At 67.8% G+C, this 230686-nt stretch carries 139 protein-coding genes, 5 tRNA genes and 6 pseudogenes (1 of these 150 running past the window's edge); 60 read left to right on the top strand and 90 right to left on the bottom strand.

All coding sequences use genetic code 11. From position 1 onward, the window contains the following. Nucleotides 1-6 precede the first annotated feature (6 nt). A complete protein-coding gene (locus OV287_RS36485) occupies nucleotides 7-1743 on the top strand; it encodes a L,D-transpeptidase family protein (RefSeq protein ID WP_267538647.1) in 1737 nt (578 codons plus the stop codon). Nucleotides 1744-1945: 202 nt separating this feature from the next. Here OV287_RS36485 and OV287_RS36480 read toward each other — a convergent pair whose 3' ends face one another. Further along, a complete protein-coding gene (locus OV287_RS36480) occupies nucleotides 1946-2932 on the bottom strand; it encodes a M15 family metallopeptidase domain-containing protein (RefSeq protein WP_267538646.1) in 987 nt (328 codons plus the stop codon). A 177-nt stretch (nucleotides 2933-3109) separates the two neighbouring features. Beyond that, nucleotides 3110-3634, bottom strand: a complete 525-nt coding sequence (locus OV287_RS36475) for a hypothetical protein (RefSeq protein ID WP_267538645.1) — start codon at nucleotides 3632-3634, stop codon at nucleotides 3110-3112. A 723-nt stretch (nucleotides 3635-4357) separates the two neighbouring features. Between OV287_RS36475 and OV287_RS36470 the strand changes: the two genes are divergently transcribed. The 4 genes from OV287_RS36470 (at nucleotide 4358) to OV287_RS36455 (ending at nucleotide 7048) form a co-directional block, all read left to right on the top strand. Further along, nucleotides 4358-4873, top strand: coding sequence for a hypothetical protein (locus tag OV287_RS36470; RefSeq protein WP_267538644.1), 516 nt, complete (start codon nucleotides 4358-4360; stop codon nucleotides 4871-4873). Nucleotides 4874-4942: 69 nt separating this feature from the next. Then, entirely contained in the window at nucleotides 4943-6007 is a 1065-nt protein-coding gene (locus tag OV287_RS36465) for a hypothetical protein (protein ID WP_267538643.1), read from the top strand. A 74-nt stretch (nucleotides 6008-6081) separates the two neighbouring features. Beyond that, complete coding sequence (locus OV287_RS36460; protein ID WP_267538642.1) at nucleotides 6082-6366, top strand: hypothetical protein; 285 nt, start codon at nucleotides 6082-6084, stop codon at nucleotides 6364-6366. Beyond that, nucleotides 6356-7048: an imm11 family protein gene (locus OV287_RS36455; RefSeq protein WP_267538641.1), complete on the top strand. Its 693-nt coding sequence runs from the start codon at nucleotides 6356-6358 to the stop codon at nucleotides 7046-7048. Before OV287_RS36460 ends, OV287_RS36455 begins: the two co-directional genes overlap by 11 nt. Nucleotides 7049-7124: 76 nt before the next feature. Here OV287_RS36455 and OV287_RS36450 read toward each other — a convergent pair whose 3' ends face one another. Together OV287_RS36450 and OV287_RS36445 are read right to left on the bottom strand one after the other, a co-directional pair. Then, the gene (locus OV287_RS36450) at nucleotides 7125-8054 is read right to left on the bottom strand and encodes a DUF2381 family protein (RefSeq protein WP_267538640.1); all 930 of its coding nucleotides are present in this window, start codon (nucleotides 8052-8054) and stop codon (nucleotides 7125-7127) included. 102 nt (nucleotides 8055-8156) lie between these two features. After that, nucleotides 8157-10136 carry a serine/threonine protein kinase gene (locus OV287_RS36445; RefSeq protein WP_267538639.1) on the bottom strand — a complete coding sequence of 660 codons (1980 nt, stop codon included), beginning with the start codon at nucleotides 10134-10136 and terminating at the stop codon, nucleotides 8157-8159. Nucleotides 10137-10232: 96 nt separating this feature from the next. On the opposite strand from OV287_RS36445, the gene OV287_RS36440 reads away from it, so the two are divergent. Beyond that, nucleotides 10233-10604, top strand: coding sequence for a helix-turn-helix domain-containing protein (locus tag OV287_RS36440; protein ID WP_267538638.1), 372 nt, complete (start codon nucleotides 10233-10235; stop codon nucleotides 10602-10604). 19 nt (nucleotides 10605-10623) lie between these two features. Here the strand turns inward: OV287_RS36440 and OV287_RS36435 are convergent, their stop codons facing one another. The 17 genes and pseudogenes from OV287_RS36435 to prfA all read right to left on the bottom strand — a co-directional run bounded on the left by OV287_RS36435 (nucleotide 10624) and on the right by prfA (nucleotide 24374). Further along, nucleotides 10624-11082: a helix-turn-helix transcriptional regulator gene (locus OV287_RS36435; protein ID WP_308809765.1), complete on the bottom strand. Its 459-nt coding sequence runs from the start codon at nucleotides 11080-11082 to the stop codon at nucleotides 10624-10626. Then, entirely contained in the window at nucleotides 11055-12215 is a 1161-nt protein-coding gene (locus OV287_RS36430) for a serine/threonine-protein kinase (RefSeq protein WP_267538637.1), read from the bottom strand. The genes OV287_RS36435 and OV287_RS36430 overlap by 28 nt, the downstream gene beginning before the upstream one ends. 310 nt (nucleotides 12216-12525) lie before the next feature. Continuing rightward, nucleotides 12526-12759, bottom strand: a pseudogene (locus OV287_RS36425) (transposase domain-containing protein); the annotation flags it as partial. Nucleotides 12760-12841: 82 nt separating this feature from the next. After that, the gene (gene tnpC / locus OV287_RS36420) at nucleotides 12842-14509 is read right to left on the bottom strand and encodes an IS66 family transposase (RefSeq protein WP_267533915.1); all 1668 of its coding nucleotides are present in this window, start codon (nucleotides 14507-14509) and stop codon (nucleotides 12842-12844) included. Between the two features lie 48 nt (nucleotides 14510-14557). After that, nucleotides 14558-14869: an IS66 family insertion sequence element accessory protein TnpB gene (gene tnpB / locus OV287_RS36415; protein ID WP_267533914.1), complete on the bottom strand. Its 312-nt coding sequence runs from the start codon at nucleotides 14867-14869 to the stop codon at nucleotides 14558-14560. A 26-nt stretch (nucleotides 14870-14895) separates the two neighbouring features. After that, entirely contained in the window at nucleotides 14896-15285 is a 390-nt protein-coding gene (gene tnpA / locus OV287_RS36410; protein ID WP_267533913.1) for an IS66 family insertion sequence element accessory protein TnpA, read from the bottom strand. A 58-nt stretch (nucleotides 15286-15343) separates the two neighbouring features. After that, a complete protein-coding gene (locus OV287_RS36405; RefSeq protein WP_267538636.1) occupies nucleotides 15344-15625 on the bottom strand; it encodes an IS66 family transposase in 282 nt (93 codons plus the stop codon). 10 nt (nucleotides 15626-15635) lie between these two features. Continuing rightward, the gene (locus OV287_RS36400) at nucleotides 15636-15971 is read right to left on the bottom strand and encodes a hypothetical protein (protein WP_267538635.1); all 336 of its coding nucleotides are present in this window, start codon (nucleotides 15969-15971) and stop codon (nucleotides 15636-15638) included. 15 nt (nucleotides 15972-15986) lie between these two features. Beyond that, a complete protein-coding gene (gene tnpB / locus OV287_RS36395) occupies nucleotides 15987-16382 on the bottom strand; it encodes an IS66 family insertion sequence element accessory protein TnpB (protein WP_267538634.1) in 396 nt (131 codons plus the stop codon). Then, entirely contained in the window at nucleotides 16376-16711 is a 336-nt protein-coding gene (gene tnpA / locus OV287_RS36390; protein WP_267538633.1) for an IS66 family insertion sequence element accessory protein TnpA, read from the bottom strand. The genes tnpB (OV287_RS36395) and tnpA (OV287_RS36390) overlap by 7 nt, the downstream gene beginning before the upstream one ends. A gap of 327 nt (nucleotides 16712-17038) precedes the next feature. Further along, on the bottom strand, nucleotides 17039-17521 hold the full coding sequence (locus OV287_RS36385; protein ID WP_267538632.1) for a hypothetical protein: 483 nt from the start codon (nucleotides 17519-17521) through the stop codon (nucleotides 17039-17041). A gap of 775 nt (nucleotides 17522-18296) precedes the next feature. Beyond that, nucleotides 18297-18369: transfer RNA gene (locus tag OV287_RS36380), tRNA-Gly, on the bottom strand. A 63-nt stretch (nucleotides 18370-18432) separates the two neighbouring features. Continuing rightward, nucleotides 18433-20385 carry a P-loop NTPase family protein gene (locus OV287_RS36375; RefSeq protein WP_267538631.1) on the bottom strand — a complete coding sequence of 651 codons (1953 nt, stop codon included), beginning with the start codon at nucleotides 20383-20385 and terminating at the stop codon, nucleotides 18433-18435. A 191-nt stretch (nucleotides 20386-20576) separates the two neighbouring features. Further along, on the bottom strand, nucleotides 20577-20966 hold the full coding sequence (locus OV287_RS36370; RefSeq protein WP_267538630.1) for a zf-TFIIB domain-containing protein: 390 nt from the start codon (nucleotides 20964-20966) through the stop codon (nucleotides 20577-20579). Between the two features lie 165 nt (nucleotides 20967-21131). Further along, entirely contained in the window at nucleotides 21132-22397 is a 1266-nt protein-coding gene (murA, locus tag OV287_RS36365; RefSeq protein WP_267538629.1) for a UDP-N-acetylglucosamine 1-carboxyvinyltransferase, read from the bottom strand. 22 nt (nucleotides 22398-22419) lie between these two features. After that, the gene (gene prmC / locus OV287_RS36360) at nucleotides 22420-23289 is read right to left on the bottom strand and encodes a peptide chain release factor N(5)-glutamine methyltransferase (protein WP_267538628.1); all 870 of its coding nucleotides are present in this window, start codon (nucleotides 23287-23289) and stop codon (nucleotides 22420-22422) included. Continuing rightward, nucleotides 23286-24374 carry a peptide chain release factor 1 gene (gene prfA, locus OV287_RS36355; RefSeq protein WP_267538627.1) on the bottom strand — a complete coding sequence of 363 codons (1089 nt, stop codon included), beginning with the start codon at nucleotides 24372-24374 and terminating at the stop codon, nucleotides 23286-23288. The genes prmC and prfA overlap by 4 nt, the downstream gene beginning before the upstream one ends. A 405-nt stretch (nucleotides 24375-24779) precedes the next feature. Between prfA and OV287_RS36350 the strand changes: the two genes are divergently transcribed. Genes OV287_RS36350 through OV287_RS36340 form a run of 3 tightly spaced genes read left to right on the top strand, consistent with a single transcriptional unit; the run spans nucleotide 24780 to nucleotide 28136 of the window. Continuing rightward, a complete protein-coding gene (locus tag OV287_RS36350; protein WP_267538626.1) occupies nucleotides 24780-25595 on the top strand; it encodes a tetratricopeptide repeat protein in 816 nt (271 codons plus the stop codon). A 16-nt stretch (nucleotides 25596-25611) separates the two neighbouring features. Further along, nucleotides 25612-26958 carry a hemolysin family protein gene (locus tag OV287_RS36345; protein WP_267538625.1) on the top strand — a complete coding sequence of 449 codons (1347 nt, stop codon included), beginning with the start codon at nucleotides 25612-25614 and terminating at the stop codon, nucleotides 26956-26958. A 26-nt stretch (nucleotides 26959-26984) separates the two neighbouring features. Next, a complete protein-coding gene (locus tag OV287_RS36340; protein ID WP_267538624.1) occupies nucleotides 26985-28136 on the top strand; it encodes an acyltransferase family protein in 1152 nt (383 codons plus the stop codon). A 3-nt stretch (nucleotides 28137-28139) separates the two neighbouring features. Here OV287_RS36340 and OV287_RS36335 read toward each other — a convergent pair whose 3' ends face one another. Further along, nucleotides 28140-29402 carry a hypothetical protein gene (locus OV287_RS36335; RefSeq protein ID WP_267538623.1) on the bottom strand — a complete coding sequence of 421 codons (1263 nt, stop codon included), beginning with the start codon at nucleotides 29400-29402 and terminating at the stop codon, nucleotides 28140-28142. A 31-nt stretch (nucleotides 29403-29433) separates the two neighbouring features. Beyond that, nucleotides 29434-30444: a hypothetical protein gene (locus tag OV287_RS36330; protein WP_267538622.1), complete on the bottom strand. Its 1011-nt coding sequence runs from the start codon at nucleotides 30442-30444 to the stop codon at nucleotides 29434-29436. A gap of 537 nt (nucleotides 30445-30981) precedes the next feature. On the opposite strand from OV287_RS36330, the gene smc reads away from it, so the two are divergent. After that, a complete protein-coding gene (gene smc / locus OV287_RS36325; RefSeq protein WP_267538621.1) occupies nucleotides 30982-34581 on the top strand; it encodes a chromosome segregation protein SMC in 3600 nt (1199 codons plus the stop codon). Nucleotides 34582-34647: 66 nt separating this feature from the next. Here the strand turns inward: smc and rsgA are convergent, their stop codons facing one another. The 8 genes from rsgA to groES all read right to left on the bottom strand — a co-directional run bounded on the left by rsgA (nucleotide 34648) and on the right by groES (nucleotide 42928). Further along, complete coding sequence (gene rsgA / locus OV287_RS36320) at nucleotides 34648-35733, bottom strand: ribosome small subunit-dependent GTPase A (protein ID WP_267538620.1); 1086 nt, start codon at nucleotides 35731-35733, stop codon at nucleotides 34648-34650. A 411-nt stretch (nucleotides 35734-36144) separates the two neighbouring features. Then, nucleotides 36145-37338, bottom strand: a complete 1194-nt coding sequence (locus OV287_RS36315) for a hypothetical protein (protein ID WP_267538619.1) — start codon at nucleotides 37336-37338, stop codon at nucleotides 36145-36147. 39 nt (nucleotides 37339-37377) lie between these two features. After that, nucleotides 37378-38769 carry an FHA and sigma-54 interaction domain-containing protein gene (locus tag OV287_RS36310; protein WP_267538618.1) on the bottom strand — a complete coding sequence of 464 codons (1392 nt, stop codon included), beginning with the start codon at nucleotides 38767-38769 and terminating at the stop codon, nucleotides 37378-37380. Between the two features lie 123 nt (nucleotides 38770-38892). Then, on the bottom strand, nucleotides 38893-39918 hold the full coding sequence (locus OV287_RS36305; protein WP_267538617.1) for a hypothetical protein: 1026 nt from the start codon (nucleotides 39916-39918) through the stop codon (nucleotides 38893-38895). 73 nt (nucleotides 39919-39991) lie between these two features. Continuing rightward, on the bottom strand, nucleotides 39992-40399 hold the full coding sequence (locus OV287_RS36300) for a hypothetical protein (RefSeq protein WP_267538616.1): 408 nt from the start codon (nucleotides 40397-40399) through the stop codon (nucleotides 39992-39994). 112 nt (nucleotides 40400-40511) lie between these two features. Beyond that, nucleotides 40512-40769: a glutaredoxin 3 gene (gene grxC, locus OV287_RS36295; protein ID WP_267538615.1), complete on the bottom strand. Its 258-nt coding sequence runs from the start codon at nucleotides 40767-40769 to the stop codon at nucleotides 40512-40514. Nucleotides 40770-40941: 172 nt separating this feature from the next. Beyond that, the gene (groL, locus tag OV287_RS36290; protein ID WP_267538614.1) at nucleotides 40942-42591 is read right to left on the bottom strand and encodes a chaperonin GroEL; all 1650 of its coding nucleotides are present in this window, start codon (nucleotides 42589-42591) and stop codon (nucleotides 40942-40944) included. Between the two features lie 46 nt (nucleotides 42592-42637). Then, nucleotides 42638-42928 carry a co-chaperone GroES gene (gene groES, locus OV287_RS36285; protein WP_267538613.1) on the bottom strand — a complete coding sequence of 97 codons (291 nt, stop codon included), beginning with the start codon at nucleotides 42926-42928 and terminating at the stop codon, nucleotides 42638-42640. Between the two features lie 406 nt (nucleotides 42929-43334). Between groES and OV287_RS36280 the strand changes: the two genes are divergently transcribed. The 3 genes from OV287_RS36280 to OV287_RS36270 are packed head-to-tail and all read left to right on the top strand — an operon-like array spanning nucleotide 43335 to nucleotide 45104. Continuing rightward, nucleotides 43335-43928 (top strand): hypothetical protein, encoded by a 594-nt coding sequence (locus OV287_RS36280; protein ID WP_267538612.1) that lies wholly within the window; start codon nucleotides 43335-43337, stop codon nucleotides 43926-43928. A 16-nt stretch (nucleotides 43929-43944) separates the two neighbouring features. Next, a complete protein-coding gene (locus OV287_RS36275; RefSeq protein WP_267538611.1) occupies nucleotides 43945-44586 on the top strand; it encodes a hypothetical protein in 642 nt (213 codons plus the stop codon). Between the two features lie 35 nt (nucleotides 44587-44621). Further along, nucleotides 44622-45104: an NUDIX hydrolase gene (locus tag OV287_RS36270; protein ID WP_267538610.1), complete on the top strand. Its 483-nt coding sequence runs from the start codon at nucleotides 44622-44624 to the stop codon at nucleotides 45102-45104. Here OV287_RS36270 and rpoZ read toward each other — a convergent pair. Further along, a complete protein-coding gene (gene rpoZ, locus OV287_RS36265) occupies nucleotides 45101-45349 on the bottom strand; it encodes a DNA-directed RNA polymerase subunit omega (RefSeq protein ID WP_267538609.1) in 249 nt (82 codons plus the stop codon). The two genes, OV287_RS36270 and rpoZ, sit on opposite strands and share 4 nt — an antisense overlap. 206 nt (nucleotides 45350-45555) lie before the next feature. Between rpoZ and OV287_RS36260 the strand changes: the two genes are divergently transcribed. Beyond that, nucleotides 45556-46929 (top strand): sensor histidine kinase, encoded by a 1374-nt coding sequence (locus OV287_RS36260; protein ID WP_267538608.1) that lies wholly within the window; start codon nucleotides 45556-45558, stop codon nucleotides 46927-46929. Between the two features lie 71 nt (nucleotides 46930-47000). Here OV287_RS36260 and OV287_RS36255 read toward each other — a convergent pair whose 3' ends face one another. Further along, on the bottom strand, nucleotides 47001-47990 hold the full coding sequence (locus OV287_RS36255) for a carbon-nitrogen hydrolase family protein (RefSeq protein ID WP_267538607.1): 990 nt from the start codon (nucleotides 47988-47990) through the stop codon (nucleotides 47001-47003). A 125-nt stretch (nucleotides 47991-48115) separates the two neighbouring features. Between OV287_RS36255 and OV287_RS36250 the strand changes: the two genes are divergently transcribed. From OV287_RS36250 to OV287_RS36240, 3 genes are all read left to right on the top strand, one after another. Continuing rightward, a complete protein-coding gene (locus tag OV287_RS36250; RefSeq protein ID WP_267538606.1) occupies nucleotides 48116-49090 on the top strand; it encodes an AraC-like ligand-binding domain-containing protein in 975 nt (324 codons plus the stop codon). A gap of 105 nt (nucleotides 49091-49195) precedes the next feature. Then, entirely contained in the window at nucleotides 49196-50380 is a 1185-nt protein-coding gene (locus tag OV287_RS36245) for an ABC transporter substrate-binding protein (protein ID WP_267538605.1), read from the top strand. Nucleotides 50381-50488: 108 nt separating this feature from the next. Continuing rightward, nucleotides 50489-51895: a sugar porter family MFS transporter gene (locus OV287_RS36240; protein ID WP_267538604.1), complete on the top strand. Its 1407-nt coding sequence runs from the start codon at nucleotides 50489-50491 to the stop codon at nucleotides 51893-51895. 18 nt (nucleotides 51896-51913) lie between these two features. On the opposite strand, the gene OV287_RS36235 is transcribed toward OV287_RS36240, so the two are convergent. From OV287_RS36235 to OV287_RS36215, 5 genes are read right to left on the bottom strand one after another with little or no spacing between them, the layout of a single operon-like run. Continuing rightward, complete coding sequence (locus tag OV287_RS36235; protein ID WP_267538603.1) at nucleotides 51914-52870, bottom strand: hypothetical protein; 957 nt, start codon at nucleotides 52868-52870, stop codon at nucleotides 51914-51916. Between the two features lie 13 nt (nucleotides 52871-52883). Beyond that, nucleotides 52884-54488: a caspase family protein gene (locus tag OV287_RS36230; protein WP_267538602.1), complete on the bottom strand. Its 1605-nt coding sequence runs from the start codon at nucleotides 54486-54488 to the stop codon at nucleotides 52884-52886. After that, complete coding sequence (locus tag OV287_RS36225) at nucleotides 54485-55234, bottom strand: ACP synthase (RefSeq protein WP_267538601.1); 750 nt, start codon at nucleotides 55232-55234, stop codon at nucleotides 54485-54487. Before OV287_RS36225 ends, OV287_RS36230 begins: the two co-directional genes overlap by 4 nt. Continuing rightward, the gene (locus OV287_RS36220) at nucleotides 55231-55770 is read right to left on the bottom strand and encodes an RNA polymerase sigma factor (RefSeq protein ID WP_267538600.1); all 540 of its coding nucleotides are present in this window, start codon (nucleotides 55768-55770) and stop codon (nucleotides 55231-55233) included. The genes OV287_RS36225 and OV287_RS36220 overlap by 4 nt, the downstream gene beginning before the upstream one ends. A 52-nt stretch (nucleotides 55771-55822) precedes the next feature. After that, nucleotides 55823-56824, bottom strand: coding sequence for a hypothetical protein (locus OV287_RS36215; RefSeq protein ID WP_267538599.1), 1002 nt, complete (start codon nucleotides 56822-56824; stop codon nucleotides 55823-55825). Nucleotides 56825-57038: 214 nt separating this feature from the next. Between OV287_RS36215 and OV287_RS36210 the strand changes: the two genes are divergently transcribed. Together OV287_RS36210 and OV287_RS36205 are read left to right on the top strand one after the other, a co-directional pair. Beyond that, nucleotides 57039-57896: a nucleotidyltransferase family protein gene (locus OV287_RS36210; RefSeq protein ID WP_373371858.1), complete on the top strand. Its 858-nt coding sequence runs from the start codon at nucleotides 57039-57041 to the stop codon at nucleotides 57894-57896. Then, nucleotides 57880-58583, top strand: a pseudogene (locus tag OV287_RS36205) (metallophosphoesterase family protein). The gene OV287_RS36210 and the pseudogene OV287_RS36205 overlap by 17 nt, the downstream one beginning before the upstream one ends. Before the next feature lie 30 nt (nucleotides 58584-58613). Here the strand turns inward: OV287_RS36205 and OV287_RS36200 are convergent. Then, nucleotides 58614-59057 (bottom strand): OsmC family protein, encoded by a 444-nt coding sequence (locus OV287_RS36200; protein WP_267538598.1) that lies wholly within the window; start codon nucleotides 59055-59057, stop codon nucleotides 58614-58616. A 118-nt stretch (nucleotides 59058-59175) separates the two neighbouring features. On the opposite strand from OV287_RS36200, the gene OV287_RS36195 reads away from it, so the two are divergent. The 3 genes from OV287_RS36195 to mrdA all read left to right on the top strand — a co-directional run bounded on the left by OV287_RS36195 (nucleotide 59176) and on the right by mrdA (nucleotide 64246). Next, on the top strand, nucleotides 59176-59805 hold the full coding sequence (locus OV287_RS36195; protein WP_267538597.1) for a histidine phosphatase family protein: 630 nt from the start codon (nucleotides 59176-59178) through the stop codon (nucleotides 59803-59805). Between the two features lie 406 nt (nucleotides 59806-60211). Beyond that, the gene (locus OV287_RS36190; protein ID WP_267538596.1) at nucleotides 60212-62077 is read left to right on the top strand and encodes an amidohydrolase; all 1866 of its coding nucleotides are present in this window, start codon (nucleotides 60212-60214) and stop codon (nucleotides 62075-62077) included. Nucleotides 62078-62284: 207 nt separating this feature from the next. Continuing rightward, nucleotides 62285-64246, top strand: a complete 1962-nt coding sequence (gene mrdA, locus OV287_RS36185; RefSeq protein ID WP_267538595.1) for a penicillin-binding protein 2 — start codon at nucleotides 62285-62287, stop codon at nucleotides 64244-64246. A 22-nt stretch (nucleotides 64247-64268) separates the two neighbouring features. Here mrdA and OV287_RS36180 read toward each other — a convergent pair whose 3' ends face one another. The 4 genes from OV287_RS36180 to OV287_RS36165 are packed head-to-tail and all read right to left on the bottom strand — an operon-like array spanning nucleotide 64269 to nucleotide 68932. Further along, nucleotides 64269-65765: a DUF4340 domain-containing protein gene (locus OV287_RS36180; RefSeq protein ID WP_267538594.1), complete on the bottom strand. Its 1497-nt coding sequence runs from the start codon at nucleotides 65763-65765 to the stop codon at nucleotides 64269-64271. Continuing rightward, the gene (locus OV287_RS36175) at nucleotides 65762-67345 is read right to left on the bottom strand and encodes a GldG family protein (RefSeq protein ID WP_267538593.1); all 1584 of its coding nucleotides are present in this window, start codon (nucleotides 67343-67345) and stop codon (nucleotides 65762-65764) included. Before OV287_RS36175 ends, OV287_RS36180 begins: the two co-directional genes overlap by 4 nt. A 22-nt stretch (nucleotides 67346-67367) precedes the next feature. Further along, complete coding sequence (locus tag OV287_RS36170; RefSeq protein ID WP_267538592.1) at nucleotides 67368-68162, bottom strand: ABC transporter permease; 795 nt, start codon at nucleotides 68160-68162, stop codon at nucleotides 67368-67370. Between the two features lie 38 nt (nucleotides 68163-68200). After that, nucleotides 68201-68932: an ABC transporter ATP-binding protein gene (locus OV287_RS36165; RefSeq protein WP_267538591.1), complete on the bottom strand. Its 732-nt coding sequence runs from the start codon at nucleotides 68930-68932 to the stop codon at nucleotides 68201-68203. Between the two features lie 206 nt (nucleotides 68933-69138). Here OV287_RS36165 and OV287_RS36160 point away from each other — a divergent pair, with 206 nt between their 5' ends. The 5 genes from OV287_RS36160 to OV287_RS36140 all read left to right on the top strand — a co-directional run bounded on the left by OV287_RS36160 (nucleotide 69139) and on the right by OV287_RS36140 (nucleotide 74199). Next, nucleotides 69139-70335, top strand: a complete 1197-nt coding sequence (locus OV287_RS36160) for an aspartate kinase (protein WP_267538590.1) — start codon at nucleotides 69139-69141, stop codon at nucleotides 70333-70335. A gap of 122 nt (nucleotides 70336-70457) precedes the next feature. Continuing rightward, nucleotides 70458-70529: transfer RNA gene (locus OV287_RS36155), tRNA-Lys, on the top strand. Between the two features lie 10 nt (nucleotides 70530-70539). Then, a tRNA-Lys gene (locus OV287_RS36150) sits at nucleotides 70540-70611 on the top strand. Between the two features lie 20 nt (nucleotides 70612-70631). Then, entirely contained in the window at nucleotides 70632-72968 is a 2337-nt protein-coding gene (locus OV287_RS36145) for a hypothetical protein (RefSeq protein ID WP_267538589.1), read from the top strand. A 22-nt stretch (nucleotides 72969-72990) separates the two neighbouring features. Beyond that, a complete protein-coding gene (locus OV287_RS36140; protein ID WP_267538588.1) occupies nucleotides 72991-74199 on the top strand; it encodes a nucleotidyl cyclase domain-containing protein in 1209 nt (402 codons plus the stop codon). A gap of 67 nt (nucleotides 74200-74266) precedes the next feature. Here the strand turns inward: OV287_RS36140 and OV287_RS36135 are convergent, their stop codons facing one another. Then, nucleotides 74267-77770, bottom strand: a complete 3504-nt coding sequence (locus OV287_RS36135) for a LamG-like jellyroll fold domain-containing protein (protein WP_267538587.1) — start codon at nucleotides 77768-77770, stop codon at nucleotides 74267-74269. Nucleotides 77771-77887: 117 nt separating this feature from the next. Here OV287_RS36135 and OV287_RS36130 point away from each other — a divergent pair, with 117 nt between their 5' ends. The 3 genes from OV287_RS36130 to OV287_RS36120 all read left to right on the top strand — a co-directional run bounded on the left by OV287_RS36130 (nucleotide 77888) and on the right by OV287_RS36120 (nucleotide 79395). After that, on the top strand, nucleotides 77888-78238 hold the full coding sequence (locus OV287_RS36130; protein ID WP_267538586.1) for an NHL repeat-containing protein: 351 nt from the start codon (nucleotides 77888-77890) through the stop codon (nucleotides 78236-78238). A gap of 86 nt (nucleotides 78239-78324) precedes the next feature. Next, a complete protein-coding gene (locus OV287_RS36125; protein WP_267538585.1) occupies nucleotides 78325-78828 on the top strand; it encodes a hypothetical protein in 504 nt (167 codons plus the stop codon). Nucleotides 78829-78831: 3 nt separating this feature from the next. Next, nucleotides 78832-79395, top strand: a complete 564-nt coding sequence (locus OV287_RS36120) for a hypothetical protein (protein WP_267538584.1) — start codon at nucleotides 78832-78834, stop codon at nucleotides 79393-79395. Between the two features lie 24 nt (nucleotides 79396-79419). On the opposite strand, the gene OV287_RS36115 is transcribed toward OV287_RS36120, so the two are convergent. Together OV287_RS36115 and OV287_RS36110 are read right to left on the bottom strand one after the other, a co-directional pair. Continuing rightward, a complete protein-coding gene (locus OV287_RS36115) occupies nucleotides 79420-80367 on the bottom strand; it encodes an ATP-binding protein (RefSeq protein ID WP_267538583.1) in 948 nt (315 codons plus the stop codon). Nucleotides 80368-80437: 70 nt separating this feature from the next. Further along, nucleotides 80438-81088 carry a hypothetical protein gene (locus OV287_RS36110; RefSeq protein WP_267538582.1) on the bottom strand — a complete coding sequence of 217 codons (651 nt, stop codon included), beginning with the start codon at nucleotides 81086-81088 and terminating at the stop codon, nucleotides 80438-80440. Nucleotides 81089-81368: 280 nt separating this feature from the next. On the opposite strand from OV287_RS36110, the gene OV287_RS36105 reads away from it, so the two are divergent. From OV287_RS36105 to OV287_RS36050, 12 genes are all read left to right on the top strand, one after another. Next, entirely contained in the window at nucleotides 81369-84968 is a 3600-nt protein-coding gene (locus OV287_RS36105; protein ID WP_267538581.1) for a tetratricopeptide repeat protein, read from the top strand. Next, nucleotides 84968-86413, top strand: a complete 1446-nt coding sequence (gltE, locus tag OV287_RS36100) for an adventurous gliding motility TPR repeat lipoprotein GltE (protein WP_267538580.1) — start codon at nucleotides 84968-84970, stop codon at nucleotides 86411-86413. The genes OV287_RS36105 and gltE overlap by 1 nt, the downstream gene beginning before the upstream one ends. Nucleotides 86414-86527: 114 nt before the next feature. Then, nucleotides 86528-86800 (top strand): adventurous gliding motility protein CglF, encoded by a 273-nt coding sequence (gene cglF, locus OV287_RS36095; protein ID WP_308809842.1) that lies wholly within the window; start codon nucleotides 86528-86530, stop codon nucleotides 86798-86800. A gap of 66 nt (nucleotides 86801-86866) precedes the next feature. Beyond that, on the top strand, nucleotides 86867-88801 hold the full coding sequence (gene gltG / locus OV287_RS36090) for an adventurous gliding motility protein GltG (protein WP_267538578.1): 1935 nt from the start codon (nucleotides 86867-86869) through the stop codon (nucleotides 88799-88801). 111 nt (nucleotides 88802-88912) lie between these two features. Then, the gene (cglE, locus tag OV287_RS36085; RefSeq protein ID WP_267538577.1) at nucleotides 88913-89530 is read left to right on the top strand and encodes an adventurous gliding motility protein CglE; all 618 of its coding nucleotides are present in this window, start codon (nucleotides 88913-88915) and stop codon (nucleotides 89528-89530) included. 25 nt (nucleotides 89531-89555) lie between these two features. Next, complete coding sequence (locus OV287_RS36080) at nucleotides 89556-89771, top strand: hypothetical protein (RefSeq protein ID WP_267542617.1); 216 nt, start codon at nucleotides 89556-89558, stop codon at nucleotides 89769-89771. After that, nucleotides 89738-91468, top strand: coding sequence for a tetratricopeptide repeat protein (locus OV287_RS36075; protein ID WP_267542474.1), 1731 nt, complete (start codon nucleotides 89738-89740; stop codon nucleotides 91466-91468). The genes OV287_RS36080 and OV287_RS36075 overlap by 34 nt, the downstream gene beginning before the upstream one ends. Nucleotides 91469-91564: 96 nt before the next feature. Further along, nucleotides 91565-103831, top strand: coding sequence for a gliding motility protein (locus tag OV287_RS36070; protein ID WP_267538576.1), 12267 nt, complete (start codon nucleotides 91565-91567; stop codon nucleotides 103829-103831). 153 nt (nucleotides 103832-103984) lie between these two features. Beyond that, nucleotides 103985-106054 (top strand): adventurous gliding motility protein GltJ, encoded by a 2070-nt coding sequence (gene gltJ / locus OV287_RS36065; RefSeq protein ID WP_267538575.1) that lies wholly within the window; start codon nucleotides 103985-103987, stop codon nucleotides 106052-106054. Between the two features lie 223 nt (nucleotides 106055-106277). Next, entirely contained in the window at nucleotides 106278-107207 is a 930-nt protein-coding gene (locus OV287_RS36060) for a hypothetical protein (protein WP_267538574.1), read from the top strand. Nucleotides 107208-107627: 420 nt separating this feature from the next. Continuing rightward, on the top strand, nucleotides 107628-107933 hold the full coding sequence (locus tag OV287_RS36055; RefSeq protein WP_267538573.1) for a toxin-antitoxin system YwqK family antitoxin: 306 nt from the start codon (nucleotides 107628-107630) through the stop codon (nucleotides 107931-107933). A 169-nt stretch (nucleotides 107934-108102) separates the two neighbouring features. After that, nucleotides 108103-109143: a TIGR04552 family protein gene (locus tag OV287_RS36050; RefSeq protein WP_373371926.1), complete on the top strand. Its 1041-nt coding sequence runs from the start codon at nucleotides 108103-108105 to the stop codon at nucleotides 109141-109143. Nucleotides 109144-109226: 83 nt separating this feature from the next. On the opposite strand, the gene OV287_RS36045 is transcribed toward OV287_RS36050, so the two are convergent. Together OV287_RS36045 and ffh are read right to left on the bottom strand one after the other, a co-directional pair. Next, nucleotides 109227-111200, bottom strand: a complete 1974-nt coding sequence (locus tag OV287_RS36045) for an Ig-like domain-containing protein (protein WP_267538571.1) — start codon at nucleotides 111198-111200, stop codon at nucleotides 109227-109229. A gap of 260 nt (nucleotides 111201-111460) precedes the next feature. Continuing rightward, nucleotides 111461-113107, bottom strand: coding sequence for a signal recognition particle protein (ffh, locus tag OV287_RS36040; protein ID WP_267538570.1), 1647 nt, complete (start codon nucleotides 113105-113107; stop codon nucleotides 111461-111463). Between the two features lie 448 nt (nucleotides 113108-113555). Between ffh and hppD the strand changes: the two genes are divergently transcribed. After that, a complete protein-coding gene (gene hppD, locus OV287_RS36035) occupies nucleotides 113556-114662 on the top strand; it encodes a 4-hydroxyphenylpyruvate dioxygenase (RefSeq protein ID WP_267538569.1) in 1107 nt (368 codons plus the stop codon). Between the two features lie 52 nt (nucleotides 114663-114714). Here the strand turns inward: hppD and OV287_RS36030 are convergent, their stop codons facing one another. The 9 genes from OV287_RS36030 to OV287_RS35990 form a co-directional block, all read right to left on the bottom strand. After that, on the bottom strand, nucleotides 114715-114933 hold the full coding sequence (locus OV287_RS36030; protein WP_267538568.1) for an MbtH family protein: 219 nt from the start codon (nucleotides 114931-114933) through the stop codon (nucleotides 114715-114717). Between the two features lie 37 nt (nucleotides 114934-114970). Beyond that, nucleotides 114971-116560, bottom strand: coding sequence for an MBL fold metallo-hydrolase (locus tag OV287_RS36025; RefSeq protein WP_267538567.1), 1590 nt, complete (start codon nucleotides 116558-116560; stop codon nucleotides 114971-114973). Between the two features lie 108 nt (nucleotides 116561-116668). Beyond that, nucleotides 116669-117217 (bottom strand): hypothetical protein, encoded by a 549-nt coding sequence (locus OV287_RS36020; protein WP_267538566.1) that lies wholly within the window; start codon nucleotides 117215-117217, stop codon nucleotides 116669-116671. Beyond that, complete coding sequence (locus OV287_RS36015; protein ID WP_267538565.1) at nucleotides 117214-118215, bottom strand: M28 family peptidase; 1002 nt, start codon at nucleotides 118213-118215, stop codon at nucleotides 117214-117216. Before OV287_RS36015 ends, OV287_RS36020 begins: the two co-directional genes overlap by 4 nt. After that, complete coding sequence (locus OV287_RS36010; RefSeq protein WP_267538564.1) at nucleotides 118212-118772, bottom strand: hypothetical protein; 561 nt, start codon at nucleotides 118770-118772, stop codon at nucleotides 118212-118214. Before OV287_RS36010 ends, OV287_RS36015 begins: the two co-directional genes overlap by 4 nt. A gap of 3 nt (nucleotides 118773-118775) precedes the next feature. After that, on the bottom strand, nucleotides 118776-120374 hold the full coding sequence (locus OV287_RS36005) for an MBL fold metallo-hydrolase (protein WP_267538563.1): 1599 nt from the start codon (nucleotides 120372-120374) through the stop codon (nucleotides 118776-118778). Between the two features lie 86 nt (nucleotides 120375-120460). Beyond that, complete coding sequence (locus tag OV287_RS36000) at nucleotides 120461-140554, bottom strand: non-ribosomal peptide synthase/polyketide synthase (protein ID WP_267538562.1); 20094 nt, start codon at nucleotides 140552-140554, stop codon at nucleotides 120461-120463. A 34-nt stretch (nucleotides 140555-140588) separates the two neighbouring features. Further along, nucleotides 140589-141962, bottom strand: a complete 1374-nt coding sequence (locus tag OV287_RS35995) for a cytochrome P450 (protein WP_267538561.1) — start codon at nucleotides 141960-141962, stop codon at nucleotides 140589-140591. A gap of 10 nt (nucleotides 141963-141972) precedes the next feature. Beyond that, nucleotides 141973-169263: a non-ribosomal peptide synthase/polyketide synthase gene (locus OV287_RS35990; RefSeq protein ID WP_267538560.1), complete on the bottom strand. Its 27291-nt coding sequence runs from the start codon at nucleotides 169261-169263 to the stop codon at nucleotides 141973-141975. A gap of 313 nt (nucleotides 169264-169576) precedes the next feature. Here OV287_RS35990 and OV287_RS35985 point away from each other — a divergent pair, with 313 nt between their 5' ends. The 3 genes and pseudogenes from OV287_RS35985 to OV287_RS35970 all read left to right on the top strand — a co-directional run bounded on the left by OV287_RS35985 (nucleotide 169577) and on the right by OV287_RS35970 (nucleotide 174824). Continuing rightward, nucleotides 169577-172657: a hypothetical protein gene (locus tag OV287_RS35985; RefSeq protein WP_267538559.1), complete on the top strand. Its 3081-nt coding sequence runs from the start codon at nucleotides 169577-169579 to the stop codon at nucleotides 172655-172657. Next, nucleotides 172612-174461, top strand: a pseudogene (locus OV287_RS35980) (ABC transporter ATP-binding protein). Before OV287_RS35985 ends, OV287_RS35980 begins: the two are co-directional and overlap by 46 nt. Before the next feature lie 277 nt (nucleotides 174462-174738). Continuing rightward, nucleotides 174739-174824 (top strand) — tRNA-Leu (locus OV287_RS35970). Between the two features lie 6 nt (nucleotides 174825-174830). Here OV287_RS35970 and OV287_RS35965 read toward each other — a convergent pair. Then, the gene (locus OV287_RS35965) at nucleotides 174831-176261 is read right to left on the bottom strand and encodes an FAD-binding oxidoreductase (protein WP_267538556.1); all 1431 of its coding nucleotides are present in this window, start codon (nucleotides 176259-176261) and stop codon (nucleotides 174831-174833) included. 251 nt (nucleotides 176262-176512) lie between these two features. On the opposite strand from OV287_RS35965, the gene OV287_RS35960 reads away from it, so the two are divergent. After that, nucleotides 176513-176586: transfer RNA gene (locus OV287_RS35960), tRNA-Arg, on the top strand. Nucleotides 176587-176879: 293 nt separating this feature from the next. On the opposite strand, the gene OV287_RS35955 is transcribed toward OV287_RS35960, so the two are convergent. The 18 genes and pseudogenes from OV287_RS35955 to OV287_RS35870 form a co-directional block, all read right to left on the bottom strand. Then, entirely contained in the window at nucleotides 176880-177935 is a 1056-nt protein-coding gene (locus tag OV287_RS35955; RefSeq protein WP_267538555.1) for a zinc-binding dehydrogenase, read from the bottom strand. Between the two features lie 262 nt (nucleotides 177936-178197). Then, nucleotides 178198-179477, bottom strand: a pseudogene (locus tag OV287_RS35950) (hemolysin family protein). Between the two features lie 71 nt (nucleotides 179478-179548). Continuing rightward, on the bottom strand, nucleotides 179549-179929 hold the full coding sequence (locus OV287_RS35945; RefSeq protein WP_267538554.1) for a response regulator: 381 nt from the start codon (nucleotides 179927-179929) through the stop codon (nucleotides 179549-179551). A 95-nt stretch (nucleotides 179930-180024) separates the two neighbouring features. Then, nucleotides 180025-180858, bottom strand: a complete 834-nt coding sequence (locus OV287_RS35940; RefSeq protein ID WP_267538553.1) for a metallophosphoesterase family protein — start codon at nucleotides 180856-180858, stop codon at nucleotides 180025-180027. A 90-nt stretch (nucleotides 180859-180948) separates the two neighbouring features. After that, nucleotides 180949-182205, bottom strand: coding sequence for a ceramide glucosyltransferase (locus tag OV287_RS35935; protein WP_267538552.1), 1257 nt, complete (start codon nucleotides 182203-182205; stop codon nucleotides 180949-180951). Nucleotides 182206-182350: 145 nt separating this feature from the next. Next, a complete protein-coding gene (phoU, locus tag OV287_RS35930; RefSeq protein WP_267538551.1) occupies nucleotides 182351-183043 on the bottom strand; it encodes a phosphate signaling complex protein PhoU in 693 nt (230 codons plus the stop codon). A gap of 20 nt (nucleotides 183044-183063) precedes the next feature. After that, nucleotides 183064-183807: a phosphate ABC transporter ATP-binding protein PstB gene (gene pstB, locus OV287_RS35925; RefSeq protein ID WP_267542473.1), complete on the bottom strand. Its 744-nt coding sequence runs from the start codon at nucleotides 183805-183807 to the stop codon at nucleotides 183064-183066. A 45-nt stretch (nucleotides 183808-183852) separates the two neighbouring features. Continuing rightward, nucleotides 183853-184764, bottom strand: a complete 912-nt coding sequence (pstA, locus tag OV287_RS35920) for a phosphate ABC transporter permease PstA (RefSeq protein ID WP_267538550.1) — start codon at nucleotides 184762-184764, stop codon at nucleotides 183853-183855. Continuing rightward, nucleotides 184761-185777 (bottom strand): phosphate ABC transporter permease subunit PstC, encoded by a 1017-nt coding sequence (gene pstC, locus OV287_RS35915; RefSeq protein ID WP_267542472.1) that lies wholly within the window; start codon nucleotides 185775-185777, stop codon nucleotides 184761-184763. Before pstC ends, pstA begins: the two co-directional genes overlap by 4 nt. Before the next feature lie 60 nt (nucleotides 185778-185837). Beyond that, complete coding sequence (locus OV287_RS35910; protein WP_267538549.1) at nucleotides 185838-186659, bottom strand: phosphate ABC transporter substrate-binding protein; 822 nt, start codon at nucleotides 186657-186659, stop codon at nucleotides 185838-185840. Nucleotides 186660-186702: 43 nt separating this feature from the next. Then, on the bottom strand, nucleotides 186703-187920 hold the full coding sequence (locus OV287_RS35905; RefSeq protein ID WP_267538548.1) for a porin: 1218 nt from the start codon (nucleotides 187918-187920) through the stop codon (nucleotides 186703-186705). 111 nt (nucleotides 187921-188031) lie between these two features. Continuing rightward, nucleotides 188032-188721: a response regulator gene (locus OV287_RS35900; RefSeq protein WP_267538547.1), complete on the bottom strand. Its 690-nt coding sequence runs from the start codon at nucleotides 188719-188721 to the stop codon at nucleotides 188032-188034. A gap of 89 nt (nucleotides 188722-188810) precedes the next feature. After that, the gene (locus OV287_RS35895; protein WP_267538546.1) at nucleotides 188811-189299 is read right to left on the bottom strand and encodes a SixA phosphatase family protein; all 489 of its coding nucleotides are present in this window, start codon (nucleotides 189297-189299) and stop codon (nucleotides 188811-188813) included. Between the two features lie 54 nt (nucleotides 189300-189353). Continuing rightward, nucleotides 189354-190316, bottom strand: a complete 963-nt coding sequence (locus tag OV287_RS35890; RefSeq protein WP_267538545.1) for a metallophosphoesterase family protein — start codon at nucleotides 190314-190316, stop codon at nucleotides 189354-189356. Between the two features lie 12 nt (nucleotides 190317-190328). Next, complete coding sequence (locus OV287_RS35885) at nucleotides 190329-191438, bottom strand: sensor histidine kinase (protein WP_267538544.1); 1110 nt, start codon at nucleotides 191436-191438, stop codon at nucleotides 190329-190331. 260 nt (nucleotides 191439-191698) lie between these two features. Beyond that, nucleotides 191699-192385, bottom strand: a complete 687-nt coding sequence (locus OV287_RS35880; RefSeq protein ID WP_267538543.1) for a response regulator — start codon at nucleotides 192383-192385, stop codon at nucleotides 191699-191701. 111 nt (nucleotides 192386-192496) lie between these two features. Further along, nucleotides 192497-192997: a hypothetical protein gene (locus OV287_RS35875; protein ID WP_267538542.1), complete on the bottom strand. Its 501-nt coding sequence runs from the start codon at nucleotides 192995-192997 to the stop codon at nucleotides 192497-192499. Further along, nucleotides 192994-193902, bottom strand: coding sequence for a tetratricopeptide repeat protein (locus tag OV287_RS35870; protein WP_267538541.1), 909 nt, complete (start codon nucleotides 193900-193902; stop codon nucleotides 192994-192996). Before OV287_RS35870 ends, OV287_RS35875 begins: the two co-directional genes overlap by 4 nt. A 156-nt stretch (nucleotides 193903-194058) precedes the next feature. Here OV287_RS35870 and OV287_RS35865 point away from each other — a divergent pair, with 156 nt between their 5' ends. The 5 genes and pseudogenes from OV287_RS35865 to OV287_RS35850 all read left to right on the top strand — a co-directional run bounded on the left by OV287_RS35865 (nucleotide 194059) and on the right by OV287_RS35850 (nucleotide 203887). After that, nucleotides 194059-194637: a YceD family protein gene (locus tag OV287_RS35865; RefSeq protein WP_267538540.1), complete on the top strand. Its 579-nt coding sequence runs from the start codon at nucleotides 194059-194061 to the stop codon at nucleotides 194635-194637. A gap of 184 nt (nucleotides 194638-194821) precedes the next feature. Next, complete coding sequence (locus OV287_RS35860) at nucleotides 194822-200554, top strand: ATP-binding sensor histidine kinase (RefSeq protein ID WP_267538539.1); 5733 nt, start codon at nucleotides 194822-194824, stop codon at nucleotides 200552-200554. Beyond that, nucleotides 200448-201077: pseudogene (locus OV287_RS56530) on the top strand (PAS domain-containing protein); the annotation flags it as partial. The gene OV287_RS35860 and the pseudogene OV287_RS56530, both read left to right, overlap by 107 nt. Nucleotides 201078-201098: 21 nt before the next feature. Continuing rightward, the gene (locus tag OV287_RS35855; protein WP_267538538.1) at nucleotides 201099-203168 is read left to right on the top strand and encodes a sensor histidine kinase; all 2070 of its coding nucleotides are present in this window, start codon (nucleotides 201099-201101) and stop codon (nucleotides 203166-203168) included. Nucleotides 203169-203404: 236 nt separating this feature from the next. Next, nucleotides 203405-203887, top strand: a complete 483-nt coding sequence (locus OV287_RS35850) for a hypothetical protein (protein WP_267538537.1) — start codon at nucleotides 203405-203407, stop codon at nucleotides 203885-203887. Nucleotides 203888-204070: 183 nt separating this feature from the next. Here the strand turns inward: OV287_RS35850 and OV287_RS35845 are convergent, their stop codons facing one another. Continuing rightward, nucleotides 204071-204733 carry a DNA alkylation repair protein gene (locus OV287_RS35845; protein WP_267538536.1) on the bottom strand — a complete coding sequence of 221 codons (663 nt, stop codon included), beginning with the start codon at nucleotides 204731-204733 and terminating at the stop codon, nucleotides 204071-204073. A 381-nt stretch (nucleotides 204734-205114) separates the two neighbouring features. On the opposite strand from OV287_RS35845, the gene OV287_RS35840 reads away from it, so the two are divergent. From OV287_RS35840 to OV287_RS35815, 6 genes are read left to right on the top strand one after another with little or no spacing between them, the layout of a single operon-like run. Next, nucleotides 205115-206050: a 4-hydroxyproline epimerase gene (locus OV287_RS35840; RefSeq protein WP_267538535.1), complete on the top strand. Its 936-nt coding sequence runs from the start codon at nucleotides 205115-205117 to the stop codon at nucleotides 206048-206050. Continuing rightward, the gene (locus tag OV287_RS35835; protein ID WP_267538534.1) at nucleotides 206047-207186 is read left to right on the top strand and encodes an NAD(P)/FAD-dependent oxidoreductase; all 1140 of its coding nucleotides are present in this window, start codon (nucleotides 206047-206049) and stop codon (nucleotides 207184-207186) included. The genes OV287_RS35840 and OV287_RS35835 overlap by 4 nt, the downstream gene beginning before the upstream one ends. Beyond that, nucleotides 207179-207448 carry a (2Fe-2S)-binding protein gene (locus OV287_RS35830; protein ID WP_267538533.1) on the top strand — a complete coding sequence of 90 codons (270 nt, stop codon included), beginning with the start codon at nucleotides 207179-207181 and terminating at the stop codon, nucleotides 207446-207448. Before OV287_RS35835 ends, OV287_RS35830 begins: the two co-directional genes overlap by 8 nt. Continuing rightward, nucleotides 207441-208718 (top strand): NAD(P)/FAD-dependent oxidoreductase, encoded by a 1278-nt coding sequence (locus tag OV287_RS35825; RefSeq protein WP_267538532.1) that lies wholly within the window; start codon nucleotides 207441-207443, stop codon nucleotides 208716-208718. Before OV287_RS35830 ends, OV287_RS35825 begins: the two co-directional genes overlap by 8 nt. Further along, nucleotides 208715-209605, top strand: coding sequence for a dihydrodipicolinate synthase family protein (locus OV287_RS35820; RefSeq protein WP_267538531.1), 891 nt, complete (start codon nucleotides 208715-208717; stop codon nucleotides 209603-209605). The genes OV287_RS35825 and OV287_RS35820 overlap by 4 nt, the downstream gene beginning before the upstream one ends. Nucleotides 209606-209630: 25 nt before the next feature. After that, nucleotides 209631-211205: an aldehyde dehydrogenase (NADP(+)) gene (locus OV287_RS35815; protein ID WP_267538530.1), complete on the top strand. Its 1575-nt coding sequence runs from the start codon at nucleotides 209631-209633 to the stop codon at nucleotides 211203-211205. Nucleotides 211206-211248: 43 nt separating this feature from the next. Here the strand turns inward: OV287_RS35815 and OV287_RS35810 are convergent, their stop codons facing one another. After that, complete coding sequence (locus OV287_RS35810; protein ID WP_267538529.1) at nucleotides 211249-213291, bottom strand: M9 family metallopeptidase; 2043 nt, start codon at nucleotides 213289-213291, stop codon at nucleotides 211249-211251. 344 nt (nucleotides 213292-213635) lie between these two features. Between OV287_RS35810 and OV287_RS35805 the strand changes: the two genes are divergently transcribed. Further along, entirely contained in the window at nucleotides 213636-214355 is a 720-nt protein-coding gene (locus OV287_RS35805) for an AraC family transcriptional regulator (protein WP_267538528.1), read from the top strand. A gap of 78 nt (nucleotides 214356-214433) precedes the next feature. Here the strand turns inward: OV287_RS35805 and OV287_RS35800 are convergent, their stop codons facing one another. The 3 genes and pseudogenes from OV287_RS35800 to OV287_RS35790 all read right to left on the bottom strand — a co-directional run bounded on the left by OV287_RS35800 (nucleotide 214434) and on the right by OV287_RS35790 (nucleotide 217903). Beyond that, on the bottom strand, nucleotides 214434-215315 hold the full coding sequence (locus OV287_RS35800; RefSeq protein ID WP_267538527.1) for a sulfurtransferase: 882 nt from the start codon (nucleotides 215313-215315) through the stop codon (nucleotides 214434-214436). 130 nt (nucleotides 215316-215445) lie between these two features. After that, a pseudogene (locus OV287_RS35795) lies at nucleotides 215446-216597 on the bottom strand (polysaccharide deacetylase family protein); the annotation flags it as partial. Between the two features lie 649 nt (nucleotides 216598-217246). Continuing rightward, nucleotides 217247-217903, bottom strand: coding sequence for a LysR family transcriptional regulator (locus OV287_RS35790; protein WP_267538526.1), 657 nt, complete (start codon nucleotides 217901-217903; stop codon nucleotides 217247-217249). Nucleotides 217904-218155: 252 nt separating this feature from the next. On the opposite strand from OV287_RS35790, the gene OV287_RS35785 reads away from it, so the two are divergent. Next, complete coding sequence (locus OV287_RS35785) at nucleotides 218156-219031, top strand: (R)-mandelonitrile lyase (RefSeq protein ID WP_267538525.1); 876 nt, start codon at nucleotides 218156-218158, stop codon at nucleotides 219029-219031. A gap of 14 nt (nucleotides 219032-219045) precedes the next feature. Here the strand turns inward: OV287_RS35785 and OV287_RS35780 are convergent, their stop codons facing one another. From OV287_RS35780 to OV287_RS35740, 9 genes are all read right to left on the bottom strand, one after another. After that, entirely contained in the window at nucleotides 219046-220437 is a 1392-nt protein-coding gene (locus tag OV287_RS35780; RefSeq protein ID WP_267538524.1) for an FAD-binding oxidoreductase, read from the bottom strand. Nucleotides 220438-220582: 145 nt separating this feature from the next. Further along, nucleotides 220583-221257, bottom strand: coding sequence for a PAQR family membrane homeostasis protein TrhA (gene trhA / locus OV287_RS35775; protein ID WP_267538523.1), 675 nt, complete (start codon nucleotides 221255-221257; stop codon nucleotides 220583-220585). 108 nt (nucleotides 221258-221365) lie between these two features. Further along, nucleotides 221366-223978 (bottom strand): LamG domain-containing protein, encoded by a 2613-nt coding sequence (locus OV287_RS35770; RefSeq protein WP_267538522.1) that lies wholly within the window; start codon nucleotides 223976-223978, stop codon nucleotides 221366-221368. A gap of 155 nt (nucleotides 223979-224133) precedes the next feature. Next, complete coding sequence (locus OV287_RS35765) at nucleotides 224134-224976, bottom strand: alpha/beta hydrolase (protein WP_267538521.1); 843 nt, start codon at nucleotides 224974-224976, stop codon at nucleotides 224134-224136. Nucleotides 224977-225025: 49 nt separating this feature from the next. After that, the gene (locus tag OV287_RS35760) at nucleotides 225026-226579 is read right to left on the bottom strand and encodes a hypothetical protein (RefSeq protein WP_267538520.1); all 1554 of its coding nucleotides are present in this window, start codon (nucleotides 226577-226579) and stop codon (nucleotides 225026-225028) included. A gap of 11 nt (nucleotides 226580-226590) precedes the next feature. Then, complete coding sequence (locus OV287_RS35755; protein ID WP_267538519.1) at nucleotides 226591-227265, bottom strand: hypothetical protein; 675 nt, start codon at nucleotides 227263-227265, stop codon at nucleotides 226591-226593. Then, complete coding sequence (locus OV287_RS35750) at nucleotides 227255-228616, bottom strand: hypothetical protein (protein ID WP_267538518.1); 1362 nt, start codon at nucleotides 228614-228616, stop codon at nucleotides 227255-227257. The genes OV287_RS35755 and OV287_RS35750 overlap by 11 nt, the downstream gene beginning before the upstream one ends. Nucleotides 228617-228840: 224 nt before the next feature. Then, the gene (locus OV287_RS35745; RefSeq protein WP_267538517.1) at nucleotides 228841-229305 is read right to left on the bottom strand and encodes an amidohydrolase family protein; all 465 of its coding nucleotides are present in this window, start codon (nucleotides 229303-229305) and stop codon (nucleotides 228841-228843) included. 154 nt (nucleotides 229306-229459) lie between these two features. Further along, nucleotides 229460-230686, bottom strand: the 3' portion of a protein-coding gene (locus tag OV287_RS35740; protein WP_267538516.1) for a di-heme oxidoreductase family protein. Its footprint extends 1047 nt past the window's final position; the window shows 1227 of its 2274 coding nt (coding positions 1048-2274); its start codon lies beyond the right edge, outside the window; its stop codon occupies nucleotides 229460-229462.

The following is a 230686-nucleotide window of genomic DNA, read 5'->3' as shown; positions in this document are numbered from 1 at the left end:
CGTCCCATGCGTTCCTGGCCCGCCCTCCTGTGCTGCCTGCTCCTCGGAATGCCTGTCCTCGCCGCGGGAGGGACTCCTCCGCCCTTCGAGTCCGCGGTACGGGCCCAGGGCTCCAACAAGGCCCTCGTCTACTTCTACGAGACGCGGGGCTTCCAGCCGGCGTGGTTCTCCTATGACGGTGCGGTGCGGCCCCAGGTGGGCCAGTACCTCGCGGCACTCTGCGAGGCGGAGGCGGAGGGACTGTGGCCAGGGCGCTATCAGCGTGCGGAGCTCGACGAGGCCTTGCGCCGGCTGACGCTGGGAGGTGATCCGGGGGACGCGTGGGTGAAGGTGGAGCTGGGGCTGACGTCGAGCTTCCTCACCTACGCCACACATCTGATGTCCGGGCAGGTGTCGTCGCGGCGCCTCCGGTGGCAGACGAAGCGCCCAGGGCCGGTGGTCCTGGCGGCGGTGCTAGAGGGGGCGCTCGCGAGTGGAGACCTGGCCGGCACGTTGCGGGGACTCTCGCCGAATCATCCGGGCTTCGTGCGGCTACGGGAGGCGCTCGCCCACTACCGAGCCATCGCCGCCGCTGGGGGCTGGCCGCTGGTGCCCGAGGGCGGGACGCTCGAGCGGGGAATGAGGGACTCGCGAGTGGCGGTGGTGCGCGAGCGGCTGCGTGCCACGGGGGATCTGCCACCTACGCCTGAGGAGCGACTGCTCCATCCAGGAGCGCCGGGCGTGGGCACGGTGGCGCTGGTGGACGAGCTTGCCCGCGCAGCGATGGAGATCGCCCCGGAGTCGCCGCTGCGGCCGACACCGGAGGACCTCTACGACGCGGAGCTGGAGGAGGCGGTGACGACCTTCCAGCGGCGGCACGGGATGGCGGCGGATGGGAAGGTGGGGAGGGAGACGCTGGTGGCGCTGCGGGTGCCCGTGGAGAAGAGCATCGGGCAGCTGCTGGTGAACCTGGAGCGCTGGCGCCAGGCACCGAGGGAGCTGGAGCCTCGGTACGTGATGGTGAACCTGGCGGCCTTCGAGCTGGAGGCGGTGGAGCAGGGGAGGACGGTGCTGCGGATGCCGGTCATTGTCGGGGCGCCGGAGTGGAGCACGCCCGTTCTCGAGGACAAGGTGGAGTACCTGGTGCTCAACCCGGAGTGGCACGTGCCCGAGACCATTACTGAGGAGGAGGTGCTGCCGAAGCTGAGGGAGGACCCGGGGGCGGCGGAGGCGCTCGGATTGAAGGTGCTCGACAAGGCGACGGGGCAGGAGGTGGATCCGCGGACAGTGGACTGGAACGCGCTGGAAGCAGGAGGGCTGCCTTATCGCTTCGCGCAGCCGCCGGGCGAGTCCAACCCGCTGGGCAGCGTGAAGTTCATCTTCCCCAATCGCTTCGCCATCTACCTGCACGACACGCCCAACCCGGCGCTCTTCGAGCAGGCGAACCGGGCCTTCAGCCACGGCTGTGTCCGCGTGGCCGAGCCGGTGAAGCTCGCGGACTTCATGCTCCGAGGCCACGGGGGCTGGACGGAGACGTCGCTGGCAGCGGCGATGAAGGAGGGCGGCGAGCCTCGGCGGGTGGTGCTGCCCGCGCCGGTGCCGGTGTACCTGTTCTACTGGACGGCCTTCGTGGACGCGGAAGGCCGGGTTGGGTTCCGGGAGGACCTCTACCGGAACGATGCGGAAGTGCTGCGGGCGCTGGCGGTGAAGCCGGTGCAGACAGCGGGCGAGTCTCCGGCTGCCTGTGGAGGAGTGCGCGGCTAATCCCCGTCAGAAAAGTGACCGAAGAGGATGAATGTTCCCTCTCCCTTCGGGAGAGGGTACCCGGGTCTGTTCTTCAACCCGTGGTCCTCAGTGTGGGCAGGGGGTTCAACCCGGGTTCACCCGATACCCTCACCCCGTCCCTCTCCCGGGGGGAGAGGGGAAATTGCCGCGGGCACTCCTTCACGGACTTACCTGAAAGGGATTAGCGCTTGCTCCAGCGGGCCGGGGTGCCACGCACGTCGATGTGCACGAAGGGCCCGTGGACGCGATTGGCGCGATAGACGCCGTAGCCACCCACGAGCTCGGGCACGCGCTGCTCCACGCGGTCCACTGCGCGGGCGAGCACCTCGGCGTCCTTCACGTCGACGCGCCCGTTGCCATCCAGGTCATCCATCTGCCCGTCGCCGTCATCGTCGAGCCACACGTCGGCGGCGTCGCCGTAGGTGTGGCGGCTGAACTTCGCGCGGCCCTTCTCCCCGGGCCCGTTGTACTGGGGCGTGCGGAAGCCGCTCATCACGTGGAGCTCCTTCGCCGGGTAGCCCAGGGTGTGCAGCTCCTGGAGCACGAGCTCCAGCTTGTCCACCAGCCGCAGATCGAGCACGAGGTACTTGGGCCAGACGTGGGCCTGGTCCTTGGTGAGGAAGTGGCGGAGGCGGAAGTGCTCGGAGACGGCGAAGTCCTGGTTCTCGGGCGTCACCTCGATGAGGAGCTCTGGAGGGGCATAGCGGCCGGTGCGGCCAGCGCCGCGGGCGGGCCAGCGGCCAATGCGGTAGCCGTTGAGCTGCGTCTTCGAGCCGTCGAAATGCACGGGGGTGATGACCGCGTGGGGGCCGGGCTCGGAGCCCTGGGTCGCGGGAGTGAGCCTCCAGACGCCAGGCTGAGCGGGGGCCTTCCATCCCTCGTCGGTGATAGACGCGGGGGCCTGTGTGTCCGAGCCCAGCGCCAGCCAACGGGCCTCCTTCACGTCCTCGCGGACGGCGAAGTGCGGCTGGAGCGTCTCACCCGGAGGCACAACAACGGCGCGCAGGGAGCCACTGTGGCCGCGGGAGACGAACTCCACGGGGGAGGACGGAGCCGCTACCGGCTGGGGCTCGGCGGCCATGGCGTACTGAGCCAGGAGGAGCAGGGCGGCGACGAGAAAAAGGATGGCTGAACGGCTAAGGGGCAGGCGGTTACGGGATGAATTCACGCGGACTCTGCACAACCAGCCGTGAGAGAAAATTCCCCTGGCTTCCCCGGCAGGACTCCAGGGTAGGGCAGGTGTTCGAAAGGACACGGGAGATGACACGGCAGGCGACTCCTCCTCGGGAGAGGGAGAAACCGCCGGCCGGTTGTGATGGGCCTCCCGAGAGGGGAGTCGCCGGCCTCAGCGGATGACGGGGACGATCACCTTCGTCCACTGGGCGATGTGGTTGGACGTGGTGATGTCCTGGATGGGCAGCACGAGGGCGGGGTAGCTGGGCTCCTGGCCGAGCGCGACCTTGTCCGGGTCGACAGCGGCGATCCACAGCAGGGTGCCGTTGGGGTTCTCATCGCTACCGGGGAGCGGATTGCGCAGTCCGTACCGGCGGCTGGAGGAGAAGGTGAACCACTGCAGCCGCGAGCCCGCCTCCCGAGTGCGCTGGTAGAGGAAGGGCGCCCACTTGGGGAAGGAACTGGCGAGGTTTGTCCCGCTGTCGCGCTTGCCAGGAGCATTGGCGCGGGTGAGCTCGATGGGCGTGGCCCCCGCCTCCGCCTTCACGGCGAGGAGCCGCGCCGAGGGATCACTGTCCGCGTTGCAGTCCTTCCCGGAGGTGCGTGCGCGAGGCCCCCCGCTCACAGACGAGAGCGGAAGCCGCCACGGGCCCGCTGCGGAGTCGGCAAGCGCGTGCGGGCCGATGGAGGCTGTCAAGTAGGAGAGGGCGAACCCCAGGGCGCGTGCGGGCTCTCCCCCCTGTATGGTTGGCCGGACCGCATCCTATCTTTCAGGGTTGTTCCACCTGGGGGAAAGGCGCGACACATGGAGAAGCACCGCGGTTCTGAGGTGGGGGCGGGCGCGGTGGCACGAGGAGCGGCACGGCCAGCGCTACGGCGAGGTTGGCCGAGCCGGGAGGCCAGTGCGCTGGCGCTACTTGTCCTCGTTCAGCAGGCGGCGTGCGCAGCGGAGGCCTGGGAGGTGGCCGAAGGAGCACAGGGGTGGGAACATGCGTGAAGCCGCCCGTGCAAAGAGCCTCCAGGCCCTCCTGGTGACGAGCTACCTTGTAGCCAGCATGAGCGCGGCAGGTGGCGAGTTGAGGAGAGAGAGGGTGACGCTCTCGGTGAAAGCGCAGCCGCGAGAGGAAGCACTCAGCCCCCGCGTGGAAGACTGGCGCGAGGGAGTGCTCTCCCTGCGGGTGGTGGACCCAGGCCTCCTCGTGGTGGAGGCAGGCGATGAAATCATTGCCGCGGGCGCGCTGAACTGGGGGGAGGACAAGCGGCTGCGGGTAGACCCGCTTGAGGCCCACCCGCAAGCAACGCTGCCCCGGGTAGTGAGCCGCGAGCCAGGCCAGGAGGAGGTGGAGGTAGACGTGCCGGAGGGGATTGGCGCAGGGGCGATGCTCACCCTCGCCTATGAGCGGATATCGCTTGGAGCCGCTTGCAGCTGTCAGCGGCCTCCGTGGATAGGGCCGGGGCCGCCGCGCTCGTGGAACGCGGCCTGCGCTGGGCTCAACGCTCTGACATTCTGGACGGGGCCGGGCAGAGCTACTTCGACCGGTACCTCCAGGCGCTCGAGCCCTTGAGGGACGAGGTGCAGCGCGGGCACATCCTCGGAGAGGCCGCCGAGCCCCTGCAGAAGGCCATCGCTCTGCGCTCCAAACGCTTCAAGGCGAGCTACAACGTCACGGATGGCTCGCCCGTCCTCGCCCCGGGCAGTGTGGTGGGCCGCTTCTATTTCTCCGACGGCTCCAGCGTCCAGGTGCGCACCCTGGTGCTGCTCACCGAGGAGACGTCCTTGGAGCGGGCCGAGCTGCGGGTGCGCAACGCTCCCCGCAGCACACCGCGCGTCATCATCCCCGGGAAGGACGGGCGGTGGCGGGGCTACAGCGCCGAATTCAACACCGTCGCCGGGGCCCCCGAGCCACTCGATCGCACAGAGGGAAATGCCTACTGATACTACCCGGGCACGCTCCTCATTCGCCCGGGGGACTGGCGGCCGGGGCTGGGGGCCGGTACGGGCGGGTTGGCGGCCCTGCGACGAGAGCTTCTCCAGACAGCCCTCGCCACGGCGACACCGCAAGCGCTCCAGCCTGTTGTCGCCCTCGACCATGACGTGCTCGCCCTACTCACCCTGGACGAGCGCCTGGGCGTCTTCAAAACCATCCTCGGGGGCCCTGCACTCACCTCCGACATGAGGGAGGATGCGGTGCTCCTGCTGACGCGTGTGCTGCTGTCCACGCCTGACCTGGAATTCCCTCCTCTGGAGCGGAAGCTCACTTCGAGCGGGGCGCTGGCGAAGCTGCTCGGCAGCAACGCGCCGGACAACAAGGTGTTGCTGGGACAGGCCTTCACCCAGAAGGCGCTCGCCTCGTTTCCCCTCACGCTGGACCTCCTCGAGTCCCTGCCCACCTTCCACATGGGGCGTGAGGGCGAAACGACACATCTGCTCAACGTCCCCTCTGGGCTGGTGTCCACGGTGTTGGTGTCACCCGAGGCGTGGGAGGCGCAGCAAGGAGTGCGCTTGGGCGCCGAACCCGCTCTGCCCGGAGAAGCGACGGGGCTCTCCAGGCGCATGGCCCTGTACTTCAAAAAACCGGTGCGGCAGGAATTCCAAGCGCGCTACCTGTCCTCGGTGGAGGATGCGCCGCGCAGCCGGGCCCTGCATCCGCTGGAGTGGGTGCGGGTGGAAGTACACGGGCCACAACCGCGCACGCACCTGATGACGGCCATGGAGCTGGCCCTGCTCGCTTCCACGCCGGACTCTTCGCTTCGCTGGTCGGCGGTGAGCCGCATCAGCGAGATGCACATGGTGTACGGCGCCGTGTCTGCCCTGGCGCGGGCGCCGCTGTTGACAGGGGTTGTTGGCGTTCACGAGGAAGCGCGGAAATTTGGACCGGGAAGCCGGAGGTGTGCCCGGGGTCCGGCATCCCGGTCCGAGGTGAGGCTCAGCGCTTGGACTTCGCCTTCCTGGTCGTCGCGGCCTCCTCATCAAGTTGCTGGGCGAGTCCATCCACAAGCATCATGGAAAGTTGACGACCGAGCCGAAGCCGGAGAAGTGAGGAGCACCAGCGTCGCTCCGCTCCGATGATCGGCTTGGCCCGGAACAGGTGATCGGCTTGAGCCGGAATCGATGATCGGCTTCGCCCGGAACGAGTGATCGCGATGGCCAGAATACGCACGCGTGCAGTGGTGGGCAGCGCGCATCCTCTGCACACGGCCTTTGTTCCGCCTATGCTCGGCCACACCTGGGCGGTCATGGTGCGAATCAACGGCAAGGCCCTGTTGCTGTCGCACTGCGGCTATCAGCAATGGCACCGTGATGTGGACAATGAGGTCGTCGAATGGCTCAAGTCCCAGAAGAGGGCAACGCCGCGTCAGTTCGAGGAGAAGCTGCGCGAGATCTATGACCGCCCGGAGATGCGCGCGAGGTTCCCCAATGGCTACTGAGCTACCGTCTACCCCGCGCTTCTTCGTGCTCAAGCACGAGCTGTGGGGGCCCCACGACACCACTTTCAGCTCCGTGTCACCTGCCAACGTCGGGGAGGCCCCGCGTTGCCCGGTGTGCGGGATCATCATTGGCATGCTGCCATGGCTGCCGCCCTATCGAGGCGAGGTGACGCTGCACAGCGGGTCCTTCGGCGACTTCATCCAGCCGGCGGGTTATGAAGTCATCATCTCCGAGCGCATGGCCGAGGCCTTCAGGGCCGAAGGGCTGACCGGGTTGCAGGGTTTCCACCCCGTGGAGGTGATGCGCGTGCGCGGCAGGCGCAAGAAGCCGCAGCCTCTCGAGGTGCCCCGCTACTTCGTTGCCACCCCTTGGTTCGGCCGCGCCGCCATTGATGAGGCGCACAGCCGCTTGCGCATCCGCGAGCCCATGACCTGCACGGAGTGCCGCTCCATCTCAGTGGATTCCATCCACGGCTTCTCGCTGGATCCGGGCACCTGGGCGGGCGAGGATGTGTTTCGCCCCCGTGGCGAACAGGGGATCATCGTCGTCTCCGAGCGCTTCGCCGCGTTCGTGCAACGCCATGCGCTGACGAACATGAAGTTGATTCCCACGGAGGAGTACGTCTGGGATACGTCGCGCCTGGGCCCCCCAACAGGCGCTCCCGAAGCACCTCGGGAATAGTCACTCGCGCCTGATTGCCGCAGACCAGGGAGAGTCCTCCCCTGGGGCTGCGCGTTGGGGACGGGCCAGGGCCCGTTCAAGGCTCTGGCTTCTCAGCCAGTGCCGGGAAGGTCACATTGCCGAGTGTGACGCTCCGAGGCCCATTCGACTCCCAGAGCTTCAAAAGAAAGGGGCCTGCGGTCTGCAGGTCCTCGGTCCGCACTTCAATGAATAGGGTGAGCTGTTCACCTGGAAGAACCGGCCCTTGCGGCCAGATGGACCCCTCCAGCTCTTCACCCCTTGAGCCCACCAGCTTCGCTCCTTGTGTTGTCCAGGGCGTCGCGCCGTCCGGATTCTGCAACACCACCCGCATGAGCATCCTCCCAGGAGCCCGGCAAGTGATGACCCATAACGCTGACAGCGCCGCTTTGGGGCGAAGGATGAAATTGACGTCCGAGCAGGGAATGCCCCTCTCGTCCATCATGCCGGAAGTAAGCAGGCCAGTGAGTCCATCCGGCCCATCGCGCTCCGCACGCAGTCGCGCGTTCTCCGCGCGGAGCCTTGCATTCTCCTCGTAGGACTTCTTCAACTCGGCTTGGACGGACTCCACCGGACGCGGGTGGCGGAAGATCTCCACTCGGCGCTCGCCAATCGCCGGATGAACGACCAGCCGGAAGGCCATGCAGGGAGGAGCCGCACCATCAGCGAAACACACCGTCAGAGTGCTGGGCTTCTCGCCACGTATCTTCTCCGAGGGTTCGAGCGTGATGAGACGCTTTCCAGGCGCCACCTTGAAGCGCTCGCGGTTCTCCAGCGTCATCTCGTCCGCGCGAACGTCCGAATCAAAGCTGAAGGTGGTGGGCTGTCCCGGGCTGATCTGTACCTCGGGAACCTGGTTGGTCCCGTCCGCCGTCAACTCGATGCACCGACCTTCCGCCTCTCCTGGCGGGAGACATGTCTGCGCGGTGGCGGAAGTCCCCACGAGAAGCACCAGAATCAGCAGCGCGATGGACGGCGAAGCGAACACGGGACGGAGACTCCGGGGCAGAATCGGTGCTCGCCTCTATCACGTCTCCGGGCTCGATGGTGACTGAGCCCGGGAGGCTGATACCGTCCGCCTGACTGGCTCTTACTCGAACTTGTCCACGGCCTTCACGTCCATCACGGACCAGATGCGAGCGGTGTCCGGGCCTTCACCTCGCTCGCGGATGATCGCGCCTCTGCCACCTTTGAATCCGTCGCGCATTTCGAAGCACACCGGGAACGGCTTTTCGTCCCCCTTCAGGTCGCGCGCTTCGGTGAATCGACCGTACACGCGGTCCTCTCCGATGGTGAGTGTACCGGACAGAAAGATGCGGCCCGATGATTCACCATCTCGGCGGGGTCCCAACTGGGCGGAAGTGGAACCTTCGCGAACGGTGATGACCTGGGCGCCTTCCTGACTGAAGACGGCGATGAATCTCTGTCCGACGCGGACGCCGAGCTTTTCCGCCATGGCCTCGATCGCACCCGCTGGACACGGAGCAGGCTCCGGAGTCGGCCGCACATGTTGGGGGGTCGGACATCCCACCAGCGCCTTGCAAACCAGGCCCGTACCGATGACCTTGGCCGCGCGTTCGAGAATCTTCGTCTTCTTCTGTTGGGGCTTCTCGCTGCTGTCGTCCTTGCGAAGCATTGTGATCAGCACAGGCGCAGAGATGGAGCCCATTGTGGGCTCGGCGCCTTCTCCGCTTGGAGGATCCAGCGGCTTCGCGGATTGCGCCACTTCACGACCGGACTCGGCTTGTCGAGTGGGAGCGGCCTCGGATGACGCATCGAGTGGAGCCGACCCAGGACGAGGGGGCAGCGAGGATGCGAACAGGAACGCGCCGAGCACTACAGCCGCGAACCCTGCTGCTGCTGCGAAGCGAAAGCGACGGCGCGAGAGCAGCGGGGGCGGAGCTGCTGCCGCTCGCCGTGCTTCGAGAGGGGCCGGGGCTTGGGATGCAGGAGGCGGAACTGGCTCGGGGGCAGGCACCACGGCAACAGCGGGCGTCTTCTGTTCAGGGACGGCGGCGAGGACTTCGGCCTCGGGAACAGGAGTCTTCTCCGGTGGCTTCCGGCCTCTCCGGCGCTCTTTCTTCAGCCAACGCCGGAGCCAGCGCTTCGAGTCGGCCACATCCACCAGCGCTGGATCTTCCTCGGTCGTCCTGTTGTGGGGCGCGTCCGGCTCGAACAGCGGGAGGTCCCAGCTCGAGTCAGCCTCGGCCTTGGTCATGGCTGCATCGAGCGCCGCGCAGAACTCGACCACGCTCCCGTAACGTGCCGCCGGGTCCTTCTCCAGCATCCGCATGCAGATGTCCGAGAGAGCGCGCGGCACGCGGGGATTGAGGACGTGCGGCGCCACGGGGGTCTGGTGGAGGATACGTTCAGCGAGTCCGCCCTCTTCTTCGTCCTCCCGGTCCCCGAACGGAAGGATGTCCGTCAGCAGCCAATAGAACGACACGCCGAGGGCCCAAAGCTCGTCCGAAGAGCCGTAGCCGTAGCTCGCGGAGTCGTTCTCTCTGCTGAAGCGCCACGCCTCCGGCGCGCGGAACTCGATGGTTCCAGGTGGAAGACGCGAAGTGGTGATGGCCGGAGCCCCCATCAGGGTGCCCACTCCGAAGTCGATCAGGAGCGGTCTCGCGTTCCCGTCCCGAATGATGACGTTGTCGGGCTTGAGGTCCCTGTGCATGACGCCTTGCCGGAGAACCTCTCCGAGCGTCAGCCCGATATCCAGCACGATGCGCGCGGACTTCCTGGCCGAGGGGTTCTCCTCCGAGACATACGTCTCCAGGGTCCGGCCCCCGGCGAACTCCATGACGATATAGGGGTGACCGATGATGGGGTCAGGCCAGTATCCGCATCCGAGGAAGCGGACGACGTCGGGATGATCCAGGTGGTTCAGGATGCCGATCTCGCGCCTGGCCCGGTCATTCAACAAGCGGCCCCGGAGGAGTTTGACGGCGTAGAATCGCCCGGCCTGCTCGGCCTTGTAGACGTAGCCGTAGCTGCCGCTGCCGAGCGTCTCGATGATGCGGTAGCCCCCGATCATCTCTTGGGTTTCCGGCAGTCTGTAGACGAATCCCACGACGCACCTCCGAGAACGCGGAGCCTACCCGTCTCGCGAACGAGGAGCCGCACGCCGAAAGCCCCGGCCCCCCGTCCACCGTGGTAGACGGTCCCCATGGACGAAGAACTTCAGCGCTCCCTTGGAGAGGTGGCTCGCGCTGCTCGGGAACGCCTTGGACTCACGCAGGCCCAAGTCGCCCAGAAGGTCGGTCTCGTTCCAGGTGTCTACGGGAGGATCGAACGGGGCGACATGATGCCGTCCGTCCCAAGCCTCCGGCGAATCAGCCTCGTCTTGGGCATCTCGTCCGATGCGCTGCTGGGAGTGAGCCCTGCTCAGGTTGCGGCCACGGTGGATGAAGCTCCCCCAGAGGGGAACCTCTCCCAGGAGTTGCGGCGTATCGTCCACCAGCTCCGGACGTGGTCGCCGAAGCGGCTCAAGGTGCTCAGCAAGGTGCTGACCGTACTTGCTTCCTCCTTCGAGGATTGAACCAGGTCGGAGCATCCGGTCACTCGGCCTGTCCATCTGGTCGTTGCGCTGTGTGTCTCATCAGCGCGTTGGCCGTGCTGATCATCACCGCGAGCTGTGCAGCATCCATGCGGCGAAGCGTTCTCCCCAATCGGCGTAGTTCCGGCGGATCATCTGCCTCGGGTTCAGAAGCCTTCAGCCACGAAGGTTCCTTCTCGACATCGAGCCCCAGGACGACGTTGGCGTCCATGCGAAGCACGTGGCACAGCTTTCGAAGAGTCGGAACGCTCGGGAGTAGGTATCCTCGCTCCAGCCGACCAAATACCTCGGTGACGACCCCAACGCGCTCCGCAACATCTGCTTGGGTCAGCTCGGCCCTTTTGCGTGCCTCGCGCACAACTGCTGCCAAATGGGCCATCAGCTTTTTCTTCTCGTTCTGCCAGTCCATCATCGGTGCGCTCGGTCCAGTGGCTAGCGGATGCTCGAAGCCTTCGGCCATGGGAGGACTCCCAGCTCGACAGGGTGCGCATCCTTCCGCTTGAGGGCGGATGCTTTTTTGAGGATGTCGGCCAACTCCGCCGCTGCCTCGTGAGCGCCGAAGGGCCGTCGAAGGCCGGAGAGGTACGCTCGCAGTTCGTCACGCATCTCGGCAGCCAATGGGTAGCGCTCAGCAGGGTTGCTCCGAAGCGCCCGGTGAAGGCTCTCCTTCAACGGGGCCGGGGCTTTATGGGCGATGCGCTCCACGTCTTCGGGACCAAAACGCAGGAGACGGTCGGCGAGAACCTCGATGGAAGCCCAGGAGGAATGCTCGGCCCTCACGCCGGAGACGAGCTGGAGCACACGCTTGGAGATCGTGGGCTGCAGCGTGTCCGGTGGGTCGAGAGGGTGGTGGCCAGCGAGCATCTCCAAGAGGACGAAGCCCAGAGAGAAGATATCCGCCCGGCGGTCGATGCCCTTGGGTGAGAGAAGACCGGCTCTACCCTTCTCGGAGACGGAGCGAATGATCTCGGGAGCCGCGTAGGCGAAGTTTCCGCGGAGCACTTTCGGTGGTGTGGGCACGCGCCCGAGTAGCTCTGAGAAGGCCGCGCCGAAGTTCGTTAGCTTCACCCGGCCGTTGCGTCCGAGGCGAATGGTCGTGGGGCTGACGGCTCGGTGGATGATGTGAAGCTCACGCCCTCTGCCGTCCTCGCACTGGTGGGCGTAGTCGAGAGCGTCGGCGACCTCGGCGGCGATGAAGGCCGCGAAGGCCGGAGAGAGCAACCGGTCCAGCAACAGCGCGGACCCGATGATCGTGGCCAGGAACGCGCCTCGCGTGTGCTCCATCACCACGTAGGGCGAGCCCTGGTACTCCGCGAGCCTGAAGACGCGGCCGAGCCTTGAGTGATGAAGGTGCTCGGCGAGCTGAACTTCCTCGATTGCTCGGGACCGGCCCTTACGCCCTTCCGGCACCTCTACCTGCTTCAGGACAACGAGCCGCCGGGCCCCCTTCTCCTTCATGGGCCTGCACCACGAGAGAAACAGGGTGTCGTAGTCCTCATGGGCGAGAAGCGGGCGGAAGACCTCGTAGCGGAACCCGTCCGACTCGAAAGTGAATCGCCCTGTGTCCGTGGGCGGGTTGCCGGTTCCGAGCATGTGGTCTCCTGTGCGCAGCGGATCGATTGAGAGGAGCGTGAGTCCTCATTGGTTACTTCCAAAGTGCTCCAAAACGTACCATGGAAGGGCGGAGAAATGGAAGCCGCCTTACTGGGTAGGTCGGGATGCCGAGGTAACCGGCAGGAGTAGGACGAAGCCTTGGGGGGGACAACCAAGTACGAGCCCTATAGGGGTATCCGTCCGGCGGACGACGTGCTGAGGGAACTTGAGGGCGGACGAGGGCCGTGCTCGGCGGCGGGTGCGAGCTGGCTGGAGGCGATGAGCAGGGCGGGTACGAGCGCGGGAGCGCTCAGGAGGAGTCCGCGGCGCGCAGCCGCTTCCACTCGTGAGGCAGCAACTCGTCGAGGCGCGAGTTGGGGTGCGTCTGCACGCGCAGCAGTAAGTCCGCCAGGTACGTCTCGGGGTTGATTCCGTTCGCCTCGCAGGTGGCCACCAAGGCGTAGAGGCCCGCGAGATTTTCACCCGCTGCCTCGTGCCCGACGAAGAGGAAGTTCTTGCGGCCCAGCGCGGCCTTGCGCAGCGCGTAAGCCTCCGGTCCAGCCCATGGTGTCGGCCACCGAGGAGCATGGCACGGTGGCCGCGTGATGGATGGCGCGTCGACAAGCCTATCGCTGCTGAGCCTGCTGCTGGGCCCACGACTCGGGGAGGAGCTCCGCGAGGCGGGAGGCGGGGAAGCGGGTGTCGCCGAGCTTGGGCAGCACGTCGCGGAAGTAGGCCCACGGGTCCATGCCCAGCCGGTAGCAGCTGAGCACGAGGGAGTAGACACTGGCGGCCCGGTGGCCAGCGGCATCGCTGCCCAGGAAGAGCCAGTTCTTGCGTCCGAGGACAATGAGCTTGATGAGGCGCTCCACCTCGCCGTTGTCCACCGGAAGGCGTCCGTCCTCGAGGAAGCGGCCCAGGGGGAGGTAGCGGTTGCGCGCGTAAGCAATGGCCTTGCCCAGCGGCGTCTTGGCGGGCACGTGCGGGGCCCACTCCTCCAGCAAGCCGAAGAGTTCCTCGTAGACGGGGCGGCTGTGCTCGAGGCGCAGGCAAAGGCGTGCCTCGGCGGAGAGCCCCGCGTCCTGGGCCTGCCGCTCCACGGCGTACAGCTTCTGCACGAGCGTGAGCACCGTGCCGCCGCGAGCGTCTCCGGCCACGTATGCGCGCTCGAAGCCACGCCGGGCGTGCATCCAACAGCCCACCTCAATGCGTGGAGAGGTGGGGCCGAAGAGGGACTGGTAGCCCTTGTAGCCGTCCACCACCAGGTAGCCCCGGAAGTCGGCCAGCACCCCTTGGGGGCCCGTGCCACTCCAATCGGGGGTGTACTCCACGAAGACGTTGCCGCCCACTCCCACGTACGGCCAGAGGTGTCCGCGCTTGATGCCGCGGGCGTCGTCCCTGTCCAGCACGCGCACCCCGGTGTCGTCGGTGTGCAGCAAGGCGTCCGCCAGCGTGCGCTGCTTGAGCAGCGCCACCACGGGCGCCAGCAAGTCACTGGCCCCCGCCACCCAGTCGCCCAGAGTGGAGGCGGGCAGCCTCACCCCGTGGCGTTTGTCGAAAATGGCCTGCTGGCGGTGCAGGGGCAGCCCGTCGCGGTACTTGCCCACCAGTAGCTGCGCCAGCAACCCCGGGCCGGGCAGCGCTCCCGGCAATGGCGCCTCACCGGCGGGCGCGGCGGCCACCCCCTCCTTGCAGCGCTGGCACCCGAGCTTCGGGCGCTTCTCCACCCGCACGTAGAAGCGCGCCGGCTCCAATTCCAGTCGCTGGCTTACCTCCTCGCCCATGGGCTGCCTCTGCTCACCGCAACCCGGGCAGACGCACTCCTCGGCCGCGGGTTGCACCAGCACCTCGCGCCTCTCCAGGTGCGCGGGCAGGGCCTGGGCGCCGCGGAGGGGCGCGCGTCTGGGCGTCTTCTTCGGCGCGTCGGCCGGCGGGGCCGCTGGGGCGGCTGCCTGTGCACCGTCGACGGTGGCGGGCACGGCCTCTGGCTCGGCGGACTGCTGCTGGGTGAACAATGACAGCAGGAGTTGGAGCTGACTGGCGGGAGTCTTCTCACTGCGCCGCCCGTACAGCTGCCGCAGCGCCTGCTGGAGTCGCACCGTCGTGGAGCTGTGCTCCTCGCGCAGCCGACCCAACAGGCCCAACAACATCTCAACGGCCTGCTCGCCGCGGCCCTCCATCAGCAGTTGCAGCATGTAGGCGCGCACCGCCTCCATGTCGTCCGCCTCGAAGGCGGTCGGCTGGGCTTCTTCCTGCTGGCCCCTCTCTTCTTCAATGGTGACGGGAAAAGTCATGCGCACCGTGCCTATGCACGAAGTGGGGCCGGGCGCGCAAGCGCGGACTCAATGCACCTCGCCTCGCCGTACCGCGCTGCTGGCCTCCACCAGCGACAGCAACTCCGCGAGCTGCCGCGCTTCCAGGTGCACCGCGGCCTGGCCCTCTACGGGCGCCGGCACCCGAAAGCGCCCCGCCTCCAGTCTCTTGCTCACGGTGCAGTAGCCGTTGGCGTCCCAGAAGAGAATGCGCACGAAATCCCTTCTCCTCGAGAAGAAGACGAAGAGGTGGCCCGACTTCGGCTGCTGCCCAAGACTGCCCTGCACCAGCGCGCTCAGCCCGTCGGCCTGCTTGCGCATGTCGCACGGCTGCGTCGCCACCCAGATTCTCACCCCCTCCGGTAGCCTCAGCACCCCTGCACCTCCTTCACCGCCCGCAGCACCCGCGCCACCAACTCCTGGCTGGCTCTCGCATCCACTCTCACTCTCACCCCGCCCACCTCCACCTGCACCGCCTCCCCCTGCTCCCGCCCCACCTCACTCCGCTCGGCGGGCGCCACCTCCACGGGCACGAAGGCCATGGCCGTCCGCGCTCCCTCCTTTCCCTCTCGCCTGCGCGTCCAGAAGCGCAGCCTCTCGCGCGGTAACCCGTACTTGCGCATGAAGGCCGACTGCGTACCTCCTTCCGCCTCCCACGCTCGCACCACCTCTGCTGCTACCTCCGGGGTCCACCTCGGCTGCCGCGCTGCTTCCAACCACGCCGGCTCCGTCTTTGTCGTCGCTGTGTTCGTCGTCATCGCGCCGCGCACTCTGCGACCCCTCCAGCACCTCCACTACCTGGGCTGGATCGGAGGCTTACCGCAGCGCGGCTTCCGAGCGGTTGTTGTCCAGAGGCAGCCGCTCATCATCCACGAAGCGGCAGAGGGTCTCCCACTGGTTGAGAGCGTAGGCGATGGCCTGTCCCATGGGTCCCTTGGGCAGGTGCAGCGGTTTCTGCTCCGTGAGGTAGGTGTGCAGTGACTCCAGCACGGGACGGCTCTTGTTCTGGCGCAGGGCGCGGTGGGCGAGCGTGCGCACCACGCCGGCCTGGAGCGCCTCATGTTCCACCCGGTAGAGCGCCAGGATGGAGTCGAGCACTGTCTGGGCCTCAGGCGTCTTGGAGAGGGCATCGAAGAACTTGCGCGGGGCAAATGCGCTGCGCCTCGGGCACCAGGTGGTGTACCTCGCGAGTGGGTGCCTCGGCCCGGCGTGCCGCTCGCTGCCGCCGCTTCTCCAGTGCCTGCTGCCGACGTGTCTCGGTGTCCGCGCCGGCCTGCTGGCGCCGCAGCAGCAGCTGCACCGGCGGCATCCGTTCGCTCTTCTTGCCGAAGACGCGCTTCTCCAGCGCCGCCACCTTCGCCTCGAGCACCACCTGCCGCTGGTGCAACTCCTCGGCCTCCTCACGCCAGGGGCAGAAATGGTCCGGGGGAAGGTAGCGAGCCATGCCGCCACCAACACACTACCGGGGCGGTAACGTTTCCGGGGCGACTTGCGAGGAAGGCTGGCGGCCAGGAGTCCAAGCGCGCGGGCGCTCCACGCGCTGCACATCGATGCCGTCCAGCAGCATGGTCAGTTGCGTGGCGTCCAGTTGCACCGCCCGGGCCTCGGCATCCACCGTCGGCTGGCGGAAGCGGCCCGTCTCCAGGCGCTTGTGGTAGAGGACGAAGCCCCCGCGGCTGAAGGTGAGAATCTTCACCCTGTCGCCCTTGCGGCTGACGAAGACGAAGAGGTGGCCCGAGTACACATCCTCGCCCCAGCCGGTGCGCACCAGCCCCATCAGCCCGTCAATGCTGTTGCGCATGTCCACCGGCTGCGTGGCCAGCAGAATCCGCACCGAGCCGGGCAGCGTCAGCACGACTTGCGCCCCAGCGCCGCCACCAGTCGCGCCACGTACTCCACGTCCGTGCCCGCCGCGAAGCGCACGCGCTCTCCGCTACCCAGCAGCACCTCCAGGCTCTCCCTCGCTCCCGCCACCGGGGCTGTCGCCGTCATCACCTGCACCGGCAGTAAGCGCACGGGCTGGGCCGGCGTCCCCCTCTGCTGGCGCCTGCGGCGGTACACCCACGACTGCAACGTGCTGAGCGTCATGCTCCGTCGCTCGGCGAACTCCCTCTGCGTCAGCCCACTCGCCTCGTACTCCTCCGCGACGCGGACCCACTCCGGCTTCTCCCTGCGCTTTGTCATGGCCGGCAGGGTCCGCCGCCGCCTTCACCCCAGCCAAGCCCCGCAGCACATCACTGGCCGGACGGATACGCCGCAAGAATCACTACGGCTCCAAGTCGCTGCGCGGCACTGAGGTGGCGGCCCTCTTCTATTCTCTCATTGAGACGGCCCGCCTGCGCGGTGAAGACCCTGGACGCTACTTGCTCTGCGCCGCGCTCGCCGCCATCGAGACTCCCGGCACCGTCACGCTCCCATCCAGCTCCGACTGACGCCGCCGCTCCTTGCTTCGATGCCCGGCAGGCTCGTCTCCGCCCCGTCCAGACGGGGCACGGCGAGCTGTTACGAGCATCAAGGAGGGGGGCGAGGCACGCGGGCAACCTTCTTCGCGTGCGAGATCGACTCCAGATGTTCCTGCCGAAGGGGACGAGCTCGACGGAGTCGGCGCACCCTGCGCTCCGTATCCTCCAACATGGCCCACGCCTCGCGAGCCTGCCGAGGGAAGAGGTGAAGTGCCTGCACGTAGATGCAGGTGACGTGGACGCGCATCCCTAGGTCGCGGAAGCCGAGCTGCTGGAGACGGCGAAGCCACCGCCCGAACTCCTTCCACGCCAACCTGCCTCCATATGCCTCGGTGAGGATGGTCTTCGCGATGGTTTGCTGTACGGCGAGGCGCTGGGCTGGAGTCTTTGCGCGCTGAAGCCACCGCTTCTCCAACTTCAAGAGTTCGCGTCTGTAGTCCTCGTAGGGCGCCTTGGCTTCGATCAGCGCCAAGAAGAGAAGATCGATCTCACGACCAAAGGAAGGGGAGCGCTCCCGGCCTGTGGGTTCCATGCTCAGGCTCCAGGACAGGGCTTGTCGTTGGCTTCCCATGGCCAGAATCCGTGACGCATACAAGCGTCGTAACAGGCTTGGCATTGCGTCTCGCCCCATTTCCGGCCATCGATGCTGTCACCTCCGGCGCGGATACACTTCGCATAATGCGGTCGGCAGATGTCCCTATCCCATCGCTCCCTCTCCTCTTGTGTCGGAAGCTCGGGGATCGGTGCAGCTTCGGACTCAGTGCGTCCAGGCGGTAGATAGTTGGGGCGCGTGGCCTCTGTCGGAGGTGTTGCACCACACCGCTCGTATTGGCCTGGGTTCTGCTTGAGGCAACAGGTGACGGTGCTGTCGGTCGGGCTGCACTCGGCCTGAGTGAACGCGAAGCCTCCACCGTACCCCGAGGCGCTCGTTGATACACACCCAGATGCCAGAACGGTCAGCCCTACGGCGAGCCATATCGGGCGGCACAGTTGACCGCGACCGACGACATGGGCTTGTTGCATGGCGACCCCCAAGTGCCTGGACACATGGCCAAGATCGTCATGCCAACTGGAGCATTCACGAAAGGAGCCCCCCGCTGTTGTGTCAGCCGGAGGACGTGCTCTCCCCGCTCGCGCAGGAGATCAACAAGCTGTCCTTCGAATTCCCGCGGGCGCGAGGAGGGGAGGGCAGCGGCAAGGCCGAGTCCAACCTGTTTGCTGCATCCTTGCTGCACGCGGGAGCCCGAAAAAGCGAAGGGCCTGGAACCACCGGAGGATTTCTCCAGAGGCTCCAGGCCCTACGTCAGAGCGGCGGACCGGGTTCGAACCGGCGACCCCGAGCTTGGGAAGCTCGTGCTCTACCAGCTGAGCTACCACCGCGTCGCAAGCAGTCTCAAAGTAGGGTCCCGCACGCGGCTTGTCAACGAGAAGTAGCGCGGGGGGCTATTCGCCCTCCTCGACGGTCAGCTGGTAGGCATCCTGGAAGTTGGCCTCGCGATTGCGCGCGTCGCGGACCTCCAGGAGGTAGACGCCGGGCTCGGCGCTGTAGCGGATGACCTCGGGCTGGTCTCCCCGGGCGCGATCGGCCGTCTGCACGAGCGACAGCTTCCCGTCCTCGCCCACGCGGTGCAGGTAGAGCCCCACGTCCACCTTGAGGATGCCCAGCAGCGTCACCTTCATCGGCGTGCGCACCGGCCGGTCCGACAGGTCCAATCGGTAGTAGTCCACGTCCTTCAGTGGATAGACGGTGCCGCGCACCGCCTTGCCCGGGGTGAGCTCCATGGCCCGCTCCTGGGTGTTGTTGGGCTCACGCTCCTGGCTGCCATCGTCCGGCACGGTGGTGACGGAGATGCGGTAGGGCTGATCCGCGTTCTCGTAGTCGCGCACCCACTTGCCGTCCACCTTGCGCGAGGCCCCCTGCACCCGGAAGTAGCAGGTACCACTGCACGCCACGTTGTTGAGGCGCTCGGGCTCCTTGATGGTCCCGTCGTTGGCACGCTGGAGCACCGTCTCCTTCTGTCCCTCGCCCTCCGGGGGCGCAATCACGGACAGCTCCAGGTCCATGCGCTCCACGCCGGACAGCTCCACCTTGGCCAGCACCGGCTCGGTCGTCTTCAGCACGAAGTTGTCCACGTCCCCCTTGGGCGAGAGGAAGCCCTCCTTGTAGCCGTACGTCGGCAGGGTCGTGGCCTTGTACAGCTCGTCATTGGGCTCGAGCTCCGCGTTGGCTCCGGCCTCCTCCTGCGTCACCGTGAGCGTGTAGGGCTTCTCCGAGTTGAAGCCCCGCTTCGCCTCCTTGCCCGACCCCACCCAGCCGCTCTTCACCACCACGTACACCACGCGGTCGCTCGCCCTCACGCCGATGTTGCGCAGCGAATAACCCTCGCCCTCCTTGCCCTTGGGCGTGACGAACAGGGGCGCCTCCGCCGCCGAGAGCACTGACAGCTCCGCGCGCACGCCCTCGATGCCCGTGAGCTCGATCTTCAGCGCCATCGCGGGTGGCTCCTCGGGCGCGGGTTGCAGGCCTCCCTGGCCCGGGACGGGCACGGGCACCTGGAAGCCTCCCGGCTGCTGTGCCTGCGCACCCGCCGCGGCCGGGTCGCCCTCGCCCGTGGGGGCAGGGGCTGCTTCGGGATTGGCGGCGGCCTCCGAGGGGCTGGGCGGCGGGGTCTCCGTGCCCTCGGGGGCCGGCTGGCCCTCGGCGGGGGGCGGTTGGGCTTCCGTGGGAGCTCCCGGGGTCGGAGCCGGGGCGGGCTCTGGAGCCGGGGGAGGCGCAGCGCCGGCGGGCGGCTCAGGCAGCTCCAGCCGGTACCAGTCCTCGTCGGCCGCGTGCCCGATGAAGCCCGCCACCGCCTGGCCCAGCTGCATCGGCGAGGCGTCCACGGCGCGGTCATTGGGCTCACGCTCCACGCCATCCTCGGGCATGTGGTAGCGCACCTCGAGCGTATAGGCGCCGCCGGTGCCCTTGCGGGCAGAGACCACGCGCACCCAGCGCTCGCCCTCTACGTAGAGGTTGGGGAAGCGCTCCGGCTTGCCGTCACCCGCGCTGTTGATGCCAGCGCTGCGGACACCGGGAGCGTCGTACACCTCCAGCAGCACGTCCCCGCCGGGAATGCCGGAGACGCTCACGTCCGCCACGCGCGGGCTGTTCGGGGCAAGTCGGTACCAGTCCTCGTCGGGCTTGGAGGGATCCGCGCCCAGACTGGCGCTCACCGTCGCGTCCCGGCCGAGAGTGAGGGCCTGCTCCGGCCGCTCGTTGGGCTCCTTCTCGTTCAGCAGCTCGGGCCCGGTGACGACCGGTCCGGCGTCTGCTTCTTCGGTGCCCTTGTCCGAGCAACCGTTCGGGCAGCCGGCAATCAACAGCGCGCACGGCCACACCCACCCCAGACGTCGCATTCCGTTCCCTCTTGGCATTCGAGCGCCTACTCAATCCCCTGGCGCCCGGGTGTCAAGGTTCGCCAACAGACGAGCTGGCGCTTTCATCCCGGGAGCGGGAATGGAGTGAGAACGGAACTGTGGCGTTCCCGGCCCGTAGGGATAACGGGCCCGGAGGGGTGGCACGGAGGGGACACCCTCAAGGGGGGGCGTCAGCCGGCGGCGGTCTTCTTCTTCGCGCTGAAGTGGCGGAAGAAGTCGATGATCTCCTGCTCGGCGATCTTGGCGTCCGTGGCGTCGGCGAACTCCGACTCGAGGAACATTCCGCCACACGACTCGCAGGTGTCGTAGTGCAGGGGGTGCTGACGGTCACCGCCGTCCACCCGGATGAGGTCCACCTGGCACTCGGGGCACTGGCCGGTGAGAGCCTCTGCGTCGACCTTACCGCCCTGGCTCTCCAGCCCGGGGAGGTTGTTGTGGAGGAGGATCCGGTTCAGATCCGCGACGTCGATCCACAGACCGCCGCAATCTCCACACTTTCGCAACGTCTCATGGTCGCCTTCGAGATCGGCCATCTCGACGCTGCAACCGGGGCAATTCATGGGGCGGGTCATTCTCCTGTAGGGGGGAGCAGCGCTCCCGTGGGGTTCGCCCGAGGGGGACTGCTGGCCCCCGGACGTTCAGAGAATGATAGGTCGCATGATTTTTCAGATGCAACCCAACCGCTGCAATGTGTTCACACACGCAACCCTGGGGGCCCCTCAGGCTCAGGCCTTGACCCGGCGGATGTCGGCTCCCAGCTTGCGGAGCTTGCGCTCCAGGCGCTCGTAGCCCCGGTCCAGGTGGTAGATGCGGGCCACCTCGGTCTTCCCCTCGGCGCGCAGGCCGGCCAGCACGAGGGAGGCGCTGGCGCGCAGGTCCGTGGCCATGACGGGCGCCCCGGACAGCTTTTTGACTCCCTTCACCACGGCGGTGTGGCCCTGGATGGTGATGTCCGCCCCCATCCGGTGCAGCTCCGGCACGTGCATGAAGCGGTTCTCGAAGATGCTCTCCGAGATGACCGAGGTGCCGCTGGCCACCGTCATCAGCCCCATGAGCTGGGCCTGCATGTCCGTGGGGAAGCCCGGGTGCTCGGTCGTCTTCACGTCCACCGAGTTGACGACCTTGGGCGCCTTCACCCGCAGGCCCCGCTCCTCGGCGGTGATGGTGCAGCCCGTCTCGCGCAGCTTGAGGATGACGGACTCCAGGTGCTCGGGCTGGGCGTGCTTCACCAGCACGTTGCCCCCGGTGATGGCCGCCGCGACCATGAGCGTGCCCGCCTCGATGCGGTCCGGGAGGATGGCGTGCTCCACGGGCTTGAGGGCGTCCACCCCGTCGATGGTCATGACGGAGGTGCCCGCGCCCTGGATGCGGGCGCCCATCTTGTTGAGCACCCGGGCCAGCTCCTCCACCTCGGGCTCGCGCGCGCAGTTCTCCAGCACGGTGCGGCCCTTGGCCAGCACGGCCGCCATCATCACGTTCTCCGTGCCCGTCACCGTGATGACGTCGAAGTTGACGGTGGCGCCCTTGAGCTGCCTGGCCCGGGCCTCGACATAGCCCTCGGTGAGGGTGATGTCCGCCCCCAGGGCCTTGAGGCCCTTGAGGTGCTGATCGATGGGGCGAGCCCCGATGGCACACCCACCCGGCATGGACACGCGGGCGCGGCCGAAGCGGGCCACCAAGGGGCCGAGCACCAGCACCGAGGCGCGCATCGTCTTCACCAGGTCATACGGGGCCTCGGGGGTGATAGGCCCCTCGATGGCCACCTCGCACACGTCCTTCTGGCGGCCGGTGAGCCGCGCCGTGCCACAGCCCATGGTCTCCAGCACCTTGAGCATGGTGACCACGTCCGCCAGGTCCGGCACGTTGCGGTAGACGCTCTTGCCGTCGGCCAGCAGCGCCGAGGCGAGGATGGGAAGCGCAGCGTTCTTCGCGCCCGACACGACCACCTCGCCCTGCAGCGGGTGGCCACCCTTTACGATGATCTTATCCATCTGTTCCGTCTCACCCCCGTGGCTAAGCAGCCACAGGCTGTGTCCCAAATGCGAGGCGATCTCGCCGCTCCAGGTCCTTCTCCACCCGCGCGTCGTCGAAACCCGCGGCCTGGAGGAGGGCCTTCACAGCATCGCCCTGCGTCTCGCCAATCTCCATTGCAAGCAGCCCGCCAGGTTTGAGGACTCGGCGAGCCCCCTCGATGACCTTGCGGATGAGCACCAGCCCGTCCGGTCCGCCGTCCAGCGCCATGTGGGGCTCCCGGCGCACCTCGGCCGACAGGGTGGCGATCTCCTCCGTGGCGATATAGGGCGGGTTGGACACCACCACGTCGAAGCGGGCGTCCGGGGGTAGGGCGGCGTAGAGGTTACCCTGGAGCACCGTCACCCGCTCAGACACCCCCAGGGCCTGGGCATTCTCCCGGGCCAGCGCACAGGCATCCGGGGAGAGGTCCGTGGCCATCACCGAGGCCTGGGGACGCTCGGCCGCCAGGCTGATGGCGATGCAGCCCGAGCCGGTGCACACGTCCAGCGCCATGCCGGGGCCGTCCTTGGGCAGCTTGTGCAGGGCGGCCTCCACCAGCAGCTCCGTCTCCGGCCGGGGGATGAGCACCCGCGCGTCCACCTTGAAGGAGCGGTTGTAGAACTCCCGCACGCCGGTGAGGTACTGGGTGGGCTCGCCCGCCATGCGCCGCTCGATGAGGGCGCGGAAGGTGGCCAGCTCCGCCTTCTCCAGCGGCCGATCCAGGTCCACGTACAGGCGCACCCGGGTCGTCTTCAGCGCGTGGGCGAGCAGCACCTCGGTGGTGAGCCGGGGCGCGTCTATCCCGCGCTTCTCGAAGTGCTGGGTCGTCCAGGTGAGGATTTTTCGGACGGTCCAGTTCTCGCTGCTCATGCGCTCGCGCCGGGGCCCCCGCCCATCTGCTGCTTGAGGGCCTCGGCCTGGTAGTGGGTGCGGCAGGCGGTGATGACGTCCTCCACACCGCCGCCCATGATGGCCGGCAGGTTGTGCACCGTGAGGCCGATGCGGTGGTCCGTCAGCCGATCCTGCGGGAAGTTGTAGGTGCGGATCTTCTCCGAGCGGTCGCCGGTGCCCACCTGGCCGCGGCGCATGGAGTCGCGCTCGTTGCGGATGCGCTCCTGCTCGATCTCATAGAGCTTGGCGCGCAGCATGCGCTCGGCCATGGCCCGGTTCTTCGTCTGGCTCTTCTCCTGCTGGCACTTCACCACGATGCCCGAGGGCTTGTGGATGAGGCGCACCGCGGAGTCGGTGGTGTTCACGCTCTGGCCGCCGGAGCCCGTCGAGCGCATCACCTGCATCTCGATGTCCGCCGGGTTGAGCTTGATGTCCACCTCCTCCGCCTCGGGCATCACCGACACGGTGATGGTGGAGGTGTGGATGCGGCCCTGGGCCTCGGTGGCCGGCACGCGCTGTACCCGGTGCACGCCTGACTCGTACTTCAGGTGGCTGTAGACGGCGTCGCCCGAGAGCATGACGGACACGTCCTTGACGCCGCCCACGCTGCCCGGGCTCATGTCCATGATGTCCGCCTTCCAGCCCTTGCGGTCCGCGTAGCGGAGGTACATCTGCATGACCTCCTCGGCGAACAGACCGGCCTCGTCGCCGCCGGCGCCGGCGCGGATCTCCAGGATGACGTCCTTGTCGTCATTGGGATCCTTGGGCAGCAGGAGGATCTTCAGCTCCGCCTCCATCTCCTCGCGCTGGGCCTTGAGACCAGGCAGGGACTCGCGGGCATAGGCCTTCTCGTCGGGGTCCGAGCTGCTGAGCCAGGCCTCGACCTCCTTGAGGTCGGCGAGCACCTTGCGGTAGGCACGGAAGGCCTCCACCAGCTTCTCCAGGCCCGCGCGCTCCTTGGAGACTCGCTGCAGCTTGGCCGTATCGGAGATGATGTCCGGGTTGGACAGGTCGGCGGTGAGGCGCTCGAACTTGCGCTCCACCTCTTCGAGTTTGTCAATCATCGGTCTGGGTGGGGGTTGTGCCCCGTTGTCCGGCCCCTGGCAAGGCCGGACGGGGTCAAGAAATTCCGTGGACTTCCAGGCCGGGGGCGTGAAAAAAGGGCGGTTCGCTGCCGCCATTGCGGCCCACTTCCGCCCATACGGAGTACCAGAAGATGCCTGCCCAGAAGGGAAATCGCAGCAAGAAGAAGCTGTCCAATCGCGCTTCCACGAAGAAGGCGGCCCTCAAGCGCCGCCGCGCTCGCGAGCGCCGCAAGTAGTTTGCTGTCCGCCTCCTCCCCTGGTTTCCGGGGGAGGGGGCAAGCATCCCCCTTCCGCGCCGGAGTCCCCCGGGGCGGACCCTTTCGGGGCAGCTTGACTCTTCCTTGCGCCCCCAAAGTGGCGGCGCGTACATTGCCCCGCGAATTCATGGCCAGGGAAAAGGACAACATCGCGCTCTCCGACGAGCACAACTCGCGCGGCATCGAACTGGCCGACCGCGGGTGGTTGGATGAGGCGATCAAGGAGTTCAAGAAGGCGATCGATCTCGATCCGGACTCCGCCCACGCGCACGACAACCTCGCCACCGTCTATGCGGAGAAGAAGCTCTTCCGCGAGGCCCTGGGTGAGTACCTCACCGCGCTCAAGCTGGAGCCGGAGAGTCCCACCGCGCACTACAACCTCGCCTGCTTCCTGTCCTCGCATGCGGCCGAGATGGCGGTGACCGAGTACCGCGAGGCCATCGAGCTGGACCCCGAGTACCCGGACGCGCACCTCAACCTGGGCCTCACCTATGCGGACCAGGGCCGCATCGAGGAGGCCATGCGCGAGCTGCAGACGGCCATCGAGTTGGATCCGCAGGACGCCTTCCCCCGGCACGAGCTCGCCGCGCTGCTCATGGACGAGGGGGACTACCGCTCGGCCATCACCCAGCTGAAGGACGTGGTGCGCCTGGAGCCGGAGAACTTCGAGGCGCACCTGGACCTGGGCATCTGCTACGCCCAGAAGGGCTTCTACGCCGAGGCCGAGCGCTCCTATGAGAAGGCGCGCGCCCTCAACGCCGAGGATCTGCTGCTCAACTACAACCTGGCGGCCCTCTACGCGCTCTGGGGCCGGCGGGCCGAAGCGTTGACCTACCTGCAGAAGTCCGTGGCGGCGGATCGCCAAAAAGTGCAGGGCTGGCTGGCCACGGATACGATGTTCGACGCTCTGAAGGGCGACCCCGAGTTCGAGGCGCTCTTCTGAGCGTCTGAGCTCATTTATGGAATTGGAATGGGTCTACCTCGGACTGGCGATCCTGCTGGTCTTCGCGAATGGGTTCTTCGTGGCGACCGAGTTCGCCATCGTGAAGGTCCGCCAGACGCGCCTCCAGGCGCTGGTGGATGAGGGGCGGCCGGGTGCCGGCGGCGCCCTGAAGATGGTGGAGAAGCTGGACGCCTACCTGTCCGCCACGCAGTTCGGAATCACCCTCGCGTCGCTGGGGCTGGGCTGGCTGGGTGAGCCGGCGTTCGCCCACCTACTGGCGCCGGTGCTCCTGCGGGTGGTGCCGGAGGCGACGGCGCCCGCGCTGGCGTCCACGCTGGCGGTGGCCATCGCCTTCGCCATCATCACCTTCCTGCACATCGTGGTGGGGGAGTTGGCGCCCAAGAGCTTCGCCATCCAGCGCGCCGAGGACACGACGCTGGCCGTGGCCCTGCCCATGCGGGTCTTCTACTTCGTCTTCTACCCGGCCATCTGGTTGCTCAATGGCGTGGCGGGGTGGCTGCTGAGGGTCTTCGGGCTGCACGGCGCGCACGAGTCCCAGGAAGCACACAGCGAGGAGGAGCTGCGCGTCATCCTCCACAGCTCGGCGCAGGCAGGCGCCATCACCACGGCGCGCGCGGAGCTGCTGGAGCGCTCGCTGGAGATGGCGCAGAAGACGGCCCGCCAGGTGATGGTGCCGCGCAACCAGGTGAAGTTCCTGGACGTGGAGGAGCCGCTGGACAAGTGCGTCGCGGACGCGCGTGCAGCGGGCCACACGTGGCTGCCGGTGGCCCGGGGGAACATGGACGAGGTGGAGGGGGTGGTGAACGTGAAGGACCTCTTCTTCCTCCTGTCCAAGGGCGAGCTGCGCAGCCTGGCCCAGGTGCAGCGGCCGGTGCTCTACATCCCGGAGCACGTCACGCTGGAGCAGCTGCTCACCGAGTTTCGCCGCCGCCGCCGGCAGATCGCCCTGGTGGTGGACGAGCACGGTGGTACCTCGGGCCTGGTCACCCTCGCGGACGTGGTGGCCGAGGTGGTGGGCGACGTGGCCGAGCTGGGGCGGCGGGTGGACGAGGTGCGCGCCCTGCCCGGAGGCCGCTTCGAGCTGCCCGGCACCGCCCAGTTGGATGACCTGGAGGATCGGCTGGACGTCTCGTTCGACGTCGAGGACGAGGACGTCGAGGTGACGACGATCGCCGGCTACCTCATGGCCCGGCTGGGGCGCATCCCCGAGAAGGGGGACTCGCTCAAGCTGGACATGTGGCGCATCCAGGTGGAAGAGGTGGAAGGGCCGCGCGTGGTTCGGGTCACGGTCGAGCCCCAGGCGAGCCCCAAACCCCCGGTGGTGGCGGCTCCGGATGCCTGAGCCGTCCTCGTTTGTTGCCGCCCCGCATGCCGTCCTCTCCCTCCACTCCTGCTCCTGACGCGCTGCGTCGGGATGACCCTGGGCTCCAGCCTGTCCCCGGGGAAGGGGAGGGCGCTCGCGAGGCCGGGGCCTCCGTCCGCCGGATGACCCTGGTGGATGGACTGCGCGGGTTCGCCGCGCTCGCCGTGGTGCTGCCGCATGCCGCGGGCCTCTTCATGTTCCCCGGGGCGGGGGCCCTGTCCGAGTGGATGGTGCAGGTGGCCCTCTTCGGGCGCCGCGGCGTCGAGGTGTTCTTCGCGCTGAGCGGCTTCGTCATCGCCTACACGCTGCGCCGCATCCGGCTGTCTCCTGGGGGCGTCGGCAACTTCATCCTCCGTCGCTCGATGCGCCTGGATCCTCCCTACTGGGTGGCCCTTGGCCTGTTCTGCGGCTTCCTGCTCCTGCGCACGGTGATGACCGGGAAGCCCGCCGACTGGCCCTCCGGCATGCAACTGCTCACGCACCTGCTCTACCTGCAGGACCTCGCAGGGTACGGGCAGATCAACGTCGCTTTCTGGACCCTGTGCGTCGAGTTCCAGTTCTACCTGTCGTTCGCGGTGCTGCTGGGGCTCGCCCAGGCGCTCTCGCGGCGGTTGGGGCGCGATGGAGTGGTCCCGGGGTTCTTCGCCGCCCTCTTCGTGCCGCTGCTGGCCTGGCCCTCGGGCCTGGTGCCCGTGGAGACGAAGGCAGTCACCCAGTCTCTGCTCCCCCACGCGTACATCTTCCTGGCGGGCGCGTTGACGTGGTGGGCGCTCGAGGGTCGTCTGCCCCGCGGGGCCTGGTATGCCCTCATCCTGCTGCTGTGGGGCGTGTTCCTCTGGCTCCCTGACAGCAGTACCTTCGCGGCGGCTGCCACCTGCTCCCTGCTCTACGTGGCCGGGCGCCGCCAGCGGCTCTTCTCCTGGCTCTCACCCAGGCCGTTCCAGTACCTGGGCCGCATCTCGTACAGCATCTACCTGGTGCACTTGCCCCTGTGCATGCTGTTCATGTCCATCCGGGTGCGCGTCGTCGAGCCATCGGACGGGGTGGCCCTGCTGTTCCTCGGCGTTGTCCTGGCGGCGAGCGTTGCCTCGGCCCACCTGCTGCACACCTGGGTGGAGGCCCCCTGCGTCGAGTGGGCCCGTCGCCTCAAGCGCTGAGCGTCACAGGCCCAGCAGCCGCGCCCGTGTTTCGGCGAGCCGGGTCCGGCCATCGTCCGACAGTCCCTCGAAATTCCTCAGCTCCCCCACACGCTCCAGCAGCGCGGCGCGTTCCGCATCGGTCAGCTCCGGGAAGCTCTGGCGGACCACTGCCACGTAGCGGGACAGCGGAACCATTGTCGCGTACCAGTTCGCCTGCCGCGCCAACCCGGCGAGGCGCGGCTCCCACCGGTTGGCTTCGGTGACGGGGAGGCCGGGGACGCCCGCTTGCGGAAGCCCCGTGCCGTACTGCGCCATCATGTCGCGCGAGAACGCCTGCTCCACCGCGCCAGTCCGGGCGATCCGCCGCACCGTCGCGCCACACGTGCCGCAGGGCTGCTCCAGCACTCCCTCGGGGATCGTCACGGCGTGGCCGCAGCTCCCGCAGCGGCTGGAGACCTCGTTCAGCCCGAGCACTTCTGGGGAGAGGGGACGCTTGTAGAAGCACCCGACGCAGATGAGCTCCGTCGCGGTGCGGCCCTGGAATGACACCAGCCCGCAGCGGGGGCACGTCCACTCGAGGTAGACACCCACTTCGTCCGAGGCCGAGGTCCCGGTCTCCAGGACGTTGTTGGCCCCGTGCACGCTCCGCAGCAGCGGGAGCCGGTGCTCGGGGGAGAGTAGCGGCAGGTAGGCGTTGACGATCAGCGAGAGGCCCAGCCGGCTGCGCGAGGCGGGCGGCATGTCGTCGGGGTCCTCGAAGCCCGGCAGGGTGGCGAGGCGTGAGTACTGCCGGCGCACGAGCTCCAGCACCTTCTCCACCGTGGGGACAGGCTCCCTCAGGTCCATCGAGGTGCTGGTCCGCTGGATTTCCGCGTCGAGCGCGGCGAGGGTGGGGTCCACGATGACTTGCAGGCGGACCCAGGACTCGTAGCGGAGGTAGCGCTCGCGGTAGGCCGAGTCGGTGCGGACCTCCGGCGGGAAGTGCTGCGGCGTCAGCTCTATCTGGAGTGCGGCCACCTCTCGCAGGTGTCGCTCCGCCTCGTCCAGCCGGCCGTCCCGGGCGGCGCTCCGGGCCTCGTCCAGGTGCTGCTGCAGGACGGTGAACTTCGGAGCCATCTCGGCATAGCTCCGCAACCATTCGCCGTACTCGGGGGACTCGAACCACGCCTGCCAGTCGACACCCACGAGCGCACGGCAGTAGCCGCAGCGCACCCAGGAGGCGTGACCCGTGGCGTCCACGTGGGCACCACAGGCATGACAGCGGTAGCGGATGACGAGGGCCATGGCCCTCCCAGCCTACGCCAGCCGCCCGGTGTCAGCCGAAGTTGTAGGCGAAGTCGACCCAGGGGATGGGGATGATCGTGCCCGGCACGCGAATCGCGCCGAGGTCCACGGCCCAGCTCTCACCGAAGATGCGTACCGCCAGGGAGTTGAGCATCGGGAGCTCCCCGCCGAGGTTCACGTCGAGGTTTGGCACCAGCCAGTTCTCCGTGACGAGCGCGAGCCGCTGGGTCACCCGCACGTTTCCGCTGACCGCGACGATGTAGTAGGGGCTGATGGCGTCCTGGTTGTTGGAGAGCATGAAGGGTTTGCCCAGGGCCACGGACAGGTGCGCGTCTGGCGTGCCGTAGGTGGCCGTTCCGAAGAGGAAGCCCACCGTGCTCCCGAACCCACCGCCCGACAGTCCGGGGAGGACGAGTCCCTGTGCGCCAACGGCCAGGTGCAGCTTGTCTCCCACCGAGGCGCCTACCTTGACGCCTCCGATGAGGTTGAAGCCGCCGTCGATCAACCACGCCGGGAGCACCGCGCCGGCCTGGAGGGTGATGTGATCCGTCAGGCCGTAGTTGATCGAGGAGAAGAAGAGCTCTTTCTGGGAGAAGTAGCCCTCGCCCTGGCGCAGCATCATCCCGCTGGGCGCGTAGAGGTAGCGAGTGCGGTTGGGATCCTGGAACCAGATCTCCCCATTGTCCCGGACCTGAGCATTTCGTTCGGCGACGATGCTCTTCACCTGCCGGGCCGGCAGCTCCAGGCGATCGCCATCCGCCAGCTCCACCACGACGATCCGGTTGTCCTGGCGCACCACCACGCCGTGCAGCTCCTGCCCGTCCTTCAGGGTGATGCGCGAGAGCTGCTGCTTCCCGGGGTCCTCCTCCGTCGCGAGGGCACTTTCGGGAACAGGAGCCGCGGTGGCCTCCGCGGACACGGGCTCGGAAGGGGCGGGTGTCTCCACCACCGCAGCGGGGACGGGGGGCTCGGCGGGCGTGAGCTCCTGCTGTGTGAGGGTCACCACCAACGCCAGGGCGAGGGATGTCGTGGTTGCGAACATGCCGCCCTGTCTTGCAGCGGACGGGCCACGGGCGGGCGCCGCTGGAAATCCTGGCACTTGAAGGCGCTTGCAGGGCCCCCTGTGCACCGGGCTGCACGGGGGTCTGCGCGGATTGTGTACCTCCCGCGTCGTCCGTCGGCCGTCAGCTGAAGCAGGAGGAGACAGGATGGGTCAGGCCTGTAGCGGTTCGTAGCGCGTCCTCCAGCGGTTGCTCGCCTGGGGAGCGGCCGTGTCAGACCGACCTGCTATGCCCGCGAGGCTGCTCTCACGAGGAGCGAGAGAGCAGGCAGGGGCCCGAGAGGAGGTCGCCTGTGGAATCGGATGAGGAAGGGTAGGGTCTGTTCTCGCCCGTACAACCCCCCGGTCGTCAGGCCGGTGGGCGCCATGCTTGCCTGCTCGCATATCGTCATGCATGGCAGGGTCATGCTTGATCGGCTGAGATCCAGCGTGCTACTCGTCTGATCGCTCCGAGGCCGATTTTTCGGCCTCCGGAACGCTTTCCTGCCCGCCCGCTCACCTCTCGGGAGCACGTTTCACATGCGAATCAAGCGCCTGGATATCACTGGCTTCAAATCGTTCATGGAGCGCAGCGTCTTCACGTTCGACGACGGCGTGACGGGCATTGTCGGCCCCAACGGGTGTGGCAAGTCGAACGTGGTGGACTCCATCCGCTGGGTGATGGGCGAGCAGAGCGCCAAGAACCTGCGCGGCCGCGGCATGGAGGACGTCATCTTCAACGGCTCGGAGTCCAAGCCGCCCCTGTCCATGGCCGAGGTGTCGCTCACCTTCCACGTGGACGAGACGGACACGCTCCCCGTTCACCTCTCCGGCCTCCCGGAAGTCACCGTGACGCGCCGCCTCTTCCGCAGCGGCGAGTCCGAGTACCTCATCAACAAGACCATCTGCCGCCTGCTGGACATCACCGAGCTCTTCCTCGGCACCGGCGTGGGCACCAAGGCCTACTCCATCATCGAGCAGGGCCGCGTGGGCCTCATCGTCTCCAGCAAGCCGGAGGACCGGCGCAACCTCATCGAGGAGGCCGCCGGCGTCACCAAGTACAAGTCCCGCCGCAAGGCCGCCGAGCGCAAGCTGGAGGCCACCCAGGCCAACCTCCTGCGCGTCTCGGACATGACGGGCGAGCTGGAGCGCCGCCTGGAGAGCCTCTCGCGCCAGGCCAAGAAGGCCGAGAAGTACAAGAAGCTCAAGGCGCGCATGCGGGAGATCGATCTGCACTCGGCCTCGCACCGCTTCCTGGCGCTGCACGCCGAGTCCAAGATGCTGGGCGAGAAGCTCAACAGCCTGGGTGGCGAGGAGCGCGAGAACCTCGAGAAGCTGCGCGAGCTGGAGGTGATGATCACCAACCGCCGCACCGCGCTGGAGTCCGAGACCGAGGCCCTGCAGAAGCTCTCCGCCGAGGTGCACACGCTGGAGAGCGCCGTGCAGCGCGCGGACCAGGACCTGGCCTACTGGCGCAAGGACCTGGAGGAGACGAGCGCCCGGGTGGCGCAGTCCGAGACCGAGCTGCACACCGTCAGCTCGCGCCAGTCCGAGCTGGCCGAGACCATGGCCGCCCGCGAGTCCGAGCTGAGCAACATCGCCGGCTCGTGGAAGGAGGACGAGGTCTCCATGAAGGTGGCGCAGGAGGAGCTGCGCCGGGTGAGCCAGTTGCAGGCGGAGATCTCCCTGCGGCTGGAGCAGGAGCGGGCGGCGGTCGTCACCGTGGCGAGCCGCCTGGCCAACCACGAGAGCAACCTCGTCAACCTGGCCCGTCAGAAGACGGACCTGGAGGCCCGGCGCACCCGCAACCGCGCCGAGGCGGACGCGCTGCGCGAGCAGGAGAAGCAGCTCGAGGACGTGCGCCAGAACGTGGCCCGCAGGGTGGAGGACAGCCGCCACCTGTCGCTGGAGCTGGCCGAGCGCAAGGGCCATGAGGAAGAGGCGCTGATGCGCACGCGTCAGGCCTTCATGGAAAACGAGGTCCAGGTCATCGGCCTGCGCGAGGAGCTGAGCGACAAGCGCAGCCGGCTGGGCTCGCTGGAGGCGCTGCAGAAGGACTACGAGGGCTTCGACAAGGGCGTGCGCGCGGTGATGGTGCGCGCCGGTGAAGAGGCTCGGCAGCAGGGCATCTTCGGCCTGGTGGCGGACGTCATCTCCACCACGCCGCGCTACGAGCGCGCGGTGGAGGCCGTGCTGGGCGAGCGGCTGCAGCACGTCGTCGTGGAGAGCCGCGACAAGGGCGTGGAGTTGGTGGAGTACCTCAAGTCCGCCGTCGAGGGCCGTGGCAGCTTCCTGCCAGTACCCGCCCTCGAGCGCGTGCCCTCCGCCGTGCAGCCGGACGTGTCGCGTCCCGGTGTGCTGGCCCGCGCCATCGACGAGGTGACGTGCGAGGAGACGCTCAAGCCCGTGGTGCAGCTCATCCTCGGGGACGTGATCATCGTGGAGGACCTGGGAGTGGCCAAGGCGTACGCCGAGGCCGAGGGCTCCACGTGCACGCTCGTCACCCTGGACGGTGAGGTGTTCCGCCCGGACGGCACCATCACCGGCGGCGAGCGCGAGGGCGTCGCCGTGGGTGCGCTGCAGAAGAAGCGCGAGATTGTCGAGCTGGCCTCCGAGGTGGCTCGGGTGGAGGAGCGCTACAACGAGATCCTCACCCGGCACTACACGCTGCAGAAGCAGATGGGGGACACGGAGGACGTCCTCAAGGGGCTGGCGAAGAACCAGCACGCCGAGGAGCTGAGCCTCGCCAGCCAGGAGAAGGACCTGCACAAGGCGAGCGAGGACCTGGCGCGGGTGCGCGACAGGCTCCGGGCGCTGGACGCGGACGAGGCGCAGCTCACGCAGATGTACGACGGGCTGGCGCACGAGGAGGAGAACAGCCGGGGCGAGGTGGCACACGGCCAGGCGGACCGCGAGGCGCGCGAGGAGCGCGTGAAGCAGCTGGTGGGCGAGCTGGAGTCGCTCAAGCAGCGGGCGGAGACGGCGACGAACAACCTCACCAGCCTGAAGGTGAAGGTGGCCGCCGGTGGCGAGCGTGGCGACGCCGCCCGCAAGGAGCTGGAGAGCCTGCTGGCCCAGAAGGAGGAGATGGCCAACCGGGTGCGCAAGCTGGAGACCACGGTGCGCGAGGGCTCGTCGCGGGTGGAGGAGTTCCAGCGCCGCATCTCCGAGACGGAGGCGGAGCGCGCCAAGAAGGGCGAGGACCTGGCGGTGACGGCCGGAGTCCTGGAGTCGCGTCGCGCGGCGCACGGCACGGCCTCGGCCGAGGTGCGCGAGCAGGACAACGTGCTGCGCGAGCTGCGCACGAAGCTGGAGGGCCTCACCCAGGGCCTGGCGCAGAACTCGCTGCGTGAGCGGGAGATCGCCCTGGAGCTGGAGCACCTGGTGGCGGGCATCCGCGAGCGGCACGGGACGGAGCTGCAGGAGGAGGTGCACAAGTACCACCTGCTGCCGTCGCTGAGCGAGGAGGCCGAGGAGGAGCTGAAGGACTTGCGCGCGCAGGTGGAGAAGATGGGGGAGATCAACCTCACGGCCATCGACGAGCACGCGGACCTGACGAGCCGGTCGGAGTTCTTGCTGACGCAGAAGAAGGATCTGTCGGAGTCGATGGAGAAGCTGCAGGAGGCCATCCGGCGCATCGACGCGTCGAGCCGGGAGCGCTTCAAGCAGACGTTCGACATCGTGAACGAGAAGTTCCAGGCCATCTTCCCGCGGCTGTTTGGCGGCGGGCGGGCGAGCCTGGTGCTGACGAACGAGGGGCAGGGTGGGGAGCCGGGCGTGGAGATTGTCGCGCAGCCGCCGGGCAAGAAGCTGCAGAGCATGAACCTGCTGTCGGGCGGCGAGAAGGCGCTGACGGCGGTGGCGCTCATCTTCGCCATCTTCCTCATCAAGCCGACGCCCTTCTGCCTCCTGGACGAGGTCGACGCGCCGTTGGATGAGGGCAACGTGGGCCGCTACAACGACATGGTGAAGGAGATGAGCAAGCAGTCGCAGTTCATCCTCATCACGCACAACAAGCGGACCATGGAGGTGGCGGACACGCTGTACGGCGTGACGATGGAGGAGCCGGGTATCTCCAAGCTGGTGAGCGTGAAGCTGCGCGAGGCGACGGCGGCCAACGACAACATCACCGCCGCCTAAACACCCCTGTGAGAAGGAGAAGGCGCGGAACCTGAGTCCAGGTCCCGCGCCTTCGCCGTTTTCAGCTCAATCCCCGCGCCGTTTGGCTCGAGAGCGCTCCCAGCCCATCTGGGTCAGAGTCCGCTCATGACGGCGTTGCTCGCGTTGCGCGGCGGGGCTCGACTGCCGGGCCTGCCAGGCCTGCTCGCGCCGCAGCTTCTCGTAGCTGTCGAGCCGCTCACGAGAGAGCTCCCCGGTCTCCAGGGCGGCGAGCACCGCGCATCCCGGCTCGTTGTGGTGGGTGCAGTCCCGGAAGCGGCAGCCGTCAGCCAGCGCGAGGATGTCCGCGAAGGCGTGGCCGAGCCCTTCGTCCTCGCCCCACAGTCCGAGCTCGCGCATGCCGGGCCCATCGATGAGCAGCCCGCCGTGAGGAAGCACGAACAGCTCCCGGTGGGTGGTGGTGTGGCGGCCCCTGTCGCCCTCGGCGCTGACGGCCTGGGTGGCCAGACGCGACTCGCCCAACAGGTGGTTGACGAGGGTGGACTTGCCCACGCCCGAGGAGCCGAGCAGCGCGCCCGTCTTTCCGGCGGGGAGCTGTGCGCGCACCTCTTCGATGCCCTCTCCCATGAGCGTGCTCAGCGCGAGCACGGTCACGCCCGGGGAGAGTTCCTGGACCTCGAGGACCCGCGTGGCCACCTCTGGCTCGAGGTCGGCCTTGCTGAGGACGACCACGGGTGTGGCCCCACTGTTCCACGCCAGGGTGAGCGCCCGCTCGATGCGGCGAGGGTTGAAGTTGCCATCCAACCCCGTGACGAGGAACACCACGTCGAGGTTGGCGGCGATGGGTTGACCCGCGTGCTCGTGGCCCGCCTCGCGCCGCATGAGGACGCCTCGGCGGGGGATGACGGCGTGGAGCAGGGCCTCGCCATCACCGGGAGGGAGCTGGAGCGCGACCCAATCACCAATGGTGGGCAGCGCCTCGGCTCCGTGGGCGTGGTGGAGGATTCGTCCCGAGGGCCGTGCGAGCACGGTCCTCTCGGCGGTCTGGAGGGTGAGCAGTCCGCGTTCCTGGCGCACGACGCGCCCTGGGACGAGAGAAGGAGAGAGCTGGGTGAGGAGGATGGAAAAAGCGTTGGCGAGGTCGAGACCCCAGCCGAGGGATTCGAGGGACACTTGAAGGACTCCGGACAGAGTGGTGCCGGTGGCGCACCTGAGGATTCAAGGGCGCCCAGCAAGGAGCGGAACCACGCTGCGTCGGACCTTCGGCCGGCTAGGCGGCCCGCGCCCCCTGGGCGAACAGGACGTCAACCACGGCAAGCACAATGGGAGCGTTCATGGATGCCTCCGGAGACTCATGGGGCGGCGTCCCTCGCCACCCAATACCCGCATCCCTAATCCGCCGCTGGCGTCAGGGCAATACCCCAGGCCTGCCCGGGCGCTCGGCTTGGGACGGGGCCTGACTACCGGCCCCCGGAAACACAGAAGGCGCGGAACCCGTCGGGAGGGCGCCGCGCCTTCGTCATGCTGGACCCGCTGTCGGGCCCCTGGGCCGAAACTCCCCGCGAGAGGCGCTCGGCGGACTGCTTAGTAGCTGACCTTCGGGCACGCCTTCTGGTCGGCCGCGAGCCGCTCCTGGGCGTTCTTCACATCCTGCTCGGCGGCCGTCACGACCTCCTGGAGCTTGCCCTCGAGCTCACCCCAGGCCGCGTCCTTGGCCTTGAGCTCCTGGACGTTGGCCAGCGCCTGCTGCTCCGCCTGGAGCTGCCCGGTGAAAGCCTCCACGGACTTCTTGGAGGTCTCGACGAGCGCGTTGCACTTGGAGGTCAGCTCCGAAAGCATGTCGTACTGCTTGCGCTGGGGGGTCTTCTGGAAGCGGGTGAGCACCTCCTCGTAGGTCTCCGCGGCGTTGGAGCGGGTGCCCAGGGCCATGGCCGTGTTCGCGGCGCGCTGATTGCGCAGCAGGTCCAGCTGGTAGAAGCGCAGCTCCGGCGTCATGTCCGGCGAGGCCTCGGTGGCCTGCGAGTGGAAGTGGGTGAACCGGTAGGGGAACTTCACCTCGGTCACCTCGAGCTTCACCGGCAGGGTCATCATCTTGGCCTGGAGGCAGGCGGCGAGCTGATCTCCCTCGGGGGTGTTGGTGGCTTCGAACACGATCTCCGCCGCGGTCGCCGACTCCTTCTTCAGGTCCACGGAGGCCTTGAGCTGGGGCGGGGCCTTGGTGGTGAAGGGCGCGTAGCACTCGCACCAGGTGGACTCGGAGAGCCGCACGGCGCCCGAGAAGTCCGAGCCCGGGTTGATGCCGAACTTGACGCTGGCGCTGTTGCTCACCTCGTGGACGAAGGTGCTCTCGGCCGTCACCGGCTGCGCGCCCTTGGCCAGGGCGGTGAGGGGCACGCGCGCATCCACTGCCTTCTGAATGCAGGCGGTGCCCTCGGGGGTGAGGTTCTCCCCGGTGATGGCGTGGGTGCCACCCTGGTCCGTGACGGTGGTCTTCACCACCACGCGGGTGGACTCGGCCTCACCGCGGGACTTGGGGTCCACCAGACACTCCATCACCTCGGGACGGGTGGTGAGGAGCGCGCCCACGAGGATGCCCTCGTTGGGGGGCTGAGGCAGGCTGAGTGCCTTGGGCTGGCACACCGCCACGTCGAACGGAGGCTGGTTGGTGATGCGCAACCGCTCCTCGGTGGTGGTCGGGCCTTGCTTCTTCTGGGCCGCCTGCTGGCCGGCACAGCCTGCGGCGAGGAGGACGGTGGCGATGGCGATACGGCGCATCATGATTTGGGAAACTCCCTTGGGGTTTGGGAAAAGCGAGGGCTATTTATCAAGTCCCTCGGCATTCTTGAGATCCTTCAACCTCAGCCCATTCTTCTTCAGCAGGCGGTAGAGGCTCTGCATGGACAGGCCGGTGTGCTGCTCGGCCGTCTTCATGTCGAAGTTGGACACGCGCATGACCTCAGCGAAGTAGAGCCGCTCGAAGTCGGCCACCACCCGGTCCTTGGCCTCGTGGTAGGGCATGCCGGTGACGAGCGCGGCAACGCTGGTGGTGGGCTGCTGCTGACCCTCGGGCTTTGTCTCGGGCTGGGCCATGAAGTCCAGCCAGCTCACGTTGCCCGTCTCCTGCATGAGAGCACCACGCTCCAGCACGTTGCGCAGCTCGCGCACGTTGCCGGGCCAGTCATAGCCCTCGAAGAGGGCGAGCGTCTGGGGGGTGAGCTCGAAGGAGGACTTGAGGCCGCGCAGCAGCGACTGGGCCAGCGCGGGGATGTCCTCGCGCCGGGTGCGCAGCGGGGGCAGGCGCACGCGCGCCACCGCGAGCCGGTAGTAGAGGTCCGCCCGGAAGCGGCCCTGGCGCACGTCCTCCTCGAGGTTGCGGTGCGTGGAGGCGATGACGCGCACATCCACCGGCACCGTCGCCCCGTCCAGCGAGGGCACCTCGCGCGACTCCAGCACGCGCAGCAGCTTGGGCTGCAGGGACAGCGGCAGCTCGCCCACCTCATCGAGGAAGAGGGTGCCGCCCTGGGCCGCCTCGAAGACTCCCTTGGCGCCCTTGTCCTCGTCCTCGCCGTTGGAGCGCAGGCCGCCGAACAGCTCGCGCTCGGCCTTCTCCTCGGTGATGAGGTTGCAGTCCACCACCTTGAAGGGGCCGTGCCGCCGGCGCGAGTGCTCGTGCACCGCGCGTGCGGCCAGCTCCTTGCCAGTGCCCGTCTCGCCCTCGAGCAGGAGGTTCATGTCCTCCCGGGCGATGCCGCGCAGCTGCGCGAAGACAACGCGCATCTTCTCCGAGGCCGCGACCAGGGCCCCGAAGGCATCCGCCCCGCCCATCACCTCCACCTCGGTGGCGCGCGCCTCCTGCTTGATGGCCAGCTTCGTCTTGCCCACCATCACCTTGTCACCCGGCTGCAGCAGTGCCTGCATCACCTGGTGTCCTTCCAGGAAAGTGCCGTTGCGGCTGCCCAGGTCGCGCAGGACAATGCCCTTGCTGGTGCGCTCCAACTCGATGTGCCGGCGGCTTACCGTCTGGTCGCTCAGCACGAGATCGCTCGCCACATCCGAGCCCACGCGCAGCAGCGCATCCTGTGTGGTGACCTTCTTGCCCTTGTCCGGGCCAGCCACCACCTCCACCGTCCAGTCACGCACTTGGATTCGTGTCGAGCGCCCTTCGGGGCTCTGCACGGTCTGAGTGACCTCAGGTCTGTTGTCGATCATTGGCGTAGACCTCCACCCCGGGTCGGCGGGCTGGGCACTCCGCCAGCGTCGCGGGAGTTTCCTGTTTATGGGTGTAGTACTCCGGGAGCAAGCGTTAGTGTCGGGGTGTGTGGGGGCGGTGCATCAGGGCAGCAACCGCTCGGCAACATTCCCATCAGGGCGGCGAACACGGACCCGGGTGGGGACGAGGGAGAAGCGCATGCGGGCGAGTGTCTGGGGCAGGGCGGGGCCCTCCTCCACGCCGACCACCAGCTCTCCAGGAGCGAGCTTCCCTCCGGCGGGGGCCTCGAGCACGTACAGGCCCGCCGGCATCCGGGCGAGCTGAGTCAGCTCTCTGGGCGCCAGGCCCGGGTTGGCGAAGCGCAGCCGCTGCTGGCGCACCACCTCGGCGTCCAGGGCATCCAGGGCGGCCAGCTCCGGGGCGAAGGCGGGGCGGCCCTCCTCGGAATACGTGAAGGTCTCCCAGGGAATCAGGATCACCTCCCCGGCCAGGGGCGGGGTAGGGAGCCGAGGTGGGCGCAGGGTTTCGTCCAGGGCCGCCAGCGCCTCGCGGGTGAGGCCCACCATCAGCCGCGTCAGCTCGGGCGATGGATCCGCCCCCTCGTCGGAGTGCTCGGCGAACGGGTCCGGCACGGCCTCACCCGTCACCTCCACCAGGACGCGGCCGCTGGAGGGGTGCAGCACCTCCACGTGTCCCAGGAAGGCCGTCTCCTCCACGCTGCCCGTGCCCACGCGGCGGCCCGCCACATCATGCGACTCGCGCTGCACGGAGTGGACGCGCCGCTCCGCCCAGGGGCGCAGGACGAGTGCCTGGTCCGGACGCACCCCGGAGGAGACCAGGCGCGACACCGCGTTGCTCGCTACCCAGGCGTTGTCCTCCTGGGGGCGGTACACCTTGAACTCGGAGGGGCCGAAGAAGAGGGCCTGCTCACCGGCCTCGGCGAGGGCCACGTCGATGAGCCGCTGACTCAGCTCGAAGGAGCGCCAGGCGGGCTCCGGCCAGCGGAAGCCGAAGGGGTACACCACCACCGCATGGGCGGTGAGCTCGGGAGGAATGTCGCGGTGGGCCCGATAGGCCGTCTGGCACGCCACTCCACCCAAGGCGGCGAACAGGAGGGCGCACGCGAGAAGCGATCTGGCTTGTTTCACGGGCCGGCAGTGAAGACGAAGCGTCCCAGAGGAGTCTAGCCCCCGGGACGCTCAACCCGTCGTGCGGTGCCTGCTAGTACCTGGCGGGCGGGTCGCTGGCCGGGAAGGATTCCTTGGACTCCTCGTCCACGATGTCATCGTCCGGGCGGCCGCCGGAATTCACCGCGGCATTGGTCTGGGCCCCGGGGGAGACGCGGCCCTGGGCCGACTTCTGGGCCTGGCGCTTCTTGCCACCGCTGGCCTTCACGCCCTCGGTCCGGGCCAGCCGCGCGCCCAGCAGGTTCTTCGCGCGCTCGGCCAGGTCCCTCTGGGACTCCTGGTAGTCGCGGAAGAAGTCCACCAGCTCGCGGTCACCGCTCTGCTCGGCGTCCTGGATGTACTGGTCGACCGCCGAGGCCGCCTTGAGACAGTGGTGGAGCACGCTGATGACGTCGTAGTTCTCGTCCCTGGTCCCGGTGACCTGTTCCCCTGCCTCTGCCATCGTCTACCTCCGTTCATGCGCGAGTTGCTCCGGGCAACCTGCGCACGGTGGAGGGGGGATGCCCGGGGTGTACGGCTGGCCGCCTGCCCCCGGGCATCCACAGCCAGAAGGCTCAGGCCTGGAGCATCGGGTCGAGCCGCCCCTCGGTCTCCAGCCGGGCCAGATCGGAGTAGCCACCCACGTGGGTCTCGCCGATCCAGATCTGCGGCACGGTCCTCTGGCCGCCGCTCATCTCCACCAGCTTCGAGCGCATCTCGTCGTCACCGGTGACGTCCAGCTCCTCGTACTTCACCCCCTTGCGCGTCAGCAGATCCTTGGCCCGGACGCAGTAGCCGCAATAGGTGGTGGTATAGATTTTCACAGGCTTCACGCGTGTTCTCCTCGTGTCTTCCTCCAAACTAAGAGGCAGGGAGACGCCACGCCACCCGGCGCACGCTCGGCTCCCTGAAACGCGAACGGCCCCCGGGTCCACGAGGGAACCGGAGGCCGTCCGAGAGACACCGGAGCGCGAGCGGACCCGCGCTCCGGTACCTGGGGGGCGACTACATGCCCATGCCGCCCATGCCGCCCATACCACCCATGCCGCCCATACCGCCGCCGGCAGGCATGTCCTTCTCCTCCTTCGGGCGCTCAGCCACCATGGCCTCGGTGGTCAGCATGAGGGAGGCAACGGAGGCCGCGTTCTGCAGCGCGTAGCGGCTCACCTTGGCCGGGTCGATGACGCCCGCGGCCAGCAGGTCCTCGTAGACGCTGGTGGCGGCGTTGAAGCCGTACGAGCCAGTGCCTTCCTTGACCTTGTTCACGATGACGCTGCCCTCGAGACCGCCGTTGCCGACGATCTGGCGCAGCGGCTCCTCGACCGCGCGGCGGATGATGTCCACGCCGAACTTCTCACCGGCGTCCACCTTGAGGGTGTCCAGCGCCTTGGAGCAGCGCAGCAGGGCCACACCACCGCCAGGGACCACGCCCTCCTCCACGGCGGCGCGGGTCGCGTTGAGCGCGTCCTCCACGCGGGCCTTCTTCTCCTTCATCTCCGTCTCGGTCGCGGCGCCCACGTTGATGACGGCCACGCCGCCCACCAGCTTCGCCAGACGCTCCTGGAGCTTCTCGCGATCGTAGTCGCTGGTGGTCTCCTCGATCTGGGCGCGGATCTGCTTCACGCGCGCCTCGATGTCCTTCTGCGCGCCCGCACCGTCGACGATGGTGGTGTTGTCCTTGTCGATGGTGATGCGCTTGGCCTTGCCCAGGTCGTTGAGCGTCAGCGTCTCCATCTTGATGCCCAGGTCCTCGGCGATCATCCGGCCGCCCGTCAGGGTGGCGATGTCCTCGAGCATGGCCTTGCGGCGGTCACCGAAGCCCGGCGCCTTCACCGCGGCCACGTTCAGCACGCCGCGGATCTTGTTCACCACCAGGGTGGCCAGGGCCTCGCCCTCGATGTCCTCGGCGATGATCAGCAGCGGCTTGCCGGAGCGGGCCACCTGCTCGAGGATGGGGAGCATGTCCTTCATCGAGGAGATCTTCTTCTCGTTGATGAGGATGAGGCAGTCGTTCAGCACCACCTCCATGCGCTCCGGGTCCGTCACGAAGTACGGAGAGAGGTAGCCGCGGTCGAACTGCATGCCCTCGACCACGTCCAGGGTGGTGTCGAGGCCCTTGGCCTCCTCCACCGTGATGACGCCCTCCTTGCCGACCTTCTCCATCGCATCGGCGATGATCTGCCCGATGGTGGTGTCGCCGTTGGCGGAGATGGTACCGACCTGGGCGATCTCCTTCTTGTCCTTGGTCGGCTTGGCCAGCTTCTTCAGCTCGGCCACGATGGCGGCCACGGCCTTGTCGATGCCGCGCTTGATGTCCATCGGGTTGTGACCGGCGGCCACCAGCTTCGCGCCCTCGCGGAAGATGGCCTGGGCCAGCACGGTCGCCGTGGTGGTGCCGTCACCGGCCACGTCGGAGGTCTTGGAGGCAACCTCCTTCACCATCTGCGCGCCCATGTTCTCGAACTTGTTCTCGAGCTCGATCTCCTTGGCCACGGTCACGCCGTCCTTGGTGATCGTCGGCGAGCCGAACGACTTCTCGATCACCACGTTGCGGCCCTTGGGGCCCAGGGTGACCTTCACCGCGTCGGCCAGGATGTTCACGCCGCGGAGGATGGCCTCGCGAGCGCGGACGTCGAAAATAATGTCCTTCGCCATGTTGGTTGATTCCTTTGGGTAGAGAGTTGAGGAGCGGAAGCGGGGACTACTTCTCGATCACGCCGAGCACATCCTCCTCACGGAGGATGAGGTGCTCCTCACCGTCGATCTTGATCTCGGTGCCCGCGTACTTGCTGAACAGGATGGTGTCGCCGGCCTTGATGTCGAGCGGGCGGACCTTGCCGTCCTCGAGCACCTTGCCGTTGCCGACCGCAATCACGTGGCCCTCGAGGGGCTTCTCCTTGGCGGTGTCGGGGATGAACAGACCGCCCTTGGTCTTGTTCTCCTCGGCCACGCGCTTGACGATCAGACGATCCTGCAGAGGACGAATCTTCATGGTCTGTCTCCTTCAGCTGGGGCGCCCCGGCGTACGGAACGCCCATGGGGTTGTGGGAAAAAGGGCCTCTTGGCCCGGGCCGTTAGCACTCGCACCTCGCGAGTGCCAATCAGCGAGCGCGCGGGATAATAACCAGCGAAGTTGACCCGTCAAGCGAGCCGGGACTGTGGGGAGGGCTTCTGCCAAGTCCCCGTCACAATTGGGATTTTCCTCTCTGTCTTCCTGTGGACGTCCTGGTCCAAGTGGGGGTGGCGCGCCACCGGTTCTGGCAGTCGCGAGGGTCGAGTGCCAGCGTAAGTGCCCGGAATGACTGGGGGTCTTTTTGCAACGTGTCGGGGGGCGTTGGTAACTTTTACGTGGCGTCCCCGGCCCGCCAAACCTCGGGGGCGTTGGAGGTCTAGAGTCCATGAGTCAACTGGTGACGGCCCCGTCGTTGAAGGAGTTCTTCAAGGCGCTGTTGGAGGAAGTCATTCGGCGCCAGAAGCTCGCGGTCGGCGAGACGACCGAGTTCTACCTGGTGAACCTGCTGGCTGAGTTCGCCTGCACTGACAACCTGTTCAGCAAGGGGGAGGACGGGCGCAAGGAGCAGGAGCCGCTGGCGGTGCTCTACCACCGCTCGCTGCAGCAGCAGCGCGATGAGCGCATCCGCACGCTGCGGCGGCTGGGCGACGTCTCGCTCTACCAGGCCGGCTTCTTCTCTGGCGCGCTGCGCGAGGGCCCCGTGGGCCAGGACTACTACATCCAGATGGGCGGGGCGGCCTACGGGCAGCTGGCGGACCTGGCTCCCGCCGCGGGCTTCGCCGCCGTCTACCGGGAGCTGAGTGCCCGCTTCCGCGCCCTGGTGGACGTGCTGGAGGAGATCGCCGCGCGCGGGCTGGTGCAGAACGGCCCCTCGGGCACCCTCAAGGTGTACGAGAGCTGGGTGCGCACGGGCAACGACAAGCTGGAGCAGGTGTTGGTGGATGCCGGCCTGGTGCTGCCCAAGGGCCTGCCGAACTGAAGCCAGGAGGCCATGAATGATCGGCCGCGTGCAGGAACACCTGGAGGCCATCTACGGCATTACCTGCGCCGCTCGGGCGGAGGGCTTCGTGGTGGACACCGAGGCGGCCGCCCAGCTCGGCGCCACCGGACGCTGTGAGGAGGAGCTCCTCATTTATGAGGGGGACGGGGAGCTGGAGCTCGCCCTGTACCTCGCCCCCGCGCTGCTCCTCCGCCTCAAGCCCTACGAGAGCGGCCCGGTGGCCTCGCTGCTGGATCAGGAGCTGGATGGCTTCTGCCAGCTCGCCGAGGGCGTTTCCCACTTCGTCTATGTGACACACACGGCCGTACATGGACGTACCGTGTCCTTGCTGGAGCTGGAGGCGCAGGCGGAGGTGGACAAGTTCGCCCTGTGCCTGCTGCACCGGTGGGGGGACGGGGTGGGGGCGTGGGCGGAGGAGCTGCTGAGGAGGCTGTTCGACCGGGTGTCCTACCGGCAGAAGCTGTCCGAGGCGGAGCGCTGGCGGTACGAGGAGGCCAATCGGCTGTCGCGCAACTTCTGCTCTCGGCTGATGGGACACGTGATGGGGAGGCGGCTGGAGCGGCTGCTGACGGACTTGCGTTACGCGTACCGGTTGGGCGCAGAAGCCAAGCTGCGGCACTTCGGACAAGTCTCCTGACCGCGGGGGCCGGGCATCGGTTAACTTCTCGCCATATGCCCCGTGAGGCGTCCGCCGGAGGAGTCGTCATCCGAGACCAGGGGGGCGAGCTGGAGGTGGCCGTCATCCGGCCCCACGGCCGCTCCCTATGGGCGCTTCCCAAGGGCCATGTGGACCCTGGGGAGACGCCCGAGCAGACGGCCGTGCGGGAGGTGTGGGAGGAGACGGGCCTGAAGGCCACGCTCGTCGCGCCGCTGGGGGAGATCCGCTACGTCTACCAGTTCCGCGGCCAGCGCATCTTCAAGCGCGTGCACTTCTACCTGTTCCGCTACGAGTCCGGGCTGCTGGGAGACATCCAGCACGCGGGGCACCGGGTAGAGGTGGACGAGACGCGCTGGGTGCCGCTGACGCGGGTAGCGGCGCTGCTGGGCTACAAGGGCGAGAAGGCCATCGCCGCGCGCGCGGCCAGGATGCTGCTGCGCGCGGGGGCCACCCTCGCCCTCTCCGGGGTGATACGCCCGGAGGGCTCCGGCGACTAGAGGCCGTTGGCCTTCTGCTCGGACGAGGCGTACTTGCCGGTAAGGGCCTCACGCACGTCCCGGTCGAACTTCACCTTGCCGGTGGCCACCTCGCGCAGCGAGAGCACGGGGGGCTTGTTCCTCGAGGTGTCGATGATGGGGCGAGCGCCGGCCATGAGCTGACGGGCGCGCTTGGCCGCCAGCAGCACGAGCGCGAAGCGGTTGTCGACCTTGGGGAGGCAGTCTTCGACTGTGACGCGAGCCATGTGGGATACGTCCTTCACTAAGTACGACTGAGGAGAAGGGGATCAACCTAGAGAGTGACCCCTACCGAGTCAAGGAAGGATGAGGTCCGCTGCCGGGCATGGGAAGGGGCGCGGGCCCTCGGCCGCCTGTGTGTTACCCTTCGGACGGCCTGCACGGACTCGCCCGGCCGTCGATGCCCTGGACCTCCCCTCACGAGACTTCCTCCATGCTCCGTTCCCCCGAGACAGAGCCGGAGCAGCTTGAGCTTGAAGCCGTCCGGCCGGGGGGCGTGTGGAGCCTGCGGATCGTCTGGGTGCTGTGCGTGACCATCCTCGTCTTCGCCTGGGTGGATGCCCTCTACCTGGGCCGCTTCGTTCCCTGGATGCTGGGGGTCCGCGTGCTCTGGGCTTCGAGCATGCTGGGCTACACGTACCTGGTCCGCGTGGTACCCAGGCCCTGGGTGGGCCTGCTCACGGTCCTGAACGCGCTGATCTCCACGGTCTGCGTCCTGGCACTCTCCATGGAGATGGATGGCCTGGGGGGTCCCTACTTCATCATGGTGCCCGTCCTGCCGCTGGCCATCACCCTCATCTACCGGCGGCACGTGCGGGCCGTCCTCGTGAGCGGCGCGGTGGGAGTCGCCGGTACCGCCCTGCTCCTGTGGAGGGGGAACCATTCCTTCTATCAGTGGCTCACCTGGCTGTCCGTGGTGGTGGGCATCGCCATGCTCGCGGCGTACTTCTCCCACCAGACGTTCCAGGCCCAGCAGGTGGAGCAACAGGGCCGGCTCAAGCGCGCCCGCCGCGAGGCGCTCGAGGCGCTGGCCTTCAGCGAGCACCGCCGGGCCCAGTCGGAGAAGCTGGCCATCGTCGGGCGGCTGGCGTCGGGTGTGGCACATGAGATCAACAACCCGCTGGCCTACGTAGGCTCTAACGTCAACTTCGTCCACACCGAGCTGGTGGAGGCGCGGGAGCTGGATCGGGAGGAGCTGGCCGAGGTGCTCGCGGAGACGCGGGTGGGCATCCAGCACATCCGGCAGATTGTTGCGGACCTGAGGGGCTTTGCTCGCATGGACGCCAACGAGCCCACGGCGTGCGCGCTGGTGGACGTGGTGGCGGATGCCATGAAGCTGGCCTCGCTCCGGTTGAAGCACGTGTCGTTCCTGCAGGTGGACGTGCCCACGGACCTGCCGGAGATCTTCGTCGTGCGGCAGCGGCTGGTCCAGGTGGTGCTCAACCTGCTGATCAACGCTGGAGACGTGCTGGAGTCTCATCCGGTGCCGAGCAGCGAGGTGCGGTTGGTGGGCCGCGCGGAGCAGGAGTGCGTGGTGCTGCTCGTTGAGGACAACGGGCCCGGCTTTGCCCCGCACGTGCTGCCTCGACTCTTCGAAGCCTTCTTCACCACCAAGAGTCCCGACAAGGGCACCGGCTTGGGCCTGACCCTGTCGCGCGAGCTGGTGGAGCAGTTCGGCGGCGCGCTGTCCGCCAGCAATCGTCCAGAAGGCGGCGCACGCCTGCGCATCGAACTCCCCGTGAGCCGGGCTGGGCGCTCGGAGGCGCCTGCCACCGAGCCGGAGGGTGAGGCGCGCGGAGCCGCCTGACGGGCGGGGCTGTTGGTCGTTTGAGCCTGGGTTGCGTCCGATGAGCCTCAGCGAAGGACCGACGGGTGCTCTCACGCGGCCTGTTCGGTCTCGCGTGCTTCCGCTTCGAAGCGCTCCACGAGCCGATGCGGCGTGTCGTTGAACATCAACCGGAGCACGTCGGGGCGCGAGTAGTGCCCCGTAGGGTCCGCCACCGCCTTGGCGAGCGGGATGAGCCCCAGATCGATGTCCGCGTAGAGGAGGCCCTCGGTGTGCTCGTCCAGCGGTTGCGCCAGCGCCCGGCCATCCGGGCCGAAGAGCATCGCGAAGCCGCCTCCGGCCAGCAGCATCTTCGCCCGGTCCGGCGCGTCGCACAGCAAGGCCGTCATCTCCTTGGAGACCGTGGCGCACGAGGCGATGACGAAGCACTGCCCCTCCACGGCGTACATCCGGCTGGCGGCAAGGTTCACCTCGGGGCCGAGCGCATACGCCATGTCCCGGTAGAGCGAGAAGCTGGGCCACGCGGACACGTGTACCTGCTCGCCCTGGGTGTACATCGCCTGCTTCACCAGCGGTTGGAGGTGCTCCCAGCAGTTGAGTGCCCCCAGCCTGCCGAGCGCCGTGGCGTGCACCTTCAGGTCTCCCCCGTCGCCCTCGCCGAACACCGTGCGCTCGGCGTGCGTGGGCTTGAGCTTGCGCCGCGCCGCGATGAGCCCACCATCGGAGCCGATCAGGGCTTGCCCCATGTAGAGGCTGGACCCGGAGCGCTCGCTGTAACCCATCACCACGTGGATGTTGTTCTGCCGGGCCGCCTCGCGCAGCCGGGCCATATGTGGGCCGTCCGCCTCGAGCGATTGGTCGAAGTAGCGCTGCACGAACTGCATGCCCCAGCCGGGTGAGCCAAGCCAGACCCAGAACGGATAGCCGGGCAGCCAGGTCTCCGGAAAGGCGATGAGCGAGGCTCCGTTGCTGGCGGCCTCGGCGATGAGGCGCACGGCCTTGTCCACACCAGCGTCGAGGTCGAGGAACGCGGGAGCGGCTTGGACGGCCGCGGCCTTGAATCGAGGATGGGTCGTTGTCATGGCCCATGGGTACCGCGCGCTCATGCGCAGGGCTTGACCAGGAGCGCACGGCGGCTTGACCGGAAGCGCACAGAGGCCTGGAGGGGGCTCGCGTGGCGGGGCGCGGGGCCGTTAGCGTTCGGAGCATGGGGAGCCTCCTGACGACGGCGCGGGTGCCGGCGCGCGAGCAGTTCGACTTCTGGCATGAGGTGGTCTGCCGGCAGTTCGTGCCCCTGGACACCCGGCGCGAGGAGTCGGGCCCATTCCAGGGATGCCTCGACGCAACGCAGGTGGGCGGCCTGGTGGTGACGGACATCACGGCGGATCCGCAGCAGGTGGTGCGCTCGTGCCAGTCCATCGCGAGCTCGGACCCGGACCTCATCATGGCCTGCCTCCACCTCGAGGGAATGGGTGCGGTGGAGCAGGACGAGCGCCTGGCATGGCTGTCACCGGGGGACCTGGTGATGTTCGACAGCACGCGTCCGTACCGGCTCCTCTTCGACAGCCGTTTCCGACAGCTCGTGTTCCATTTCCCACGCCAGCGGTTGCTGCCCCGGCTGGTCGCTCCGCGGGCGGCGATGGCGGTGTCCGTGAACGGGCGTGCCGGGGTGGGGCGACTCGCCGCGGACTTCCTGCGCTCTCTCGGGGAGCAGGCCGGAGCTCTGGATGTCCGCAGCGCCCCCACCATCGTCGAGCAGGTGCTGGGGTTGCTCGCCCTGGCCTTCGGGACGCCTTCCGAACCCGAGGATGAACCCGCCTCTCCGGCACACCTCGCCCGGCTGAGGCGCCTCCAGGCGTACCTCGAGGAGCACCTGTCCGAGCCGGAGCTGTCTCCCGCGGACCTCGCCGCCGCGCACCACATCTCCGTGCGCTACCTGCACCGGCTGTTCGAGCTCTCGGGGTGCTCCATGGGGGACTGGCTGCGCGAGCGTCGGCTGGTGCGCTGCGCCGCGTCGCTCCGGGATACCCGCCAGGCGGGACGAAGCGTCTCGGAGATCGCCTTCGCCTGGGGCTTCAACGACGCGAGCCACTTCAGCCGCGCCTTCAAGCAGCGCTTCGGGATGAGCCCGAAGGAGTACCGCGCGCGGGCCTGCTCCGCCGGTTCCACTGAGACCGGCTGACCTCCCGGCCGCGCTCTTCACGAAGTTGTCCAACTGTTGGACAACTTTTGCGAGACCGTGCCCGCCACGGGCGTTCATGACAGAGTTCGCCCCCCGAGAGCCACCATGCACCGCGTCCTCCCGCTGATTGCCGCCGTCGCTCTGTGTTCCCTCGCCTGCGAGCGGAAGTCTCCGCCACCGTCGGCCCCCGCTCCGGCGACAGCCACGTCGGAGCAGAAAGCCCCCACCGAACAGGGGCCGATCGTCATCGGCATGCTGGGGAGTCTCACGGGCTCGGAGGCCTCGTTCGGCACGGTGGTGCGCGATGGCATCCAGTTCGCCGTGGAGCAGGTGAACGCCGCCGGCGGCGTGAAGGGCCGCAAGGTGGAGCTCCGCTCCTATGACACCCAGGGCAAGCTCGAGGAGTCAGTGGCCGCTGCCAAGCGCCTCCTCACGCAGGATCGGGTGGTGCTCATCCTCGGAGACGTGACCTCATCCGGCTCGCTGGCCATCGCCGATTCGGTGCAGGCGGCTCGAGTGCCCATGGTGACGCCCTCGTCCACCCACCCGGATGTCACCAAGAAGGGGGACTTCATCTTCCGCACCTGTTTCATCGACCCCTTCCAGGGTGCGGCCATGGCCCGCTTCGCCCGGGAGAACCTGAAGCTCGAGCGCGTGGCGGTACTGCACGACGTCAAGAACGCCTCCTCCCTTGGTCTCAGCGAGGCTTTCACCGAGGCCTTCAAGAAGCTGGGCGGGACGGTGGTGGCGGTGGAGAGCTACTCCAAGGGGGACTCGGACTACCGCGCGCCACTGCTGGCGGTGAAGAAGGCGAAGCCCCAGGCCCTGTACCTGCCGGGCTTCTACAGCGAGGTGGGCGTCATCGCCCGTCAGGCGCGCGAGATGGGGTTGACCCAGCCGCTGCTGGGCGGGGATGGCTGGGAGTCGGACCGCATCTTCGAGCTCGCCGGTGGCGCGCTGGAGGGCTCCTACTACTCGTCGCACTACGCCGAGGACAACCCCGCGCCCGAGCTCCAGCGCTTCATCGCCTCGTTCCGCGAGCGCTACGGCCGCTCTCCCGAGGCCGCCTCCGCGCTGGGCTACGACGCGGCGAAGGTGGCGCTCGCGGCCATCGAGCGGGCGAAGTCCCTCTCGGGCCCGGACATCCGCGACGCGCTCGCGAGCACCAAGGACCATCCCGGCGCCACCGGCACTCTCACCCTGGACGCGGACCGCAACCCCGTGAAGCCCGCCGTCATTCTCACGATTCGCGAAGGCAAGCGCCGGTTCGCCGCCGCCGTGACGCCGTGAGACCTGACATGCCGTGTCGGGTTTCCAGCGGCGAACACCTCTCTTTCCGAGGGGGATGACGGGCCGCCCGGAGTGCGGATGTTGGGTCGCATGCACCGGGAGGTCTGAATGGCCGATGTACGCGACGAAGCGGTGGCCGCTGAAGGCTCATCGCTCAAGGTCGTGATGATTGCCTCGGTGGCCGCCGTGGGCGGCTTTCTGTTCGGCTACGACACCGCGGTCATCAACGGCGCTGTCGGCGCCCTGGAGTCGACCTTCCGGGCGGGGGACGCGGCCATTGGCCTCTCGGTGTCCGCGGCGCTTCTCGGCTCGGCCGCGGGTGCTTTCGTGGGGGGACAGTTGGCGGATCGCTTTGGCCGGATCCGGACGATGGTGGTCGCCTCCGTGCTCTTCGCAGTGGGAACGTTGGGCTCCGGACTGGCCTTCGGGCTCGTGGATTTCAGCCTGTGGCGGCTGGTGGGCGGCGTCGCGGTGGGAATCGCCAGCGTCATCGCCCCTGCCTACATCGCGGAGATCGCTCCGGCCCGCCTGCGGGGCCGGCTCGGTTCGCTCCAGCAGCTGGCCATCGTGACTGGCATCTTCGCCGCGCTACTCGTGGATTTTGGCATCGCCGCCGCGGCGGGAGGCTCCGCCGAGAATCCCTTCTGGCTCGGGCTCGCGGCCTGGCGGTGGATGCTCCTGTCCGAGCTCCCCCCTGCGATCCTCTATGGCATCGGCGCCCTCTTGATTCCCGAGTCCCCGCGCTACCTGGTCGCGAAGCATCGCGAAGAGAAGGCACGGGACGTGCTTCGCACCATCGTGGGGCGCCGCGCGGAGGTGAAGGTGGAGGAGATCCGCCTGACCCTCTCGAGCGAGCACTCTGGGGGCTTCGCGGACCTTCGGGGACGGTTCGGGCTGCTGCCCATCGTCTGGGTGGGCATCGGACTGTCCGTCTTCCAGCAGTTCGTGGGGATCAACGTCATCTTCTACTACTCGAGCGTCCTCTGGCAGGCGGTCGGGTTCTCGGAGCGGGACTCGCTGGCCATCACCGTCATCACCAGCGTCACCAACATCGTCACCACGTTCATCGCCATCGCCACGGTGGACCGCTTCGGGCGCAAGCCACTGCTCCTCGTGGGCTCGGTGGGTATGACGCTGACGCTTGGGACGATGGCGTACGTGTTCGGCACGGCCGGGACGGATGCAGCGGGCAATCCCGTCCTGCAGGGAGCGGCGGGCCCCGTCGCACTGGTGGCCGCCAACCTCTACGTCTTCTGCTTCGGCATGTCCTGGGGGCCCGTGGTGTGGGTGCTGCTCGGGGAGATGTTCAACAACCGCATCCGCGCCCATGCGCTGGCGCTCGCGGGCTCGGCGCAGTGGGTCGCCAACTTCATCGTGTCCTCCACGTTCCCCGCCTTGCGGACCGTGGGCCTGGGGCTCGCCTATGGGCTCTACACCGCCGCGGCCATGGCCTCGCTCGCGTTCGTGCTTCTCTTCATCCGGGAGACGAGGGGCAAGGAGCTGGAGGAGATGTAGCGCCGGACGGGCCGTGCCTCACTGCTCCAGCGCGGACACGTCCGGGCACGCGGAGGCCCTGCCCACCACGGCTGTCTCCCAGCTCCGCTTCATATAGGTGATCCGGAAGCTGGCATCCCAGCACTCCACCTGCGTTGCGGTGAAGCCCGCGGGCACGTCTCCGCCCGTCACCGCGATGATGCCCACGCCGCCGCGGTCCTTCGTCCACCGGCTGATGATGGCCAGGTCCTCCTTCTGGGTTCCGGGGAGGATGTCGGTGTCCTCCAGCAGGAAGCCCATCTCCCCCAGTCCGCCGGGAATCTCGCGGTACGCGTAGAGGAGCTCCGACGCGGGTTGGGGCAGGGCCGGCACGAAGCGCATCTGGACGGTGATGGGGAGCGCGCGCGTCTGGTAGACGATCTCCAGCAGATCCAGGTTCGCGAGCCCTCCCACTTCGAAGCCGTGGTCCTTCGTCTCCTTGACGAGGAGCCTGACCGCGCCCGTGCCCTTGCGCAGCCCTCCGTCCGGCTGGAAGGCGCCCTCCACGGCGGACCACCATCCCTCCTCGCCGGAGCCCTCGCGGCGGTACTGGAGCACGTAGTTGAATCTGTCGGGCTGGCGTTGCATCGCGAAACGCACCTCGTGGCCCGGGTGGTTCGAGTCCGGCCAGGGTCCCCACACGCGAACCTCCGGCTCGCGCGTCGTCGGCGGCAGCTTGCGGATCTCCTCCAGCAAGGTGAGCAGCCCGTCCATGCCGCTGTTGAACGCGTCCGAGGCCTCGCGCGTATCCCTGTAGAGCTGGGACGGCTCTCCCACGGCCAGCGCATCCGAGCGCTGGTGCAGGCCTCCCTCGCTCACCGCGCCGCTGGAGCCAGGCAGCTTGGAGGACAGGTCCTCGCGGGTGGGGAGGGCGTTGAGGAACTCGAGATCATCGTTGGAGAAGTTCCCGCCACACGCGGCGAGGCAGCCCAGCAGGAGGAGCCAGCAGGTACGCATCACGTGCTCCCTGTCAGAGGCGGTACGTCACGAGCGCCCCGAGCTCCCAGTAGCCCAGGGAGCGCTGTGCGTCGACGTTGTAGAGGAGGTAGTGGAGGCGGGCTCGTCCGGTGAGCTCGAAGCGGTCCGATATCCGCCAGCGCACGCCGCCTACGAGGCCCGGGGTGAGCACTGCGTAGAACTGGTCCGGGAGGCTCTCCTCCTCGAAGTCGCGGCCCATGACGAGGTAGGCGAGCCGGGGCCCGACGAAGGGGGAGACGCGGCCCACGGGCCACTCGGCCACCAGCGAGGTGCCTACGTTCAGCAGCGAGTAGCGGTAGCGCGGCCCCGAGAGGGTAGGGAGCTCCAGGGTGGCCTGGCGCCCGCCGAGCGATAGATCGAAGTCCCAGCGCCAGTTCTCGCGGAAGTAGTGGTGCAGCCCCACCTCCAGGCCGAGCAGCGGCGTGGAGAGAAAGAGGTTCTCGCGGGTGGGCGTATCGAAGAAGGCGTGGTAGCCGCCGGTGAGTCCCAGCGTCCAGTAGGTGCGCAGCAGCCCGCGCTCCCGAGGCGCCACGCCCTTCACTGGATCATCCGAGAAGGGCGCATCGCGCAGCCGCGACTCATCGAGCACCGTGGTGCGCCCGCGCTGGACTTCGGCCTCGCCAACGCGCAGCCGGTCCGCCAGCCGACGCTTCACTGTGTATCGGCCCGGGGCCAGGGCCAGCCGTCGCTCGGCATCCACGGCCTTGTCCAGCTCCGCCACCACCAGTCCCGCCGGGTTCACGAAGTAGTAGGCCCCCGCCGGCGCGGTGCGAGGCACCAGCAGCCCCTCATCGCGCCCCCGCAGGTCCGTCAGCACCAGGTCGCCATTGCCGGCGAGGTCGTAGCTGAAGGTGGGGTGCTGGGCCCCAGCGCTGCTGTCCGCGGTGTCCGCCACGGTGCGGGCGTAGGCATGCGAGTACGCCTCGAAGAGCGTCACCTGACCGTCACCCGAGCGGTCCGCGTCCCCCATCAACCCGCTGCCCAGGTGGTGGGTGAAGTAGCTGCCTCCCAGCAGGTCCGACTCCTGCGAGTCCTCGTCCGCCGAGCTGGAGGTGAGGATGACGAGCCCCCGGGCCTCGCGCGTGGCGCCCGAGTCGATCTCGAAGGCCGGCGCGCGCCGGGCCCCCTTCGTCCGAGTGAGCGCTCCAGAGCGACACGAGTCCAGGATGGCGATGCGGATGTCCGCTGAGGCCGCCAGCAGCCGGCGCTTGAGTGCCTCCAGGTCCAGCGTGCTCTCTCCCAACCGCAGCGCGCCGTCCTTCGCGTGGCCCGAGTAGTAGACGATGAGTGCGGTGCGCTCGCCCCGGGCCTTCGCTGCCCGGGCGCCCGACTCCAGTCCGGCCAGCGCCTGGAGGAAGGAGCGGGAGTCCTCGTCCAGCAGCAGTCGCGCATCGCTGGGCTCCACCCCGCCCAGCCTCGTCAGGAGCCCGTGCATCCTGCGAGCGTCATCCCGGGCGAAGCGCAGCGGTCGAGTGTCGGCACCGCCCTCGTCGTTGCCCGCCACCAGCGCGAAGCGGCGCAGCGGCTGGGCCTGCACGGTCGTCGCCAGCACCAGCGCCAGGACGAGCACCAGACCCCGTCCGGACAGGGGGCTCATGGCTTGAGCAGCAGCCAGTGGGTCTCTTCACCGCCGGAGCCCAGCGTGGTCATGGCCTCCACCTTGCCCCCGGCCTGCTCCCAGGCCCGCCGCGCCGATGCCCGCACCGCCTCCACCTCCAACGGCCTGTCGGAGAGCACCATCACCACGCGCTCGTGGCCCTTGCCAGTGAACGTCACGCTGTCGGGCAGCCAATGCCGGCCCTGACCCGCTTCCACCGGGAGGCTCATTCCCGCCTGCGCGTAGAGCTCAGACACTTCGCCCGTGTCATCCACCGACACCGCCAGCACGTAGCGGTAGGGCCCGGGCACGTATGCCAGCCGCACCCGCTCATTCGGCTCCAGCTCCTCGGTGTCACCCGGCAGGATGCCGCGCTGAGGCCCTCCTCCGCCGATGCGCAGCTCCGCCGAGGCCCCGCCTTTGAGCCGGTTGGTGGGAGGCTGGGAGAGCATCGGCCGCACCATCACCACCAGCAGCACCGAGGCCGCCACGGCCACCAGGACACCATTGAGCAGGGGCCGCGAGGGCTGCCCCTTCGGCTTGTTCAGGGCGCGCTCCACGCCGGCCTCGAAGCGCTCGAAGGGAATCTCCGCCTCGAATCGCGCCTGGTTCGTCTCGAGGCCCTTCAGGACTCCCTGGCACTCCTCGCACGCGGACACGTGGGCCCGGGCGTGTTGGGACTCCTTCCCGGGGAGCTCTCCGGTGTGCAGCCGCCGCAACGTCCACTCCGACAGGTGCGCGCTCATGAGACCTTCAGCTCCTCGTTCGACAGCGCGGCGAACTGCTCCAGCCGCTTTCTCACCGTGGGCACCGAGCGCCCCAGCATCGCGGCTACCTCTTCCAGCGTCATCCCGTCCACCCAGTAGTGCACCACCGCCGCCTGCGTCTCCACATCTACCCGCGACAGCAGCGAGCGCACCAGCTCCCGCGTCTCCAGCTTCTGCGCCCCGTCGTCTCCCTCTGGGCGGGCCAGCTCGTCCCGCTCGAACCAGCGCCGCCACGGAGCCCGCTCCGCTCGCAGCTGGTTGAGGCAATGATGGGTGGCGATCTTCATCAACCACGCCAGGGGCGAGGACTCGGCGCGCAACGTCTCCGAGTGGGTGAGGGCGCGGGCGAACACCTCCTGCATCGCGTCCTCGGCCTTGCTGGCATCCTTCAACAGATAGCGGCAGCGCCCATACACGCTGCCGCCATATGCGGTGTACAGCTCGCGCAGGAACGCGCGCCGATCCTTCTGTCCTCCGTCGATGGCCTTCAGGGCCGGTTGGCTCGTTCCTGCCACGAACTGCCTCATGTCGCTACGGGGTGGAAAGCCCGGAGCTTACAACGAGGGCTCACAGCGAGGAGTAGGCTGCCGAGGTGAAGGCGCAGTCGCTCGCCTCGGCACCGTACTGCACCTGGGGGAAGGCGAAGCTGGCCGTCAGGAAGCGGCTGGCGAAGGCCGTGTCCCAGCACTCGCTCGCGGTGGCCTGCTCCTGGCCCAGGTCTCCGCCCGACAGCTTGATGTCCGAGCGGCCAGCCCCCGACTCCAGCCAGCGGCTCTTGATGGTGAGGCTCTCCTTCGCGTCCGAGGTCGAGCCCTGCGCCCGGTACCAGTCCTGGCTCAGCTTGAAGTCGAACTGGCCGCCCTGGCCGGGGGTGGCGGCGTAGCGGTAGTCCGCGTCCGCGCGCCTGGTGGCGTCGTTCTCGTCACGCACCTGGCGGAACGCCGCGTCCACCGTGGCGGCGCTCTTGTCGTCCTGGCGCGAGTACTTCACCGTGAAGCGGCCCACGTTGTTGTCGTGCTCGGGCAGCGTCGCCGCCTTGTCCCAGTCGAGGGTGAACTCACCCTTTCCGAAGCCCTTCACCGGCTCGCCGGCCTCGTCCACCGCGGCGGTGTGCGTGCCGATGATGACGTCCACGAACGCCGAGTCATCCGCCTCCTTGGCCTTGGCCGAGACGGCATAGCTGTAGGTGTTCTCGCCCGTCTTCTTCACGGTGAGCTTCCAGGTGTTGCGGGCCAGGGCCTCGGTGTGCGGACCCCACACGGCGGTGTCCTCGGTGAGGGTGGTGGGCCGGTGCTCCGTCACCGCATCCACCAGTCCCAGGACCAGCAGCGTGCCGCCGTTGACCAGCACGGTGGTGCCCCGGGTCAGCTTGTAGAACTCGCTCAGCTCGCCCTTGCCCTGTCCGTGGACGTCCCCCTCGGCGGTGAGCGCCTGGCCGCTCTTCTCCGGCGTCTTCACCTCCACCATCTCCTTGGTGGGCAGCACGGAGCGGAACTCCGTCTCACGGTCCATCCGGCCACAGCCAGCGAGCATCAGGGCGGAGATCAGCAGGCTCTTGCGCAGCGTCATGTGTCGGTCCTCTCGAGTGTCCGCTCGGCCCCTTTTTGGACCGGTGCGGTTCATCTGCCCGTAGGGACACAGCAGGGGTCCAAAAACAGAAAAGGCGATTTTTAGAAGATGGAAATCTCAGGGATTCCAAGCGGTTGGAGGCTCCCTGGTTGCCCAGCAGGCGTACCGGACGGGGGCTCCGACGAGAAAAAGGACCCGTTCCTAGGTTCTCCCCATGGAAAAGCGACACCCCAACCACCCCGGGGAGATGGGAATCGATGCCGCGCTCGCCGAGAGGTGCCGGACCGCGGACGAAATCAACGCCCGTGGCCGAGCCATCGAGGTGTTGCTGGACGCCGGTGTGCCGTTCCTCGTTGGCGGGGCCTACGCCTACGCCACGTATACGGGCATCTACCGGGACACCAAGGACCTGGATCTCTTCCCCCGCAAGCGCGACGCGGAACGGGCGCTCGTGGTGCTGGAGAAAGATGGCTGGCGCACCGAGCGCGTCGACGAGGTGTGGATCTACAAGGCCTACAAGGGCGAGTACTTCGTGGACTTCATCTTCTCCTCGGGCAACGGCGTGGCCACGGTGGATGATGAGTGGTTCGTCCACGCGCAGACGGCCTCTGTCTTCGGCCACCCCTGCCTCATCTCGCCACCGGAAGAGACCATCTGGTCCAAGGCCTTCGTGAACGAGCGCGAGCGCTACGACGGCGCGGACATCAACCACCTCATCCTCAAGATGGGGCGGCGCATGGACTGGGAGCGGCTGCTCAGGCGCTTCGATCGGTACTGGGAGGTGCTGCTCAGCCACCTGATGATGTTTCGCTTCGCCTACCCGTGCGAGCGGGACCTGGTGCCCACGTGGCTGATGACGGAGCTGATGTCGCGCACGCTGGACACGCTCAAGGAAGGCAACTGGGACGAGCGGCTGTGCCGCGGGAACCTCATCTCGCGGGTGAACTACGCGGTGGACATCCATCACTGGGGCTACGGCGATGGCCGGTCCTGGGACGAGCGAGAGCGAGAGAAGGGGGAGGCACGTGGCGCGGGACGCGAACTCGAAAATACGCTTGGCGGCGGTCGGTGACCTGCACTGCCGCGAGGATCAACACGGCCGCTTCCGGCAGCTCGTCAAGCAGATCAACGCGGAGGCGGATCTGCTGGTGTTGTGCGGGGACCTGACGGACCGGGGGATGATCGAGGAGGGCAAGGTGCTGGCCGAGGAGCTGTCGGCGCTCCGGGTGCCGGTGGCGGCGGTGCTCGGCAACCACGACTACGAGCACAACCAGGCGAAGGAGATCTGCGGGGAGCTGTCGAGGGTGGGGGTGCACATCCTCGACGGGGACCACTTCATCTTCGAGAAGGTGCTGGGAGTGGCCGGGGTGAAGGGCTTCGGCGGCGGCTTTGGCAACGCCACGCTGCAGGCCTTCGGTGAGGGGCAGACCAAGGCCTTCGTGCAGGAGGCGGTGCACGAGTCGCTCAAGCTGGAAGCGGCGCTCAGCCACCTGGATACGGAGAAGAAGGTGGTCATCATGCACTACGCCCCGGTGCCGGAGACGCTGGAGGGCGAGAACATCGAGATTCGCCCCTTCCTCGGACGAGCCGCCTGGCAATGCCGGTGGACCACTACGGAGCGGAGGCCGTCTTCCACGGGCACGCGCACCATGGGGCGCACGCCGGAAAGACGAAGAGTGGCATCCCTGTCTTCAACGTGGCGATGCCGCTCATGACGAAGATGCACCCTGACAAGCGCTTCATGCTGCTCGAGGTGTGAGGCAGGGGCAGGGTGCGTCGAGGCTGGGACTCACCCGGCCTCTTCGATGGTCGGCTCCATGAGCACCTCGGAGGTGATGCTCTGGCCGATGAAGCAGTACTTGTGAGCCTTCTCGAACATCTCGCGCACCTTCGCCGGGTTCGTGCCGGGGGCCACGCGGATGATCGGCGCCAGGCGCACCCTGGTGATTCGCGACACCTTGTCCACGGTGTCGAGTGTGACGGTGACGTGGTCCTCGTAGCCACGCACCTCCAGGTGCACCTTCTTCGCCAGCGACAGGAAGGTGAGCATGTGGCAGGTGCCCAGCGAGGCGCCGAACAGGTCCTCGGGGTTCCAGCGCGAGTCATCCCCTCCATAGGAGGACGCCGCGCTCACCGCGATGTCCTGCTTGCCCGGCGTGCGGGCCACGGCATCACGGGGATACTCGCCGGCCGTGGAACCTTCCCAATGAAGCGTCAGCGGAAACTCGTGCAAGACCCACCTCCATGACCGAAGTCATTCCTTGGGGAACGCCGCCGGACTGTGCCCGCCCCGGCGCCGGAACACCAGGGCTGGGCGCATCGAACACGGGGCGGCGCTAATCTGTCCCTCCATGACGACCGAATTCATCCTGCTCCGTCACGGCGAAACGGAGTGGAACACCCTGGGGCGCTTGCAGGGGCACCTGGACAGTCCGCTGAGCGCCAGGGGGCTGTGTCAGGCGGATGCGCTCGCCGAGCGCCTCGAGTCCGTCTCCTTCCATGCGCTCTACTGCAGTGACCTGGGGCGGGCCCTGGAGACGGCGCGCCGCATCGCCATACGCACGGGCCACTCCGTCCTCGAGGACAAGCGCCTGCGCGAGCGCGGCCTGGGAATCATGGAAGGGCTCACGCGGGACGAGGCGAGCCAGCGCCACCCCGAGGTGTTCGCGGAGTACTCGGCGGGCGGGCCGGACTTCGTCGTCCCCGGTGGCGAGAGCACGTCACAGCGGCTCCGCCATGCGGTCGAGTGCCTGAGGGAGCTCGGAGCCCGCCACATGGGAGCACGCATCGTGGTGGTCACCCACGGCGGCGTCCTCAGCAGCCTGTTCCGGCACTGTCTGGGGATTCCGCACGGTACGCCACGTGCCTTCTCCGTGCTCAACGCCAGCTGGAGCCAGTTCGACTACCACGAGGGGGCCTTCCGGCTGGTGACCTGGGGGGACGTGAACCACCTGCGGGACGCCAGCCGCGACGACGCGTGAGAGGCGCTGCAACCCCGGCGGACTCATCTCCACACCCTCCAGACGGGGCGCAGCCTGCACACCACCGCGTCAATCCAAAGACTGACGCGTCAGCCCCAGAGTTGACGCGTCAATCCAAAGACTGACGCGTCAATCCCAGGGCGCAGAGAGCGGATGGCGGTCCGTTGCACATAGGCTTGCTGAATTTTATGCACACAAATGAGTGGTGCTCGGTTAGGGTGAGGCAAACCCTTTCAGGAGCCCCATGAACAGAACCCTACGCAGAGAGCTGCTGGTTCCCTGTCACGCCCTTGCTCGTTCCTTTGTGTTCGTCGCGGCACTGAATCTCCTGGCTGCCTGTGCGACGACTGGAGGAACCGGTAATAGCAGGGCGGCAGCGACTGTCTTTGTCGGCACGATTCTCACCATGGATGACCGTGGGACGATCGCCGAGGCCGTCTCCGTGGACGGGCTCGGCCGCATCGTGAAGGTGGGAACCGAGAAGGACGTGATGGCGGGACTTGGAACCGGAGTCGAGGTCATCCGCCTGGAGCCACAGCAGGTGCTGATGCCGGGGTTCATCGATCCGCACATGCACTTCTTGCCGACGCTGACCCAGAGCCTGATGGGGACGCACAATCTTGCGCCCTGCCTGCCTCCCCCGTACAGCAAGGAAACCCCCGAGGACTGCGCGACCCGCGCTGAGCTGCTGAGCGCGCTCAAGTCGATGAAGGTGACCAACTCCGGCAATCTCGCGAGCAATGAGTTCGTCCTGGGCATGAACCTGGACCCATCGCGGCAGCAGCAGTCCACCTCGGCCACGAACCCGTGCGGCGTGAGCGGGAATATTCCATTCGCGGCTCAGCCGAAGCTCTATCTCGATGCCTGTGTGAGCAAGGACCGTCCGGTGCTCATCCTGGACCAGTCTGGCCATCTGGCCTACGTGAACCAGAAGGCGATCGATGCCGTCTGCAGCAAGACTTCGGATAACTGCAAAACGCTCTTGGCGGAGGTCCAGAAGGGCGGCGGAGATTGGGTCACGGACGCCAACGGGTACACCGGCTTGCTCCAGGAGACTGCCGGCTTCGCTCCGTTCCTCGCGGCGATGGAGAAGAGTCTGCCGCTGGGGCTGGCGTACACGAATCCGATCCAGCTCGTCGAAAGCTACGAGAAGGACATCCAGCGGACCATTCAGGAGCTGCGCGAAGCCGGGCTCACGACCATCGCGGATGGGGGACTTGCGAGCTTGTCTCAGCTCCAGGCCGTGAAGTTCCTCGCGGAGCGGCAGAACTTCCCGCTGCGAATCACGGGCGTCGTGACACAAGATCTCGTGAACAGTGATAAGGGTAAGGACCTCCAGGCGACGGGACCGACCTGCGATCCGCTCGCGGATCCTCAGTGCAAGCTGCCGAAGTGGCTGGGCGCTGGCGGCATCAAGCTCTGGGTGGACGGTTCGACGCAGGGCTGCACCGCGTGGCTCGAGGCTCCCTATCAGTACCAGAATCCCGGACATTGCCAGGAGGCGGGGGAGGGCCGGGCAGACTTCGATGACGTGAATGGGATCGTCAAGGCCTTGAAGCCGCACTGGGACAAGGGAGCCTGGCGGTTCCAACTGCACGCCAACGGCAACAAGGCGAACGAGTGGGCCATCCAGGCGTTCACACAGCTCCAACTGCAGAAGGCGAACCCTCATCGGGTGCTGTTCATCCACAACACGGTTGGAGAGGAGAAGATCTCCGACAAGATCGGTAAGATGCGCGAAGGCATCTTCTTCGGGAACGACGGCAAGACGGCGTCGGCACAGCCACTGGACGCGCGGGTGACGCACCTCATCGGCCATGTGGCGTATTGGGGCGCCGCCTTCAAGCAGATGTTGGGAGAAGAGACCGCGAAGAACATCGACCCGATGGGGTTTGATCTCAAGTATGGAGTCCCCTTCTCGCTCCACAGCGACTCGATGGTGACTCCGCCCCGCCCGCTCTGGTTCGTGGAGCAGGCCGTCACGCGGCGCACGTGGGCCTATCCTGACTTCAAGGAGAGCTTCGTGCTCGGGCCCGAGCATGCGGTGTCCATCGAGCAGGCGCTGCGCGCGGTCACGGTGGAGCCGGCTCGCCAGCACGAGCTCGACCAGTGGCTGGGCAGCATCGAGCCGCGCAAGGTGGCGGACTTCGTCGTGCTGGGAGCCAATCCTCTCAAGTACGACAAGGCCCTGGGCGGAGACCCGACGCAGATCAGCAAGATTCAGGTGCTCCAGACGTACCTGAACGGCAAGCCCACCCTGGGCAGCCACTGACCCCACTCCAGCCGTGAGGCGCTCCTGTCATCTCTCCCGAGTGGGTGAGGTGCACGAGCGCCTCGCGGGCGGTCCGCATCGGCCTCCCCACCCCCATGCTCCTTCTTGATATCGTCACCGGGTGGACTTCTCGAAGAGTGTGAACGTGCCTGGCCCCCTCTCCCGTGCTCTCGCGAGCCCCGGTGAGTGCTTGCTGGGGCTGCCCCGGTGAAAGCGACGCTCGGACAGAACACGCCGCCGGGGCGCGATCTCAAGCGTCACTTCTTCTACCTGGGCCTCGCCATGGTCGTGGGGCTGTTTCTCCTGGCCATTCAGCTGTACCGGCTGCAGATCACCCAGGGCGAGGAGTACGCCGCCAAGAGCGTGGCGAACTTCGTGAGGGAGGTGCGGCTGCGCGCCGACCGTGGGCTGATCAAGGACCGCCGCGGCCTCATCCTGGTGGACAGCCGCCCATCCTTCGACGCCTTCCTCATCCCGGCCTTCTGTCTGGACTGCTCGGAGAAGGTGCTGCCCAAGCTGGCGGAGCTGCTGCGCTGGGACGAGGCGCAGCGGCTCAAGGTCGAGGCTGCGATGAGGGCCGGCAGGCGCACCGGGTCCTTCCTGCCGGTCCCGGTTCAGATCGATCTCAGTCGCGACGAGTACGATCGGCTCAACGCGCGCCGTGACGTGCTCGACGGTGTGGAAGTGGTGCCCGTGCCGCACCGCAACTACCGCGCGGGCTCGGTGCTCAGCCACGTGCTGGGCTACATGAACGAGATCAACCCGGACGAGCTCGAGAAGCTCAACAAAGAGGGCGCGCACTACGCGCTCGGCGACTACGTGGGCCGCCGAGGCCTGGAGCGGTACTACGAGGCGAAGCTGCGTGGCACGGACGGGGTGCGCAAGGAGGTGGTGAATGCGCGCGGCCGGGCCCTCGACGAGCTCAACGGCATGCTGGGGGCGGATGCGGTGCGGCCGCCCACTCCTGGTGCGAACGTGGTGCTCAGCCTGGACATGCGCCTGCAGGAGGCGGCGGAGCGGGCCTTCCCGGGCTCCGCGGGTGGGGTGGTGGCCATCGACGTGAAGACGGGCTTCATCCGCGCGCTGATCAGCCGCCCCGGCTTCGATCCGAACCTGCTCACCGGCCGCATCACCTCGGCGCAGATGACCGCCCTGGCGCGCGATCCGATGCAGCCGATGATCAACCGGGTAGCCGCCGAGCACTACCCCCCGGGCTCGATCTTCAAGGTGGTGACCGCGCTCGCGGCCTTCAAGTCGGGAGCGTTCAACCCCAGCACGGTGGTGAACTGCCCGGGCGGTTACAAGCTGGGCTCGCGCGTCTGGCGCTGCCACCTCGACAGAGGTCACGGGCCGCGCGACGGCATCCAGGCCATGCAGTCCTCCTGTGACATCTGGTACTACAAGGTCGCGGACACCCTGGGGCTGAATCCCATCGCGGAGATGGGTCAGGCGCTGGGCCTGGGGCAGCCCACCGGCGTGGGGGTGATGGCGGAGGTGCCTGGAATCATGCCCTCCACCGAGTACCACGACAGAGTCACTCCCGGCGGCTACTTCAAGGGTCTGGCGCTCAACAGCTCCATCGGGCAGGGAGACAACAACGTCACCGTGATCCAGATGGCGCTGCTGTACGCGGCCCTCGCCAACGGCGGCACCCTGCTCAAGCCGCAATTGGTGGAGCGGCTGGAGGGCCCGGACGGCAAGCTGCTCGAGGCGTACGAGCCACTGGTGGTGCGCCAGGTGAGCATCCCCGAGGCCCACCGGCGCGCGGTGATCGAGGGACTGGTGGCCACGGTGAACGAGGCGGGTGGGACCGCCTATGGGTCGCGGCTCAAGGACATCCTGGTCGCTGGCAAGACGGGCACCGCCCAGGTGGCCCGCATCGGCGCGGTGCGCCAGAGGATCAGCCAGATGGACTTCTTCACGCGCCACCATGCCTGGTTCGCCGGGTTCGCTCCGGCCAATAACCCCGAGATCGCCGTCGTGGTGCTCAATGAGCACGGCGGCTCCGGTGGCACGGATGCGGCGCCCACCGGCATGGCCATCCTCCAGAAGTATTTCGATCTGAAGGAGGAAGACCTGGCCTCGCCCGCTCCCCGCGTGAACCAGCCCTACACCCCGCCCTCGCTCTCGAGCCCCGTGGCCGGGGATGCGCTTACCCAGGACCGATGAGCTCGAGGTGTGAGGCGGGGCCTCAGGGCGAGCTGGCCGCTCCCGGCACTCCGTCCATGAGGTCCGTCAGCGCAAGCGGCAGCGCCGCGAGGGCGGACTTCTCCACCTCGAGCACGTCCTCGGACGAGCCGCGGGCCCACACGCGCTGCGGGTTACCCTTCACCTCGGAGCCGATCCACAGTCGGGCCACCTCGGTGTCCGTGGCATCCCGCAGCGTCACGCCGCGGGAAGTGCCGGTGATGCCATACCGGCCCCAGTTCTTCGGGTTGGACTCGACGATGGCCGCCGCCGTGAGCGACTCCATCGAGCCCAGCAGCGAGGCCACCTTGAACTGCTGGGCGATGCCGACCATGGGGGCCGCCATCTCCCACTTGCCGGTGTCCGGGGCCAGCGAGAGGGAGATCTGCTCGCTACCTGGCGCCGGGTGGATGGTGATGTGGTTCACCTCGCGGACGCTGAACGCGAGCACCTTGCGGTCCTTGAAGTCCTTGGGCGCGAGGTCCAGCACGTCGAGGGCGCGCTGGTCCACCCGGGCGAGCATGCTCTCCGAGTCCCACTCCGACAGCGCGACGGTCTGCTTGAACCCGCCCAGCTCCAGCTCGGTGATGCGCACGCGCACCGGCCCGCCGAGCTTGCGTACGAAGGTGGCCTGCACCAAGGGCTTCTCCAGGGCCCGGCGCACTTTCTCCTCATCCTCCTGACTGGGGAAGATGATGGCCCGGTGGCCATTGAGCGCCGAGACCATCTTCGTCACCTGCTCGGATGAAGCGCGCAGCTCCACCGGCTGCACCAGCTTCCACGGCTTTTCGGTGGTGGCGCGCTCCAGGGTGAAGGCGTTCTTGCGGGCCTTCACCTCGATGCGCAAGAGCGAGGACTCCTCCACGGGGAACACCACGCGCTCCCTCCACTCGTTGGTGCTCTTCTGCAGCACGAAGCGGAGCGCGCCCTGGGCAGTGTACACGCGCGGGTCGCCCTCTCGGCGCAGGTACACCGAGCCGTCGAAGTTGTTCTCGACACCGAAGTAGACGGTACTCGAGCGCTGGCGCGTCGGATCATTCGCGCCGCCTCCCTGCGCGTCCGGCACGTACGCCCGGGTCGTCACGGAGGCGCGAGGCTGCTTCAGCCCGTAGCGCTCCAGGTCCGCGTCGGTGGGGTTCTCCTCGAGCGTGGCCTTGAACTTCGCGGTCGAGAGCTGGGCGAGAAGGTTGCTCACCTCCGTCTTGTCCGCCAGGGCGGATACCGGCGAGGTGATGCGCCAGGTGTTGTCCTGGCGCTCCATCACCGTCTTGCCCATGGGCAGCTCGACGGAGATCCAGGTGAAGATGGGCTCAGGCGGGGCGCCGCCGTCCGTGTCGCGCTCTCCGGGGGAGTGGGCGGCGAAGACCTTCTCCTCCGCTTCCTTGCGCTGGGCCTCCTTCTCCTCCGGCTGCATCACGCCGAAGTACGCGTAGAGGCCGAGCCCGCCGGCCACGAGGGCGACGGTGAGCAACGTGACGAGGTTCTTCTGTTGGGCGTTCACTTGTTTCGCCTCGAGAGCCAGATGGCCATCCCCACGCCGAGCAGCGACAGGGGCAGGACGTCAGTGGACACGAACCGGACGCGGTTGAGCATGTCCTCATCCAGTTGAAGGGTGGAAGCCGTGCGGTCCGGCGGGCGGATGGTGACCTTGTCCTCCTGGGTGGTGGCCCAGCCGAAGGCATTCATCACCAGGTTGCGGTTGCCCTCGTGGCCCCAGTTGGAGTCCATGAGGAGCTCCGAGTCACCCACCACCACGAGCCGGGCCTCGTCGAAGCGCTTGTCCTGTGCGCCCGAGGTATTGCGCGTGCTGGCCGTCACCAGGGGGATCTGGCCGGTCCGCTCGCCTTCGCCAGCCGCCGGCTTGTCATCGGGCGTCAGCTCCACCCAGCCAAAGGGCGAGGTGGAGACGACCGCCACCACCTTCACGCCCTCGGCCAGCCCCAGGGTTCGCACGTTGAGGGCGCGCGCGGTGGGGAACTCGATGTTGAGCTGCCGCTGGCTCAGGGGCTGGGAGATCTCATGCCGGCCGTAGAAGAGTGAGAGGACGACGTAGGGGCTGCCGCCGTTGAATTGCGCATCCGCGACCACACCCGGGTCGATGCCCACGCCGTACTCGGCGAGCAACCCGGACAGCTCCGGTCCAGGCTCACCGTACGCCTCGGCGAAGTAGATCATCCGGCCACCCGCGGCCAGGTACTGGCGCAGGGACTCCACCTCGGAGGGGCTGTAGCGTCCCTTGGCGCCGGCGATGACCACCAGCGAGGCATCCCGGGGCACCGTGGTGCCGCCCGCGAGGTTGATCTCCCGGGTGCTGTAGCCCTCCTGGGTGAGCTGCTGCTTCATCTCCGAGAGGCTCGTCGTCCGGCCGCGCTGGCCCGACATGGGCATCGGTTGATTGAGCGGCCACTCGCCATGGCCCACCACGAAGTACACCTTCTGCTCGCTCACCCGGGTGAGCTTGATGAGGGCATTGGTGAGCTCCTGCTCGCTGACGATGTTGAGCTTGGTGTGCGTTTCGCTGGAGCCCTCGCCGCGCGTGAGCACCACCGTCGTCTGGCTCTCGGTCAGCGAGTATTTTTCGGTCAGGTCCGGGTGGCGGCGTGGATCCTTGAAGGAGTACTCGAACCGCTCCGGGGCCTCCACGTGGTAGCGATCGAAGGTGGCCTGGAGCGCCTCGTAGGCGGGGTGGTCCGTGGGGATGAAGCCGATGGCGCGCACCGGCTCCCGCAGGCCCTTGAGCGTCGAGAGCGTCTGGGGCGAGAGCGTGAAGATCTTCTTCTCGGTCAGGTCCCAGCGCTGGTTCTTCTTGTAGGCGATGTAGTTGATGGCCAGCAGGGCGCCCAGCGTCAGTAGCACCATGAGCGCGGTGCTCCCGAAGAAGAAGCTGGAGCGCCGTGAGGCGAACTGGCCGAACTGCTTGAAGTTGGTGGCGAAGTAGAGGCCCACCAGCACCAGGCCGGCCACCACCTTGGTGGCGACGAGGGCGAAGGAGCCCGAGGAGAAGAAGAGGGTGAAGGGGCTGGAGAACAGCAGCAGCAGCCCGAAGCCACCCAGGATCTTGCCGATGTTGGCCGCTTTCATTGGCGTCCTCGAGGGGGGCACGTCAGGCCCAGCGCTGCGCTTCCACCGAGCGGTGGCTGAGCAGCAGGGAGAAGAAGATGACGGAGAAGAAGAAGACGAGTGACTTCAGCTCCAGCACGCCGCGCATGAGGCCCTGGAGCTGCGCGCCGAAGGACAGGTAGCTGATGAAGGAGCGCACGGGCTCCTCGGTGGCCTGGGCCAGCCCCTGGAGCAGCATCCACGGCAGCAACACCGCGAAGGTGACGAGCGCGGCCACCATCTGGCTCTCCGTCAGCGAGGAGATGAACATGCCCACGGCCATGCAGGTGGCGCCCCACAAGAGCAGCCCGCCATAGCCCAGCAGCACCGTGCCCCACTCCAGCGCGCTGCCGGAGTCGGACTTGCCGAAGATGGCCAGCAGCACGGGGAAGAAGATGGTGAGCCCCAGCGTGGTGGTGATGATGCCCAGGCCGCCGAGGTACTTGCCCAGGACGATCTCCAACGGCCGCACCGGCGCTGTCATCAGCAGCTCGAACGTCTTGTTGCGCTTCTCCTCCGCGAACAGCCGCATGGAGAGGAAAGGCACCACGAAAAGGGTGATCATCACCACCGTGGACCAGAAGGGCACCAGCACCCCGTCGGTGAGGTTGCGGAACTCCGGAGGGATGCGTTCCCACCCGTACTGGCGTGCCATCTCCTGGGCCCGTTGGAACTCGTAGAGGCCGTTGACGAAGAAGAACGACGAGATGGCCAGCATTGCCGTGAAGACGGCGTAGGCCCAGGGCGTGGTGAAGTAGATGGACAGCTCTTTGCGGGCGATCGCCAGCGCGGTGCGCATGGGGCCTCCGAAACCGTGTACGGGGGGACGCGCGGGCCTCAGGCCGCGGTCAGCTTGATGAAGATCTCCTCCAGCGAGACGTTCTCCGCCTTGCCGCCGTGCACCTTGGCGAGCTTGCGGATCTGATCGTACGCGACCACCCGGCCCTGGTTGATGATGAGGACCTTCTCGCAGGTCATCGTCACCTCGGGGAGGATGTGGGTGGAGAGGATGACGGTATGCTTGCCCGCCAGCCCCTTGATGAGGCCGCGCACCTCGGCGCGCTGGGCGGGATCCAGCCCCTCGGTGGGCTCGTCGAGGATGAGCACCGGCGGGGAGCCGAGCAGGGCCTGGGCAATCCCCACGCGCTGCTTGTAGCCCTTGGAGAGGTTCTGGATGATGCGGCCCATCACGTCCGCGAGCCCGGTGAGGCCGGCCACCCGCTCCAGCTCGGCGCGAATCCCGCGGCCGGGCAGTCCCTTGAGCTCGGCGACGAACTTCAGGTACCCGGCCACCGTCATCTCCGGGTAGAGGGGCGGGGTCTCGGGCAGGTAGCCGATCCGTCGCTTGACCTCCAGGGGCTGCTCGAAGACGTCGAAGCCCGCCACCTTGGCCGTGCCCTCGGAGGGGGGCAGGAAGCCGGTGAGGATCTTCATCGTGGTGGACTTGCCCGCGCCGTTGGGGCCGAGAAATCCGAGAATTTCTCCCTCGGCGACCGAGAAGTTCAGGTGATCCACCGCGACCCGCTCCCGGTATCGCTTGGTGAGGTTCTGGACCTCGATCATGGGCATGGGAAGGCTCCGGAAAGAAGCGTTCGACCGGCCGCCGATATAAGAGCCGGTGTCGGACTGTCAATGCGGGCAGGCGGGCGTGGACGGGACACGTGAGGGCGCTGGCGAGCCTTGTGCATAGTGACTTCCAGTGTGTCTGGGCGGACACGCCCGGCAGGTTACCTGTGACCTTCGCCGGCCCCTAGGAACAAAGCAGCGGGTGCTTTATGCCGATCGTGGTTCAGAAGTACGGCGGCTCATCGGTCGCCGATGTGGAGAAGATCCGCAAGGTCGCACTCCGAGTGAAGGAGACGCGGGAGCGGGGCTACCAGGTGGTGGTGGTGGTGTCGGCAATGGGGGACACGACGGACGAGCTGCTGGCGCTGGCCAAGCAGGTGTCGCCGGACCCGCCGAGGCGCGAGCTGGACATGCTGCTGACGTGTGGGGAGCGCATCTCCATGGCGCTGCTGTCGATGGCGCTCCAGGAGCAGGGGGTGCCGGCCATCAGCTTCACGGGGAGCCAGAGCGGCATCATCACGAACGACGCGCACTCGCAGGCGCGCATCGTGGAGGTGAGGCCGTACCGCATCCAGGACGAGCTGGCGCGGGGCAAGGTGGTGATCGTCGCGGGCTACCAGGGCGTCTCGTACAAGCGGGAGGTGACGACGCTGGGGCGAGGGGGCTCGGACACGACGGCGGTGGCGCTGGCAGCGGCGCTGAGCGCGGAGTCGTGTGAGATCTACTCGGACGTGGACGGAATCTTCAGCGCGGATCCTCGGGTGGTGCCGGACGCGAGGAAGCTGGAGTCGCTCTCGTACGACGAGATGCAAGAGCTGGCGAGCGCGGGTGCGAAGGTACTGAACGCGCAGGCGGTGGAGTTCGCGAAGGCGAAGGGCATCGTCATCCTGGCGCGCACGGCACATGCGGCGGGGACGGGGACGGCGGTGCAGGAGCTGGTGGCGCCGGCGGACACGCGGGTGAAGGGCGTGACGGCGGAGTCGGAGATGGCGGTGCTGTCGGCGGCGGTGGAGGCGGTGAAGGTGCCGGAGCTGCTGGAGTTCCTGGACGCGCGAGGGGTGCGCGGGAGGGCGCTGGCGTTCGACGGGCTGATGGGGAGGGAGGGGAGGGCGTTCATCGCGGTGCCGCTGCAGGACGTGCACGGGCTGGAGGCGCTGAAGCGGGACGTGGGGGCGCGCTTTGGGGAGGCGGTGACGCTGCGGGAGGAGGTGGGAACGGTAACGGCGGTGGGGGCGGGGCTGAACGCGGACTGGAGCTACCTGAGAAGGGCGCTGGGGGTGGCGGAGGAGCTGGGTGCGAGGGTGCACGCGGTCCACACGTCGCCGTTGCAGCTCACCTTGCTGGTGGACAAGCAGCACCTGAAGCCGCTCACCGCGAGGCTGCACCGGGAGTTCCTCGGAGCCTGAGCCACCCGCACAGACATCCGCGCGGAAATCCCCTCTCCCTTCGGGAGAGGGACGGGGTGAGGGTATCCGCCCCCCGGGTTGACCCATTTGAAGAGGGCACTCGTGCTAGGGTGGGCCTCATCCTTGGAGTAGCTCAGTGGTAGAGCAGCCGGCTCTTAACCGGCAGGGCGCGGGTTCGAATCCTGCCTCCAAGTCTCTTCAACCCTTGGAGTAGCTCAGCGGTAGAGCAGCCGGCTCTTAACCGGCAGGGCGCGGGTTCGAATCCTGCCTCCAAGTCTTCTCTCTCGGGCGCCACGATGCCGACCGAAACTCCCTCTCCCCGCGTCAATACCAGCTATGTGCTCGACCAGCTCCGCCGTGGGCTCGAGACGAGCCTGCGACACTCCGACCCCGCCATCCGGGCTCGCGCGGCGGAGAAGGTCGAGCGCTGGTGCTCGGTGCTGGAAGGGATGGCACGGGGAGCGCTTTCGGTTGGCTCTCGCACGCCAGTCGAGGGGGTCCCCGCCTGGGTCACCCTGGACGTGGCGCATGGCGGATTCGCCACCGGCCAGCTGCTCGCTGGGGGCCCGTTAGAGCCATACGAGCAGGAGCGTCTCGCTTCGCTTCCCAATCCCGAGGGAGCCACCACGGAGCGCTCCCGGCTGAATGCCTGGTTCCTGCGCGACGACGGCCAGCGCGAGCTTTCGGCGGCGCTGCACAGCGGCTGCTACCGGGTGCGCGTCCCGGAGGAGGGGGCGCTGCTGACCGTGACCTGGCTGCTTGGTCGTGGCGAATCAGAGCGGGCGCTCGAGCTGCTGGAGACGTTGGCGCCGCTCGCCGACCGGCTGCGGTTCTACCCTGCGCCGGACGCCCGTCCGTTCTCCCCGAGCGCGGTGGTGCGCGTGCAGACGGTCCGGACCACTGTGGAGCAGTTGGATTCTGTCCAGCTGCGTCCGCAGATCGCGAAGATGAACGAGACGTTGCGGGTCTGGAATCCACTCTATGACCGCGCCGTCGAGCTGTTCCTCGAGACTGTGCGAGGAGAGCTTCCCCACCTGGCGGTGGAGGGCGGAGAGTTGGTCCGCCGCCCCGATGGCCAGGGCCGGGTTGAGGGCGGTTGGCCCTGCCAGAGCTGGCCGGAAGGCTGGCACGAGCGTGCGCGGCAGCTGCTGCGCGACTACGAGGCCGAGCGCCTGAATCACACGCTGTGCGGCAAGCCCGAGCACCCGAAGGCGAACTTCGCTCGGCTGCGCGGCTTTCTGGAGCAGTGCGTGGCCGATGCGCGCTCGCTCACGGGCCGGGACGTCGGCTCCATTCGCAAGATTCTCGCCTCGTATGTGACGAGGCACGGAGCCCCCGGCTCGGAGCAGCTTCGACGGGTACGCGACGAGCAGGCGCGGATGGCCGCACAACCGACTGGGAATGAGCTCGCAATGCAGGTGGCGGACCGCCTGCGGGCGCTGCCCGGCGATGAAGGGCTCAGCACGCTCGAGGTTGTCTCCGCTCCAGTGGGCGGCCATCCCATTCCCCCGCATCTGCTCGAGAAGGTCGAGCGCAGCCTCGAGGCGCCCATCGACCAGCTCGTGGAGCGAGGGGTGATTGGTTCCGGCGAGGTGCTCGCCACGGTGTTGCCGCAGATCACCTCGCAGGTGGGAGCAGCCGGTATCGAGGATCCGGACCTGCGCCGACTCTACACCGCCATCTACGCCGCGTTCCGGCGCCGGCGCTCGTTGCTGTTGCTGGACTTGCAGCACCAGGTCCGGTTCGACGAGCTGCCATGGGTGGAGGCCATTCGACCGTTCCGCAAGAGCGATCTCGGTGCACGAGCACTGGCGCGGCAGACGCTCGAGCAGGTCTCGACGCTCGCGCTCACCTCCTTTCCCCAGACCCTTCTCCCCAATAAGTTGATTCAGGAGCTGTATGCGCTCGCGAAGGGCGCGGACCTGAAGCTTCCGCTGGTGGAGGAGCTCGCCGCCGACATCTTCATGGGCACGTTCTCCATGAAGTACCTCGATGCGGCGCGGTCGGCGGCACGGCTTCTCGAGGGAACGCTCTACGCCCGGTACTACGACGTCCCTACGGAGCTCCTCCTCGAGCTGGACGATCGCGAGAAGCGGTGGGGCAAGGACACCTCGCCGGGCTTCGCGGAGCTGTGTACCGAGCGCGCGGGTGCGAAGCAGGCGGGGTGGTCGGTCGCCCGTAACGGCACGATCATCGAGCAGGCGCAGATCCTCACGACGCACAACCTCGCCGTCCTGTTCGAGGCGCTGGGGCTTGCTGCGACGTTGCGCCCGGCCCTGCCGCACCTCGCCGAGCTGTGCTTCCAATGGCTGGTCCGGCAGCAGTCGATGAAGATCGACCACTGGAAGGCGCGGCTTCAGATGGTGAAGAACACCGCCTACGCCTGGAGGCAGATGCTGTTCTTCCTCTCGTTGGTGGAGCGGTTCGCGCTGCAGGAGTTCCTCGACTGGGCGCGCGAGCACGTCGAGGAGCAGGACGAGGCCTTCGTTCGCCGTTTCGAGCCGGTGATGGCTGGGCTCGAGTGGGTGTCTGCCGGTAAGACGTTCGACGCGAGTGGCCGTGGTGGTCCCATGGGACGCGCTCGCCGGTTCCTGGGTTGGTCCGACGGCCGGCACTGGCTGCTCGAGGGCTGACGGCTCAGGCGGAGGGTGACTGATGGCGACGTACAATATTTCCCTGGCAGACTTGCGGCAGGACATCGCGGGGCTCATCCCGGCCGAGCTCGTTCTGCGCTGGAACGGGCAGGACAAGACCTCCGCCCGGCACGAGCAGCTGATGGCCCCCTTCCGGAAGCGGGGCACGGTCGTCTCCACGGACTCCGCGGGGCTGTCCTCGCTGACCCAGCGTTATTCCCTGGCCCAGGTGATGAAGCTCGTCTCCGAGCCCAAGGAAGTGATCCATTCCTACGGGACCGCGATCGGTGGCGAGGCCATTGGAATCTGGGCGGCGGACAACTCGCAGATGTTCTTCGAGGAGAAGATCGCGCCGGCGCGGGTCGTCGCGCAGATGCTCGCGATGCAGGCGAGGGCCAGGGCACTGCAGGTGCAGGTGGGGATCGGCATCCACAGCTGCGAGTGCTACAGGGTAGGCGGCGGGCTCTTCGGTGAGGGGGCTGACTTCATCGAGGCCATCGCGGAGGACGAGACCTCGGGAGGGGAGATCGTCGTATCGGAGGCGGTCCTCGAGCACCTCACGGGCCCGGTGCGAGACGCGGCCCGGGTGCGCGAGGATCTCCAGGACAAGGGCGCGCTCTGGTCGCTGACGGACTTTCGCGGGTCCGTGGACGCCGTCGAAGGCAACAACCCCCACTATCCGATGCCGTTCGACGCGGCGTTCTTCCAGCGGCTGCGTTCGGCGTCCGTGGAGGAGCTCGGGAAGGAGGAGTTTCCCGAGTACTGGAAGACCCGGACGGTGGCATTCGTGAAGGTGGGCCACGAGCCGCACAGGTTCCTGCTGGACTCGTTCACGGACATGTCGCTCATCAACCTCGCGGTCCGTCGCATCGCGGTGTCCCATGGGGCGGACGTCGTGAAGTCCAACGGCTCCCTGGCGATCGTGCTCTTCGACGAGGGCCGTGACGCGGTCGCTTTCGCGCGCGACGTCATCGAGGGCAATCGCGCCCTGGGCTTCAAGGCCCGTGTCGGGCTGACCCGGGGCGAGGTCTACCTCTTCCCGCTCGCCAACGGTGAGCGGGAGATCGCGGGCAACCCCGTCAACATCGCCTCCAAGCTCGCGGAGGACTCGGGCCTGGAGGGAGTCCTCGTCGAGAGCTCCGTCGAGCTCGGAGAGGGCTCGCGGAAGGGGGAGCCTTTCCGGTTGACCCTTTCGAAGGTCGACCTGACCGGACATCGCTTCGCTGTCTGAAGAGCGGCGGGGCAGGCCCTCTCGCGAGCCATGCCCCGCCTCTTGGATGGGGCTCCAGCCAGGCCCGTCAGGGGGCCAGGAATTGATCGAAGTGGTGGTCCAGCGTCCGCGTGCCATCGGGCTGGCTGATGCCTCCCTGGAGCCACGGTGGAACGATGCCGCCCATCACCGCTGGCACGTTCATCGGTTGCCGCCGCGGATCCTGGTAGCGGGGTCCCGAGCCCGCCGTGAGGGCGCCGGGACGCAACCCAGGGAGGGGCGCGGTGGAGGTGTGGCAGGTGAGGCAGAAGGTGTTGGCGCTGGTATCGGGCCGCGGCGAGGCCGCCTGCAACACCGGAAGGGCCAGCTTCTGCGCGCGCTTGCACCGGGAAGCCAGGGATGGGTCCGCATGAGGGTTCTTGTGGACGCGGTCGATGCACAGGTGCTCGCCGTACTGCGCGGGGTAGTCGCGCGGATCCACATGGGAGCCGAGCCTCATCTGCTCGCACAGCTGCGTGGGAAAACCCGGGTACAGATTCGCCCGGTTCCGCAATGCCGACAGCGCGGGGTGCGCGGACTCTCCGGTGTACGTGGTGATGTCCACCAGCGTCCCGAGCGCGTTGTTGCAGATGTGCTCGTCGAGCCAGGGGGCCTGCGCGTCCTGCGCCGACAGCGCGTAGACGCGCAGCTCATCCACCCAGCCAAGGAAGGGCAGCCTCGGCTGTCCTGGCACGAAGGCCGGCCCCGGATCGCTCACCGTCATCCACGTCCAACCGTTGACGGTGTTCTCCATGAGCTTGAAGCCGCTGTCCGTGGGAGCGACCACCAACGTCGTGACAGGCGTTCCGTTCACGTAGAACCGCAGGGTGCGCTGGCCTGCCTGCGTGAACACCTTCACGCCGAAGTGGAAGAATGTGCCCGGCTGCACGAGCGAGCCGAGGTTCACCTTGTACCAGCTTCCCGTGGCGCCGTTGTACACGGCCAGCTCGTGCCAGGTGGCTCCGGAGGAGTGCTTCCCCGCGGAGAGGCCGATCCACGAGTTGTCCGGGAAGTAGAAGATGGTGCGCGGCATGGTGCGCTGCTCGAGGCCGGAGGGGGCATTGGGGAACGGCTGGCGCGAGTCGAGCCAGATACCGAGGTACCAGTCACGGCGCGAGGCCTGGACGGGGTAGCCCATGTCCATGAAGTCGTTGACGCCATCCATCCACACGCCCTTGCCGCTGACTCCACCCAGGGCGATGGGCTCGATGCGTGCGCCGCCCCGGAGCCGCAGCGAACCAGGCCCCCGCAGATCCTCGGTGCCGTGGGTGGCGCTGGTGGTCGCCGCGTTCTGCACCAACGGGTTGCGCGCGAAACGGAAGTCCGCGATGTCCCCACTCCGCACGTTGGCCCAGACATTGCGCATGGGGACGAAGCCGTCCTTGGGGAACGTCTCGGCGCGTTGGGCCCCGTGAGGCGAGACATCCATGCGCATGGGCGCGTTCATGTGGGCGACGACGAACGCCTGCTTGTTCAGGTACTCGTCGAAGGCCACCTCGGAGGTGCGCTGCGTGTTCGACTGGACGTTCCACACCACGTCGAAGGGCAGCGTGGGCCGCAGCGCGTCGAAGTGGTTGAGCTGGTTCTCGAAGGAGAAGATCGACGAGCTGCCCTGGGGGGTCAGCGAGATGTCGTTACCGGCGTAGAGGCGCAGATCAAAGGTGTGCTGGAGGTTGTTCGAGCGGTTTCCGCCCAGGTCGGTGATGCTCAACCCGTTGTCGAGGATGACGGCCTTGCCGTGCGTCCACGCCCCAAGCACGGTGACGGCCTGCGCGGGACTCCGATCCGGGTTGAAGTCCGCGCGCTGTGTGTCGTTCTGCGGTGGGCCGGAGAGCGTCTGGGTGGAGACGTTGGGCCCGAACATCTCCCGGCGGAGCACCTGGCGCGCGTAGTAGCCGTCATGCGTGTTGTTCTTCGCCGCGAAGAAGAGGTTCTTGCCCTCGCGGTCGATCCACGGGTACGCGCCCTGGTTGCGCACGCCGAACGGGATGGAGTTGCCCATCGGATCGCGGAACGGTTGGGGCACCCCTCCAATCACCTGCGACTTCGCAATCTGGTAGCGGCTGTTCACCTCGGGATCCACCGGCATCATGCTGATGGGCTTCATGTGCGCCCACCCCTCCGCGCGGCAGGCATCGGGCGAGTATGAGTAGTAGAGCCCCTCCATGTTGAGGACGAGCAGCCGGCCGTCTCCGGTCACCGTGGGCTCGAAGAGGAAGAACGGCTTCTGCTCTCCCGAGGCAGGCCGTGTATGGATGCCGTTCCAGTAGCCGCCGTTGCCGATGACGGTGTCCTCGTCATCCTCCACCTGGAAGCGCGAGCGCGAGGACTGCCGGTCGAAGAACTGGCACCACTTGGGGACGTTGGGACCCGAGGCGCGCGGGTAGCTGTAGGAGATCGTGCCGGAAGGCCCGCTCACCTGGAGCTCGTCGTAGCACTTGAAGCTGGGATGGCTGCTGAGGACACGCGCCCAGTTGATCTGGTTGGTGCCTGAATACGTCCAGGTGGGGTTGTTGCCGTTCAGATCGTTCCACGGCGTCTCGTGCACGTTGAAGGGCCGGAAGGGAGGAAGCACCCACTGGGGCAGGGACTTCAGCTCGCCCTCGGGATTGCGCGGGTAGATCCACAACCCCCAGCCGCTCGTGTCCCCGCCCTGCCGCTCTCCGGCCGACAGCGTCTTCGGGTTGCGGACGAACACGGTCACATCCACCGAGCGCAGCTCCCATTGGTTGGAAGCCTCCGCCGCGGTGAGCCCGTATACGAGCGAGATGTCGTAGCAGTCCCCGGTGACGAATGGGGATCCGGCCTCGTAGCGCGCGTGGCACGCGACGGGGTTGCGGTTGCTGGAGACGTAGGCCGGCGCCGAGTCCTCGCAGATCGTGTTGTGGAGCGCGTCGGGGAAGAAACCGTTGTTCCTCGTCTGCAGCGAGGAGAAGAGCGGGTTGTAGTAGACGAAGGGGTGGTGGCCGGGCTGATGTCCGGGCTGCGAGAACAGAGCTCCCTTCGCCGCGAAGTCGTACCGGAGATCCTGGCCAAGCACCTCGGGGCGGAACGTGACGAGTGTGGAGCCCTCGCCACAGCCGCGGCAGCCCCCGCGCAGGGACAGGCGCCCGTCGTTGGTGCTGCGGGTGTAGGGGAGCACCTGCTGGGCTCCGTCGGCATCCACGGCGGGCGGGATGCGCGGCCCGTTCCAGGAGTACTCGAAGGGAGGGTAGGGCTGCACCTGCCCCACGAGCGTGGAGGGGAGCAGCGCCGGCGGCAGCCCCGAGGGCTGATAGGGGCGCCAGGCCGCGGACAGCTCCCGGAAGATGCTGGGCCGCTGCGGGTTCTCCTCGTTGTAGCAGTCGTCGATGCGGCTGTAGTCGGTGGAGCACGGCACCGTGCCCACGAGTGCCACGTCGGTGAAGTGCGTCGGGATGTCGAGTGCCGAGGTCACCGTGCCGGGGCGCTCCATCTTGGGAGCGGGTGCCTCGTGGCAGGCAGCGGAGGCCGTCAGCAGCAGGAGGATGACGGGCCAACGGCGAGCAGCCGGAAGCTTGGGTTCTGGGCGCATGTGTACGTCTAGCAGGACAGCCCGTCTGGAAGTCAAGAATTTCTGGTAATTCCGGTGTTGCAGGACGTCAGTATCCGGCAGGCGCCGAGCTGTCCGGGATGCCGCGTGGAGACGGGGATGTCGCGCGTGATGGCCTTGCGCAACGGCACGGTGAGCGTGGTAGCGGGATCGCCGCCGGGAGGCTTCGCGGACGGGGTGGGGAGGAACGCGCGGATGCTGCCCTACCTGGGCCTGGCGGTGCTGGCGGACGGGAGCCTGGCGGTGTCGGATCCAGGCAACTACCGCGTGCGGCGCATCTCCCCGAGCGGGGAGGTGACGACGCTGGCGGGCTCGGGTCGCTTCGGTTCGCGCAATGGCGGCGGGGGCGACGCGGACCTGGTGCTGCCGGCGGGGCTCGCGGTGGGTCCGGACGGAACGCTGTACGTGGCGGAATCGGGCAACGCGCTGCTGCGTGCCATCACCCCGTGAGCTGAGCTAGCACCCTCACCGCGGCCTGTCGGGGCCACTCCTGGGGTACAATCTCGGGAGTGGCCTGGTGATTCGCGGAGAGGGGCATGCCTGACGGGAACTGGCTTCTCGGTACGCTCATGGTGCTGTCCCTCTGGGGCTGTAGCCATAGCGGCGCTACGGCCTTTCAGGAGGAGCCCGGCTCACAGGCCGTGGTACGCGAAGCATCTGGTGACGAGCCGGAAGAGGGTGTTCGGCTCAAAGGCGGAACGCTCTCTGCGCGTATCTGGGTGCTCATCGGGCAGGGACAGTTCGCAGAGGCCCAGGCGCTCATTGCCGAGGGGACGGCGGCGGGCTTGTTGTCCCAGCCGGTGGCAGCCCGAATGCTGGACAGGATTGCGCTGCTGAATACGAGGCTGGGTCTGCTTCCCGCCTCTCTTCAGCGTGCGCCCAACTTCCCCTCCCAGCTCAAGGACTTCACCTTGTTTGAAATCAAGCAGATGCTGGACAAGAAGGACTTCAGCCTGGCGACGAGGGCTCAGCTCGACATGGTCAAGAAGCTGCTTCAAGACCCGGACCGCCTGATGGAAAAGATGGGGACGGTGAGGTGAGCGATGGCGCACCCTGGACTCGAGGAGTTGGTTGCGAAGTTCCAAGCCGCCCGGCAGTCAGGTGATGTTGCCAAACCGAGCGAAGAGCAGCTCCGGTTGCACCGTGAGTTGGTCGAGGCTTGCCCCGCGTTTACGCAGAACACCCTGTTCCTCGCATGGCTGCTGCAACGGCGGCTCTGGACCGCACAGGATGACGGTCAGGATCCAGAGCCCGCTTTCGCGGAGGTTCAGCGGCTTCTGAATCAGGCCGTTCAAGGGTCCTATCGCAGCGCTCCCGCCCTCGTGGAACTGGGCTTCTTCCTGGATACCTATCGCGACTCCTCGCACGAGGCCGCGAAGCTCTACGAGGAAGCCGCGGCAAAAGCGTCGGGGACGCTCAAGGACGCATGGTGGGGGCTGATCCGGTACTGGAATGCCGAGCGGACGAAGGAGACGCTGGAGAAGGCGCTTCGGTTGGGGGAGTTGGCGGAGAAGATGTTTCCGGACTCCCACGAGCTCATCGAGGAGTTGATGACGACGCGGGAGTACGCCGCTCAAGAGGGACTGCTCGGGCCTGAGCAGTCCTGAGGTTCCAGCCGCGGACCTACGGGCTCAGCGGCCCGGGCCGCGCATGCTGCCTGGAGGCGGGCCCGGGCGGATGTCCAGCTCCTGCCGCATGCGCCGCTGATCCGGCGTCTCCTTGGGCAACTCCACGAAGCTGCACATCTCGCACAGCCGGCTGTAGATGCGCTCACCCACGCGCTCGCGCAGCAACTCCACATCACGCGCCGCGTTCTTCGCGTCCTCGGTGCTGCGGTAGCCACTCGGCGCCGCCGTCCGGACGCTCTTGCGCTCCGGCTCCAGCGAGTAGTTCGTCGCGAAGAGGGTGGTGCGCCCCGCGTTGTAGCGCCGGGCGATCAGCTCATCGAGCGTCTCCATCTCGAACTGGCTGCCGCGCCCCTTGCCCATCTCATCGATGGCCAGCACCTGCACGTCCGACAGCGGACCGATGATCTCCCCGCCGCTCTTGCCCTCCTGGAAGCCGCGCCGGATGGTGGCGTAGAGCAGGGAGATCTCCACGTAGCGCGCTTCCAGCCCCACCTCGAGCACCAGGTGCTTGAGCGTGGCCCCCATCAGGTGCGTCTTCCCTGTGCCCACTGGGCCACTGAGGATGAAGCCCTTGTTCACCCCGCTCTTGGCGTAGTGGTGGGCGAAGTGCATCGCCAGGTTGCGTGCCCGGTCCTGCGCCTCGTTGAAGGCCCGGTAGTTCTCGAAGCTCGAGTGCGCCACCACGCCGGGCAGCCCCACCTCGTTGAATTGCTCCATGCGCTTCGCCCGGTGCTGGCAGACGCACGGCACGAGCACCTCGTAGCGCTTGGGGCCTACCTTCGCGCTGAAGGTCTCCTCGCGCACCTCGTATGCGTACCCGCGCCCTTCACACAGGCTGCACCGGGCCGAGCACGTGCACACCCGTGCATGCGCCTGGTCTCCGCGCCGCTCGATGAGGTACGTCCTCCCCCCACACTCGCCACACACCTCGCCGGTCGCCTTGATGCCCATGACCCCAGGCCATAGCAGAGCCTCCTGACGCTCGTCAGCCTGCTACACGGACGTTCAGATGCCTACCACTCTAGGAATCCATCAGCCCCAGCCGCCGGCGCACCACGGCCAGCAGCCGGAAGCGCCGCGCCAGCCGCCGCGCGCGGAAGGACATGTACTGCTGGTCCGAGTCCCCTCCCCACGCCGAGCGCCACAGCTCCAGCCGTTCGGGGAAGGGGAGGGCGCGCAGCAGCATCAGCCCCACCAGGGTCTCCAGGGCCTCCATTCGTGCGAACTCGGTGGGCACCTCGTGCAGCACCGCTTCCAGCAGCCGGTGGACGCGAGGGGCCAGCGCCGGCTCCCGCTCGGCCAGCCGCTCCAGCGAGGCCTGGAGCTGGGCGTGGCGCAGCTCCTCCCAGGAGCGCGTCCGGGTCGTGCGCCGGGCGCTCTCGTTGCCCGCGCCCGCCGTGCGCTCCCGATGCTTCTTGATCTCCGCCTCCACCTGCTTGCGGCACGCTCGGAGGCTGCGCAGCACCGGCTCTCCGGGCCGCGCATCCCACAGCGCCTTCTCCGCCGAGCGGGCAATGCCCCGCGCCACCACCTCGAAGGGAACTCCCTGCTCGGCCCAGGACGTCAAAAGCTCCGCGTCGAGCGCGGACAGCATCAATCCGCTGCCTCGGATCGCGAGGAAGTAGTCCTGCACCAGCTCTTCGAAGCTGGCGCTCTCGGGCAGGAGGCTCATGTGTCGCTACATCTCCCAGGTGGGCAGCCGGACGGCCGGGCGCAAGACTCCCCCTTACCAGCCGGGGCTGACAGCGCAACCGGTAGGACGCTTTTCGCACAGCCCTTCTAAAATCTTTCCGGCTGGGTCCAAGCAGCCCGGCATGCCCCCAAGGGCCTGTTGACCAGTCCCAACGCACCGCGCATAGTGCGCAGCCTTCCAGATGGAAATTCCCGAAGAGTCCCGGACACTTGCCGAGCAGGCAAGGGTCCTGACCGGAAGAACCCCGCAGAGGAACCCCATGCGCCGCACGCTCCTCCTCAGCCTTCTGCTCCTGGCCACCACGGCCCAAGCGCAGGACAAGAAAGCGCCGCGCGACGCCAACCTCGGCAAGAAGAGCTCCACTGCCGTGGTGGATAAGTCGCTCGCTGGCGACATCAGCCGCAAGAAGGAGAAGCAGGACAACGCGCCCGCCCTCCAATACGACCAGTTCCGTCTCGGCGTGGAGGGGCAGGTTGCCTCCAAGCGCCGCGAGCAGATCGAGTCGCTCAAGAAGATCATCTCCCTCTCTGCGGATCAGAAGGAGCAGCCCTCGCTGCTCTTCCGCCTGGGCGAGCTGTACTGGGAGGAGTCGAAGTTCTACTTCTTCGAGGCGAACCGGAAGGACGACGAGCTCCTCGAGGCGATGAACCGCGGTGACAGCGCCGGTCAGAACCGCGCCAAGGCGGGCAAGGCCGAGCTGCTCACGCGGATGAAGCAGTACGGCAAGCTCGCGCTCGAGCAGTACACGAAGATCGTCCAGGAGTACCCGGACTTCGAGCGCTCGGACGAGGTGCTCTTCTTCCTCGGCACCTACCTGATGGAGGACGGCCAGGACCGCAAGGCGCTGGTGGCCTTCAAGCGCCTGGTGGAGAAGCACCCGAAGTCCAAGTACATCCCCGACGCCTACCTGGCCTTCGGCGAGTACTACTTCAACAACTCGAAGGGCAAGCACGCGGACCTGGAGAAGGCGCTCGCCGCCTACAAGAAGGCCGCCGAGTTCCCCGAGAGCCAGGTGTATGCCTTCGCCCTGTACAAGCAGGGCTGGTGCCACTTCAACCTCGGCGACTACACCAGCGCCAAGGACAAGTGGAAGGCCGTGGTGCTCTACGGCGAGCTGGCCGGTGCGGCGGCGGTGGAGAAGGACGGCGCCGCCAACAAGAAGGGCAGCTCGCTGGTGCGCGAGGCGCGCACCGACTACGTCCGCGCCTACGCCCGCGAGGGTGACGTGATGCTGGCCCGCGAGGACTTCTCCAAGGTCGCCACCAACCCGGACGACCGCTTCGCGATGATGCGGACGCTGGCCAACATGTATTACGGCGATGGCAAGGACCGCGAGGCGGCCATCACCTACAACAGCCTCATCAAGGAGAAGCCCCTCTCCCCCGAGTCCCCGGGCTTCCAGGGCCGCATCGTCGACATCGTTCTTCGCATGGGCAACAAGGAGCGCACCGTCACGCAGGTGCGCCGGCTCGTGAAGATCATGAAGGAGGTCGAGGGCTCCGGCGTCATCAAGGAGGAGAAGGACAAGAAGGCGCTCGCGGAGGCCAAGGATCTGGCCGAGCGCACCCTGTCCAACCTGGCCGTCACCTGGCACAACGAGGCCAAGAAGACGCGCGAGGAGGCCACGTTCGGGTACGCCGACATGATCTACTCGGACTACCTGACGCTCTTCCCGGAGAGCTCCAAGGCCTACGATCTGCGCTTCTTCTGGGCCGAGCTCCTCAACGACAACCTCCAGAAGTTCGACAAGGCCGCCGCCAACTATACGCTCGTCGTGCTGCAGGACGTGAAGCAGCTGGAGGCCAAGGACGAGCAGGGCAACCCCAAGCCCGGCAAGCCGGGCAAGTGGCTGAGCAACGCCGCGTACAACGCCGTGCTCGCCTATGACGAGATGGTGAAGGACGCCGAGGCCAAGGGGCTCTTCAAGGACGAGGTCAGCAAGGATCTGCGCAAGAAGTCCAACATCCCGCAGGCCAAGAAGGATCTGCTGGAGTCCTGCGAGCGCTACTTGAAGTACGTGCCCAAGGGCGACAAGAAGGTGGAGATCGCCTTCAAGGCGGCCAACATCTACTACCGCCACAACCACTTCGACGAGGCGGTGCTGCGCTTCAGCGAGATCGCCCTCGGCTCGCCCGAGTACAAGTTCGAGACCGGCGAGCGCGCCGCGGAGATCGCCGCCAACCTGGTGCTCGACTCGTACAACCTGCTCGAGGACTGGGCGAAGGTGAACGAGTGGGCGCGCAAGTTCTACAGCAACGACAAGCTGGCCACCGGCAAGTTCCGCGACGAGCTCTCCAAGGTCATCGAGCAGTCCAGCTTCAAGCTGGTGAGCCAGCTCGAGGCCAAGGGTCAGTTCGCCAAGGCGGCCGAGGCCTACCTGTCCTTCGTGGCGGACTTCCCGCAGACGGAGATCGCCGACGTGGCGCTCTTCAATGCCTCGGTGGACTACTACAAGGCGAAGATGCTGGATAAGGCCATCCAGGTCCGCCAGCGCATCATCGAGCAGTACCCGTCCTCGCGCTTCGTGCCGGAGTGCATCTACAACAACGCGGAGGCGCTGGAGGCCATCGGTGACTTCCAGGAGTCCGCGGACGTGTACGAGCAGTACGTGAGCGGCTACGAGGCCAGCAAGAATGGTGGCTCCGCCTCCGTCCGCGCTGCTCCCGCCCGCGCCAAGAAGGGCAAGGGCAAGGGCAAGCCGTCTCCGGTGGTGTCCGACAAGCCCGGCGCGCCGCAGAAGTGGGAGGAGTCCAAGGCCCAGGTGGCGCTCTTCAACGCGGCCACCTACCGCGAGGGTCTCGGCCAGTTCAAGGCGGCGCTGTCCCTGCGCGAGCGCTACCTGACGCTCTGGCCCAAGGCCAAGGACGCCGAGGACGTGTTCCTGGCCATCGTCGACCTGCACGAGAAGACGGGCAACTACATCAAGGCGATGACGCAGCTGGAGGAGTACGAGCGCCAGTACATGCGCAGCCCCAGCAAGTTCCTCACGGCCGAGGGCCGCATCGTCGACATCTACGAGAACAAGCTGCGCCGTCCCAAGGACACCGAGCGTCTCTACGCCCGCATCCTCGACTACTACGAGAAGCTGCCGAAGCGTCTGCAGCAGTCGCTGGAGAAGTCGGCACTGGAGCCCGTGGCCCGTGCCCAGTTCCGCAGCGTGGAGGCGGACTTCCAGTTCTACTCGCGCGTGAAGCTGTCCTGGGGCCGCCCGGCCAGCCCGGAGAAGTTCAAGGCCTCCATCAAGGACAAGAACGACTCGCGCGCGGTGGTGGAGAAGAAGTACGTGCAGACGGTGCAGATCGGCGCGGCCGAGCCTGGCATCTGCGCGCTGCACCGCCTGGGCCTCGTCTACGACAACTTCGCCGACAAGCTCATCAACGCTCCCATGCCCCCGGGCATCGACGAGGAGACGGAGATGGCCCTGCGCGACGAGTTCGGCAACAACGCCACGCCCCTCAAGGAGAGCGCCGCCGAGGCCTTCTCCAACGCGGTGGCCAAGGCCCGCGAGCTGGACATCTTCAACAACTGCGCGGCCGAGAGCCTGAAGATGCTGCGCACCACCTACCGCCCGGAGCAGTTCCCGACGATGTCCGAGGAGACGGTGGCCCTGTCCAAGGGCCGTGACCTGGTCATCGGTGGGGATCTGCTCACCTCCATCCAGGACGTGCCGCCGCCTGTCGTCGAGGCGGCCACGACCGAGAAGGGTCAGACCCAGGAGGTCGCCGAGGACGTCTCGGATCTGGCCAAGCGCCTGCAGCAGCAGACGGCCACCCAGGTCGATGGGCCTTCCGCTCCCACGAAGGAAGGGACGCCCAAGAAGGCTGGGACGGACGAGCAGGAACCGGAGGACTTCCTCTAATGAATCGCCCCCCCATGATGCGCTCACTCCTCCTGGCCGCGCTCGCGGCGTTGTTCGCCGCGGGCTGCGCGGGCACCAAGGCCGCCAGCACCGACACGGGTACTGGCACCAAGTCGGTCACCAAGACCAACGAGCCGCCGCCCATCTCCAACCGCGCCAAGCTCCTCTTCGAGGACGCGCTCGGCGCGCTGGAGGCCCAGAAGAAGGCCAACGCCTTCGACTACCCGTCGCTCGAGCGGAAGTTCAAGGCCGCGCTGGACGCGGACCCGAACGTAGCCGAGGCCGACTACAACCTGGGTGTGCTCGCCGAGCGCCAGGGCAACACGCAGGAGGCCGTCTCCCGCTACCAGGTGGCTCTCAAGAAGAAGCCCACCCTGCGTCAGGCTTCGGAGAACCTGGCGGTGATCGCCCAGAACGCGGGCGACATCTCCGGCGCCGTGTCCATCTACCAGGGCGTCCTCAAGATCTACCCGGATGACGGCAACAGCCGCGCTCGTCTGGCGGAGATCTACCGGCAGACGGGTGACCACGAGAAGGCCATGGAGTTCTCGCGCGCCGCCCTCATGCGCGAGCCCCAGTCCGTCACCGCCTACAAGGTGATGATGCGCAGCTACCTGGAGCGCAAGCAGCTGGCCATGGCCAAGCTGGTGGCGCTGCGCGCGATGAAGATCGACCAGAACGATCCCGAGCTGCACCACACCATCGGCCTCATCCTCCTGCAGGAGGAGAAGAAGGACGCGGCGCGCCTGTCGTTCAAGCGCGCCGTCGAGGTCCGCGCCGACTACGTGCCCGCGCGCGTGCAGCTGGCTCAGATGGAGCTCGATTCGGAGGACTACCCCGGCGCCGAGGAGCACCTGCGCCGCGTCCTCCAGGCTGACAGCAAGAACGCCGCCGCCCACCTCAACCTCGGCATCGCCTACAAGGGCCAGGGCCAGCTGGACAAGGCCATGCAGGAGTACGACGAGGCGGAGAAGCTCGATCCGAAGATGGCCGCCGTCTACTTCAACCGCGGCATCCTGCTGCACCGCCACAAGGGCGCTCCGGACCGGGCCATCGAGCTGTACCGCAAGTACATCTCCCTGTCCGGTGGCGAGGTGGCCCTCAACGCCGAGCACCCCATCTTCGGGCTGCTGCGCGAGGCGGAGTCCATCGTCCAGGCCCAGCGCGAGGCCCTGGCCGCCGAGGAGCAGCAGAAGAAGCTGGAGGAGCTCCAGAAGCAGCAGCAGGAGATGATGAAGGCCGAGGAGGCCAAGCAGGGCAACGTCGCCCCCGCCTCGGGCACCGATGCCCCGGCGCCGACCACGCCTGCTGGCGGGACTCAGCCCGCCGCCAACACCCCTCCCGCCAACGCCCCGCCGGCACAGCCGGCGCAGCCGGCCGCCGATCCTCAGCAGAAGAATCCAGCCAAGGCGGATCCGGCCGAGCCGGCCGACGACATCTTCTAAGAGGCAGTGGCGAGGGTGGGGGGATTGATGCGAACCTTCGTCCGCTGGCGCCGGATTCCGGCGCTGGCGGACGTGATGCGGAACCCCGGTGGGGGGAACCGCTCGGAGAAAGTCATGCGGAAGCTCCTGATGCTGTGCGTGGTACTGGCGGTGACCCCGGCCTTTGCCCAGGACGAGGAAGACAGCGCGCCGCGCAGGGAGGCCGGTGGTGGCAAGGCCCAGAAGGGCCCGCAGACCATCGACTTCGAGGACGACACCATCGAAGGTGACCTCACCAAGCCGGACGGCGAGTACGTCGAGGCGCGCAAGAAGGTCCAGCACTCCAATCTGATCCGCATCCGCGAGGACTTCGAGGACAAGGTGATGCAGTCGGTGGGCGAGCTGTAAAAAGCCGGGAACCCGCCACCGCACGTGTTGTCCTAGAGATCGCCGAAAGCTAACTGGGGAATTTCCATGCCCGTGCCTCTGACACTCAAGGTCTTCAAAGGTGAGACACTCGTCACCGCGAAGGACTTCGAGCGCGACATCATCAAGATTGGCCGCCTCGCCTCGGCACACCTGTGCCTGGAGGACGAGAAGGTCAGCCGCATCCACTCCGTTATCGAGGTGGCCGCCGACGGCAGCCTGTCCATCATCGACATGGGCAGCGTCGAGGGCACCTACGTCAACGGCAAGCGCGTCAACAAGGGCCAGCTGTCCTTCGGCGATGAGATCAAGGTCGGTGGCACCACCATCCGCCTGGAGAATCCCGCCGCCGTGGCTGCGGTGAACCTGGCGTCCGCGGCTGCGAGCACCGCTCCGGCTCCGGCCCCGGTGGCCCCCGTTCCCGAGACCCCGCTGGCCGTGGGTCTGTCCCAGGCGGCGGTGTCCCCGGCCGCTGCGGCCGCCGTGACTCCTGCTCCCGTGCCGGTGGTGGTGCAGCAGCCGGTGGCGGCGGCTCCCGCTCCCAAGGCCGTGGCGCAGCCGGTGGCGGCTCCCGTGGCGCAGGCTCCGGCTCCGGCCGAGGAGCCCGCTCCGCGCGTGCGCCGGGTCGCCCGCAAGGGCAACGGTCCGCTCGGACTGGGCCTGCACTTCATGTGGGGCGACCAGCGCGTGGGCGACTTCTTCCTGGCCCCGGGCCAGAAGCGCTCCTTCTCGGTTGGCTCGGCCAAGGGCGTCGACTTCATCATGGGCGACGCCAAGCTGGGCGGCGAGCGCTTCGAGGCGGTGCGCACCGACGGCCAGTCCTTCACCGTGCTCTTCACTGGCAAGATGAAGGGCGAGCTCACCCGCAAGGGCGAAACCTCGGACCTCAAGGCCGTCATCGAGTCCGGCAAGGCCACCCACGAGGGCGAGGCCTACGCGATCACCCTCAAGGAGGACGACTTCCTCTGGGTGGACCTGGGCGGGGTGACGCTGGAGGTCCTCTTCGAGTCCGTGCCCAAGCGCGCCATCGCGCCGCTGGGGGAGTCGATGGACTTCTCCGTCATCAACATCTTCCTGGTGATGTTCTTCCTCGCGTCGATGTTCGTCATCAGCGCGGCCAACCACGCCGCGGCCGGTGACGAGTACGCGGACGAGCTGGCGGGCAACAACTCGCGCCTGGCCAAGCTCATCGTCAAGCCGCCCGAGACGCAGAAGAACAAGTTCCTCGAGAAGCTCAATCAGCAGAAGGCGGAGAAGCAGGCCGAGAAGGCCGCCAAGCAGAAGAAGGAGGACAGCGGGAAGAAGGAGGTCGTCAAGCAGACCAACCAGCCCGTGGCCGCTGCCAAGTCTGACAAGAAGGCGGCGGCCAAGAACATGGCGGCCAAGATCTTCGGCGGCAAGGGCGGCGCCTCCAGTCTCTTCGGCGGTGGCGGCCTCGGAGGTGATCTGAAGAGCGCCATGGGCGGCCTCGTCGGCAAGGGCAGCATGGTGGGTGGCCTCGGTGGCCTCGGCCTGAAGGGCGGCGGTGGTGGTGGCGGTGGTGGCGGTGACGTTGTCGGCATCGGCGCCGTCGGCACCAAGGGCCGTGGCGGTGGCATGGGTGGTTACGGCTCCGGCGTGGGCGGCCTGGGTGGCAAGCAGAGCGTGGACGTGGGCATCGCGGCCGAAGAGGCCACGGTGAGCGGCTCGCTCGACAAGGAGCTCATCCGTCAGGTCATCCAGCGCAACAAGGGGCAGATCCGCTTCTGCTACGAGAGCCTGCTCAACCGCTTCCCGAAGCTGGGCGGCAAGGTGTCCATCCGCTTCACCATCGCCTCCGAGGGCAACGTGGTCACCTCCACCGTGGCCCAGTCCAGCGCGGGCAACTCCGAGCTGGAGCAGTGCGTGGCCGGTCGCGTCCGCACCTGGTCCTTCCCCAAGCCCAAGGGCGGGGGCTCGGTGGTGGTGACCTACCCGTTCATCTTCAAGGCGGCCGGCGAGTAGCCTCCGCTGAGTCGTGAAAACATTCAGGTGGGCGGTTCCGCTGTGGCGGGGCCGCCCATCTTGCTTTTTGGCACTGGCGTCTCCGCGCTGCTGGGCTAACGTCCGCACCGCATGAAAGCCTTCCGCCCCTTCGTTGTTTGCGCCGCTCTGGCGATCCCTGCGCTCGCGCATGCGCAGGCCGCCGGTGACAGGCCGGCCGAGACCTATGAGGAGATCGAGCGCGGCATCTACTTCTCGGTGCTCGGTGGCCCGTACTTCATCGTCAACCCGCCGGCCCCCGAGGGCAGCCCGCGGCCCTTCTCTCCCGGGCAGATGGCCCAGGTGGAGGTGGGCGTGGACCTCGGCGAGCGCCTGTCACTGGGCGTCTTCGTGATGGGCGCCTCCAACCGGGCCGGCTCAGAGTACGTGGGCAACTCGGGGGGCGCTGCCTCTGGAGACTTCTCCATGCTGGTGCCTGGCGCGGTGGCGCGTTTCCACCTGGTGGGTCTGGCCGATGCCCAGGAGGTCCAGCGCACGTGGATCTACCTCCGCGGCGGCGCCGGTTACGCCATGTTCAGGCCCCAGCAACTCCTGCCGGACCCCGACATTCTGGTATTCGCGGGACCGGGAGTGGAGTACTACACACGCCTTCGCCACTTCTCGGTAGGTATCGAGGTGACGGGCAGCTTCTTCGTCAAGTCTCAGTCATTCGGGTTCGCGGTGACGCCGAACCTTCGCTACGCGTTTTAGCGGGAGAATTACGTGCCTCAGGAGAATGGAAGCGGTGGACCGCGCGGTGGTCGGGGCGGTGCGCCCGGTCAGGGTCCGCGCCGTGATGGTCCCGGTGGTGGTGGTGGTTTTGGCGGTCGTGACGGCGGTTTTGGTGGTCGCGACGGCGGTCGCGGACGGGGCGATGGTCCTGGACGTGGCCGCGGGCGCGATCGCGCGGAAGGCCCCATCGGTCCGGGCCAGCGCGTCATCGCCGATTTGAGCACCCTGGAGAAGGCACTGGGCAAGAGCGATTTCGCCGCTCAGAAGTCGCCGCTCGAGTCGATCGTTCGCTCGCTGCGGAGCCTGCGGGTGAAGTCGCTCGAGGAGCTGGACCTCAACGTGCGTGGCCGGCTCATCACCACGCTGCTGCGCGTGCAGCGCCAGACCCGGCCTCCTCAGGCCGAGGGCGCGGCGGCCGGTGAGGCCGGTGAGGCCGGTGCCGAGGCTGCGCAGGCTCCCGCGGAGACCGCGGCCCCTGAGGCTGGCGGCGAAGCTGCTCCCGCGGCCCCCGCTGAGGGTGCAGAGGCTGCCGCTCCTGCGGAAGGTGCGGCCACGCCTGCGGCTCCTGCGGCGGATCCGGTGAAGGAGAAGTTCCAGGCCTACGTGGACGTCATGTACCTGGTGGGCCGTGCCTGGCGCGCTGCTGGCGATCAGGAGCGTGCCTCGGCGGCCTTTGCGCTGAGCGGCCGCGAGCCGCAGGCTGAGCGCGAGGAGCCCGCTGCCGCCCGTCCTCCCTCCGGTGAGCGCCGGGAGGGTGAGCGCGGCGAGCGTCGGGAGCGCCGTGAGGGCCGTGAGCGGGGCGAGCGCCGTGAAGGCCGTGAGGGTGAGCGCGGCGAGCGTCGTGAGCGCCGGGAGCGCGGCGAGCGTGCCCCCGAGGGGGAGCGCCGTGAGGGGCGCGAGGGCCGGCAGCCGCTGCCCGAGTTGACGGGTGACTGGAAGGAGCAGGCGACGCAGCTCGAGGGAATGGGCCGTACCCGCGACGCGGCGCGCATGCACGAGCGCAACAACTCCTTCGCGGATGCCACCCGCCTCTTCGAGGCCGGTGGGGATGTGAAGAGCGCACTGCGCAGCGCGCTGGCGGGCAAGGACAACGACACCGCCCGCCGCCTCATGGCGACGGTTCCCGCCGATCAGCTCCCGCAGGTGCTCGAGAAGGCCGGAGCCTATGAGCTGCTGATGGAGATCTACATCGGCAAGGGTGACTTCGAGAACGTCGCCCGGCTGTATGAGCGTGCCCGTCAGTTCGATCAGGCGGCGCTCGCCTACGAGCGTGCCGGGAAGCTGGCGCTGGCGCGCAAGGCGTACGAGCGCACCCGCGACTTCGCGGCGGCCAACCGCGTCCGGGACCTGGAGGTGAAGGCCCTGGTGGAGCGTGGGGATCGGCTCGGTGCGGCCACCCTGCTGGTGAACGCCGGCCGCGGCAAGGAGGCCGTGGAGGTGCTCGGGACGCTGCCTCCGCCCAAGGCCTTCCACTTCCTCAATCGGCTGAAGCTGGCGGATGAGGCCAAGGCCCTGGCGCAGAAGGAGCTTGCTCGCGCCGAGGCGGAGAACAAGCCGGCCGGCCGCGCCCGCTGGCTGGAGCTGCTCGGGGAGTCCGCCACCGCGGCGGCGCTCTACGAGGAGATCGGCCGCAAGGAGAAGGCCATGGTGCTCTACGAGCAGATCGGCCATCTGCCGAAGGCCGCTGCCCTGGCGGAAGAGCTCCAGCTGCGTGACAAGGCGACCGAGCTGTTCACCAAGCTCGGTGACAACGAGGGCGTGCAGCGTGCCCAGGCCCTGCCCGCCACTCCGCCGCCCAAGCGGCCTGCGGATGCCGCTGCGGCCGCCGAAGAGGCTGAAGAGACTGGCGCCGAGGGCGCGAAGGGCTCCGAGGGGAGCTCGTCCGCTCCGGCTGCAAACGAGCAAGAAAGCCAATAAATCTCGACAGTTGGCGGGATTTACGCAATTGCTGGGGGCGGTGAGCGGGCTGTAGAGTCCGCTTCCGCCCCTTTCTTTTCGCGAGGCCTGCCCTTCATGGATCAGTCGAACCTCCGTCGACCCGCTGAGCGTGTCGCTTCCGACCGGCCATTTGCCGAGGTCGAGGCTTCACTCGAGAAGGCAGGCCGCGTCGAGGACCTCATCCGTCTCTACGAGGGACGCGCGCGAGAGACACCGACCGCCGAGGCGGTGCGGGTCTTGGTGCGCGCGGGACAGCTTGCCTACGAGCGGCTGCGCAACCCCTCTCGTTCCGAGGAGCTGCTGCGGCGCGCGCTGCTGATCGCCGAGGACCCGAGGCCCGTGCTGCGCGGGCTGAGGATCGTCTACGAGGCTCGCCAGGACGTGGCCGCGCTCGTGGACGTGCTGGAGCGGCTCGGCGCCCTGAGCCAGGGCGACGAGGCTGCGTCCTTCTTCATGAAGGCGGCGAACTTCCACGAGCAGAAGCTGTTCCGGCGGGACCGTGCGGTGCTGTGCCTGCAGCGGGCTGCGCGTGCGAAGCCAGAGCGCGCCACATTCAAGCGCGCCCGCCAGCTCCTCCTGTCCGAGGAGCGCTTCCAGCCCGTCTTCGAGTCGCTGGAGCGCGAGCGGAGCGCGCTCGGTGGAGAGGGTATGGCGGAGGAGTACGCCGCCTTCGCCGAGCGGCTGGTGGAGGACCCCACCGAGCATCTGCTTGCCCAGCAGGCCCTGGCCGTCCTGCGTGAGCTGGATCCGAAGAATGCTCGGGCGGAGAAGGCCGCGCAGACGCTGCAGCGCTTCGAGCAGTCGTGGCGTGAGCGCGCGCGCATGCTGCGCGGCATGTCCCTGGAGGAGCGCGATCGCAAGAGCGCGGCGCGGCTGTCCCTCCTGGTGGCCAAGCTGCATGCCTGGTACGAGCCCGCTGCTACGGACAAGGTGAAGGAGGCGCTGGACCGCTGCTTCCTGCTGTGGCCCGGTATGCCCGAGGCCCTCAACCTCATCGAGCGCGTGGCCGAGCGCAATGGTGACTTCGCGCCGGCGCAGGCCTGGTTCGAGGCGATGGCGGGCGAGGCGCGTGAGCGCAATGCCCAGGTGGACCTGTGGCTGCGGCTGGGCACCCTGCGCCTCACGCGGCTCAACGACGCGGCCGGGGCACTGGCCGCCTTCGAGAAGGCCACCACCGTGGATGCGTCGCGCGCGGACGTGGCGAGCCTCGGCGCCGAGCTGTTGCTGGAGCAGGATCGGGCGGCGGACGCCCTCGCCATGCTGGAGCGCTACCTCGGCACGGTGAAGGACCGCGTGACGCAGGTGGCCTTGCGGCTGCGGCTGGCGGACCTCTGCCTGCATCAGAAGGACGGGGACGCGGCGCGCGCGCACCTCGAGGCCGCGCTCAAGCTGGACCCGGCCAACGCGCTTGCTGCCTTCCAGCTCGCCCGCCTGCTGGCGGAGGACGAGAACTTCGAGGCGATGGAGCCGCTGCTGGACCTGGCGCTGCTCGCCCCCCGCCCGCGCTCCGAGCGCGTGGCCTTCTGCGAGGGCCTCGCGCTCCTCTACGAAGAGGCGGACAACGCACGCGGCGCCTTTGAAGTCCTCGCCCGCGCCCTGGCGTTGGAGCCTGGCCGGCCCATGCTGCTGGACTCCGTGATGGAGCAGGCGGGCAAGGCCCATGCGGAGCCCGCGCTCGCGGTGGCGCTGCGGAAGGCGGTCGCGGTGGCGCCCCCCGAGGCGGCCCTCTCGCTCTGGCGGCACCTTGCGCAACTGCTCCAGGGCACGCTGGCGGACCCGGCGGGCGCTGAGGCGGCCTGGCGGGAGGTGCTCGCACGCGCTCCGGGTGACAGCGCCGCGCTGGAAGCGGTGAAGTCGCTCCGGTCCGCCGCCGCGCTCGCGGATGACCCGAAGCTGCGCCTGGAAGGGGAGATCGCCAAGCGTGAGGCCACCGGAGCGGCTCCGGCCGAGCTGGAGCCCATGGTGCGCGAGCTGGTGAAGCTCGCTCCGGAAGACCCGTCCCCCGTGCGGCGCCTGCAGGCGCTGTGTGTGGCGCTGTCGAAGTTCGAGGAGGCCGCGGCGCTGGCCGGCAAGCTGGCGAAGCTGGCCGAGACGCAGGTGGAGCGCAGCGACTGGGCGGCGCGTCAGGCCCGTCTGTACGCCGAGCGCCTGAACCGCCCGCAGGATGCGGTGGGCTTCTTCCTCCAGCTACTCGCGGAGAATGTCGCCACGGGCGTGGTGCTGGGCGGGCTCGAGAAGCTCGCGTCGGCCGGTGTGCGTACGCCGGAGATCGCCGAGGCGCTGGCCAGCCATTACGGCCGCAGCGGCGATCACCAGCGCCAGGTGTCCGCGATGCTGCAGCAGCTCGAGGCCACCAAGGACGCGGCGGTGCGTCAGCGGCTGTCTGGCCAGATCGCCGATATCCACGAGAAGCAGCTCGCTGACGGCCGGGCTGCCTTCGACCTGCGCGTGAAGGCCCTGCGCGAGGCTCCCGCGGATGAGGTGAACCGCGCCGAGGCAGCGCGCCTGGCGCATGATCTCTCCTCTCACGCCGAGCTGGTGCGCGTGCTGAGGGCGCTGGCCACCGAGGCGGAGGCCCCCGCGCTCGCGGTGCAGTTGCTCTCCGAGGCGGCGAAGCTGGCCGAGGAGTCCGGGGCGCTCCCGGAGGCCATCGGCTCGTTGGAGACGGCGCTGCAGCGGGCGCCCGAGGCTCCCGAGGTGCTCGGTCGGCTGATCAACCTGTACGGCAAGGCAGGGCGCGCGGCGGACGCGGATGCCCTGCTGCGCAAGCGGATCAGCACGGCCACGAAGGCGGAGAAGGTCGAGCTGCAGATGCAGCTCGTGGAACTCAACGCCGGGCTGGGCCGGCCGCTGCAGGCCGCCGAGGCCCTCCAGGCGGCCATCCACTCTGGTGCGGACGAGGTGCGTCATCTGCCTCGCCTGGCCGAGCTGTATGAGAAGGCCGGTCGCAACCGGGAGCTGGGTGAGGTGCTCGCGCGGCAGATTGCGCTCGCGGAGGACGCGGGCGACCTGGACCGCGTGGCGCGTCTGACGCTCAAGCGCTCGCAGGTGCTGCAGGACTCCTCGGGCGACCGCACGGATGTGGTGCGCAGCTTCGCGGACATCCTCCGTCAGCGTCCCTCCGACGTGAATGCCCGTGCCGCGCTCGAAGGGATGCTCGGCGACGGCAACGCGCGCGAGGAAGCCGCGCGTGCACTCATTCCCGCCTACGAGGCGACGAAGGATCACCGCAAGCTGGTGGCCGCGCTGGACGTGCTGGCTGAGGTGGCGCGCGACGACGCGGCTCGGGTGCTGGCGCTTCGTCAAGTCGCACAGGTGCACCTGACGCAGCTGCGCCAGCCGGAGCTGGCCTTCGCCTCGCTGGCCCGGGCCCTGCGCCTGGCGCCGGGTGACATGCCCCTGCGTGCCGCCGCGCGCCAGGCGGCCGAGGACGCGGACTCGCTGGATGCCTACGCGGAAATCATCATCGAGCTGACGGAGGAGGGGACCGCGGGTCCCGCCCAGGCCGGGCTGCTGCGCGAGCTGGCCGAGGTCCAGGAGAAGAAGCTCGACGATCGCGACGCCGCGTTGAAGTCGCTCCGCGCGCTGTTGGTGCTGGAGCCGGGCAACCTCGACTGCCTGCGCGCCCTGCAGCGCCTGCACCGCGCGGGTGAGGAGTGGGCCGCGCTCGCCGAGGTGCTGGAGAAGCTCGCCGCAGCCGCGCCCGAGCTGTCCGAGCAGCTCGCGTACCTGCGCGACGCCGCCCTGCTGCACGAGTCGAAGCTGGAGGACGCCGAGAGCGCCGCCGCCGCGTGGCGCGCCATCGCCGAGCGGGATCCGCACCAGCGCGAGGCCGCCGCCTCCCTGGACCGCCTCTACAACGAGCTGGGCCGCGCGAGCGACCTGGCGTGGGCGCTCGGCCTGCGGCGCACGCAGGAGGGACAGAGCCCGCAGGGCCGCGAGGTCTCCTTCCGTCTCGCCGAGCTGAAGCGCACCCGGCTGGACGATCCCAACGGCGCGCTCCAGCTCTACCAGGGCATCCTCGCCGAGGACCCGGGCCACCCTGGCGCCCGTGCGGCGCTCGAGGACTGGGTCAAGGCCGCCGTGCCGCTGAGCGCGGGGGCGTTGGAGGTGCTCGACCCGGTGCTCGCGCGGCTGGGAGATCATCAGCGCCGCGTGGCGCTGCGCGAGGCGCGTATGGCCTCTGCCCTCAGCGCGGAGAAGGTGCAGCTCGCCGCGGACATTCGCCGCATCTACGAGCAGGACATGCTGCAGCCTCCGCTTGCTTTCATGGCGGCGGTGAAGGCCTTCTCGCAGGGCCTGGATCGCGAGGGCCAGCAACCGGAGCTGGAGCGGCTCGCGCGTGAGACGGGCTCGTACGAGATGCTCGCCGAGCTGTACGAGGAGGCCGCGTTCGATCTGCCCAAGGGCGACGTCTCGGCACTCGGACTGCTGCGCCGGTCCGCGGAGCTGCGCGAGCAGCTCGGCCAGACGGAGGAGGCCACCGGCGTCTGGAAGAAGATCCTCGAGGACGCGCCGCAGGATCGGCAGGCACTCGAGGCCCTCTCGCGCCTGTACGAGCGGGGGCAGAACGCCAAGAGCCTCTCCGAGGTCTACGCCGCCCAGTCGGCGCTGGCGACGGACCCCGAGGCCCGGCGCGCCCTGCTGGTGAAGTCCGGTGAGGCCTACGCCGCCGCGGGCGATGACGCCAAGGCCATCGAGGCGTGGCGCTCGGCACTGGCCATCCGCAGGGATGCCGACGGGCTGCTCGCGCTGGACAAGCTGTTCGCCAAGGTGCGGCGCTTCTCGGAGCAGGCGGACGTGTTGGACCTGCTCTCCGAGCTGGCTACGGACGCCGAGTCCCGTCGCGGCTTCATCCTCCGCCGGGCACAACTGCTGGAGAAGGAGGGCAGCCCCGCCGAGGCGCTGAGCGCGTACCGCGACCTGCTGGCACTGGTCCCAGGAGATCCGCAGTCCGTCGCGGGCCTGGAGCGCATGCTGCAGCTCGATGTACAGCGGGTGGATGCGGCGCGGCTGCTGGAGCCCGTCTACCGCGGACTCAACGACACTCGGAAGCTGGTGGAGGTGCTGGAGCTGCTGCTGCCCGTCATGTCGCCCGCGCGGCGGCTGGAGCGCATGCAGGAAGTGGCCACCCTGCGCGAGGCGCTGGGCCAGACGTCGCTCGCCTTCGCCGCGCGCCTGCGCGCCTTCAACGAGGCCCCGCAGGACGACGGCGTGCGCGATGACCTGGAGCGGCTCGCGGCCGACTCTGGCTCCTTCGAGGAGGTGGCGGCGGCGTACGAGGATCAGCTCGAGCGCGGGGCCACCGAGCCCCTGGCGGGCGACCTGTGGCGGCGGCTCGCGGCCATCTACGACGGGCGCCTCAAGCGCTACGATCTGGCGGTGCGTGCGTTGGAGGAGGTCAGCCGGCGCGATCCGCAGAACAAGCAAGTGCTGGAGTCCATCGCCCGCGTGCATCGGCGCACGGGTGCCAACCGCGAGCTGGCGCTGGCCATGCGTCGGCAGGTGGCGGCTGAGCCATCCGTCCCCGCGCAGGTGAACCTGCTCTTCGAGCTGGCCCACCTCGCCGAGGAGACGCTCTCCGACAAGGCGCTCGCGGCGCAGACGTACCGCGAGATTCTCGAGCGTCGGCCCGAGGACGCCAACGCGCTCAAGCTGCTGGGCCGCGTGCTGACGCAGATGGAGCGCTGGCCGGAGCTGGCGCAGCACATCGAACGGGAGATCCAGCTCACCGATGCACGCAACGCCCAGGAAGAGGGCAGCGAGCTGCGAGTGCGCCTGGGCCGCCTGAAGTTCAGCCGCCTGGATGACCCGCGCGGAGCGTTGTCGCTCTACCAGGACGTGCTCCGCCGCCGCGCGGGACACCCCGGTGCGGTGGGCGCGCTGGAGGAGATGGCGCGCTCGGAGAGCCCGCTGCGTGGTCAAGCGGCGCTGGCGCTCGAGCCGGTGTTCGCTGCGGTGGGTGACCACCTCAAGCAGGTGCAGATGCTGGAGTCGCGCATCTCCGCCGAGCCGGTGCCCCAGGAGCGTGCGGTACTCCTGCGCCGCATCGCGGAGACGTACGCGGGCCCGCTGGACAACGCGGAGATGGCCTTCTTGTCGGCCACGCGTGCGCTGCGTGACGCGTCGGACGACGCGCGCACGCTGGAGCTGTGCCTCTCGCTGGTGGACAAGGCGGGAGCGGCCGAGGAGTTCGCAGCTGTCCTTTCGGAGATCGCTCCCCGGGCGAGTGACTCGGCGCGTGCCGAGCTGTACCGGGCGCTGGCCCGGCTGCAGGCGCGCCTGGGCGAGGATGACGAGGCGCTGGCCTCGTGGCGCAAGGTGCTGACGCTGCGGCCTACGGACACCGACGCGCTCGACAGCGTGGCGCGGCTGGTGGCCGATACGGGCACGCCGCAGGAGCTGTTGGAGGTGCTGCGCCGCCAGCTCACGAGCGCCGAGGAGCCGGCCCGCCGCGCCTCGGTGTTGCTGCAGATCGCTGTGCTCCAGGAGGAGAAGCTGCAGGACGGGCTGGGTGCACTGGCCACCCTGCGGCGCCTGTTGGACGTGAAGCCGGACGACGCCGCCGCGCTCACGCGGATGGACGGCCTGTGCCAGAAGCTGGAGCGCTGGCCGGAGATGGCGGACGTGCTGGCCCGCCGCATCGCGCTGGTGACGCCCGAGGAGGGGCTGGAGCTGCGCTTCCGCCTCGCGGTGCTGCGCGAGACGAAGCTGCTGGACAAGGCCGGGGCGCTGGCGCTCTACGGCGAGGTGCTCTCGCTGCAGCCCAACCATGCTGGTGCGGTGGGCCGGCTGGAGGCGCTGGTGAACCGCGAGCCGCAGAACCTGCTCGCGGTGGAGACGCTGCTGCGCGCCTTCCGGGCGAGCGGGGATGTGACTCGGCTGGCGTCGCTCATCGAGACTCGGGTGGGGGTGTCCCCGGACGCGCACGAGCGCAAGACGCTGCTGAGCGAGCTGGCCACGCTGCGCGAGAGTCAGGGCGAGCCGGAGCTCACCTTCCTGGCGCTCTTCCGGGCCTTCAAGGAGGACCCGAACGACAGCGAGCTGCGCGGGCGGCTGGAGAACGCCACGGACGCGGCCGGCTCGTACGACGAACTGGTGGTGGCCTACGAGGATGCGCTGCCGCGAGTGGCCGAGGCTCGTGATGCTTCGGACATGTGCCTCAAGCTGGGCCACGTGTTCGAGGCCCGCCTGCAGGAGCCCGAGCGCGCCGTTGTCTACTACGAGCGCGCGCGCACGCTGAATCCGGCGGCACAGCAGAAGGCGCTGGCCGCGCTGGATCGGCTGTACGTTGCGCTGGAGGCGTGGCCGGAGCTGGCCAACGTGCTGGAGGCGCTTGCCTCCACGGCGGAGGAGACGGCGGACAAGGTCGGCTTCCTCTTCCGCCTGGGCCAGCTGGTCCAGGAGAAGCTGGACGGCATGGATCGCGCGGCCTCCGCGTTCGAGCAGGTGCTGATGCTGGAGCCGGGGCACCTGGCCTCGGCGCGGCTGCTGGAGAGCATCTACGACGCGGCTGGCGCGCACGACAAGCTGTACAACATCCTCAAGCTGCAGGCCGAGCGCGTCACCGGCCCGGAGCGTGAGCGTGTCCTCACGCGCATGGCGCAGGTGTCCTCCGAGGGACTGGAGGATCTGGACCGCTCCATCGAGCTGTACCGCGAGCTGCTGGCGAAGAACGCCCGCAACGAGCAGGCGTTCACGGCGCTGGAGGGCCTCTACGAGAAGTCGGGCCGGCACGAGGAGCTGCGCACGCTCCTGGCGGACCGGTTGGCGCAGACGCTGGATCCGCGCGAGGTGGTGCGGCTCAACGAGCGGTTGGGCCGGGTGCTGTACCGGCTGCTGAAGCAGCCCGAGGCGGCGGTGAGCTACCTCAAGGCCGCGCTGGACCGCGACGCGCGGCACCGGGGCGTGCTGGACACGCTGCGCGAGCTCTACGAGGAGACCGGGCAGGCGGAAGAGCTGGTGGGCATCCTGCGGCGGCTCGTCCCGCTGCAGGAGTCGGCCGAGGGCGTGAAGGCTCTGCGCCTGCGGCTGGCCGAGGTGCTCTCGGGCATGGGTCGCCGCGAGGAGGCCCTGGATGCGGCGCGCCGCGCGCTGGAAGTGGAGCCCCACGCGGTGGAGGACCTGGAGCGTGTTCATACGCTCTTCGTCTCGCTGCGGGCCTACAACGACGCGGTGCGAGCGCTCGAGCTGAAGGTGCAGGTGCACCAGCAGGCCGAGGAGCGTGAGCAGGCGGTGGCCACGTGGTTCGCGGTGGCGGACCTGTGGACGGGCGTGGGCAGCAAGCCCGAGCTGGCCGGCGGTGCGCTGGAGAAGGTGCTGGAGCTCGACCCGGCCAATCCCACGGCTTACGCGCGCGTGTGCGAACTCTACCGTTCGTACAACGACTGGCGTGCCTACGCGCAGGTGGTGGATCGCTACCTGCCGCACCTCGTCACCGAAGAAGAGAAGCTGGCCACCCTCAAGGAGTTGGCGAGGGTGCAGGAGCAGCGGCTCGGCCAGAAGGACGTGGCCTTCCTGGCGCTATGCCGTGCGCTGCAGATCGACGCGTCGGACGATACGCTGCGCGAGGAAGTGGAGCGGCTCGCCGACGAGACGGGCTCGCACGAGGAGCTCGCCGCCGTCTACGAGGAGGTGGCAGACGCCCTGCCGCGCGGTCCCCTGGCCGAGCGCATGTACGCCACGCTGTCGCGCGTCCATGACCTGAAGCTGAACGATCCGCAGGCGGCGGAGGCGGCGCTGCGGAAGATCCTCGAGTTCGATCCGACGAACGCCACGGCGCTCGACGGGCTGGCGGGGATGTTCCAGCGGCGCGGCCGCGAGCGCGAGTACGTGGTGGCGCTGGAGCAGAAGCTCGAGGCCGCCGGCTCCATTGAGGCGCGCAAGGGCATTCTTCGGGAGATCGCCCGCGTCTTCGAGGAGCAGGGGGATCCGGACGAGGCGGCGAGTGCGTTGCTGCGCTCGCTGGACCTGGAGCCGGACGCGGAGACGCTGGGGGTGCTCACCGAGCTCTACCGCCGGCAGAATGCCTGGCGGGAGGTGGCCTCCACGCTGCTCCGCACGCGTGACCTGGCGGCGACGGTCGAGGAGCGGGCGCGCATCCAGGTGGAGGTGGCGAACGTCTACGAGCGCGACATCGGCGACGACGAGGCGGCGGTGGCCGCCTTCCGGCAGGCGCTCGAGTTCGAGCCGTACAACCTCCAGGCGCTGGAGTCGCTGGAGCGGCTGCACACGAAGCTGGACCAGCCGGCGGACCTGCTCGCCATCTACGAGCGCATGCTCGAGGTCATCAGCGATTACCGCGAGCGTGTGCGGGTGATGTTCCGCTCCGCGAGCATCTGGGAGGACAAGTACCAGAACCCGGCCAACGCGGACGCCTTCATCGAGGGCGTGCTGGCGATCGATCCGCAGAACCTGCAGGCCATCAAGACGCTGATCCGCCTGCGGCGCATGCAGGCTCGGTGGGAGGACCTGGTCCTCGCCTATGAGCGGCAGCTGCAGCTGGCCACGTCGACGCAGGAGCAGGCCGAGCTGTACGTGGAGATCGGCAACGTCTACCACCAGCAGCTCAAGCAGGTGGACCGGGCGGTGAACACGTACCACCACGCGCTGAGCATGGATCCCGGATGCCGGCCCGCGCTGCACGCGCTCGGCAAGCTGTACGAGCGCAGCGGCAACTGGCCCTACGCCCTGGAGATGCTGCAGCAGGAGGCGCAGCTGGCGGGCAACGCGCCCGACGCGGTGGATCTGTACTACCGCATGGGCAAGATGAACGAGGACATGCTGATGGACACGGGCAGTGCCCGTGCGGCCTACCAGAATGCCCTCTCCATCGACCCGGGCCACCTGCCCAGCATCGGCGCCCTCAAGGGCATCCAGGAGCAGGAGAAGGACTGGGTCGGCTACGAGCAGACGCTGCTCCAGGAGGCGCAGCAGACCGAGGACGCGGAGGCCAAGGCGCGCTCGCTGCTCGAGGTGGCGCGTTACAACGCCGAGACGAAGGGCGATCCAGAGACGGCGACGGCCTACTACGAGGAGACCCTCAAGTACGCCCCGGACAGCCTTGAGGCGGCGCGTCCGCTGTCGGACGTCTACAGCGCGCGTGAGGACTGGGTGTCCGCCGAGCGGATGCTCGACATCGTCGTGCGCAAGATGGCGGAGAAGGCCATCGCGGAGAAGGACCCCGCGGTTGCCGCGGACCTCTGCCGCCAGCTGTACCGGCTGGGCTACGTGGCGGACAAGCTGGGCAATCGCGACAAGGCGCTTGACTCGTACAAGAAGGCGTACGACCTCGACGCTACCTACCTGCCGGTGCTCGAGGGCTACGGCCACCTGCTCGTGCAGCACGCGAATCGCTACGAGGACGCGCTGCGCATCTTCCAGACCATCCTCATCCACCACCGTGAAGAGCTCACTGACATGGAGGTGGTGGAGGTCTACTGGCAGCTCGGCGACATCCACGCGAAGCTGAACCAGGCGGATCGCGCGCAGAACCACTTCGAGAAGGCGCTGGCCGTCGACCCCAGCCACGAGGCGTCCCTGCGTGCGCTGGTGGCCCTGATGGACCAGGGGCGCCGCTGGGAGCGGGCCGCCGAGCTCCGCCAGCAGCTCGCCAACGTGCTGGAAGGAGAGGCCAAGGCGAGCGTCTTCCTGGAGCTGGGTCAGCTCGCGCGCGAGAAGCTGAAGGACCCGTACCAGGCCATCGACGCGTATACCGGCGCACTCAAGCTGCTGCCGGAGTCGCTCGAGGTGCTGGACGCGCTCTACGTGCTGCTGCGTGAGACGCGCCAGGGCCAGAAGGCTGCGGACATGCTGGAGCGGATGCTCCGGTTGCCCTCGCTGGCCGCCGAGCCCAATAAGGCGAAGCGGGTGTGGTTCGCGCTCGGCGAGCTGCGCCGGGACGAGCTGCGCGACGTGGACGGCGCGGCCGTGGCGTTCAATACGGCGCTGGACCTGGATCATCGCTTCATCGAGGCCTTCAGTGCCCTCGAGGCGATGCTGGGCGGCGCGAGCAAGTGGAAGGCGCTGGAGGAGAACTACGCGAAGATGCTCGGGCGCATGCCGAAGACGCCCGATACGCACGGTGCGCGCATGGGGCTGTGGCGGGCGTTGGGTGACCTCTACCGCCAGGTGCTGAAGAATCAGGAGGGCGCGGTGGCGGCCTACGGCGTCGTTGCCAAGGGCTTGCCGGACGACGCACAGGTGCAGGAGGTCTACGCCGAGCTGGCCGCGGCCTCTCCGGGCAAGGAGGACGAGGCCATCGCCGCGCTCCGCCGCGCTCTGCCCAACACGGGTGATCCGCGCAAGGTCGTCTCCCAGCTGGTGCGCCTGTCCGCGATGCGCAAGGACTACGACGGCGCGTGGATGGCGGCTCAGGCCGTCGCGGGGCTGCTCGGCGAGGCGGGGGATGACGAGAAGGAGATCCTCTCCAAGCTGGGGCCCTACGCGAAGCGCAAGGAAGTGGCCCAGCGTCCGCTCTCGGACCAGATGTGGCAGACGCACCTGCTGCACCCGAAGCTGCGTGGGCCGCTCACCGAGCTGATGGGGCTGCTCTTCGTGCAGGTGGGCCACCTGTACGCGGTGCCCTTCCAGAACTACCAGATTGTCCCGAAGAAGCACCGCGTGGACCTGGCGAGCGCGCAGGAGTACCACGTGCAGCACTACCGGTACGTGGCGCGCCTGTTCGGACTGGACGCGGTGGAGCTGTACTCGCCGCACCTGGTGATCCGCCGTGAGAACATGGCGAAGCGCTCCAACGAGCCGGCACCGGATCCGCTCGTCAACGTGGAGGTGCTGCAGACGCACCCGGCCTGCATCCGCGCGGGTGGACGCTTCTTCGCGGAGCAGGGGCAGCGCGAGGCGTACTACCTGCTGGGGCGGACGCTCGCCCTGGTGCGTCCGGAGCTGGCCTTCAGTCAGCGGCTGGTCCCGGAGCGGCTCGAGGCCGTGGTGCAGGCGGCGCTGAGCCTGGTGGTGCCCAATCTGCGCTTCACGGTGGACCCGCGGCTGGTGGATGCTGAGCGCCGGGTGCTGGAGAAGGCCTTCAGCGAGCCGGCCCGCGCGGCCCTGGCCAAGGTGGCGCGCGTCTACCTGCCCACGGCCACGCCGGGGGATGTGCGTCAGTACCTCGAGGGCGCGGAGCTGACGGCGGCACGTGCCGGCCTCTTCGCCGCGGGGGAGTGCGAGCCTGTCAAGCGGATGGTGATGGGGGAGACTGGTTCGGCCTTCCGGGTCTCCCCGAAGGCGAAGCTGAAGGAACTGCTGCTGTTCGCCACGTCCGACGAGCTCCGCGAGCTGCGTGTCGCGGTAGGTACGGACGTGGAGGTGCAGGTGAGGAAGTAATGAGCGGCTGGAGTGTTCGTGAGACCCGAAATGGGGTTTCACACGTTGAAACAGCAACCGGGCGGGCGAGGGCGGCATCCTTGACCCCCCCGGGTGCCACCTCTACGATTCCGGCGGATTTTCTGCCGTCATTTCTGAGAGTTGCGGGGAACGATGCGTTTCGTCTGCGATAGCTGCCGCGCGCAGTACATGATTAGCGACGACAAGGTTGGCGCGAAGGGCGTCAAGGTCCGTTGCAAGAAGTGCGGCTACAACATCGTGGTCCGCCCAGCCGGCGCTGAGCCGGCCAAAGAGGAGGGGACGAGTGGTGAGGCCGCTGGCGGTGCGGCCGCGTCCAAGGATCAATCGACCAACGAGGGCTTCGGGTTGCCCCCGACGCTGGGCACGCCTCCCGAGGGCGGCATCTTCAGCGGTGTCGAGGATGATGAGCTCGGCGCCGTGTTCGATCAGGTGCTCAACTCCGGGTCGCACAGGATTCCGGCGGGCGAGGCTGCCGGTCCGGCGCAGCTGGATTCGTCGGCCCTGTCGGATGCTGGCGAGACGGTGCGCAAGCTCGCGGAGGCGGAGTCGAGCGCCAGGTCCGCGGCCTCGCACGAGTGGTTCGTCGCCATCGACGAGAAGCAGGTGGGTCCGCTGTCGATGGAGAAGGTGAAGGACCACTGGGATAAGGGCGAGGTCGGTCCTGACAGCCTGTGCTGGCGCGCGGGCTTCAGCGACTGGATTCCGCTGTCCGAGGCTACGGAGCTGGCGTCGGTGCTGGCGCCGCGCCCGACGAAGCCGGTCATCGTGGAGCCCGCGCCAGTGGCGTCGTCCGCGCCGGTGGCTTCTGGGCCCGTCGAGTCCGCTTTCAGCGCAGGCGGTGGCCTGTCGAAGTCGGCGAAGTCCGACACGCCGGCCCCTGTGGCTCCGTCCGCGCAGGAGACGGGCTGGAAGCCCTCGGCTGCGAGCGTGCTCGCCTCGCTGGTGAAGGAGGAGAACGAGGCGCTGTCGAAGCCTGCCGCCAAGGCCTCGCCGGTGGAGGAGAAGAAGGCGAAGCCCGCGGCTTCGGGGCTGCTGGATGTGCCTCCGCCGGAGGCCGCTCCCGTGGCGGCGCCGAGCCCCTTGATGGCCGAGCCTTCTGCGCCCGCGCCGTACCTACAGCCCGCTCCGGCGCCGGCCTATGCGCAGCCGCCCCCGCAGGCGTACGCACAGCCGATGGCGCAGCCGTATGCGCCTCCGGCCCAACCGTACGCGCAGCCTGCGGCATACCCTGGCTATCCGCCGCAGGCCATGCCTCCGCAGAAGCAGGGCGGGAAGATGGGGATGATCATCGGCGCGGCGGTCGGTGCGGTGTTGCTCGTCGGAGGGGGCGTCTTCTTTGCGACCCGCTCCTCCGAGCAGCCGGCCCCTGTGACACCGCCCGCGGCGACGCAGCAGGTGGCTCAGGCGCCGGCGACGGCTCCGTCGAAGCCGGCGGAGCTGCCGCCCATGCCGCCTCCTCCGGCGACGGCTCAGAACACCGCCACGCCCGCGGCGGGCACGACCCAGCAGCCGGCCACGGCGCCAGCGACTGCTCCCACGACTGCTCCGGCGGTCGCGGCCGCGGGGACCCCTGGAACCGCGCCGGCGACCAACCCGGCGACGCCTCCGCCCACCGACCCGGTGAAGCCCGCCGAGCCGCCGAAGACGGAGCCGCAGCAGGTGGCTCGCGCCGAGGTGCCGACCAAGAAGCCCTCCACTACGACGAGCCGTCCTACGTCGGCCCGCAACACGAGCAACGACGAGGAAGAGCCGGTCGTGCGCAGCAAGCCGCAGCCTGCCGCCAAGGGCGGTGGGAACGCGGATGACGAGTTCGATGAACTCTTCGGCACGAAGAAGCCCAGCTCCAAGCCCGACACGGTGTCGGCGAACGGCCGTACGGCCTACATTCCGCCGGAGCCTGGCGGAGGTGGTGCGGCGCAGGATCGGCTCGGGCAGTCGGACATCATGCAGGTGGTGCTGGCCAACAAGCCGGCCATCGTCAAGTGCGTGAGCGAGCAGAAGAAGAAGGATCCAGGTCTGAGCGGCAAGCTGGTGATGCGCTGGACGATCCAGACCAACGGCAAGACGAAGAACGTGTCCTGCCAGACGTCTGAGTTCCGCACGACCTACATGGCGACCTGCATCTCCGGGCTCATCAAGAGCTGGAGCTTCCCGAAGCACAAGGTACAGGGGGAGCCCATCGACTTTCCGTTCACGTTCTAATAATCCGGAAGGCGGACAGTCACATTGGTGTCACTTGTCTCGTACGACTGTCCGCTTGAATGGGTGTTGAATTGCCTCGTGGAGGATGCGTCGAAGGGCGTGTCGACATTCGTTGACACGTCTGGAGCGCCGGGACTAAAGCCGCGCGCTGCAGGACGGAGGGGGGCCTGAGTGGCCGGCGGCCCGCCTCGTGCGATGTATCCATTCAGGAGGAAGTCGAGACATGCAGCTTCGCAAGATGACGTTGATGCTCGCCGCGCTGGGGACGATGAGCCTGGTGCTGACGGGTTGCCCTGACGGTGGCCGTGATAGCCTGACCTGTACGGCGGACACGGACTGCCTTGACGCCGAGATCTGTCATCCGGACGCCAAGGTGTGCGTGCAGACTTGTCCTGGTGGTACTAGCGCGGAGTGTCCCGATTCGGCGAAGATCTGCGAGACGATCAGCGCCACGAACACCACGAATATCTGCAAGTGCAGCACGAGTGCGCTTTGCGCCCAGGATGACCGCGTGACGGGCGTGGAGCTGGTGTGCGACACGACCGGCAGCGAGGTGTGCGTGCCCAAGTGCTCTGCGGACACGGACTGCGCCACGGGCCAGACCTGTGACACGGCTTCGGGCATCTGCAAGGCGGGCTCGACGCCTGGCCAGAGCTGCACGGGTGAGGGTCAGAGCACCTGTTCCTACGGCCAGTTCTGCAGCAGCAGCAAGTGCACGGCGGTGCCTGCGCCGACCTGTGCGAACTTCGATCCTGCTCAGGGTGGCCGCGCGCCGACGTTCAATGCGGCGACTTCCACTGGTCCGATTATCTACGATGTGACTCAGGTCTCCTTCGCTCAGGACTCGTTCTGTGGTGATGGAACTACGGGTTCGACTGGCATGACCGCCAAGGCTCGGGTGAAGGCCTATATCAAGACGGGTACTTTCCCGGGAGAGAAGAGCGGGCTGCCTGGCCTGTTCTACGTGCGTGTCAACGGTTCTCAGGTGGATGGCACCACGCTGATCCGCCCGTCCGAGTACACCACTGCGGATGCTGGTAAGCGGGCGGAATTCACCATGAACTTCTGCCCTGGTTCGACTGCTACGACGCTGTCCATCGGTCTTTACTTCACCGGTGGTAACGAGACCTGCAAGCAGCTCAACCGGCCGTAGAAGAGTCAAGACGCATACGTCTCTTACAAGGGCCCCATTCCGACATTCGGGATGGGGCTGTTGTTCGTTTGGTGTTACAGCATCTGCAACAGGTCTCAAGCGGTGGGCTTGGCGAATGTCACTAAAGCCCATTGAATTTGTCGGCGCTGTGGGCGTTTTTGATGATGACCGGCAGCAGTGCTGGTTTGGACCACATGAAAGGAATGCTGTATGTCCCTCAAGACTGCGTTTCGCTCCCTCGCCGTTTTTGCCATGACTACTGCTCCAGTGGCTTGGGCGGAGAGCGCATCCAGCACCAATTCTGCTCAGGAGGTACGTCTCGCCTGTCCTGCCGGAACTGTGCAGAAGGGGCGAAAGGTTTCCAAGGTTGACGGTATCTTCTGCGTAAAGGTCGCCTCTAGAAAGGAGGGGGAGGCTCAGTTGCATGGCCCTTATATGGACTTCCACTCCAATGGTCAGAAGCAGTCGGAGGGGCAGTATTCGGATGGAGCCCGCTCTGGTCTCTGGACTTTCTGGGACGCCAACGGGGTGAAGACAGGTGAGACGGAGTTCCAGGGGGGCAACTACCATGGCAAGCGCGTGGAGTACTTCCCCAACGGAAAGCAGCGGCTGGTCGAGCAGTTCGCGAACGGCAAGCGCAACGGTCTTGTCCAGGAGTTCTCCGAGGACGGCAAACTGGTCCGCCAGGCCCAGTATCGCGATGATCAGCAGGTAGCTGCGAAGTAGCGGAACTGCCTCGCGGTGACTCTTGAAGGCCCTCTCCATGCAGGCGAGGGCCTTTCTGCATTTTCGGAAGGCCTTCCCTCTATGGACGGGCTCGGCTAGAAGCCCAGTCGTGAAGTCTGCGCCCACTATCCCACAGTTGCCCGATATCCCCGTTTGTACCGTGGCGGACATGGGCCTCCGCGAGCTCGAGCGCGTCCGGCTCATCCTCCGAGGGGGCTCGGTCATCGACTGGCGGCGAATGCATTTCCAGACCCGGGACGAGGTCGACCGTTTCCTCCGGCTTTGCCAGATCGACACATCCCGTCCTGAGGACGAGGGCTGGGCCCGGACGGTCCTTGCCGATGCCGTCGAGTATCTTCGGAAGACCTTCGACTACCGGGTCGCGGACTCGGTCGCGGACCCGGAAGAGATTCACGATCTATTCCTCTATGCCTCCGGTGTGAAGGGCCTCCCGAGGCACCGCCGCATCGCCTGCATCGTGCTCAAGGTAATGCACGTCCTCCAGCACATCGAGGGCCGAGACCTGATGCATCGCTTGGCGGTCTCCGAGGCGGAACTGTCCGAGTTGGTGACTGACAAAGTGTTGGGTGTAGCGCAGTTGCTTCGGGACAAGGGGCTGCCCGTTGCTGAGTTCGCGCATTCCATCAAATCCCGCGAGTCCCTCATTACGAAGTTGCTGGCCAAGAAGGAAACGGTCGCGGCCCAGATCTATGACCGGACTCGCTTTCGCATCATCACCCAGAAGCAGGGGGATATCGTTCCAGTTCTTTATTTCCTGACGCAGCACCTCTTCCCCTTCAACTTCGTCGTCCCCGGTCAGACCGAGAACACGCTCGTCTCATTCAAGTCGGTGCTCGAAGAGAACCCCCACCTCAAGCAGTTCGCCCAGCAACTCCACTTGGACCTCGACTATGAGGACCGAGAGGATCGCACTCGCAACCTGTACTCTGGGAGTACATACCGGGCGTTGAACTTCGTCGTGGATGTGCCTGTGCGGATGGATGCGTACCTGCCGCCACCGACAGAAGACACGCGTGAGCGCAAGAACCGGACGGTCTTCACTCTTGTTGAGTTCCAGATTATGGACGAGGAGACCGCCCGATTGAATGAGGAAGGGGAGAACGCTCACAAACTCTACAAGCGACGGCAAAAACGGCGTGTCTTGCGCCGCTTGTCTCGTGGGCTTGTCGTTCCAAAGCGGCAAGGCTGAATCTTAACCCTGCCGCTCTGTGCGAATCCCAAAACCGTTACCATGAGAGCTGTGGTCTTGGGGGTGTTCAGGAACAGAGCGTCCTATTCGTTGTAGTGCTTTACGTAGGCATATTCCCCGGTGCCGCTCCCACCTGCGTTGCGGCCTTCATGCCAAACGATTACAGGTCTCCCGATTGAGTCAAGTGCAAGCGCTGGTTGTGCGCTGCTTACCTGATTCTGGTTCATGCCATCCTCTTTGTTTATACTATTCCAAGATTTGTTATCCCAATAGCTGGCAAACAGATGCACGTACCCTGTCTCGGCAATTCCATCAAACTCAGTCCAAGTAACGAAAAGCTTGCCAGCGGGGGTTGATTGGATTCGTGCTTGCCCTGTTGGTGTGCTGTAACCGTCATATGCGCTCAGGGGGCTTCCATTCCGTTCCCATGCCTGTGGACCAGTAGAACGAAAGACTTGGATGTCCTTGGGTCCGTCAATGTAGGACTCTTCCGTCCAAGCCAGATACAGATTGTTCTGGGCGTCAATGGTCAACGAGCAGTCGCGAGCCCATGTGTCTCCTCCTGGGGATGCGCTGAGTCCGCCAGAGACGACGGGGGGGTTGCTGGGGTCTCCTTGGGCGGGTGGAACAGCATAGACCCAAGATCCGTCTTGCTGCAAGCGCATGACATAGATGTTCGTAGGATAGTGTTCCTCCAGAGTCTGCTCTTGGAAGGCCACGATGGGTTGGCTATTGCTATCCAACACAAGGGATGGCTTGGTAGCGCTGGTAAATCCGCCCACAGCATGGACCCGGCCTCCAGAAGCCCCTGCGCTAGTGAATGCTCCTCCATTGACTGACTTCCAGACATAAATAGCCGAGAACCCCTCCACGTTCATCTCATCCCAGGCAACGTAGAGGTTATTCCCGCGCACTGCGAGCGAGGGGTTTCGTGCCGGTGTCGCAACTGGGCTGGAACCCGTGTCATTCACGGCGGAGATGGCTCCCGCCCCCACGGATTGCCAAGTAGTTCCAGTCCAGCGCCTGATGTAGATGTTCTCGTTGAACCCATCCGACTCTTGCCATGCAACGATAGGGTTCCCGCTGCTATCGAGCACGAGGGCCGGCTTATAGGCGGAGCCGTTCGATGTGCCGTTCAGGGCGCTACCTACCGGTGTAAAAGCGTTTCCATCCCAGTGATAGACATAGATGGATGCCCTGCCTCCAGCCGTGAGTTCTTCGCTCCAGGCAACCACCGGGTTGTCCTGGCCATCGAGGGCTATGGCGGTGTCTTTCAGTAGCGTATTGCCACCCACTGCATTCAGTGGTCCGCCAAAGGAATGCCAATGTGGAAGCTCAAAACTCCACGGCGTCGTCGGAACGACGAGCGCGTTGCCGGCCGAATCGGTGATGCCACTGCTCAGGCCAATCGAAAAGGTGGCGGGCAGGGGCGGCTTTGCCTTGGGGGCGATCGTTAGCGTTCTGCCGTCGCTCGAAAGCGAGAAAGTCTTCTCCGCCAGGACCCCAGCCACAGCGAAGCTCACGGTGGTGTCGCTGATCGTCGCCGCCTTCACGGGCTTCGAAAAGACCACTTGGATGGGCGTGCTGTAGGCCACATTGGTCGAGCCTGGTGCCGGCGAACGCGAGGCGACCTGCAGGTTGGTGCGGTCGACGATGACGGTCACGGGTGTGCTGGTGAACGTCCGGCCCGACTTGGTGGCGCGTGCAGTCAGCGTGTAGCTGCCCTCAGGTGTGGCTGCCGTATTCCAGTTGTACGTATAGGGTGAGGAAAGCGTCGCGAGCTCCTCCGTATTCTTGAAGAGCTGCACCAACTCAGGCGCCCCTCCTCGCACGTCGACGGAGATGGCAACAGACCCGCTGGTGTAGAACGTGCCCGTAGGGGCGGTAATCGTGACAGACAAGTCTGTGACCGGCGTTCCTGAATCAGGCGTATCCACCGCTCCAGCGTCTGGCTGTGTCGGCGTAACAGGCGGGCTGGTGTCGATCTCCGGTAGCTGGAGGCAGGCGGAAACCAATCCGGCGAGGACCAGGGGGATGTAGCGTTTGATCGTGGGCATGCTTCTCCACAGTGCAGGGTCCATTCCAGGACCCTGTGGCTGAGTCCCAGGGTCTTACTCTCGTAAGTCCCCGAAACAACTCGCGGAGAATGCCTCAGTCCTGCCTGGGCCGTGAATCACGCCGGAAACCGCGTCTCACTCCCAGGACGCACCGTCCACCACGCCGGACTCGGTCCCTCGAAACACCCGCGCCGCTCCAGAAAGCCCTCCTTGGGGCTTCCCGAGCGGCGCGTGGGTGACTCCGAGAACCGAAACTGCGGCTACTTCTTCTTCCGGTTCTTCTTCTTGTTTTCCTTCTCGCGCTTCCGGCGCTCCTTGATGGCGTCCTTGTTCTCGGGCTTGCCGCCCGTGGCCGAGGGCGGGGCGTAGCCCATCATCCGCGCCTTCGCCATGGCCGCCTGGCCCATCGGCGCCGTGTAGCCCGGGGCGATCTGCGGCATCTGCATCGGCATGCCGCCCATTCCCATCCCCGCCATGGCCTTCTCCATCATCTTCGGGTCCTTCCCGAAGATGCTCGACAGGTCCATGTTCTTCATCTGCGCCAGCTGACCCATCTGCTTGAACCCCGGGATTCGTCCCAGCAGGCCCGGGTTCTGACCGATCGTCCCCATCACCTGCTGCATCATCCCGAACTTCTGCAGTAGCTCGCGCACCTCTTCCGGCTTGCGGCCACTTCCCTTCGCGATGCGCTTCACCCGGCTGTCGTTGATCAGGTTCGGACGCAGCCGCTCCTGCTGCGTCATCGAGTCGTACATCGCCTCGATCTTCGTCAGCTCCTTCTCGTCCGGATTGAGCTGCTCGGTCATCTCTCCGAACAGCGGGAACTTCTCCAGCAGATCCTTCAGCGGCCCCATCCGCCGCACCATCCGGATCTGCTCGACGAAGTCCTTCATCGTGAAGTTGCCCGACAGCAACTTCTGCGCGTCCTCGGCCGCCTTCTTCTCGTCGACGACGCCCTCGAAGTCCTTCATCAGGCCGACGATGTCGCCGAAGCCAAGAATCCGGCTCGCCAAGCCGTCCGGGCGGAACTCCTCGAGCTTGTCCATCGACTCGCCCATGCCCAGGAACTTGATGGGCTTGCCCGTCACCTCCTTGATGGACAGCGCCGCGCCACCGCGCGCATCACCGTCCAGCTTGGTGAGGATGAAGCCGTCCAGGCTCAGGCGACGGTCGAACTCGGCCGCCGTCCGCACCGCGTCCTGGCCAATCATCGCGTCGCACACCAGCAGGATGTTGTCCGGCCGAACGTTCGCCTTGATGGCCTCCAGCTCGGTCATCAACGCCTCGTCGATGGCCAGCCGGCCCGCCGTGTCGATGAGCACCACGTCGCACTTCTGCTCGCGCGCCGCGGCGTACCCTCGCTTCGCCAGCTCCGGCGGCGGCACGTTGGGCTCAAAGTACACCGGTACCTTCAGCCGCTCGCCCAGCACCTTGAGCTGATCCACGGCCGCCGGACGGTAGATGTCCGCCGCCACCAGCAGGGGCTTGCGGCCGTCCTTGAGGAGCTTGCTGGCGAGCTTGCCCGTGGTCGTCGTCTTACCCGACCCCTGCAGTCCCACCATCATGATGCCGCTGACCTGATCCTTCGGCTTGAGCTGGATGCTCGTGTCCACCGGGCCCATCAGGGCCTCGAGCTCGTCATGGCAGATCTTGACGAAGTGGTCGCCCGCCGTGACGCGGTGCTTCTGGCCGGCCTTGTCGGTCACGGTCGTCTGCACCACCTCCCCAACGGCCTTCTCGCGCACCCGCGCGACGAACTTCTTCACCACATCGAAGGCCACGTCGGCTTCGAGCAGGGAGACGCGGATGTCGCGAAGCGACTCGTCCACCATCTCCGGGGTGATCTCTTTCTTGCCCGCAAGGCGGTTCTTGGCGGCTCGGAAGCCCTTGGCGACGGTCTCAAGCATGGCGGTCGCTATATAACAGCGCTCGCCTGGGCGGGATGCCCAAGTGCGTCGGGCCGTCCATCTGTTGAGAGACGGCGTCGGCTGACTCTCGGGCTGCCTGGTTACTCTCCGAGGCGCTCCAGGCGTCGTGAGCTGCGAAGCAGGTGAAAAGCGCTCGGCTTGCTCAGGACCTCAAGGGTCTCGGTTGCGCCTGAGCCCTGCGCGCAAGGCTCCTTCGCTCCCCGGATGGACTGGGATGGGGACGGGTGGAGATGGGGCCCTCGTCTCCGCCCATGACCTGGAGCCGGACGTCCTACCTTTGGGGAGATCAGCTCCTCCCTGATTTACAGTACTTGAGGGGATTCCCTTTTGTCGCTGGGTGTGGAAAAATGCAGTCTGCTTACGCTCGCAGTGTGACCGCCAGGTAGGCTGGTCTGTCACTCGGCCGCATTGAGGAAGAGAGCCGCACGTGGACTTCGTTGGGATCGACCACCTCGAGATGTATGTGGGCAACGTGGAAGAGGCGGCGAAGCCGTTCTGCTCCGGTCTTGGCTTCCGGGTAACGGGCCGGGCGGGTCCTGAGACGGGCCAGCAGGGCAGCCGCAGCCTCCTGCTCCAGCAGGGCCACATCCGGCTGGTACTCACCCAGGCCCTGGCGACTCAGCACGAGGCCGCCGACTACGTCGCGCTTCACGGAGACGGAATCAAGGACGTGGCGCTGCGCGTCACGGATGCGACGGCAGCCTTCCACGACGCGCTGCGGCGCGGTGGGCAGCCCGTGCGTGAGCCCCGCGTGTACGAGGGCTCCCATGGCCAGCTCATCCATGCCACTGTGGCCTCTCCGGTGGGCGACGTCGTCCACTCCTTCATCCAGCGCGAGGCCCCCGAGTCCGACTTCTGGCCCGGCCGCTTCCAGCCCGTGGTGTCCGCCGCTCCGGAGAACGAGCTCATGGTGACGCTGGACCACGTGGCCCTGTGCCTCATGCCGGGCACGCTCCAGGCCACCGTGGACGCCTACACCCGGCTGCTGGGGCTGCACCAGTGCCACGAGGAGAACGTGGAGACGCAGTACGGCGGCATGAACTCCAAGGTGGTGCAGGACGCCACTGGCCGCGTGTGCTTCCCCATGATGGTGCCCATGCCCGGCAAGCTGCCGGGGCAGATTGATCGTTTCCTGAGCAACCACCGCGGGCCGGGCGTGCAGCACCTGGCCTTCCTGTGCGACGACATCCTGGAGTCTGCGCAGGGGCTGCGCGAGCGCCAGTTCCCGCTGCTGGACAGCCCGGCCGGTTACTACGAGGCGATGACGGCGCGGGTGGGCCAGCTGGACGAAGACATCGAGGTGCTGCGCGCGGGCAACGTGCTGGTGGATCGCGAGGGCGAGGGCTACCTGCTGCAGGTGTTCACGCGCTCGGTGCACGAGCGGCGCACGCTCTTCTTCGAGATCATCCAGCGCAAGCAGGCGCGGGGCTTCGGCGCCGCCAACGTTCGCGCGCTCTACCAGTCGGTGGAGCAGGAGATGATGCGCAAGGAGAAGGAGGCCGCTCGTGCGGCGCTCCTGAAGACCGGCTCCTGAGTTCTGCTGAGGAGCCTGCCGCCCGGGCTGGACGGCAGGCTTCGGCGTCCCCTCAGTTGGGGCGCGACTGCTCTTCCATCTTCTTGCGCAGGCTCAACGGGCGCATGTCGGTCCATACCTGCTTGATGTGCTCCAGGCACTCGGCCTTGAGACCCTGCTTGCCCGCGTCCTTCCAGCCAGGCGCGTTCTCACGCTCCGCCGGCCAGATGGAGTACTGCTCCTCGTGGTTCATCACGACCTTGTAGATGGTCGTATCCTCATTGTCGCTCATGGTTGTGCGCTCCTATAGGTGAAGGGGGACGTCAGAATCAGAAGAAGAGCTCCGCCTGGACGTAAGGCAGCGAGGCAGTGATTCCCCGCTCCTGGCACCAGGCGAGCAGCTTGCGGGCCTCGACGAGCTGCGGCGAGTTCTCGTGGTAGCCCATCGCCATCACATGACCCATCCAGGGCTCGCGGCCCATGGCGTAGATGTGTACCTGCTTGGGATTGATGCGCCGGGCGATCTCGATCGCCCGCTCGGCATTGGAGCCGTTGAGGCGCCGCGATTGGTCCATCTTGCGCGGCAGCGGCGCAGGCAGCAGCGGCCCGTACATCCAGCTCAGCGGCCCACCCTCGGACTCCATCCCGAGGAACAGCACGTCGATGTCTCCCACGGCCGCGTGAACATGATCGTACATGCGCGGCTCGAGCGCGTTGGAGTCCGCGGCCATCAGCATCGAGCGACCCTTGAGCTGCACCAGGTGGGCGATCTTCGCCTGAATGTTGAGGTCGGCATGCTCGCCAATGAAGGGCACGCCGGTGATGGCTCCGTCCGGCAGCTCGATGGTGTCCAGCTCGGCCAGGGCCATCACGTTCTTGAAGCCCACCGCCTTCAGCATCAGCTTGAGCGAGGGATCCGCCAGCGCACCGCCATTGCTGGCCGGGACCACGACGGTGCCGATCCGCTGGCGCAGCTGCAGCAGCGGCTCGAACATCAGGTGATCGGCGTGCCCGTGGGTGATGAGCACGTAGTCGATCTTCTCCGGCAGATCCGCATGCGTGTAGCGGGGCAGGTCGGTCGGGAAGTCGTAGCTGACGACGGGATCCGTGAGGATGCTCACGTCACGCGTCTCGATGAGCACGCAGGCGTGGCCGAAGTAGCGCACGCGCACGCCATCACCGTCGTAGCGCGGGGCCGGGCGCGGAGCCTCTTCTGTGAAGAAGGTGGAGAAGAGCTCGGCGTCCTTGGCGCCAATGCCCAGGGCCTCGCGGATGGGCTCCACCGGGCCCGGGGTGCGCCGCATGGCGTAGAGCCTGTCGATGGCCTCGTGCCGGAACGGCAGGTGCACGTGGAGCGTGTCCTTGTCGGAGTCCAGCCGCGGCGTGCTGAAGACATACGGCCGGGCGTCCCCCTTCAGCAGACGGAAGGACAGGCTCTGCGAGGTCTCCTTGTAGTGGGGGCTGCGGTAGAGCAGCGACTCGAAGAAACGCGGCGACGCCCGGTTGTTCAGATCGTACGTCAGCTCCACGTACCCCTGCAGGATGTCCGGCACCTTCTTGTACAGCTCCTCCAGCGAAGAGCCGTTGGCCGTGGCCAGCAGCTTGTCCAGCTCCAACACCGCCTGGGCGAACTGGAGCGACGCCGCCTGATCCTTGCGCGTCCGCTCCAGCAACTCCTTCACCTCGCTCGCCCGCTCGACCCCGTAGTTGAGGTAGGGACCACCCGCCAGCGCCGGATTCTTCAGCGCCGCCACGTGGATGGCCGGGTTGGCCACGAACGACTCCATGATCTTCACGTGGTGGTTGGTCACGTAGAGCGGCGCGGTCGAGGGCGCCACGAGGTACCACCATGCGTACCACTGGTTGTACAGCGGCTCGAGGGCGACGTTCTGCTTCAGGTAGAGCGCGGGCTGAGACATGCGGTGCTCCACGGGCCTTCAGGAGCCCGGGTGAAAAAGGAGACGAGAGAAGATGATGAAAGAAGGGAGGAGCCGACGGCAAGGGATCCCTGCATTGGCTCCCGGGCACTAGAAAGTGGTGCCTGCCTCCAGCAGAGTGAGGTGCATGGACACCCCCCGGCCCGGCCATTCCGAGCCCACGCCGACCCCGAGTTCGAACAGCGAGAACTGCGTCCCGGAGTGGGTGAAGCGCAGCGGGGCGAGCTGCAGCCCCACGGTCAGGGCGGGTGCCACCACGGGCGTGGAGCGCTCGGACGTCATGAAGCGCATCCCCCCGCCCATCATTCCCGAGACCATCACCAGCGCTGCCGGAGTCCACGTCCCCTGCCGCTGGATACCCGCTCCCGCACGCAGCTCCACCGCATTCCCAAGCCCCAGCAGATAGCGCGCATCGGCCTGGAGGATGAACCGATCATTCACCGTGTCTCGCACCCCGAACCCTCCGCCGACGCCTCCCATCGTGCGGAAGTCGGAGAGGAACAGGTCCAGTCCCGAGTGAAAATAGGCGGTGATGCGGTGGGTGAGAGGCTCAGCCGAGCCCTCCTCGGCGCTGGCCAGCGAGCCGAGCAGCAGTCCGAGCATCAGCCCGAGCCTGGGCAACACGTGCTGCATCTTCATTGCGGGCCTCCAGCCCAGGTGGCCAGGCCCGCGGCCGAGATCTGTACGGCCCGGCGGAAGTAGTCGGGCGCGAGCGTCTCCACCGTGTCCGTATCCCGGTGGTAGTTCGTGTTGCGGAAGTTGGCCGTGTCGGTGAGAAAGAGGGCCTTGTGCCCCTTGTACCAGAAGGGGGCGTGATCGCTGCGCATCAGGCTCGCGCTGACAGGCACCGCGGTGGTGCCATTGCCCGGGGCGATGATGGACAACAGGCGCATCAGCTTCAGGTGATCGTTCAGCTGGTGCAGCTCCGTGGCCAGGTCGATCGAGTTGTCGTTTCCGATGATGGCCAGGAAGTCTCCCGTGGTGGGCGAGGGCAGCCCAGGCATGGACTGCTGCGAGCCGGGCTCCGTGCTGTAGTAGCCGATGCAGTCGAAGATGATGCTGGCCACCAGCTTCTCGTCACCCATCATGTCCACGTAGTGGGCGCTCCCGATGTCGCCGAGCTCCTCGAGATCGAAACCCACGAAGCGGATGGTGCGCTCGAAGCGGTACTGCGAAAGGACCCGGGCCAGCTCCAGCACTCCCGCCACGCCCGTCGAGTTGTCGTCCGCGCCCATGTAGTGGGCATCGAAGTGGGCGCCGACCAGGATGAGCTCCTCGGGATGGGTGGTGCCCGGCAGATCGGCAATCAGGTTGGTGAAGGTGTGCTCTCCGCGCTGACCGGTCTGGTCGCGCACCTGGAGCCCCGCATCCTCGAGTCGCGTTCGCATCAGCTCGCGCGCCCTGTCCCTCGTCAGGTGACAGAGGGGCGGGTACTCCTTGCGCTGGAGCTCCGAGCAAGCCAGGGGAGTCTCCTCCACGTGGTTGCCGGTCAGCGCCTGGACATGGGCCATCAGCTTCTCGGTCTCGATCTGGCCAGCCAGCGTGGCGAGCCTGGAGAGCTGCTCCTCCGAGTAGTTGGACGTGGGGGCGCATGCGCTGGCCAGCATCAGGCTGGCGGCCGCGAAGAACTTCTTCATAGCCAGCCTCCAATGCTCACCAGCCCGAGCTGCACGCGTACGCTGGAGCCCGGCGTCTTGAGCCCGGTGCCCAGGTGGAGCTGAAGCGCACTCAACTGGAAGCGGCCCACCTGGAAACGCGCGGGACTCATGGTGAAGGAGCCATAGGCCGGGCCAAGGGTCTCGTCCTCGAGAGGCTCGAGCTGGTTGTCGGGAAGCACCGGGGTGTAGAGGCGCTGGTTGAAGCCCGTCAGTCCCAGCTCGAGGCCTCCCGCGGGCTGCCAGAAGCCCAGCTTCGCGCCGAGCTGCACCCGGAGAAAGCCCTCCAGGGGAAGCTGCTGCTGCGCCGAGGGCCAACCCACTCGCAGGCCACCGCCGAACTGCAGGGCGCTCAGGGGGCCCTCCTCGGCCACCGTCCTCAGGCCGGCCACCTCCACCAGCATGAAGTTCGGCGAGGGGCGGAACGTCCCCATCTGGAACATGGTGGACAACCCCGCCGATACCTCATGGCGGGGCGCGGCCTCGGTCGTGGTGGCCAACAACAGGGGCGCCAGCAATGACAACCTTCGTGCGTTCATGTCTCAGGACTCCAGAAGCAGATCCGTGGGGCCGCACAGCCGCTCTGCTCCGAGCCCCTTGGCGCGCAGCTCCGCGAGCAGCCGATCGGACTCCTTCATCCGCGGCGCTTCGGGCGGGCTGGGCGGACCGATGATGTTCTCCATCCACGGCTCCAGCCCCATGGCGTAGTTGTACAGCCGCGAGGCTCCCACCAACTCCAGCAGCCGCAGGCCCTCGGCCGCGTTGCTGCCTCGGCAGCGCCGGTTCTTCTCCAACTTGCGGTCGCGCTTCTTCGGGAAGAGCGCCTCCAGCGTCCAGGTGTGCGGCGCCCCCTCGATCTCCGTGTTCATGAAGACCGTCTGGATGGTGCCCAGGTTCTGGCGCATGTGGCGGTAGACGGCGTCGTCCACGCACATGGAGTCCGCGGCGAAGAGCATCTGCTGCTTTCCCGCCCGCACCACGTACGAGGACTTGGCCTGGCAGACATCCCCGTGCTCGCCGAGGAAGGGCACCGTGACGATCTCTCCGTCCGGCAGGGGGAGCGACTCGTAGGTGTCCAGCTCGAGCACGTTCTGGAAGCCCAGCGACCGGGCCAGCAGCTTGATGGAGTAGTCGCCCACCATCATTCCACCCGAGCGCGGCACCACCAGCTGGCCGATGCGGTGGCGCAGCCGCAGCAGCGTCTCGATGTGGAGGTGATCCGGATGGTTGTGAGTGATGAGGACGTAGTCGATGCGCGGCGGCAGCTCGTGGAAGGTACGGCGCGTCATGCCTCCACCGGCCGGACGCGCGCTGATCACTGGATCCACGAGCACAGTGACGCCCTTCCACTCCACCAGGGCGCATGCATGACCCAAGTAACGCACGCGCGGCTGCGCGCCCTCCCAGGGGGTGTAGGTCGCGGGCGGCTCCTCGGTCAGCAGCGGTAGCAGTTGCTCGTCGCTGGTGACGGCCGGGCCCAGCACATCGCGCAGATAGCCGAGCGGCCGGGGCGACAGGTCCGTCTCGAAGAGCCGACTGATGCGCTCCTCGGAGAAGGGCACCGCCCAGTCGAGCTGCCCGGCCTGCATCAGGTACGGCGTCGTGAAGAGGTGGGGACGGCTAGAGTCCGATTCCAGCCGGAGCAGGCGCAACGACTGCAACTCCGGCTTGTGATAGCGGCTGCGGTACAGCCCGCCCTCCATCACTCGAAGGAAAGCTCGGTTGTGGTAGTCGTACGCCAGCTCGACCAGGCCCCGCAGCGGCTCGGGGATCTTCTCGTAGAGGGGCTCCAGCGATTGGCCCTTCGCCTCCTCCATCAGCCAGCCCTGGAAGTCCTCCAGGGCTTCGGCCATCTTCACCCGGTCCGCCTGCGCCTCCTGCGTCTGCTGCAGCAGGGCCTTCACCTCGCCCGCGCGCTCTGGAGAGATGCCGACGAACGTGCCTCCACTCAGGGCCGGATCCTTCGCCGCCCGCGCATGGAAGTCGGGGTTCTGCAAGTACGCCTTGAGCAGGGGAATCTGTGACTTGTGGACGTGCAGGCTGGCAGGCGCTGGCACTGTCGTCATCCACCAGGCGGCCCAACTCTGCACGAGCGGGACGACGCAGGTGTGGTTCGCCAGGCGATAGGTCGGCTGTGACATGGGGGGTTCACGGCGTACTACGGGGGGCGGTGCATGAGAACACGTTTACGCGGAGCTCGCCAAGGTGGGCCAAGCCCCGCGCGGGATCAGATTTCGTCGAGGAGCGCGGCAAGTTGGGCGTAGAGGTCCTCGGCCAATGAGCGGAGGGTTTCCTCCCGGTGGATGTCCCCGCTGTAGACCCAGGTGATCTGCATCGCCGGGCCCGCTCCGTCGCATTCGATCATCAAGTCGTAAGAAATGATGTCCGCCTTACCATCCAATCTGGGCGGGACGATGAACTCGATTCCTCCAGGCATCGGCGCTTCCTGCTGCGGCTTGCCCAGCGTCGCTCCCTTGTTGTTGAAGAACACCTGGGGTGAGCCACACGCGGCCAGCCGCTGACGCACTGTCTCGTCCGGGCCGTAGCGCAGCAGTCCGTAGTCCAGCGCATGCGCCATCGTCTCGCGCACGGTGCGTTTCGCCGAGGCAAAGGCCACCGAGGGTGCTTCCGCGGCCTTCAGCTCGAAGACCATCGGGAACTTGAGGTTGGTCGGTCCCACCGTGCGCGACAGGTCCACTCCCGGGACCATGTCCGCTCGGCCGTTGTGCTCTACATCCACTCGCAGCGGCCGATCCCCCGACCAGCGGGCCCAGGCGCGCGCCAGGCCGAAGAGCAGCAGATCATTGAGGTACACGTCCCCGTGAGCGCGCACGTAGTCAGCGAGGCGGTCCGCGAGCTCCGGTGCGATGGGCGTGGAGAGGCGCCGCGAGTTGTGCGTCGTGTGCTGCCCGCCCTGCATGTCCACCGGCATCGGCGAGCTCGGACGCAGGCGGGCCTCGTCGAGCCAGAAGGCGCGGGCCTCCCTCATGGCTTCGGGGGAACGGCCCTGGGCTGCCACGGTCAGCATGTACTGACGGTAGCTGGTACTCACCGCCAGCGGCTTGGGCGGTTGTCCGCTGGCGAGCCGCATATAGGTGGTGTGCAGGTCACCCAGCAGCATGGGCATCGCGTACCCGTCGTACATGCAGTGGTGCAGGGAGAGGATGAGCTTGTCAGGCCCCGAGCCGCCGAGTCGGCACACGACCAGCGCCAGCACCGGACCGCGGGTGATGCTCAGGTGGGATTGGAGCCGGCGAGCCACCTCCATCATGGCCTCTCGTTGGGCCTCCGGAGTGCGCCCGGTGAGATCGAGCTCCTCGACGTGAGGCTCGCCCGCGGAGGCCAGCAACCGTGACGTCCATCCCTCTGCCGTCCGCTGGAGCCGCAGGCGGAGCACGTCCTGCTGCTCGCTCAGGAACGCCACGCTGGCCCGGAGCAGGTCCACGCGGGTTTCCGCGGGCACGTCCCAGAACAGGGTGCTGGCCCAGGTCTGGGTCTCCATGTCGAACGTCTCCACCAGCCACTTCTGGTGGGGCAGCATCGGCAGCTCCTCGTCGCCGCGGGGAGCGCCTTCTTCCTGTGAGACCTCGGGCCGCGGGGCGATGGTTCCCACCACCGGGGCCAGCTCCGCCACGGTCTGATGCTGGAACAGTTGCTTCACCTGCAACGCGAGGCCCGCCTGGGCCGCCTGGGCCACCAGCCGCACGCACAGCAGCGAGTCGCCACCCAGATCGAAGAAGTTATCGTGGATGCCCACCTGCGGCAGGCTCAGCACTTGCGCCCATAGCTGGGTGAGCAGCTCCTCCGTGGGGGTACGCGGCGCCGTGTAAGGCTTGCGCTGCCGGCGATCCTCGAGCGTCGGCGCGGGCAGCGCCCCTCGGTCCACCTTGCCGCTCGGGGTGAGTGGCAGGGCCTGGAGCACTACGAAGGCCGACGGCACCATGTACTCGGGCAGTTTCTCGCCGGCGAAGGCGCGCAGGATGCCCACTTCGGCCGTATCTCCTTCCCCGGGCACCACATAGGCCACCAGCTTCTTGCCGTCCGCCCCGTCCTCGCGCAGCACCACCACCGCTTCGCGTACCGACGGGTGCGAGGCAAGCACGGACTCCACCTCGCCCAGCTCGATGCGGAAGCCGCGGAGCTTCACCTGGAAGTCGATGCGGCCCAGGTACTCGAGGTTTCCGTCCGCCAGCCAGCGCACCTTGTCCCCCGTGCGGTACAGGCGCTCGCCCGGCTGCGATGCGAAGGGGTTGGGAATGAATCGCTCGGCAGTCAGCTCTGGACGGCCCAAGTAGCCACGGGCCAGGCCCGCGCCGCCGATGCACAGCTCTCCCGGCACTCCCACGGGCATCGGTTGCAGGCGCGCGTCCAGCACGTACGCCTGCACGTTGTCGAAGGGCCGGCCGATGGTGACTCGCCGCTCCTCCACCTCGGTGTCGAGCGTGGCGCAGATGGTGGTCTCGGTCGGGCCGTAGGCGTTGATGAAGCGCCGGCCCGGCTTCCAGCGCGCCACCAGCTCGGAGGTGCACGCCTCTCCCGCGGAGGTGAGCGTCTCCAGCGTTTCCAGTCCCCGAGGCTCGAGCTGCGCGAGCACCGAGGGCGTGAGCGTCGCCGCAGTGATGGCCCGTTGCTGGAGCAGTTGGTGCAGCGGCGCACCCGGCATCAGCTCCTCGCGAGGGGCGAGGTGCAGCTGTCCGCCCGCCATCAGCGTGGGCAGCATCTCCCAGACCGAGGCGTCGAAGCCGATGGAGGCGAACTGGAGGACTCGGCTACCGGGCCGCAGCCGCATGGCGTCGATGGTCCTTCGGGCGGTGTTGCATAGGCCGCGGTGCTGCAGCAGCGTGCCCTTGGGACGGCCCGTGGAGCCGGAGGTGTAGATGACGTAGGCGAGGTTCTCGGGCCGCACGCGCACGTCCGGGGTCTGCACGGGCTGCGTGGCGATGGCGTCCCACTCCGAGTCCAGGCAGACGAGGAGCTCGTTCTGTACGGGAAGTTCGTCGGCCAGGTGCTCCTGAGCGAGCAGAACGGGCGGACGGGCGTCACGCAACATGAAGGCCAGTCGCTCCGTGGGGTAGGTGGGATCGAGCGGGAGCCACGCGCCTCCCGCCTTGAGGATCGCGAGGATGGCCACCACCAGGTCCGCCGAGCGCTCGACGCACAGGCCCACGAGGACCTCGGGCCCGACGCCTAGCGAACGCAGGTGCCAGGCAAGCTGGTTGGCGCGCTCGTCGAGCTGGCGGTAGGTGAGCGACTGCTCTCCGAACCGCACGGCGATGGCGTCCGGCGTGCGCTGCACCTGGGCCTCGATGAGGTGGTGGGCGCAGGTGTCCTCGTGCTCCGTCCGTGTACCGTTCCAGTCCACGAGCACCTGCTGGCGCTCGGACGCGGTGAGCAGAGCCAGGGAGGTCAGGCGCAGGTCGGGGTTGGTGACGGCCGCTTCCAGCAGCACCTGCAGGTGCTCCAGCAGACGGGCCATGGTGCTGGTGTCGAACAGGTCCGTGCTGTAGTCGCACATGCAGGACAGGCCCTGCTCGGTCTCGTTGATGGAGAGCGTGAGATCGAACTTCGCAGCACCCGTGTTGCTCTCCGCGCCTCGGAGCGTGAGGCCGGGCAGTCGCACCTCAGGAGCGGGCGTGTTCTGCAGGACGAGCTTCACCTGGAAGATGGGCGCGTGGGCGAGGCTGCGCTCGGGGTTGAGCACGCGCACCAGCTCCTCGAAGGGCACATCCTGGTGGGCGTAGGCTCCGAGCGCTACCTGGCGCGCGCGGCTCATCAGCTCGCGGAAGGTGGGGGTGCCAGAGAGGTCCCCCCGCATGACGAGCTGGTTGACGAAGAAGCCGATGAGGCCCTCGGTGTCCGCGTGAGTACGGCCGGCGATGTCGGTACCCACCACGATGTCTGTCTGGCCCGAGTAGCGAGAGAGCAGGGCCTGGAAGCCGGCCAATAGCACCATGAAGGAGGTGACGCCCTCGCGCTGGCAGAGCGCCTCGAGCGCCTGCGAGAGCGCACGGGGCATGACCCGAGAGAGGTTGGCGCCACGGTAGGACTGCACGGCAGGACGCGGCCTGTCGGTGGGCAGCTCCAGCAACTGGGGCGCGTGGGCGAGCTGCTGACGCCAGTAGGAGAGCTGTGCCTCCAGCGCCTCTCCCTGGAGCCAACCGCGCTGCCAGGCGGCGTAGTCGGCGTACTGCACGGGCAGCTCGGGCAGGGGCGAGGGCTGGCCCGAAGAGAAGGCCTCATAGAGCGCCGCCACCTCGCGTGCCAGCACGCTCATGGACCAGCCATCGGAGATGATGTGGTGCATGTTGAGCAGCAGCATGTGCTCGGTGTCTGACAGCTTCAGCAGCAGGGCTCGCAGCAGCGGGCCCCGGGCGAGGGAGAAGGGCTTGCGACTCTCCTCTCCGAGGAGCCGGTGGGCTTCGGCCTCTCGCTCATGGGCCGGCAGAGCGCTCAGGTCGGTGCGCTCCAGCGCAATCGGAGCGGGCGGAGCAATCACCTGCAGGGGCTGGCCGGAGTCGGAGGGGAAGGTGGTGCGCAGCACCTCGTGGCGACGCAGCAGCTCGGAGAGGCTGCGCTCCAGCGCGACCGTATCGAGCGTGCCCTCCAGGCGCAGCGGCGCCGGCATGTTGTACAGCGCGCTGTCCGGGACGAGCTGATCGAGGAACCACAGCCGCTGCTGGGCGAAGGACAGAGGCAGGGGCTGCTGGCGCGACACGGGCCGCAAGGGCGGCAGAGCGGGCGTGGAGCGGGTGGTGGTTTCGATGGCCCTGGCGAGCGCTTCGAGGGTGGGAGTCTCGAAGAGGGAACGCAGGGGCAACTCCACGTCGAAGGCGGCGCGGATGCGGGAGATGACCTGGGTGGCCAACAGCGAGTGGCCGCCAAGGGTGAAGAAGTTGTCGTGAAGGCCCACGCGCTGGACGCGCAGCACCTCGCACCAGAGGGAGGCGAGCCGCTGCTCTGTTTCGCTGTGAGGAGCAACGTACTCGGCGGTGGAGGAGAGCGCTCCGTCCGGAGCGGGCAGGGCCTTGCGGTCCACCTTGGCGTTGGAGGTGAGGGGCAGCGCATCGAGGTGCACGAACGCCGAGGGCAGCATGAACTCGGGCAAGCGCTGCTGGAGGAAGGAGCGCAGCGTTCCCGCGTCGAGGGCCTGCGCAGGGGAGGCCACGACGTACGCCACCAGGCGCTTATCACCGGGCACGTCCTCGCGAACGATGGCGACGGCCTCGCGCACGAAGGGGTGTGCCAGCAGGGCGGACTCCACCTCAGAGAGCTCGATGCGGTAGCCGCGTACCTTCACCTGTTTGTCGTCGCGGCCGAGGAACTCCAGGACACCGTCAGGGCGCCAGCGGGCCAGGTCGCCCGTGCGGTAGAGGCGGGTGCCAGGGGCTCCGAAGGGATTGGGGAGGAAGCGCTCGGCGGTGAGCTCAGGGCGGGAGAGGTAGCCGCGAGCCAGGCCGTCGCCACCGATATACAGCTCGCCTGGAACGCCAGCGGGCACGGGCTGGAAAGAGGCATCCAGCAGGTACACCTGGGTGTTGGCGATGGGGGAACCGATGGGGACGGCCGAGCCCACCTGCTCGGGCCGAGACATGCGGAAGCAAGAGGTGAAGAGGGTGCTCTCGGTGGGGCCGTAGCAGGCGGTGACGGGGATGCCGAGAGACGCCAGGACGCGGCGGACGTGGGGCGCGGAGACGACGTCACCACCGGTGAGGAGCTGGCGCAGGCCGCGCAGGCAGTCGGGCTTGTGCTCCACCACCTGGGAGAAGAGGCCCGCGGTGAGGTGGAGAGTCGTCACCTTGTGGCGGGTGAGCGTCTGGCTCAGCAGCTCCAGGTCGCTGGGAGACTGAGGCGGGAAGACGACGAGGCGGCCGCCGAAGAGCAGAGGGCCCCAGAGCTCCAGGGTGGAGGCGTCGAAGGAGATGGGGGCGATGAGGAGGAAGGTCTCCTCGGGGCCGAGGTGTGCGTAGTGGATGCCGTGGAAGAGGCGAAGGACGGAGCGGTGCTCGATGGCGACGCCCTTGGGACGGCCGGTGGTGCCCGAGGTGAAGTCGACGTAGGCGAGGTTGCGGGAAGTGACGCCCGAAGCCAGCGGAGCTGGGGACAGGCCTTCGAGGTTCACCTCATCAACGAGCAGCGTGGAGATGGGAGTGGGAAGGGGAATCTGAAGGAGGAGGGCGCGCGAGGTGAGCAGGAGGAGAGGAGAAGCGTCCTCGAGCATGAAGGCCAGGCGCTGAGCGGGATAGGAGGCGTCCAGCGGGAGGTAGGCACCACCGGCCTTGAGGATGGCCAGCAGGGAGATGATGAGCTCCAGCGACCGTTCCAGGGAGAGGGCCACCAGCACATCGGGGCCGACGCCGTGTGCGCGCAGCAGGCGGGCGAGCTGGTTGGAGCGGGCCTCGAGCTGGCGATAGGTGAGGCGCTGGTCGCCGAACTCGACGGCGATGGCATCGGGGCGGAGGGCCACCTGCTGTTCGAAGAGGTGGTGGATGCAGGCCTCGGCCGGGAAGTCGGCGGAGGTGTCGTTCCACTGGACGAGCACCTGGTGGCGCTCGGCTTCAGAGAGCAGGGAGACCTCATCCACGCGAGAGGCGGAGGCCAGGGCGAGCAGGGCCGAGCGCCAGTGCTCCAGCAGCCGCTGCATGGAAGCGGGCTCGAAGCGGGGCGAGTCGTAGACAGCGCGCAGGCGGAGGGCGGCGCCAGGAAGGACGGAGAGGGTGAGCGGATAGTTGGTGTGCTCGAAGCCCTGAAGGCCACTCACCTGGAGAGAGGACGGCGAGCCTTCCAGGGACGCGTCGAGAGGATAGTTCTCGAAGACGAGCAGGGAGTCGAAGAGCGAGGTGCCACGGGACACCTGACTGAAGGCCTGCACCTGGACGAGCGGAGAGTGCTCGTACTGGCGCTGTTCGAGCTGCTGGGTCTGGAGCGACTGGAGCCAGGGCACCAGAGGCGAGGTGCCGGACGGGAGCTGGACGCGGATGGGCAGCGAGTTGATGAAGATGCCCACCATGGTGTCCGAGCCGGGCAGCTCGGGAGGACGGCCCGCGACGGTGTTGCCGAAGACGACGTCCTGCTCGCCGGAGTAGCGCGAGAGCACGAGACCCCACGTGGCAATGGCCAGGGTGTGCAGGGTGAGCTGGTGCTGGCGGGCGAAGGCCTGCAAGGAGGCGGTGGCCTCGGTGGACAGGCCCAGCTCGAGGCTGTGATGCGCGGGCGGCTGGCCCTGGAGAGGCGCGGCATGTGTATCCGCGGGCAGCGGCGTGGGTGCGGAGAAGCCCTCCAGGTAGGAGCGCCAGTAAGCCTCATCAGCGGAGGCGTCGCGGCGAGACAGCCAGTCGAGGTAGTCGCGGAAGGGCGGCTTGGGCGCGAGCTGCGGGGAGAGTCCCGAGCGGAAGGACTCGTAGAGGGAGAAGACCTCGCTGATGAGCAGGCCGAGGCTCCAGCCATCCACCAGCAGGTGGTGGTGGCTCCAGAGGAAGCGCACGCGGTCCTCGGCCAGGCGCACGGCCGTCAGGCGCACGAGCGGTGCACGGCGCAGATCGATGCCGCGCTGCTTGTCCTGGAGGAGCAACTGCTCGAAGCGGGCCTGCTGCTCGGAGGCGGGCAGAGCGCTCCAGTCGAGCTGCTCGAAGGGCAGTTCCACTTGAGCGTGGACCACCTGGAGCGGGGCTTCGAGTCCCTCCCAATGGAAGGAGGAGCGGAAGATGGTGTTGCGCTGGAGGCACGTCTTCCACGCTCGAAGGAAGGCGGGTAGGTCGAGCGCGGACGTCACCGTCCAGGAGAGCTGCTCGAAGTAGGTAGCGGACTCCGGGGTGAGCAGGGCGTGGAAGAGCATGCCCTGCTGGGTGGGGGTGAGGGGGTAGAGGTCCTCGACGTCGGGCCCGGCCTGACGCAGCAGCGTGTCGAGCTTCGGCTGGGAGAGGGCCGCGAGGGGGAAGTCACCCGGAGAGAAGCGTCGCGCGTCCTCGGAGGTGCGCAGGGAGATGAGCGTGCGCAGGTGGTGGAGGAAGCGCCCGGCCAGCGACTCGATGGTGGCCGCGTGGTGCAGGTGGGCGCTGTAGCTGAAGGCGAGCTGGAGTCGGCCCTGGAAGACAGAGCCGTTGATCTCCAAGGGGTGCAGCCGCGTGCCCGAGGGCGAGATGCCGGGGCCGAAGGACTCGGTGGCCAGGGAGAAGAGGCGGCTGGCGGCGGCCGTAGCGTCGAGCTGGCCCAGGTAGTTGAAGGCGATCTGGGGGGCGGGCTGGGCGTTCAGCCGCTGCGCCACGTCGGGCGGGCCCTGCCACTTCAGCAGGCCGAAGCCGATGCCGTGGTGGGGCAGTCGGCGCAGGGAGTCGCGCACCGAGCGCAGGCACTCACCCGTCGAGCCGCCCGAAGGCACCGGCAGTAGCACGGGAGTGAGCGAGGTGAACCAGCCCACCGTGCGCGAGAGGTCCACGTCGTTGAAGAGCTCCTCGCGGCCGTGGCCTTCCAGGTCGACGAGCACTTGGGACTGGCCCGTCCACTCGGACAGAGCTTGGGCCAGGGCGGTGAGCAGCACATCGTTGATATGCGCGCGCCAGGCGGTGGGGACCTCTTGCAGCAGTAGCTTCGTCTCCTCGGTGTCGAGGGAGATGGAGACGGCGCGCTCGGATGCGTAGGTGTTGGGCCCGGAGGCGTCGGTGGGCAGCGGGGCCACCTGCTTGCGAGCCTCGTCCAGCCAGAGCGCGGCTTCGTTCCGCAGCGCCTCGGAGTGGGCGTGGGCCTGCAGGCGGCGGGCCCACGCCTGGAAGGAGGTGGTCTTCGCCGGCAACGTCGCCTGGGCACTGTGCTGGAGCTGCTGGTAGGTGGACTCGAGGTCCTCCAGGAGCACGCGCCAAGAGACGGCGTCGACGACGAGGTGGTGGACGGCGAGCAGCAGGCGCTGCTGGCCATCGCCCAGGTGGAAGAGCGCTGCACGCAACAGGGGCGGCTGGGAGAGGTCGAAGCTGGCCTGCAGGCGCGAGGCCTCCGCATCGAGCGCGGCGGATTGTTCGGTGGTAGGAGTGGCGGAGAGGTCCACCTGGAGCAGGTGGACAGATGCCTGTTCAGGGTTGGCGTTGTCCTGCAGCCATGCCCCCTCATGCTGGCGGAAGCTCAGGCGCAGCGCATCGTGGTGGGCCACCACCTGCGCGAGGGCCTTCTCCAATCGAGCTGGCTCCAAGGGCTGGCGCGAGGCCACGAGCACAGACTGGTTGAAGTGGTGGGCGTGCTCCGGGTCGTGCCGCAGCAGGTGGAACTGGATGGGCGTGAGCGGCACAGGGCCGGTGACGGGGCCCTGCTCGCCCAGCGGCTCGGAGGCGGACTTCACCACCTGGGCCAGTTGCGCCACCGTCTGATGCTGGAAGAGCTGGCGGGTGGTGAGGACGAGGCCGGCCTGTCGAGCACGGGCGACGACCTGGAGGCTGATGATGGAGTCACCACCGAGCTCGAAGAAGTTGTCGTGGATGCCGACCTGGGGAGCGCTAAGCACCTTGGACCAGATGTCGCACAGGCGTTGTTCGGTGTCGTTACGAGGCGCGGCGTAAGCGGATTTGAGCTCGGAGCGGGAGAAGTCCGGAGCGGGCAGGGCCTTCCTGTCCACCTTGCCGCTGGAGTTGAGCGGGAGGGCATCCAGGGAGACGAAGGCCGAGGGCACCATGTACTCGGGCAGCTTCTGTCGCAACCAGGTACGCACGGCCTCGGGATTCAACCCTGGGCCCGAGATACCCTCACCCCGTCCCTCTCCCGAGGGGAGAGGGGAAGTGGGCACGAGGTAGGCCACGAGGCGCTTGTGGCCCGGGGTGTCCTCGCGCAGGGCTACGACGGCCTCGCGGACTGAGGGGTGCTGGGCGAGGACGGACTCCACTTCACCCAGCTCGATGCGGAAGCCACGCAGCTTCACCTGGAAGTCGATGCGGCCCAGGTACTCGAGGTTGCCGTCGGCCAGCCAGCGAACCTTGTCACCGGTGCGGTAGAGGCGGGCCCCCGGCTCGGAGGAGAAGGGGTTGGGGATGAAGCGCTCGGCGGTGAGCTCCGGACGGCCGAGGTAGCCGCGAGCAAGGCCGACGCCGCCGATGAAGAGCTCACCGGGCACGCCGACAGGCACCGGTTGCAGGTGCGAGTCGAGCACGTAGGCGCGGACGTTGTGGAAGGGCCGGCCGATGGAGACACGCTGGGCGTCGACCTTGGTATTGACGGTGGCGCAGACGGAGGCCTCGGTGGGGCCGTAGGCGTTGACGAAGCGGCGCCCCGGAGAGAAGCGAGCCACCAGCTCAGGAGAGCAGGCCTCACCGGCGGAGATGAGCGTCTGCACGCCGCGCAGCCCGTCAGGCTCCATTTGGGCGAGGACGGAGGGGGTGAGCTTGAGGGTGGTGATGGACTGCTCCTGCACCAGCTTCAGGAGAGGAGCACCGGGCAGGAGCTCGTCGCGGGAGGCGAGAACGAGGCAGGCGCCGGAGAGCAGAGCGGGGAAGACTTCGGAGACGGAGGCGTCGAAGGCGGAGGAGAAGAACTGAAGGAGGCGGCAGCCGGGCCGCAGGGCCATGAAGTCGAGAGTCTGCAGGGCGGTGTTGCACAGGCCGCGGTGCTGCAGGAGGGTGCCCTTGGGACGGCCGGTGGAGCCGGAGGTGTAGATGACGTAGGCGAGGTTGCCACCGTCTATCTCGACCTCCAGATTCCCGGTGGGCTCGCGCTCCACCTGTTCCCGGTGCTCGTCCACGAGCAGCATCGGTTCGTGCGCTCCCAGCAGTTGCTTCAGCGACGAGCGGGTGATGAGGACCCGGGGGCCCGCATCCGAAGCGATGAACTCCAGGCGCTCGGAAGGGAGCGTGGGATCAAGCGGCAGCCAGGCGCCGCCGGCCTTGAGCGTGGCGAGCATGGCCGCGACGAGGTCGGGCGAGCGCTCCAGGCAGATGGAGACGAGGACGTCGGGGCCGACGCCGAGGCGGCGCAGGTGGTGCGCGAGTTGGTTGGCTCGGGCGTTGAGCTCGCCATAGGTGAGCGTCTCATCGCCGAAGCGCAGAGCGGGTGCGTCCGGAGCGCGGAGGACCTGGGCCTCGAAGAGGCGGTGGACGAGCGGGGACTCGGGTAGGTCGCGCTGGGCCTGGTTCCAATCCACCAGCACCTGCTGGCGCTCGGTCGGAGTGAGCAAGGGCAGCTCGGAGAGGTGGGCCTCCGGTGCGGCCACCACGCCTTCCAGCAGCACCCGCAGGTGTTCGCCCAGTCGCGTGATGGTCGAGGCGTCGAAGAGATCGGTGTTGTAGACGAAGCTGCCCTGGAAGCCGCTCGGAGTCTCGTTGAAGGCCAGCTCGAGCTCGAACTTGGAGACGTTCGTGCCCGTGGCCAGTGGCCGCAGCGCCAGCCCTGGCACGTTCAGCTCGCCCACAGGGGCGTTCTGGAAGGCGAACAGCACCTGGAAGACGGGGGCTCGGCCCAGGTTTCGCTCGGGCTGGAGTTCCTCGACGAGCTTCTCAAAGGGCAAATGCTGGTGGGCGTAGGCGCCGAGGGTGGTCTCCCGCACGCGCCGCAGCAGCTCGCGGAAAGTGGGATTGCCCTCCATTCGAGTGCGCAGCACCAGGGTGTTGACGAAGAATCCGAGCAGCCCTTCGAGCTCCGCCTGATCCCGGCCGGCGATGGGCGAGCCGATGCAGAAGTCCTCCTGGCCCGAGTAGCGCCGCAGCACCACCTGGAAGGCGGACAGCAACAGCATGAAGGGCGTGACCCCCTCGCGCTGGCAGAGGCTCTTGAGGTCCGCGGTCAGTTCCAGCGAGAGTGGCAGGTCGAGCGTGGCCCCGTTGAACGTCTGCTCGGGCGGCCTCGGCCTGTCGGTGGGCAGCTCCAGGACGGGCGCGGCGCCAGCGAGCTGTTGCCGCCAGAAGGAGAGCTGTCGCTCCAACTCCTCGCCTTGCAGCCATTGACGCTGCCAGGTGGCGTAGTCGGCGTACTGCACCGGCAGCTCCGGCAGCGGCGAGGGCTGGTTCGAGGAGAAGGCCTGGTAGAGCGCCGCCACCTCACGCACCAACACGCCCATGGACCAGCCGTCAGAGACGATGTGGTGCATGTTGAGCAGCAGCACATGCTCCTGCTCGTCGAGCTTCAGCAGCGTGGCGCGCAGCAGCGGACCGCGCTCCAGGTCGAAGGGACGCTGAGCTTCCTCGGTGGCCAACCGCAGGGTCTCGGCTTCGCGCCGCACGGCGGGAATCACCGTCAGGTCCACGACCGGCAACCGCTGCTCAGCGGCGGGGGCGATGAGCTGCACTGACTTGTCCGACTCGGTGCGGAACGTGGTGCGCAGGGGCTCGTGACGCCGGAGCAGCTCGTTGAAGACTCGCTCCAACACGGGGGCGTCGAGTACCCCCTGCAGCCGCACGGTCACGGGGACGTTGTAGCGCGCTGTGCCCGGCTCGAGCTGCTCGAGGAACCACAGTCGCTGCTGAGAGAAGGACAGCGGGAGAGACTCCTCGCGAGACACGGGCCGCAGGGGTGGTCGGGCGGGCGCGTTCGTGGCGCGAGAGGTGGACTCGATGACCGTGGCGAGCGCCTGAAGGGTGGTGGCCTCGAAGAGGATGCGAAGGGGAAGCTCCACGCCGAAGGAGGCGCGGATGCGGGAGACGACTTGGGTGGCGAGAAGGGAGTGGCCACCGAGAGACATGAAGTCGTCATGAAGGCCCACCTGATGAACATCCAGGACTTCGCTCCAGATGGAGGCCAGGCGCAGCTCGGTGTCGGTGCGGGGAGAGACGTACTCGGAGGAGGCGGTGCCGGAGCCAGCCGGAGCGGGCAGGGCCTTCCTGTCCACCTTGCCGCTGGTAGTCAGGGGCAGGACCGCCAGGGAGACGAAGGCGGAGGGCACCATATACTCGGGCAGACGCGAGAGCAGGGCGGTGCGGAGGGACTGAGGCTCCACCTGCTCGCCGGCAGAGGGCACGACGTAGGCCACCAGGCGCTTGTCGCCGGGAGAGTCCTCGCGCAGAACCACGACGGACTCGTGAACGCCGGGCTGCTCGCGAAGCACCGACTCCACTTCACCCAGCTCGATGCGGAAGCCGCGCAGCTTCACCTGGAAGTCGATGCGGCCCAGGTACTCCAGCTCGCCGCGAGCGGACCAGCGCACCTTGTCACCGGTGCGGTAGAGGCGCTCGCCGGGTAGAGCGGCGAAGGGGTGGGGAATGAAACGCTCAGCGGTGAGCTCCGGGCGGCCGAGGTAGCCACGAGCCAGGCCGGCACCACCGACATACAGCTCGCCGGGGACGCCAGGGGCCACGGGCTGCAGACGCTCGTCGAGCACGTACACCTGCACGTTGGGCAGGGCGCGGCCGATGGACAGGCGCTCAGCGTCCACCGGACCGGTGATGGTGGCGCAGATGGTGACTTCGGTGGGGCCGTAGGCATTGAGCAGGGTGCGGCCCTGAGACCAGCGGCGGGCCAGCTCGGGAGTACAGGCCTCGCCGGCGGAGATGAGGGTCTCCAGGTTGGGCAGCCCTTGGGGCTCGAGCTGGGCGAGGACTGAGGGAGTGAGCGTCACCGCGGTGATGGACTGCTGCACCAGCAGAGAGCGCAGGGGCTCACTGGGAAGTAGTTGCTCCTTGGAGGCCAGGCAGAGGCAGGCACCGGCGACGAGGGAGGAGAACACCTCGCAGACGGAGGCGTCGAAGCTGGTGCTGGCGAACTGGAGGACGCGGCTGTCGGGGCGGTAGCCATGGGCGCGAGCCGCTTGGAGAGCGGTGTTGGCCAGGCCACCGTGGGTGAGGAGGGTGCCCTTGGGACGGCCGGTGGAGCCGGAGGTGTAGATGACGTAGGCGAGGTTGCCGCCATCGAAGGAGAGGTTGAGGTCGTCCTCGGACTCGAGCTCGACGCGCTCCCAGTGCTCGTCGAAGAGGAAGACGAAGCCGCGACGGTCGAGGAGGTGCTCGAGGCAGGAGTGGGTGAGGAGGACGGGGGAGAGAGCATCGGAGGCGATGAAGTCCAGGCGCTCGGAGGGGAGGGAGGGGTCGAGAGAGAGCCAGGCGCCACCGGCTTTGAGGGTGGCGAGCATGGAGACGACGAGCTCGACGGAGCGCTCGAGGCAGAGGGAGACGAGGACCTCAGGGCCGACGCCGAGGCGGCGCAGGTGGCGAGCGAGCTGGTTGGCGCGGGAGTTGAGCTGGGAGTAGGTGAGGAGCTCGTCACCGAAGCGCACGGCGGGAGCGTGGGGAGTGAGGTGAGCATGGGCCTCGATGAGGCGGTGGACGGGCTGCTCGGGCGGGAAGCCCGGGGTGCGGCTCCACTCGCCCAGCACCTGGAGGCGCTCGGCGTCTGAAAGCAGGGTGACGTCGCCTAGGCTAGAGGCCGAGGTCAGGGCCATCAGCGCCGTGCGCCAGTGCTCCAGCAGCCGCTGCATGGCGGCGGGCTCGAAGCGGGGCGACTCGTAGGTCAGGCACAGCCGGAGGGCTGCGCCAGGGTGGACGGCGAGGTTGAGCGGATAGTGGTTGTGATCGATGGCCTGGAGGTCGCTCACCTGGAGCGAGGAGGCCGAGCCCGTAAGAGAGGTGTCGAGAGGGTAGTTCTCGAAGACAAACAGGGAGTCGAAGAGCGAGGTGCCACGGGGCACCTGACTGAAAGCCTGTACCTGGACGAGCGGGGAGTGCTCGTACTGGCGTTGCTCGAGCTGCTGGGTCTGGAGCGACTGGAGCCAGGGCATCAGAGGCGAGGTGCCAGACGGGAGCCGGACGCGGATGGGCAGCGAGTTGATGAAGATACCCACCATGGTGTCGGCGCCGGGCAGCTCGGGAGGCCGGCCCGCGACGGTGTTGCCGAAGACGACGTCCTGCTCGCCGGAGTAGCGCGAGAGGACGAAGCCCCAGGCCGCGAGCGCCAGGGTGTTCAGGGTGAGCTGGTGCTGGCGGGCGAAGGCCTGCAGGGAGGCGGTGGCTTCGGTGGACAGCGTCATCTCGATGGGGTGATACGCGGGCGGCTGACCTCGAGGCGGCGCGGCATGCGTGTCGGCGGGAAGCGGCGTGGGAGCAGAGAAGCCTTCCAGGTAGGAGCGCCAGTAAGCCTCGTCGGAGGACGCGTCACGGCGCGACAGCCAGGAGATGTAGTCGCGGAAGGGGGGCTTGGGGGCGAGCTGTGGGGAGAGGCCCGAGCGGAAGGACTCGTAGAGAGAGAAGACTTCGCCGATGAGCAGGCCAAGGCTCCAGCCATCCACCAGCAGGTGATGGTGGCTCCAGAGGAAGCGAACATGGTCCTCGGCCATACGGATGGCCGTCAGGCGCACCAGCGGTGCACGGCGCAGATCGATGCCGCGCTGCTTGTCCTGGAGGAGCAACTGCTCGAAGCGGGCCTGCTGCTCGGAGGCAGGCAGGGTGCTCCAGTCGAGCTGTTCGAAGGGCAGCTCCACCTGGGAGTGGACCACCTGGAGCGGTGAATCGAGTCCTTCCCAATGGAAGGAGGAGCGGAAGATGGTGTTGCGCTGGAGGCAGGTCTGCCAGGCGCGCAGGAAGGCGGGCAGGTCGAGCGTGGATGTCACCATCCATGAGAGCTGCTCGAAGTAGGCGGAGGAGCTTGGAGTGAGCAGGGCGTGGAAGAGCATGCCCTGCTGGGTGGGGGTGAGGGGGTAGAGGTCCTCGACGTCGGGCCCGGCCTGACGCAGCAGCGTGTCGAGCGATGGCTGGGAGAGGGCCGCGAGAGGGAAGTCACCCGGGGAGAAGCGGCGGGCGTCCTCGGAGGCGCGCAAGGAGATGAGGGCGCGCAGGTGGTGGAGGAAGCGCCCGGCCAGCGACTCGATGGTGGCCGCGTGGTGCAGGTGGGTGCTGTAGCCGAAGGAGAGCTGGAGTCGGCCCTGGAAGACGGAGCCGTTGACCTCCAGCACATGCAGGCGCGAGCCGGAGGGCGCGATACGAAGCCCGGAGGGCTCGGAGGCCAGGGAGAAGAGACGGCTGGCAGCGGCCGTGGCATCGAGCTGTCCCAGGTAGTTGAAGGCCACCTGGGGCGCGGGGAGTGCCTGGAGCTGTTGAGCCACTTCGGGCGGGCCCAGCCACTCGAGCAGGCCGAAGCCAATGCCGTGGTGGGGCAGGCGGCGCAGCGAATCGCGCACGGAGCGCAGGCAGTCGCCAGCCGAGCCGCCGGAAGGCAGCGGCAACAGCACGGGGGTGAATGAGGTGAACCAGCCCACGGTGCGAGAGAGGTCCACGTTGCTGAAGAGCTCCTCGCGGCCGTGGCCCTCCAGGTTGACGAGCGCTTGGGCCTGGCCCGTCCACTCGCGGAGGGCCTGCGCCAGGGCGGTGAGCAATACATCGTTGATGTGCGCGCGCCAGGCGGAGGGAACCTCTTGCAGCAGCAGCCGTGTCTCCTCGGTGTCGAGGGAGACCGAGATGGCACGCTCAGAGTCGTTCGTGTTGAGCCCGGACGTGTCGGTGGGCAGTGGGGCCACCTGCTGACGCGCCTCGTCCATCCAGAGAGGTGCCTCGGCGGCGAGCTCCTCGGAGTGGGCGTGAGCCTGCAGGCGGCGAGCCCAGGACTGGAAGGAGGAGGTCTTCGCCGGCAGGGTCACCACGAAGCTCTGCTGGAGCTGCTGGTAGGCGGACTCGAGATCCTCCAGGAGCACACGCCAGGAGACGGCGTCGACGATGAGGTGGTGGACAGCGAGTAGCAGGCGCTGCTGGCCATCGCCCATGTGGAAGAGCGCCGCGCGCACCAGGGGCGGCTGGGAGAGGTTGAAGCTGGCTTGCAGGCGCGAGGCCTCGGCTTCGAGCGCGGCGGACTGCTCGGAAGCAGGAGTGGAGGAGAGGTCCACCTGGAGCAGGTGGAACGGGGTCTCCTCGGGGCCGGCGTTGTCCTGCAGCCAGGAGCCCTCGTGTTGGCGGAAGCGCAGACGCAGGGCATCGTGGTGGGAGAGCAGGTGCTGGAGAGCCTTCTCCAGCAGGGACGGCTCCAGGGGCTGGCGCGAGGCCACGAACACGGATTGGTTGAAGTGGTGGGCGTGCTCTGGGCCATGCCGCAGCCAGTGGAACTGGACGGGCGTGAGTGGCACGGGGCCGCTGACGGGACCCTGCTCACCCAGCGGCTCGGAGGCGGACTTCACCACCTGGACGAGCTGAGCCACCGTCTGATGCTGGAAGAGGTGCCGTGTGGCGAGAACGAGGCCGGCCCTCCGTGCGCGTGCGACGACCTGGAGGCTGATGATGGAGTCGCCACCCAGCTCGAAGAAGTTGTCGTGGATGCCCACCTGGGGCAGGCCGAGCACCTGGGCCCAGATGTCACACAGGCGCTGCTCCACGTCGTTGCGAGGAGCGGTGTAGGAGGACTTGAGCTCGGAGCGGGAGAAGTCCGGAGCGGGCAGGGCCTTCCTGTCCACCTTGCCGCTGGAGTTGATGGGCAGGGCCTCCAGGGAGACGAAGGCCGAGGGCACCATGTAGTCGGGCAGCTTCTGTCGCAGCCAGGTACGCACGGCCTCGGGATTCAACCCTGGGCCCGAGATACCCTCACCCCGTCCCTCTCCCGAGGGGAGAGGGGAAGTGGGCACGAGGTAGGCCACGAGGCGCTTGTGGCCCGGGGTGTCCTCGCGCAGGGCTACGACGGCCTCGCGGACTGAGGAGTGCTGGACGAGGACGGACTCCACTTCACCCAGCTCGATGCGGAAGCCACGCAGCTTTACCTGGAAGTCGATGCGGCCCAGGTACTCGAGGTTGCCGTCGGCAAGCCAGCGAACCTTGTCACCGGTGCGGTAGAGACGGGCCCCCGGCTCGGAGGAGAAGGGGTTGGGGATGAAGCGCTCGGCGGTGAGCTCCGGACGGCCGAGGTAGCCGCGAGCGAGGCCCACGCCGCCGATGAAGAGCTCACCGGGCACGCCGACAGGCACCGGTTGCAGGTGCGAGTCGAGCACGTAGGCGCGGACGTTGTGGAAGGGCCGGCCGATGGAGACACGCTGGGCGTCGACCTCGGAATTGACGGTGGCGCAGACGGAGGCCTCGGTGGGGCCGTAGGCGTTGACGAAGCGGCGCCCCGGAGAGAAGCGAGCCACCAACTCAGGAGAGCAGGCCTCACCGGCGGAGATGAGAGTCTGGACGCCGCGCAGCCCGTCGGGCTCCATTTGGGCGAGGACGGAGGGGGTGAGCTTGAGGGTGGTGATGGACTGCTCCTGCACCAGCTTCAGGAGAGGAGCACCGGGCAGGAGCTCGTCGCGGGAGGCGAGAACGAGGCAGGCGCCGGAGAGCAGGGAGGGGAAGACCTCGGAGACGGAGGCGTCGAAGGCGGAGGAGAAGAACTGAAGGAGGCGGCAGCCGGGCCGCAGGGCCATGAAGTCGAGAGTCTGCAGGGCGGTGTTGCACAGGCCGCGGTGCTGCAGGAGGGTGCCCTTGGGACGGCCGGTGGAGCCGGAGGTGTAGATGACGTAGGCGAGGTTGGCGCCATCCACGGGGATGTCGAGGTTGTCCTCGGACTCGTGCTCAACGCGGGACCAGTCATCGTCCATGAAGAAGACGAAGCCTCGGCGGTCGAGCAGGTGCTCCAGCGAGGAGTGAGTGAGCAGGACGGGAGCCCAGGCGTCGGAGGCGATGAAGTCCAGGCGCTCGGAGGGGAGCGTGGGATCCAGCGGAAGCCAGGCGCCGCCAGCCTTGAGGGTGGCGAGGATGGCGACGACGAGGTCGAGGGAGCGCTCCAGGCAGATGGAGACGAGGACGTCGGGGCCGACACCGAGGCGGCGCAGGTGGCGCGCGAGCTGGTTGGCGCGGGCGTTGAGCTCTGCGTAGGAGAGCGTCTCATCGCCGAAGCACAAGGCGGGAGCGTCCGGAGTGCGGAGGACCTGGGCTTCAAAGAGGCGGTGGACGAGCGGGGACTCTGGGAGCTCGCGGCGGGACTGGTTCCAGTCGACGAGCACCTGCTGGCGCTCGGCCGGGGTGAGCAGAGGTAGCTCGGAGAGGCGGGCCTCCGGTGCGGCCACCACACCCTCCAGCACCACCCGCAGGTGCTCGGCCATGCGGGAGATGGTGGAGGCGTCGAAGAGATCGGTGTTGTAGGTGAAGTTGCCCTGGAGTCCGTCCGGCCCCTCGGTGAAGGTCAGCTCCAGCTCGAACTTGGGGACGCTCAGTCCCATGTCGAGCGGGCGCAGGGACAGCCCCGGCATGTTCAGCTCCGACATGGGGGCATTCAGGAAGGCGAACAGCACCTGGAAGATGGGAGAGCGGCCCAGGTTCCGCTCGGGCTTGAGTTCCTCCACCAGCTTCTCGAAGGGAAGGTGCTGGTGGGCCAGGCCGCGAACCGTGGTCTCCTTCACGCGCTTCAACAGCTCACGGAAGGTGGGGTTTCCCTCCAGGCGGGCGCGCAGGGCCAGGGTGTTGACGAAGAATCCGATGAGCCCCTCGATCTCCGCCTGATCTCGGCCGGCGAGCGTCGAGCCGACGCAGAAGTCCTCCTGCCCCGAGTAGCGGTGCAGCACCACCTGGAAGGAGGCCAGCAGCGCCATGAATGGCGTGACGCCTTCACGCTGGCACAGCGCCTTGATGGATTCGGTGAGCTGCTTCGTCAGCGGCATGGATACAGCCGCACCGTGGAACGTCTGCTCGGGAGGCCGTGGCTTGTCGGTGGGCAGCTCCAGTGCCGGCGATACTCCGGCGAGCTGCTCCCGCCAGTAGGAGAGCTGGCGCTCCAGCTCCTTTCCCTGCAGCCACTGGCGCAGCCACACCGCGTAGTCAGCGTACTGCAAAGACAGCTCGGGCAGAGGCGAGGGCTGTCCTTGGGAGAAGGCCGCGTAGATCAGCCCCATCTCCCGCACCAGCACGCCCATGGACCAGCCATCGGAGACGATGTGGTGCATGTTGAGCGCCAACACATGCTCCTGCTCGCCAAGCTTCAGCAGCGTGGCACGCAGCAGTGGCCCGCGTTCCAGGTCGAAGGGGCGCAGCGCCTCCTCGGTGGCCAGGCGCAGGGCCTCGGCCTCTCGCCGCTCAGCGGGCAGCACCGTCAGGTCCACCACCGGCAGCCGCAGCCCCGCCGTGGGCGCGATGACCTGTACCGAGGCGTCTCCCTCCATTCGGAAGGTGGTGCGCAGGGTCTCATGGCGCCGCTGCAGCTCGTTGAAGACACGCTCCAACAATTGCGCGTCGAGCCAGCCTTGTAGCCGCACCGCCACGGGCAGGTTGTAGCGCGTGGTGCCCGGCTCGAGCTGCTCCAGAAACCACAGCCGCTGCTGTGCGAACGACAGGGGCTGGGGCGCGTCCTCCCTCGGCCGCCGCTCGATGGGCGGCAGCCCGGAGACTTGGGGCGTGCGTGCTCCCTTGGCTTGGAGCTGCTTGAGCAGCAGGTCGCGCTTTTCAGGGGAGAGGTTCGCCAGACGCTTGAGGATGTCGCTCATGGGCACGGGCTTCGAAAAGAGAGGAGACGGATGCTCACGCCGCTGCGGGCACGGGATGGAGCGTGGCCAGCACACCGTTGCGCGGGCGATGGGTGGAGCCGGACATGATGACGAGCTCGTACCCAGGTGCCAGGCGGAGCTGGTAGTGCTGCAGCAGTGTGGCGAGCGCTGTCGTGAGGAGGGTCAGCGTGTAGCCGTTGCCCACGCATTGCCTCTGTCCAGCGCCGAAGGGCAGGTAGGCGTAGCGGTGCCGGCCTTCCTTGCGCTCGGGGAGGAAGCGCTCGGGGATGAAGCGCTCGGGCTCCTCCCAGAAATCGCGATGCCGGTGCAGGATGTAGGGCGAGATGATCACCTTGGTGTCCGGGGTGATGGTCCAGCTTCCGAGCTGATCCTCCTTCGCCGCCCGGCGCACGAACTGCCACGCGGGAGGGCGGAGGCGCAGCGTCTCCTCCACCACCGCACGCGTGTAATGCAGGGCCTGGAGGCTCTCGGCCGTGAGGGGATTTCCTCCCAGGACGGTGGCCAGCTCTTCGCGGATGCGCTGCTGCACCTCGGGGTGGTTCGCCACCTCGTAGCAGATCCACGTGAGTGCCACGGACGTGGACTCATGCCCGCCGACATAGAGGGACACCAACTCGTCGCGCACCTCGGTGTCCGTCATCGCCACGCCCTGCGTGTCCCGTGCTTCTATCAGCATCGTCAGCACGTCCTCCCTGGGCGTGGAGGACTGGCGGCGCTCGGCGATGAGGCCGTAGAACACGGTGTTGATGTCCTCGACGGCCTTCATGAAGCGCTTGAACCGGGACCGGTACAGGCGAAGCATCCCCCCCAAGGCCTCCAGCAGTGAGTCGTGGGGGCTGTGGATCTCCTGCGAGAAGTAATTGATCGTCTCACGGAGCAGGGGCTGGCTCTCGTAGATGTCCTTCGAGAAGATCGAGGTGCCGAGCATGCTGATGACCAGACGGCGCATCTGGTTCAGCAGCTCCACCGGCTCACCGGTGCTGGCGAGCGGCGCCAAGCGCTCAACCGCGCGCTGGGCGTCCTGCACCATCCCCTCCACCATCCGGGCCAGCCGCGGGCGATGAAACGCGGGCTGCACCATGCGCCGCTGGCGGAGCCAGAAGTCACCCTTGCTGGCGAACAGCCCCCTGCCCAGCATTGGATCCGGCCCATCGCCCATCATGGAGAGGTAGTTGGTGGCGTTGTCCGCCAACACGCGTTGCGCATGGTCCGGATGCGACAGCAGCCAGGTCGGGCCATGGTGTTGGTGGAAGAAGACGATGTCGCCGTGCTTCTGCTGGCCTCGGACCAGCAGCCCCAGCGGGTTCTTCAACTGCTGGATGCCGGTGCCCAGGAGCCAATGGCGCTTGGGCCCTGGGGGTAGGGCGGAATTCTTTGGAGACGTCATGGCGTATCCCTCACTCTTGGGGCTCTGGCTCGTCGGGGGATGGGGACTCGGAGGCCAGCAGTTTCTGGACCTCCAGATCGTCCAGTTGGTCGAGCTGATCCATCATTGATTCGAGCTCCGACAGATCTACCTGGGCCGTGAGCCGCAGGATGTTCAGGGAGAGCGCGGCCACGGTGGGAGCTTCGAAGAAGTCCTGTACGGGGAGCTCGACGCTGAAGGCGGAGCGGATGCGAGCGATGGCCTGGGTGGCGAGCAGAGAGTGGCCACCGAGCTCGAAGAAGTTGTCGTGGATGCCCACGCGCTCGAGCTGCAGCACCTCACTCCAGATGGAGGCGAGCTGCTGCTCGGTGTGATTGCGAGGAGCGATGTACCCGGCGTCGGGCGCGAGTGCGGAGCCAGGAGGAGGCAGGGCGCTCCTGTCCACCTTGCCATTGGAGGTGAGGGGCAAGGACTCCAGGGAGACGAAGGCCGAGGGCACCATGTACTCGGGCAGCTTCCGCAGCAGCCAGGTGCGCAGCTCCTCGGGCTTCAACCCGGGGAGCGAGATACCCTCACCCCGTCCCTCTCCCGGAGGGAGAGGGGAATTGGAGGCAGTGGGCACCACGTAGGCCACCAAGCGCTTGTCGCCCGGGGAGTCCTCGCGCACCAGGACGAGGGCCTGGTGCACCTGGGGGTGAAGCTCCAGGGAGGCTTCGATTTCACCCAGCTCGATGCGGAAGCCGCGCAGCTTCACCTGGAAGTCGATGCGGCCCAGGTAGTCGAGGTTGCCGTCGGGCAGCCAGCGGGCCTTGTCGCCAGTGCGGTAGAGGCGAGCGCCGGGCGTAGAGGTGAAGGGGTCGGGGAGGAAGCGCTCTGCGGTGAGCTCCGGACGGCCGAGGTAGCCGCGGCCCACCTGGACACCGCCGATGAAGAGCTCACCGGGTACTCCGACGGGAACCGGCCGCAGGTGAGAGTCGAGGAGGTAGAGGCGGGTGTTGGAGATGGGGCGGCCGATGGAGACAGCACCGGCGGCGGCATCATGGGCGGAGACGGTGTGGACGCAGCAGCCGACAACCGTCTCGGTGGGGCCGTACTCATTCACCAGTTGGGTGAGGGGAGCATGCGTGCGCCAGAAGGCGAGCGTGTCGGCGGTAAGGGCCTCGCCGCCGATGATGAATGAGCGAGTGAGGCCAGCGGCCTTGTCGGCAGGAATCTGTTGTTGGAGCAGGCGCAGGTGGCTGGGGGTGAGCTTGACGAGGCTGAAGTTGTCGCCGCGCAGCAGGGCCTGGGAGAGGCCCTCGAAGCCCTGGGAGTCAGGGACGAGGAGGACAGGGCGGCCCACCATGAGGGGGGCCAGGAGGCTGGTGACGGTGAGGTCGAAGGAGAGGGAGGAGTGGACGGGAGAGCCGTTGCCTTGGGCAATGGAGTAGGCCTGGGTGCACCAGAGCAGGTAGTTGACGACGCCGCGGTGCTCCAACATGGCGCCCTTGGGGCGGCCGGTGGAGCCAGAGGTGTAGATGACGTAGGCGAGGTTGTCGGGGAGCACGCGCACGTTGGGGGAGTGCGAGGGCTGAGAGGAGATGGAGTCCCAATCGGAGTCCAGGCAGACGAGGAACTCGCTCTGGACGGGAAGCTCGTCGGCGAGGTGTTGCTGGGTGAGGAGGATGGGAGTGAGCGAGTCGCGAAGCATGAAGGCCAGGCGCTCGGAGGGGTAGGAGGGGTCGAGGGGGACGTAGGCGGCGCCAGCCTTGAGGACGCCGAGGAGGCCGACAACCATCTCCAGGGAGCGCTCGAGGCACAGGCCGACGCGAACGTCAGGGCCGACGCCGAGGGAGAGCAGGTGGTGTGCGAGCTGGTTGGAGCGCTCGTCGAGCTGACGGAAGGAGAGGCGCTGGTCGCCGAAAGAGACGGCGAGGGTGTCTGGAGTGAGTCGGGCCTGAGACTCAAAGAGGTGGTGGACGCAGGTGTCGGCGGGGAGGGGAGCGTGAGTGTCGTTCCAGTCGACAAGGAGTAGCTGGCGTTCGGCCTCAGTGAGAAGGGGAATGGAGGAGAGGCGGGAGTCGGGGTTGGAGACGGCCGCTTCCAGCAGCACCTGCAGGTGCTCCATGAGACGGGAGATGGTGCTGGGCTCGAAGAGGTCGGTGCTGAAGTCGCAGACGAAGGAGAGGCCAGAGGGAGTCTCGTCAACGAAGAGGGTGAGGTCGAACTTGGCGGCGCCAGTGGCACTCTGCGCGCTGCGGAAGGTGAGGCCAGGCAGGCGCAGCTCGGGAGCCGGAGCGTTCTGCAGGACGAGCTTCACCTGGAAGAGGGGAGCGTGAGAGAGGCTGCGCTCGGGGTTGAGCACGCGCACCAGCTCCTCGAAGGGGACGTCCTGGTGTGCGTAGGCGCCGAGGGCCACCTTGCGGGTGCGGCCGAGCAGCTCGCGGAAGGAGGGGTCACCGGAGAGGTCGCCGCGCATGACGAGCTGGTTGACGAAGAAGCCGATGAGGCCCTCGGTGTCGGCATGGGTACGGCCGGCGATGTCGGTGCCGACGAGGACGTCTGTCTGGCCAGAGTAGCGAGAGAGCAGCGTCTGGAAGGTGGCCAGCAGGGCCATGAAGGACGTAACGCCCTCGCGCTGGCAGAGCGACTCGAGCGCCTTGGAGAGCGTACTCGGCATGAGCCGGGAGACACTTGCACCGCTGTAGGAAGGTACGGCGGGCCGAGGCTTGTCGGTGGGCAGCTCCAGCAATTGGGGCGCGTGGGCGAGCTGCTGGCTCCAGTAGGAGAGCTGGGCCTCCAGCGCTTCGCCCTGGAGCCAGTTGCGCTGCCAGGCGGCGTAGTCGGCGTACTGGAGGGGAAGCTCGGGCAGGGGCGAGGGCAGACCCTGGGAGAAGGCCTGGTAGAGAGCGGCCACCTCGCGCACCAGCACGCTCATGGACCAACCATCGGAGATGATGTGGTGCATGTTGAGCAGCAGGACGTGCTCGGTGTCGGCCAGCTTGAGCAGCAGGGCGCGCAGCAGTGGCCCTCGGGCGAGGGAGAAGGGACGACGGCACTCCTCTTCCACCCGCCGACGGGCCTCGGCCTCTCGCTCATGAGCGGGCAGGGCGCTGAGGTCGGCGCGCTCCAGCACCATGGGCGAGGGCGGAGCAATCACCTGGAGGGGCTGGCCAGACTCGGAGGGGAAGGAGGTGCGCAGGGCCTCATGGCGGCGCACCAGCTCGGAGAAGCTCTTCTCCAGCGCGGCCGTGTCCAGCGTGCCCTCCAGCCGCAGGGGCGCCGGCAGGTTGTACAGAGGGCTGTCGGGGATGAGCTGATCGAGGAACCACAACCGCTGCTGAGCGAAGGACAGAGGCAGGGGCTGCTGGCGCGACACGGGCTGTAGCGGGGGAGGGGCGAGCGCTGGCGTGGAGCCGGTGCTGGCGTCGATGCCACGGGCGAGCGCCTCGAGGGTGGGGGCCTCGAAGAGGGCGCGCAGGGGCAGTTCCACCCCGAACACGGAGCGGATACGGGCGACGACCTGGGTGGCCAGCAGCGAGTGGCCGCCGAGCTCGAAGAAGTTGTCGTGGAGGCCCACGCGCTCGACGCGCAGCACCTCGCTCCAGACGGAGGCGAGCCGCTGCTCCGTCTCATTGCGAGGAGCGACGTACTCGGCGGTGGCCATGAGCGCCCCGTCCGGAGCGGGCAGGGCCTTCCTGTCCACCTTGCCATTGGCGGTGAGGGGCAGCGCTTCCATGAAGACGAAGGCCGCGGGCACCATGTACTCGGGCAGCCGCTGCTGGAGGAAGTCGCGCAGGGCGGTGACGGAGGGCGGCTGCCCGGCGGAGTCTGGCACCACATAGGCCACCAGGCGCTTGTCGCCGGGGGAGTCTTCGCGCACCACCACCACGGCCTGACGCACCTGGGCCTGCTGTTGCAGCGCGGTCTCAATCTCGCCGAGCTCGATGCGGTAGCCGCGCACCTTCACCTGGAAGTCGATGCGGCCCAGGAACTCGAGCGAGCCGTCGGCGCGGCGGCGCACCCGGTCTCCCGTGCGGTAGAGCCGGGCACCGGGCGTGGCACTGAACGGGTCCGGTACGAAGCGCTCGGCGGTAAGGTCTGGGCGGCCGAGGTAGCCACGCACCACTCCCTCGCCGCCGATGAAGAGCTCTCCGGAGATGCCGAGGGGCACCGGCTGCATGCGCTCATCCAGCACGTACAGCTGGGTATTGGCGATGGGCGTGCCCAGGGGGACGGGGCCGTCGAGCTGAGCGGGCACGCAGTGGGTGGAGGACCAGACGGTGGTCTCCGTAGGCCCGTACATGTTGAGCAGGGAGGGCACGCGCTGGCGCAGTTCGCGCGCCAGCTCGGCGGACATGGCCTCGCCGCCCACGAGCATCTGTTGGAGCGAGCGCAGGGCCTCGGAGGAAGAGGCCTCGAGCAGGAGGGCTCGCGCCATGGAGGGCGTGCACTGGAGGTGGGTGACGGAGTGCTGGCGCACGGCCTTGGCCAGCCAGCCGGTGCCCAGGGTGTTGGACGGGAGCACGACGGAGAAGCCGCGCGAGAGCGTCCACTGCAACTCCAGGACGGAGATGTCGAAGGAGAGGCTGGTGACGGCCAGCCACACACCGCGCTCGGGCCTGTGCAGGCTCGCCTCCATGGCGGTGAAGAAATTGGCCACGGTGCGGTGGGGCACCTGGACGCCCTTGGGACGGCCGGTGGAGCCCGAGGTGAAGATGACGTAGGCGAGGTTGTCCGGGCTGGCCAGAGGCGCGGGCGCGTGCGTGGGCTGGCCGCGCAGCACCTCGTCATCGAGGTCCAGGGACACCACGGAGGCACCGTGCTCCTGCGGGAGGCGCGGCAGCAGGGCGGGCTGGGCCAGGAGCACGGCGGGACGGGCATCCTCCATCACCCAGCCCAGGCGCTCGCGAGGGTAGGAGGGGTCGAGGGGCACGTAGGCGCCGCCGGCCTTGAGGATGGCGAAGAGGCCCACCACCATCTCCAGGGAGCGCTCGGAGCACAGGCCCACGCGGACCTCGGGCCCGACACCCAGGTGGCGCAAGCGCCAGGCGAGTTGGTTGGCGCGTTCGTTCAGCTCGCGGTAGGTCAGCCAGGAGCCCTCGAAGCCCAGGGCGGGCGCATCCGGCGTGCGCAGCGCCTGGGACTCGAAGAGGTGGTGGATGCAGGTGTCCACCGGCAGGGGTACGTGAGTGTCGTTCCACTCGCGCAACACCTGGTGCCGCTCGGCCTCGGTGAGCAAGGGCAGCGAGGACAGGCGCAGGTCGGGATTGGCGATGGCCGCCTCCAGCAACACCTGCAGGTGCTCCATGAGACGGGCCAGGGTACTGGCCTCGTACAGGTCCGTACTGTAGTCACACAGCAAGGCCAGGCCCTGCTCGGTCTCGTTGACGTAGAGCGTGAGATCGAACCTCGCCGCGCTCGTGGTGTTCTCCTCGGCTCGCAGGGTGAGGCCGGGCAGCCGGAGCTCGGGAGCGGGGGTGTTCTGCAGGGCGAGCTTCACCTGGAAGATGGGCGCATGGGCGAGGCTGCGCTCGGGGTTGAGCACACGCACCAGCTCCTCGAAGGGGATGTCCTGGTGGGCGTAGGCGCCGAGGGCCACCTTGCGGGTGCGGCCGAGCAGCTCGCGGAAGGTGGGGTTGCCGGAGAGGTCCCCGCGCATGGCGAGCTGGTTGACGAAGAAGCCGATGAGGCCCTCGGTGTCGGCGTGGGTGCGGCCGGCGATGTCGGTGCCCACCACGATGTCCGTCTGGCCGGAGTAGCGCGAGAGCAGGACCTGGAAGGCGGCCAGCAGGGCCATGAAGGAGGTGACACCCTCGCGCTGGCAGAGCGACTCGAGCGACTGGGAGAGTGCACGAGGCATGAGCCGGGAGAGGTTGGCCCCGCGGTAGGAAGGCACGGTGGGACGGGGCTTGTCGGTGGGCAGCTCCAGCAACCGGGGTACATGGGCGAGCTGCTGGCGCCAGTAGGAGAGCTGAGCCTCGAGCGTCTCGCCCTGGAGCCACTGGCGCTGCCAGGCGGCGTAGTCGGCGTACTGGAGGGGAAGCTCGGGCAGAGGTGAGGGCTTGCCCTGGGAGAAGGCCTCGTAGAGGGCGGCCACCTCACGCACCAGCACGCCCATGGACCAGCCATCGGAGATGATGTGGTGCAGGTTGAGCAGCAGCACGTGCTCGGTGTCCGACAGCTTCAGCAACAGGGCTCGCAGCAGCGGGCCGCGGGCCAGGGAGAAGGGCCGGCGGCACTCCTCCTCGAGGAGACGGTGGGCCCCGGCCTCACGCTCGTGCGTGGGCAGGGCACTGAGGTCAGCGCGCTCCAGCGCCAGGGGCGAGGGCGGAGCAATCACCTGGAGGGGCTGACCGGCTTCAGAGGCGAAGGTGGTGCGCAGTGCCTCGTGGCGGCGTACCAGCTCGGAGAGGCTGTGCTCCAACGCGGCCGTGTCCAGCGTGCCTTCCAGCCGCAGCGCAGAGGGCACGTTGTAGATCGCGCTGTCGGGGATGAGCTGATCGAGGAACCACAGCCGCTGCTGGGCGAAGGACAGGGGCAGGGGTTGCTCGCGCGACACGGGCCGCAAGGGCGGCAGGGTGGGCGTGGTACGGGTGGTGGCGTCGATGACACGGGCGAGCGCCTCGACGGTGGGAGCTTCGAAGAAGTCCTGTACGGGGAGCTCGACGCTGAAGGCGGAGCGGATGCGAGCAATGGCCTGGGTGGCAAGCAGAGAGTGGCCACCGAGCTCGAAGAAGTTGTCGTGAATGCCCACGCGCTCGAGCTGCAGCACCTCACTCCAGATGGAGGCGAGCTGCTGCTCGGTCTGGTTGCGAGGGGCGATGTACCCGGCGTCGGGCGTGAGTGCGGAGCCAGGAGGAGGCAGGGCGCTCCTGTCCACCTTGCCATTGGAGGTGAGGGGCAAGGACTCCAGGGAGACGAAGGCAGAGGGCACCATGTACTCGGGCAGCTTCCGCAGCAGCCAGGTGCGCAGCTCCTCGGGCTTCAACCCGGGGAGCGAGATACCCTCACCCCGTCCCTCTCCCGGAGGGAGAGGGGAAGTGGAGGCGGTGGGCACCACGTAGGCCACCAGACGCTTGTCACCGGGGGAGTCCTCGCGCACCAGGACGAGGGCCTGGAGCACCTGGGGGTGAAGCTCCAGGGAGGCTTCGATTTCGCCCAGCTCGATGCGGAAGCCGCGCAGCTTCACCTGGAAGTCGATGCGGCCCAGGTAGTCGAGGTTGCCGTCGGGCAGCCAGCGAGCCTTGTCACCGGTGCGGTAGAGGCGGGCACCGGGCGTGGAGGAGAAGGGGTCGGGGAGGAAGCGCTCGGCGGTGAGCTCCGGACGGCCGAGGTAACCGCGGCCCACCTGGACACCGCCGATGAAGAGCTCACCCGGGACACCTACGGGCACCGGCTGCAGGTGAGAGTCGAGGAGGTAGAGGCGGGTGTTGGAGATGGGGCGGCCGATGGAGACAGCACCGGCGGCGGCATCATGGGCGGAGACGGTGTGGACGCAGCAGCCGACAACCGTCTCGGTGGGGCCGTACTCATTCACCAGCTGAGTGAGGGGAGCATGCGTGCGCCAGAAGGCGAGCATGTCGGAGGTGAGGGCCTCGCCGCCGATGATGAAGGAGCGGGTGAGGCCAGCGGCCTTGTCGGAGGGAAGCTGCTGCTGGAGCAGACGCAGGTGGCTGGGGGTGAGCTTGACGAGGCTGAAGTTGTCGCCGCTGAGCAGAGCCTGGGAGAGGCCCTCGAAGCCCTGGGAGTCAGGGACGAGGAGGACAGGGCGGCCCACCATGAGAGGGGCCAGGAGGCTGGTGACGGTGAGGTCGAAGGAGAGGGAGGAGTGGACGGGAGAGCCGTTGCCCTGGGCAATGGAGTAGGCCTGGGTGCACCAGAGCAGGTAGTTGACGACGCCGCGGTGCTCCAACATGGCGCCCTTGGGGCGGCCGGTGGAGCCAGAGGTGTAGATGACGTAGGCGAGGTTGTCGGGGAGCACGCGCACGTTGGGGGAGTGCGAGGGCTGAGAGGAGATGGAGTCCCAATCGGAGTCCAGGCAGACGAGGAACTCGCTCTGGACGGGAAGCTCGTCGGCGAGGTGTTGCTGGGTGAGGAGGATGGGAGTGAGCGAGTCGCGAAGCATGAAGGCCAGGCGCTCGGAGGGGTAGGAGGGGTCGAGGGGGACGTAGGCGGCGCCAGCCTTGAGGACGCCGAGGAGGCCGACAACCATCTCCAGGGAGCGCTCGAGGCACAGGCCGACGCGAACGTCAGGGCCGACGCCGAGGGAGAGCAGGTGGTGTGCGAGCTGGTTGGAGCGCTCGTCGAGCTGACGGAAGGAGAGGCGCTGGTCGCCGAAAGAGACGGCGAGGGTGTCTGGAGTGAGTCGGGCCTGAGACTCAAAGAGGTGGTGGACGCAGGTGTCGGCGGGGAGGGGAGCGTGAGTGTCGTTCCAGTCGACAAGGAGTAGCTGGCGTTCGGCCTCAGTGAGAAGGGGAAGGGAGGAGAGGCGGGAGTCGGGGTTGGAGACGGCCGCTTCCAGCAGCACCTGCAGGTGCTCCATGAGACGGGAGATGGTGCTGGGCTCGAAGAGGTCGGTGCTGAAGTCGCAGACGAAGGAGAGGCCAGAGGGAGTCTCGTCAACGAAGAGGGTGAGGTCGAACTTGGCGGCGCCAGTGGCACTCTGCGCGCTGCGGAAGGTGAGGCCAGGCAGGCGCAGCTCTGGAGCCGGAGCGTTCTGCAGGACGAGCTTCACCTGGAAGAGAGGAGCGTGAGAGAGGCTGCGCTCGGGGTTGAGCACACGCACCAGCTCCTCGAAGGGGACGTCCTGGTGGGCGTAGGCGCCGAGGGCCACCTGGCGGGTGCGGCTGAGCAGCTCGCGGAAGGTGGGGTTGCCGGAGAGGTCCCCGCGCATGACGAGCTGGTTGACGAAGAAGCCGATGAGGCCCTCGGTGTCGGCATGGGTGCGGCCGGCGATGTCGGTGCCGACGAGGACGTCTGTCTGGCCGGAGTAGCGAGAGAGCAGCGTCTGGAAGGTGGCCAGCAGGGCCATGAAGGACGTGACGCCCTCGCGCTGGCAGAGTGCTTCGAGCGCCTTGGAGAGTGCACGAGGCATGACCCGAGAGAGGAGGGAGCCGCGATAGGACGGCACGGCGGGCCGGGGCTTGTCGGTGGGCAGCTCCAGCAACTGGGGCGCGTGGGCGAGCTGTTGGCGCCAGTAGGAGAGCTGCGCTTCCAGCGCCTCACCCTGGAGCCACTGGCGCTGCCAGGCGGCGTAGTCAGCGTACTGGAGGGGAAGCTCGGGCAGAGGCGAGGGCAGGCCCTGGGAGAAGGCCTGGTAGAGGGCGGCCACCTCGCGCACCAGCACGCTCATGGACCAACCATCGGAGATGATGTGGTGCATGTTGAGCAGTAGCACGTGCTCGGTGTCGGTCAGCTTGAGCAGCAGGGCGCGCAGCAGCGGACCGCGGGCAAGGGAGAAGGGCCGGCGGCACTCTTCCTCTACCCGTCGACGGGCTTCGGTTTCCCGCTCGGCGGCGGACAGGGCGCTGAGGTCGGCGCGCTCCAGAGCCATGGGCGAGGGCGGCGCAATCACCTGGAGGGGCTGGCCGGACTCGGATGGGAAAGAGGTGCGTAGGGCCTCGTGGCGGCGCACCAGCTCGGAGAGGCTCTTCTCCAGCGCGGCCGTGTCCAACGTGCCTTCCAGCCGCAGCGCGGCGGGCATGTTGTACAGCGCGCTATCGGGGATGAGCTGATCGAGGAACCACAGCCGCTGCTGTGCGAAGGACAGGGGCAGGGGCTGCTGGCGCGACACGGGCCGCAGGGGCGGCAGGGTGGGCGTGGTGCGGGTGGAGGCCGCGATGGTGCTGGCGAGCGCCTCGAGGGTGGGGGCCTCGAAGAGGGCGCGCAGGGGCAACTCCACACCGAACGCGGAGCGGATGCGGGAGACGACCTGGGTGGCCAGCAGCGAGTGGCCGCCGAGCTCGAAGAAGTTGTCGTGGAGGCCCACGCGCTCAACGCGCAGCACTTCGCCCCAAACAGAGGCAAGCTGCTGTTCCGTTTCGCTGCGAGGAGCGACGTAGTCAGCGGCGGACGCGAGCGCTCCGTCCGGAGCGGGCAGGGCCTTGCGATCGACCTTGGCGTTTGAAGTGAGCGGCAGCGCCTCGATGTGAACGAGGGCCGAGGGCAGCATGAACTCGGGCAGCCGCTGCTGGAGGAAGGCACGCAGGGTGGATGCGTCGAGTTGCTTGGACTCGGAGGTGAAATAGGCCACCAGGCGCTTGTCGCCGGGCACGTCCTCGCGGATGAGGGCAACGGCCTCGCGCACGGAGGGATGTGCCAGCAGGGCGGACTCCACCTCGGCCAGTTCGATGCGGTAGCCACGCACCTTCACCTGGTTGTCGATGCGGCCGAGAAACTCAAGGGCACCGTCAGGGCGCCAGCGGGCCAGGTCGCCCGTGCAGTAGAGGCGGGTGCCAGGGGCTCCGAAGGGATTGGGGAGGAAGCGCTCGGCGGTGAGCTCAGGGCGGGAGAGGTAGCCGCGAGCCAGTCCGTCGCCACCGATGAAGAGCTCGCCTGGAACGCCAGCGGGCACGGGCTGGAAAGCAGCATCCAGCAGGTACACCTGGGTGTTGGCGATGGGGGAACCGATAGGGACGGCCGAGCCCACCTGCTCGGGCCGAGACATGCGGAAGCAGGAGGTGAAAAGGGTGCTCTCAGTAGGGCCGTAGCAGGCGGTGACGGGAATGCCGAGAGACTCCAGGACGCGGCGCACGTGGGGAGCGGAGACGACGTCACCACCGGTGAGCAGCTGGCGCAGGCCGCGCAGGCACTCGGGCTTGTGCTCCACCACCTGGGAGAAGAGGCCCGCGGTGAGGTGGAGAGTCGTCACCTGATGCTTGGTGAGTACCTGGGAGAGCAGCTCCAGGTCGCTGGGAGACTGAGGCGGGAAGACGACGAGACGGCCGCCAAAGAGGAGGGGGCCCCAGAGCTCCAGGGTGGATGCGTCGAAGGAGATGGGGGCGATGAGGAGGAAGGTCTCCTCGGGGCCGAGGTTGGCGTAGTGGATGCCGTGGAAGAGGCGAAGGACGGAGCGGTGCTCAATAGCAACGCCCTTGGGACGGCCGGTGGTGCCCGAGGTGAAGTCGACGTAGGCGAGGTTGCGGGAGGTGACGCCAGAGGCGGGAGCGGAGGAGGACAGCCCTGCGAGGTTCACCTCATCGACGAGCAGCGTGGAGATGGGGGCAGGAAGGGAAAGCTGGGGGAGGAGGGCGCGCGAGGTGAGCAGGAGGAGAGGCGGAGCATCCTCGAGCATGAAGGCCAGGCGCTGAGCGGGATAGGAGGCGTCCAGCGGGAGGTAGGCGCCACCGGCCTTGAGGATGGCCAGCAGGGAGACGATGAGCTCCAGCGAGCGCTCTAGACACAGCGCCACCAGCACATCGGGGCCGACGCCGTGTGCGCGCAGCAGGCGGGCGAGCTGGTTGGAGCGGGCCTCGAGCTGGCGATAGGTGAGGCGCTGGTCGCCGAACTCGACGGCGATGGCATCGGGGCGGAGGGCCACCTGCTGTTCGAAGAGGTGGTGGATGCAGGCCTCGGCCGGGAAGTCGGCGGAGGTGTCGTTCCACTGCACGAGCACCTGATGGCGCTCGGCTTCAGAGAGCAGGGAGACCTCATCCACGCGAGAGGCGGAGGCCAGGGAGAGCAGGGCCGAGCGCCAGTGCTCCAGCAGCCGCTGCATGGAAGCGGGCTCGAAGCGGGGCGAGTCGTAGACAGCGCGCAGGCGGAGGGCGGCGCCGGGCAGGACGGAGAGCGTGAGCGGATAGTTGGTGCGCTCGAAGCCTTGGATGTCGCGGACCTGGATGGACGAGGCCAGGAGCGAGGCATCGAGAGGGTAGTTCTCGAAGACGAGCAGGGAGTCGAAGAGCGGCGTGCCGCGGGGCGCCTGGCTGAAGGCCTGGACCTGGACGAGTGGAGAGGGCTCGTACTGGCGCTGCTCGAGCTGCTGGGCCTGGAGCGACTGGAGCCAGGGCACCAGCGGCGAGGTGCTGGACGGGAGCTGGACGCGGATGGGCAGGGAGTTGATGAAGACACCCACCATGGCGTCGGAGCCGGGCAGCTCGGGCGGCCGGCCTGCGACAGTGTTGCCGAAGACGACATCCTGCTCGCCGGAGTAGCGAGAGAGCACGAGGCCCCATGCCGCGAGGGCCAGGGTGTGCAGGGTGAGCTGGTGCTGGCGGGCGAAGGCCTGCAGGGAGGCGGTGGCCTCGGGCGACAGACTTAGCTCGAGGGTGGGTTGCGTCGGCTGCTGACCCTGTGCAGGTGCGGCGTGTGTGTCGGCGGGCAGGGGCGTGGAGGAGGAGAAGCCCTCCAGGTAGGAACGCCAGTAAGCCTCGTCACCGGAGGCATCGCGGCGCGACAGCCAGGCGATGTAGTCGCGGAAGGACGGCCTGGAGGGGAGCTGCGGCGCGGGCCCTGCCCGGAAGGCGTCGTAGAGGGAGAAGACCTCCTTCATGAGGAGGCCCAGGCTCCAGCCATCCACCAGCAGGTGGTGGTGGCTCCAGAGGAAGCGCAGGGAGCCATCTGCCAGGCGCACCGCCGTCAGGCGCATGAGAGGCGCGCGGCGCAGGTCAAAGCCGAGCTGACGTTGCTCGCGCAGGAGTTGCTCGAAGCGGCCCTGCTGCTCCGTGATGGGCAGCGTGCTCCAGTCGAGCAGCTCGAAGGGCAGCTCGACGCGGGAGTGGACCACCTGGAGCGGTGAATCGAGCCCCTCCCAGTGGAAGGAGGAGCGGAGGAGGGGGTGGAGCTGGAGGCAGGCGTCCCAGGCTCGTAGGAAGGCGGGCAGGTCGAGCGCGGACGTCACCGTCCAGGAGAGCTGCTCGAAGTAGGTGGAGGATTCGGGGGAGAGCAGGGAGTGGAAGAGCATGCCCTGCTGGGTGGGGGACAGCGGGTAGAGGTCCTCGACATCAGACCCGGCATGACGCAGCAGCGCGTCGAGCGACGGCTGGGCGAGCGAGGCGAGAGGGAAGTCACCCGGGGAGAAGCGGCGGGCGTCCTCGGAGGTGCGCAGGGAGATGAGTGCGCGCAGGTGGTGGAGGAAGCGCCCGGCCAGCGACTCGATGGTGGCCGCGTGGTGCAGGTGGGCGCTGTAGCTGAATGCAAGCTGCAGCTGCCCGCCGAGGACGGACCCGTTGACCTCCAGCACATGCAGGCGCGAGCCGAAGGGCGCGCTATGCGGCCCGGAGGACTCGGAGGCCAGGGAGAAGAGGCGGCTGGCGGCGGCCGTGGCATCGAGCTGTCCCAGGTAGTTGAAGGCCACCTGGGGCGCGGGGAGCGCCTGGAACTGCTGAGCCACGTCGGGCGGGCCCATCCACTCGAGCAGGCCGAAGCCGATGCCGTGGTGGGGCAGGCGGCGCAGCGAATCGCGCACGGAGCGCAGGCAGTCACCGGCCGAGCCGCCAGAAGGCAGCGGCAGCAGCACGGGGGTGAAGGAGGTGAACCAGCCCACGGTGCGCGAGAGGTCCACGTCGCCGAAGAGCTCCTCGCGGCCGTGGCCTTCCAGGTGGACCAGGAGTTGGAACTGGCCTGTCCACTCGCGGAGGGCCTGCGCGAGGGCGGTGAGCAGCACATCGTTGATGTGCGCGCGCCAGGCGGAGGGGACCTCCTGGAGCAGCAGCCGGGTCTCCTCGGCGTCGAGACGCACGGAGACGGAGCGCTCGGAGGCGTTCGTGTTGAGCCCGGAGGCATCGGTGGGCAGCGGGGCCACCTGCTCACGCGCCTCGTCCATCCAGAGCGGTGCCTCGGCGGCGAGGTCCTTGGAGCGAGCGTAGTCACGCAGGCGGCGGGCCCAGGACTGGAAGGAGGTGCTCTTGGCGGGCAGCGTCACCGAGCCGCTCTGCTGGAACTGGGCGTAGGCGGTCTCGAGATCCTCCAGGAGCACGCGCCAGGAGACGGCGTCGATGACGAGGTGGTGGACGGCGAGCAGCAGGCGCTGCTGGCCCTGGCCCAGGTGGAAGAGGACCGCGCGCAGCAGGGGCGGTTGAGAAAGGTCGAAGCTGGCCTGCACTCGAGAGGCCTCGGCTTCGAGCGCGGCGGATTGCTCGTGCGCGGGGGTGGTGGAGAGGTCCACCTGGAGGAGCTGGAAGGACGCCTCCTCGGGGCCGGCGTTGTCCTGCAGCCAGGAGCCCTCGTGCTGGCAGAAGCGCAGACGCAGGGCATCGTGGTGGGAGAGCAGGTGCTGGAGAGTCTTCGCCAGCAGCGACGGCTCTAGAGGCTGACGCGAGGCCAGGAGCACGGACTGGTTGAAGTGGTGCGCGTGAGCCGGGTCGTGCCGCAGCAGGTGGTGCTGGACGGGTGTGAGCGGCACGGGGCCGGTGATGGGGCCCTGCTCGCCCAGCGGCTCGGAGGCGGACTTCACCACCTGGGCCAGTTGCGCCACCGTCTGATGCTGGAAGAGCTGGCGGGTGGTGAGGACGAGGCCGGCCTGTCGAGCACGGGCGACAACTTGGAGGCTGATGATGGAGTCGCCGCCCAGCTCGAAGAAGTTGTCGTGGATGCCGACCTGGGGAGCGCCAAGCACCTTGGACCAGATGTCGCACAGGCGTTGTTCGGTGTCGTTACGAGGCGCGGCGTAAGCGGATTTGAGCTCGGAGCGGGAGAAGTCCGGAGCGGGTAGGGCCTTCCTGTCCACCTTGCCGCTGGAGTTGAGGGGCAGGGACTCCAGGGAGACGAAGGCCGAGGGCACCATGTAGTCGGGCAGCTTCTGTCGCAGCCAGGTACGCACGGCCTCGGGATTCAACCCTGGGCCCGAGATACCCTCACCCCGTCCCTCTCCCGAGGGGAGAGGGGAAGTGGGCACGAGGTAGGCCACGAGGCGCTTGTGGCCCGGGGTGTCCTCGCGCAGGGCTACGACGGCCTCGCGGACTGAGGAGTGCTGGACGAGGACGGACTCCACTTCACCCAGCTCGATGCGGAAGCCACGCAGCTTTACCTGGAAGTCGATGCGGCCCAGGTACTCGAGGTTGCCGTCGGCAAGCCAGCGAACCTTGTCACCGGTGCGGTAGAGACGGGCCCCCGGCTCGGAGGAGAAGGGGTTGGGGATGAAGCGCTCGGCGGTGAGCTCCGGACGGCCGAGGTAGCCGCGAGCGAGGCCCACGCCGCCGATGAAGAGCTCACCGGGCACGCCGACAGGCACCGGTTGCAGGTGCGAGTCGAGCACGTAGGCGCGGACGTTGTGGAAGGGCCGGCCGATGGAGACACGCTGGGCGTCGACCTCGGAATTGACGGTGGCGCAGACGGAGGCCTCGGTGGGGCCGTAGGCGTTGACGAAGCGGCGCCCCGGAGAGAAGCGAGCCACCAACTCAGGAGAGCAGGCCTCACCGGCGGAGATGAGAGTCTGGACGCCGCGCAGCCCGTCGGGCTCCATTTGGGCGAGGACGGAGGGGGTGAGCTTGAGGGTGGTGATGGACTGCTCCTGCACCAGCTTCAGGAGAGGAGCACCGGGCAGGAGCTCGTCGCGGGAGGCGAGAACGAGGCAGGCGCCGGAGAGCAGGGAGGGGAAGACCTCGGAGACGGAGGCGTCGAAGGCGGAGGAGAAGAACTGGAGGAGGCGGCAGCCGGGCCGCAGGGCCATGAAGTCGAGAGTCTGCAGGGCGGTGTTGCACAGGCCGCGGTGCTGCAGGAGGGTGCCCTTGGGACGGCCGGTGGAGCCGGAGGTGTAGATGACGTAGGCGAGGTTGGCGCCATCCACGGGGACGTCGAGGTTGTCCTCGGACTCGTGCTCGACGCGAGTCCAGTCCTCGTCCATGAAGAAGACGGAGCCTCGGCGGTCGAGCAGGTGCTTGAGGGAGGAGTGAGTGAGGAGGACGGAAGACCTGGCGTCGGTGGTGATGAAGTCCAGACGCTCGGAAGGAAGGGACGGGTCGAGCGGAAGCCAGGCGCCGCCAGCCTTGAGGGTGGCGAGGATGGCGACGACGAGGTCGAGGGAGCGCTCCAGGCAGATGGAGACGAGGACGTCGGGGCCGACGCCGAGGTGGCGCAGGTGGCGAGCGACCTGGTTAGCGCGGGCGTTGAGTTCGCCATAGGTGAGCTGCTCGCCGCCGAAGCGAAGCGCGGGCGCACTCGGGTCGCGGAGGACCTGGGCCTCAAAGAGGCGGTGGACGAGCGGGGACTCTGGGAGCTCGCGGCGGGACTGGTTCCAGCTGACGAGCACCTGCTGGCGCTCGGTCGGGGTGAGCAGAGGTAGCTCGGAGAGGCAGGCCTCTGGTGCGTCCACCACACCTTGCATCAGCATCCGCAGGTGCTCGGCCATGCGGGAGATGGTGGAGGCGTCGAAGAGATCGGTGTTGTAGTCGAAGCTGCCGGACAGGCCCTCAGCGGTGTCGGAGAGTAAGAGGGTGAGATCGAACCTGGAGATGCCGGTATCAGGCTCCTGGGCGCTCATCTTCAGGCCCGCGCTGGAGAAGTCGCTGAGGCGGGGCTTGTCGAGCATGAACCACACCTGGAACAGAGGGCTGTGGCTGAGGTTGCGCTCGGGCTGGAGTTCCTCGACGAGCTTCTCGAAGGGAAGATCCTGGTGCGCATAGGCGCCCAGAGTGGTCTCGCGCACGCGCTGGAGCAGCTCCCGGAAGGTGGGGTTTCCCTCCAGACGGGTGCGCAGCACGAGGGTGTTGACGAAGAAGCCGATGAGGCCCTCGAGCTCGGAGAGGCGGCGGCCGGCGATGGGGGAGCCAACGCTGACGTCGTCCTGCCCCGAGTAGCGCTGCAGCAGCACCTGGAAGAGGGCCAGCACGAGCATGAAGGGAGTGACGCCTTCGCGCTGGGCCAGGACCTTGAGCGACTCGGACAGCTCGCGGGGGAAGTGGACGGGCAGGGTGGTACCGCGGAAGCTCTGGACGGAGGGACGGGGCCTGTCAGTGGGCAGCTCCAGGAGGCTCGGTGCGCCGGAGAGCTGCTGCTGCCAGTAGGAGATCTGTCGCTCCAGCTCCTCGCCTTGCAGCCACTGGCGCTGCCAGAGGGCGTAGTCGGCGTACTGCACGGGCAGCTCGGGCAGGGGCGAGGGCTGGCCCTGTGAGAACGCCGCGTAAAGGGTGCTCATCTCCTGGATGAGCACGGTGACGGACCAGCCGTCGGAGATGATGTGGTGCACGACCACGATGAGCTGGTGCTCGGAGTCGGAGAGCCGCAGCAGGGCGGCGCGCAGCAGCGGGCCGCGCTCCAGGTCGAAGGGACGCTGGCCCTCCTCTTGGGCGAGGCGCCGGGTCTCGGATTCCCGCTGGGACTCGGGCAGGGCACTCAGATCCACCAGGGGCAGTGATTTCGCGGTGGGCGCGGCAATGACCTGGATGGCCGTGCCCTCCTCCTGCGCGTGGTACGTGGTGCGCAACGACTCGTGACGGCGCACGACCTCGGTGAAGCTGCGCTCGAGCGCCGCGACGTCGAGACTGCCGGCCATGCGAATGACGGCGGACGTGTTGTACGTGGCGCGGCCCGGCTCGAGCTGCTCGAGGAACCACAAGCGCTGCTGGGCGAAGGAAAGGGGAAGCGGCTGCTCGCGCGAGGCGAGCGTCAGGGACGGGAGCCGGGTGGCCTGCGCGGTGTTCGCGGCGGCGTCGAGCTGCTGGGCCAGGGCCTGAAGGGTGGTGGCCTCGAAGAGGATGCGAAGGGGCAGTTCCACGCCGAAGGCGGCGCGGATGCGGGAGACGACTTGAGTGGCCAGCAGGGAGTGGCCACCGAGAGACATGAAGTCGTCATGAAGGCCCACCTGATGAACATCCAGGACTTCGCTCCAGATGGAGGCCAGGCGCAGCTCGGTGTCGGTGCGGGGAGAGACGTACTCGGAGGAGGCGGTGCCGGAGCCAGCCGGAGCAGGCAGGGCCTTCCTGTCCACCTTGCCGCTGGTAGTCAGGGGCAGGGCCGTCAGGGAGACGAAGGCGGAGGGCACCATGTACTCGGGCAGACGCGAGAGCAGGGCGGTGCGGAGGGACTGAGGCTCCACCTGCTCGCCGGCAGAGGGCACGACGTAGGCCACCAGGCGCTTGTCGCCGGGAGAGTCCTCGCGCAGAACCACGACGGACTCGTGAACGCCGGGCTGCTCGCGAAGCACCGACTCCACTTCACCCAGCTCGATGCGGAAGCCGCGCAGCTTCACCTGGAAGTCGATGCGGCCCAGGTACTCCAGCTCGCCGCGAGCGGACCAGCGCACCTTGTCACCGGTGCGGTAGAGGCGCTCGCCGGGTAGAGCGGCGAAGGGGTGGGGAATGAAACGCTCAGCGGTGAGCTCCGGGCGGCCGAGGTAGCCACGAGCCAGGCCGGCACCACCGACATACAGCTCGCCGGGGACGCCAGGGGCCACGGGCTGCAGACGCTCGTCGAGCACGTACACCTGCACGTTGGGCAGGGCGCGGCCGATGGACAGGCGCTCAGCGTCCACCGGACCGGTGATGGTGGCGCAGATGGTGACTTCGGTGGGGCCGTAGGCATTGAGCAGGGTGCGGCCCTGAGACCAGCGGCGGGCCAGCTCGGGAGTACAGGCCTCGCCGGCGGAGATGAGGGTCTCCAGGTTGGGCAGCCCTTGGGGCTCGAGCTGGGCGAGGACTGAGGGAGTGAGCGTCACCGCGGTGATGGACTGCTGCACCAGCAGAGAGCGCAGGGGCTCACTGGGAAGTAGTTGCTCCTTGGAGGCCAGGCAGAGGCAGGCACCGGCGACGAGGGAGGAGAACACCTCGCAGACGGAGGCGTCGAAGCTGGTGCTGGCGAACTGGAGGACGCGGCTGTCGGGGCGGTAGCCATGGGCGCGAGCCGCTTGGAGAGCGGTGTTGGCCAGGCCACCGTGGGTGAGGAGGGTGCCCTTGGGACGGCCGGTGGAGCCGGAGGTGTAGATGACGTAGGCGAGGTTGCCGCCGTCGACGGAGAGGTTGAGGTCGTCCTCGGACTCGAGCTCGACGCGCTCCCAGTGCTCGTCGAAGAGGAAGACGAAGCCGCGACGGTCGAGGAGGTGCTCGAGGGAGGAGTGGGTGAGGAGGACGGGGGAGAGAGCGTCGGAGGCGATGAAGTCCAGACGCTCGGAGGGGAGGGAGGGGTCGAGAGAGAGCCAGGAGCCACCGGCCTTGAGGGTGGCGAGCATGGAGACGACGAGCTCGACGGAGCGCTCGAGGCAGAGGGAGACGAGGACCTCTGGGCCAACGCCGAGGCGGCGCAGGTGGCGAGCGAGCTGGTTGGCGCGGGAGTTGAGCTGGGAGTAGGTGAGGAGCTCGTCACCGAAGCGCACGGCGGGAGCGTGCGGAGTGAGGTGAGCGTGGGCCTCGATGAGGCGGTGGACGGGCTGCTCGGGCGGGAAGCCCGGAGTGCGGCTCCACTCGCCCAGCACCTGGAGGCGCTCGGCGTCCGACAGCAGGGTGACGTCGTCCAGGCGCGCCGAGGGCCGGACCACCAGCCCCTCCATGACGGTGCGCCAATGAGAGAGCAGCCGCTTCATCGCCTCGGCGGGGAAGCGGGGCTCGTCATGGGAGAGCAGCAGCCGCAACGAGGTGGGGCCCGGAATGACGGCGAGGGCGAGGGGGTAGTTGGAGCGCTCGGCGGCGATGGCGTCACGCACGTCGAGGAAAGAGGTGCGCTGCCGCAGCGTGGCGTCGATGGGGTAGTTCTCGACGACGAGCAGGGACTCGAAGAGGGACGTGCCGCGGGGCAGCTCGCTCCACGACTGGACGCGCACCAATGGAGCGAACTCGTACTGGCGCGGCTCCGCCAGTTGCACCTGGAGCGACTGGAGCCAGGGCAGCAGCGGAGTGGAGCCCGGGGGCAGGCGGACGCGAACGGGCAGCGTGTTGATGAAGAGGCCCACCATGGAGCCGGATCCAGGAAGCTCGGGGGGGCGGCCGGAGAAGGTGGTGCCGAAGAGGAGCTCGTTCTCACCGCTGTATCGGGAGAGGACGAGGGCCCAGGAGGCCAGGGCCAGGGTGTTGAGGGTGAGCTGGTGCTGGCGCGAGAAGGACTGCAGCGCGGCGCTAGCCTCGGCGGAGAGGTGCAGCTCGTGGAAGGGGTGGGAGGGCGCCTGTCCCGGCGGCGGGGAGGCATGGGTGTCAGCCGGGAGCGGCGTGGGCGACGAGACGCCGGCCAGGTAGGAGCGCCAGAAGGACTCATCGGCCGACTCATCCCGCTGCCGCAGCCAGGCGACGTAGTCCCGGTAGGGCGTGCGCGCCGAGGGAGGGGCAGCTCTGCCGGAGAGGACGGAGTCGTAGAGGGAGAAAAACTCCTGAAGCACCATGCCGAGGCTCCAGCCATCCAGCAGCAGGTGGGAGTGGCTCCAATGCAGGCGCCACACCTTCTCCTGGAGGCGGAAGGCCGTCATGCGCATGAGGGGCGCACGGCGCAGCTCGAAGCCGCGCTGTCTCTCCTCGAGGAGGTACTGCTGGTAGCGCTCCTGCTGCTCGGCGGAGGGGAGCGCGCGCCAGTCGAGCACCTCGAAGGCGCAGGGGAGGCGCGAGTGCACCACCTGGAGCGGAGCGTCGAGCCCCTGCCAGTGGAATGAGGTGCGGAGGTGGGTGAGCCGCTCGGTGGTGGACTGCCAGGCCTGATGGAGGGCAGCGGCATCCAGGGCGGAGTGGATGGCCCAGGAGTGCTGCATGAAATAGACAGTGGACTCGGGGGAGAGCAGAGCGTGGAAGAGCATGCCCTGCTGGGTCGGGGACAACGGGTAGATGTCCTCGAGGTCGGGCCCAGTCTGCTTCAGCAGCGAGTCGAGCGACGACTGGGAGAGGGCCGCGAGGGGGAAGTCACCCGGCGAGAAGCGGCGAGCGTCCTCGGAGGTGCGCAGCGAGATGAGGGCGCGCAGGTGGTGGAGGAAGCGCTGGGCGAGGCGCTCGATGGTGGCCGCGTGATGGCGGTGGGTGCTGTAGCCGAAGTCGAGTTGCAGCCGGCCACCGAGGACGGAGCCGTTCACCTCCAGCACGTGCTGGCGGGTTCCGGAGGGAGCGGCGCGAGGTCCGGAGGACTCGGAGGTCAGGGAGAAGAGGCGGTTGGAGGAGGCCGTGGCGTCGAGCTGGCCGAGGTAGTTGAAGGCCACCTGCGGCACAGGTAGGGCGCGGAGCTGTTCAGCCACCTCGGGAGGGCCCAGCCACTTGAGCAGACCGAAGCCGATGCCGTGGTGGGGCAGGCGGCGCAGCGAGTCCCGTACGGAGCGCAGGCTCTCACCGGCCGAGCCACCGATAGGCAGCGGCAGCAGCACGGGAGTGAAGGAGGTGAACCAGCCCACGGTGCGAGAGAGGTCCACGTCGTCGAAGAGCTCCTCGCGGCCGTGGCCTTCCAGGTGGACCAGGAGCTGGGACTGGCCCGTCCACTCGGAGAGTGCCTGGGCCAGCGCGGTGAGCAGCACATCGTTGATGTGCGCGCGCCAGGAAGAGGGGACCTCCTGGAGCAGCAGCGCCGTCTCTTCCGTGTCGAGGCCGACGGAGACGGAGCGCTCGGATGCGTGGGTGTTGGCGCCGGAGGCGTCGGTGGGAAGCGGCGCCACATGCCGACGGGCCTCATCCAGCCAGAGAGGAACCTCGGCGAGCAGGGACTCGGAGTGAGCATGGGCCTGCAGGCGGCGAGCCCAGGCCTGGAGGGAAGTGCTCTTGGCCGGCAGCGACACGGAGACGCCGTGCTGGAACTGGGCGTAGGCGGCCTCGAGGTCCTCCAGGATCAGACGCCAGGAGACGGCGTCGATGACGAGGTGGTGGGCGATGAGGAGCAGGCGCTGCTGGCCCTGGCCCAGATGGAAGAGGGCCGCACGCAGCAGGGGCGGCTGAGAGAGGTCGAAGCTGGCCTGCAGGCGTGAGGCTTCGGCTTCGAGCGCGGCGGATTGCTCGGGCGCGGGGGTGGTGGAGAGGTCCACCTGGAGGAGCTGGAAGGATGCTTCCTCGGGGCCGGCGTTTTCCTGCAACCAGGAGCCCTCGTGCTGGCGGAAGCGCAGGCGCAGGGCATCGTGATGGGAGAGCAGGTGCTGGAGGGACTTCTCCAGCAGGGACGGCTCCAGGGGCTGGCGCGAAGCCAGGAGCACGGCCTGGTTGAAGTGGTGGGCGTGGGCCGGATCGTGCCGCAACAGTTGGAGCTGGACGGGCGTGAGCGGTACGGGGCCGGTGACAGGCCCTTGCTCACTCAGCGGCTCGGAGGTGGTGCGCACCACCTGGGCGAGTTGCGACACCGTCTGGTGCTGGAAGAGGTCGCGAGTGGCGAGAGAGAGGCCCCCCTGGCGGGCGCGGGCAACGACCTGGAGGCTGATGATGGAGTCGCCACCCAGCTCGAAGAAATTGTCGTGAATGCCCACCTTGGGCAGGCCGAGCACCTGGGCCCAGATGTCGCACAGGCGCTGCTCCACGTCGTTGCGAGGAGCGACGTACTCAGCGGTGGAAGCGAGCGAGCCGTTGGGAGCGGGGAGGGCCTTCCTGTCCACCTTGCCGCTGGCCGTCAGAGGCAGGGAGGGGAGGACAACGAAGGCCGAGGGCACCATGTACTCGGGCAGCTTCTGCTTGAGGAAGTCGCGCAGAGTGACAGCGGAGGGAGGCTGCTCGGAGGGAGCAACTACGTAGGCCACCAGGCGCTTGTCGCCAGCCACGTCCTCGCGGACGGCCACGACGGCCTGGCGCACGTGGGGGTGGTGCTCCAGAGCGGTTTCGATTTCACCCAACTCAATGCGCAGGCCGCGCACCTTCACCTGGAAGTCGAGCCGGCCCAGGTACTCAATGTTGCCGTCGGGCAGCCAGCGGGCCTTGTCGCCGGTGCGGTAGAGGCGGGAGCCGGGAGCGCCGAAGGGGTCGGGGATGAAGCGCTCGGCGGTGAGGTCAGGGCGGGAGAGGTAGCCGCGGCCCACCTGGAGGCCGCCGATGAAGAGCTCGCCGGGGACACCCACGGGCACCGGGTGCAGGTGGGTGTCGAGCAGGAGGATGGAGGTGTTGGAGATGGGGCGGCCGATGGGGACGGAGCGGCGGCCGGAGGAGGGGAGGCAGGAGAAGGAGGTGACGTCGACGGCGGCTTCGGTGGGGCCGTAGAGGTTGAAGAGGCGAGCGGAGGGCAGGCGCTGGATGCAGCGGTGCTCGAGCTCCGGGGAGAGGGCCTCGCCGCTGCACACCACGCGTAGGAGGGAGGAGGAGAGCTCCAGGCCCGGCTGCTCGAGGAAAGGCAGGAGCATGGAGGGGACGAAGTGAGCGGTGGTGACGCGCTGCTGGTGAATGAGGCGCAGCAGGTAGTCGGGCTCCTGGTGGCCACCGGGGCGGGCCAATACGAGGCGAGCGCCGACCATGAGAGGCCAGAAGAACTCCCAGACGGAGACGTCGAAGCTGTAGGGAGTTTTCTGCAGGACGACGTCATGGGCACCCAGGCCGAGGGCATGCTGCATCCAGAGGAGGCGGTTGCAGACAGCGCGGTGGGAATTCATGGCGCCCTTGGGGCGGCCAGTGGAGCCGGAGGTGAAGATGACGTAGGCGAGGTTGTCCGGAGAGGCGAGAGGAGGGGGCGCGTGGGTGGGGTAGGAGCGAAGGGCTTCGTCACCCAGCAGCAGAGGCACTACGCGGGCCTCAGGAGACGAGGGGAGGAGAGGCAGGAGGGAGGGCTGGGCCAGGAGAACGGCGGGTTGGGAGTCCTCCAGCATCCACTCCAGACGCTCGCGAGGGTAGGAGGGGTCGAGGGGGACGTAGGCGCCACCGGCCTTGAGGATGGCGAAGAGGCCGACAACCATCTCCAGGGAGCGCTCAGAGCAAAGGCTGACGCGGACCTCAGGGCGGACGCCGAGGTGACGCAGGTGCCAGGCGAGCTGGTTGGAGCGCTCGTCGAGCTCACGGTAGGAGAGCCAGGAGCCTTCGAAGCCAAGCGCGGGAGCGTCCGGAGAACGAAGAACCTGGGACTCGAAGAGGTGGTGGATACAGGTGTCCACCGGCAAGGGAGCGTGAGTGTCGTTCCACTCGCGCAGCACCTGGTTCCGCTCCGTCTCGGTGATCAGCGGCAGCTCGGAGATGCGCTGCTCGGGATGGGCGAGCACTCCCTCCAGCAACAGGTGCAGGTGGCCCGCCAGTCGCGCCACGGTGGCGGACTCGAAGAGGTCGGTGGCGTACTCCAGCGTCCCCGCGAGTCCCTGAGCGGACTCACTGAGGGACAGGGTGAGATCGAACTTGGAGGTGCGGCTCTCCAGCTCCACGTGGCTGAGCGTCAGCCCAGGCAGGGTGAAGCCGGGCAGCGGGTCAGGCTGCAGCACGAGCATGACCTGGAAGAGGGGGCTGTGACTGAGGTGGCGTACTGGCCGGACCTCCTCCACCAGCTTCTCGAAGGGGACGTCCTGGTGGGCATAGGCACCCAGCGTCGTGTCCCGCACGTGCCGCAGCAGTTGGCGGAAGGAGGGATTGCCGTCCAGCCGTGTGCGCAGCACCAGGGTGTTGACGAAGAATCCGATGAGGCCCTGCGTCTCGGCGCGGGTGCGGCCGGCGATAGGCGTGCCGACGCAGATGTCCTCTTCGCCCGAGTGGCGGTGCAACACCACCTGGAAGGCGGCCAGCAGGAGCATGAAGGGCGTGACGCCCTCGCGCCAGGCCAGGGCCTTGAGTGACTCCCACGTGGCCGAGGGCAGCCGCACCGGGATGCTGGCGCCGCCGTGACCCTGCACGGGCGGACGCGGCTTGTCCGTAGGTAGCTCCAGCAGGCCAGGGGCGCCGGCAAGCTGCTGCTTCCACCAGGAGAGCTGCTCGTCCAGCTCCTGGCCCTGCATCCATTGGCGCTGCCAGAGGGCATGGTCGGCGTACTGCACAGGCAGCTCGGGCAGGGTCGAGGGCCTGCCCTGCGAGAAGGCCTCGTAGAGGGCGGCCACCTCGCGCACCAGCACGCCCATGGACGTGCCGTCGGAGACGATGTGGTGCATGCAGAGCACCAGCACGTGCTCGGAGTCGGAGAGCCGCAGCAGGCAGGTGCGCAGCAGGGGGCCGCGCTTCAGGTCGAAGGGGCGCAGCGTCTCTTCATAGGTGAGACGCAGTACCTCGGACTCACGCTGCTGGGGAGGCAGCTCGCCGAGGTCCACCCGAGAGAGCTCGAGGTGGCCCTGGGGGTGGATGCGCTGGGAGGCGAGGCCCTGCTCGGAGTGGAGGGTGGTGCGCAGGGACTCGTGGCGGCGCACCAGCTCGGAGAAGGTGCGCTCGAGGGCGGAGACGTCCAGTGCGCCGTGCAGCCGCACCGCGGCGGGGATGTTGTAGAGGGGGCTGCCCGGGGAGAGCTCGTCGAGGAACCACAGCCGCTGCTGTGCGAAGGAGAGCGGGAGGGGCTGCTCGCGGGGGGCGCGAGGCAGGGGACTGGTGGCGGCCGGCCCAGCGGAGGCCGGATCCAGACGGATGAGTCGCTGAGCCAGCTCGGCCAGCGTGGGCCCTCCCAGCAGCGCATCCATGGGCAGTCTCACGCCCAGGCCCTTCTCCACCTCGTACGACAGCTCCACCGCCGCCAGCGAGTCCAGGCCGTAGCCGGTGAGTGGCTCGTCGCGCTCCAACTGCTGCGGGGCCACCTTCAGCCGCCGCGCCAGCCGGGCTCGCAGCCACTCCTCCATCGCCTCGGGCGTACCAGGCCGCTCCTGTGTCTCGATGACCTGTGGCTCGCTGGAGCTTGGCTCCTCGGACAGGCCGGCCGGGTGCGCGCGCCACGCGGCAAGCTCCTGCAACTCACCCGAGAGGAATGCCGCCCGAGTGGCTCTGCGCTGGATCTTCCCGCTGGACGTCTTGGGCAGGCTGCCAGGGGTGATGAGCGTCAGCGCATGCAGTTGCAGTTCGTGCGTCGCGGCCACCCGCTGGCTGACGGCGCGCGTGACCTCCTCCACCTCCACGGGCTGGCGGCGCGTGTCTGCCTCGTACACCAGCACCAGGCGCTCCTCGCCCTCCACCTCCACCGAGAAGGCCGCTCCACACCCGGGCCGCAGCGCCGCGCTGGCCTGCTCCGCCGTCAGCTCGAGGTCCTGCGGGTGGTGGTTGCGCCCGCGGATGATGACGAGGTCCTTGAGTCGGCCGGTGACGAAGAGCTGGCCGCTCTCTTGCTGAAGGAAGCCCAGGTCACCGGTGCGCAGGAAAGGCCCGGTGCCGTCCGCCGTATGCGCGTGGAAGTCTCGCGCGGTGTCCTCGGGGCGGCCCCAGTAGCCGCGGGCCACGCTGGGTCCCTTCACCCAGACCTCACCCACCTCGCCGGGAGTGCAGGGCAGCAGCGTCTCTGGGTGCACCACGAGCACCTGCTGGTCCGGCAGCGAATACCCGCAGCCCACCAGGGTCTGGCTGTGCGTCTGCTCTGGCGACGCGGCCACGGCGCGGCCTTCGCGAAGCCGGTGCGTGTCCAGGGACTGGCGCACGGGAGCCACGCCCAACTGGCCACCGGAGACGATGAGGGTGCCTTCGGCGAGGCCATAGCAGGGGTAGAAGGCCTCACGACGGAAGCCGCTGGGGGCAAACGCCTGGGCGAAACGCTCCAAGGTCTCGGGGCGGATGGGCTCCGCGCCGCAGAAGGCCACCTCCCAGTGGCTCAGGCCGAGGGCGGCGCGCTCGGCCTCGCTGCTCTTTCGCACGCACAGGTCGAAGGCGAAGTTGGGCCCGCCGCTGATGGTGCCGTGCGTGCGGGAGAGCACCTCCAGCCAGCGCAGGGGGCGGCGCAGGAAGGTCATCGGCGACATCAGCGAGGTGGAGAACCCGCCGTACACGGTGCCGAGGATTCCGCCGATGAGCCCCATGTCATGGTAGGGCGGCAGCCAGATGACGCCGGCGCTTCCCGAGTTCATGCCGAAGGCGCCGTGGATGAGTCGCAGGTTGTGCAGCAGGTTGGAGTGTGTGAGCTCCACTCCCTTGGGAGTGCCAGTAGAGCCCGAGGTGTACTGGAGGAAGGCCAGCGAGCCGGGGCCTAAGTCGGGCCGGTGCCAGTCCCGCGCGGCGTCGGCCGGAAGCTCATCGGTGGCCACCCAGCGCAGCTGCTTCAAGTCGGGAGCGGACTCGAAGAGGACCTCGGCCATGGAGAGGATGAAGGAGGTGGTGAGCACCACCGAGGCCTGACTGTCCTGGATGATGGAGCGCAGGCGCGGAAGGGTGCGCTCCAGGCGGGAGGGGTCGGGCGGGTAGGCGGGAACGGCGATGACGCCCGAGGCCATGCAGCCGAAGAAGCCGGTGACGTACTCGAGGCCCGGCGGGTAGATCAGGACAGCTCGCTCGCCTGGTGTAGCGAGCTGTTGTAGGCAGGCGCCAATGGCGTGGGCGCGTTGCAGCAGCCCTGCGTAAGACAGGGTGCTGTTGTCGCTGTCAGAGTCCTCGACGAAGTGGAAGAGGGGCGCCTCGGAGAGGCGCGTGGCGCGCTCCTCGATCAGATCCAGCAGAGTGGAGGTGGAGGACACGTGCGCGGCGGTTCTCATAGGCGGAGTCGGGGGGCTTTTGCGCGGGCTTGGGAGTCCAGATGGGGTCAACCCAGCCCACTCTGCGAGCGTGCGATGGTAACAGTGCCCGCGTTGTCATGAGAAGGATGCTTGCCTCATGTCCTGGCGGGCGACCTGACCTCTGGTCTCGTGCCACCCAAGTGCTGTGGTATCGCTGCTACATCCGTGGTGCTTTTGCACCGCGACGCGTCGGCGGGCCGCGTCAGGGAAAAGCATCCCCCCTCATGGAGTGGGCGCGCAGGGGTATGGCAAGCTGGTCTTCGTGTCTTCTTCCATGACTCGAGAGCTCGACCCGATCCTCGAACGAGATCCCGCGGGGGTGTACGCCGCGATGGACGAGACCACTCGCGAACGGTACCGGCGGGCATGCCAGGAGTTGGCGGAGTGGTCGGGGCAGACGCCCACCGCGGTCGCACAGGAGGCGATCCGCCTTAGCGAGGAGCACGGTGCCAGTGAGCCTCGAGGGCACCACGTCGGCGCCTGGTTGATCGCTGAGGGGCGAGTTCAACTCGAAGCCCGTCTGGGCTGCCGTGTCCCCTGGACGAAGCGCGCCGCCCGGACTCTGCGGCGGCACGCCAGGGGCATCTATGTCGGCGCACTCTCCGTGCTCACGGTGCTCGCGCTCATCGGATTGGAGCGCTTGCTCGCCGCGCATGGGGTGGCGTCGGTCCATCGCTTCTTCCTGGTGGTCCTCCTCGCGTCCCCCTTCTTCGACTGCTTCAACGACAACGTCGACCTGATACTCCTGCACCTCATGCCTGCTCCGGAGCCGCTTCCGAGGCTGGAGCCCGAAGGGGTGTTTGCGCGTGACGCCAGGACTCTGGTCATCACGCCGCTGCTCATCTCGAGTGCCGAGGACATCGAGGCCCAGCTGCGCAAGCTGGAGATCAACTACCTGGGCAATGTCGATCCCCACCTGTTGTTCGCTCTGCTGACGGACTTCCGCGACGCTCCGGAGAAGGAGCTGCCGGCCGAACGCGAGCTGCTCGAGCGGCTGGAGCGGGGCATCCGCGAGCTCAACGCGCGACACGGCTACTCCGTGCAGCCGCGTTTCTTCTATTTCCACCGCGAGCGGCGGTGGAACCCCGTCGCGGGCCGCTGGATGGGTTGGGAGCGCAAGCGCGGAAAGCTCGAGGAGTTCAACCAGCTGCTGCTGGGTGCTCGTGACACCAGCTACATGGGCACCGTACCCGAGGCCCTGCACTCCATTCGTTACATCCTCACGCTCGATGCGGATACGCACCTGCTGCCCGGCCACGCCGCCCGGATGGTCGCTACGCTCCACCACCCGTTGAATCAGGCCCGGTTCGACGCGTCCGGCCGGCGGGTGAGCGCGGGCTATTCGCTCCTCCAGCCGCACATTGAGGATGGGCCCTCCCGGGCGCAGTGGCTGGCTTCGGGGGGCTGGTCCGTGTCCATCGCCCGGGATCGCAAGAACTTCTTCATCCCAAGCCCGGGTTCCCTGCATCAGTCCCTCTTCGCCACCGGCCAGTTCTATGGGAAGGGCCTCTACGACGTGGCCGCGTTCACGCGCAGCCTCGAGGGCCGGATTCCCGAGAACGCCATCCTCAGCCACGACAAGCTCGAGGGCATGTACACGCGCGTCGCGTTCGTTCACGACGCCACGTTGTTCGAGAGCCGCCCGAAGAGCTTCCAGAGCTTCTGCCGCATCAACCACCGCTGGATTCGAGGCGACTGGCAACTGCTGCCGTGGATTCTTCCCTGGGTGCCTACGCGCGAGGGCCGCCTCGTTGCGAACACCCTGTCCCTGTACGATCGCTGGAACCTGCTGAAGGATCTCCGCCAGAGCCTCGGCACCCCGTTGTCGCTCTTCGCGATCGTCTACGGGTGGCTGTGTCTTCCGAGCAGCAGCGTGTGGGCCTGGTCGCTCGGGGCGCTGCTGTGGATCTGCCGCCGCGCGCTGGTCGCCACCGTGTCAGGCACGCTCGTCATGGGATGGCGCTCCCGGTCCGTTCTCAACGGCCTGCGCTACCTGGCCGGCTCGATCCCGGCCATCCTCATGGACGCCTTCATTCAGCTCGAGCGCCTCCTTCCGCTCACCGCCCTCTCGCTCGATGCCATCGGCCGCACCCTGTACCGGCTCGCGTTCGACAGGCGCCGGATGCTGGATTGGACGACACACGCCCAGTCGAGCCGTGAGGGTGGCGGGCTTCGCTCCCTGCTCGTGTTCCCCGAGGTGTGGGGCGCTGTTGTGTTGGCACTCGGCATTGGCGGTGCCCTGGCCGTGTTCAACCCGGGGGCGCTGCCCTGGGCCAGTCCGCTGCTCCTCGTCTGGATTCCCCTCGTGGTGCTGCCTTCCCGGAGTATGCGCGCCTCCGCTCCGGTGGTGATGCCGGAGCGCGACGTTCTCCAGGCCCTGGCTCGTGGTGCCTGGGAGCAGTACGCGCGGATGGATCCGACCGGCCGGGAGCTGCCCCGCACGGCGGAGCTCACTCCGACGGATCTCGCCCTCTGGCTGGTGGCGCCGTTGAGCGCGTACCACCTGGGCTACCTCGCACTCGAGGATCTCGTGTCCCGGCTCGGCGAGTCCCTGGCCACCGTCGCGGGCCTGGAGCGCCATCGTGGGCATCCGTTCGCGCGGTATGACGCGGCGGAGCGGCGGCCGGTGGGGCCCCGGCGTATCTCCACGGCGGAGAGCGGTGTACTGGCCGCGGCGCTCGTGGTCGTCGAGCGGGGGCTGCAGGCCTCGCGTGGGGCCACCTCGGAGGAGGAGTTGCTGGCGCGGCTCGGACAAGCCGAGGCGCGGGCGCGGGAGCAGCGCGAGGGGATGGACTTCGCGTTCCTCTATGATTCCGCGGCCGAGCTGTTCCACACCGGCTACGACGTTGAGTCCCAGTCGCTCGACGGAGCGCACCACGGGCAGCTCACCTCGGGGGCGATGCTGGCCGGTTTCGTGGCGATCGCGCGGAGGCAGATTCCCCTGCGGCATTGGGTGGCGCTCACGGAGTCGGACCAGCGGCTGCGCGCGGCGGGCGCTGCCACCGTCGGGCACGATGCGCTCGCCGAGCAACTGCTGCCCACCCTGTTCCTCTGGTTCCCCCCGGCGACGTTGCTCTCGCAGGCGGCGCTCGCCACGGTTGACGCGGGCCTTCCTCCGGCTCCGGCCGCGCCGCATCTCTCCGCGCTCGCGCTGCGCTTCCGGCCCGAGCGTGCGCTCGCGGACCTGCGGCGTGCGGCGGAGGCCGGTGCGAGTGGGCCGAGGGATCAGGCCATGTCCCTCGCGGCAGTGGCCAACCTGACGTGTGACGACGTCCTGGTTCAGCATTTCCACCAGCACTGGCAGACAGGATGGGTCGAGGGGCTGGTCTACGAGACGAAGGACTTCACCCCATGATGGAGCAGTCCCAACCCCAGGGGCGTGTGGCCTCGCTCAAGAACATCCTGCCGGTGCTGCGCATGGTCTGGGATTCCGGTCCCGGAACGGTGCTGGCCAACCTCGTGCTGCGCTCGGTCGCGGCGCTGGTGCCAGTGGCGGTGCTGGTGGTGGCGCGGTGGATTGTCGATGCCGTGGTGAGCGGGACGACGGCGGGGCAGGGCATGACCCAGCACCTGTGGGAGCTGGTCGGCCTGGAGTTCGCCCTCGCGGCGCTGGGGGGCATCCTTGCCCGCTCCATCGTCTACCTCAATGTCGTGCTCGCCGAGCGGTACGTCCGTCACGTCAGCCTGCGGCTGATCGAGCATGCCTCGCAGTTGGATCTCGCGACCTACGAGGATCCCTCCTTCCATGACCGGCTAGAGCGGGCGCGCGTGCAGGCCACCGATCGGCTCGTCATGGTCGAGGCGGTCGCCCGCTTCCTGCAGCAGATAGTCACCGTGGCGAGCCTGTGCGTGGGCATCCTGGTGTTCTCCCCGTGGATCCTCTTGTTCATCATCCTCTGCCTGGTGCCCGCGGCGCTCGTCGAGGGCCGCTTCGGCGCAGAGTTCTACGCGATGAACTTCCGGCACACGCCCAAGCGGCGTGAGCTCGACTACCTGAGACAGCTCGGTGCGAGCAGGGAGAGCGCCAAGGAGCTGAAGATCTTCGGTCTGAGTCCCTTCCTGATGCGCCGCTACGAGAAGCTCTCGGGGGAGATCCTAGAGGACGTGGTCGCGCACTTCGGACGCGCGTTCCGAGGCCTCTCGCTGCTGTCGCTCCTCGGCTCGCTGGGCTACTACGGTGCCTACGCGTTCGCCGTGTACAAGGCGGCGCGCGGCGAACTGAGCGTGGGTGAGCTGACCTTCCTGGCGGGTGCCATCGCGGGTGCCAACCGCAACATCCAGGACATGTTCTCCACCGCGGTGGGCATCGCGGATCAGGCGTTGTACGTCCACGACATGCTCGCGTTCTTCGCGGTGAAGCCGGCCATCCAGTCGGGTCCAAGGGCGCTCAAGGTTCCTCGGCCCATCCGCCAGGGCTTCGAGTTCCGCGACGTCACCTTCGCCTACCCTGGCCGCCCGCAGCCCGTCCTCAAGGGGGCGAGCTTCCGGCTGGCACCGGGCGAGCGTATCGCCCTCATCGGAGAGAACGGCCAGGGCAAGACGACGATCGTGAAGCTCATGATGCGCCTCTATGATCCCACCGAGGGGCAGATCCTCCTCGATGGTGTGGATCTGCGCGAGTACGACACCGACGACCTGTGGCACGAGGTAGGGTCATCTTCCAGGACTTCGCCCGCTACGAGATGACGGCGGCGGACAACATCGCCGTGGGCCGTATCGAGCAGCAGGGCGAGCGCGCGCTCATCGAGCAGGCGGCACACAAGAGCCTGGCCAACACGGTGGTGGACCGCCTACCGAGTGGATACGACCAGATGCTCGGCCGGCGCTTCGAGGGGGGCGTGGATCTCTCGGGCGGCGAGTGGCAGAAGATCGCGCTCGCGCGGGCGTACATGCGCGATGCACAGTTGCTTGTCTTGGATGAGCCGACGGCAGCGCTCGATGCGCGCGCCGAGCTGGACGTCTTCAACCGCTTCGGCGAGCTGACGGCGGGGAAGATGGCGCTGCTGATCTCCCACCGGTTCTCGACGGTGCGGATGGCCGATCGGATCCTCGTCCTCAAGGATGGGAAGATCATCGAGGAGGGCCACCATGAGCAGCTCCTCGCGAGCGGCGGGAACTACGCGACGATGTACGAGCTGCAGGCGTCTCGCTACCGCTGAGCCGGGGCGTCTACCCCTGGCGGATGACGGCGGACGGCTCCAGGCGCCGGGCCTAGGAGGCCAAGGGAAGTTCGTTCGCGCTCATGCTGAAAGGCTCGCCTGCCAGGTGGAGGAGAAATCTATCCTGCGCGAAAGTGGGACTCCATGCGCACCCCTGAAAACCCATGGCCCGAGGGCTTGGGGCTGGGGGAGACAGGAACTTCCGGAATCGAGGACGATCTGGCAGGGGAGCCTCTTGCGCAGAGTGGGGCGAAGTCAGTACACGAGAGGGGCTGACGCACGAGTGGCGAAACTGGCAGACGCAGCGGACTTAAAATCCGCTGGCCCGAAGGGGCCGTCCGGGTTCGATCCCCGGCTCGTGCATTCCCCTCAAATGGCGCGAGCGAGCAGAGGTGAGCCTTGAGCGGGGGTTGTCAGCCTGCGCCACTGGTCCGTCTGGAGAACATTGTTCGGATCCAGTCTCGCCTTGAGCGCCAGGAACTGCTCGATGGCTCCCGGTGCGTGATTGGCGCGGAACTGCTCCGCGGTGAGGATGGAGTCCTTCGCGTAGTAGAAGCGCCCGCCGTGGGCGAGCACGTGGTCCGCCAACTCCCGGGAGAGCTTCCACAGGCGCTCGCGGTTGGAGCCGGTCACGGAGAAGTCGAGCGCCAGCGAGTACCCATCGACGTAGTAGCTCATCAGGAACGGAGCCGGCCGGTGGCGCTTGAGCACCCCGAGGTACGGGACGAGCCCCTCGCGCTGGCAGCGCTCCAGGATGTGCGTGTAGACAGCGGCGGCCTGCTCCTTGGGGACGAAGGGCTGGAACTGCAGCAGCCCACCCGGAAGCAGGGCCCGCTTCCATCCCGGCACGTAGTCGAGCAGGAAGTGGAACGCGCCATGTGTCTGCAGATGCGCCGGGCGGCTGGCCTCACGGATGCCGGCGTAGAACTTGGCCATGTTGACCCAGCGCATCGCTCTGCCGTGCACGGTCAGCCAGAGGCCAGGCCACAGCCAGGCTAGCGGAACCACGCCAAAGGCCCGTCCGGGGACATCCTGCCGCTCGGGGGCGAGGAAGGGATCGGGGCTCTGTTCGGCGGGGACGTGCTGCGCCAGATGCAGGAGTCCTCGACCGAGGCGGGCGCCGCGCGCGTAGCAGTCAATCCAACCCACCATGTAGTCCGAATCGGCCTGGGAGGTATCGAGCGCCTGCATCGCCTCCCCGAGGTCCCGCACGCTGCGCGCCTGCACGAGGAGCCGCCCGGAGGACACGCGCTTGAGCTGGAGCTCGACCTCGAGGATGCACCCGAGCAGTCCCATTCCTCCGATGGCGGCGTGGAAGATGTCGGCGTTCTCGGTGCGGCTGCAGCGCAGCTCCTGGCCCGAGGGCGTCAGCAGGCGGAAGGAGCGGACGTACTCGCCGAAGGAGCCGACCCTGTACTGATTCTTCCCATGGATGTTCATGGACAGCGCGCCACCGATGGTGACGTGCATGGTGCCGGGCACGACGTACGGCCAGAAGCCGTGGGCGATGCTCTTGCGCCACAGGGCCGCCACGGTGACGCCGGGTTCCACCCGCGAGAGGCCCTCCGTGCTGTCGAACTCCAGGATGCGATCCAGCCGTCCCAGCTCGACGATGGCTCCCCCGGTGTTCAGGGCCGCGTCGCCGTAGCTCCGCCCTCCGCCGCGAAAGGCCACCGTCTCCCCACGCCCACCCGCCGCCGTCATCAGCTCGGCCAGCTGCGCCACGCCCTCCACCCGGTGGACCAGGCTGTGGCCCGCCGTGGACTCCCCCCAACCTCGAACCTCCTCGTTCTCGTGCATCGCTCGCTCTTCGTCTGGGCTGGGACTTCGCTCGCCCGGCCCCAGGTGCATACCCCGACCGGCGTCCTTGGGCCTGCTCATCGCCACCTTGATGTGGCGCCCGCTCCCCAGGCGGTCAGTCAGGTGGGTATCCAACAGTGGAGTCGGGCCCCTTGGGGAGGATGTCTCCACCCGGCGCTGTTCCAAGAAAGCGTGCTTGCGTCAGCGGAGGAAGTCGGTTACTTACCCACCCGCTGTCGCTGAGGCTGCTTGCGCGATTAGCTCAGCTGGATAGAGCGTTGGCCTCCGGAGCCAAAGGCCGCAGGTTCGAATCCTGCATCGCGCGCAAAGTGAAGGGCCTGGAATCCTTGGGGAAATCCCCCGATGGTTCCGGGCCCTTCGCTTTTCCGGCCGGGCCTTGCAGCATGGATGCCGCAGAAGTCGCCTCCGTGCCGGCCGCAGCCTGCCCACCTGAATCGTCCTGCCGCTGGGTAGGCCGCAGACCAATGATGTCCTGCAGCAGCCTCGTGTCCCCCCCTCGGCGAGCGGACGCCGTCGCGCGCGACACACCCGCTCACGCCCCAAGCTGGAGAGCGGTGTCACTGGCGAGCATGGAACTCAGGTGGGGGCAGGTGGCTCTCAGGGCCGGATGGCGACCTTGATGACGCCCTCGCGCCGCTCGCCGAAGAGCGCATAGGCGTCCCGGATGTCGTCGAGCTTGAAGCGATGCGTGAGCAGTGGAGTGAGGTCCACCCGCTTGCTCCGCACCATCTCCATCAGCCGTCGCATGCGCTCCTTGCCGCCAGGACACAGCGTGGTGACGATGTGGTGGTCCCCCAGGCCCGCTACGAAGGCGTCGTAGGGCAGCTCCAGCTTCCCCGAATACACACCCAGGCTGGAGAGGGTACCCCCGGGCCGCAGGCAGCTCAGCGCGTTCTCGAAGGTGCTCTGCGTCCCAAGCGCCTCGATGGCCACGTCCGCGCCGCCGCCGGTGAGTCGCTTCACCTCCCGCACCACATCCACCTGACGGTAGTCGAGCACCACGTCCACGCCCATGCGACGCGCCATCTTCAGGCGGTTCTCATCTCCATCCACGCCGATGACCAGGGCCGCGCCCATGAGCCGCGCCCCGATGGAGGCGCACAACCCGATGGGCCCCTGGGCGAACACCACGACCGCGTCGCCGATGCGCACCTTGCCGGACTCCGCGCCGCTGAAACCCGTGGAGGCGATGTCCGCCAGGAGCACCACCTGCTCATCCGTCAGTTCGTCCGGGATGGGGGCCAGGTTGGCCTGGGCCGAGGGCACGCGCACGTATTCGGCCTGGACGCCGTTCAGCGTGTGGCCCAGGCGCCAACCGCCGAGCGCCTCGTAGCCGCCGCCGTGTCCGCACTGCGAGAGCTGCCCGGAGAGGCAGGTGCGGCACTGACCGCACGGAGTGACGGCGCCTACCAGGACCCGCTGCCCGACCCGGTAGCCCTCCACGCCGGGGCCCAGGTCCTCGATGACTCCCACGAACTCATGGCCGATGACGAGCCCCGGCTTCACCGGGTATTCGCCACGCACGATGTGCAGGTCCGTGCCACAGATGGTGGTGAGCGTCATCCGCACCACGGCCTCACCCGGGCACGCCTGGGGACGTTCCACCTCTTCGATTCCGAACTGATTCACGCCACGAAAGACGTTGGCCCGCATGACTCTCCGCCTCCTTGAGGAGCGGGGCACACGGTGCCTCACTGCATCAGCGCCTCCACGTGCCGGATGGAGGGGCCGCAACCTTCCGCACAGAGCCGGCTGGTGCATCGTCAGGCGGTACACGGTCCCCAACCTCCGCGGACAATGGACGCCTGGCGACTCTTCCTGGCTGGCAGATCGGCCACGACGCGGACTGCCTCCCGAACGACACTTCTCCTCAGCTCACGCGGAAGCTCGCGCCACGCGCCGAGCTGCCGCATGTTCAAGAGGCGCTGGACTCCTCATCTTTGGGCAGGTGGATGCGCACGGAGCGCACCCGGCGGGGGCTGGAGTCCAGCACCTCCAGCACCGTCCCGTCCTCCAGGGTCAGCTTCGTGCCCGGCTCGGGGATGGTGCCGGCCTCCGCGGAGCAGAGACCTCCCACGGTGGACCAGCCCTGGCCCTCCTCCAGCTCCAGCCCCAGCGCCCGATTCACGTCCCGGATGGCCGCTGTGCCTTGCACGACCACCGAGGTGGGCTCTCGCGCCGGATGAGCTCCTCGGGCTTCTCGAACTCGCTGGCGATCTCCCCCACCAGCTCCTCGACGAGGTCCTCCACCGTCAGCAGGCCCGCCACGCCGCCCCGCTCATCCACCACGATGCCCAGCTGCATCCGCTTCAGCTGCAGCTCCTTCAGGGCGTCAATGGCCCGCATCGACTCGAAGGCGAACCAGGCCGGCCGCATCACGTCCTCCAGCACGATGAGCGAGCCCTCCCATGCCACGCCCAGCAGATCCTTCGCGATGACGTAGCCCACGATGTTGTCGAGCGTCCCCTCGTACACCGGCATTCGCGAGTGCCCGTGCTCCAGCAGCACCTGTTTGATCTCCTCAGCGCTCGAGTGCCGGCGCAGCGCCACGATGCGGCTGCGAGGCACCATCACCGCGGACAGGGGGATGGTGCCCAGATCGAAGGCCCGCGAGGCGATCTCCCCGGCGCGGGGATCCAACGTGCCCGACTTCGCTGCCTCCTCCACGAGCTGCTGCAGCTCGTCGGGTGACAGGCGCGACTCGGTGAAGTTGGTCCGGTCTCCGAAGAAGCGAAGGATGAGGTTGGAGCTGGCGGTGAGGAACCACACCAGCGGCTGCACCAGCCAGGAGACTCCCAGGAGCGGGCGGGCGATGAATAGCGCGTAGCCCTCGGAGAAACGCAGGGCCAGGGACTTGGGCACCAGCTCGCCCAGCACGAGCGACAGATAGGACACCAGCCCCACCACGCCCGCGAAGGCCACGCTCTCGGCGGTCTCCCCCTTCAGCCCCAGCGTTGTGAGCGGCCCCACCAGCCGTTGGGCGATGGAGGCCCCGCCGAAGGCCGCCGCGGAGGCGCCCACCACGGTGATGCCGATCTGCACGGTGGCCAGGAATCGCTCGGGGTTGTCCCGCAGCGCCTGCACCGCCTGAGCGGCGCGGTTGCCCTCCTCGAGCAGCTCACTCAGGCGCGTCTTGCGCACCGACAGCAGCGCGAGCTCCGCCCCGGCGAAGATGCCGTTGGCGAGGATCAGCAACAGGATGATGGCGAACTCGGTTGCGATGGCCGTCTACCCTCCGGTCATCGATGTATAGCAACTGGAATTGTTTAGGAGTCCAACGATTGAAGCAGAAGTGAGAGCTGATCCCTGCTGGCACCTTTGGGCAGGTAGTAGTGCGGGCCAGTGCGGAGGGCTCCTCCGACTTCCTGCGCCGCCGCGGCGGTGAGGAACACCACTCGAGGCGGGTTGCCGTTGCGCGGCATCCGCTCCAGCACCTCGAAGCCGTTCATCCCGGGCATGTTCAGGTCCAGGAGCATCACGCCGTAGCGCTGCCGTGCCAGCGAGTCCAGAGCCTCCTGGCCGTTGGAGGCCTCGATGGCCTCGTAGCCAAGGTCCTCCAGACACAGCCGGAGGAACTCTCGCCAGTCCGCGTCGTCGTCGACGACCAGCACCTTGCGTCCGTTGTCCTCAGCTGCCCTTCGACCCAAGTGTCCTCCTGGTACGTGGGGACAACCCGTCGACGGCAACGTGGCATTCACGTAGGGAACAAGGTCGGCCGGAGGGCAGGGGAGGAGACGAGCCCTCAAACGAGCGACATCGTGAGCTGGCTGGCCAGGTACTGCAGGGCGGGCATGACATTGGGGGCCGAGCGCTTGCGCGCCGGGGGAAGCGCCGTCTGCTGCCACGAGGGCTCGCCCACCAGGCGGCCGGCTGCATGCTGGAAGAGGCGGAAGCGACCGAGCTCCACGGAGCTGCCCGAGTTGTAGATGCGCAGCCCGCGGCCCTGGAAGGGGCCCAGGTCGAACTCGCGCGGCACGTGCCGGTGGCCGTGGAGGATGAGATCGCACCGGCCCTGGACGCGGCGGACCAGCTCGGCGCCCAGCGTCAGCTCCGCGGCATGCGGCCAGCCCATGCGCGTGGCGAAGCGCTCCGGCAGGCTCTCCTCAGGCAGGGGCAGCACATGGTGGTGCAGCAACACGGCGGTGAGCGCACCCGTCGGAGCGGCGCACAGGGCGGCATCCGCCTCGTCCAGCGCCGCCCGGGTCAGCTCGCCGTGGCAGGCGAAGTAGTTGCGGTTGTGCGGGCCGGTGGAGTCCACGCACACCAGGTAGAGGTCCTCGTGCCGCTCCACCCGGACCTTCTGGCCGTTCATCCAACTGCTGCCGGCGTCCTCACCGGTGCGGTCGTGGTTGCCGGGGATGAAGGTGAGCCGTCCGGCCTCGAGCAGCGGAGCGAAGAGCTCCCGGAAGCGTCGGTACTCGCTTCGGCTGCCCTGGTGGGTCAGGTCTCCCGTCACCACCACATGGTCCACGCGCTCGGCGAGGAGGGTCTCCACGAGCGCGGTGGCCGTCGCGTCGCTCTCGCGGGAGAGGTCCAGGTGCAGGTCCGACAGGTGTGCCAGCTTTCGGATGAGCATGGGTACGCATGAAGTACCCAGCCGCTGAAACACGGGGATGGCCCCCAGGTGAACCTTCCGAGGGGGCCCGGTGACTTCGCGGTGAAGCCGTCAGCCCGCGAGCAGCTCCTCGGTACGCTCGGCGTCGGCCTCGGCTTGGGACTTGGCCTGGGGCGTGGGCAGCGACTCCACCGGGGCGGGCGTGGGCGGCAGCAGCCGCGAGCCGTCCATCACGCGCAGTTTGTTGCCGCGCCAGTCCACCGAGCGGGCGAAGAGGCCATTGCCCCAGGCGACGAAGAGCAGCACGTCCTTGAGCAGCACGGCCGGCACCGTTATCGCCGGGGTGGCCTGCCCGGGCCGGAGCGCCCGGAAGATCGCCACGTCGTGGACGACCTTGGCCAGCGCTACCCCGCCCACCACTCCGAGTGCCCGGAGCGAGGGCTCCAGCAGGGTGCCCAGCAGCGCATACGGCAGCGGGTTGAGCAGCGACTGCGCCAGGTACACCGGGGTGGGGATGCAGGTGTGGTGGATGATGCACCAGCGCACATAGCGCTTGAAGAAGGCCGTGACGCTCTTCTTCTGCGACACGTTGTAGACGGGGGCGCGCGCCACCACGGACCGCAGGCCCAGCCGCCGCGACACCCAGCGGCCGATGACGAAGTCCTCGGCCAGCACGTTGCGCACCGAGTAGAAGCCGCCCAGTGCCTCCAGCACGCTCCGGCGCAGCGCCATGGACTTGCCCACCACGATGTCCTGGTTGGCGGCCTGCTTCGCGGCGATCTGCCCCGCGCCCGTCGTGGTGCTCTGGTACAGGTTGTCCATCAGCGAGCCCAGCGTCTGCTCACCGATGCTGCTCACCGGGTGCGAGATGCAGCCCACCTTGGGGTCCTCGAAGGTGCGGGCAATCTCCTCCAGGTAGTCCGGCCCCACGCGCGTGTTGGAGTCGCTGATGAGCAGGATGTCGTAGCGGGCCGCTCCCGACAGGGTGATGAGCTGATTCACCTTGGGGTTGAGACCGGGCTCGCCCTGTTGGAGCTCCAACCGCATGACGCCCGGCCAGCGCGTCACGGCGGCCCGGGCTACCTCGTAGGCTGGATCTCGCGTGTCCTTCACTCCCAGTACGACCTCGTAGGCCGGGTAGCCGAGCGTGGCGAAGCACGCCAGGTTGGCCTCCAGGTCGTCATCCACCCCGCACAGAGGCTTGAGGATGGAGATGCCCAGCGGGGACCCGCCGTTGCGGTTGGAGACCGGAGCGGGAGCCCGGGACAGAGTCCATTGCCGGCGCAGCACGAAAAAGAGCTGCGCCGCGAGCGGGATGACTCCAAAAGCGGCGAGGGCGAGCAGGGTGTGGCTGAGCGCGTGGATCATGGGCGCGGGCTGTCTCCTGAACGGGGGGAGCGCATTCGCGGCGCATCCTACCCGCTAAGTTAGCGAAGCCCAAAGGCCGCGTGGTGACGCTCCCTCGGCAGCCAGGAGAATTGGCGGTGTCAGGTGGGTGACATGACTTTTCGCGTCAAGAAGAAGTCGTCAAGTTGCGGCTGCGCGGGTGGCGGATATCGGTGCCTCGCACCATGTAGACGACCATCTCCGCGACATTGGTGGCGTGGTCGCCAATGCGCTCGAGGTGCTTGGCAATGAACATCAGCGCGGTGGCGCGGCGGATGTTCTTCGAGTCCTCCATCATGTAGCCGAGCAGCTCGTTGAAGATCTTCAGGTAGAGGACGTCCAGGTGCTCGTCCTCCTTGAGCACCGTCTCGGCCTTGGCCACGTCCGAGGACACGAAGGCATCCAGCGCCTTCTTCACCTGCTGCTGGGCCAGCTCGGCCAGCCGGGGCGTGTCCACGTAGGGCTTGAGCGGCGGGGCCTCGTTGAGGTCCTTGGCGCGCTCGGCGATGTTCACCGCCAGGTCGCCAATGCGCTCCAGGTCGGTGACGATCTTCAGCGCGGTGGTGATGAGGCGCAGATCGCTGGCGGCCGGCTGGCGCAGCGCGAGGATGCGGCGGCACGTCTCGTCGATCTCCACCTCCAGGCGGTTGACCTCCTTGTCCGCCTGGATGACCCGCTCGGCCAGCGGCGAGTCGCGATCGATGAGCGCGCGCATGCTGTCCGCGATGAGCGCCTCCACCTTGGCGCCCATGGCCAGCAGCTTCTCGCGCAAGTCCCTGAGGTCCGCCTCGAATGCCTTGTCCGTATGCGTCGACGGCATATGCCCGCTCTCCCTCGCTCCTACCCGAACTTCCCGGTGACGTAGTCCTCGGTGCGCTTCTCGCGCGGGTTGGTGAAGATCTGCTCGGTGGGCCCGCATTCCACCAGCTCTCCCATGTAGAAGAAAGCCGTTCGGTCGCTCACCCGTGCTGCCTGCTGCATGTTGTGCGTGACGATGGCGATGGTGTAGCGCTCTTTCAGCTCGTGGATGAGCTCCTCGATCTTCGCCGTGGCGATCGGATCCAGGGCGCTGGCGGGCTCGTCCATGAGGAGCACCTCGGGCTCCACGGCCAGGGCGCGCGCGATGCACAGGCGCTGCTGCTGGCCGCCGGACAGGCTCAGGGCGCTGTCGTTGAGGCGGTCCTTCACCTCGTCCCAGAGCGCCGCGCCCCGGAGGGACTTCTCCACGCGCGCGGCCAGCTCCGCTTTGTCCTTCATCCCGCCCACGCGCAGGCCGTAGGCCACGTTCTCGAACATGCTCTTGGGGAAGGGGTTGGACTTCTGGAAGACCATGCCCACGCGGCGGCGCAGGTCCACCACATCCACGTTGCGGTCATGGATGCTGGTGCCGTCCAGCAGCACGGTGCCCTGGTGGTTGGCGCCCGGGATGAGATCATTCATCCGGTTGAGCGAGCGTAGGAAGGTGGACTTGCCACAGCCGGAGGGGCCGATGAGGGCGGTGACCTGGTGCTCCGGCAGGGTGAGGCTCACCGACTTCACGGCCACCTTGGAGCCGTAGAGGAGGGAGAGCTGGCGCGCCTCCATCTTGATGCGCGCGGGGACGACGGAGGAGAGGGACATGGCGGGGGGTCAGTGGGAGCCGGATGCGCGCCGGCGGGTGCGGGCGCGGATGAGCACCGCGACGAGGTTGAGGGCGAAGGTGAGCGCGAGCAGCACCAGCACGGTGGCGTACAGCAGGGGCCGGGTGGCCTCCACGTCCGGGGACTGCGTGGCGAGCACGTAGGTGTGGTAGCCCAGGTGCATGAACTGGGAGTTCAGCGTGTTGGGCAGGTCGGGGAGGAAGTAGGCAGCGCCAGTGAAGAGGATGGGGGCCACCTCGCCCGCTCCGCGAGACACGGCCAGCACGGCGCCGGTGAGGATGCCCGGCAGCGCACCTGGCAGCACCACTCGGGCCAGCGTCTGGGACTTGGTGGCGCCCAGCGCCAGGCTCGCGGTGCGGTGGTCCATCGGCACCGCGCGCAGCGCCTCCTCGGTGGAGACGATGACCACCGGCAGCGTCAACACCGCCAGGGTGAGCGAGGCCCAGAGAATCCCCGGCTGGCCCCAGTGCAGCTCCTGGTAGCCGAGCAGCCGGTCCATGCTCCCGCCGACGAAGTGGATGAAGAAGCCCAGGCCGAAGAGGCCGAAGACGATGGAGGGGACGCCGGCCAGGTTGGCCACCGCTATCCGCACCGCGCCCGCAAGCCGCGAGCCCGGGGGGGCGTACTCGTGCATGTACACCGCCGTCAGCACGCCCACCGGCATCACCGCCAGCGTCATCAGCAAGGTGAGCGCCGCCGTGCCGTAGAGCGCGGGGAAGATGCCGCCCGCCATCATGCCGTCAGAGGGCGGCTGGGAGAGGAACGTCCAGGAGACGTGCCCGATGCCACCACGGACCACGTCGAAGAGGATGATGGCCAGCATGGCCACGATGAGCAGCGCGGCGAGGCCCGACAGGGACGTGAGCGCTGCGCCCACGGCCCGGCGCATGGTGTGCTTCACGCTCCCGCTCCCGTCAGTCGCTTGAGGACCCGCCGGGTCCAGGTAGAGGCAACCATGTTGAGGATGAAGGTGAAGAGGAAGAGCTCGACTCCGATGAAGAACAGGAGCGAGTAGTGCGGGCTGCCGACCACCACCTCGCCCATCTCCGCGGCGATGGTGGCGGACATGGAGCGCACCGAGTCCGAGAAGTTCCACGACACGATGGCCGCGTTGCCCGAGGCCATCAGGACGATCATCGTCTCGCCGATGGCGCGGCCGAAGCCCAGCACGCACGCGGCGAGGATTCCCGGGGCCGCCGCCGGTAGCACGACCTTCCAGGCCGTCTCCCAGGGTGTTGCGCCCAGCGCGAGTGAGGCCTCGCGATAGCTGCGTGGCACCGCGGTGAGCGCGTCCTCGGACACCGTGAAGATGACCGGGACGATGGCCAGCGCCAGTCCCAGGCCCGCCACCACCGCGTTGAGCCGCGTGGTGAGGCCGAAGGTGTCCTGCAGGAAGGAGGCGAGCACCATCAGCGCGAAGAAGCCCAGCACCACGGAGGGAATGCCCGCGAGCAGCTCGATGGTGGGCTTGAGCACCTCGCGCAGCCGCCGAGGCGCGAACTCCGCCGCGTACAGCGCGCCCATCACTCCCACCGGTACCGCCACCAGCATGGACACCAGCGTCGTCTTCAGCGTGCCGATGAAGAGCGGAATCATGCTCACCTTCGGTATCCCCGAGACGGGCTGCCACACGAAGGCGGGCGGGCGGTTCTGCCGCACCACCTGCGGCAGGAACATCTTGGAGAGGCTGGCCTCCTCGCGGGCCTGGGCATCCAGGAAGAGCGTCAGTGCCTCCTTCGCGATGAAGACGAGGATGAGCACCAGCGCGGCAATCCCGGTGAAGGCCATCGCGGTGATGACTCCGGCAATGACCTTCTCCCGGAGTTGTCTGCGCCGGGCGGTGGAGGAGAGCCGCGGCGCCACGGTTGCCGTTTCCACGAGACCCTGACCCTGCATGGTCACCTGTCTATCCATCATTGTCCTCGAGCCTCGTGTGACAATCGCGTGACGCGCGTGTGGCTTCGCCCTGGAGTGCTACTTCACCGGGAAGTAGCCAACCTTGGTGACGATCGCCTGGCCCTCGGGGGACAGGGCGAAGTCGATGAAGGCCTTCACCTCGCCAGCCGGCTTGTTGCGCAGGTAGAAGTAGAGGTCGCGCGAGAGCGGGTACTTGCCGCTCTTGATGTTCTCCGCGGAGGGGGCGATGGCCTCGTTGCCCTTCTTGATCTTCAGCTCCTTGATGCCCTTGGCGTAGGCGGCGCCGCCGTAGCCAATGCCGTTCTTCTCCTTGGCCACCGCGTTCACCACCGCGGCGGTGCCGGGCAGCGTCTGGGCGCTGGAGGTGTAGTCCTCCCCGTTGAGGAGGTTGTCCTTCACGAACACGTAGGTGCCCGAGGAGTTCTCGCGCGAGTAGACGACGATGGGCGCGTCCGGGCCGCCCACTTCCTTCCAGTTGGTGATGTCGCCCAGGTAGATGCCCTTGAGCTGCTCCTGGGTGAGGGCCTCCACCGGGTTGGACTCGTGGACGTAGAAGGTCACTCCGTCCTTCGCCACGGCGATCTCCTGGCCGGTGGTGTTGAAGCGGGTGCGCAGCTTCTCGCCCTCGGCGTCCTTCATGGGGCGGCTGGACATCGCGATGTCCGTGGTGCCGTTGATGAGGGAGGCCAGGCCGGTGCCCGAGCCACCGCCCGTCACCTGCAGCTTGGTGGCGGGGGTCTTCTTCATGAACTCCTCGGCCCAGCGCTGGCCGAGGATGACCATGGTGTCCGAGCCCTTGACGGTGACGGTGCCCGCGCGAGCGGCGCTCGGCAGGGCCAGCAGCAGCACCGCGGCAAGGGAAGCGATGAAGTTCTTCATGAGGACGTCTCCTTGGGATTCCAGGAAGTGGGGAAGCTGCGGGTCAGAAGCGGGCCTGCATCTGGAGCGTGAAGAGGTCGTCGTGCGGATCCTTCGCCTCCGCGACGACCGCCGTCATGGGGTGCTCATACGTGGCGGAGAGCTTCAGGTGCTCGCCGAAGTAGTGGATGGCGGTCAGCCCGATGGTGTCGGTGGCGTTGGTGCCCGCCGGCTTGGTGGGATCGTTCGCGTCCGCCAGGGTCGGAGTGCCATTGGCCGGATCGAAGTGGTCGAAGCGCACCGCCACCGCGTTGGAGATGCCGAGGTTCTGCACCACCAGCCCGTACCAGCCGCTGGCCGGACGGCCGAACTTCTCGACGCCATTGTAGAGGAAGGTCGTGCCCCGGATGTACTCGCCCTTGATGGCGGTGGCGCCCACGGGGAGGAAGTCCAGGTAGAGCTGCACGTCCGCGCCCAGGCGGCTGCGCTCGTAGGCTCGGCGGTTGGTGTCGGTGGGTCCCTTGGCAATGGTGTGGCCGAACCAGCCGGAGATGCCGCCGGAGATCCACTTCAGGTCGAATCCGGCGCGGCCAAGGACGTCCTTCTCCTTGTCGTTGTCCACGCCGATGGAGCCGGGGTTGGTGATGCCGTTGCCGTCGAAGACACCGCCGCTCACGCGGAAGACGCCGAACTTGCCGCTGTAGCGCAAGCCGCGGTCCCGCTCATCGGGAAGGAAGGCCCGGACGACACGGGTGCGCTCTGGGAACTCGCGGTCGCCGGAGGACTGCACGGACTCGTAGCCGAACGGCCACTTCAACTGGCCCAGCGTCAGCGCCTGGTCCTGTTTCGTGCCGGGAATGAAGAGCGTGGCCTCGGCATCCCGGAGCGACACGGCCGTCGGCGACGCGTCGAGCTGCAGCATGAACTGGGCGATGTCACCCGTGTAGGTGGCCTTGAGCCGGCTGCGGCGGACGGTGAAGCGGCTGAATCCGCCGGTGTTGTCCTCGCGCGTCGTCTCGTACTGGTAGCGGGCCTGCACGTAGCCGGAGAACTTGAGCTTCGTCAGGGGGGAGAGCGCACTCTTGATCTCGGCCAGCTGCTCCTCGATGGAGGAGACCTTTCCCTCGGTGCTCGTCACCCGCTCGTCGACGTCCGCATCAGCGGCGGCTTCCTGGGCCGCAGGAGGCTCCTCGGCTGCGGGGGCCTCGGGGGCGGGCGGGGTCTCCTGGGCCAGGACGGCGCCAGGGGACAGAGTGAGCAGTACGGCAAGCAGACTGCGCATAGGTTTTGGGGGCTCCGGTACTTTCCGGCCGCCGTACAACAGCGGTGGCCCCCATCTATGTGCCGTCTGTGGCTATTTAAGGGAAAGCGCGTGACAAATGGGTGACGACGCTCAGACCATTCCCGGCTCGACAATGCGGTAGCCCACGCCGCGCACTGTCTCGAGGTAGGCGCGCGCGGTGCCCAGCTTGTCGCGCAGGCGCATGACGTGCGTGTCGATGGTGCGCGTCTCCAGGTTGCTGGACAGGCCCCACACCTCTTCGAGCAGCTGCTCGCGCGACTGCACGCGGCCCACGCGCGTCATCAGGTACTCGAGCAGGCGGAACTCGAGCGCGGTGAGCGTCACTTCCTTGCCGTCCACGTAGAAGCGGTGGGCGGAGGTGTCGAGCGTGAGGGGGCCGAGCTTGACGGGCGCGGACTCGTCCTTGGCGGGGCTGCTGCGGCGGAGGATGGCCTTGAGGCGCAGGACAAGCTCTCGGACGCTGAAGGGCTTGGTGACGTAGTCATCGGCGCCCACCTCGAAGCCGCGCACGCGGTCGGCTTCCTCGCCTTTGGCGGTGAGCATGACGATGAGCACGTCACGGGTGGTAGCGGCGGCGCGCAGCTGTCGGCAGACCTCCACCCCGGACATGTCCGGCAACATCAGGTCCAGGAGGACGACGTCCGTGCGCTGCTCGCGAGTGGCCGTCAGCGCCGACTCGCCAGTGGGGGCCACGCGGGTGGAGAACCCGGCGGCGCGGAGATTGAAATCGATGAGCTCGGCGAGATCGCGCTCGTCATCAACGATGAGGACGTGGGGCATGGCGGAGGCGCACTCTGGGCCCTGGCGTTTGCACCGGGGTGACGCATTTGCGACAACTGTGTAACATCTGCCACTCGGCTTCCAGGAAATCAATCCTGGCGACGCACAAGTGCTCGGCCTGGTGCCGCCAGCCATGCGAGGGTGAAGTGTTTGCCATCAGGGTAGAGCGCGAGCGCTGTGCCTTTGCGTAATTTTCCGGGCAGATCGTCCAAATCGAGCAGGAGCGCGCCCGCGCGGGCCAGAGATGGGTTGTGGCCCACCAGCATCCACCCCGCGCCCAGCTCGCGCGCCAGGTGGAGGATGCGCTTGGGCGCGCTGTGGCGGGGAAGCAGCGCGGGATGCACCTCCACCTGGCCCAGCCCGAAGGCCTCGGCGAGGAGCTCCGCGGTCTGCACCGCGCGCACCAGGGGACTGGTGACAATGCCTGTCATGGGCGTGAGGCGCGCCAGCTTGCGCGCATGGGTGCGGAAGGCGGCGCGGCCCTCGACGGTGAGGGCACGGGCCTCGTCACCCAGAGGGTGAGCGTCCTCGGCCACCGCATGGCGGACGAGCAGCAGGGGCATCTGGTGAGGAGACATGGCGGGCCGCGTGCCTAGGCCGCTGGGGCCAGAGAGGCAAGCAACGTTCCCGCGTCAGCCGTCCAAGTCCGTGACAGTGGACAGAGGCGTTGGCTCGTCCTCGACAGCGGCAGCGTGGTGATGCTCCTCGTCGCCCGCGGCCTGCTTGAGGAGCATCGGCGGGGCGGCGGCCACCACGGGCAGCTCCAGCGGTGTAGGGGCCCTGTGGGGGATGTTGGCCCCCGGAGGCGGGCGCAGCACTGGGCCGGGCGGAGGCAGTCCCGAGTGACGGCGCGCGGCCTCCATCAGCGCCTTGTGGTGGCGGTAGCGCGCCTCGACGAGCTTGTGAATGAGCAGGGGGCCGCCGGGCACGCGGCGCGCGGTGAGGGCCTGGGTGGCCTTGCGCACCGGGTAGCGCACGCGGCGGATCTGCACGCGCCAGCCCTTGGGCGTGAAGGTGAAGACGCCGTAGGCGGGGCGCAGATCTCCGTCACGCGGGATGCCGGCGCTGGCCACGTCGGCTATCAGCAGCCGGCCCACGCGGCGGCGGTAGGGGAAATGCAGGTGGCCGAAGGCGCACGCCGCCGCGTCCAGGTTCTGGAAGTAGCGCCGGATGGTGTTCTCGTCCAACGTCGGATCCAGCGAGTCCTCGAGGTTGCGCGGGTTGGCGTGGCAGACGAACAGATCCTGCCCCTTGCGCGGCGAGTAGCGCTGGGAGAAGGGCAGGGCGCCCAGCTTCTTGAGCCAGGGATCCCCGAGCTGATCCCTCGTCCACTGGAGCAGCTCGGTCTTCCAGTGGTCGCGCTCGCGGTAGGCCCCACCCAGGTAGTGGCCGGCGAGGTAGCAGTCGGTGTTGCCCATGAGGATCGCATCACAGCGATCAAAGAGCAGCTCCACCGTCTCGCGCGGGTGCGCGCCACGCAGGGCGAGGTCCCCGGCGGCCACGATGTAGTCGGGCGCGACCCGGGCAATATCCTCGAGGACGGCCTCGCAGGCGGGGAGGTTCCCGTGAATGTCGGCGAGGATGGCGACCCGCATGGCCGCCCCATCCTAACCCGCTACCGAGGCCGAGGGCACCGCCGCTGGTAGGAAAATTGTGAAGGTAGAGCCCTCGTTTGGTTGGCTCTCGACCCGGACCTCGCCCCCCATGGCGCTCATCAGGTGCTTGACGATGGACAGGCCCAGGCCCGTCCCCCCCATGTCCCGGCTTCGGCCCTTATCCACCCGGTAGAAGCGCTCGAAGATGCGGGCCAGGTGCCTGGGCTCTATCCCCACCCCGGTGTCCCGGACGTGGACCACGCACCGCGCCTCCTCTAGAGCGCCCGTCACCACCACCCGCCCGCCCTCGGGGGTGTACTTCACCGCGTTGTCCAGCAGGTTGAGGAGCACCTGCTCCAGCCCCCGCTCGTCTCCTCGCCCCACCAGCCCCGGGGGGATGTTCAGCTCGACCGTAATCTTCTTGCCCTGGGCCTTGTGTCGGACCACCTCGGAAGCCCGGGAGGCCGCCACCGCCAGGGGCACGTCCGTCACCTTCAACTTCACTTCCCGTGACTCCAACCGGGACAGTTCGAGCAGATCCTCGACGAGCTCCGAGAGGCGCTCGGACTGGCGGTGGATGATGTCCACCATCTTGGGGGCGATGGTCGCGTCCTGGAGGGCCCCGCCCTGGAGCGTCTCGGCGTAGCCGCGGATGGCGGTGATGGGGGTGCGCAGCTCGTGGGAGACGTTGGCGACGAAGTCCTTGCGCACCTTCTCCAGGTGGCGCAGCTCGGTGACGTCGTGGAAGACGGCGGCGCTGCCGGGCAGGTCCTTGCCGAGCGGAGTCACCCGGATGGCGAGCATGCGGGGGAACAGGCCCTCCAGCGTCAGCTCGAGGCGGGTGGAGGCGCCCTCCCGGCAGGCGCGGATGACGGCCTCGTTGAGTCCGTCGTTGCGCAGGAGCGCCAGGGGGCGCTGGCCGATGATGTCCCCGGTCGTCTGCAGCATGCCGCGCAGCGCGTCATTGTGGCGCACCACCGTGCCCTCGGCGTCCGTCACCCAGATGCCCTCGGCCATGCCGTCCAGCACGGCGGTGAGGGTGCGCGACTCCTGGTTGAGGCCGGCGTTGCGCGCGGAGAGCTGCTGGTGGAGCGAGTCGATGGCGCCCTGGAGGTTGGCCACTTCCTCGAGCGGTCGCGCTCGTCCTCGCGGTTGCCGGGAGCGGAGGAGCCCTCGGCGCGGGTGCGGACCTGGCGGGCCAGGGTGAGGAGCTGCCGCTTGAGCGCGCCTCGGGCCGCCAACAGTGTCAGCAAGGAGCCGGAGAGCGTGGCGAGCGCCACGAAGAGGGCGTCCAGTCTCCAGCCCAGCAGGAGGAAGAGGACGAGCGCCGCGAGCGCGGGGGCCAGCAGGGGCAGCAGGAAGAGGCGCAGGGGCATGGGCTTCTAGCGCGACGGGGGGCTGAGCTTGTAGCCCACGCCGCGCACCGTCTCGATGATGTCACCCGCGGGACCGAGCTTCTCGCGCAGGCGCTTGATGTGCGTGTCCACCGTGCGGGTGTGGATCTCCGCCTGGATGCCCCACACGTCCGAGAGGAGCACCTCGCGCGTCTGCACGCGATCGGCGCGCTCCAGGAGGGTGCGCAGCAGGCGGAACTCCAGCGCGGTGAGGACCACCTCCTGGCCCTTCACGCTCACCTGATGGCGCGAGGTGTCGAGCTGGATGTCGCCGGCGGTGAGCTGGGCGGCGGGGCCCTCGTCGACATCGGCGCGCCGCAGCACCGCCCGGACGCGCAGCAGCAGCTCGCGCACCGAGAAGGGCTTCACCACGTAGTCATCCGCGCCCAGCTCCAGGCCCTGGACGCGATCGGACTCCTGCCCCTTGGCGCTGACGATGATGACCGGCACCTTGCGCAGCCCGGTGTCGCTCTTGAGCATGCGCAGCACTTCGCTGCCCGCCAGGTCTGGCAGCATCAAGTCCAGCAGCACGAGGTCCGGCACGTTGGCACGTGCCCGGGCCAGTCCGCTGGCACCGGTTCCCGCTACCTCCGCCTCGAATCCCGCCGCCCGCAGGTTGTACTCCACCAGTCCGGACAGGTCCTGCTCGTCTTCGATGATCAGAATGCGCGCCATCGCTCCTCCGAGCCCCCTGATTGCACTTTAGGGGTAGCAGATTGGCGATGGCGGTTGAATGACGAGCAGGTGACGCCTCTGTGACAGGGCTCGTCCGTCCGCTCGGACTGTTCAGGGAGCGAAGGTGGGGTCGCACTCCACGGCCGTCAGGGTGATGGCGGCGGCGATGAGCGGCTCATTGCGGGTGGCGCTCACGGACTCCAGGTAGTTGCAGGAGCTGCCCAGGAAGCGCGGCGGGTTGGAGCGCGAGAGCGCCTCGATGACAACGACGTAATCGCGGCCCACCGGGATGTCCACGGTCAGCTCTTGGGCTCCGCCCTGGAGCCCCGCCTCGAAGCGCAGAGCACGCGCCTTGGTGCCGTTCGGCCCCTGGATGACGAGCGCCTCCTGGGGCTTCACCTGCTGGTTGAGACAGGTGCGTTGAATGTCACCACACCGGCGCGATTGCCCCTCGGGCAACACCACCACCTGGAAGGCGCCCAGCTCATCGGCGACGGCGCGCGAGATGGTCAGCTCCAGGCCGAGGCGGTTTCCGGACGAGGAGGGCTCAGCCCCGCAGCCAGCGGCGAGGGTGGCGCCCAGCAAAACGAGGAGGGAGGGTCGCGGGCTCATGGGTTGACGCGGATGGTGATGGGAACGCGGCCCCGCTCCTCGGAGGTGGCGTAGACGACGGCGCCAGCGGTGCCCCCGATGGCTACCGCGCCCACCACTACCCAGAGCCACGGGCTCTTGTACCAGGGGCGCTCGCTCGCGGCGGACGTGGCCACCGTGCCCGGCTCGGGGGCCACCTGGAAGACGAGCGGGTTGAAGGCATCGCCCCGGCCCGCCAGTCGCCGCTGCGCCGCGTCCGCCACCTCGAAGTAGTACTCCACCTCGTAGGCCGACGCGGTGCGGGGCAGCTCATAGGCGGGGATGGTGGCGGTGAAGCGCTCTTTATTGGTCCGGTCGCGCGTGAAGTCCACCGAGCTGTACGCCTGGGCGCCCGCGCGCCGGTAGAAGAGCCGTGCCCGCGCCCCGAGCGCCATGTCCTGGATGAGGGCTTGCGCCATCACGGGCTCGCTGCCCTCGGGGTCCGGGATGGGGTCCACCTGGAGGGTGACGGGCCGAACGCGGCGGTTCTTGATGTCTTCCTTGATGCGCGCGTAGAGCGTGCGGATCTTCGGAGGCGCGGTACGGGGCAGCTCGTAGTCCGGCCGGGCCTGGAGGAGCATCTCGTAGGCCTCGCGCGCCCGCGCCTCATCCCCCAGGTACAGCGAGGTGAGCCCGAGCAGGCGGTAGAGCTCCACGAGCTGATCATCGGTGACGTCGGGGGCGTCGAGGCCGGCCTCCAGCGTCTTCACCGCCTCCTCGAACTCGCCGTTCTCTATCTGCTGCTGAGCGCGGGCGATCTCCGGGCGTGCCGGAGCCACCTGGAAGAGGAGGGGACGAGGGAAAATAGGCCGAGCAAGCGAGGCGCCGGGGGACAGCAGGCTCGCCACCACGATGCTGGCCACCACGCGATACCGCCGGACGTACATTGGTACCTACCCTAGCAGACGGCCAGGCACCCCTCTACCGCGAGGACAGTCTCGCAACGGTGAAGGGCCGGTGACATCTAAAGAGTTCGGGCGCGTTGACTGCGGGAGGGAGCCTCACCATGATGCGCGCCCCTTTTTGGATAGGAACTCGGGTAGATGCTCGTAAAGATTGAAGAAATTCGCGACGAAGGGCTCCAGGTGAAGAAGGAGATGAGCCTGGAGTTGCTCGGGGCCGCGCTGGAGGGGTCCAGCTTCCGGCCGCTCGAGCCCCTGGTTGTCTCGGCGAGCCTGCGCAAGGTGAGCGGGGGCGTGTTGCTCGAGGGCAAGTTCACCTCGCGTGTGGTGGCCGAGTGCAAGCGCTGCCTCACGGAGTCGAAGCTGGAGCTGCCGGTGTCCTTCACCCTCAACCTCGTTCCTGAGTCACTCGCCCGTGGCGGGGGCCTGCTGGACGAGGAGGAGCAAGAGGAGAAGGACAAGGGCCTGGGGGAGAGCGGTGGCTCATTCGCGTTGGATGATGCGGATGCGGAGGTGTTCGACGGGAAGGTGATCGACCTGGAGCCGATCGTCCGCGAGCAGGTGCTCTTGGCCCTGCCGATGAATGCCGTGTGCCGCGAGGACTGCAGCGGGCTGTGCATGCAGTGCGGCCAGAACCTCAACGAGAAGCAGTGCGGCTGCGACACGAAGTTCGTGGATCCGCGGCTGGCGGTGCTCAAGAACATCAAGCTCCAGAGCTAGTCCGTGCCCCGGGCGCGGGAAGGACGGAGGCCGTCACCTCGCATTGAGGGGCGGCCTCTTGTGTTTCCTCAGGTGCGCGATCGGGCAATCGATGGCTCCCTCCCCTGAGACTCCTGAAGGAGCGCCTCCCGTCCCCACGGTGATTGGACATTCATCGTGAGCTGCTTCGCCCAGGGGGGAGGTCGTGTCGCTCCAGATTCCTGGCTACAACGACTTTCTGCAAATCCACCAGGGGCGCCAGTACACCGTATTCCGCGTCCGGGAGGAGCGCACGGGCACGCCTCGGATCATCAAGGCCGTCCAACCCGGGCCGTACGCCGCTCATGCCACCGCTATGCTCCGGCACGAGCACGAGATGCTCAGTGGGCTGGAGGTTCCAGGAGTGGTGAGGCCCCTCTCGCTAGAGGAGGTGGCCGGAATCCTGGCGCTCGTCCTGGAGGACGCCGGCCCGGTGGACCTCGAGCAGCACCTGGGACAGAAGCCGCTGGAGACGGGGCTCTTCCTGGAGCTGGCCATCCAGGTGACGGGCATCGTGCTGGAGCTTCACCAGCGCAACGTCATCCACCGGGACATCAACCCGTCCAACCTGGTGGTGCGGCCCGACAGCCGGCAGGTGACGCTGATCGACTTCTGCACGGCGACGAAGGCGACGGGACTGGTGGGAGCGTCGGAGGGGACGCTGGCGTACATAGCGCCGGAGCAGACGGGGAGGATGAACCGGCTGGTGGACCACCGGGCGGACCTGTACGCCCTGGGGGCGACGCTCTACGAGATGCTCACGGGTGTCCCCCCCTTCGTCTCGGCGGACCCGGTCGAGCTCATCCACGCCCACCTGGCCAGGTCGCCCGTTCCTCCGGAGCAGCTCAACCCCTCCATTGCCAAGGTGCTCTCCGACATCGTCCTCAAGCTGCTAGCGAAGATGCCCGAGGAGCGCTACCAGAGCGCCGAGGCCCTCGAGTTGGATTTGAGAGCAGCCTGGCGCAGTTGGAAGGAGAGGGGTGTCATCGCTCCCTTCGCGCTCGCCTGGCATGACCGGGCGCGCGAGCTCGTCATCTCCGACAAGCTCTACGGGCTCAAGCATGAACTGGCCGAGCTGTGCTGTGCCTTGAAGCGCGTGAATACCGGTCCCAGTGAGGTCGTGCTCATCACGGGAGATGCAGGCTCCGGTAAATCCTCGCTCGTCCACGAGCTGCGCAGGCGGCTGGAGGGCAGGGCGCGGTTTCTCTTCGGCAAGTTCGATCCACTCCACGGTCACGTGCCTCATGCCCCTCTGGTGGAGGCGCTGGGTGGACTCGTCCGCGGACTGCTCCAGGAGCCACCCGATGCGCTCCTCCCCTGGCGCCAGCGCCTGAGGGAGGCGCTCGGTAGTCATGCCGGCATCATGAGCCGTTTCATTCCGGAGCTGGCGCGTCTCCTCGGAGAGCCGCCCCGCCCGGAGCCGCTGGGGGGCACCGTGATGGAGGGCCGTTTCCAGCTCGCCTTCCAGGCCTTCCTCCAGGTCTTCGCCACCCGCGATTGTCCTCTCGTCCTCTTCATGGATGACCTGCAGTGGGCGGACACGGGCTCACTCCAACTGCTCCAGAGCCTGGCCACGGCACCGGACCTCCACCATGTGCTGCTCCTCGGTGCCTATCGTTCCAAGGAGGTGGGACCGGATCATCGTCTGCTCCAGACGCTTGGAGTGATGCACGCAGCGGGCGCGGCCCTCCGCACCCTGGAGGTGCCCCCACTGGACCGCCACGCGCTCATCCGGCTCTGTCGCGACACCCTGCACACGACTCCCCATCAAGTCGAGCCGCTGGCGGAGCTTCTATTACGCAAGACGGCGGGCAATCCCTTCTTCATCAAGAGGCTGCTGCGCTACCTGCACCAGTGCGGGCTCCTGGTCTTCGACGCCGAGCAGGAGAGGTGGAGCTGGGACCTGGAGCGCATCGCGCAGGTGGAGGTCACCGAGAACGTCATCGAGTTGATGCTGCCAGCCATCCGCCGGCTCCCGGAGCTCACCCAGCGGCTGCTCGAGATGGCCTCGTGCTTCCGGGGCCGGGTGGACCTGTGGCTGCTGTCGGCCGTGGCGGGGAGGTCCGTCGAGGACGCGGCCGGAGCACTCTGGAGTGCAATCCAGGAAGGGCTGCTCGTGCCAGCCAGCCAGGGCCCCCGCTTCGCGAGTGGGGAGCGTCAGGTGTCGGAGAGCCCCGCGGCGCAAACAGCCACCTACTGCTTCGTGCACGACCGCATCCGGCAGGAGGTGTACTCGCTACTCCCCGAGGATGAGAGACGCCGCATCCACCGGGAGGTAGGGCACAGGCTGCTGGAGGGAGTCTCCGAGCAGGAGCTCGACGAGCGGATATTCGAGGTGGTGGACCACTTCGACATGGGCCTGGAGTCGAGCCGGGGCTTGGGGTTCGCCGAGCGCCTCCGGCTCGCCGAGCTGTACTACCGGGCCGGAAGCAGAGCCGTGGCGACCTCGGCGTTCAACTCCGCGCTCGTCTACTTGCGGCATGGCCTGGAGCTGCTCCCGTGGGAGGCCTGGCGGTCACACCATGAGTTGGCGCTTCTGCTGCACCGGCAGGCGGCGGAGTGTGCACACCTCACCGGGGCTCATGCCCTCGCCGAGGCGCTCATCCAGGACGCATTGCCCCACGTCACCTTGGACCTCGAGAAGGTGGACCTCTACGAGATCCACGTCATCGCCTACATCATCTCCCGGAACTACCAGGGGGCGATCCAGTGGGGGAGGGAAGGGCTGCGGTTGATGGGGCAGGAGCTGCCAGCGCGCGAGCTCGAGCGGGCGGTCGCGGCCGAGTCCGCCGCGGTGGACGGGTTGCTGGCGGGCCACACCCGGGAGGAGCTCCTGGCGGCCCCTTCGATGCAGGACCCGCGGCTCCTTGCCCTCATGCGTTTCATGTCGAGCGTCGTCATGGCCGCCTGGTTCTCTGACCAGCTCCTGCTGTTCTCCTACTTCCAGGTACGGATGCTCCACTTCTCATTGGAGCACGGCCACAGCCCCTACTCCGCGCACGCCTACGCGTCCTACGCGATGATTCTCGGGGTAGCGACGGGCGACTACGACACCGCCATGAAGCTCGGCGAGACCGGAGTAGAGCTGAGCCGGCGCTACGCCGATCCGAGACAGGAGTGCCGGTGCCTGCTCATGTTTGCTGCCGGCGTGAACCACTGGCGGGCGCCGTACCGGACCAGCATTCCGCTGTCCCGCCGAGCCATCACCGCCGGGCTGGAGGGCAATGAGTTCCTGTTCGCCGGCTATGCCGCCACGAACCTGGCGGTCCTCCTGTACAGCATGGGCACCGAGCTCTCTCGCGCACATGCCGAATGCGAGGCCAGCCTGGTGCTCCTCCAGAAGCTGGGTCACCGGGACATGAAGGGCCTCCTCCTCGCATACCGCCAGGCCATCCGGTGCCTCCAGGAACGGACCCACCAGCGGGCTCGCTACGACGATGATGCGTTCTCCGAGAAGGAGTACGTCGACTCCATCCGCGAGAGCCCCCTGGTTCTCTGCGAATACCAGGCGTTGCGCGTCCAGACGTCCTACCTGCTGGGCGACCTCGCTGATGCTCTGGAGATGTCTCGCGCCGCGGGCACGAACGTCCACTTCATGCGGCCCTTCGTCAACGGGATCGACTACGTCTTCTACACCGCGCTGACGCTCGCGGCGTACCAACCCGCGGCCCCCTCCTCTGAAAAGGACTCGCTGCTGGCGCAACTCGAAGCGCACCTGCACAGCCTCGACACCTGGGCTCGGGGTTGTCCCGAGAACTTCCGTCAGAAGCACCAGTTGGTCGCCGCCGAGCTCGCGCAACTCGAGGGCCGCCAGAGCGAGGCCATGCGTCTGTACGATGCAGCCATCGGCTCCGCTCACCAGAACGAGTTCCCCCAGGACGAGGCCCTCGCCAACGATCTGGCGGGCCGGTACTACCACTCCCTCGGCCATCACCGCATCGCCGCCCTCTACCTGCGCGCCGCGGTGAAGGGGTTTGCTCGTTGGGGCGCCAAGGCCAAGGCGTCCATCCTCGTGGAGGAGTTCCCGGAGCTCACCCTGGGAGAGGCTCTGCCCTGGAAGACGCCCACCACGCGTGACGATGAGGAATCGCGCGGGGCCAGGCTCGACCTGCTCAGCATCCTCAAAGCCGCGGAGACCCTCTCCGGAGAAGTGGTGCTCGACAGACTCCTGGAGAAGCTCATGACGGTGTGTCTGGAGGTCGCTGGGGCTCAGTGCGGCGCCCTTCTCCTTCACGAGGAGGGCTCGCTCTACGTTCGTGCCCGCGGTTCCACCTCAGAACCCGTCACCCTCGAGCGTGCGCCCTTCCACTCCTCCTCGTACGTCCCCCCCACCATGGTGGCGCACGCCTACGAGTCTGGAGACGCCGTCATCCTCGCCGATGCCCGTCGGAGCTCCTTCTCCTCCGACCCCTACGTCGTCTCCCACGCCCTCAAGTCCGCGCTCGCTGTTCCCATCCGCCGCCAGGCCTCGTGCTCCGGGGTGCTCTATCTGGAGAACAACCTCGCCACCCGTGCCTTCGCGCCCGACCGCGTGAGGGTGCTCCAACTGCTCTCCTCACAGATGGCCATCTCGCTGGAGAACAGCCTGCTGTTCGGCAAGCTCCACGTGGAGATTGAGGAGCGCCGCCGGGCCGAGCGCGCCGTGCGTTTCCTGGCCGAGTCCTCCGTGGTGCTGGCCGAGTCCCTCCTCTACGAGACGACCCTGACCCGGGTTGCTCGCCTCGCGGTTCCCTTTCTCGCAGACTGCTGCATGGTCCTCGTGCTGGAGCGGCCCCATACGCTCCACTGCGTTGCTGTTGCCTGCGCCAGCCCCGCCAAGGAGGCCCTCCTACGCGAGTCTCAGCGGAGACATCCTCCCCAATGGGACTCAGGACTGCCGGGGGTGGTGGCCGTACGCACAGGCGAGCCGCAGGTCATCCCCGAGGTGTCCGACGAGCTCCTTCGGGTCTTCAGCCAGGATGAGCATTACCTCGAGGTGATGCGTTCCTTCGACATCCGGTCCGTCATGGCTGTGCCTCTCATTGCTCAGGACAAGAGCATTGGTTCCATTAGCCTCTTCTGCGTGACCCCCAAGTGCCGGTACGGCCCCGCGGACCTCGCCCTTGCCCAGGAACTCGCACGCCGCGCCGCCATCTCCATCGACAATGCCCGGCTGTATCGCGAAGCCCAGGAGGCCATCCGCCTGCGCGACGAGTTCCTCTCCATCGCCTCCCACGAGCTGTACACCCCCATCACCTCACTCAAGCTGTCCATGCAGGGCCTGGAGCGCGCCAGTTCCTCCGCTCGCCCCGATGTCATCTCCCGCGCCTTCCAGAACGCCCGGCTCCAGATACGCCGCCTCACTCGCCTTATCGATGAGCTGCTTTCTGTCTCCCGCCTCCAGGCGGGGCAGGTCCATCTGCAACTCGAGGATGTCGATCTCGTTGCCATCACCCGCGACGTCGTCGAGCACTTCCGTGAAGAGTCCGTCCGCTCCGGCTCATCCGTCCTCATCCGGGCCGACACCCCCGTCATGGGCCGCTGGGACAGGGGGCGCCTGGAGCAGGTCATCACCAACCTTCTGGCGAACGCCATCAAGTTCGGCAACCACAAGCCTGTCGAGCTCTCCATCACCGCCGACAATGGAATCGCGCGCCTCTCCGTGCAGGACCACGGCATCGGCATTGCGCCGGACAGGCTTCCCCATGTCTTCGAGCGCTTCGTGCGTGCTGTCTCTGTGCGTGAGTACGGCGGGCTGGGCCTCGGTCTCTACATCGCTCACGAGATTGTCTCTGCGCTGGGTGGCGCCATCCATGTCGATAGCACGCCAGGAGTCGGCACCTGTTTCACCGTCCTGCTGCCGCGCTTCGAGCCCCCCATCTCCGGAGTCAGTATTCATCAGGCTGCCGGACACGCGTGACGGTTCGAGCGGCGAGGTAGCACTCATCTTGGATTGCGCATGGCCCTTCTGCGACCCGTCAGCCGGGAGGCGTCAGAGTAGGACTCCCCCGTCCGTTCTAGCTGGAACCCACTTGGGGCTCGTCTGGCAGTTGGGTGGAGATGTGCCGGAGGATTCCCACCTTCACGAGGTGGCGCATTCATCTCCGGAGATGGAATGGGGGCTTCCGCTTCTCGAGCCCCAGCTGCCTTCCCCAGTCTGCTGGAAGGCGGATGTGGAGAGTCTGCGACTCCTCTCCGTTGAGCCTGCCATCCGTTCGCTCCCATGGCAGCCCTCGGAGGAGCGTGCCAGCCCCCGCCCCGTCTTCCTGATGGAGCTCATACATCCCGCAGACTGGGCGCGTACGCTGGAGGTGCTGCGCGCGGTGGCGGCGGATGGTCGGGCGCGGCGCTGCGTCCACCGTCCCGTTGCGGCGAATGGGGGCTCGCGGTGGTGCGTTACGTCCATTCGAGGGATTCGCGATGGAGCGGGGCAGATCCAGGAGCTGGCGGGAGTCACACAGCCCGTGAGAAGCCTCCTGTTCACCAGAGAAGAGCTTCTGCGGCACGAGGCCGTCCTGCGGCGGATGCTTGCTCAGGCACCCGTCTTCGTGTTCCTCACTGACCGGGAATTGCGTTTCCTCGCCACCGCCGGCTCGGAGCTGGCCGCGCCGGGCCTGGAGCTGGAGGGAAAGTCGCTGCTCGACGTCCTCGGCGCGGGTGAGGAGCCCTCTTCCGTGCTCGCCGCCCACTACCGTGCCCTCAGTGGAGAACCCGCGCGCTACGACACCGAGTGGTCCCATCGCACCTTCGAGGTCCGTGTCGAGCCGGCTTTCGACGAGGAAGGGGCCAGCTCGGGAACGATTGGCATTGCATTCGACGTGACCGGCCAGCGGCAGGAGGAGGAAGAGCTGCGGACGAGCGCAGAGCGCCTGCGCACGCTCCTGGAGACGACGTCAGATGCCATCTACCTGAAGGACGCCGATGGGCGCTGGCTCGAGGCGAACGATGCCGGGCTCCAGCTCTTCCACTTGTCGCGAGCCGGATATCAGGGGCTGACGGACGTCGAGCTTGCCAGTCTCAGCGACTTCTTCCGGGAGGCATTACTCGCCTGCTACTCCAGTGATCAACGGACCTGGGCAGCGGGACAGGTCACGCGCCAGGAGGAGGCCATTCCCCAACCGGGTGCAAGCCCCCGCGTCGTGGAGGTCACCAAGGTTCCCCTGTACCACCCCAATGGGCAGCGCAAGGGGCTCGTCGTTCTCGGGCGTGACATCACCCTCCGCCGCATGGCCGAGCAGGAGCGGGATCGGCTGCTGCTCCAGGAGAAGGAGGCCCGCGCCGCGGCGGAGGTGGCGCGGCGTCGCTCCGAGTTTCTCTCCTCGGCGAGCCGCGTGCTGGCCGATTCGCTGGACTACGATGCCACGCTCGCGACGGTGGCCCGGTTGGGCTTGCCCTTCCTCGGCGAGTGGTGCGCGGTGGATCTGACGGGAGAGGATCCGCGCGTCGCCCGGGCCGCCATGGCCCACGCCGACCCCTCAAAGGAGCCAGGTGCGAAACGCCTGGAGGCGTGTGTGCCGGACCTGGAGGCGCCGGGTGGCATCGCGGAGGTCATTCGCAGCCGGCGTCCGCTCGTGCTCACCGCGTTGGCCGGAGAGGAGGGGATTCTGGCCTTGTGCGACCATGGGCGCGCGCACCTGGACGTCGTGCGGGAGTTGGGGTTGCGCTCGGGGCTCTCCGTGCCCCTGGTGGCCCGCGGCAGGACCATGGGAGCGCTCACCTTTGCCTCGGTGCATCCGGACCGCTACCAGGACGAGGACGTGCGGCTGGCCGAGGATCTCGCCTGGCGCGCGGCGCTCGCACTGGACAACGCCCGGCTCTACCGGGAGTCCCAGGAGGCCATCCAGGCCCGCGACGAGTTCCTCTCCATTGCCTCACACGAGCTGCGCACGCCCATCACCGCACTGCGCCTCGGCATCCAGCGCCTGTTCCGACTCGCCCGCGGTGGCGCGGAGCCCCCCTGGAAGACCGTGGCAACGTCCCTGGAAGGGATTGAGCGGCAGGGCAGGCGCCTGACCCTGTTGATCAACAGCCTCATGGACGTCTCGCGGCTGCAGTCCCATCACATCCAGCTCGATCTGGAGGAGGTGGATCTCTCGGAGGTGGTCCGCGACGTGGTGGCCCAGCTCGGAGGCGTGCTGGCGCGCACACACACGCCTCTCGTTCTGCGAGCCGACGCCCCCGTGGTGGGTCGGTGGGACCGCTCTCGGCTCGAGCAGGTGGTGACGAACCTGCTCGACAATGCCATCAAGTACGGCGCGCGGGCGCCCATCGAGGTGACGGTGGCCCTCGAGGATGGGACGGCTGTGCTCACCCTGGGCGATCGGGGTATTGGTATCTCCCCCGATCGCCTGCCCTTCATCTTCGGACGGTTCGAGCGGGCGGTGTCCTCACGGCATTACGGGGGACTCGGCCTGGGGCTCTACATCGTGCGGCAGATCGTCGAGCTGCATGGTGGCACCATCCATGTGGAGAGCATCCCCGGGCAGGGCTCGACTTTCACCGTCCGCCTGCCCCTCTCCTTCAGTCCAGGGTGAGCGTTGCCTGAGTGCCGCGCTCAGGGCACTTGCTCGACCAGCCAAGGCATTCCTCCGCTTGCTCGACTAGCACTCAGGCGGTGCGCCACGCCGACGCACTGGCTGTATGCAACACAAGACAACACCTTCCTCGGACCGGAGGACGGGTGCTGTCCAGTCGAGCAGGCACCACCTTGGGGCTGTCAGACGCACTCTGACTCCGCCCACCCCCGGGCGGCACCTTGGTGGCCACACCCATGCGCCTTCTCTCCGCCCTCATCCCGTCCGTGTGTTTCCTCGTGTCCGCCTGCGGCGGCCGTGAAGAGGAGGATGACGCGTTGCTCGAGGCCCGTCAGCGGCTGCTCGGCACCTACGACGTCACGGGAACCCTCACCATCATCACGAATGGCGTCTCGAGCTCCCAACCGGCGAGCGAAACCCTCGTGCTTCAATCCGGCACCGAGCGGGAGGCCCTGACCCTGGAGCTCTCGGTCCTCGGCTGCACCCTGCGAGGGAAGATGCTCGGCGAGCGCGCCTTCACCCTCCAGAGCAGGACCTGCGCGCTGCCTCCCGACGACGCCTGTACCTCTACGCTGGGCATCGCCAATGGGAGCGGAAGCCTGACGGGGGACGGCCTCGCGGTCTCCCTCGAGGCCCAACGCATCACGCAATGTGGCGGACCGACCACCTCGCGGCCCATCACCCTGACGCTGTCCGGCCCGCGGCGAGGGCGGAACTAGCGGACGCAGTGCCCCAGCTCGCTACGGGGCACGCGGTGCGTTGGCTCTGGAGCGGTTGTCACGAGCGGAGGACGGCCGCACCGGGTGTTCGTTCCGCTGATAGCCGGGGCGGGCGTCTCCCTCACCTCCCTCGGCTGGAATCCGGTCCAAATACCTATCGGACGCTTCAGTCCCTGGCTGACGTTACGATTTGAAGCGCTTCGTCACCGCAGGACTCGTGAGCTCCCCGAGCGCATCCTTTCCCACCCACCGCGCCGCGCCCTGCTCTGAGTCCGCCAGGCGCCGGGCCACTGCCACTGCGGCGGCATTGAGCGCGCGATTGCGTTTACCGATCGCACGCAGCGCCATGTTCACGGCCTTCTTGACGAAATTCCGTTCGTCGCCGGCCTCGCGTTCGATCAGCGCGAGGCCACGGATGAATGCCTCGTCGTCGGCGTGCCGGTCATGCACGGTGAGGCTCCACAGCAGCGCAAAGGCCGTGCGCTTCTCGAACTCGTTGCGCTTGTTGCTCCACTGCGTGACCTTCGCCCACCGATGTGGCGTACGGTCGAACAGGTTGAAGCACATCGTGTCGCAGATCGCCCAGTTGTCGAAATCCTTGCACCAGCGATCCATCTGCGCGGCCGTGACCAGCGCCGGGTCATCGACGAACGAGGCCAGCATGCGCGCCTCGTACCAGCCGGTGTCCCAGAGCGCCAAGGCGAGTTCATGGTTGTGCCCGAGCTTCTTGCCGAGCGCCTTCATGTCCCTCATCGCTACGCCGAACGCCTTGTCCGAAGGGATGGCGTAGCGGGCCATGCCGTCGAGCGTGGCCTGGGTACTGTGGTCCTTCAGCCACTGGAGCACCGACTGAACTTCATCCTCGAGTGACGGCTTCGCTGCGTTTGAGGCCGGCTTGACGGCGGGTCGAGGTGCATTCTGCGCCCTCTTGGGGGGCGAAGGGGATTGGGTCACCCCCTTTTTCGCGGTGGTCCTTTTCATGATGAGTCGACCTTAGCCGATCAGCGGCCGGGCCTCGGTCGCGGTCACGACGATCTTCGCGAGGCGCTTGCTATACGCAGCTATCGGCGAACTGTTCAAGCGTCCAGGTCCCTGCGACCTCCTTGGCAGGGTTGGACGGGGCAGGCGCATTTGCATGATTGCCCTGCCGGCGTGACTGAAACTCGCAAGAAATCGCGAGCCGTCACCCATACGGTGCCGCCCATGGAGTCCAGGACCCAGAGCGGCATGCGGCGTATTCGTGTCATTGACAGCCATACCGGAGGCGAGCCCACCCGTGTTGTGACGGAGGGAGGCCCGGAGTTGGGGGCCGGGGACATGGAGTCCCTGCGCGAGCGCTTCCGCGAACGGTTCGACTCCTTCCGCAGAGCCATCGTGTGCGAGCCACGTGGCTCCGACGTGATGGTGGGCGCGCTGCTGTGCACCCCCTCGGTTTCCCGGTGCGTGGCCGGCGTCATCTTCTTCAACAACGTGGGTTATCTCGGCATGTGTGGCCACGGCACCATCGGCGTGGTGAAGACGCTGGCGTACCTGGGCCGTATCGGCCCCGGCGTGCATGCGCTGGAGACCCCGGTGGGGGTGGTCCAGGCCACCCTGCATGCAGATGGGCGGGTCAGCATCGCCAACGTGCCAAGCTATCGCCTCGCTCACGATGTCGCCCTCGAGGTGCCTGGCCATGGCGAGGTGCGGGGTGACGTCGCCTGGGGCGGTAACTGGTTCTTCCTCACGCGGGCTCGGGATGTCCCGCTCGACATGGGGAACATCCCGGCCCTGACCGCGTACACGTCCGCCATCAAGCGCGCGCTGGCCGCGAATGGCATCACCGGCGCGGGCGGCGCGGAGATCGACCACGTCGAGCTGTTCGCCCCTTCGCCCTCTCCCGGCGCTGACGCGCGCAACTTCGTCCTCTGTCCGGGTCTTGCCTACGACCGCTCCCCGTGCGGCACCGGAACGAGCGCCAAGCTCGCCTGCCTCGCCGCGGAAGGTTCGCTCGCGGAGGGCGCCTCCTGGGTGCAGGAGAGCATCATCGGTAGCCGGTTCGAGGCTCGCTACGTCCGCGACGGCGAGCGCATCCTGCCCACCATCACCGGCACGGCCTCGGTGAACGCGGAGGCGACGTTGCTCGTTGACCCCGAGGACCCCTTCGCCTGGGGCATCGGATGAGCGCCTTCGACTGTGTCATCGTCGGCGGAGGCATCGTCGGTGCCGCGCTCGCGGACGTGCTCTCCCTCGAGGGGATGTCCGTCGCGCTGGTGGAGGCCCGCTCCATCGGTGGGGGCACCACGGCCTGTGGCATGGGCCACCTGGTCGCCATGGACGACAATCCGGCGGAGCTCGCCCTGACGGGCTACTCCGTGGCGCTCTGGCGCGAGCTGTCCGCGCGCCTGCCTCGAGAGGTGGAGTACGACGCCTGTGGCACGCTCTGGCTCGCCGCCGACGCGGAGGAGTTGGCCGCCGTCGCCACCAAGGTCGAGAACTACCGCGCTGCCGGCATCCGGGCCGAGGTGCTGGACTCCAGCGCGCTGTATGAGGCCGAGCCGGCGCTGGCTCCCGGACTCGTGGGGGCGTTGCGCGTGCCCGGGGATGCCGTGCTCTATCCTCCGCTTGCCGCGCGGACCTTCGCCCTCCAGGCCCGGTCCCGGGGGGCCAGGCTGCTGATGGGCTCTCCGGTGCGGACCCTGCGCCAGGGCTCCGTCGTGCTCTCCAATGGTGACGTCCTGGCGGCCGGATGCATCGTGCTCGCCGCGGGCGTCGCGAGCCCCGCGCTCTGCCCGGAGCTGCCCATTTCGCCCCGCAAGGGACACCTGCTCATCACCCAACGGGGCGCGCCAGTGGTGCACCACCAGCTCGTCGAGCTTGGCTATCTCAAGAGCGCCCACGGGACGGAAGGCGCCTCGGTCGCGTTCAACGCCCAGCCGCGCACCACGGGCCAGTTGTTGCTGGGTTCCTCGCGCCAGCCGGGCGTGGCGACCCGCGAGGTGGAGGCCACCATCCTGGAGCGGATGCTCCAGCGCGCGGAGCTCTTCCTGCCGGGATTGAATGGTCTTCGAGCGCTGCGCATCTGGACCGGTCTGCGCCCGGCCACGCCGGATGGACTGCCCCTGCTCGGGCCGCACCCTTCGAAGCCATGGCTCTGGCTCGCCTGCGGTCACGAGGGGCTCGGCATCACCACCGCGACGGGCAGCGCCCGGCTCCTGGCCGACCGGATGCTCGGCCGCGCCTGCGCGATTCCCTTCCAACCCTACGAGCCGGCACGTTTCCTGGAACAGGCGCGCACGGCGGAGGCCCTTCATGCCTGACGCGAAGAGGACCGCGACCCGTACCGTCACCTTGCGCATCAACGGACGGACCCTCACCGTTCCCACGGGGACCTCGGTCGCGGCGGCCCTCGCCCACGCGGGGGAATTCGTCAGCCGTTGCGACCTGGAGGGCCACCCCCGTGCGCCCCTGTGCGGCATGGGGGTGTGCTTCGAATGCCGCGCCACCATCGACGGAGAGCCCGAGGTGCTCACCTGCCTCACGCCGTGCCGCGATGGCCTGGAGGTGGTGACCCATGCGTGAGGTGTGTGACCTCCTCGTCGTCGGCGCTGGCCCCGGTGGGCTCGCCGCGGCGTGCCGTGCCGCCGAGGCGGGCCTCGATGTGCTCGTCCTGGAGCAGCAGCCCACTCCCGGAGGACAGGTCTGGCGCGGAGAGACGAGGCCTGGCGGCAACCCGGTGGCCCGGAGATGGCTGAGACGCTTCGCGGACTCGGGTGCTCGCTTGCGGCTGGGGACGCGCGTCGTCGCCGCACCCGAGCCGGGACTGTTGCTCACAGAGGAAGGGAAGACCCCGCTCGCCGTGCGCTACGGGCGGCTCGTGCTCGCCACCGGCGCGCGTGAGCGCTTCCTGCCCTTTCCCGGCTGGACGCTGCCAGGTGTCATGGGGGCCAGTGGACTCCAGGTCCTCGTCAAGGACGGCCTGCCCGTCCGGGGCAAGCGCGTGGTGCTGGCTGGCACCGGGCCGTTACTGCTCGCCGCCGCCGCGACGGTGCACGCGAAGGGCGGCGAGGTCCTGTTCATCGCCGAGCAGGCACCCGCCTCGAGTCACTGGGGCTTCGCCCTCCAGCTCTGGCGTCATCCGGGAAAGCTCCTCCAGGGAGCCGCGCTGACGGCAGGGCTGGTGGGAGTGCCCTCGTCCACGGATGCGTGGGTGGTGGCCGCGGAGGGCGACGGGCGACTCGAGCAGGTACGCCTGTCCGTGCGGGGCCGGGAGGAGCGGATGGGTTGCGACTACCTGGGCGCGGCCTTTGGACTGGTGCCCAACCTGGAGCTGGCGCGGCTGGTGGGGTGCGCGGTGTCGGCCGGGGCGGTCGCCGTCGATGAGCGCATGGAAGCGAGTGTCCCCAACGTCTACGCGGTGGGAGAACTGCTCGGCATCGGCGGGGTGGACCAGGCCCTCGTCACCGGAGAGATCGCCGGCCTCGCGGCGGCGGAGCAAGCCATTCCCGATGACTTGTGGGCCGCGTGGGACCGCGCCCGGACCTTCGCTCGGCTGCTGGACCGATACTACTCGCCACGCCCGGAGTTGAAGCGGCTCGCCACGCCCGAGACCTTGCTCTGCCGCTGCGAGGACGTCCCGCTCGCGGCGTTGGACGGCTGCCGCGACCTGCGCGAGGCCCGGTTGTATGCCCGGCTCGGCATGGGCGCCTGCCAGGGCCGCACCTGTGGGCCTGCCGCCGAGGCCCTGTTCGGCTGGGCTGGCGAGGACGTCCGCCCGCCCTGTCTTCCCGCGAGAGTCGGCAGTCTTCGGCTGCCGGCCGAGTTCACCTCTACCCAGGAGAAACAGTCATGAGCCTCTGGACCGGCGTGCTACCCGCCATCACCACTCCCTTCAACGCGGACCTCTCCATCGATCACGGAGCGGTCCGAGCGCACGTGCGTTGGCTCGTGTCCCAGGGGTGTACCGGCATCATCCCCTGTGGCTCCCTGGGTGAGGGCGCGACCCTGGGTCTGGAGGAGAAGGCCGCGCTGATGCGCACCTGCGTCGAGGCCGTGAAGGCCCCGGTGATTCCAGGCATCGCCGCGCTCGGCACGGCGGAGGCGGTGCGCCTCGCGAAGGCCGCCGAGGAGGCCGGTTGCTCCGGGCTGATGGTGTTGCCGCCGTATGTCTATTCCAGCGACTGGCGCGAGATGAAGGCGCACCTGTCGGCCGTGATTCGAGCCACCCGGCTGCCCTGCCTCCTCTACAACAACCCGGTGGCGTACCGGACCGACTTCAGCCCCGCGCAGATCGCCGAGCTGGCCGCTGACTTCGACAACGTGGCGGCGGTCAAGGAGTCCTCCACCGACGCCCGCCGCGTCACGGGCATCCGCGCCCTGCTGGGGGACCGGCTGGCTCTGGGCGTGGGCGTGGATGACTGTCTGGTGGAGGGCGTGAGCGCGGGGGCGAGCTTCTGGGTCGCGGGTCTGGTGAATGCCTTCCCGGCCGAGTCGGTGCGCCTGTATGAGCTGGCCCGCGCCGGCAAGCACGACGGGGCCTTCGCGCTCTACCGGTGGTTCCTGCCGTTGCTGCGGCTCGACACCGTCACGAAGTTCGTCCAGCTCATCAAGCTGGTGCAGCAGGAGATGGGCTGGGGCCACGAGCGCGTGCGCCCGCCGCGCCTGGAGTTGGTCGGCGCCGAGCGTGAGGAGTGCCTGCGCGTGTTGCGCGAGGCCCTGGCCCACCGGCCCGCGCTGTAGCTACTCCCATACGAGGACACACGGTATGAAATGGATGGGATTGTCCCTGATTGGCGCCGAGCGCGGCGAACCGGGTGGCGGAACCTTCACCGGGTGGGATCCGGCGGAGGGCAGGGCGCTCGAACCTCGCTACCACTCTGCCCACCCCCATGAGGTTGAACGGGCCTGCCGGCTCGCGCGGGAGGCCATGCCGGTCTTTGGCGCACTGCCTTCCCGGCAGCGGGCCGTGTTCCTGGAGCGCGCCGCCGAGGCGCTGCTCGCGGCCGAGGCCGACTTCCTGGCCGTCACGCCTCGGGAGACGGGCCTTCCGCCCGCGCGCATCCAGAGTGAGCTCGGCCGCGCCGCGAATCAGTTCCGGCAGTTCGCCCGGTTGCTCGAGGAAGGGAGCTGGGTGGATGCCCGCATTGACCATGCCGCGCCGGAGCGGCGTCCCGCGCCCAGGCCGGACCTGCGCTCCGCCCTCCGCCCGCTGGGGCCGGTGGCGGTGTTCGGCGCGAGCAACTTCCCACTCGCCTTCTCCGTGGCGGGGGGCGATACCGCCTCGGCGCTCGCCGCGGGCTGCCCGGTCATCGCCAAGGCCCATCCCGCCCATCCGGCCACCTCGGAGCGTGCGGGCCTGGCCCTGCGTGAGGCCGTGCTGGCCTGCGGTCTTCCGGAAGGGGTGTTCTCGCTCCTGTTCGACGCCGGCATGGACGTGGGCCGCGCCCTGGTGCGGCACCCGTCCATCCGCGCCGTCGGCTTCACGGGCTCACGGGCCGGTGGCCGGGCGCTGATGGAGCTCGCCGCCGCGCGTCCCGAGCCCATCCCCGTCTTCGCCGAGATGGGTTCCATCAATCCCGTATTCATCTTGCCCACCGCCCTGGCCGCACGCCCCGAGGCGCTGGCCGAGCAGCTCGCCGCTTCCATGCTGTTGGGGGCGGGCCAGTTCTGCACCTCGCCGGGCCTCATCGTGACGGCTGGAGGCGAGGGACATGAGACGTTCCGTGCACGGCTGGCGGAGCGTCTCGGGGCGGCGCCGGCGGTGCCCATGTTGACCGAGGGCATCGCAGAGCGTTTCCGCGAGGGAGTGGCTCGGCTCGCCGCGCGCCCGGACACCCGGCGGAGGGTGGAGGGCGAGTCCCGAGCCGCCTACGCGGTGCCCGCCCTGTTCGAGGTGGAACTGGACGCACTGCTGTCCGAGCCGGCGCTGACCGAGGAGGTCTTCGGAAGCTGCGCCATCGTGGCTCACGTGCGGGAGGCCGGGGACTTCGCTCGCGTGGCCGCGCACCTGGAGGGTCAGCTCACCGCGACGCTGATGGTGGAGGCGGGCGACCATGCGCTCGCCGCGGAGTTGCTGCCCGTGCTGGCGGACCGGGTCGGGCGCGTGCTGGTGAACGGCGTGCCCACGGGCGTCGAGGTCTGTGCGGCCATGGTGCATGGTGGGCCCTATCCCGCCAGCTCGGATGGACGCTTCACCGCGGTGGGCACCGGAGCCATCCACCGCTTCGCCCGGCCGGTATGCTTCCAGGACGTGCCGGACGCGCTGCTGCCCTCGGAGCTGCGGGAGTCCAACCCGCTGAACCTCTGGCGCACGGTGGATGGAGTGCTGAAGCGGGGATGAACGTCCCAGGTGGCTCGGAGGTCCACCTGGGACGAGGCCGGGGTCACTCGTCGAAGCGGGCCTCGAGCCTCACACCGGAGAACGGGGAACGGGCGTGGAGCATCACATGGAACCAGTTGCCGGCCGCGGGATTGGAGATGTCCACCGTCTCCTCGTTGTCGGGGAGGTACGGCCGGTAGTCATACGTGGTGGAGGTCGGCCAGTGGATGGCGCGGATGTACATGTCGGCGTTGCCCGTGCCTCCACTCATCTGGAAGCGCAGGTTGTGAGCGCCGGATGGGACCCAGAGGTAGAAGTACAGCACGTCACCCGAGGCCAGCCCGCCCCGGTAGCAGCCATTGCCCAGCACCATGGAGTTGGGGTCCGTGCAGGGCACACCCGGGCTCGGCGATGGGTTCGCGCACGTGCGGGGGTCGGCGGCGGTCGCGACGCAGCCAATCCACTCGTGGAACTCCGCGTCGTGCGTGGTGCCGAGCCCGTCCAGGTACTGCCGGTAGGCGGTGTAGTCGCCGCCGCGGAAGTGGGCGAGCATCGTGTCCACCTGGTCCCCGTGGCGCTCGAACATGAAGCGCACGCTCAGGTAGCCCCAGTAATAGATGCGCTCCACGCCGCTGTTGTAGTCGTTCCGGAAGAGCTGGCTGAGCTGCATGCTCTTGCTGGCGCCGATGGAGACGGCCTCGGTGTTGTTGTCCTTCTTCGAGATGTACTCGGCCAGTCCTTCAATCCACCAGATGGTCGGCTGGCTGGTGCTGGCCCCGAAGTCCCCCTTCATGTCGAAGCGGCCATCCAGGTAGTGGATGTACTCGTGCTCCAGGTTCCATATCTTGAATTGAGGGCGGACCCACTCGGCCTCGTAGGCGATGAATCGGGCCTGGTTCCCCGGAGTGGCGGGGTCCCCTTCCAGGTACATGCCGCCGTTGTTGGTGTCGATGCCGAACAGCACTCCGGCGTAGGTCTGGTAGTCCTGGCTGCTGTTGAAGATGACCATCTCCAGCGCCACGTTGTTGTCATTGGCGACGGGAACGCGGCGGCTCTTCAGCTTGTCGTGGAAATACGTCTCCTCGGTGGCGAGCTGCGCGCAGCTCTGGTTCAGCTCCGTGGTTCCCATGTCCTGGGCGCGCATGCGCAGGGTGGAGCCACAGGGGTGACTCACCGTCAGCACGGCCTGCTCCAGCGCTGGCCGGAAGTTGCAGATGCCGTAATAGGCACAGTTGCTTCCGTCGTAATACTCCGCCATCTCGGCGGCACCCACCCACATCCCCGCGCCGGGGCCCGTCATTGCATGGCCGGCGAGGATCGCCTTGACCTTCGGGCGTACCTTGTTCTGAAGCGTCCCGGGGTATTGCAGGAAGCGAGACAGTTCGCGCACTGCGTTGACCTGGAAGTATTGGTAGTCGGTCCCCAGCAGGTGCTCGTTGCGCGAGATGAAGCCGCTCAAGGTGTCGACGATGGACGGCTCCTGCTGCACCAGCGCCACGAAGTCGCTGTTGTAGTGGCCGCGGAACAGGCCGACGAAGACGTTGTGAGCGGCGCCGCGCATTCCCCAGGAGGACAGGAACCCGTCGTTGAACCGGTCCAGGATGGACTGGAAGGTGCCCAGGTGGAGCGCGTTCTCCGAGGCGCTGTCGATGAGGGTGACGAACTCGCTCAGCACCTCTCCATGCGTGTCGTTGACGTCCTGGAAGTGGCTGTTGGCGACGAAGGCGGCCAGGGCCGGCCGGATGGCCGTCTTCAGGGCCGTGCCATAACTGCCCACGTCCTCCGAGTGGTAGTACTGCACGTAGTACCCGGCGCGCAGGAACAGGATGAGCTGCAGTGCACTGCCGCTGTTGTTCCCGGGGTATTGCTGCGCGCTGCTCGTGAGCGCGTTGGCGATGGTCACCATCTTGCTCTCGGCGAACACCTGCCCGGCCCGGGTCCCGGTCAGCCCGAACAGTGTGTTGACGCAGTCCACCGCCGAGCCCTTCACCAGGGTGACCAGCGCGGTGCCGCTGGCGGATGCGAAGGCGCCGGTATCACATGCCGCGAGCAGCGCGCTCTTGCTCGAGGGGGGCGTGCGGGCCTCGCGCATCTGCTCGGGGGACACGTCCGGCTGGCGCTCTTCCGGAAGGATGCGCTCATGGGCGGATGGCCGCGCGTGGGCCTGGAGGGATGGGGGAGGGGGCGGAGGGGACGCGCCGAAGGCTTCGAGTCCCACAAGGGCCAGACAGAACGTCCATGCGGTACAACACCGTTTCCAAGCGGTGAAAACACTGCTCATGGTTCCTGCTCCTCGGTGGTAGGTGAACTTCACGCGGAGTCAAAGACTAGGTGCAGGGCTTCTCTTGCTTCTTGTGACTTCCCACCGAGAAGATGATGGAAATCACCGAACCCACTCAGCGCAGAGACTTCACCCCAGGCGAAGAATTGGAGACCTGGAGGACCGGCTTCATGGAGCGGGTGGCGAACCCGTTCTTCGCGGAGGCCCTGTTCGACCGTGTCCCGGACATCGTCTTCTCGGTGAAGGACATCCACGGGCGCTACGTGTGCATCAGCGAGGCGTGTGCCGAGCGCTGCGGGTTGAAGAGCAAGGCGGAGGCCGTGGGGCGCACCGCGCACGAGCTCTTTCCCCGTCACATGGCCGACCGCTACGTGCGTCAGGACAAGCAGGTCTTCCGTACGGGCCGCCCGCTCGTCAACAACCTGGACCTGACGCTCTTCAACAACCGCAGGCCGGGCTGGTGCCTGACGAACAAGGTGCCGCTGTTCGAGGCCTCGGGGGCGGTGCTCGGGCTGGCGTGTCTCTCGAGGGACGTGCACGAGCCCGGCCGCGCGGGAATGGTGGACGAGCGGTTCGCCTCCACCATCGACCACATCCAGGCGAACTATGGAGAGCGGTTGCGCATCGACGCATTGGCCCGGCGGGCGGGCATGTCCGCGGCGCAGTTCGAGCGGCGCATGCAGCGCATCTTCCAGCTCTCGGCGGGGCAGTTCATCATGAAGACGCGCATCGACGCCGCCTCCGAGAAGCTGTCCGGCACCGAGCAGCCCATCTCCGCGATCGCCCTGGCCGTGGGGTTCTGCGACCAGAGCGCGCTGTCCCGCCAGTTCAAGCAGATCACGGGCTTGAGCCCGCGCCAGTACCGGCAGCTCATGCGGCCGGGCGGCTGAGCAGTTCTTCCAGGATGTGGCCTCACGGGGCCGTTGGAGCGGCCACGTGAGACCCTCCCAGTGGATTGAAGAGGCGGGCTACGCGCGAGGGGCCATGCGCCGTGGATCCGGCTCGCCCTGCTCGATGGGCAGCGCCGGGTCGCGCGACCACTCATTCCACGAGCCGAAGTAGAGGTGCACAGCATCGAAGCCGGCCTCCTTCATCGCCACCAGCGTGTTCGAGGCCCGCGCTCCCTTGAAGCAGTAGAGGTAGACCTTGGCCTCGGGCTGGATGCCGACGGAGGCGCAGAGCGAACGCACCTCGTCCTTCGAGATGAACAGGGGGATGTCGTCCTGCTTGCGCATCATCTGGTACCACTCGATCCATACCGCGCCAGGGATGCGCCCCTTGCGAGGGCAGAAGTCGACCCCGTAGGGCGAGGAGCTGGCCCCCACCCATTCGTCCTGGTCTCGCACGTCGAGCAGCACCACGGACGGGTCCTTCAGGGCCCGCAGCATTTCGTCCCGGTCGATCATCAGCTCGGGTTTCGGGTCGAGCGGGAACCGCTTCGGCTCGGGCTCGACGGGCTCCGTCGAGAGCGGCAGCCCCTCTTTCATCCAGGCCCGGAGCCCGCCGTGGAGGATGGCCACGCTCGGATAGCCGAGATACTTCAGCAGGAAGTAGCCACGACAGGACTGCCCGTAGCCGTTGTTCATCGCATCTTCGTAGATGACCGCGGTCTCCTTCCCCGAGAGCCCCGCCTGGCCGAAGAGGTCCGCGAACGTGTGCTGCATCGTCGCGAGCCCCTCCGGGGTGGAGTTCGACAGGTAGGTGAATACGTCCCGGACGTTGACCGCTCCGGGGATGTGCCCGGCGGCGTACTCCTCGGGGGCGCGGGTGTCGATGATGACGATGTTCTCTCCGCGTGCTCGTGCCTCGGCGAGCTCGCGGGGCGACAGCAGGAGCTTCTGGTTCATCATGTTCTCCTCCATGGGGTAGGAGCGCGGGATGATAGACGAGGATGGGGCTCCCGCCTGTGCTGGCTTGTACATCCCCTCCAACATCGGCGTGCGGTGCGCGCCCGAGCTCCGGGCAGTCCGGAGGGCCCGCTCACGGCGAGGCGGTCGCGTCGAGGTCGGTGAGCGAGAAGTCGTCCATGGTGAGCGTGCCCACCTGGTCGAGCGACATGCCCAGGCTGAGCGCCTTGGCCGCCGAGGGCGCGGCGGGCGTCGTCCACTCGGCCCGGGTGTAGGTGCTGGTCGCCGGCAGCAGCGGCCCCTGCGTCCAGAAATCCCAACCGCCCGAGGTGTTGCGGTAGTACGCCTTGAACCGAACCGACGTGGTGGCCTTGTACCAGGCGGAGACGCGGTAGTGGTGGCCGGTGGTCGCGGGGGGCGAGCACGAGCCGCCGTCCTGCAGGTTGATGAGCTTGCGGTCTCCGCTGGTGATGCTGGTGATGCGCACCTGCTGCGCCCAGCTTCCGCCGTGGGCATCCGTCGTCCGCGTCCAGGTGAAGGCGTTGGTGCCGAAGCCTCCGCGCTGCCAGCAGTCCGGCGTCCCGTCCCCGTTGCTGTCCGCTTCGAGCGACGGGTTCTTGAAGAGCTGCGTCGGGGTCACCACCGGCGGGAAGGTGACGGGTGGCTTCAGCACCCCGCCGATGACGGTGTCCATGCGGACGACCGTGGTTCCCCGCGAGGCACGCGGGGCCAGCCAGTCGAGGAACGCCGCCAGGTTGGCCGGAGTAATCGCATACGTCTCACCGCACCCGTCGCAGATGTGGTGGAAGACGATGGGCACCCAGCCGCCGCCACTCTCTTCCGCCCGGAGCACGTAGGCCTGGAGGGTCGCGAGTGAGGTGGTGTCCTGCACGGAGCCGTGCGTGCGGATGGCGTAGGCGTCCGCGGGAGGAACGGACTCCGCGTAGGGATTGCCGGAGCTGCCCGTGGGCGTGCGCAGGCCGCCGCTCTCCCGGGCCGAGTTGTAGTTGCAGTCGATGACAATCTGCCGTGTGACGGAGTCCTTGTCACCGAATGGGTAGGCGAACGAGGTCACCCGGAAGCCCTGGTTCAGCAGGGCCACCCGGTCGTTGCAGATTTCCCGCCGCTGCTCGTCCGCCGACAGCGTGGTCAGGTGCGGGTGGGTCAGCGTATGGCCGCCAATCTCGTGTCCGGCGTCCTGGAGCGCACGCACCTGGGCGACCGTCAGACGGCCGGATAGGCCCAGCTTCCCACTGTTGATGTAGAAGGTGCCGCGCATTCCCCGGGCTTCTAGGAGCCTGTCGGAATACCTCGGCTACCCACTACATGAGGGGTAGTGCGACTCAAACACACCGCTATGGTTGGTATGTAGGAGTCGTTTTTCGGCGATTCTCCGACAAGCTCCTAGCATCGCCGCGGCCTGGAGCTGGCTGGAAAGACAGTCATCGAAGTTCAGCGAGACGCGTGTTGGCATGGTGGCCCCCCCTGGAGGCTTGCCCCCAGCACGGGCGGCCGCAGCGGGAGTGCGCGGGGGCACCGTCACTGGAGTTCCGAAACGAAGATGCCTATGGCACGCTCCTCAGGACAGGCCATTGTCCCTGGGTTCAATTCCCAACCCTTCGCCGCGCCGCAGTGCCAGCTCGCGGGGAAGCGCAGGCCCCGCCTTTCGTGGGGAGGGAGGGGGTCCCGGCCCCTGCACCGTGGGGCGAGACGCAGGCTGACGCGGGGTCGCCTGACCGCCCAAGGGAGCTGTGCGGCCTCTCCACCAGCCTGGCGCACTGCTCGGCCGGCCTCTGTCAGCGGCCCTCCTCCCCCCTGTGTCAGGCGGGCGCGGATGACTCTGTGAAGCCAGGTGGCTCGTGACAGGGCGCGGCAGCATTCTGTCTTTTCCCGGGCCTGCGCTCCGAGGTACTCGCACCGAGATGGGGGGCACTTCACACTGCCCTGGCGGCCAACTCCTTGGCAGCCTCGACGAAGAGGCGCAGTGGCGTGGAGCGCTGGGCACGGCTGGGGAAGTAGAGAAAGAAGCCGGGGACAGTGGGCGAGTAGGGCTCGAGCACCCGCACGAGCCGCCCGGTGCGCAACTGCTCCGCCACCACCGGCTCGAAGGCGTACGCCAGCCCCAAGCCTTCCTCCGCCAGGGACACCGGCAGATGGATGTCGTTGGTGACAACGCCTCCGCGCACCGGTACGCGCCATGTCCTGCGGCCGCGCTCCAGCTCCACCCGAGGGTGGCGCGCGCAGAAGGTGGGGAGCACCGGAGTGATGAGGAAGGGCACCGCCATTCGCGGCACTGACAGCCGCAGCCGGCCCACTGCCTCCCCTGGCTGCGCGGACACCTCTCTGAGGGCGGTGAGCGCCTGGCCCAGTCCCGGGCCTGCGCCCTCAACCAGGCGCCGCCCGGCATCCGTCAGCGACACGCTGCGCGTCGTACGGGTGAGCAGCACTACGCGCAACTGCTCCTCGAGCTGGCGCACGGACTGACTCACCGCGGTTGTAGAGACGCCGAACTCGCGCGCCGCGCCGGTGAAGCTGCGCAGTCGGGCCACGGCGAGGAACACCTGGAGTTGGGGAAGGAGAGCCGTCTTCATCGCGAGTGCCCCCTCGAGGCCTTTGTGGACACCGCCCGGCCGCCCCCCTCCGGGGCGCATGGCGGTCAAGCCAGCAGACCACATCTCATTATCAAGCAGAGCTTCAAAGCCCATTTGCGCCGGGGTGCCTAGTCCTCGGCGAATCGGGGGCCTACTTCTTTTCGGGAAGCCCCACGCGGACCTGCCCACGTTCACGGTCAGCACGTTCTGGTCCGACACCGCCACGACTCATCAATGAATCGGAAGATGGACATGCAACTGCTCGCCGCGACGGTCGTCTTGTTTCCAATGCTTGCCCTGGCGGTCGCCCAAGCCAGTCCTGAGCGCGCGGCCACGGGGGCGGGCACTCCCTCGGCCGCCTCACGTGAGGATTCCCAGGCCCTGCGTATCACGCGCAGCGGCTCACAGCCCGTTGCCAAGGGCCCCTCCGAACAGTTCACCGGTACCGTGCGCGTCGAGCGACTGTTCCAGCCGGGCGCCCCCTCACGCGCCTCAGGCGCCTACGTCACGTTCGAGCCCGGTGCTCGCACTGCGTGGCACGCCCATCCGCTCGGGCAGACGCTGGTTGTGACGGCTGGTTCCGGCCGAGTGCAGCGCTGGGGGAGCGCCATCGAGGAAATCCGGCCAGGAGATGTGGTCTGGATTCCGCCCGGGCAGAAGCACTGGCACGGCGCCTCACCGAACACCGCAATGACCCATCTGGCCATCCAGGAGCAGCTTGACGGCAAGGTTGTCGAATGGATGGAGAAGGTCAGCGACGCGCAGTACAGCAATCAACCCAGAGAGGAGCGAACCATGAGTACCACCAAGCCCGCCACCACCGCACAGAAGGCTATCGGCGACTTTGCGCCGAAGCTCGTCGAGCTGACCGACGACGTGCTCTTCGGGGACATTTGGGAGCGGCCGCAGTTGTCCAAGCGCGACCGCAGCCTGATTACCTGCGCGGCGCTCGTGGCGACCGGAAAGACGGAGCAGATGAACTTCCACTTCCCGCGTGCCATCGAGAACGGCGTGACGCAGGAGGAACTCACCGAGCTCATCACCCACTTGGCCTTCTACGTCGGCTGGCCCAACGCCATGTCGGCCATTACGCGCGCCAAGGAACTCTTCGAGAAGAAGTCGCCCTGAGGACTGTATCGCCTTCACGAGGCCCCGGGGCCGGGCGTCTGCTCTTGCAGTCCGAGAGCCGCCCGGCATGTCTTCGTATAGAGGTCGCGGAAGATGTTGTCCGGGTCCGTCAGCTGTTTCACAGCCTGGTAGGTCTCCTTGTTCCAGATGCTCCAGAAGGTCTGCTCGTCGTAATAGTTGTATGAGATGAGCGTCTTGGTGCCGTTGACCCGCTGCAACTCGTCCTCGAATTCCTTGTAGAGGTTGCGGCCTCGCGGCTGCTCGAGCCCGTAGACGGCGAGGTCCAGGAACAGGGGATCCTTCACGCCGGACCACCATCGGGGTGTCTGCCATTCATAATCCCGCATTCGCCGGTAGGGCACGCACCACACCGGATAGAAGTGCATCTCGCGGTGGTACCAGTCCATGAACTCGGCCGTGCGTGAGAAGGGGATGAACACGTCCACGATGACCGGTGGGTTCTTGGCTGGCAGGAAGCGGTGGAAGTGCTCGGCGGCCCTCAGCACGGTGTCCGAGTGCACCAGTTTGCCGAACAGCGCCCGGCCCACGAGGCTCCTGGGCGTGACGTGGGTAACCCCTCGGTCGTAGCGGTAGAGATAGTCGTAGACCGTGAGGTAGTCCTCCGTGCGGCGCGGGATGCTCTCGCAATAGGCCTTGAGCCAGTCGTAGCGGCTCACGTACGGGGCGCGCTCCGTGAAGCGGCCCACGCACAGCACGTGCTGAGTCGGAGAGAAGATCTGCCCATCGAGATAGTCCGCTTCCTGGGCGGTGAAGTAGTGCCAGATGGCTTGCTGAAAGGCCTCGAGCGTGGCGTAGGTCTCGTACGTCACGTGCACGTAGGGCGCGGCGCGGATGAGCTTGAATTTCAGCTTCGCGAGCACACCGAGTGTCCCGAACGAGCCGTGGAGCATCTGGAACACGAGCGGCTTCTCTTGAGGGGAACAGCGCAGCACGTCCCCCTTCGCGGTGATGAGCTCGTATTCCAGACAGGTGTCGTGGAAGCCCCCGTCCCGGAAGGACATGGACTCGATGGAGCACCCCGCGACGGCGCCTCCGAGGGTGATGGTCTTGTGCTCGGGGACGATGATGGGCACGAGCCCGTAGCGCAGCGTCGCGCGGACCACCTCCTCGAAGGTGACCGCGGGCTCGGCCGTGCATGTCATCGCCACGGGATCGAGCTCGAGGATCTGGTCGAGGTCACTCAGGTCGATCTTCTCGTCGCCGCGCCGCGAGTCGTAGCGCTTGGGCACCTGATGCGGTGGCGTCTTCTTCTTGAAGGACGCGGGCCGCGCGCTCGTCCGCTGTCGCAACTGCCGTGCGATCCGTTCGATCTTCGCCTCGTGACGCGCATCGCGCCGCGCGGGTTCCTCGGGCAAGAGCACGCCGGGCGCCGGCTCCATGTGCATTTCATTCCTCCACCTCATGAGGGTGGGGAAGTCCCTGACGTCTGGGGAGGCACCGCCTGACAGAGAGGCCCTCGCCCGCCCGGTTACCCAGAAGGCGTACCCATCGGGTCTCCGAAGGATGCGGCCGCGGAGGGCCAAGGCTGCTTCACCGGCCCCTCAGTACGTCGAGGATGACTGCGTAGTGCACAGTCGCCGCGGCGATGACCATGAGGTGGAAGATCTCATGGTAGCCAAAGACGGCGGGGCGGGGGTCCGGCCATCTGCGCGCGTAGACCCCGGCGCCCAGGGCATAGAGGACAGCCCCGAAGACGAGCCACCCGACACGCGCCGAGCCAATGACGCCTGGCAGCCGTAGCAATACTGGGATCGACACTGTCCCCAGCACGACATAGAGGACGGAGCGGAGCCCAGGCGGCCCAGAGAGGCCCAGCAGCGAGAGGCCGGCGCCCGTGAGCGCCGCGGCCCACATCACCCAGAGCAGCCGCGGCCCCCAGCCTCCGGCAGCATCCAGTACGGCCATGGGCGTGAAGGTCCCCGCGATGAGGACATAGATGGCCGCATGGTCGAACCGCTGGATGCGCTGGGAGGTGGCGGGGCTCCACTTGGGACAGTGGTACGTCGCGCTGATACCGAACATCAGCACGAGGCTGATGCCGAACACCATGCCGGTCAGGTACCGCACGCCCTCCACCGGAGCCTGCGCGAGGAACAGGCACCCGGCGAGCGCCGCTACGAACGCGAACGCGTGCGACACGCCGCGCAGCCTGGGCTTCACTTCCACTTCAACCCGGAGAGTCTCAACGCGCTCTTGGGATGCCATGACCTGCTCGTAACTCCGGCAGGTCATCATCGTGTCAGCGAGGGGCATACGCCCGTCCGAGCGCCGACTTCTGGCGCCCGGACCTGCCGCTCCGTGCACACTTGCCGCTCAGGGAACGAACTTCCAGCTCTGGGTCACCGCGGGCTGGAAGCAGTGGACATGGGCGGTGGTGGTGCTGGGTACCTCCTGGACGACTCCCGCCCCGTAACCACGCGCCTGGCACCACTTGCTGACCTCCAGCCGCGATTCCGCGGAGGTGAGGCTGCCCGCGTTGGAGACGGGCCCGAGCTGCGATCGGGCAACATCCTGGATGAGCCCCGAGTTGAAGCAGCCCACCCACGGCCGGGAGGTCATCTCGAAGATCATTCCGGTCGTCCACCCCAGGCCCTGGCACCAACGGTGGGCGGCGGCGGTGCAGTCGCTGGACATGGAGACCCGATCATCGGTGCAGCCCGCGTGACTGCGTGCCAGCTCCTCGAAGGTTACCCCCAGGCTCTGGTGCTGGATGGGCGCGCACGCCACCCCGACCTCTGTGCTGGTAGCGGAGGCGGGAACTCCCAGCAGGGAGATGGGCGGGCGGTTGCCGATGACCTGCTGGAGCGTCTCGTAGAAGTTGGTGGCGCTGCTCAGCGCGTCATCGGCCCCGCGCTGCGCGCAGACGCGGTGCATGGACACGGCGCACGCCTGCGAGCCCAGGGTCGACAGGCCGTTGCAGGACGGGTGCTGCTGATTCATGACGAACTGGCCACCGGTGGGCTCTTCCTGGATGGCGGCCTCCTTGCAGTCCGCGCCATGCGTCGTCAGGCAGAGGCTGCGATTGGAGCGCGCATTCGTGAAGAAGCGCACCTCGTCGATGTAGCCCTTGAACGAGCCCTCCCCGTTGGCCGGGCAGCTCTGGGTGTCGAGGTTCGGGCCCGCGCCAATGGAGAGCGTCCCCGTGCCCAACCGGAAGGAACCGGGAGCGGTGGGCAGCGCGCGCCCCGTGGCCTTGCCGTTGATGTACTCGCCGAACTGTCCCGTGACCCCATCCCAGGTGTAGGCCAGATGCGTCCAGACGCCCTTGGGCAGCGGCTGACTGAACCCCAGGCGAACCCGCTGACCATTGATCACGAACGACATGTGCACCGCGCCGTTTGCCTCGTAGATGAGATCCAGGCCCCCGGGCTTCGCCAGGAGATAACGGTAGGGATTGCCCGTGCAACCCTGGTTGATGGCGGCGTCAGGGCGGATGGCGAGCTGCACGGTGAAGCCGCGCACGAAGGCCCCGACACCCGGAATGGCGCTGCTGGAGTCGGTCAGGTTCACGGTGGCGGCGCCTCCGCCGGAGACAACCAGGGCCTTGCCCTTGCCGTGCGGCTCCCACAAAGAGCCCGAGGGCGGCTGCGTCACGTCATTCTTCTCGGAGATCTGCGCCGTGCCCACGAGTGTGCCCGTGTAGAAGCGGCCCGCGCTATCGGGCGTGCGCGTCAGATCATACGTTCCAGCCCGGGTGACCATCTCATTCATGGGCAGGAAGAGCATCTGGAAGGGATTGAGCAGCTCTCCCAGGTCGACCTCGTTGTAGTCCGCCGTGTTGCTGCCGAAGAGTGAGAGCACGTCATGCGTCTTGGTGACGGGCAGGTAGCGGGTCTCGTTGCTCGAGCCCGGCGGAAAGTTCTGGGAGGGAGCGCGCTCTTGCTCGAAGTTCCACATGGGGCCCGAGTAGAAGAGGTGCGCGATGTCCTGCCGGTCGGTGTTGAGGCTCCCGTCGATGTGATGGGCAATCCATCCCGTGTCCGCGCCAATCAGGCTCATCGCCTCGCGACGCCCGCCCGCGGCACCGGTGAAGCCAACCGCGGCATAGAGGACGTTGCGGCCCTCGTGGTCCACCCAGGGATAGGCGGCACGAATCAGGTTGCCGCCAGCCACGGTGTCCCCGAAGTCCTCGCCGGTGGCTGCCTTCATCCGCTGCCAGGCCATCGGGTAGCGCTTGAGACCCGGATTGGGGTCGTTGAACATCATGGACAGCGGCCGGGGCTCACTCCAACCCGTGGCAGCGCAGGGGGTGGGGTTGTAGCTGTACATCAGGTAATCGATGGTGCCGTTGTTGAGGGGGCCGCCCTGGAAGAGGAGCAGCCGCCCATCGGAGGTCATCGTCGGCTCGATGCCCATGATGGGGGCGCCCGAGACAGTCTTCAGCTCCTCCAACGCCCCGGTGGTGAAGGAGGCGAGCTCCGCCTGGACTGTGAAGGGCTGGCTGACCCGGACATCCGCGGTGCGGCGGCGGAAGCGATTCGGGCCGTTGAACATCATCGAGTCGAAGATGAAGGGCTGGTAGACGGCAACGCCGCTGCTGAGCGTGTAGGGCTGCGCCGGGTTGAGGAAGCAGAAGGCCAGCGCGTTCTCCCCGTTCTTCACCTGGAGGGTCTTGCCAGTGGAGAAGGCGCTCGAGAAGCTCGGCTTCCCCTCAGCGTCGTAGGTCACCGCCTCGGGCCGGAACACGCGAGCCCTCCAGGTGGTGGTCGTCGTCGCGTGATCCTCCCCCACGTTGCCGATGAAGAGCCGGCCATCGAGGCTCGACGTGTGGCCGTTGGAGCCAAAGGGCGTCGAGATGCGCGTATTCACCAGCGAGGGCCGCGTCGCCGCGAGCGCCTCTGCCGTGGACAGGGCGAGTCCAAGCAGGGGAACGAGGACGCGTGACAGCGAACGCTGACAGGGCCAGGAACGGAGGGGCGGGACCATGGGGGGCTCCTTGGGTTTGAAACCCCGCCATAGCAGATTTCCAAGATATCCTGGGAGAACTCGTCGGCGCTGAGGCGGATACGCGCATTCCCGCCCAACGTGCGGCTCTCACATCACGCGTGACGCGAGGAAGCGTATGGGATTCGACCTCGGGCCTACGGCTTGCGGGGCGTGGCCCCAGGCGCGAACCACTTGCGCAACACTTGGGGTGATACCGAGCGGTAGATCGTGTCGTGGCGCAGCTCCGGCCTGGGCTCGTACTGCCACCTCAGTCCGGCAGGAGCCTTCGCGCGGAGGACTTCCGCCAGGCGCGCGGCGGCGGGGGCGATGTTCTCCTCGTTGGCGGACGACAGATGCAGCCCATTGCGCAGGTCTGGATGGGCCTTGAGCCGCTCGCCAGCCTTGCGCACCAGCTCCTCGTTGTTCCACCACAGGCTCGGGCTCAAGGCGATGTAGGTGTCGAAGAGCTTCGGCTGCAGGAAGAAGGTCTCCACGATGAACAGGCCGGCGAGGGATTCGCCGATGACTGCGGTCTCGTCCGTCGCGCGGTACCGGCGGCGCACCTGCGGCATCAGCTCGTCACGGATGAAGCCGCGGAACGCGGCCGAGCCGCCAACGCGCGGGGCGATCTTGCGGTCCTCCTCGACCTCGGTCGGGCCGGTCATGTCGCGTCGCCGCTCGGTGTTCTCGATACCGACCAGGATCAGCGGCCGTAGCTCTCCAGCCCGGATCGCGGTGTCGATGGTGGTGGCGACGTGCGGGAAGTCCTCCTGTACGCCGCCATCCGGCATGTACAGCACGGGATAGCGCGTGGTCTTCGCCGCGTCGTAACCCGGCGGCGTGTAGACATTGATGCGCCGCGTCTCCTTGAGCGTCGCGGACTCTAGGGTGAACGACTGGTGTAGGGGCACCGGCTCGGCGGCTACCGCGCTGTCCGCCAGAACGACGGCGAGCGCGGCGCACAGGAACACACGGGTCCAGTCGAGTGACTGTCGCATCACATCCTTCTCCTTGGCGCCTCCATTGGCGCATGCCGGGTGGCTCGGCTCAGGTTCGCACGAATGCGCTCGCGTCGGGGAGTCCGCTGCCGGAGGTGTTGACGCCCAGGGCTGTCAGGACACCCGAGAAGATGTCGGGCTCGTTCGACGTCACCTTGCCGGGCTCTGGCGCTCCCGTGCGCGGGTCGAAGCCGTAGGTCAGGGTGGTGAGTGGATCCATCCCACCCAGCACCGTGTTGCCCTTGAGCATCGGCGAGAGCATCACGACGCCGTTGTTGAGCTCATGCCCGCTGCTGAATTCGGTGGCATCGTTGGGCCGCGAGCGCGTGCGCCCGAATTCGGTCGCCACGTAGATCAACGTGCGATCCCACAGGCTCTCGCCGCTCGTTTCATCGAAGGGCTCCGCCTTGAGCAGCTCGATGAGCTTGTCCACCACGCCCATCACCCGCGCCCACATGAAGGCCTGGCCGGCGCGATGCTCGGTATGACTGAAGTCGAAGGCCAGCGGCGGATTGGCAATGAGCCCGTTCTGTCCGCCCACCGCCACGTTGAACGAGGGACCCAGCGTCACCGTCACCGAGACCCGGTACTTGAGGAGCAGGAACGCCAGCGCCGCCTGTCCCTGCACGGGGTCGGTCAGGTAGTCCGGGAAGAGAGCGCGCAGCCGTTCTCCGTCGGGGGAGCTCGACAGGCCGTACTCGGAGAGCGGCGTCTTCGGCGGCTGGTCGGGCAACACGTTGAGGCGGTTGATCAGCTCCTTCGCCTCCAGCGCCGGTTGCCCCACAATGCGCTGCTCGTTCCACCGCTGGAGCGCCGCCGCGTTCTCGAAGGTCCGCCCGAAGACCGACCGGGAATCGAGCCTGTTGCGCGTGCTCCGAGCCAGCTCCACCACGTCGCGCGGGGGCGCATCTTTGATGCCCTTGCTGCCATCGAGACCCAACGGCCAGAGCGAGGCGTTGGATACCACCTCCCCGTAGCAGTACGAGGGCAGCGAGTGGTCGGTGCCGCGCTCGGAGTAGCCCCCCATCGCCATGTTCACGTTGGGAATGGGGAAGCTCGCGCCGTACTGCAGGGCCACGCACTCTTGCAGCGTCCGGCCGCGCCAGGCCGCATTACCGGTGAGGCTCCGCTTCTGCGCGATGACGTGGTTCACCGAGGTGCCCACCGTGGTGGCCACCAGCATGGAGTCCTTGTGCTTGCTCACGAAGGGGAGCTGATCCGTGTTCACCGGCTGGGGGATGTTGCCCAGCCGCGCGCTGTTCACCTTCACGGCGCGGAACGGGGAGCCCTCTACGTTCTGCACCTGCGCATCGGCGAAGGTGTTGAGCCGCGAGGCATTGGCACCGGCCTCTGAGGCGCGCACCGCCAGCAGGCTGTCGACGATGGAAGCTCCTCCGGCGGCGCCCACGACGATGAGGAAGCGGGGCTTGCCATCCAGGCGGTCGCGGCGCAGGCCCCCGAGCCGCTCGAGTGCCTCCGGGGTGTTGAGCGCATCACGGCAGCCCGTCAGCAGCGGTCCCAGGGTCGCGGAGCCCGCCGCGCACAGCGACAGCGCCTTCAATATCTCCCGGCGCGAGAGCCGGCCATTGTTGCGGAGTGACATGGCGTTTCCCTTTAGAAGAAGACGGACTCGGCGGAGGAGAGGACAACGAAGCAGGCGGCCTTCATCCAGTCGCGGCCGGGCGTCTGACTGCTCGAGGTCTCGATGTCGGTGGCCAACTGCAACAACGCGTCGACTTCAGACTCCATGGGGTCTCGCAGCAGGGCGCGCTGGTAGAGCGCGGTGATGGCGTTCTTCACTGGCGTGCCTTCCCGGTTCGCCAGGCGCCCCTGGGCGTCGAGCTCGATGCCCCCGAAGATGACGGCCCCTGAGGGAGTGGTGACGTCGAGCGTGACGCGCTGGCCGCATGCCGCCAACGCCACGCGGTCGATGGTGATGGGCGTGGTCACCCCGGTGAACGGCAGGGGCTCGTAGAAGCCAATGCCGTAGGGCTCAACGCCTCCCAGGGCCACGGTGTGCACGAAGGTGGTGCAGGGGTACTGACCCAATTCGTTACACACCTGATCGGCCGGCAGCGACAGCGCCGCTGCGAAGTCGAATGCCAGCCGCTCTGGTCCCTTGAATCGCAGGTTGTTGCGCGAGGAGCGCGCCACCTCCGTCTGGGTGGGAGTTCCCGCGTCGCCGGGAGGCGGGGTGCCAGCGTCTTCTCCGGAAGGGGAGGGCGACGGGCAGGCGGTGAGCGCGAAGGCTGCGGACAGGAGCAACACGCGAAGAGAGTCAGGGCGCACCGTAGGCCTCCGTGCGGATCAGATCGTGAAGCATGCGCTGCACGCGGTACTGGTGCGTGCCCTTGAAGCGCTGCCAGGTGTAGACGAACTCGGCGTGCTCCTCGGGGGTTGGGGCGTGGCCGATGAGCAGTTTCCAGTAGTCGGTAACGGTGGCGATGGCGAAGGCGTCGCTGTTGGCGCCCACCTGCGCCCACTCCACGAGGTTCGCTACCGGCTGGCCAAAGAGGTAGCCGGCCTCGGGCGTCTGGGTGATGGTCGTCGCGACGTCACTGAAGTACGTCTCGAGGCGGTTGGGGATGTAGCGTGCCGAGGTGCTGCGGGCCGTGAGGGAGAGGCCCTGGTAGTTGCGGAAGGGGTAGCTCAGCGGGTCGAGCGTCGCGTGGCAGGCCGCGCAGGCCGGTGCTGTCACACCCTTGGCGTCATAGTCGCGGGGCTCGTTGGCAATGCTGTAGAGGCCCTCCTGTTTGGCGATGTCGAGGCCCAGATACGAGCGGTAGGCCTGTGACGCGGCGTTCCGGGGGAGCGCGGTGAACATCACGAAATAGATGAGGCTCCACGAGGAGGTGATGTTGCCCGCGCGGTGCGCCTCATCGACAAACTGTGTCGGCAGCGAAGTTGCTATGGAATAGCGCGTGGGGTTCGTCTCCCGGCGCACGAAATACTTCGCCGTCATCACCTCGCGTGCGTCGTGGTCGTCGAGCTGTGAGTAGGCGAAGAGGGCGTAGTCGTCATAGTAGTCCGCGAGGGGAATGGCTCCTTTGTCCTCTCCGGCCTTGAGTGAGCCCACCGGGCGGATCTTCGGGTGTGCCAGCTTCCACAGTTGCCCATTCTTGCCGAGCCAGAACTCGCTCGCGGTGCAGCGGTCGAGCTCGGCGTCGAGCCGCGCGCGCTGGTCATTCGCGCTCAATGCGGCGAACGCCTTGAGCTGCGCATAGGTGGGCGACTGTCCGCAGAAATCGAGCAGCACGCGCCGGTACGCGAAGCGTGCGTCGTAGCGGCACACGTCATACTGGGGGTTGGTGCCCGCCGCGCATCCACCCGTCTCCACCGGCACGCTGTTGGCGTCGGCCGGCAGGGTGCCTCGTTGGATCTCCACGAGGTTGGACACGCCGTCGCCGTCGGCGTCCGTCCCTTCGACGGCCCTCAGCGCGGTGGGGAGCGCGTAGGTGAAGTCAGCGTCGGACAGCGGGCGCGGCGCACCGGGAGCGAGCTGCGACTCCAGCCCTGCGCCGAAGGCATTTCGCTGTGGCGGCGCGACGTGACAGTAGGTGCAGGCCGGCTGTTGCCCGGTGCAAGCGGGCGCCGAGGGATAGGTGGTGCAGAACACGCTGGCCGCGGGCGGTTTGGCCAATGCCTCTCCTGACAGGAAGAGGGCGGCCCCCAAGATGAATCGTCGAAGCACCTGAGTTCCTCGTGAAGGGGGGATTCAAGGTAGTCCCGGGTATTCCAACACCGGAGTGCTGAAAAAAGTAGCACCACGATTTCGTGAAAAAGAAATGCACCCCCCGTCACGCGCCGCCAGCGTGGTCTTGCCTCGGTTTTTGAGAAATCAAATGCGAGTGTCCGCGGAGAATTTCAATCGTGGGCTTCACGAGCAGGAGAGAGAACGCCGCGCCGCCAGACCGCATGGATGCCACGGGTGTTGCGGATGTCCTGAGTCGGGTCCGAGTCCAGCACCACGAGGTTGGCTAGCATGCCCGGCGCGATCGCTCCGCGATCCTTCAAGCCCAACAGCTCGGCCGAGTCGCGCGTCGCGATACGCATTGCCTGCGCCGGTGTCAGGCCAGCCTGGGTCATCAGCTCCAGCTCGCGGTGCTCGGCGAAGCCGGGAATGCGCTGAGGCAGCGTGCCCGAGTCTGTCCCAAAGCCAATCTTCACACCCGCCTGGTGCAGGATGCGCAGGTTCTCCAGATTGAGCGCCACGGCCTTCCGCGCGCTCGCCGCACCCTGGCTGGCGAGTGTCTCGCGCCGCCACTCGGGATCATCGAAGCGGCGTTGCAGGGCCGGGTCCACCGCGGCCCGGAAGAAGGGCTCGTCCATCCAGGACGGGTGCTCGGCGTAGACGTAGTTCGCCTCGTCCAGGTTGATGGTGGGGATGTACCCTCCGGTCGATTCATTCGGCCAGGATGCATCTCCGAAGAGGGGACCGCCACAGTGACGGTGGCGGTCCCCGAGCGACTCTACGTGTGACGCATCAGAGCGACTGCAGGAAGCGGAGGAGGGCGCTCCGCTCGGCGCTGCTCATCCGGACGAAGGCCTGCTGCGCCGCCTGCGCCTCACCGCCGTGCCAGAGGATGGCCTCGGTCAGGTTGCGCGCGCGGCCGTCGTGCAGGTAGGCCTCGCCGCCGCTGACGCCGGCCGTCAGACCGATGCCCCACAGCGGAGGCGTGCGCCACTCGGACCCAGAGGCCTGGCCTTCCGGCAGGTTGTCCGCGAGGCCCGTGCCCATGTCGTGCAGGAGCAGGTCCGTGTACGGGCGGATGGTCTGGCTGCGCAGCTCCGCGTTCGGGTGGTACTGGCTCGTGGTCAGCGTCTCCGTGTGGCACTTCGCACAGCCCGCGTTCCGGAACAGCGTCTCTCCCTGGAGGGCCTGGGCGTCGCGGTAGTCGCGGCGCGCCGGGACGCCGAGCAGGGCGATGTAGCGGGTGAGCTTGTCGAGGTCCGTGTTGCTCAGCTCCGTGCTGGTGCCCGAGCAGCCGGTCTGTGACGTGCCACAGTCCAGCGTCGTGAAGACGGGGCTGGTGACGCCGATGTCATTGCGGAGCGCCTCGGCGACCTGGTGGCGCACCCGCGCCGCGCCCGCCTTCCAGCCGAAGCGGCCCAGGCGCGTGGCCCCCGTCTCCGGATCCGCCACCGTCTGCATGCGCCCGGAGATGCCGTCGCCGTTGCTGTCGTTGGGATCGGCGAGGCCGGCGATGGTGGTCTCGGGCACCGCCTCCAGCAGGCCCATGCCGACGAGCTGCGGGGTGATGCGCGCCGAGTAGTGGGTGGGCGTGACGTTCAGGAAGCTATAGGTCGGCTTGCGCAGCTGGTAGGCCGTGCCGTCGGTGAACGTGCCGCTGGTGGTGGTCCAACCGGAGATGCGCACGTCGGCCTCGGGCGTGCCGCTGGTGCTGCGCGGCTGCAGCCGGTAGCCGATGAACGGATCCACGCTGACCGTAGTGCCGCTGACCCGGCCCACCTTGACCGTGTAGTTGGTGAGCGTGGTGTTGACGGCGGGCGGCAGGCCGCGGCCGTTCTGCACGTGGCAGGAGATGCAGGAGCGCGCGATGTAGTTGGGCCCGAGCTTGTTCGCCTGGGCCGTGAAGACGGGGTTGTTCGGCTCGGAGTGGCTGCCATCCCCGAAGTCGGTGTGGTGGATGCGCCGGCCCTCGACGAAGGGCTGCGCGTTCACCGGGGCCATGTTCAGCGCCATCTGCAG

It is taken from the genome of Archangium lansingense (genome assembly GCF_026626635.1).
Taxonomy (GTDB): Bacteria; Myxococcota; Myxococcia; order Myxococcales; family Myxococcaceae; genus Archangium; species Archangium lansingense.
The sequence above is the reverse complement of the archived record's forward strand: the minus strand, read 5'-3'. Positions and strand labels throughout refer to the sequence as shown.

Coding starts and splice junctions, on each gene's coding strand:
- OV287_RS35805 (WP_267538528.1), top strand. CDS start 213,636: ATGGAGCGGGTGGCGAACCCGTTCTTCGCGGAGGCCCTGTTCGACCGT.
- OV287_RS36145 (WP_267538589.1), top strand. CDS start 70,632: ATGCCGACCGAAACTCCCTCTCCCCGCGTCAATACCAGCTATGTGCTC.
- OV287_RS36000 (WP_267538562.1), bottom strand. CDS start 140,554: ATGAGCGACATCCTCAAGCGTCTGGCGAACCTCTCCCCTGAAAAGCGC.
- prfA (WP_267538627.1), bottom strand. CDS start 24,374: ATGATTGACAAACTCGAAGAGGTGGAGCGCAAGTTCGAGCGCCTCACC.
- OV287_RS36340 (WP_267538624.1), top strand. CDS start 26,985: ATGCCGTCCTCTCCCTCCACTCCTGCTCCTGACGCGCTGCGTCGGGAT.
- OV287_RS36190 (WP_267538596.1), top strand. CDS start 60,212: ATGGATGACCGTGGGACGATCGCCGAGGCCGTCTCCGTGGACGGGCTC.
- pstC (WP_267542472.1), bottom strand. CDS start 185,777: ATGGATAGACAGGTGACCATGCAGGGTCAGGGTCTCGTGGAAACGGCA.
- OV287_RS36375 (WP_267538631.1), bottom strand. CDS start 20,385: ATGCGACGTCTGGGGTGGGTGTGGCCGTGCGCGCTGTTGATTGCCGGC.
- OV287_RS36225 (WP_267538601.1), bottom strand. CDS start 55,234: ATGAGCGCGCACCTGTCGGAGTGGACGTTGCGGCGGCTGCACACCGGA.
- OV287_RS35880 (WP_267538543.1), bottom strand. CDS start 192,385: ATGGCGCGCATTCTGATCATCGAAGACGAGCAGGACCTGTCCGGACTG.
- OV287_RS36300 (WP_267538616.1), bottom strand. CDS start 40,399: ATGGCAGAGGCAGGGGAACAGGTCACCGGGACCAGGGACGAGAACTAC.
- OV287_RS36255 (WP_267538607.1), bottom strand. CDS start 47,990: ATGACAACGACCCATCCTCGATTCAAGGCCGCGGCCGTCCAAGCCGCT.
- OV287_RS36240 (WP_267538604.1), top strand. CDS start 50,489: ATGGCCGATGTACGCGACGAAGCGGTGGCCGCTGAAGGCTCATCGCTC.
- prmC (WP_267538628.1), bottom strand. CDS start 23,289: ATGAGCAGCGAGAACTGGACCGTCCGAAAAATCCTCACCTGGACGACC.
- smc (WP_267538621.1), top strand. CDS start 30,982: ATGCGAATCAAGCGCCTGGATATCACTGGCTTCAAATCGTTCATGGAG.
- OV287_RS35935 (WP_267538552.1), bottom strand. CDS start 182,205: ATGATCCACGCGCTCAGCCACACCCTGCTCGCCCTCGCCGCTTTTGGA.
- OV287_RS36045 (WP_267538571.1), bottom strand. CDS start 111,200: ATGCCCACGATCAAACGCTACATCCCCCTGGTCCTCGCCGGATTGGTT.
- OV287_RS36250 (WP_267538606.1), top strand. CDS start 48,116: ATGGGGAGCCTCCTGACGACGGCGCGGGTGCCGGCGCGCGAGCAGTTC.
- OV287_RS35965 (WP_267538556.1), bottom strand. CDS start 176,261: ATGCACGAGAACGAGGAGGTTCGAGGTTGGGGGGAGTCCACGGCGGGC.
- OV287_RS36080 (WP_267542617.1), top strand. CDS start 89,556: ATGGAAGCGGTGGACCGCGCGGTGGTCGGGGCGGTGCGCCCGGTCAGG.
- OV287_RS35800 (WP_267538527.1), bottom strand. CDS start 215,315: ATGATGAACCAGAAGCTCCTGCTGTCGCCCCGCGAGCTCGCCGAGGCA.
- OV287_RS36260 (WP_267538608.1), top strand. CDS start 45,556: ATGCTCCGTTCCCCCGAGACAGAGCCGGAGCAGCTTGAGCTTGAAGCC.
- OV287_RS35840 (WP_267538535.1), top strand. CDS start 205,115: ATGCGGCGTATTCGTGTCATTGACAGCCATACCGGAGGCGAGCCCACC.
- OV287_RS35955 (WP_267538555.1), bottom strand. CDS start 177,935: ATGCGGGCCAACGTCTTTCGTGGCGTGAATCAGTTCGGAATCGAAGAG.
- OV287_RS35910 (WP_267538549.1), bottom strand. CDS start 186,659: ATGAAGAACTTCATCGCTTCCCTTGCCGCGGTGCTGCTGCTGGCCCTG.
- OV287_RS36440 (WP_267538638.1), top strand. CDS start 10,233: ATGGACGAAGAACTTCAGCGCTCCCTTGGAGAGGTGGCTCGCGCTGCT.
- OV287_RS36430 (WP_267538637.1), bottom strand. CDS start 12,215: ATGCTCGGAACCGGCAACCCGCCCACGGACACAGGGCGATTCACTTTC.
- tnpC (WP_267533915.1), bottom strand. CDS start 14,509: ATGACTTTTCCCGTCACCATTGAAGAAGAGAGGGGCCAGCAGGAAGAA.
- OV287_RS36120 (WP_267538584.1), top strand. CDS start 78,832: ATGGCGCACCCTGGACTCGAGGAGTTGGTTGCGAAGTTCCAAGCCGCC.
- OV287_RS36350 (WP_267538626.1), top strand. CDS start 24,780: ATGGCCAGGGAAAAGGACAACATCGCGCTCTCCGACGAGCACAACTCG.
- OV287_RS36115 (WP_267538583.1), bottom strand. CDS start 80,367: ATGGGCATCAAGGCGACCGGCGAGGTGTGTGGCGAGTGTGGGGGGAGG.
- tnpA (WP_267538633.1), bottom strand. CDS start 16,711: ATGACAAAGCGCAGGGAGAAGCCGGAGTGGGTCCGCGTCGCGGAGGAG.
- OV287_RS36140 (WP_267538588.1), top strand. CDS start 72,991: ATGGCGACGTACAATATTTCCCTGGCAGACTTGCGGCAGGACATCGCG.
- OV287_RS36460 (WP_267538642.1), top strand. CDS start 6,082: ATGGCCAGAATACGCACGCGTGCAGTGGTGGGCAGCGCGCATCCTCTG.
- OV287_RS36485 (WP_267538647.1), top strand. CDS start 7: ATGCGTTCCTGGCCCGCCCTCCTGTGCTGCCTGCTCCTCGGAATGCCT.
- OV287_RS36025 (WP_267538567.1), bottom strand. CDS start 116,560: ATGTCTCAGCCCGCGCTCTACCTGAAGCAGAACGTCGCCCTCGAGCCG.
- OV287_RS35760 (WP_267538520.1), bottom strand. CDS start 226,579: ATGTCACTCCGCAACAATGGCCGGCTCTCGCGCCGGGAGATATTGAAG.
- OV287_RS35820 (WP_267538531.1), top strand. CDS start 208,715: ATGAGCCTCTGGACCGGCGTGCTACCCGCCATCACCACTCCCTTCAAC.
- OV287_RS36020 (WP_267538566.1), bottom strand. CDS start 117,217: ATGAAGATGCAGCACGTGTTGCCCAGGCTCGGGCTGATGCTCGGACTG.
- OV287_RS36330 (WP_267538622.1), bottom strand. CDS start 30,444: ATGTTCGCAACCACGACATCCCTCGCCCTGGCGTTGGTGGTGACCCTC.
- OV287_RS36245 (WP_267538605.1), top strand. CDS start 49,196: ATGCACCGCGTCCTCCCGCTGATTGCCGCCGTCGCTCTGTGTTCCCTC.
- OV287_RS36270 (WP_267538610.1), top strand. CDS start 44,622: ATGCCCCGTGAGGCGTCCGCCGGAGGAGTCGTCATCCGAGACCAGGGG.
- OV287_RS36070 (WP_267538576.1), top strand. CDS start 91,565: ATGGATCAGTCGAACCTCCGTCGACCCGCTGAGCGTGTCGCTTCCGAC.
- OV287_RS35765 (WP_267538521.1), bottom strand. CDS start 224,976: ATGCGACAGTCACTCGACTGGACCCGTGTGTTCCTGTGCGCCGCGCTC.
- ffh (WP_267538570.1), bottom strand. CDS start 113,107: ATGCTTGAGACCGTCGCCAAGGGCTTCCGAGCCGCCAAGAACCGCCTT.
- rpoZ (WP_267538609.1), bottom strand. CDS start 45,349: ATGGCTCGCGTCACAGTCGAAGACTGCCTCCCCAAGGTCGACAACCGC.
- pstB (WP_267542473.1), bottom strand. CDS start 183,807: ATGGAGGCGCGCCAGCTCTCCCTCCTCTACGGCTCCAAGGTGGCCGTG.
- OV287_RS36400 (WP_267538635.1), bottom strand. CDS start 15,971: ATGGCTCGCTACCTTCCCCCGGACCATTTCTGCCCCTGGCGTGAGGAG.
- OV287_RS36275 (WP_267538611.1), top strand. CDS start 43,945: ATGATCGGCCGCGTGCAGGAACACCTGGAGGCCATCTACGGCATTACC.
- OV287_RS35825 (WP_267538532.1), top strand. CDS start 207,441: ATGCGTGAGGTGTGTGACCTCCTCGTCGTCGGCGCTGGCCCCGGTGGG.
- cglE (WP_267538577.1), top strand. CDS start 88,913: ATGAAAGCCTTCCGCCCCTTCGTTGTTTGCGCCGCTCTGGCGATCCCT.
- OV287_RS36125 (WP_267538585.1), top strand. CDS start 78,325: ATGCCTGACGGGAACTGGCTTCTCGGTACGCTCATGGTGCTGTCCCTC.
- OV287_RS36110 (WP_267538582.1), bottom strand. CDS start 81,088: ATGAGCCTCCTGCCCGAGAGCGCCAGCTTCGAAGAGCTGGTGCAGGAC.
- OV287_RS35865 (WP_267538540.1), top strand. CDS start 194,059: ATGCTCGTAAAGATTGAAGAAATTCGCGACGAAGGGCTCCAGGTGAAG.
- OV287_RS35770 (WP_267538522.1), bottom strand. CDS start 223,978: ATGGTCCCGCCCCTCCGTTCCTGGCCCTGTCAGCGTTCGCTGTCACGC.
- OV287_RS35835 (WP_267538534.1), top strand. CDS start 206,047: ATGAGCGCCTTCGACTGTGTCATCGTCGGCGGAGGCATCGTCGGTGCC.
- OV287_RS36175 (WP_267538593.1), bottom strand. CDS start 67,345: ATGAAAGCGGCCAACATCGGCAAGATCCTGGGTGGCTTCGGGCTGCTG.
- murA (WP_267538629.1), bottom strand. CDS start 22,397: ATGGATAAGATCATCGTAAAGGGTGGCCACCCGCTGCAGGGCGAGGTG.
- OV287_RS36315 (WP_267538619.1), bottom strand. CDS start 37,338: ATGATGCGCCGTATCGCCATCGCCACCGTCCTCCTCGCCGCAGGCTGT.
- OV287_RS36310 (WP_267538618.1), bottom strand. CDS start 38,769: ATGATCGACAACAGACCTGAGGTCACTCAGACCGTGCAGAGCCCCGAA.
- OV287_RS36195 (WP_267538597.1), top strand. CDS start 59,176: ATGACGACCGAATTCATCCTGCTCCGTCACGGCGAAACGGAGTGGAAC.
- OV287_RS36165 (WP_267538591.1), bottom strand. CDS start 68,932: ATGCCCATGATCGAGGTCCAGAACCTCACCAAGCGATACCGGGAGCGG.
- OV287_RS35985 (WP_267538559.1), top strand. CDS start 169,577: ATGACTCGAGAGCTCGACCCGATCCTCGAACGAGATCCCGCGGGGGTG.
- OV287_RS36005 (WP_267538563.1), bottom strand. CDS start 120,374: ATGTCACAGCCGACCTATCGCCTGGCGAACCACACCTGCGTCGTCCCG.
- OV287_RS35995 (WP_267538561.1), bottom strand. CDS start 141,962: ATGACGTCTCCAAAGAATTCCGCCCTACCCCCAGGGCCCAAGCGCCAT.
- OV287_RS36030 (WP_267538568.1), bottom strand. CDS start 114,933: ATGAGCGACAATGAGGATACGACCATCTACAAGGTCGTGATGAACCAC.
- gltJ (WP_267538575.1), top strand. CDS start 103,985: ATGCGTTTCGTCTGCGATAGCTGCCGCGCGCAGTACATGATTAGCGAC.
- OV287_RS36015 (WP_267538565.1), bottom strand. CDS start 118,215: ATGAAGAAGTTCTTCGCGGCCGCCAGCCTGATGCTGGCCAGCGCATGC.
- OV287_RS36010 (WP_267538564.1), bottom strand. CDS start 118,772: ATGAACGCACGAAGGTTGTCATTGCTGGCGCCCCTGTTGTTGGCCACC.
- OV287_RS35870 (WP_267538541.1), bottom strand. CDS start 193,902: ATGTACGTCCGGCGGTATCGCGTGGTGGCCAGCATCGTGGTGGCGAGC.
- OV287_RS35790 (WP_267538526.1), bottom strand. CDS start 217,903: ATGAAGACGGCTCTCCTTCCCCAACTCCAGGTGTTCCTCGCCGTGGCC.
- OV287_RS36060 (WP_267538574.1), top strand. CDS start 106,278: ATGCAGCTTCGCAAGATGACGTTGATGCTCGCCGCGCTGGGGACGATG.
- OV287_RS36455 (WP_267538641.1), top strand. CDS start 6,356: ATGGCTACTGAGCTACCGTCTACCCCGCGCTTCTTCGTGCTCAAGCAC.
- OV287_RS36215 (WP_267538599.1), bottom strand. CDS start 56,824: ATGACGCTGCGCAAGAGCCTGCTGATCTCCGCCCTGATGCTCGCTGGC.
- OV287_RS35900 (WP_267538547.1), bottom strand. CDS start 188,721: ATGCCCCACGTCCTCATCGTTGATGACGAGCGCGATCTCGCCGAGCTC.
- OV287_RS36130 (WP_267538586.1), top strand. CDS start 77,888: ATGTCGCGCGTGATGGCCTTGCGCAACGGCACGGTGAGCGTGGTAGCG.
- OV287_RS36170 (WP_267538592.1), bottom strand. CDS start 68,162: ATGCGCACCGCGCTGGCGATCGCCCGCAAAGAGCTGTCCATCTACTTC.
- trhA (WP_267538523.1), bottom strand. CDS start 221,257: ATGGCATCCCAAGAGCGCGTTGAGACTCTCCGGGTTGAAGTGGAAGTG.
- OV287_RS35815 (WP_267538530.1), top strand. CDS start 209,631: ATGAAATGGATGGGATTGTCCCTGATTGGCGCCGAGCGCGGCGAACCG.
- tnpA (WP_267533913.1), bottom strand. CDS start 15,285: ATGACGACGAACACAGCGACGACAAAGACGGAGCCGGCGTGGTTGGAA.
- OV287_RS35875 (WP_267538542.1), bottom strand. CDS start 192,997: ATGAGCCCGCGACCCTCCCTCCTCGTTTTGCTGGGCGCCACCCTCGCC.
- OV287_RS35890 (WP_267538545.1), bottom strand. CDS start 190,316: ATGCGGGTCGCCATCCTCGCCGACATTCACGGGAACCTCCCCGCCTGC.
- groES (WP_267538613.1), bottom strand. CDS start 42,928: ATGAAGATTCGTCCTCTGCAGGATCGTCTGATCGTCAAGCGCGTGGCC.
- OV287_RS35745 (WP_267538517.1), bottom strand. CDS start 229,305: ATGGACGAGCCCTTCTTCCGGGCCGCGGTGGACCCGGCCCTGCAACGC.
- OV287_RS35940 (WP_267538553.1), bottom strand. CDS start 180,858: ATGCTCATCCGAAAGCTGGCACACCTGTCGGACCTGCACCTGGACCTC.
- OV287_RS36435 (WP_308809765.1), bottom strand. CDS start 11,082: ATGGCCGAAGGCTTCGAGCATCCGCTAGCCACTGGACCGAGCGCACCG.
- OV287_RS35895 (WP_267538546.1), bottom strand. CDS start 189,299: ATGTCTCCTCACCAGATGCCCCTGCTGCTCGTCCGCCATGCGGTGGCC.
- gltG (WP_267538578.1), top strand. CDS start 86,867: ATGCCCGTGCCTCTGACACTCAAGGTCTTCAAAGGTGAGACACTCGTC.
- OV287_RS36385 (WP_267538632.1), bottom strand. CDS start 17,521: ATGGAACCCACAGGCCGGGAGCGCTCCCCTTCCTTTGGTCGTGAGATC.
- OV287_RS35785 (WP_267538525.1), top strand. CDS start 218,156: ATGCAACTGCTCGCCGCGACGGTCGTCTTGTTTCCAATGCTTGCCCTG.
- OV287_RS36230 (WP_267538602.1), bottom strand. CDS start 54,488: ATGAGCCCCCTGTCCGGACGGGGTCTGGTGCTCGTCCTGGCGCTGGTG.
- OV287_RS35830 (WP_267538533.1), top strand. CDS start 207,179: ATGCCTGACGCGAAGAGGACCGCGACCCGTACCGTCACCTTGCGCATC.
- OV287_RS36280 (WP_267538612.1), top strand. CDS start 43,335: ATGAGTCAACTGGTGACGGCCCCGTCGTTGAAGGAGTTCTTCAAGGCG.
- OV287_RS36105 (WP_267538581.1), top strand. CDS start 81,369: ATGCGCCGCACGCTCCTCCTCAGCCTTCTGCTCCTGGCCACCACGGCC.
- OV287_RS36160 (WP_267538590.1), top strand. CDS start 69,139: ATGCCGATCGTGGTTCAGAAGTACGGCGGCTCATCGGTCGCCGATGTG.
- groL (WP_267538614.1), bottom strand. CDS start 42,591: ATGGCGAAGGACATTATTTTCGACGTCCGCGCTCGCGAGGCCATCCTC.
- OV287_RS36370 (WP_267538630.1), bottom strand. CDS start 20,966: ATGAATTGCCCCGGTTGCAGCGTCGAGATGGCCGATCTCGAAGGCGAC.
- OV287_RS36235 (WP_267538603.1), bottom strand. CDS start 52,870: ATGCGTACCTGCTGGCTCCTCCTGCTGGGCTGCCTCGCCGCGTGTGGC.
- OV287_RS35905 (WP_267538548.1), bottom strand. CDS start 187,920: ATGCGCAGTCTGCTTGCCGTACTGCTCACTCTGTCCCCTGGCGCCGTC.
- OV287_RS36050 (WP_373371926.1), top strand. CDS start 108,103: ATGGGCCTCCGCGAGCTCGAGCGCGTCCGGCTCATCCTCCGAGGGGGC.
- OV287_RS36210 (WP_373371858.1), top strand. CDS start 57,039: ATGGAAAAGCGACACCCCAACCACCCCGGGGAGATGGGAATCGATGCC.
- cglF (WP_308809842.1), top strand. CDS start 86,528: ATGCGGAAGCTCCTGATGCTGTGCGTGGTACTGGCGGTGACCCCGGCC.
- phoU (WP_267538551.1), bottom strand. CDS start 183,043: ATGCCGTCGACGCATACGGACAAGGCATTCGAGGCGGACCTCAGGGAC.
- OV287_RS36135 (WP_267538587.1), bottom strand. CDS start 77,770: ATGCGCCCAGAACCCAAGCTTCCGGCTGCTCGCCGTTGGCCCGTCATC.
- OV287_RS35780 (WP_267538524.1), bottom strand. CDS start 220,437: ATGCACATGGAGCCGGCGCCCGGCGTGCTCTTGCCCGAGGAACCCGCG.
- OV287_RS36345 (WP_267538625.1), top strand. CDS start 25,612: ATGGAATTGGAATGGGTCTACCTCGGACTGGCGATCCTGCTGGTCTTC.
- OV287_RS35850 (WP_267538537.1), top strand. CDS start 203,405: ATGCGCCTTCTCTCCGCCCTCATCCCGTCCGTGTGTTTCCTCGTGTCC.
- OV287_RS36335 (WP_267538623.1), bottom strand. CDS start 29,402: ATGGCCCTCGTCATCCGCTACCGCTGTCATGCCTGTGGTGCCCACGTG.
- gltE (WP_267538580.1), top strand. CDS start 84,968: ATGAATCGCCCCCCCATGATGCGCTCACTCCTCCTGGCCGCGCTCGCG.